Source organism: Kitasatospora sp. NBC_01560, assembly GCF_045208415.1.
GTDB lineage: Bacteria > Actinomycetota > Actinomycetes > Streptomycetales > Streptomycetaceae > Kitasatospora.
The window spans coordinates 2,631,954-2,853,880 of sequence record NZ_CP109364.1 but is presented as its reverse complement, the minus strand read 5'-3'; the positions used below and the strand labels follow the sequence as shown (position 1 = coordinate 2,853,880).

At 74.4% G+C, this 221,927-nt stretch carries 204 protein-coding genes, 2 tRNA genes and 4 pseudogenes (2 of these 210 cut by a window edge); 95 read left to right on the top strand and 115 right to left on the bottom strand.

What is annotated here, in order from left to right; all coding sequences use genetic code 11:
- A protein-coding gene (locus tag OH807_RS12165; RefSeq protein ID WP_406197471.1) for a transketolase family protein crosses the window boundary here: on the top strand, positions 1-789 show its 3' portion. Its footprint begins 105 nt before the window's first position; the window shows 789 of its 894 coding nt (coding positions 106-894); its start codon lies beyond the left edge, outside the window; the stop codon is at positions 787-789.
- Positions 790-874: 85 nt separating this feature from the next.
- Here the strand turns inward: OH807_RS12165 and treZ are convergent, their stop codons facing one another.
- From treZ to glgX, 3 genes are all read right to left on the bottom strand, one after another.
- On the bottom strand, positions 875-2,605 hold the full coding sequence (treZ, locus tag OH807_RS12160) for a malto-oligosyltrehalose trehalohydrolase (protein ID WP_406197468.1): 1,731 nt from the start codon (positions 2,603-2,605) through the stop codon (positions 875-877).
- A gap of 73 nt (positions 2,606-2,678) precedes the next feature.
- Positions 2,679-5,162 carry an alpha-amylase family glycosyl hydrolase gene (locus OH807_RS12155; protein WP_406197466.1) on the bottom strand — a complete coding sequence of 828 codons (2,484 nt, stop codon included), beginning with the start codon at positions 5,160-5,162 and terminating at the stop codon, positions 2,679-2,681.
- 72 nt (positions 5,163-5,234) lie between these two features.
- The gene (gene glgX / locus OH807_RS12150; protein ID WP_406197464.1) at positions 5,235-7,382 is read right to left on the bottom strand and encodes a glycogen debranching protein GlgX; all 2,148 of its coding nucleotides are present in this window, start codon (positions 7,380-7,382) and stop codon (positions 5,235-5,237) included.
- A gap of 501 nt (positions 7,383-7,883) precedes the next feature.
- On the opposite strand from glgX, the gene OH807_RS12145 reads away from it, so the two are divergent.
- From OH807_RS12145 to OH807_RS12125, 5 genes are all read left to right on the top strand, one after another.
- The gene (locus OH807_RS12145) at positions 7,884-9,164 is read left to right on the top strand and encodes an SAV2148 family HEPN domain-containing protein (RefSeq protein ID WP_406197462.1); all 1,281 of its coding nucleotides are present in this window, start codon (positions 7,884-7,886) and stop codon (positions 9,162-9,164) included.
- Positions 9,165-9,308: 144 nt separating this feature from the next.
- Entirely contained in the window at positions 9,309-9,803 is a 495-nt protein-coding gene (locus OH807_RS12140) for a GNAT family N-acetyltransferase (protein WP_406197459.1), read from the top strand.
- Between the two features lie 45 nt (positions 9,804-9,848).
- Positions 9,849-10,598, top strand: coding sequence for an ABC transporter ATP-binding protein (locus OH807_RS12135; protein WP_406197457.1), 750 nt, complete (start codon positions 9,849-9,851; stop codon positions 10,596-10,598).
- A complete protein-coding gene (locus OH807_RS12130) occupies positions 10,595-12,538 on the top strand; it encodes an FtsX-like permease family protein (RefSeq protein WP_406197455.1) in 1,944 nt (647 codons plus the stop codon). The genes OH807_RS12135 and OH807_RS12130 overlap by 4 nt, the downstream gene beginning before the upstream one ends.
- A 355-nt stretch (positions 12,539-12,893) precedes the next feature.
- Positions 12,894-13,595 (top strand): exonuclease domain-containing protein, encoded by a 702-nt coding sequence (locus tag OH807_RS12125; protein ID WP_406197453.1) that lies wholly within the window; start codon positions 12,894-12,896, stop codon positions 13,593-13,595.
- A gap of 69 nt (positions 13,596-13,664) precedes the next feature.
- Here the strand turns inward: OH807_RS12125 and OH807_RS12120 are convergent, their stop codons facing one another.
- The 4 genes from OH807_RS12120 to OH807_RS12105 all read right to left on the bottom strand — a co-directional run bounded on the left by OH807_RS12120 (position 13,665) and on the right by OH807_RS12105 (position 18,956).
- Positions 13,665-14,375: a DUF3592 domain-containing protein gene (locus OH807_RS12120; protein WP_406197450.1), complete on the bottom strand. Its 711-nt coding sequence runs from the start codon at positions 14,373-14,375 to the stop codon at positions 13,665-13,667.
- 76 nt (positions 14,376-14,451) lie between these two features.
- Entirely contained in the window at positions 14,452-15,522 is a 1,071-nt protein-coding gene (locus OH807_RS12115; protein WP_406197447.1) for a polysaccharide deacetylase family protein, read from the bottom strand.
- A 171-nt stretch (positions 15,523-15,693) separates the two neighbouring features.
- Positions 15,694-16,587 (bottom strand): phosphotransferase enzyme family protein, encoded by an 894-nt coding sequence (locus OH807_RS12110; RefSeq protein ID WP_406197444.1) that lies wholly within the window; start codon positions 16,585-16,587, stop codon positions 15,694-15,696.
- A gap of 140 nt (positions 16,588-16,727) precedes the next feature.
- Positions 16,728-18,956 (bottom strand): MMPL family transporter, encoded by a 2,229-nt coding sequence (locus OH807_RS12105; protein ID WP_406210927.1) that lies wholly within the window; start codon positions 18,954-18,956, stop codon positions 16,728-16,730.
- Positions 18,957-19,510: 554 nt separating this feature from the next.
- Here OH807_RS12105 and OH807_RS12100 point away from each other — a divergent pair.
- The 3 genes from OH807_RS12100 to OH807_RS12090 all read left to right on the top strand — a co-directional run bounded on the left by OH807_RS12100 (position 19,511) and on the right by OH807_RS12090 (position 24,028).
- Positions 19,511-21,691, top strand: coding sequence for an MMPL family transporter (locus tag OH807_RS12100; RefSeq protein ID WP_406197442.1), 2,181 nt, complete (start codon positions 19,511-19,513; stop codon positions 21,689-21,691).
- 296 nt (positions 21,692-21,987) lie between these two features.
- Positions 21,988-22,191: a cold-shock protein gene (locus tag OH807_RS12095; RefSeq protein WP_360183300.1), complete on the top strand. Its 204-nt coding sequence runs from the start codon at positions 21,988-21,990 to the stop codon at positions 22,189-22,191.
- Between the two features lie 157 nt (positions 22,192-22,348).
- Positions 22,349-24,028, top strand: a complete 1,680-nt coding sequence (locus OH807_RS12090) for a DEAD/DEAH box helicase (protein WP_406197440.1) — start codon at positions 22,349-22,351, stop codon at positions 24,026-24,028.
- A 90-nt stretch (positions 24,029-24,118) separates the two neighbouring features.
- Here the strand turns inward: OH807_RS12090 and OH807_RS12085 are convergent, their stop codons facing one another.
- The gene (locus tag OH807_RS12085; RefSeq protein WP_406197438.1) at positions 24,119-24,985 is read right to left on the bottom strand and encodes a helix-turn-helix transcriptional regulator; all 867 of its coding nucleotides are present in this window, start codon (positions 24,983-24,985) and stop codon (positions 24,119-24,121) included.
- Positions 24,986-25,099: 114 nt separating this feature from the next.
- Here OH807_RS12085 and OH807_RS12080 point away from each other — a divergent pair, with 114 nt between their 5' ends.
- Positions 25,100-26,119 (top strand): hypothetical protein, encoded by a 1,020-nt coding sequence (locus tag OH807_RS12080; RefSeq protein WP_406197436.1) that lies wholly within the window; start codon positions 25,100-25,102, stop codon positions 26,117-26,119.
- Between the two features lie 65 nt (positions 26,120-26,184).
- On the opposite strand, the gene OH807_RS12075 is transcribed toward OH807_RS12080, so the two are convergent.
- The 13 genes from OH807_RS12075 to OH807_RS12015 all read right to left on the bottom strand — a co-directional run bounded on the left by OH807_RS12075 (position 26,185) and on the right by OH807_RS12015 (position 38,216).
- Positions 26,185-26,931 (bottom strand): sirohydrochlorin chelatase, encoded by a 747-nt coding sequence (locus tag OH807_RS12075; protein WP_406197434.1) that lies wholly within the window; start codon positions 26,929-26,931, stop codon positions 26,185-26,187.
- A gap of 125 nt (positions 26,932-27,056) precedes the next feature.
- Positions 27,057-28,190 (bottom strand): hypothetical protein, encoded by a 1,134-nt coding sequence (locus OH807_RS12070; protein ID WP_406197432.1) that lies wholly within the window; start codon positions 28,188-28,190, stop codon positions 27,057-27,059.
- Positions 28,191-28,320: 130 nt separating this feature from the next.
- On the bottom strand, positions 28,321-28,770 hold the full coding sequence (locus tag OH807_RS12065; RefSeq protein ID WP_406197429.1) for a hypothetical protein: 450 nt from the start codon (positions 28,768-28,770) through the stop codon (positions 28,321-28,323).
- 287 nt (positions 28,771-29,057) lie between these two features.
- Positions 29,058-29,960, bottom strand: a complete 903-nt coding sequence (locus OH807_RS12060) for an ABC transporter permease (protein WP_406197428.1) — start codon at positions 29,958-29,960, stop codon at positions 29,058-29,060.
- The gene (locus OH807_RS12055; protein WP_406210924.1) at positions 29,947-30,750 is read right to left on the bottom strand and encodes an ABC transporter ATP-binding protein; all 804 of its coding nucleotides are present in this window, start codon (positions 30,748-30,750) and stop codon (positions 29,947-29,949) included. The genes OH807_RS12060 and OH807_RS12055 overlap by 14 nt, the downstream gene beginning before the upstream one ends.
- Positions 30,751-30,953: 203 nt before the next feature.
- The gene (locus OH807_RS12050) at positions 30,954-32,126 is read right to left on the bottom strand and encodes an aliphatic sulfonate ABC transporter substrate-binding protein (RefSeq protein WP_406197425.1); all 1,173 of its coding nucleotides are present in this window, start codon (positions 32,124-32,126) and stop codon (positions 30,954-30,956) included.
- A gap of 273 nt (positions 32,127-32,399) precedes the next feature.
- Positions 32,400-33,725: a sulfate adenylyltransferase subunit 1 gene (locus tag OH807_RS12045; protein ID WP_406197423.1), complete on the bottom strand. Its 1,326-nt coding sequence runs from the start codon at positions 33,723-33,725 to the stop codon at positions 32,400-32,402.
- Positions 33,726-34,682, bottom strand: a complete 957-nt coding sequence (gene cysD / locus OH807_RS12040; protein WP_406197421.1) for a sulfate adenylyltransferase subunit CysD — start codon at positions 34,680-34,682, stop codon at positions 33,726-33,728. It abuts the gene before it with no gap.
- Positions 34,679-35,266, bottom strand: coding sequence for an adenylyl-sulfate kinase (cysC, locus tag OH807_RS12035; protein WP_406210922.1), 588 nt, complete (start codon positions 35,264-35,266; stop codon positions 34,679-34,681). The genes cysD and cysC overlap by 4 nt, the downstream gene beginning before the upstream one ends.
- A 66-nt stretch (positions 35,267-35,332) precedes the next feature.
- On the bottom strand, positions 35,333-36,034 hold the full coding sequence (locus OH807_RS12030; RefSeq protein ID WP_406197419.1) for a phosphoadenylyl-sulfate reductase: 702 nt from the start codon (positions 36,032-36,034) through the stop codon (positions 35,333-35,335).
- Complete coding sequence (locus OH807_RS12025) at positions 36,015-36,212, bottom strand: hypothetical protein (protein ID WP_406197417.1); 198 nt, start codon at positions 36,210-36,212, stop codon at positions 36,015-36,017. Before OH807_RS12025 ends, OH807_RS12030 begins: the two co-directional genes overlap by 20 nt.
- Positions 36,209-37,933: a nitrite/sulfite reductase gene (locus OH807_RS12020; RefSeq protein WP_406197415.1), complete on the bottom strand. Its 1,725-nt coding sequence runs from the start codon at positions 37,931-37,933 to the stop codon at positions 36,209-36,211. Before OH807_RS12020 ends, OH807_RS12025 begins: the two co-directional genes overlap by 4 nt.
- Before the next feature lie 199 nt (positions 37,934-38,132).
- Positions 38,133-38,216 (bottom strand): putative leader peptide, encoded by an 84-nt coding sequence (locus OH807_RS12015; RefSeq protein WP_406210919.1) that lies wholly within the window; start codon positions 38,214-38,216, stop codon positions 38,133-38,135.
- Positions 38,217-38,390: 174 nt separating this feature from the next.
- Between OH807_RS12015 and OH807_RS12010 the strand changes: the two genes are divergently transcribed.
- Both OH807_RS12010 and rsgA read left to right on the top strand, forming a co-directional pair.
- The gene (locus OH807_RS12010) at positions 38,391-39,716 is read left to right on the top strand and encodes a YihY/virulence factor BrkB family protein (RefSeq protein WP_406197413.1); all 1,326 of its coding nucleotides are present in this window, start codon (positions 38,391-38,393) and stop codon (positions 39,714-39,716) included.
- 355 nt (positions 39,717-40,071) lie between these two features.
- Complete coding sequence (gene rsgA, locus OH807_RS12005) at positions 40,072-41,190, top strand: ribosome small subunit-dependent GTPase A (protein WP_406197410.1); 1,119 nt, start codon at positions 40,072-40,074, stop codon at positions 41,188-41,190.
- Between the two features lie 187 nt (positions 41,191-41,377).
- On the opposite strand, the gene OH807_RS12000 is transcribed toward rsgA, so the two are convergent.
- Positions 41,378-41,833 (bottom strand): ASCH domain-containing protein, encoded by a 456-nt coding sequence (locus OH807_RS12000; RefSeq protein WP_406197408.1) that lies wholly within the window; start codon positions 41,831-41,833, stop codon positions 41,378-41,380.
- Positions 41,834-42,014: 181 nt separating this feature from the next.
- Between OH807_RS12000 and OH807_RS11995 the strand changes: the two genes are divergently transcribed.
- A complete protein-coding gene (locus OH807_RS11995; RefSeq protein ID WP_406197405.1) occupies positions 42,015-43,586 on the top strand; it encodes a DNA-3-methyladenine glycosylase 2 family protein in 1,572 nt (523 codons plus the stop codon).
- The gene (locus tag OH807_RS11990; RefSeq protein WP_406197402.1) at positions 43,583-44,092 is read left to right on the top strand and encodes a methylated-DNA--[protein]-cysteine S-methyltransferase; all 510 of its coding nucleotides are present in this window, start codon (positions 43,583-43,585) and stop codon (positions 44,090-44,092) included. The genes OH807_RS11995 and OH807_RS11990 overlap by 4 nt, the downstream gene beginning before the upstream one ends.
- Before the next feature lie 106 nt (positions 44,093-44,198).
- Here OH807_RS11990 and OH807_RS11985 read toward each other — a convergent pair whose 3' ends face one another.
- Positions 44,199-44,720, bottom strand: coding sequence for a MarR family winged helix-turn-helix transcriptional regulator (locus tag OH807_RS11985; protein WP_406197400.1), 522 nt, complete (start codon positions 44,718-44,720; stop codon positions 44,199-44,201).
- A gap of 99 nt (positions 44,721-44,819) precedes the next feature.
- Here OH807_RS11985 and OH807_RS11980 point away from each other — a divergent pair, with 99 nt between their 5' ends.
- The 3 genes from OH807_RS11980 to OH807_RS11970 all read left to right on the top strand — a co-directional run bounded on the left by OH807_RS11980 (position 44,820) and on the right by OH807_RS11970 (position 47,895).
- Positions 44,820-46,331 (top strand): MFS transporter, encoded by a 1,512-nt coding sequence (locus OH807_RS11980; protein ID WP_406197398.1) that lies wholly within the window; start codon positions 44,820-44,822, stop codon positions 46,329-46,331.
- A 101-nt stretch (positions 46,332-46,432) separates the two neighbouring features.
- A complete protein-coding gene (locus tag OH807_RS11975) occupies positions 46,433-47,044 on the top strand; it encodes a TetR/AcrR family transcriptional regulator (protein ID WP_406197395.1) in 612 nt (203 codons plus the stop codon).
- Complete coding sequence (locus OH807_RS11970; RefSeq protein WP_406197393.1) at positions 47,041-47,895, top strand: SDR family NAD(P)-dependent oxidoreductase; 855 nt, start codon at positions 47,041-47,043, stop codon at positions 47,893-47,895. The genes OH807_RS11975 and OH807_RS11970 overlap by 4 nt, the downstream gene beginning before the upstream one ends.
- Positions 47,896-47,958: 63 nt before the next feature.
- On the opposite strand, the gene pth is transcribed toward OH807_RS11970, so the two are convergent.
- The 4 genes from pth to OH807_RS11950 all read right to left on the bottom strand — a co-directional run bounded on the left by pth (position 47,959) and on the right by OH807_RS11950 (position 50,833).
- Complete coding sequence (pth, locus tag OH807_RS11965; RefSeq protein WP_406197390.1) at positions 47,959-48,570, bottom strand: aminoacyl-tRNA hydrolase; 612 nt, start codon at positions 48,568-48,570, stop codon at positions 47,959-47,961.
- A 146-nt stretch (positions 48,571-48,716) separates the two neighbouring features.
- The gene (locus tag OH807_RS11960; RefSeq protein WP_406197388.1) at positions 48,717-49,418 is read right to left on the bottom strand and encodes a DUF305 domain-containing protein; all 702 of its coding nucleotides are present in this window, start codon (positions 49,416-49,418) and stop codon (positions 48,717-48,719) included.
- A gap of 47 nt (positions 49,419-49,465) precedes the next feature.
- The gene (locus OH807_RS11955) at positions 49,466-50,131 is read right to left on the bottom strand and encodes a DUF3105 domain-containing protein (protein ID WP_406197386.1); all 666 of its coding nucleotides are present in this window, start codon (positions 50,129-50,131) and stop codon (positions 49,466-49,468) included.
- Positions 50,132-50,260: 129 nt separating this feature from the next.
- Positions 50,261-50,833, bottom strand: a complete 573-nt coding sequence (locus tag OH807_RS11950) for a hypothetical protein (RefSeq protein WP_406197383.1) — start codon at positions 50,831-50,833, stop codon at positions 50,261-50,263.
- A gap of 283 nt (positions 50,834-51,116) precedes the next feature.
- On the opposite strand from OH807_RS11950, the gene OH807_RS11945 reads away from it, so the two are divergent.
- The gene (locus OH807_RS11945) at positions 51,117-52,892 is read left to right on the top strand and encodes a protein phosphatase 2C domain-containing protein (RefSeq protein ID WP_406197381.1); all 1,776 of its coding nucleotides are present in this window, start codon (positions 51,117-51,119) and stop codon (positions 52,890-52,892) included.
- Between the two features lie 61 nt (positions 52,893-52,953).
- Here the strand turns inward: OH807_RS11945 and OH807_RS11940 are convergent, their stop codons facing one another.
- The 4 genes from OH807_RS11940 to OH807_RS11925 form a co-directional block, all read right to left on the bottom strand.
- Complete coding sequence (locus tag OH807_RS11940) at positions 52,954-53,559, bottom strand: TetR family transcriptional regulator C-terminal domain-containing protein (protein ID WP_406197379.1); 606 nt, start codon at positions 53,557-53,559, stop codon at positions 52,954-52,956.
- A 131-nt stretch (positions 53,560-53,690) separates the two neighbouring features.
- Entirely contained in the window at positions 53,691-54,143 is a 453-nt protein-coding gene (locus OH807_RS11935; protein ID WP_406197377.1) for an FxLYD domain-containing protein, read from the bottom strand.
- 184 nt (positions 54,144-54,327) lie between these two features.
- A complete protein-coding gene (locus OH807_RS11930; RefSeq protein ID WP_406197375.1) occupies positions 54,328-54,795 on the bottom strand; it encodes an NUDIX domain-containing protein in 468 nt (155 codons plus the stop codon).
- On the bottom strand, positions 54,782-55,552 hold the full coding sequence (locus OH807_RS11925; RefSeq protein WP_406197373.1) for an XRE family transcriptional regulator: 771 nt from the start codon (positions 55,550-55,552) through the stop codon (positions 54,782-54,784). The genes OH807_RS11930 and OH807_RS11925 overlap by 14 nt, the downstream gene beginning before the upstream one ends.
- A 300-nt stretch (positions 55,553-55,852) precedes the next feature.
- On the opposite strand from OH807_RS11925, the gene OH807_RS11920 reads away from it, so the two are divergent.
- The 3 genes from OH807_RS11920 to OH807_RS11910 all read left to right on the top strand — a co-directional run bounded on the left by OH807_RS11920 (position 55,853) and on the right by OH807_RS11910 (position 56,898).
- Entirely contained in the window at positions 55,853-56,026 is a 174-nt protein-coding gene (locus tag OH807_RS11920; protein WP_406197371.1) for a hypothetical protein, read from the top strand.
- A complete protein-coding gene (locus tag OH807_RS11915) occupies positions 56,019-56,522 on the top strand; it encodes a hypothetical protein (RefSeq protein ID WP_406197369.1) in 504 nt (167 codons plus the stop codon). Before OH807_RS11920 ends, OH807_RS11915 begins: the two co-directional genes overlap by 8 nt.
- A 253-nt stretch (positions 56,523-56,775) precedes the next feature.
- Entirely contained in the window at positions 56,776-56,898 is a 123-nt protein-coding gene (locus tag OH807_RS11910; RefSeq protein ID WP_406197367.1) for a hypothetical protein, read from the top strand.
- A 248-nt stretch (positions 56,899-57,146) separates the two neighbouring features.
- On the opposite strand, the gene OH807_RS11905 is transcribed toward OH807_RS11910, so the two are convergent.
- The 3 genes from OH807_RS11905 to OH807_RS11895 all read right to left on the bottom strand — a co-directional run bounded on the left by OH807_RS11905 (position 57,147) and on the right by OH807_RS11895 (position 60,775).
- On the bottom strand, positions 57,147-58,196 hold the full coding sequence (locus OH807_RS11905) for an agmatine/peptidylarginine deiminase (protein WP_406197365.1): 1,050 nt from the start codon (positions 58,194-58,196) through the stop codon (positions 57,147-57,149).
- 49 nt (positions 58,197-58,245) lie between these two features.
- Complete coding sequence (locus tag OH807_RS11900) at positions 58,246-59,967, bottom strand: urease subunit alpha (RefSeq protein WP_406197362.1); 1,722 nt, start codon at positions 59,965-59,967, stop codon at positions 58,246-58,248.
- 97 nt (positions 59,968-60,064) lie between these two features.
- Positions 60,065-60,775, bottom strand: a complete 711-nt coding sequence (locus OH807_RS11895) for an urease subunit gamma (RefSeq protein WP_406197359.1) — start codon at positions 60,773-60,775, stop codon at positions 60,065-60,067.
- A gap of 518 nt (positions 60,776-61,293) precedes the next feature.
- Between OH807_RS11895 and OH807_RS11890 the strand changes: the two genes are divergently transcribed.
- Positions 61,294-61,827 carry an ATP-binding protein gene (locus OH807_RS11890; protein ID WP_406197357.1) on the top strand — a complete coding sequence of 178 codons (534 nt, stop codon included), beginning with the start codon at positions 61,294-61,296 and terminating at the stop codon, positions 61,825-61,827.
- Between the two features lie 539 nt (positions 61,828-62,366).
- Positions 62,367-64,547, top strand: a complete 2,181-nt coding sequence (locus tag OH807_RS11885) for a SpoIIE family protein phosphatase (protein ID WP_406197354.1) — start codon at positions 62,367-62,369, stop codon at positions 64,545-64,547.
- A gap of 70 nt (positions 64,548-64,617) precedes the next feature.
- Here OH807_RS11885 and OH807_RS11880 read toward each other — a convergent pair whose 3' ends face one another.
- From OH807_RS11880 to OH807_RS11860, 5 genes are all read right to left on the bottom strand, one after another.
- A complete protein-coding gene (locus OH807_RS11880) occupies positions 64,618-65,652 on the bottom strand; it encodes a DUF2637 domain-containing protein (protein ID WP_406197351.1) in 1,035 nt (344 codons plus the stop codon).
- 201 nt (positions 65,653-65,853) lie between these two features.
- Entirely contained in the window at positions 65,854-66,759 is a 906-nt protein-coding gene (locus OH807_RS11875) for a (2Fe-2S)-binding protein (RefSeq protein WP_406197348.1), read from the bottom strand.
- A 178-nt stretch (positions 66,760-66,937) separates the two neighbouring features.
- Positions 66,938-67,816, bottom strand: coding sequence for a hypothetical protein (locus OH807_RS11870; RefSeq protein ID WP_406210917.1), 879 nt, complete (start codon positions 67,814-67,816; stop codon positions 66,938-66,940).
- Between the two features lie 171 nt (positions 67,817-67,987).
- Positions 67,988-68,857: a hypothetical protein gene (locus OH807_RS11865; protein ID WP_406197345.1), complete on the bottom strand. Its 870-nt coding sequence runs from the start codon at positions 68,855-68,857 to the stop codon at positions 67,988-67,990.
- Between the two features lie 199 nt (positions 68,858-69,056).
- Positions 69,057-69,671, bottom strand: a complete 615-nt coding sequence (locus tag OH807_RS11860) for an NTP transferase domain-containing protein (RefSeq protein WP_406197342.1) — start codon at positions 69,669-69,671, stop codon at positions 69,057-69,059.
- 146 nt (positions 69,672-69,817) lie between these two features.
- Here OH807_RS11860 and moaA point away from each other — a divergent pair, with 146 nt between their 5' ends.
- Positions 69,818-70,813 carry a GTP 3',8-cyclase MoaA gene (gene moaA, locus OH807_RS11855; protein ID WP_406197340.1) on the top strand — a complete coding sequence of 332 codons (996 nt, stop codon included), beginning with the start codon at positions 69,818-69,820 and terminating at the stop codon, positions 70,811-70,813.
- A gap of 87 nt (positions 70,814-70,900) precedes the next feature.
- Here moaA and OH807_RS11850 read toward each other — a convergent pair whose 3' ends face one another.
- Positions 70,901-71,893 (bottom strand): GlxA family transcriptional regulator, encoded by a 993-nt coding sequence (locus OH807_RS11850; RefSeq protein WP_406197338.1) that lies wholly within the window; start codon positions 71,891-71,893, stop codon positions 70,901-70,903.
- Between the two features lie 126 nt (positions 71,894-72,019).
- Here OH807_RS11850 and OH807_RS11845 point away from each other — a divergent pair, with 126 nt between their 5' ends.
- From OH807_RS11845 to OH807_RS11835, 3 genes are all read left to right on the top strand, one after another.
- A complete protein-coding gene (locus OH807_RS11845; protein ID WP_406197336.1) occupies positions 72,020-72,940 on the top strand; it encodes an NAD-dependent epimerase/dehydratase family protein in 921 nt (306 codons plus the stop codon).
- Between the two features lie 141 nt (positions 72,941-73,081).
- Entirely contained in the window at positions 73,082-73,840 is a 759-nt protein-coding gene (locus tag OH807_RS11840) for an HNH endonuclease family protein (RefSeq protein ID WP_406197334.1), read from the top strand.
- A gap of 99 nt (positions 73,841-73,939) precedes the next feature.
- Positions 73,940-75,559, top strand: a complete 1,620-nt coding sequence (locus tag OH807_RS11835) for an alpha/beta hydrolase (RefSeq protein WP_406210914.1) — start codon at positions 73,940-73,942, stop codon at positions 75,557-75,559.
- A gap of 94 nt (positions 75,560-75,653) precedes the next feature.
- Here the strand turns inward: OH807_RS11835 and OH807_RS11830 are convergent, their stop codons facing one another.
- Positions 75,654-78,050, bottom strand: coding sequence for an ArnT family glycosyltransferase (locus OH807_RS11830; protein WP_406197332.1), 2,397 nt, complete (start codon positions 78,048-78,050; stop codon positions 75,654-75,656).
- Positions 78,051-78,209: 159 nt separating this feature from the next.
- Positions 78,210-79,328 carry an alpha/beta hydrolase gene (locus OH807_RS11825; RefSeq protein WP_406197330.1) on the bottom strand — a complete coding sequence of 373 codons (1,119 nt, stop codon included), beginning with the start codon at positions 79,326-79,328 and terminating at the stop codon, positions 78,210-78,212.
- A gap of 178 nt (positions 79,329-79,506) precedes the next feature.
- Here OH807_RS11825 and OH807_RS11820 point away from each other — a divergent pair, with 178 nt between their 5' ends.
- A complete protein-coding gene (locus tag OH807_RS11820) occupies positions 79,507-80,466 on the top strand; it encodes a hypothetical protein (RefSeq protein ID WP_406197329.1) in 960 nt (319 codons plus the stop codon).
- A 62-nt stretch (positions 80,467-80,528) separates the two neighbouring features.
- Here OH807_RS11820 and OH807_RS11815 read toward each other — a convergent pair whose 3' ends face one another.
- Complete coding sequence (locus OH807_RS11815; RefSeq protein WP_406197326.1) at positions 80,529-80,936, bottom strand: winged helix-turn-helix domain-containing protein; 408 nt, start codon at positions 80,934-80,936, stop codon at positions 80,529-80,531.
- Positions 80,937-81,039: 103 nt separating this feature from the next.
- A complete protein-coding gene (locus OH807_RS11810) occupies positions 81,040-81,885 on the bottom strand; it encodes a hypothetical protein (protein WP_406197324.1) in 846 nt (281 codons plus the stop codon).
- Between the two features lie 467 nt (positions 81,886-82,352).
- On the opposite strand from OH807_RS11810, the gene OH807_RS11805 reads away from it, so the two are divergent.
- A complete protein-coding gene (locus OH807_RS11805) occupies positions 82,353-83,897 on the top strand; it encodes a putative Ig domain-containing protein (RefSeq protein ID WP_406197322.1) in 1,545 nt (514 codons plus the stop codon).
- 140 nt (positions 83,898-84,037) lie between these two features.
- Here OH807_RS11805 and OH807_RS11800 read toward each other — a convergent pair whose 3' ends face one another.
- Complete coding sequence (locus tag OH807_RS11800; RefSeq protein WP_406197320.1) at positions 84,038-84,256, bottom strand: hypothetical protein; 219 nt, start codon at positions 84,254-84,256, stop codon at positions 84,038-84,040.
- A gap of 53 nt (positions 84,257-84,309) precedes the next feature.
- Here OH807_RS11800 and OH807_RS11795 point away from each other — a divergent pair, with 53 nt between their 5' ends.
- Positions 84,310-84,441, top strand: coding sequence for a hypothetical protein (locus OH807_RS11795; protein WP_406197319.1), 132 nt, complete (start codon positions 84,310-84,312; stop codon positions 84,439-84,441).
- Positions 84,442-84,486: 45 nt separating this feature from the next.
- Here OH807_RS11795 and OH807_RS11790 read toward each other — a convergent pair whose 3' ends face one another.
- The 3 genes and pseudogenes from OH807_RS11790 to OH807_RS11780 form a co-directional block, all read right to left on the bottom strand.
- A complete protein-coding gene (locus OH807_RS11790) occupies positions 84,487-85,188 on the bottom strand; it encodes an aspartate/glutamate racemase family protein (RefSeq protein ID WP_406197317.1) in 702 nt (233 codons plus the stop codon).
- Between the two features lie 73 nt (positions 85,189-85,261).
- On the bottom strand, positions 85,262-87,154 hold the full coding sequence (locus tag OH807_RS11785) for a CocE/NonD family hydrolase (RefSeq protein WP_406197314.1): 1,893 nt from the start codon (positions 87,152-87,154) through the stop codon (positions 85,262-85,264).
- Positions 87,155-87,474: 320 nt separating this feature from the next.
- Positions 87,475-88,437, bottom strand: a pseudogene (locus OH807_RS11780) (hydrolase); the annotation flags it as partial.
- Positions 88,438-88,669: 232 nt separating this feature from the next.
- On the opposite strand from OH807_RS11780, the gene OH807_RS11775 reads away from it, so the two are divergent.
- Positions 88,670-89,809: a HoxN/HupN/NixA family nickel/cobalt transporter gene (locus tag OH807_RS11775; protein WP_406197312.1), complete on the top strand. Its 1,140-nt coding sequence runs from the start codon at positions 88,670-88,672 to the stop codon at positions 89,807-89,809.
- 582 nt (positions 89,810-90,391) lie between these two features.
- Here the strand turns inward: OH807_RS11775 and OH807_RS11770 are convergent.
- Entirely contained in the window at positions 90,392-90,628 is a 237-nt protein-coding gene (locus OH807_RS11770) for a hypothetical protein (protein WP_406197310.1), read from the bottom strand.
- A 408-nt stretch (positions 90,629-91,036) separates the two neighbouring features.
- Here OH807_RS11770 and OH807_RS11765 point away from each other — a divergent pair, with 408 nt between their 5' ends.
- Both OH807_RS11765 and OH807_RS11760 read left to right on the top strand, forming a co-directional pair.
- A complete protein-coding gene (locus tag OH807_RS11765; protein ID WP_406197308.1) occupies positions 91,037-92,044 on the top strand; it encodes a LuxR C-terminal-related transcriptional regulator in 1,008 nt (335 codons plus the stop codon).
- A 452-nt stretch (positions 92,045-92,496) separates the two neighbouring features.
- Positions 92,497-94,920: a lamin tail domain-containing protein gene (locus OH807_RS11760; protein ID WP_406197305.1), complete on the top strand. Its 2,424-nt coding sequence runs from the start codon at positions 92,497-92,499 to the stop codon at positions 94,918-94,920.
- Between the two features lie 82 nt (positions 94,921-95,002).
- Here the strand turns inward: OH807_RS11760 and OH807_RS11755 are convergent, their stop codons facing one another.
- Positions 95,003-95,947 (bottom strand): SGNH/GDSL hydrolase family protein, encoded by a 945-nt coding sequence (locus OH807_RS11755; protein WP_406197303.1) that lies wholly within the window; start codon positions 95,945-95,947, stop codon positions 95,003-95,005.
- 361 nt (positions 95,948-96,308) lie between these two features.
- Here OH807_RS11755 and OH807_RS11750 point away from each other — a divergent pair, with 361 nt between their 5' ends.
- On the top strand, positions 96,309-97,964 hold the full coding sequence (locus OH807_RS11750; protein ID WP_406197300.1) for an FAD-binding dehydrogenase: 1,656 nt from the start codon (positions 96,309-96,311) through the stop codon (positions 97,962-97,964).
- Between the two features lie 148 nt (positions 97,965-98,112).
- The gene (locus OH807_RS11745; RefSeq protein WP_406197297.1) at positions 98,113-100,110 is read left to right on the top strand and encodes a serine/threonine protein kinase; all 1,998 of its coding nucleotides are present in this window, start codon (positions 98,113-98,115) and stop codon (positions 100,108-100,110) included.
- Positions 100,111-100,173: 63 nt separating this feature from the next.
- On the opposite strand, the gene OH807_RS11740 is transcribed toward OH807_RS11745, so the two are convergent.
- Entirely contained in the window at positions 100,174-100,818 is a 645-nt protein-coding gene (locus OH807_RS11740) for an NADPH-dependent F420 reductase (protein WP_406197295.1), read from the bottom strand.
- A 104-nt stretch (positions 100,819-100,922) separates the two neighbouring features.
- Here OH807_RS11740 and OH807_RS11735 point away from each other — a divergent pair, with 104 nt between their 5' ends.
- A complete protein-coding gene (locus OH807_RS11735) occupies positions 100,923-101,300 on the top strand; it encodes a winged helix-turn-helix transcriptional regulator (RefSeq protein ID WP_406197293.1) in 378 nt (125 codons plus the stop codon).
- Between the two features lie 7 nt (positions 101,301-101,307).
- Here OH807_RS11735 and lepB read toward each other — a convergent pair whose 3' ends face one another.
- Positions 101,308-101,976: a signal peptidase I gene (gene lepB, locus OH807_RS11730; protein WP_406197291.1), complete on the bottom strand. Its 669-nt coding sequence runs from the start codon at positions 101,974-101,976 to the stop codon at positions 101,308-101,310.
- A 176-nt stretch (positions 101,977-102,152) separates the two neighbouring features.
- Positions 102,153-102,503, bottom strand: a complete 351-nt coding sequence (locus tag OH807_RS11725; RefSeq protein WP_406197289.1) for an ArsR/SmtB family transcription factor — start codon at positions 102,501-102,503, stop codon at positions 102,153-102,155.
- 88 nt (positions 102,504-102,591) lie between these two features.
- On the opposite strand from OH807_RS11725, the gene OH807_RS11720 reads away from it, so the two are divergent.
- From OH807_RS11720 to OH807_RS11705, 4 genes are all read left to right on the top strand, one after another.
- Positions 102,592-104,568 (top strand): heavy metal translocating P-type ATPase, encoded by a 1,977-nt coding sequence (locus OH807_RS11720; RefSeq protein WP_406197287.1) that lies wholly within the window; start codon positions 102,592-102,594, stop codon positions 104,566-104,568.
- Between the two features lie 6 nt (positions 104,569-104,574).
- Complete coding sequence (locus OH807_RS11715; RefSeq protein ID WP_406197284.1) at positions 104,575-104,979, top strand: (2Fe-2S) ferredoxin domain-containing protein; 405 nt, start codon at positions 104,575-104,577, stop codon at positions 104,977-104,979.
- 82 nt (positions 104,980-105,061) lie between these two features.
- On the top strand, positions 105,062-105,313 hold the full coding sequence (locus OH807_RS11710) for a hypothetical protein (RefSeq protein WP_406197282.1): 252 nt from the start codon (positions 105,062-105,064) through the stop codon (positions 105,311-105,313).
- A 217-nt stretch (positions 105,314-105,530) separates the two neighbouring features.
- The gene (locus tag OH807_RS11705; protein ID WP_406197279.1) at positions 105,531-107,198 is read left to right on the top strand and encodes a fibronectin type III domain-containing protein; all 1,668 of its coding nucleotides are present in this window, start codon (positions 105,531-105,533) and stop codon (positions 107,196-107,198) included.
- A 117-nt stretch (positions 107,199-107,315) separates the two neighbouring features.
- On the opposite strand, the gene OH807_RS11700 is transcribed toward OH807_RS11705, so the two are convergent.
- The gene (locus OH807_RS11700; protein WP_406197276.1) at positions 107,316-107,798 is read right to left on the bottom strand and encodes a peroxiredoxin; all 483 of its coding nucleotides are present in this window, start codon (positions 107,796-107,798) and stop codon (positions 107,316-107,318) included.
- A 277-nt stretch (positions 107,799-108,075) separates the two neighbouring features.
- Between OH807_RS11700 and OH807_RS11695 the strand changes: the two genes are divergently transcribed.
- A complete protein-coding gene (locus OH807_RS11695) occupies positions 108,076-109,164 on the top strand; it encodes a sugar ABC transporter substrate-binding protein (RefSeq protein ID WP_406197273.1) in 1,089 nt (362 codons plus the stop codon).
- An 84-nt stretch (positions 109,165-109,248) separates the two neighbouring features.
- Here OH807_RS11695 and OH807_RS11690 read toward each other — a convergent pair whose 3' ends face one another.
- Together OH807_RS11690 and OH807_RS11685 are read right to left on the bottom strand one after the other, a co-directional pair.
- The gene (locus OH807_RS11690) at positions 109,249-109,581 is read right to left on the bottom strand and encodes a YnfA family protein (protein WP_406197270.1); all 333 of its coding nucleotides are present in this window, start codon (positions 109,579-109,581) and stop codon (positions 109,249-109,251) included.
- A 106-nt stretch (positions 109,582-109,687) separates the two neighbouring features.
- On the bottom strand, positions 109,688-110,902 hold the full coding sequence (locus OH807_RS11685) for a pyridoxal phosphate-dependent aminotransferase (protein ID WP_406197267.1): 1,215 nt from the start codon (positions 110,900-110,902) through the stop codon (positions 109,688-109,690).
- Positions 110,903-110,997: 95 nt separating this feature from the next.
- On the opposite strand from OH807_RS11685, the pseudogene OH807_RS11680 reads away from it, so the two are divergent.
- Both OH807_RS11680 and OH807_RS11675 read left to right on the top strand, forming a co-directional pair.
- Positions 110,998-111,360: pseudogene (locus tag OH807_RS11680) on the top strand (winged helix-turn-helix transcriptional regulator); the annotation flags it as partial.
- 263 nt (positions 111,361-111,623) lie between these two features.
- Entirely contained in the window at positions 111,624-112,373 is a 750-nt protein-coding gene (locus tag OH807_RS11675; RefSeq protein WP_406210911.1) for an SGNH/GDSL hydrolase family protein, read from the top strand.
- A 61-nt stretch (positions 112,374-112,434) separates the two neighbouring features.
- Here the strand turns inward: OH807_RS11675 and OH807_RS11670 are convergent, their stop codons facing one another.
- Positions 112,435-114,072, bottom strand: a complete 1,638-nt coding sequence (locus OH807_RS11670; RefSeq protein ID WP_406197264.1) for a DUF2079 domain-containing protein — start codon at positions 114,070-114,072, stop codon at positions 112,435-112,437.
- Between the two features lie 247 nt (positions 114,073-114,319).
- On the opposite strand from OH807_RS11670, the gene OH807_RS11665 reads away from it, so the two are divergent.
- Positions 114,320-115,258, top strand: coding sequence for a pentapeptide repeat-containing protein (locus OH807_RS11665; RefSeq protein ID WP_406197261.1), 939 nt, complete (start codon positions 114,320-114,322; stop codon positions 115,256-115,258).
- Positions 115,259-115,371: 113 nt separating this feature from the next.
- Here the strand turns inward: OH807_RS11665 and OH807_RS11660 are convergent, their stop codons facing one another.
- Positions 115,372-116,103 carry a tyrosine-protein phosphatase gene (locus OH807_RS11660; RefSeq protein ID WP_406197258.1) on the bottom strand — a complete coding sequence of 244 codons (732 nt, stop codon included), beginning with the start codon at positions 116,101-116,103 and terminating at the stop codon, positions 115,372-115,374.
- An 84-nt stretch (positions 116,104-116,187) separates the two neighbouring features.
- Here OH807_RS11660 and OH807_RS11655 point away from each other — a divergent pair, with 84 nt between their 5' ends.
- The gene (locus OH807_RS11655; RefSeq protein WP_406210908.1) at positions 116,188-117,234 is read left to right on the top strand and encodes an aminoglycoside phosphotransferase family protein; all 1,047 of its coding nucleotides are present in this window, start codon (positions 116,188-116,190) and stop codon (positions 117,232-117,234) included.
- A gap of 10 nt (positions 117,235-117,244) precedes the next feature.
- Positions 117,245-117,880, top strand: coding sequence for a tetratricopeptide repeat protein (locus OH807_RS11650; protein WP_406197255.1), 636 nt, complete (start codon positions 117,245-117,247; stop codon positions 117,878-117,880).
- Positions 117,881-117,951: 71 nt separating this feature from the next.
- Here the strand turns inward: OH807_RS11650 and OH807_RS11645 are convergent, their stop codons facing one another.
- The gene (locus OH807_RS11645; RefSeq protein ID WP_406197252.1) at positions 117,952-118,860 is read right to left on the bottom strand and encodes an aminoglycoside phosphotransferase family protein; all 909 of its coding nucleotides are present in this window, start codon (positions 118,858-118,860) and stop codon (positions 117,952-117,954) included.
- A 63-nt stretch (positions 118,861-118,923) separates the two neighbouring features.
- Here OH807_RS11645 and OH807_RS11640 point away from each other — a divergent pair, with 63 nt between their 5' ends.
- Together OH807_RS11640 and OH807_RS11635 are read left to right on the top strand one after the other, a co-directional pair.
- Complete coding sequence (locus OH807_RS11640; RefSeq protein WP_406197250.1) at positions 118,924-119,502, top strand: hypothetical protein; 579 nt, start codon at positions 118,924-118,926, stop codon at positions 119,500-119,502.
- A 243-nt stretch (positions 119,503-119,745) separates the two neighbouring features.
- Positions 119,746-122,223 carry a Tex family protein gene (locus OH807_RS11635; RefSeq protein ID WP_406197248.1) on the top strand — a complete coding sequence of 826 codons (2,478 nt, stop codon included), beginning with the start codon at positions 119,746-119,748 and terminating at the stop codon, positions 122,221-122,223.
- 141 nt (positions 122,224-122,364) lie between these two features.
- Here OH807_RS11635 and OH807_RS11630 read toward each other — a convergent pair whose 3' ends face one another.
- The 4 genes from OH807_RS11630 to OH807_RS11615 form a co-directional block, all read right to left on the bottom strand.
- On the bottom strand, positions 122,365-122,775 hold the full coding sequence (locus OH807_RS11630) for an SHOCT domain-containing protein (RefSeq protein WP_406197246.1): 411 nt from the start codon (positions 122,773-122,775) through the stop codon (positions 122,365-122,367).
- Between the two features lie 179 nt (positions 122,776-122,954).
- Entirely contained in the window at positions 122,955-123,530 is a 576-nt protein-coding gene (locus OH807_RS11625; RefSeq protein ID WP_406197244.1) for an NUDIX hydrolase, read from the bottom strand.
- Positions 123,531-123,579: 49 nt separating this feature from the next.
- A complete protein-coding gene (locus OH807_RS11620; protein WP_406197242.1) occupies positions 123,580-124,713 on the bottom strand; it encodes a type III polyketide synthase in 1,134 nt (377 codons plus the stop codon).
- A 99-nt stretch (positions 124,714-124,812) separates the two neighbouring features.
- Positions 124,813-126,018: a cytochrome P450 gene (locus tag OH807_RS11615; RefSeq protein ID WP_406197239.1), complete on the bottom strand. Its 1,206-nt coding sequence runs from the start codon at positions 126,016-126,018 to the stop codon at positions 124,813-124,815.
- 261 nt (positions 126,019-126,279) lie between these two features.
- Between OH807_RS11615 and OH807_RS11610 the strand changes: the two genes are divergently transcribed.
- Positions 126,280-126,831, top strand: coding sequence for a VanZ family protein (locus tag OH807_RS11610; RefSeq protein ID WP_406197237.1), 552 nt, complete (start codon positions 126,280-126,282; stop codon positions 126,829-126,831).
- Positions 126,832-126,974: 143 nt separating this feature from the next.
- On the opposite strand, the gene OH807_RS11605 is transcribed toward OH807_RS11610, so the two are convergent.
- Positions 126,975-127,217, bottom strand: a complete 243-nt coding sequence (locus tag OH807_RS11605; protein WP_406197235.1) for a DUF397 domain-containing protein — start codon at positions 127,215-127,217, stop codon at positions 126,975-126,977.
- Positions 127,214-127,837 carry a DUF5753 domain-containing protein gene (locus OH807_RS11600; RefSeq protein ID WP_406197233.1) on the bottom strand — a complete coding sequence of 208 codons (624 nt, stop codon included), beginning with the start codon at positions 127,835-127,837 and terminating at the stop codon, positions 127,214-127,216. Before OH807_RS11600 ends, OH807_RS11605 begins: the two co-directional genes overlap by 4 nt.
- Here OH807_RS11600 and OH807_RS11595 point away from each other — a divergent pair.
- A complete protein-coding gene (locus tag OH807_RS11595) occupies positions 127,824-127,958 on the top strand; it encodes a hypothetical protein (RefSeq protein WP_406197230.1) in 135 nt (44 codons plus the stop codon). The two genes, OH807_RS11600 and OH807_RS11595, sit on opposite strands and share 14 nt — an antisense overlap.
- Before the next feature lie 233 nt (positions 127,959-128,191).
- Here OH807_RS11595 and OH807_RS11590 read toward each other — a convergent pair whose 3' ends face one another.
- Positions 128,192-128,797: a hypothetical protein gene (locus OH807_RS11590; RefSeq protein WP_406197227.1), complete on the bottom strand. Its 606-nt coding sequence runs from the start codon at positions 128,795-128,797 to the stop codon at positions 128,192-128,194.
- 306 nt (positions 128,798-129,103) lie between these two features.
- A pseudogene (locus OH807_RS11585) lies at positions 129,104-129,247 on the bottom strand (IS5/IS1182 family transposase); the annotation flags it as partial.
- A 163-nt stretch (positions 129,248-129,410) separates the two neighbouring features.
- Between OH807_RS11585 and OH807_RS11580 the strand changes: the two are divergent.
- Together OH807_RS11580 and OH807_RS11575 are read left to right on the top strand one after the other, a co-directional pair.
- Entirely contained in the window at positions 129,411-129,989 is a 579-nt protein-coding gene (locus tag OH807_RS11580; protein WP_406197225.1) for a hypothetical protein, read from the top strand.
- 4 nt (positions 129,990-129,993) lie between these two features.
- Positions 129,994-130,560 carry a DUF6529 family protein gene (locus tag OH807_RS11575; protein ID WP_406197222.1) on the top strand — a complete coding sequence of 189 codons (567 nt, stop codon included), beginning with the start codon at positions 129,994-129,996 and terminating at the stop codon, positions 130,558-130,560.
- A gap of 380 nt (positions 130,561-130,940) precedes the next feature.
- Here OH807_RS11575 and OH807_RS11570 read toward each other — a convergent pair whose 3' ends face one another.
- From OH807_RS11570 to OH807_RS11550, 5 genes are all read right to left on the bottom strand, one after another.
- Positions 130,941-131,831 carry a phosphatidylinositol-specific phospholipase C gene (locus tag OH807_RS11570; RefSeq protein WP_406197220.1) on the bottom strand — a complete coding sequence of 297 codons (891 nt, stop codon included), beginning with the start codon at positions 131,829-131,831 and terminating at the stop codon, positions 130,941-130,943.
- A gap of 168 nt (positions 131,832-131,999) precedes the next feature.
- On the bottom strand, positions 132,000-133,157 hold the full coding sequence (locus OH807_RS11565) for a ribonuclease inhibitor (protein ID WP_406197218.1): 1,158 nt from the start codon (positions 133,155-133,157) through the stop codon (positions 132,000-132,002).
- Positions 133,154-134,563 carry an SDR family NAD(P)-dependent oxidoreductase gene (locus OH807_RS11560; protein WP_406197217.1) on the bottom strand — a complete coding sequence of 470 codons (1,410 nt, stop codon included), beginning with the start codon at positions 134,561-134,563 and terminating at the stop codon, positions 133,154-133,156. Before OH807_RS11560 ends, OH807_RS11565 begins: the two co-directional genes overlap by 4 nt.
- Before the next feature lie 26 nt (positions 134,564-134,589).
- Positions 134,590-134,664 (bottom strand) — tRNA-Arg (locus tag OH807_RS11555).
- An 8-nt stretch (positions 134,665-134,672) separates the two neighbouring features.
- Positions 134,673-134,744: transfer RNA gene (locus OH807_RS11550), tRNA-Ala, on the bottom strand.
- A 120-nt stretch (positions 134,745-134,864) separates the two neighbouring features.
- On the opposite strand from OH807_RS11550, the gene OH807_RS11545 reads away from it, so the two are divergent.
- Positions 134,865-135,515 carry a LysE family translocator gene (locus OH807_RS11545; RefSeq protein WP_406210906.1) on the top strand — a complete coding sequence of 217 codons (651 nt, stop codon included), beginning with the start codon at positions 134,865-134,867 and terminating at the stop codon, positions 135,513-135,515.
- A gap of 40 nt (positions 135,516-135,555) precedes the next feature.
- On the opposite strand, the gene OH807_RS11540 is transcribed toward OH807_RS11545, so the two are convergent.
- Together OH807_RS11540 and OH807_RS11535 are read right to left on the bottom strand one after the other, a co-directional pair.
- On the bottom strand, positions 135,556-137,112 hold the full coding sequence (locus OH807_RS11540) for a carbohydrate binding domain-containing protein (protein WP_406197215.1): 1,557 nt from the start codon (positions 137,110-137,112) through the stop codon (positions 135,556-135,558).
- Between the two features lie 295 nt (positions 137,113-137,407).
- A complete protein-coding gene (locus OH807_RS11535; protein ID WP_406197213.1) occupies positions 137,408-137,992 on the bottom strand; it encodes a DUF3592 domain-containing protein in 585 nt (194 codons plus the stop codon).
- A gap of 194 nt (positions 137,993-138,186) precedes the next feature.
- On the opposite strand from OH807_RS11535, the gene OH807_RS11530 reads away from it, so the two are divergent.
- From OH807_RS11530 to OH807_RS11520, 3 genes are all read left to right on the top strand, one after another.
- Positions 138,187-138,990 carry a hypothetical protein gene (locus tag OH807_RS11530; RefSeq protein ID WP_406197211.1) on the top strand — a complete coding sequence of 268 codons (804 nt, stop codon included), beginning with the start codon at positions 138,187-138,189 and terminating at the stop codon, positions 138,988-138,990.
- An 82-nt stretch (positions 138,991-139,072) separates the two neighbouring features.
- Positions 139,073-139,681, top strand: a complete 609-nt coding sequence (locus tag OH807_RS11525) for a GDSL-type esterase/lipase family protein (protein ID WP_406197210.1) — start codon at positions 139,073-139,075, stop codon at positions 139,679-139,681.
- 64 nt (positions 139,682-139,745) lie between these two features.
- On the top strand, positions 139,746-140,702 hold the full coding sequence (locus OH807_RS11520) for an aldo/keto reductase (RefSeq protein ID WP_406197208.1): 957 nt from the start codon (positions 139,746-139,748) through the stop codon (positions 140,700-140,702).
- A gap of 80 nt (positions 140,703-140,782) precedes the next feature.
- Here the strand turns inward: OH807_RS11520 and OH807_RS11515 are convergent, their stop codons facing one another.
- The 4 genes from OH807_RS11515 to OH807_RS11500 all read right to left on the bottom strand — a co-directional run bounded on the left by OH807_RS11515 (position 140,783) and on the right by OH807_RS11500 (position 145,248).
- Positions 140,783-141,382, bottom strand: a complete 600-nt coding sequence (locus OH807_RS11515) for a GNAT family N-acetyltransferase (RefSeq protein ID WP_406197205.1) — start codon at positions 141,380-141,382, stop codon at positions 140,783-140,785.
- 76 nt (positions 141,383-141,458) lie between these two features.
- Positions 141,459-142,136 (bottom strand): nitroreductase family protein, encoded by a 678-nt coding sequence (locus OH807_RS11510; RefSeq protein WP_406197203.1) that lies wholly within the window; start codon positions 142,134-142,136, stop codon positions 141,459-141,461.
- Between the two features lie 64 nt (positions 142,137-142,200).
- A complete protein-coding gene (locus OH807_RS11505; protein ID WP_406197201.1) occupies positions 142,201-143,856 on the bottom strand; it encodes an ABC-F family ATP-binding cassette domain-containing protein in 1,656 nt (551 codons plus the stop codon).
- 195 nt (positions 143,857-144,051) lie between these two features.
- On the bottom strand, positions 144,052-145,248 hold the full coding sequence (locus OH807_RS11500; RefSeq protein ID WP_406197198.1) for a trypsin-like serine peptidase: 1,197 nt from the start codon (positions 145,246-145,248) through the stop codon (positions 144,052-144,054).
- Positions 145,249-145,803: 555 nt separating this feature from the next.
- Between OH807_RS11500 and OH807_RS11495 the strand changes: the two genes are divergently transcribed.
- From OH807_RS11495 to OH807_RS11485, 3 genes are all read left to right on the top strand, one after another.
- Positions 145,804-147,411: an ABC-F family ATP-binding cassette domain-containing protein gene (locus tag OH807_RS11495; protein WP_406197196.1), complete on the top strand. Its 1,608-nt coding sequence runs from the start codon at positions 145,804-145,806 to the stop codon at positions 147,409-147,411.
- Positions 147,412-147,598: 187 nt separating this feature from the next.
- Positions 147,599-147,811, top strand: a complete 213-nt coding sequence (locus tag OH807_RS11490) for a hypothetical protein (RefSeq protein ID WP_406197193.1) — start codon at positions 147,599-147,601, stop codon at positions 147,809-147,811.
- Positions 147,812-147,830: 19 nt separating this feature from the next.
- Positions 147,831-148,202: a toxin Doc gene (locus OH807_RS11485; protein ID WP_406197191.1), complete on the top strand. Its 372-nt coding sequence runs from the start codon at positions 147,831-147,833 to the stop codon at positions 148,200-148,202.
- 21 nt (positions 148,203-148,223) lie between these two features.
- Here the strand turns inward: OH807_RS11485 and OH807_RS11480 are convergent, their stop codons facing one another.
- The 7 genes from OH807_RS11480 to OH807_RS11450 form a co-directional block, all read right to left on the bottom strand.
- Positions 148,224-148,922 carry a Pr6Pr family membrane protein gene (locus OH807_RS11480; RefSeq protein ID WP_406197188.1) on the bottom strand — a complete coding sequence of 233 codons (699 nt, stop codon included), beginning with the start codon at positions 148,920-148,922 and terminating at the stop codon, positions 148,224-148,226.
- A 186-nt stretch (positions 148,923-149,108) separates the two neighbouring features.
- Positions 149,109-149,855: a response regulator gene (locus OH807_RS11475; protein WP_406197186.1), complete on the bottom strand. Its 747-nt coding sequence runs from the start codon at positions 149,853-149,855 to the stop codon at positions 149,109-149,111.
- A complete protein-coding gene (locus OH807_RS11470; protein ID WP_406197183.1) occupies positions 149,852-151,099 on the bottom strand; it encodes a histidine kinase in 1,248 nt (415 codons plus the stop codon). The genes OH807_RS11475 and OH807_RS11470 overlap by 4 nt, the downstream gene beginning before the upstream one ends.
- Positions 151,100-151,251: 152 nt before the next feature.
- Entirely contained in the window at positions 151,252-151,632 is a 381-nt protein-coding gene (locus OH807_RS11465; protein WP_406197181.1) for a hypothetical protein, read from the bottom strand.
- 377 nt (positions 151,633-152,009) lie between these two features.
- Positions 152,010-153,095 carry a hypothetical protein gene (locus OH807_RS11460; RefSeq protein WP_406197179.1) on the bottom strand — a complete coding sequence of 362 codons (1,086 nt, stop codon included), beginning with the start codon at positions 153,093-153,095 and terminating at the stop codon, positions 152,010-152,012.
- The gene (locus OH807_RS11455) at positions 153,092-155,257 is read right to left on the bottom strand and encodes a hypothetical protein (RefSeq protein WP_406197176.1); all 2,166 of its coding nucleotides are present in this window, start codon (positions 155,255-155,257) and stop codon (positions 153,092-153,094) included. The genes OH807_RS11460 and OH807_RS11455 overlap by 4 nt, the downstream gene beginning before the upstream one ends.
- Positions 155,258-155,286: 29 nt before the next feature.
- A complete protein-coding gene (locus OH807_RS11450; protein WP_406197174.1) occupies positions 155,287-155,754 on the bottom strand; it encodes a hypothetical protein in 468 nt (155 codons plus the stop codon).
- Between the two features lie 291 nt (positions 155,755-156,045).
- Between OH807_RS11450 and OH807_RS11445 the strand changes: the two genes are divergently transcribed.
- The 4 genes from OH807_RS11445 to OH807_RS11430 all read left to right on the top strand — a co-directional run bounded on the left by OH807_RS11445 (position 156,046) and on the right by OH807_RS11430 (position 161,901).
- Entirely contained in the window at positions 156,046-157,203 is a 1,158-nt protein-coding gene (locus OH807_RS11445) for a CaiB/BaiF CoA transferase family protein (protein ID WP_406197172.1), read from the top strand.
- 10 nt (positions 157,204-157,213) lie between these two features.
- Positions 157,214-158,356, top strand: a complete 1,143-nt coding sequence (locus OH807_RS11440; protein WP_406197170.1) for an acyl-CoA dehydrogenase family protein — start codon at positions 157,214-157,216, stop codon at positions 158,354-158,356.
- 116 nt (positions 158,357-158,472) lie between these two features.
- Positions 158,473-159,687, top strand: coding sequence for an acetyl-CoA C-acetyltransferase (locus OH807_RS11435; RefSeq protein WP_406197167.1), 1,215 nt, complete (start codon positions 158,473-158,475; stop codon positions 159,685-159,687).
- A gap of 42 nt (positions 159,688-159,729) precedes the next feature.
- A complete protein-coding gene (locus tag OH807_RS11430) occupies positions 159,730-161,901 on the top strand; it encodes a 3-hydroxyacyl-CoA dehydrogenase NAD-binding domain-containing protein (RefSeq protein WP_406197164.1) in 2,172 nt (723 codons plus the stop codon).
- Positions 161,902-162,033: 132 nt separating this feature from the next.
- Here the strand turns inward: OH807_RS11430 and OH807_RS11425 are convergent, their stop codons facing one another.
- From OH807_RS11425 to OH807_RS11410, 4 genes are all read right to left on the bottom strand, one after another.
- Complete coding sequence (locus OH807_RS11425) at positions 162,034-162,834, bottom strand: MerR family transcriptional regulator (RefSeq protein ID WP_406197162.1); 801 nt, start codon at positions 162,832-162,834, stop codon at positions 162,034-162,036.
- A 162-nt stretch (positions 162,835-162,996) separates the two neighbouring features.
- On the bottom strand, positions 162,997-164,097 hold the full coding sequence (locus OH807_RS11420; RefSeq protein ID WP_406197160.1) for an isopenicillin N synthase family dioxygenase: 1,101 nt from the start codon (positions 164,095-164,097) through the stop codon (positions 162,997-162,999).
- Between the two features lie 451 nt (positions 164,098-164,548).
- On the bottom strand, positions 164,549-165,229 hold the full coding sequence (locus OH807_RS11415) for a response regulator (protein ID WP_406197159.1): 681 nt from the start codon (positions 165,227-165,229) through the stop codon (positions 164,549-164,551).
- A complete protein-coding gene (locus OH807_RS11410; RefSeq protein WP_406197156.1) occupies positions 165,181-166,752 on the bottom strand; it encodes a sensor histidine kinase in 1,572 nt (523 codons plus the stop codon). Before OH807_RS11410 ends, OH807_RS11415 begins: the two co-directional genes overlap by 49 nt.
- Positions 166,753-167,153: 401 nt before the next feature.
- Between OH807_RS11410 and OH807_RS11405 the strand changes: the two genes are divergently transcribed.
- Entirely contained in the window at positions 167,154-167,801 is a 648-nt protein-coding gene (locus OH807_RS11405) for an ABC transporter ATP-binding protein (protein WP_406197154.1), read from the top strand.
- Entirely contained in the window at positions 167,798-170,161 is a 2,364-nt protein-coding gene (locus OH807_RS11400; RefSeq protein WP_406197151.1) for an FtsX-like permease family protein, read from the top strand. The genes OH807_RS11405 and OH807_RS11400 overlap by 4 nt, the downstream gene beginning before the upstream one ends.
- Before the next feature lie 150 nt (positions 170,162-170,311).
- Here the strand turns inward: OH807_RS11400 and OH807_RS11395 are convergent, their stop codons facing one another.
- Positions 170,312-171,073 (bottom strand): MerR family transcriptional regulator, encoded by a 762-nt coding sequence (locus OH807_RS11395; protein WP_406197150.1) that lies wholly within the window; start codon positions 171,071-171,073, stop codon positions 170,312-170,314.
- A 293-nt stretch (positions 171,074-171,366) separates the two neighbouring features.
- Here OH807_RS11395 and OH807_RS11390 point away from each other — a divergent pair, with 293 nt between their 5' ends.
- Complete coding sequence (locus OH807_RS11390) at positions 171,367-171,714, top strand: DoxX family protein (protein ID WP_406197147.1); 348 nt, start codon at positions 171,367-171,369, stop codon at positions 171,712-171,714.
- A gap of 160 nt (positions 171,715-171,874) precedes the next feature.
- Here the strand turns inward: OH807_RS11390 and OH807_RS11385 are convergent, their stop codons facing one another.
- On the bottom strand, positions 171,875-172,771 hold the full coding sequence (locus OH807_RS11385) for a LysR family transcriptional regulator (RefSeq protein WP_406197146.1): 897 nt from the start codon (positions 172,769-172,771) through the stop codon (positions 171,875-171,877).
- 194 nt (positions 172,772-172,965) lie between these two features.
- On the opposite strand from OH807_RS11385, the gene OH807_RS11380 reads away from it, so the two are divergent.
- The 4 genes and pseudogenes from OH807_RS11380 (at position 172,966) to OH807_RS11365 (ending at position 175,545) form a co-directional block, all read left to right on the top strand.
- Positions 172,966-173,976 carry a DMT family transporter gene (locus OH807_RS11380; RefSeq protein WP_406197143.1) on the top strand — a complete coding sequence of 337 codons (1,011 nt, stop codon included), beginning with the start codon at positions 172,966-172,968 and terminating at the stop codon, positions 173,974-173,976.
- A pseudogene (locus tag OH807_RS11375) lies at positions 173,973-174,521 on the top strand (MFS transporter); the annotation flags it as partial. The gene OH807_RS11380 and the pseudogene OH807_RS11375, both read left to right, overlap by 4 nt.
- A gap of 130 nt (positions 174,522-174,651) precedes the next feature.
- Positions 174,652-175,053: a hypothetical protein gene (locus OH807_RS11370; RefSeq protein ID WP_406211465.1), complete on the top strand. Its 402-nt coding sequence runs from the start codon at positions 174,652-174,654 to the stop codon at positions 175,051-175,053.
- 18 nt (positions 175,054-175,071) lie between these two features.
- On the top strand, positions 175,072-175,545 hold the full coding sequence (locus OH807_RS11365) for an SgcJ/EcaC family oxidoreductase (protein ID WP_406197141.1): 474 nt from the start codon (positions 175,072-175,074) through the stop codon (positions 175,543-175,545).
- A 68-nt stretch (positions 175,546-175,613) separates the two neighbouring features.
- Here OH807_RS11365 and OH807_RS11360 read toward each other — a convergent pair whose 3' ends face one another.
- Positions 175,614-176,528 carry an oxygenase MpaB family protein gene (locus OH807_RS11360; RefSeq protein ID WP_406197139.1) on the bottom strand — a complete coding sequence of 305 codons (915 nt, stop codon included), beginning with the start codon at positions 176,526-176,528 and terminating at the stop codon, positions 175,614-175,616.
- 303 nt (positions 176,529-176,831) lie between these two features.
- On the opposite strand from OH807_RS11360, the gene OH807_RS11355 reads away from it, so the two are divergent.
- The 3 genes from OH807_RS11355 (at position 176,832) to OH807_RS11345 (ending at position 179,652) form a co-directional block, all read left to right on the top strand.
- Positions 176,832-177,233, top strand: coding sequence for a YciI family protein (locus OH807_RS11355; protein ID WP_406197137.1), 402 nt, complete (start codon positions 176,832-176,834; stop codon positions 177,231-177,233).
- 134 nt (positions 177,234-177,367) lie between these two features.
- Positions 177,368-178,612 carry an RNA polymerase sigma factor gene (locus OH807_RS11350; protein WP_406197135.1) on the top strand — a complete coding sequence of 415 codons (1,245 nt, stop codon included), beginning with the start codon at positions 177,368-177,370 and terminating at the stop codon, positions 178,610-178,612.
- Between the two features lie 239 nt (positions 178,613-178,851).
- Entirely contained in the window at positions 178,852-179,652 is an 801-nt protein-coding gene (locus OH807_RS11345) for a class I SAM-dependent methyltransferase (RefSeq protein ID WP_406197132.1), read from the top strand.
- Positions 179,653-179,690: 38 nt separating this feature from the next.
- Here OH807_RS11345 and OH807_RS11340 read toward each other — a convergent pair whose 3' ends face one another.
- Positions 179,691-180,356, bottom strand: a complete 666-nt coding sequence (locus OH807_RS11340) for a response regulator (RefSeq protein ID WP_406197130.1) — start codon at positions 180,354-180,356, stop codon at positions 179,691-179,693.
- Positions 180,353-181,510, bottom strand: a complete 1,158-nt coding sequence (locus tag OH807_RS11335) for a sensor histidine kinase (RefSeq protein ID WP_406197127.1) — start codon at positions 181,508-181,510, stop codon at positions 180,353-180,355. The genes OH807_RS11340 and OH807_RS11335 overlap by 4 nt, the downstream gene beginning before the upstream one ends.
- A 132-nt stretch (positions 181,511-181,642) precedes the next feature.
- Here OH807_RS11335 and OH807_RS11330 point away from each other — a divergent pair, with 132 nt between their 5' ends.
- The 9 genes from OH807_RS11330 (at position 181,643) to OH807_RS11290 (ending at position 192,893) form a co-directional block, all read left to right on the top strand.
- Positions 181,643-182,563 carry an ABC transporter ATP-binding protein gene (locus tag OH807_RS11330; protein ID WP_406197125.1) on the top strand — a complete coding sequence of 307 codons (921 nt, stop codon included), beginning with the start codon at positions 181,643-181,645 and terminating at the stop codon, positions 182,561-182,563.
- A complete protein-coding gene (locus tag OH807_RS11325; protein WP_406197123.1) occupies positions 182,560-183,459 on the top strand; it encodes an ABC transporter permease in 900 nt (299 codons plus the stop codon). The genes OH807_RS11330 and OH807_RS11325 overlap by 4 nt, the downstream gene beginning before the upstream one ends.
- 102 nt (positions 183,460-183,561) lie before the next feature.
- The gene (locus OH807_RS11320) at positions 183,562-184,281 is read left to right on the top strand and encodes a formylglycine-generating enzyme family protein (RefSeq protein ID WP_406197121.1); all 720 of its coding nucleotides are present in this window, start codon (positions 183,562-183,564) and stop codon (positions 184,279-184,281) included.
- 159 nt (positions 184,282-184,440) lie between these two features.
- Complete coding sequence (locus tag OH807_RS11315) at positions 184,441-184,860, top strand: hypothetical protein (protein ID WP_406197120.1); 420 nt, start codon at positions 184,441-184,443, stop codon at positions 184,858-184,860.
- A gap of 544 nt (positions 184,861-185,404) precedes the next feature.
- Positions 185,405-186,112, top strand: a complete 708-nt coding sequence (locus OH807_RS11310; protein WP_406197117.1) for a hypothetical protein — start codon at positions 185,405-185,407, stop codon at positions 186,110-186,112.
- 1 nt (position 186,113) lies between these two features.
- The gene (locus tag OH807_RS11305; RefSeq protein WP_406197115.1) at positions 186,114-188,177 is read left to right on the top strand and encodes a hypothetical protein; all 2,064 of its coding nucleotides are present in this window, start codon (positions 186,114-186,116) and stop codon (positions 188,175-188,177) included.
- A gap of 150 nt (positions 188,178-188,327) precedes the next feature.
- Entirely contained in the window at positions 188,328-191,612 is a 3,285-nt protein-coding gene (locus tag OH807_RS11300; protein ID WP_406197113.1) for an error-prone DNA polymerase, read from the top strand.
- 119 nt (positions 191,613-191,731) lie between these two features.
- Complete coding sequence (locus OH807_RS11295) at positions 191,732-192,136, top strand: NUDIX hydrolase (protein ID WP_406197111.1); 405 nt, start codon at positions 191,732-191,734, stop codon at positions 192,134-192,136.
- Positions 192,137-192,185: 49 nt separating this feature from the next.
- Positions 192,186-192,893 (top strand): DUF4232 domain-containing protein, encoded by a 708-nt coding sequence (locus tag OH807_RS11290; RefSeq protein ID WP_406197109.1) that lies wholly within the window; start codon positions 192,186-192,188, stop codon positions 192,891-192,893.
- Positions 192,894-192,944: 51 nt separating this feature from the next.
- Here OH807_RS11290 and OH807_RS11285 read toward each other — a convergent pair whose 3' ends face one another.
- Positions 192,945-193,772, bottom strand: coding sequence for a TIGR03084 family metal-binding protein (locus OH807_RS11285; protein ID WP_406197107.1), 828 nt, complete (start codon positions 193,770-193,772; stop codon positions 192,945-192,947).
- 153 nt (positions 193,773-193,925) lie between these two features.
- Between OH807_RS11285 and OH807_RS11280 the strand changes: the two genes are divergently transcribed.
- Positions 193,926-194,909: a LuxR C-terminal-related transcriptional regulator gene (locus OH807_RS11280; protein ID WP_406197105.1), complete on the top strand. Its 984-nt coding sequence runs from the start codon at positions 193,926-193,928 to the stop codon at positions 194,907-194,909.
- On the opposite strand, the gene OH807_RS11275 is transcribed toward OH807_RS11280, so the two are convergent.
- The 6 genes from OH807_RS11275 to OH807_RS11250 all read right to left on the bottom strand — a co-directional run bounded on the left by OH807_RS11275 (position 194,899) and on the right by OH807_RS11250 (position 199,544).
- Positions 194,899-195,870: an NAD(P)-dependent alcohol dehydrogenase gene (locus OH807_RS11275; protein ID WP_406197103.1), complete on the bottom strand. Its 972-nt coding sequence runs from the start codon at positions 195,868-195,870 to the stop codon at positions 194,899-194,901. The two genes, OH807_RS11280 and OH807_RS11275, sit on opposite strands and share 11 nt — an antisense overlap.
- Positions 195,867-196,040: a helix-turn-helix transcriptional regulator gene (locus OH807_RS11270; protein WP_406210903.1), complete on the bottom strand. Its 174-nt coding sequence runs from the start codon at positions 196,038-196,040 to the stop codon at positions 195,867-195,869. The genes OH807_RS11275 and OH807_RS11270 overlap by 4 nt, the downstream gene beginning before the upstream one ends.
- A 53-nt stretch (positions 196,041-196,093) precedes the next feature.
- Positions 196,094-196,537 (bottom strand): hypothetical protein, encoded by a 444-nt coding sequence (locus OH807_RS11265; protein WP_406197101.1) that lies wholly within the window; start codon positions 196,535-196,537, stop codon positions 196,094-196,096.
- Positions 196,538-196,713: 176 nt separating this feature from the next.
- Positions 196,714-198,246 carry an AMP-binding protein gene (locus OH807_RS11260; RefSeq protein WP_406197099.1) on the bottom strand — a complete coding sequence of 511 codons (1,533 nt, stop codon included), beginning with the start codon at positions 198,244-198,246 and terminating at the stop codon, positions 196,714-196,716.
- Between the two features lie 51 nt (positions 198,247-198,297).
- A complete protein-coding gene (locus OH807_RS11255; protein WP_406197096.1) occupies positions 198,298-198,747 on the bottom strand; it encodes a MerR family transcriptional regulator in 450 nt (149 codons plus the stop codon).
- 20 nt (positions 198,748-198,767) lie between these two features.
- A complete protein-coding gene (locus OH807_RS11250; protein WP_406197093.1) occupies positions 198,768-199,544 on the bottom strand; it encodes an SDR family NAD(P)-dependent oxidoreductase in 777 nt (258 codons plus the stop codon).
- Between the two features lie 166 nt (positions 199,545-199,710).
- Here OH807_RS11250 and OH807_RS11245 point away from each other — a divergent pair, with 166 nt between their 5' ends.
- The 3 genes from OH807_RS11245 to OH807_RS11235 all read left to right on the top strand — a co-directional run bounded on the left by OH807_RS11245 (position 199,711) and on the right by OH807_RS11235 (position 201,270).
- On the top strand, positions 199,711-200,172 hold the full coding sequence (locus tag OH807_RS11245) for a group II truncated hemoglobin (protein ID WP_406197090.1): 462 nt from the start codon (positions 199,711-199,713) through the stop codon (positions 200,170-200,172).
- A gap of 98 nt (positions 200,173-200,270) precedes the next feature.
- Positions 200,271-200,849: a GNAT family N-acetyltransferase gene (locus OH807_RS11240; protein WP_406210900.1), complete on the top strand. Its 579-nt coding sequence runs from the start codon at positions 200,271-200,273 to the stop codon at positions 200,847-200,849.
- A gap of 40 nt (positions 200,850-200,889) precedes the next feature.
- On the top strand, positions 200,890-201,270 hold the full coding sequence (locus OH807_RS11235) for a VOC family protein (protein ID WP_406197087.1): 381 nt from the start codon (positions 200,890-200,892) through the stop codon (positions 201,268-201,270).
- A gap of 145 nt (positions 201,271-201,415) precedes the next feature.
- Here the strand turns inward: OH807_RS11235 and OH807_RS11230 are convergent, their stop codons facing one another.
- Together OH807_RS11230 and OH807_RS11225 are read right to left on the bottom strand one after the other, a co-directional pair.
- The gene (locus OH807_RS11230) at positions 201,416-201,808 is read right to left on the bottom strand and encodes a peptidoglycan-binding protein (RefSeq protein ID WP_406197085.1); all 393 of its coding nucleotides are present in this window, start codon (positions 201,806-201,808) and stop codon (positions 201,416-201,418) included.
- Positions 201,809-202,217: 409 nt separating this feature from the next.
- Positions 202,218-203,000, bottom strand: coding sequence for a dioxygenase (locus OH807_RS11225; protein WP_406197083.1), 783 nt, complete (start codon positions 202,998-203,000; stop codon positions 202,218-202,220).
- A gap of 186 nt (positions 203,001-203,186) precedes the next feature.
- Here OH807_RS11225 and OH807_RS11220 point away from each other — a divergent pair, with 186 nt between their 5' ends.
- On the top strand, positions 203,187-203,654 hold the full coding sequence (locus tag OH807_RS11220; protein WP_406197081.1) for a MarR family winged helix-turn-helix transcriptional regulator: 468 nt from the start codon (positions 203,187-203,189) through the stop codon (positions 203,652-203,654).
- On the opposite strand, the gene OH807_RS11215 is transcribed toward OH807_RS11220, so the two are convergent.
- The 3 genes from OH807_RS11215 to OH807_RS11205 all read right to left on the bottom strand — a co-directional run bounded on the left by OH807_RS11215 (position 203,620) and on the right by OH807_RS11205 (position 207,201).
- Positions 203,620-204,999 (bottom strand): RNA polymerase sigma factor, encoded by a 1,380-nt coding sequence (locus OH807_RS11215; RefSeq protein WP_406197079.1) that lies wholly within the window; start codon positions 204,997-204,999, stop codon positions 203,620-203,622. The genes OH807_RS11220 and OH807_RS11215 overlap by 35 nt on opposite strands.
- A gap of 93 nt (positions 205,000-205,092) precedes the next feature.
- Positions 205,093-205,479: a YciI family protein gene (locus OH807_RS11210; RefSeq protein WP_406197077.1), complete on the bottom strand. Its 387-nt coding sequence runs from the start codon at positions 205,477-205,479 to the stop codon at positions 205,093-205,095.
- A 186-nt stretch (positions 205,480-205,665) separates the two neighbouring features.
- A complete protein-coding gene (locus OH807_RS11205; RefSeq protein ID WP_406197075.1) occupies positions 205,666-207,201 on the bottom strand; it encodes a PucR family transcriptional regulator in 1,536 nt (511 codons plus the stop codon).
- A 391-nt stretch (positions 207,202-207,592) separates the two neighbouring features.
- Between OH807_RS11205 and OH807_RS11200 the strand changes: the two genes are divergently transcribed.
- Positions 207,593-207,736, top strand: coding sequence for a hypothetical protein (locus OH807_RS11200; protein ID WP_406197073.1), 144 nt, complete (start codon positions 207,593-207,595; stop codon positions 207,734-207,736).
- Between the two features lie 41 nt (positions 207,737-207,777).
- Here the strand turns inward: OH807_RS11200 and OH807_RS11195 are convergent, their stop codons facing one another.
- Positions 207,778-208,197, bottom strand: a complete 420-nt coding sequence (locus OH807_RS11195) for a molybdopterin-binding protein (protein WP_406210897.1) — start codon at positions 208,195-208,197, stop codon at positions 207,778-207,780.
- Positions 208,198-208,461: 264 nt separating this feature from the next.
- On the opposite strand from OH807_RS11195, the gene OH807_RS11190 reads away from it, so the two are divergent.
- Together OH807_RS11190 and OH807_RS11185 are read left to right on the top strand one after the other, a co-directional pair.
- A complete protein-coding gene (locus OH807_RS11190; RefSeq protein WP_406210894.1) occupies positions 208,462-208,734 on the top strand; it encodes an ArsR/SmtB family transcription factor in 273 nt (90 codons plus the stop codon).
- Position 208,735: 1 nt separating this feature from the next.
- Positions 208,736-209,641, top strand: coding sequence for a cation diffusion facilitator family transporter (locus OH807_RS11185; RefSeq protein ID WP_406197070.1), 906 nt, complete (start codon positions 208,736-208,738; stop codon positions 209,639-209,641).
- 201 nt (positions 209,642-209,842) lie between these two features.
- Here OH807_RS11185 and OH807_RS11180 read toward each other — a convergent pair whose 3' ends face one another.
- Complete coding sequence (locus tag OH807_RS11180; protein ID WP_406197068.1) at positions 209,843-210,514, bottom strand: TetR/AcrR family transcriptional regulator; 672 nt, start codon at positions 210,512-210,514, stop codon at positions 209,843-209,845.
- Positions 210,515-210,551: 37 nt separating this feature from the next.
- Here OH807_RS11180 and OH807_RS11175 point away from each other — a divergent pair, with 37 nt between their 5' ends.
- The gene (locus tag OH807_RS11175) at positions 210,552-210,914 is read left to right on the top strand and encodes a rhodanese-like domain-containing protein (protein ID WP_406197065.1); all 363 of its coding nucleotides are present in this window, start codon (positions 210,552-210,554) and stop codon (positions 210,912-210,914) included.
- A gap of 106 nt (positions 210,915-211,020) precedes the next feature.
- Here the strand turns inward: OH807_RS11175 and OH807_RS11170 are convergent, their stop codons facing one another.
- Entirely contained in the window at positions 211,021-211,416 is a 396-nt protein-coding gene (locus OH807_RS11170; protein ID WP_406197062.1) for a MerR family transcriptional regulator, read from the bottom strand.
- A gap of 52 nt (positions 211,417-211,468) precedes the next feature.
- Between OH807_RS11170 and OH807_RS11165 the strand changes: the two genes are divergently transcribed.
- Positions 211,469-212,854 carry an MFS transporter gene (locus OH807_RS11165; RefSeq protein ID WP_406197059.1) on the top strand — a complete coding sequence of 462 codons (1,386 nt, stop codon included), beginning with the start codon at positions 211,469-211,471 and terminating at the stop codon, positions 212,852-212,854.
- A 35-nt stretch (positions 212,855-212,889) separates the two neighbouring features.
- Here OH807_RS11165 and OH807_RS11160 read toward each other — a convergent pair whose 3' ends face one another.
- Positions 212,890-213,903, bottom strand: coding sequence for a hypothetical protein (locus OH807_RS11160; protein WP_406197056.1), 1,014 nt, complete (start codon positions 213,901-213,903; stop codon positions 212,890-212,892).
- 410 nt (positions 213,904-214,313) lie between these two features.
- Here OH807_RS11160 and OH807_RS11155 point away from each other — a divergent pair, with 410 nt between their 5' ends.
- On the top strand, positions 214,314-214,826 hold the full coding sequence (locus OH807_RS11155) for a GNAT family N-acetyltransferase (RefSeq protein ID WP_406197053.1): 513 nt from the start codon (positions 214,314-214,316) through the stop codon (positions 214,824-214,826).
- Between the two features lie 141 nt (positions 214,827-214,967).
- Here OH807_RS11155 and OH807_RS11150 read toward each other — a convergent pair whose 3' ends face one another.
- Entirely contained in the window at positions 214,968-216,443 is a 1,476-nt protein-coding gene (locus OH807_RS11150; RefSeq protein WP_406197051.1) for a hypothetical protein, read from the bottom strand.
- Between the two features lie 408 nt (positions 216,444-216,851).
- Here OH807_RS11150 and OH807_RS11145 point away from each other — a divergent pair, with 408 nt between their 5' ends.
- On the top strand, positions 216,852-218,036 hold the full coding sequence (locus OH807_RS11145) for an alpha/beta hydrolase (protein ID WP_406197048.1): 1,185 nt from the start codon (positions 216,852-216,854) through the stop codon (positions 218,034-218,036).
- A 106-nt stretch (positions 218,037-218,142) separates the two neighbouring features.
- Here the strand turns inward: OH807_RS11145 and OH807_RS11140 are convergent, their stop codons facing one another.
- The 4 genes from OH807_RS11140 to OH807_RS11125 form a co-directional block, all read right to left on the bottom strand.
- Positions 218,143-218,523, bottom strand: a complete 381-nt coding sequence (locus OH807_RS11140) for an ArsR/SmtB family transcription factor (protein WP_406197046.1) — start codon at positions 218,521-218,523, stop codon at positions 218,143-218,145.
- Positions 218,520-218,969 (bottom strand): SRPBCC domain-containing protein, encoded by a 450-nt coding sequence (locus OH807_RS11135; RefSeq protein WP_406197043.1) that lies wholly within the window; start codon positions 218,967-218,969, stop codon positions 218,520-218,522. The genes OH807_RS11140 and OH807_RS11135 overlap by 4 nt, the downstream gene beginning before the upstream one ends.
- A gap of 170 nt (positions 218,970-219,139) precedes the next feature.
- Positions 219,140-220,177 carry a LacI family DNA-binding transcriptional regulator gene (locus OH807_RS11130; RefSeq protein WP_406197040.1) on the bottom strand — a complete coding sequence of 346 codons (1,038 nt, stop codon included), beginning with the start codon at positions 220,175-220,177 and terminating at the stop codon, positions 219,140-219,142.
- Positions 220,178-220,320: 143 nt separating this feature from the next.
- Positions 220,321-221,178: a MurR/RpiR family transcriptional regulator gene (locus tag OH807_RS11125; RefSeq protein ID WP_406197037.1), complete on the bottom strand. Its 858-nt coding sequence runs from the start codon at positions 221,176-221,178 to the stop codon at positions 220,321-220,323.
- Positions 221,179-221,232: 54 nt separating this feature from the next.
- On the opposite strand from OH807_RS11125, the gene OH807_RS11120 reads away from it, so the two are divergent.
- Positions 221,233-221,927 carry the 5' portion of an EamA family transporter gene (locus OH807_RS11120; protein ID WP_406197035.1) on the top strand. The gene runs 280 nt beyond the window's last position, so 695 of the gene's 975 nt are visible here — the first part of the coding sequence; it begins with the start codon at positions 221,233-221,235; its stop codon lies off the right edge, out of view.

Below are 221,927 nucleotides of genomic sequence, written 5' to 3'. Positions count from 1 at the left end.
GGCGCCGCCGGGAGCCACCCCGACCGGGTGATCAACGTCGGCATCCGCGAGCAGCTGCTGATCGGCGCCGCGGGCGGCCTGGCACTCACCGGGATGCGGCCGATCGCCCACACCTTCGCCAGCTTCCTCATCGAACGCCCCTTCGAGCAGGTGAAGTTGGACCTCGTGCACCAGGGCGTCGGGGCCGTCCTGGTGAGCGCGGCCGGCTCGTACGACTGGCCGGCCGGCGGCCGCACCCACATGGCGCCGGGCGATGTCGCGCTGCTGGACACCCTGCCGGGCTGGACGGTGCACGTGCCCGGCCACCCCGACGAGGCCGAGCAGCTGCTGCGGCACGCCGTCGCGGACGGCGACCGGAACGTCTACGTGCGGCTCTCGGAGCACCGGAACGCCACCGCGGTGCCGGTCGAGGCCGGGCGGTTCACCACCGTGCGGACGGGCAGCAAGGGCGTGGTGCTCGCCGTCGGCCCGATGCTGGACGCCGTGCTGGCGGCGACCGAGGGCGTGGACGCCACGGTGCTCTACGCGGCGACCGTGCGGCCGTTCGACGCGGCCGGGTTGCGGGCCGCGGTCGGCGCCCGGGCGGACGTGGTGCTGGTCGAGCCGTACCTGGCCGGGACGTCCGCCGGCGAGGCGCACGCGGCGCTGAACGACCGGCCGCACCGGGTGCTCGGCCTGGGCGTGCCGCGCGAGGAGCACCGGCACTACGGCTCGATCGCCGAGCACCTGGCCGCGTACGGCCTCGACCCGGCCTCGCTGCGGGACCGGATCGGCACCTTCCTCTGGTGACGCGGCCCGCGCCGGCGCGGCCCTCGAAGGGGGCGACGGCGCGTCCCGACGTACCTCCCCGCCCGCACCGGCCCGGCGCCGTGGTTCACACCCGGACGATCGCCACCGACTCCGCGCCGAGCCGGGCCGTCGCCCCGTCGAGGGTGCAGCTGCCGAAGGCCGCCACCACCTCGCGCCCGGCCGCCCCGAGCGGCAGCGCGGCCGCGGAGCCGGCCAGGTTGACCGCCACCCGGTACGGCCCCCGGTGCACCACCAGCTGCCGGGCCGCCTCGTCGAACTCCACCCGCACGGCCGCGAGGTCCGGGTCGGTGAGCTCCGGCCGGTCGCGGCGCAGCCGGATCAGCGTCCGGTACCAGGCGAGCAGCGCGGCGTGCGGGTCGCGCCTCGGCTCGGTCCAGTCGAGGACGGAGCGCAGCACGGTCGCCGGCGCCTGCGGGTCCGGCACCTCCTCGGCCTGCCAGCCGTGTTCGGCGAACTCCCGCCGCCGGCCCTGCCGGACGGCCTCGGCGAGACCGGGGTCGGTGTGGTCGGTGAAGTACTGCCAGGGGGTGGTCGCGCCCCACTCCTCGCCCATGAAGAGCATCGGGGTGAACGGCGAGCCGAGCACCAGGGCCGCCCCGCAGGCGAGCCGGCCGGGGGAGAGGTTCGCGGAGAGCCGGTCGCCGAGCGCCCGGTTGCCGACCTGGTCGTGGGTCTGCAGGTAGCCGAGCAGCCGGTGGCCGCCGGCCGGGGGGAACGGCCGGCCGTGGCTGCGGCCGCGGAACGAGGACCACGTGCCGTCGTGGAAGAAGCCCCGGGTGAGGGCGCGGGCGACGGCGGCGATCGGGGCGCGCGCGAAGTCGCCGTAGTAGCCGCCGGATTCGCCGGTGAGCGCGGTGTGCAGCGCGTGGTGGAAGTCGTCGCTCCACTGGGCGGCGAGCCCCTGGCCGCCGGCCTCGCGGGGGGTGGTGGTGCGCGGGGAGTTGAGGTCGGACTCGGCGATCAGGAACAGCGGCCGGTTGGTGGCGACGGCCAGCCTGTCGACCTCGGTGGCGAGTTCCTCCAGGAAGTGGACGGCGCGGTCGTCGGCGAGGGCGTGCACGGCGTCCAGCCGCAGGCCGTCGATCCGGTAGTCGCGCAGCCAGGCCAGCGCGCTGCCGATCAGGTAGGCGCGGACTTCGTCCGAGCCGGGCGCGTCGAGGTTCACCGCCGAGCCCCACGGGGTGTGGTGCCGGTCGGTGAAGTAGGGCCCGTACGCGGGCAGGTAGTTGCCGGACGGCCCGAGGTGGTTGTGCACCACGTCGAGGACGACGCCGAGGCCCTTGCGGTGGGCGGCGTCGACGAAGCGCTTGAGCCCCTCGGGTCCGCCGTAGGGCTCGTGCACGGCCCAGAGCGAGACCCCGTCGTACCCCCAGCCGTGCTTGCCGGGGAACGGGCAGACCGGCAGCAGTTCGACGAAGTCGACGCCCAGCTCGACCAGGTGGTCGAGGCGTTCGGCGGCCGCGGCGAAGGTGCCGGCGGCCGTGAAGGTGCCGACGTGCAGTTCGTACAGCACCGCGCCGGGCAGCGGGCGGCCGGGCGGGGCAGGCTGCGACCAGCGGAACGCGGCGTGGTCGACGGCCCTGCTGGGCCCGTCCGGGCCGTGCGGCTGCCGGGGGGAGCGCGGGTCCGGCAGGGGCGGTCCGCCGTCCAGCCGGAAGGCGTAGTCGCCCGCGGGCGCCGTGCCCTGCCACCAGCCCGGCCGCGCGGCCTCCCGGGCCAGCGGGTGGCGGGCGCCGTCCACCTCCACCTCGACCCGTTCGGCGGCGGCCGGGGCCCAGACCTCGTAGCGGGTCACGCCGCCCTCCGAAAGGCCGTCGAGGTGTCCGGTGCGGTGCGCGGTACGGCGTCCGGAGGGGTTCCCGGCAAGGTCATGTCCCGCCCTTCCTGGTCAGCAGTGCCACCGGGGAGGCGGCCAGCAGCTCGGCCACCGGCACGGGGCCCGCCGCGAACCGGCGCCCGGTCAGTTCGTCCCGCCACCCGCCGGCGGCCGGCAGCTCCAGCACGGTGTCCCGCCAGCCGCCGGCCTGCTCCAGGCCGTACGGCAGCCGGGTGACCGCCGTGACCACGTCGCTGCCGCGGGCGAAGGCGAGCAGGTGCCGGGAGGAGAGGTCGGTCGCGGGCAGCGGCCGGTATGCGCCCAGCGGGCGGGCCCGGCGCAGGTGCAGGGCGGTCGCGGTGAGGTGCAGCTTCTCCCGGGCGAGGTCGCCCGGGCGGGGCGTCGCCGCGTCGGTGAGCCGGACGGCGAGCGCGCCGAGGTCCACCACGCCCCGGTTGTCCGGGTCCACCAGGGTGCGCAGCGGCTCCTCGCTGCCCTGGTAGAGGTCGGGCACCCCGGGCACGGTGAGGTGCAGCAGCGCGGCCGCGAGGGTGTTGGCCCGGGCGTACGGCGCGAGCGCGGCGACGTACGCCCCGATCCGGGCGAGCAGCCCGGCATCGCCGTACACGGTGTGGACGCGGTCGGTGAGGGCCTGCTCGTACGCCGGGTCGGGGGACGTCCAGGAGGTGCGCAGCTTGGCCTCCCGGGCGGCCTTGAGCAGGGCGGTGACCAGCCGGTCCGCGGTGAGCGGCCAGGCCGCGAGCAGGGTCTGCCAGAGCGTCCAGTCACCGTCCGGGTCGCCGCCCGGGCCGGCGGCGGCGGACCACGCGGCGGCCTCGGCGGCCCAGGCGTCCGGCTGCTCGGCCAGGACGGCCAGCCGGGCGCGGGCGTCGGCGCTGCGCTTGGTGTCGTGGGTGGAGAGCGCCGTCATGGTGGCCGGCCAGTGCTCCTCGACGTACCGGCACCAGCTGTGGAACTCTTCGGGGGGCACGCCGGGCCGGGCCGGTTCGCCGCCGACCTCGTTCAGGCTCAGCAGCGCGTTCCAGCGGTAGAAGGCGGTGTCCTCGACGCCCTTGGCGGCGACGGCGGCGGCGGTCTGCGCGAAGCGCACGCAGAACTCGTCCTTCGCGGGGCTGCGGCCGAGCCGTCCGAGGGCCAGGCCCGCGACCAGCCGGTCGGTCGGGTCGGCGGAGCCGTCGAGCGCGGCCCGCAGCTGCTCCGCCGAGGCGGCCGGCGCGGGCTCGCCGGGCCGCACGTACGGCCGGTACCCGGGGTAGCCGGTGAGCAGGCGCTGCAGGGCGTCGTGCAGCTGCCAGGGCGCGTGGTCGGCGTGGTCGGGTTCGGCGGTGCCGATCCGGACGGCGAGCCGGACGAGTCGCTCGACCTCGGCGGCCAGCTCGCCGCGCGGCCCGGTCATGCCGGCCCGCCCGCGCCGGGCGGCCGCCTCGGCGGGGTGCGCGGCTTCGGTCGTGGCCCCGGCGGCCCCGGCGGCACCGGCGGCCACCGGGCCACCGGCCGGGCGCGCGGCCGCGCCGGTGAACCGCTGGTAGCGCTCCGCCAGCCGGTCGGCGCCCGCGCGGTCGGTGAGCACGCCGTCGATCCGGCGCAGCGCGTCGTACCCGGTGGTGCCGGCGCAGGGCCAGTCGGCGGGCAGCCGCTCCTCGCCGGTGAGGATCTTCTCCACCACTGTGTAAGCGCCGCCGGTGGCCGCGGCGAGCCGCTGCAGGTAGCCGCGCGGGTCGGCGAGGCCGTCGGGGTGGTCGATCCGGAAGCCGTCCAGCACGCCGTCGCGGTGCAGTCGCAGCAGCACGCCGTGGGTGGCCTCGAAGACCTCGGGGATCTCGGCCCGGACGGCGATCAGCTCGTTGACGGTGAAGAAGCGCCGGTAGTTGAGTTCGGTCCGGGCCAGCCGCCACCAGGCGAGCCGGTACCACTGCCGGCCGAGCAGCTCGGGCAGCGGCAGCCCGGCGGTGCCGGGGCGCAGCGGCAGGGCGTGGTCGTGGTAGCGCAGCACCTCGCCGTCGACGACGAGGCGGTCGAGCTCCGCGCCGAGCCGGTCGCCGAGCAGCGGCAGCAGGACGCGCCCGCGCCCGGGGGCGTCGGCCGGCCCGGGCTGGGCGGCCCAGTCGATGTCGAACCAGCGGGCGTACGGCGAGTCGGGCCCGTCGCGCAGCACCTGCCAGAGCGGTTGGTTGAGCTGCTCGGGGACGGGGACGGCCATGTGGTTGGGCACCACGTCGGCGATCAGCCGCAGGCCGCGGCGGCGGGCCGCGGCGGCGAGGGCGCGCAGGGCGGGTTCGCCGCCGAGCTGCTCGCTGATCCGGCCGTGGTCGACGGTGTCGTACCCGTGGGTGGAGCCGGGGGCGGCCTCCAGCAGCGGGGAGAGGTGCAGGTGCGAGACGCCGAGGGCGGCCAGGTAGGGCACGGCCGCGGTGGCGTCGCGCAGGGTGAAGCCGGGCTGGAGCTGGAGCCGGTAGCTGGACGTGGGGGCGGTAGCGGCCGGGCGGGGCTGCGCGGGCTCGGCGGCGGAGGTCATGTGTCCATGAGTACCCGCGCGAGCCCGCTGCCAAGACCCGTTGCTGATCCGAACAGGTGACCGCGGGGGTGCTCAGGCCGGTCGTTGCAGCACCATCAGCGAGCGGTCGGTGAGCCAGAGGGTGTCGCCGGCCTTGACCCGTGCGCCGGTGCCGGGGGCGGGCAGCCGGGGCCGGGCGGTGTCGACGACGACCTGCCACTCCTGCCCGTGGTCGGCCGGGACGGCGAACTCCAGCGGCTCGAAGTGCGCGTTGAACATCAGCAGGAAGGAGTCGTCGACGATCCGGCCGCCGCGCCGGTCGGGCTCCGAGATGGCGTAGCCGTTGAGGAAGACGGTCAGCGACTTGGCGTAGCTGGCGCCCCAGTTGCGTTTGGTCATCTCCTCCCCGCCGGGGGTGAACCAGGCGATGTCGGTGAGGTTCTCGTAGCCGCCGGCGGAGGGCGGGCCGGCGACGGGGCGGCTGGAGACCGGGCGGCCGTGGAAGAAGCGGCGGCGGCGGAAGACGGGGTGGTCGCGGCGGAGCCAGATCATGCCCTGGGTGAACTCCAGCAGCCGGGCCTCGGGGCCGTCCCCCTCGGGCCAGTGCACCCAGGTGAGCTCGTTGTCCTGGCAGTAGGCGTTGTTGTTGCCCTGCTGGGTGCGGCCGAGCTCGTCGCCGTGGGAGAGCATCGGGACGCCCTGGGAGAGCATCAGGGTGGCGATGAGGTTCCGCTGCTGGCGGGCCCGGAGCTCCTCGACGGCCGGGTCGGTGCTGGGCCCCTCCTCGCCGCAGTTCCAGGAGCGGTTGAACGATTCGCCGTCCCGGCTGTCCTCGCCGTTGGCCGCGTTGTGCTTGTCGTTGTAGGAGACCAGGTCGCGCAGCGTGAAGCCGTCGTGGCAGGTGACGAAGTTGATCGAGGCGATCGGCCGGCGGCCGTCGTCCTGGTAGAGGTCGGAGGAGCCGGTGAGCCGGGAGCCGAACTCGGCCAGGGTGGCGTTCTCGCCGCGCCACAGGTCGCGGACGGTGTCCCGGTACATGCCGTTCCACTCCGTCCACAGCGGCGGGAAGTTGCCGACCTGGTAGCCGCCCTCGCCGAGGTCCCAGGGTTCGGCGATCAGCTTGGCCTGGGAGACCACCGGGTCCTGCTGGACGAGGTCGAAGAACGAGGAGAGCCGGTCCACCTCGTGGAACTGCCGGGCCAGGGTGGCGGCGAGGTCGAAGCGGAAGCCGTCCACGTGCATCTCGGTGACCCAGTAGCGCAGCGAGTCCATGATCAGCTGGAGCACGTGCGGGCTGCGCATCAGCAGGCTGTTGCCGGTGCCGGTGGTGTCCTCGTAGAACCGCTGGTCCTGGGCGAGCCGGTAGTAGGAGACGTTGTCCAGGCCGCGCAGCGAGAGGGTGGGCCCGAGGTGGTTGCCCTCGGCGGTGTGGTTGTAGACGACGTCCAGGATCACCTCGATGCCGGCCGCGTGCAGTGCCTTCACCATCGACTTGAACTCCTGCACCTGCTGGCCGCGGTCCCCGGTGGAGGAGTAGGAGGAGTGCGGGGCGAAGAAGCCGACGGTGTTGTAGCCCCAGTAGTTGGCGAGGCCGAGGTCGCGCAGCCGGTGGTCGCGGACGAACTGGTGCACCGGCATCAGCTCGATCGCGGTGACGCCGAGCTTGGCCAGGTGCTCGATCACCGCGGGGTGGGCCAGGCCCGCGTAGGTGCCGCGGATCTCCTCGGGGATGCCGGGGTGGAGTCTGGTCAGGCCCTTCACGTGGGCCTCGTAGACCACCGTGCGGTGGTAGTCGGTGCGCGGCGGCCGGTCGTTGCCCCAGTCGAAGTACGGGTTGATCACCACCGAGTGCATGGTGTGCGGCGCGGAGTCCAGGTCGTTGCGGCGTTCGGGGGCGCCGAAGTGGTAGCCGTAGACCGACTCGTCCCAGTCGATCGTGCCGCTCATCGCTTTGGCGTACGGGTCCAGCAGCAGCTTGGCGCTGTTGTGCCGCTGGCCGAGGCCCGGGTTGTAGGGGCCGTGGACGCGGAAGCCGTACCGCTGGCCGGGCTGGATGCCGGGCAGGTAGGCGTGCCGGACGAAGGCGTCGGTCTCGCGGAGCTCGACGGCGCTCTCCGAGCCGTCCTCGTCGAGCAGGCAGAGCTCGATCCGGTCGGCGCTCTCCGAGAACACCGCGAAGTTGGTGCCGGCCCCGTCGTAGGTGGCACCGAGGGGGTAGGGCTTCCCTGGCCAGACCTGCATGAGTTCTCAACTTCCTTGTGTAGAAGGGAAACTGACAGGTAGTCCGACTATCAGCCCGGACCCCGACGCTCTCTTCCCGGCGGGGTGGCCGGGCATGTGCGACGGTCGCGTACCGTGACGTACGGCACAATCCGCATACTCCCCGACGCTTTCCCCGACAGCGGGGCCATTCGGCGTGTGTTCGCCCGAACGGGTGTCCGGCGGGGTGTGCGGCAGGGCGCGCGGGGCGCACGGGGCCGCGGCGCGCGGGCGGGACCGGCGGGGCGGGGCCGGGCTCCCGTCGGCCAACGGGCTGCGGTCCGCTCGTGGCGGGGGATACCCTTGATCGTCCGGCCGCCCCGCACCCGTGGCGATCCATCAGGAGACCCGCCGGGCGCAGCAGCCCCGGACGGCCGGGAAGACCGGTCAGGACCAGCAGACCGGTCCGGGCCGGCGGACCGGACCAGACCAGCAGGCCGGGCGGACAACAGCAGCTCCGTCAGGAACCGGATGAGGAGGCGCATGGTGTTCCCCGCCGGCGGCCGTGGCGGTGGGCCCGGTGGCCCCGACCGGGGCAGCGCCCGCAGCGAGGCCCCGACGGTCGTCATGCGCCCCACCCTGACCGGCCGCGGCGCGCTGGTGCCCGCCCAGGGCGGCCCGATCGAGATACCGGCCCTGGCCTGGTCCGGCGCCGAGTGGGAGGACGCCTACCAGCGGGTCCGGCTCGCCGGGCGGGCGTACGTCTGGCTCAACCTCGTCGAACAGCGGCTGCGCTCGCTCGTCGACGAGGTGCTGCACCCCATCTACGCGCCCGCCCACGGCGAGGACTGGGTGACGGCCGCGGCCGGCCCGGCCGGCGAGGAGTGGGCCCACCGGGCCGGCGCCGTCCGCGAGGTCAGCCGCCGCAAGGGGTACCTGCTGGACCCGGCCGACGACGACCCGCTGGTCTTCCTCACCCTGCCCCAGCTGCGCGAGCTGATGGTCCAGCACTGGCCCTGCTTCGAGCCCTACCTCGCCGACCGGCGGGACATCGAACTGGCCCTGGACGAGCTGGAGGTCGCCCGGCACGTCGTCTCCCGCAACCGCGTCCTCACCCAGACCGTGCTCGCCCAGACCGAGCGCGCCGCCGCCCGGCTGCTCGCCCTGCTGGACGGCGGCACCGGCGGGGTCCCCGCCGACGTGGTGGAGTCCCTGGTGGCCGGCCGGTACGCGGACGTGGTCGCGGTGCACGCCGACCGGGTGCGGCTCCAGCGCGACCTGCCCGTGGAGGACCTGCTGGACGGTGCCCGGCGGCTCGACGCGCTCGGCATCGGTCTCGGCATGCTCTGCCAGAACTACACCGGCAAGCGGCTCGTCCGGCTCGCCACCGACGGCTGCCGGGTCCGGCTGCTCTTCCTCAACCCGGCCAGCAGTGCCGTCCGCCGCCGCGAGCGCGAACTCGGCCTCGGCCGCGGCGAACTGGCCCGCTCGATCGAGATGAACATCATGCACGTGCGCCGGGTCCGGGCCCGGCTGCGCGACCAGGGCGGCTTCGAGATCAGGGTCTTCGACGAGACACCGCGCTTCACCGCCTACCTGGTCGAGGGCCCGCGCCCGTCCGGCCAGACCGGCGGCCCCCGGCGCCAGACCCGCGACCTCGGCGTCGTCCAGCCCTACCTGCGCCGGGCCCGCGGCATGGAGTCGCCCGCGCTGGTGCTGCGCGGCGGCGCCGGCCAGCAGCCGGGCGGCAGCGAGGCCGGGCTGCTGGAGGTCTACCGCGAGGAGTTCGAGGGGATCTGGGGGGACTCCCGGCCGGTCTCCTGACCGGCGGCGGCTCCCGGGGCGGGTGAGGCCGGGCGGGTGCGGTGGGCCCGGTCCGGTGGGCCCGGCGCGGTGGGCCGGTGCGGTGGGCCCGCCCCCCGGAAAACCGCTCGCCGGTGCACCGGGAGCGGTGGTAGGACTGCTGCCGTGACCAGCACGAACGCCCCCGAGTGGACGCTGCGCGCCGTGACGGCCGCGGACGTCGAACCCGTCGCCGAGATCCGCGCCGACGTCATGCGCGCCGACCTCGAACGGCTCGGCCGCTACGACGCGCACCGCGTCCGCCAGCGGTTCCGGGACACCTTCTCCCCCCGCTGGACGTCCGTCGTCGAGGTGGACGGCGCCCTCGCGGGCTCCGTCACCGTCCGCCCGGACGGCGGCGGACGCCTGCTGGAGCACTTCTACCTCGCCCCCGGGCACCAGGGCCGCGGCCTCGGCTCGGCCGTCCTGCGTGCCCTCCTGGCCGACGCGGACGCCGCCCGCGAGCCCGTCCGCCTGATCGTGCTGCAGGGCAGCCCGGCCCGCCGCCTCTACGAGCGGCACGGCTTCGTCCTGGAGTCCGCGGACCCGGTCGACGTCGTGCTGGTCCGGCCGGTCCCGGCAGCCGGGCCCGGTGCCGGGGGCGCCCGGCCGGGCCGGTAGGCGCTGGCCCGGTGCACCGCGCGCGTGGTAGGGATAGCCCCCGTGATGATCACGGGGGAAGACGCCGTTCTACGGCTCGAACAAGTACACCGCAGTTACGGAACCGGCCCGGAGGCCGTGCACGCGCTCCAGGGGGTCGACGTCGCGTTCGCGCGCGGCACCTTCACGGCCGTGATGGGGCCCTCGGGCTCGGGGAAGAGCACGCTGCTCCAGTGCGGCGCGGGCCTGGACCGCCCGGACCGGGGCCGGGTCGTCCTGGACGGCACCGAACTGGGCGGCCTGACCGAGACCCGGCTGACCGTGCTCCGCCGCGAGCGCCTCGGCTTCGTCTTCCAGGCCTTCAACCTGGTCGGCTCGCTGACTGCCGAACAGAACGTCGGACTGCCGCTGCGTCTGGCCGGGCGCCGCCCCGACCGGGACGAGGTCCGCCGGGCACTGACCCAGGTCGGGCTCGGCGGGCGGGCCGGCCATCTGCCCTCCCAGCTCTCCGGCGGCCAGCAGCAGCGCGTCGCCGTCGCCCGGGCGCTGATCGCCCGCCCCCGGGTGCTCTTCGCCGACGAGCCGACCGGCGCCCTGGACAGCTCCAGCAGCCGGGACGTGCTGGCCCTGCTGCGATCGCTGGTCGACCAGGAGGGGCAGAGCACCGTCATGGTCACCCACGACCCGGTCGCCGCCGCGCACGCCGACCGCGTGCTCTTCCTCGCTGACGGCCGGCTCGTCGGCGACCTCGCCGCCCCGACCGCCCAGCAGGTCGCCGAGCTGATGACCGGCCTCGAAGCGGAGCGGGCCGCATGAGCTCCCTGCTGACCCTGCTGCCGGTCGCCACCGCCGGCCTGCGGCGCCGCAAGGCAGCCTTCGCCGGCTCCTACGTCGCACTCACCCTCGGCGTCACCCTGGTCGCCACCACGGGCGTCCTGCTGAACGACACCATGGGCGACGACTCCCCGCTCGGCGCGCCCTCGCTGCACAAGGTGCTCACTTTCGCCGCCGGAACGGCGGCCTTCGTCGCGGTCTTCGTCGTCGCCGGCACCTTCGCCTTCGCGGTGGCCCAACGGCGCCAGGAGACAGCGATGCTGCGCGCGGTCGGCGCGACACCCCGTCAGGTGGTGCTGCTGATCATGGGCGAGGCACTGGCGGTCGCACTGGCCGCCGTCGTCTCGGGCTGCCTGCTCGCCCTGCCGGCGGCTCCCCTGCTCGCCGCCTGGCTGGTCGCCCGCGGCGCCGCCCCGGCCGGATTCACCGCCGAGCCGGCCCCGCTCCCGCTGCTCGTGGCAGCCGCCGTGGGCCTCGCGGTGGCGCTGATCGGCGCGTTCACCGCCGCCCTGCGAGCCGGCCGGGTGCGCCCCGTGGAGGCGCTCGCCGAGGCCGCCGTCGACGGCCGGGTGATGACGCCGCTGCGCTGGGTCTGCGCCGTGCTCCAACTCCTCGGGCTGGCAGGGGCCGTCGGCTACTACCTGGCGGCACCCGGCCTCCCGGCGAGCCCCGGCGACCGGCCGGCCGACCCCCAGTTCGCTTCCCAGTGGGTGATGGCTGCCGACCTGATGGCGATCGTCACGGTCAGCCTCTTCGCCCCCCTGCTGGTCCCGGTCCTGCTGCGGGCGTTCACCTGGCCACTGCGCCACGCGGTGAGCGCCCCGGCCCTGCTCGCCCGGCAGAACGCGCTCACCGCGGTGCGCCGCACCGTCTCCACCGCCACGCCGGCCTTCCTGGTGATCGCCCTCACCGGCACGATGGTCGGCAGCACCGCGGCCTTCGCCGACGCCATGACCGTCCAGGGCCGGGTCACCGCTGCCGCGCGCTACATCCTGCGGCCCGCCGCCGCGCCGCTGCCGGCCGACGCCGCCCGGCAGCTCACCGCCGGACAGGCCGGCCTGAAGGCCACCGCCGCCACTCCGACGGTGATCACCGGGCTGGGCGCCGACACCGCCGCGTTCGCCGACCGCTCGGAGGACTCCGCCGCCTCCGCGCCCTCGGCCGCCACCGTCCTGGACGGCGACCTCGCCACGGCCTGGACCCTGCCTGCCGTCCAGGGCTCGGCCGCCGACCTGCACGGCGACGCCCTGGCCGCCTCCGACGACCAGGCCCGCGCCCACGGCTGGAGGCTCGGGGAGCAGGTCAACCTGCGTCTCGCCGACGGCACCGTGACGGCGCTCCGGCTCGCCTTCGTCTTCCGCACCCAGCTCGGCCTGGACGAGGTCCTGCTCGGCGGCGACACCGTCGCCGCCCACCTGGCCGGCGGCCGCCCGGGTGCCGTCTACCTCGATGCCGCGCCCGCCGCCCTGCTGGGCGGCGAGCTGACCGACGCCCGCCGGCCCGGCCCCGATCCCGGCGCCCGCTACGCCTGGATCGCGGCCACCACCATCCTCGGCCCGGCCCTGCTGTACGCGCTGATCGCGATCGTGAACACGATGGTGATGTCGGCCGCCGACCGCCGGCGCGACTTCGAGACCCTGCGGCTGGCCGGCTCGGTGCGCCGCCAGGTACTGGCGACGGTCGCCCTGGAGGCGGTGCTGGTGGTCGCCACCGCCACCGTCCTCGCCCTGCTGGTCACCGCGCTCACCCAGATCGGCACCACCGCGCTGCTCAACCACCGCATCCTGGCGGGCCAGGCCACCCTGGCCCTGCGGCTGCCCTGGACCGCGCTGGCCGCCGCCGTCGGGACCTGCCTCGTCCTCGCGCCGGCCGCCGGCCTGCTCGCCGGCCGGGCCGTCCTGACCGGGCGACGCCCCGCCTGAAACCCGCCCGACGGATCCCGCCGCAGACCGGGGCGGGATCCGTCGGGGACGCGGTAGGCCGGACGGATGGTGACCGGTGGGTATTCAGCCGATGGGGGCGGCCGGTACGGGCTTGCCGGCGCCCGGCCCGAGCACCTCGCCCCGATGCGCGACTTCCCCGGGGACAGCCTGCGCCCCACCGGCGGCGGGTACTTCTCCGTGCTGCCCGGCGTCCTGGACGGCGCCGACCGGCTCGGCCGGAGCCTGCTCGCCGGCGCCCGACGAGGAGCTGCGCCCCGCCCCACCGACCGGGTTGTCGGTGGGGCGGGCGATGATAGGGGCTGTTTCGACGAGCAGGACGGAAGGACACACCCCTATGAGCTGGTGGCAGCAGTCACTGGTCGGCTTCGACCTGGAGACCACCGGCACCGACCCGGCCGTGGACCGCATCGTCACGGCCGCCCTCGTGGACACCGTCGGGGCGCGCCGGCTGGGCGCCACCGACTGGCTGCTCGACCCGGGCGTCCCGATCCCCACCGAGGCCGCCGCGATCCACGGCATCGGCGACGACCTCGCCCGCAGCAAGGGCCGCCCGGCCAAGGAGGCGGTGGACGAGATAGCCGCGGCCCTGTGCGAGCGGATCGCCGCGGGCCGCCCCGTCGTCGCCTTCAACGCCCCCTTCGACCTCTCACTGCTCGATGCCGAGCTGCACCGGCACGGCCTCGCCCCGCTCGCGGAGCGGCTCGGCGGGCCGGTCGCCCCGGTGCTCGACGCCCTGGTCATCGACCGGGCCGTCGACAAGTACCGCAAGGGTTCGCGGACCCTCCAGCGGGTCTGCGAGGTCTACGGCGTCGAGCTGACCGACGCCCACGAGGCCGGCAGTGACGCCCTCGCCGCCGTCCGGGTCGCCGTCGCGCTCGCCGAGCGCTACCCGGCCGAGGTCGGCGGCGTCCCGCTCGCCGACCTGCACGCCCGGCAGATCGACTGGTACCGCGACTGGGCCGAGGGCCTGGAGGCCTGGCTCCGCCGCGGCAAGGACCCGCAGGCCGTCATCGACCCGCGCTGGCCGCTGCGCTGAACCCCGCCCGCACCGGCGGTCGAGCGGGCCGCAGGTAGCGGACGAGCCCCGGGGACGGCGGTGGCCAGGTCAGGAGAACTGCGGCCCGGGGACGGCTGCCAGGGCGGTGGCTGGGTCCCCGGGGTCGAGGGTGACCGCCATCGGGTCGCCGACGCGGGGCGGTGCGTCGACGGGGAACGCCTGGGTGTGCGGGAGCAGGAACTCCGGTCCGCCCGGGGCGGCGTACCGGACGGTGAGCCGGACGGCGGACCGCCCGCCGCGGGGCCGGCCGGCCCCGTGCAGCTCGGTGATCGTGCCGCGGACGGTCACGCCGTGCACGTCCAGCCGGGCAGTGAGGGCCCGGATGCGCCGCTGCTCCGCGTTCTCGCGCCGGATCCGGCGCTCACCGCGGACGCCCGCCACGAGGGCGGTCAGGGCCGTCAGTGCGATCGGGGCCGCCAGGCCCGGGTGGAGCGCGTCGTGGCCGGGGTAGGCGCCGATCAGGCCGAGGAGCAGGCCGGCGGAGGAGGTCAGGCCGAGCGGGAGGCGGTGCGGCCGCTCGACGTTGCGGGCCTCCGCCAGCCCGAGCGCGCCGAACATGGCCGTCAGCCAGAGCAGCAGGCCGGCGGTGAGCGGGAACACGACGGTGTCGCCGGTGCAGACGGTCTCCGGAGCGCAGGCGCCGGTCACGTACGCGCGCTCGTACGCGATGGCGGCGAGGGCCCCGCCCTCCAGGGCGAAGGCGCTCAGCAGGATCACCGTGAAGATGCGGGGGCCGCCCAGGCGGCGCTCGGTCGTCATGCGCGGATGGTAGTGCGCACCCGTCCCTTCTGTGGTCAACTGCCTTCATCCGCAGGGGATATGGCGGATGAACGGATCAGGTCGCGGGGAAGTCGAAGTGGTACCCCTGGGCGATCAGCCAGGGCAGCAGCTGCTTCAGTGCGGCGACGGTCTGGCTGCGGTCGCCGCCGCCGTCGTGCAGCAGGACGACGCCGCCGGGCCGCAACTGGCCCTGGACGGTGGAGACGATCGACGCCACGCCGGGGCGGGACCAGTCGCGCGGGTCGACCGACCAGCCGAGCGGCCGCAGGCCGAGCCCGGCGGCGATCCGCTGGTTGTCGGCGGTGAACCCGCCACCCGGGGCGCGGAACCAGGACACCGTGGTGCCCGCCCCGCCCGCCTGGACGATCTGCTCCTCGGCGTGCGCGATCTCGTAGCCGGCGCGGTCGTGCGGGAGCGCGCCGAACGGCTGCGGGTGGTCGACGGTGTGGTCGCAGAGCCGGTGGCCGGCCGCCACGATCCGCTTGACCGTCGCCGGGTTGGCGGCGGCCTGGCGGCCGATCTGGCAGAACGTCGCCTTCGCGCCGTACTGGGCGAGCAGGTCGAGCACCTGGCCGGTGGCGGGCCCGGGGCCGTCGTCGAAGGTGAGGGCGACCGTCCGGCCCCCGGAGGCGGTGGAGCGGACGACGACGGTGGACACCCCGCTCGCGGGCGGCGGAGGCGGAGGCGGCGCCGGGGCCGGGGCCGCGGTGCTCGGGGCGGGTGCCGGGGGCTGCGCCGGCGGCTTCGAAGGGGGCCGGGAGGTGCTCGGCGGCGGGGCGGCGGGCGTGGGCGGCTTCGGTGCGCGCGGTGCGGGGGTGGGCGGCTTCGGTGCGCGCGGTGCGGGGGTGGGCGGCTTCGGTGCGGACGGCGTGCCGGCGGAGGGCGCCGGCGCGGAGCTGCCCGGAGTGGAGCTGCCCGGGGCGGAGCTGTCCGGGGTTGACGGGGTGGGGGGAACGGTCGGGGCGGACGGGCCCGACACGGTGACGCTCGGCTGCGGCTGGAGCGCGCCGCTGGCGGTGCCGCAGGCGGCCAGGCCCAGGGCGGCGGCCACCGCGACGCAGCCGACGACCAGGCGGCGGCGCGGGGCGGTGGCGGAGGGGCGCTGCGAGGGGGTGTGCTCGGACATGGCTGCGGCTCCTCGGTGCGGAGGCGGGCGTCGACCCCTGAACCGGACCGCGCTCGGGCCGAGTTCAGTCCGACTGTCGTACAGGACGCCGATCGGACCACATCCGGTTGCGTTCCACCAGGGCGCGCGCCCGCCTCCGGTCCGGCCCGGGGGCCGACCTCCGAGCCGGCCTCAGAACGGGTACCAGCGCACGTCCGTCGCCCCCGCCCGCAGCGACTCCACCCGGCGGCGGAACTCGGCCGTCGCGGCCGCGTTCCCCGGCGTCCGCTGCGCCACCCAGGAGGCGCTGGCCGTCTCCCGGGCCCCGCGCAGCACCATGAACCCGGACCACTCCCGGACGTCCCAGCCGTAGCCCTCGGTGAAGGCCCGGTACTCCTCGGCCGGGACGCCGTAGCGGTCCTGGCTGAGCGCCAGCACCACCAGGTCGTGCTCGCGGAGGTCCTGCGAGAGGGTCTCCAGGTCGAGCAGCACGGGCCCGTCCGGGCCGACGTGGACGTTGCGCGGCAGCGCGTCACCGTGGATCAGCCCGGCCGGCAGGTGCGGCACGAGGCCGGGCAGCGCGGCGGCGAAGGTGTCGCGGCGGTCCCGCAGGAAGGCGACGTCGGCCGGGTCGACGTGCCCCTCGGCGGAGGCGAGCCAGCGCTCCACCGGGGCGAGGAGGTCGCGCCGGGCGAGCGGGAACGGCGGCAGGGGCAGCCGGTGCAGGGCGCGCAGCAGCGGTGCGAGGTCGGCGGACCGGGCCGGGCGGACGGCGGGGGCGAGCCGGTGCCAGAAGGTGACGGGGTGTCCGTGCGCGGACTGCGGTCCGGCCGGCACGCCGTCGTACGGGCGGACCACCGGGACGTCGTGGTCGGCCAGCCAGTCGGCGACGGCGAGTTCGTGGCGGGCCCGTTCGACCAGCTCGGGGCCGCGGCCGACCTTGGCGACCACGGCCGGGCCGGCGAGGTCGAAGACGGCGTTCTCGCCGAGCGCGAGCAGCCGGGCGCCATCGGGGGCGGGCAGGCCCGCGGTTTCGCAGGCGGCGGCGAGCAGCAGCCGGGCACGGGCCTCGTCGAAGAGGGGCATGGGGGAGTCCGTTCCAGGGGGCGGCCGGGGGCGGTGATCATTCTGGCAAACGCCGGCCGGGCCCCGCGTGATGCGGGGCCCGGCCGGTGGTGGGGGCGTGCGGCGGACCGGTCCCGGCCCGGTGGGTCGGACCAGGTGGGTCAGACCCCGACCCGGCGGTGCCGGGCGCCGTCGGCCGGGGCGGGCACCGTGCCGTGGGCGCCGGGCGGGGGGAAGGACTCGCCGTGCGAGAGGTCGGGCAGCCAGCGCAGCCAGGACGGCAGGTACCAGTTGCGGTCGTCGAGCAGGGTCATCACCGCGGGCAGCAGCACCGCGCGGATGATCGTGGCGTCGATCAGCACCGCGACCGCCAGGCCGACGCCCATCTGCTTCATCGCCTGCATCGAGAGGGTGCCGAAGACCGCGAAGACCGCCACCATGATCACCGCGGCGCTGGTGACCACCCCGGCCGTGGAGCGGATGCCGTGCGCGATCGCGGCCCGGGTCGGCAGGCCCCGGTCGTGCCCCTCCTTGATCCGGGAGACCACGAAGACGTGGTAGTCCATCGAGAGGCCGAAGAGGATCACGAAGAGGAAGAGCGGCACCCAGGACTCGACCGCGCCGACCCCCGCGGTGCCCAGCAGCGAGGCGCCCACCCCGTGCTGGAAGACCAGCGTCAGCACCCCGTACGCGGCGCCGACGGAGAGCAGGTTGAGCACCACGGCGGTGGCGGCGACGGCCAGCGAGCGGAACGAGGCGAGCATCAGGACGAAGGCGAAGGCCACCACGAAGCCGAAGACCAGCGGCATCGAGCCGGTCATCTTGTCGTTGAAGTCGTACGAGCCGGCGGTGCGTCCGGTGACCGGGGCCTCGGTGCCGGGCACCTTGAGGACGGTGGCGGGGACGAGCTCGGTGCGCAGCGTCTTCAGCGCGGCGTTGCTGACGGCGTCGTTGCCACTGCCGTTGAGCGGGATGTCGACGGTGGCGATGTTCTTCTCCGGGTGGACGGTGACGTCCACCGGGCCGTGCATCCGCCCGCTGGCGAGGGCGCGGGCCTTCAGGTCGGCGATGGCGGCGGTCATCGCCGGGGAGTCGATGTCGGCGGCCTTGATCACCACGCTGGCGGGCGCCGGACTGCCGGGGAAGGCGGCCTCGATCTTCTGCGAGGCGGAGACCAGCGCGTTGCCCTCGGGCAGCTGCTGCTGGAAGGTGAGGTTGGCGGTGTGCATGGTGACCAGCGGCGCGGCCAGGCCGACCAGCAGCGTCCCGGCCAGCACGGTGGCCGCGAGCGGACGGCGCAGCACCGGGGTGAGGACGGCGTTCCAGACCCGGCCGCCGGTGGCGGCGGAGCCGGAGCCGGGGCGGCGCAGCCTGGCCAGCAGCGGGACGCGGCCCTTGTCGACCCGGTCGCCGAGCATCGACAGCAGGGCCGGCAGCACGGTGAGCGAGCCGAGCACCGCGGTGATCACCACCACGATGGTGGCGTAGGACATCGCCTGGAACTCGGCGATGCCGGTGAGGAACATCCCGGCCATCGCGACCACCACGGTGACGCCGGAGACCAGCACGGCCCGGCCGCTGGTGGCGGCGGCGATCCGCAGGGCGGTGTCCAGGTCGTGGCCGGCGGCCCGCTCCTCCCGCTCGCGCCGCAGGTAGAAGAGGCAGTAGTCGACCCCGACGGCGAGGCCGACCAGCAGCATCACCGAGCTGGCGTTGTTGCTGGTGTGCAGGAGCCCGCTGCTCAGCGCGACCAGCCCGCCGGCCGCGACGAAGGCGGTGATGGCGAGCACCACCGGCAGCACGGCGGCGACCAGCGCGCCGAAGGCGACCAGCAGGATGCCGAGGGCGAGCGGTACGGCCGTCCACTCGGCGCGGGCGAAGTCGTTGGAGAACTGCTCGTCGATCCACCGGCCGGAGCTGGCGTCGCCGAGCTCGACCACCGTCAGGTCGGGGTGCTGCTTCTGCACGGCGGCGACGGCGTCGAGGACGGCCGGGACGTTCTCGACGGCTTCGTCCCGCTCGCCCCGGACGTTCAGCTGGACGAGCGCCGAGCGGCCGTCCGCCGAGACCGCCCGGGTGTCGTACGGGGAGCGCACGTCGGTGGCCCTGCCGGTGGCTCCGACCCCGGCGATCACCTGTTCGACGACGGCGCGGAAGGCCGGGGCGTCGGAGGTCAGGGTGGCGCTCTGGATCAGCACGGTCTCGCTCGCGGGGGACTTCAGCCCGGCGTCGTCGAGGATCCGGGCGGCCCGGGAGACCTGCCCGGGCATCGCCTCGGACTCCTTGACCTCGGTGCTGCCGTGCAGGCCGCCGAGGAAGGCGGCGAGCACGACGAAGATCAGCCAGCCGAAAACGGCGGTCTTTCTGTGCCGGGCGCTCCAGGCGCCCATGGCGGCGGCCGTGCCGAGCTTGGTCCTCACGGAGATCCCCCTGGGAGAGCGGCGGTGGTCGCCGCGTGAAAGGCGGTGGGTGCGGGCCGGCGGCGGGCCGCCGGAGCCGGGCGCCGGAGCTGCTCCCGGCGTCGCAACCGACAGTAGAAAAACGGGGGTTGAGGGGGTATCCGGCTGGCGGGGGAGTCGCCCCGGGGGTCTTCCTGGGGGGTGGGGTGGGGTTATCCCTACCGGAGAACCCTGATTTCTCCTCCCTGCGGTGGGTGGGAACTCCACCCTGAGGGGGAGCTGTCTCCACCCGGAGCACGAGGTCAACCGGTCGGTCGGCGGGTGAAGATGGTGGGGGGCCACCACTGGGTGTCCCCCCGAGGGGGTCGGCTTCACGGGGGCTGCTTGCCGGGCGGCTAGCAAGTTCTCGTAGGATGATGTCCTCTGCACACTTACCTGCCGACCGGCTAGGGGCGGGCTTCGTCGCCATGCCCAGCCGGTCCTCCGTCGCCCGACGTCCCGTCCCCCAAGGGCTGCGGTGAACCATGCCCAGGAGGCACACGAGCATGTTCCACCGACTAGGACAATTTGTCGTCCGCCGCGCCTGGTGGGTGATCGTGGCGTGGCTGGTCGCGGCAGTCGCGATCGTCGCGTCCGCGCCGACGATCACTGCCCAGACCGACGAGTCGGCCTTCCTCCCCAAGCACTACGAGTCCATCCAGGCCGCCCAGGTCCAGGAGAAGGCCTTCCCGTCCAGCTTCACGCCCGCCGCGCTGCTGCTCTTCGAGCGCACCGACGGCGGCAAGCTGACCGAGGCCGACCAGGCCTCGATGGACAAGGTCGTCAACGGCCTCACCGACCAGCACATCCCCGCGGTCGAGCAGATCATCCCGGTCAGCGAGAAGGCGAAGTCCACGGACGGCAAGTACGCGCTGTCCATGGTCGCCATCGACAAGACCAAGATGCAGACCAAGGAGTACACCGACGCGGCCAAGTCGCTGCGCACGGAGGGCACCAAGCTCGCCGCGGACACCGGCCTCAAGTTCCAGGTCGGCGGCCAGGCCGCCAGCAGCCTGGACCAGCAGGAGGCGTCCGGTGCGACCGACGCCATCGTCCTGCTGGGCAGCCTGGTGCTGGTCATCCTGATCGTCGGCATCATCTTCCGGAGCGTCCTGGCCGGCATCCTGCCGGTCGTCCTCTCGCTCGCCGTCGCGATGCCGGTCGCCAACGGCCTGATCAACCACGCGATCAAGCTGTTCGACCTGGACTCCTCCCCGATGACCTCGGCGATCCTGATCGTCGTCGTGCTCGGTGTCGGAACCGACTACTTCCTCTTCCTCGCCTTCCGCTACCGCGAGCGGCTGCGGGCCGGTGACGACCGCAAGGAGGCCGTGGCCAACGCCGTCTCCCGGGTCGGCGAGGCGATCGCCTCCGCCGCCGGTGCCGTCGCCGTCGCCTTCGCCGTGCTGATCCTGTCCAGCCTGGGCATGTTCACCGCGCTCGGCCCGGCGCTCGCCATCGCGGTCGTCGCGACCGCGCTGGTCTCGCTCACCCTGGCCCCGGCCGTGCTGGCCGTGATCCCGTCGCGCGGCGTGTTCTGGCCGGGCAAGAAGTGGATGCAGGAGCCGACCAACGCCCGCTTCGCCGCGTTCGGCCGGCTCACCGGCCGCAAGCCCGGCCTGGTGGCGCTGGTCTCCGGCGGCCTGCTGCTGATCCTGACCCTCGCCGGCGTCAACTACAACGGCACCTTCGACCTCGCGGGCAGCTCGATGCCCAAGGGCAAGGAGTCGATGGTCGTCCAGGACAAGCTGATGACGGCCTTCTCGGCCGGTGCGGCCGACCCGAGCCACGTCTACCTGACCAAGGACGGCGGCAAGCTCGACCCGGCGGCGCTGGACGCGTTCGGCGACAAGCTCGGCAAGGTCCCGGGCGTCGACAAGGTCGTCGTCCCGCAGGCCAAGCAGGGCATCAGCGAGGACGGCGCGACGGCGGACTTCACCGTGCTGCTGAAGGACGCGCCGGCCAGCAACAAGGCCATCGACACCATCGGTGAGCTGCGGGACGTCGCGCACGGCGCGGCCCCGGCGGACAGCAAGGCCTACGTGGGCGGCATCACGTCCGTCTACAAGGACATCAACACCGCGATGGCGCACGACTACAAGCTGGTCTTCCCGCTCGCCGCGCTGATCATCATGATCATCCTCGGCCTGCAGCTGCGCAGCGTCGTCGCCCCCTGGTACCTGATGGCCTCGGTGGGCCTCGGGTTCGGTGCCACGCTCGGCTCCACCACGCTGTTGTTCCAGAGCGTCAAGGGCGAGCCCGGCCTGATGTTCATGCTGCCGATCTTCATCTACCTCTTCGTGGTGGCGATCGGTACGGACTACAACATCCTGATCATCTCGCGCCTCCGGGAGGAGGCCCGTGAGGGCCGCAGCCCGCGCGAGGCGGCCAGCGAGGCCATCAAGCACGGCGGCCCGACCGTCGCCGCGGCCGGCTTCATCCTGGCGGCGTCGTTCGCGACCTTCATGCTCGCGGGCAACGTCCTCTTCATGGAGCTCGGCTTCGCCCTGGCCTTCGGGATCTTCCTGGCGGCCTTCGTGATGGCGATGTTCTTCACCCCGGCGATCACCGCCCTGCTCGGCCACCGCGCCTGGTGGCCGGGGCACGGTGACACCGCCGGCCACGGCAGTGGCCCGGCCCAGGTGGCCGGTGTGCACGGTGCGCCGGAGCCGGCCGGACGGCACTGACCGTCCCGCTCCACGACAGGCAGGCGGCGTCCGCTCCGGCGGGCGCCGCTTGCCCGTTCCCGCGCGGCGGCAAACGTGACGTGCGAGGCAAAAAGTCCCCGGTCATCCGGGGTGCGGCCGTGCTACAGTCGAACCAGTTGCAGTTTTGGTTCCCATGAACGTTTGTGTGCGCCTGCTGGTACCAACCAACAGGCGCATTTGTTTTGTCCGGTGTTTCAGTCTCCGGATGGGGATCGCGGCTACTTGGGGTCCACGACGTGTGGTCCCTGATGCCCCAGTTTTATGAGGAGACGGTTATGGCTACCGGCACCGTGAAGTGGTTCAACAGCGAAAAGGGCTTCGGCTTCATCGAGCAGGACGGCGGCGGCGCCGACGTCTTCGCCCACTACTCGAACATCAGCGCCCAGGGCTTCCGTGAGCTCATCGAGGGCCAGAAGGTCGAGTTCGACGTCACGCAGGGCCAGAAGGGCCCGCAGGCCGAGAACATCCGCGTCATCTGAGTCCAGCTTCCGAGCTGACTCGCGATCTCGCGTAGCGAGGGCCCGTACCGCACGGTGCGGGCCCTCGCCCATGCCGCCGAACGGCCGGGGCGGCGAACTCCTTCCCGACGGCCGACCAGCCCCGCACGGGCTGTGCTTCCCCTCGGACGGAGACTCCGTGACCACCCCTGCCCGCTCGCCGCGCGACGGCGACCGCACCCGCAACAAGCCCCGCACCCGCAACGGCGGTGCCCCCCGCGCCACCGGTGGCGCCCGCGGTGACGCCCCCCGCGGCCAGCGCCGCAACGCCCCGCGTGCCGCCGTCCAGGCGCCCGCCGACTTCACCGTCGTCGAGGGCACCCCGGCCCGGCCCCCGGCGGCGAGCTTCGCCGAGCTGGAGCTGCCCAAGGGCATCCTGAGCGCGCTCACCCGCGAGGGTGTCGTCGAGCCGTTCCCGATCCAGGCCGCCACCCTGCCGGACTCCATCGCCGGCCGCGACGTCCTCGGCCGCGGCCGCACCGGCTCGGGCAAGACGCTGGCCTTCGGCCTCTCGGTGCTCGCCCGCACCGCCGGCCGCCGGGCCGACTCCCGGCACCCGCTGGCGCTCATCCTGACGCCCACCCGCGAGCTGGCCCAGCAGGTCACCGAGGCGCTCACGCCGTACGCGACCGCCGTCAACCTGCGGATCGCCACCGTCGTCGGCGGTATGTCCATCACCCGTCAGGCCAACGCGGTGCGCCGCGGCGCCGAGGTGCTGGTGGCCACCCCCGGCCGGCTCGACGACCTGATCAACCGCGGCGACGTCGTGCTCTCGGACGTGGCGATCACCGTCCTCGACGAGGCCGACCAGATGGCCGACATGGGCTTCCTGCCGCAGGTCACCAAGCTGCTGGAGCAGGTCGCCGAGGGCGGGCAGCGGATGCTGTTCTCCGCCACCCTGGACCGCAACGTGGACCGGCTGGTCAAGCGCTTCCTGACCGACCCGGTGACCCACTCGGTCGACCCGTCGGCCGGCGCGGTCACCACCATGGACCACCACGTGCTCCAGCTGGAAGCGGCCGACAAGGCCTCCGCCACCGCGCACATCGCCTCCCGCGAGGGCCGGCTGATCATGTTCGTGCACACCAAGCACGGCGCCGACCGCCTGGCCAAGCAGCTGCTGGCCAACGGCGTGAAGGCGGCCGCGCTGCACGGCGGGAAGTCCCAGCCGCAGCGCAACCGGGTGCTCGACCAGTTCCGCGACGGCCTGGTGACGGCGCTGATCGCCACCAACGTCGCCGCCCGCGGCATCCACATCGACGGCCTCGACCTGGTCGTCAACGTCGACCCGCCGATCGACCACAAGGACTACCTGCACCGCGGCGGCCGCACCGCCCGGGCCGGCGAGTCCGGCACCGTCGTCACGCTGGTCCTGCCCGACCAGCGGCGCGAGGTCAGCCGGCTGATGACCGTGGCCGGCATCCGCCCGACCACCACCAAGATCCGCCCGGGCGACGCCGAGCTGAGCCGGATCACCGGCGCCCGGACCCCGAGCGGCGTCCCGGTCGCGGTGGCCGTGCCCGTGGTGGCCGCGCCCGCCGAGACCAAGCCCGCCGGCTCCGCGCGCCGCCGCCCCGGCAAGCGCTCCGGGCTGCCCACCGACGTCGACATGAACGGCAACCCGCGCCGCCCCCGCCCGAAGCAGCGCATGGGCGCGGCCGGCGGCAGCGGCGGCGGCAGCGGTCAGGGCGGCGAGGGCGGCGGGCGCCGCCAGGCGGCCGGCTTCATCGGCCGCTCCTCGGGCCGCGCCAAGCCGGGCTCCGGCTCCGGCTCGGGCTCCAACTACGGCACCGGCCGCCAGCGCCGCAAGGCCGACTGACCCGGCACACCGAACGAACGGCCCGGCCCCCCGCCCGAGGGGGAGCCGGGCCGTTCGCGTCCGCGGGTGCGTCCGCGGGCCGACCGCGGCTCAGGCGTCCACGGCGTCCGGTGCGGCCGGTGCGGCCGGGGCGAGCCGGCGCAGCCGCCCGGCGGTCTCCGCGTCCCGGGGCGACAGCACCAGCAACTGGAGCCCGCCGGGCGCCGCCAGGACCACCTGGTCGAGCCGGAGCAGCCCGACCGCCTCGTGCCGGATGTCCTTCTCCACCCCCGTCCGCTCGCGCACCCGGTGCTCGTCCAGCCAGCGGTCCGCCTCCGGGCACTGCGCCCGCAGCCGCCCGATCAGCCGGGCCAGCCGCCGGGCCGCCGGGGCGCCGTCGCCGCCGCGCTCGGCGTAGGCCGACCGCAGCTCCGCCAGCAGCCGCCGGGCGTGCTCCTCCCAGCCGACCACCCGGGCCCGGTGGACCGGATCGGTGAACACCACCCAGGCCACGTTGCACTCCTGCGGCGACCGGCGAGAGAAGCCGAACAGCGCCTCCGCGCCCGGGTTCCAGGCCCGGACGTCCCAGTCGGCGTCCAGTACGAAGGCCGGCGCCGGCCACTGGGCGTGCAGCAGCCGCAGCAGCGGGGCCGGGACCTCCTCCGGGACGGCGGCCTCGTCGTCCTGCGGGTGGCTGCCGGCCAGCCGGAACAGGTACGCCGTCTCCGCCCGGTCCAGTCGCAGCGTCCGGGCCAGGCTCGCCAGCACCTCCGGGGACGGGTTGATCGCCCGCCCCTGCTCCAGCCACGTGTACCAGGTGACCCCGACCCCGGCGAGCAGCGCCAGCTCCTCGCGCCGCAGCCCCGGGGTGCGGCGCCGCACCCCGGGCGCCATGCCCACCTCCTCCGGCGTCAGCCGGGCCCGCCGGCTGCGCAGGAAGCCCGACAGCGCCTTCCGGCGGATCTCCGCGTCGTCCATTCCGCCCACCCTCCCTGGTAGTCCGGCTACCAGCATCCGCACGCACTGCCGCGGCCCGTCCGCCCGCGCGAGGCTCGATCCAGTCAACGGATCACCGACACGGGAGAATTCCTGATGGACCGCCAGAACACCTCGCTCCGCCGCACCGTGGCCGTCACCGCGGCCGCCGCCGCCCTGCTCGGTACCGCCGGGGCACTGCCCGCCGCCGCGGCCCCCACCCACCGGGCGCCCGCCGTGATCGAGGGCCACGCCCCCGCGCTCGTGCCGGAGGGTGCCACCTGGGACGCGGCCCGCGGGCGCTTCCTGGTCGGCTCGCTGCGCCACGGTACCGTCTCCACCGTCCGCACGGACGGCACCGTCCGCACCCTGGTCGACGAGCCGGAGACCCTGGTCTCGGTCGTCGGCCTGCACGTGGACGCGGCCCGCGGCAGGGTCCTGGTGGCCAACGGGGACAACGGCCTCGGCGAGCGCAGCTCCGCCGCGACCCGTGGCCGGCTGGCCGGGCTCGGCGCCTACGACGCCGGGAGCGGCCGGCGCCTCTTCTACGTCGACCTGGCCGCCGTGGCGGGCGACGGCGGCCCGCACTTCGCCAACGACGTGGCCTTCGGCCCGGACGGCACCGCGTACGTCACCGACTCGCAGGCGCCGATCGTCTACCGGATCGGGGTGGACGGCACGGCCTCCGTGCTGGTCCGGGACGCCCGGCTGGCCCCGCTGCCGGGCGAGGTCGGCCTGAACGGCATCGTTCTGCGCGACGGTCGGCTGGTCATCGGCAAGTGGGACGACGGCACGCTCTGGCAGGTGCCGGTCCGGCGCCCGGAGGCGCTGAGCCGGATCGAGGTGACCGGGGCCGGCGCCGCGCTGCTGCACCTCGACGGCATGCTCGCCCGCCCGGACGGCAGCGTCGTCGGGGTGACCAACGACTTCGGCGGTGCGGGCCGCGACGCCATGGTCGAGCTGCGCTCCGACGACCAGTGGCGCAGCGCCCGCCTGGTCTCCGCCCGCCCCACGGCGGAGCCGCTGGCCACCGCCGTCACCCCGGGCCCCGGGGGCGCCGTCTACCAGCTCTTCGGCCGGCTCGGCGCGGCGCTCGCGGGCGCGCCGTCGGACACGTTCACCCTGCGCCGGGTCTGAGGGCGCGGCGGCCCGCTGCTCGGGCGGTCCCGGTCGGGCGGCTCGGTGCGCGGGTGGCTCGGTGCTCAGGCGGTGAGTGCGGGGAGCGCCCGGGCCGGGGTGCGGGCGGCGGCGTCGTAGCGCTCCAGCAGCAGGGTGGCGACCTCGGGGGCGGCGCCGAGGACGTCGGCCAGGAGGTCGGCGCCGGCCGCCTCCCCGGCGATCCGGTCGGGGAGCCGGCCCGGGGCCAGCAGGTAGGGCGCGACGGCGACCTGTGCGGCGCCGGCGGCGCGCAGCGCGGCCACCGCCTCGGGGACGCGCGGGCCGGTGGCCGAGGCGTAGGCGACCTCGACGGCCGCCCAGCCGCGGGTGCGGCGCCACTCGGCGGCGACCGCGCGGGTGGCGGCGTCGGCGGCCGGGTCGGAGGAGCCGGCGGCGGCGAGGACGAGGCCGGTGCGGGCGCGGACGGCGGGGGAGGAGACGTCCAGCCCGGCCTCGTCGAGCCGCCGGTCCAGGGCGGCGAGCAGCAGCGGGGAGGGCCCGAGCACGTCCGCGACCGGCAGGCCGGCGCCGGTGGAGCGCAGCGCGGCGGGGATGTCGTGCTTGGCGTGGAAGGCCCGGTTGAGGAGCAGCGGGACGGCGACCGCGTGGGAGCCGAGCCGGTCGGCCACCTGCGGGATGCGGGGCGCGCAGTGGTCCAGGTAGGCGGTGGCGAGCTCCAGCCCGGGGCGCTGGGCCCGGACCTCCCCGGCGAGGGCGGCCACGGTGGCGGCGTGCCGGGGGTCGCGACTGCCGTGGGCGATCAGCAGGAACGGTCGAGCTGGTGCAGGCATGATCACACGAGGCCTCGGCGTGCGGAAGAATCGGGTGGAACACCGACCCTAGCAGTCGGAGAATCGCCGGGAAAGCCCTGTCCGGTTGCTGGGATATGCGCCGTTCCCGGTGTTCCGCCCGTCCGTCAGCCGGCCGGCGGGCAGTTCTCCGGGCCGACCGGGACGAGCTCCGCCCGGCCGTCCGGGTGTAGGGCCCAGAGATCGCCGGCGCCGGCCTTCCAGGTGTCGACGCCCTGGATTCCGGTGGATTTCACGGCGCCGTCCGCCGGATTCATGAAGCCGACCCTGCCGTGCTGGGTGAATGCCACACAGGGGCCGGCCGGTTTGAATCCCGAGGCGTCGGTGAGGCGGTTCGACGCACTCATCCGGCGGAACGAGTTCCCGTCGAACAGGGTGGCCTGCCCGGTGTTCCCCTCCAGGCTCGGCCGGTATTCACCGACGGTGATTCCGGACGGTCCCGAGGTGCATTCACTGGCGAACTCCGCGGAAAGTCCGGCAGCGGGCGTCCCGTCGCTGGCGGAAACCACCGTGGGATTCTTTCCCAAGGTCACCATGCGCGTGCCGTCGGGGTTCCAGCAGCCGATCGGCCCGGGAATGGAGGCGATGGCCCGGCCCATTTTCGGGCCGTCCTTCCCGATCTCCACGGACTGGCCGGACCAGCCGCTTTCCGGGGTCGTGCCGACCGGGGTCGAGACCATGGCGGAGGTGCCGTCGGGGGAGAGCCGGAACAGCGCTGAGGCGGAGTTCTTCAGGGGTGTCCCGGTGATGTTCCCGCGGTTCGAGATCAGGAGTTCGGTGGGTGTGGAGCCGATCCAGTCCTCCCGGGAGGCGGCCCAGTGGATCTTCGTGTCGGCGCCGCCGGCCGGGGTCGCCGCGGTGCCGGCGATCCAGAGCACGCCGGGGTCGCCGGTGCTGCCGGCGGTCGGGGCGCCGGCCTCGGCCGCAGTCGGGGCGGCGGTCGTGCCGGCCTCGCCGGAGTCCTTCGGGCGCAGGCTGATCACGGCATCGGGGCAGGTCAGGACGCAGTGCACCTCGTACGGGTCGACGGATTCCCGCTGCCACCGCCGGGTCCCGTCGCGGGTGTAGCCGGTCAAGGCCTGGGTCCGCGGGTCGTAGGTGAGATAGCCGTGGGCGTCGGCGTCGGCCAGGTAGGGGCGCGGACCGGTGGGCTCGGCCGGGGCGGACGCGCCCTGGCCGGTGCAGCCGACGGCGAGGGCGGCGAGGGCGAGCGTGACGACCAGATATGCGGTCCGGCGCATGGGCGGGGTCTCCCGGGTGGGCGGGAGGTGGGGCGGCGGATTCCGCCGCCCCACCTTGTACGGGCCTGAATGCCCGGGATCATCCCGCTGTTTCACGAGGGGGTTTCACCCGGGGTTTCTCGAAGAGGGATCAGAAGGACCAGGTGGTGCCCTTGCAGGAGAATGAGTCGAGGAATCGGGCGGCGACCGTGAGCTTCGTCTGGCCGCGCTTGGTCTGAACACCGGTGCCCAGGGTCGGGCCCCAGATGTCGTCCAGCGTGTAGCCGAGGTGGTTGGCCTCGTACCAGCCCTTGTTGCCACCGCCGTCCAGCAGGTAGGCCTGGAAGTTGTTGTTGTTGTAGTTGCTGTACTGGCCCTGGCTGTTGGTCGCGAGCGAGTACGAGACGTTGTTGATCGTCGTGCTGTTGACGACGAAGTACTGAGAGTAGCCGGAGAAGGTCGCGTCATTTCCGGGGGAGCCGAGGCCGGAGCTGCACGAGGCCTTCGGGCTCGTGTCGGCCGAGGCGAGCGGTGCGGAACCCAGCATGAGGGCCGCCGCCATTGCGCCGACGGCCACGGCCTTGGTGCGGAACGAAATCATGACCATTCCTTTCGGTTGACTTGTACGAACCTATGTCTGCGAATTAAAAGATTCAATGAATATTATGGTTCCGGCCAATGTCTGGCTCGATTCGGTATTTCATATCAGGCGGGTTTGCCATGGGCCCGCTCCGGTTTGTCCGTACACATCCGTCATGGGGTGCACGTATCTGTACGAATCACCCCCCTGGGTGGGGGAACGCGAAAGCCCCGGCAGTCGGGAGTACTCGACTGCCGGGGCTCGGGGCCGGGGCGGGCGTGCGGTGGGCGCCGGTCCGGCGCCGGGGCTCAGCGGGCGGTGCCCACCAGGCCGCGGTTGCGCAGGACGCGCCGCTCCAGCGGGGCGAAGAGCAGCAGGTCGATCGCGATGCCGACGAACAGGATGAGGATGATGCCGAGGAGGACGCCGGACATGCTGGCCGACTCCCGCTGGTTCTCCAGGAACCGGCCCAGGCCCAGGCCCAGGTCGGGGGAGGAGGCGACGAGTTCGGCGGCCATCAGGGAGCGCCAGGAGAACGCCCAGCCCTGCTTGAGGCCGGCCAGGTAGCCGGGGAGGGCGGCCGGCAGCAGGATGTGGCGGGCGTTCGACAGGCCGGTGGCACCCAGGGTGCGGCCGGCCCGGAGGAAGAGCGGCGGCACCTGGTCGATGCCGGCCACCAGGCCGTTGGCGATGGAGGGGACGGCGCCGAGCAGGATGACGGCGTACATCATCGAGTCGTTGATGCCGAGCCAGATGACGGCGGCCGGCACCCAGGCGACGGACGGCAGCGACTGCAGGCCGGAGAGCACCGGGCCGAGGGCGGCCCGGATCGGCCTGACCCGGGCGACCAGCAGGCCGATCGGGGTGCCGATCACGACGGCGACCAGGAAGCCCGCTATGCCGCGCCAGACGCTCGTCCAGACGATGCTGAAGAGCGTCCCGGCCTCCCAGAGGCCGACCAGCGAGTCCCAGACGTCGGCGGGGCTGGGCAGCTTGTAGGAGGAGGTCAGTTCGAGGCTGTAGGCGCCCTGCCAGACCGCCAGGACGAGCAGCAGCCCCAGCAGCGGGGGCAGGGCCTTCTTCCGCAGGATCTCGCCGAGCGGCACGCGCCGCACCTGGACGGCGTCCAGGGCGTCGAGTCCGGCGCCGACGTCGGCGATGTCCCCCGGCCGGTCCTTGGCCAGGGTGGTGGTGCTGTCAGTGCTGGCCATGGCGGCGGATCTCCCCACGCAGTTCTTCGGTGATCTCGATGGAAAGGTCGGCGACGCCGGAGGACTCGATCCGCCGCGGCTGCGGCAGGTCGATCCGCCACTCGCGGGCGACCCGGCCGGGGCGGGAGGAGAGCAGCACCACGCGCTGGGCGAGCCGGACGGCCTCCCGCACGTTGTGGGTGACGAACAGGACGGAGAGCTTGCGCTCGGCCCAGATCCGGGTGATCTCGTCGTGCAGCACGTCCCGGGTGATCGCGTCGAGCGCGGCGAACGGCTCGTCCATCAGCAGCACCGAGGCGCCCTGGGCGAGCGCGCGGGCCAGGGCGACGCGCTGTCGCATGCCGCCGGAGAGCTCGTGCACGCGCTTGCCGTAGGAGCCGCCCAGGCGGACGAGTTCGAGCAGTCGCTCGGCCTCGGGCCGGCGCTCGGGGCGGGCCACCCCGGCGAGCTTGAGTGCGAGTTCGACGTTCTTGCCGGCGGTGAGCCAGGGGAACAGCGCGTGCTCCTGGAACATCAGCGCGGGGCGGCCCCCGGACACCTCGATCGAGCCCGCGGTGGGCTTGTCGAGACCGGCGACCAGGTTGAGCAGGGTGGACTTGCCGCAGCCCGAGGCGCCGAGCAGCGTGACGAACTCGCCGGGCGCGACATCGAGGGTGATGTCGTCCAGGACGTGCGTCTGGGCGCCGGGGCGGCCGAAGGACTTGTGCACGTGCGAGATCCGGACGGCGGGCGAGCCGTCCCGGGTGCCGACGCCGGCGGCGTCGTCCGAGGTGGTCAGTGCCGGGGACATCCGGGCACCTCCTGCAGGTGTGGTCATGGGCCCCTCCCCGGCCGTCGGGGGGTGGGGAGGGAGGGTGGCGAAGTCTCGGGGCCGAGGTCCGGGCCCCGCCCGGCCCGTGAGCTCGGGGCATCGATCGGGCATCGATCGGGCGGGCGGGGGTCCGGACCGCGGGGCTTGGGTCGCGGCAGCGCCCAGGGGTGCCGCGGGAGGTGCTACTTGGTGCCGAGTCCGGCGTCGGCGACCGGGCTCTGGCCCTTCTCCTTGAGCACCTTGTTGAGCAGGGTCAGGTCGTAGATCCCGGCCAGGTTCGGCTTCTTGAGCAGGCCGGCGGTGACGGCGTGGTCGGCCTCGGCCTGCAGGGTGTTGGCCAGCGGGTCGTCCAGGAAGTCGATGTCGGCCCAGGCCGGGTCGAGGATGGCCGGCGGCAGCGCGTTGCCGGCCTCCTTCTTGACGGCCTCGTTGGCGTCGGCCTTGGCCTTGTCCGGGTTGGCCTTGATGAAGGCGTTGGTGGTCACCGAGCCGCGCAGCACGGCCTCCACCACGTCCGCGTGCTCCTTGAGGAACTTCTGCGAGACGATGATGTTGGTGATCACGAACTTCTTGTCCGGCCAGACGTCCTTCTCGTTGAGCAGGACCTTCGCACCGAGGGTGACCAGCTTGGACGCGGTGGGCTCCGGCACCCAGGCGCCGTCGATCGAGCCGGAGCTGTACGCGTCCGGGGTGACCTTGTTGTCGCTCCGGACGACGGAGACGTCACCGGCGCCGGTGTCGGGGTTGACCTTCAGCCCCTTGCCCGCCAGGTAGTTGAGCAGGGCCACGTCCTGGGTGTTGCCGCGCTGCGGGGTGGCGATCTTCTTGCCCTTGAGGTCGTCCAGGCTCTGGACCTTGTCGGGGTTGACCACCAGCTTGACGCCACCGGAGGCCGAACCGCTGATGATCTTCAGCGACTCGCCGTTGGACTGGGTGTAGCCGTTGATCGCCGGGGAGGGACCGATCCAGCCGATGTCGATGGAGCCGGCGTTCAGCGCCTCGATCTCGGCCGGGCCCGCGTTGAAGACCTGGGGCTTGATCTGGGTGGCGCCCAACTCCTTCTGGAAGATCCCCTCCTGGAGACCGACCAGCGGGGTGCCGTGGGTCAGGTTGGCGAAGTAGCCGATCTTGACCGTGTCGGCGGAGAGCTTCGGGCCGGCCGTGGAACCACTGGCCGGGGCCGCGGCGGCGGACTTGTTGTCCTCGCTCTTCGAGCCGTAGCCGCAGGCGGAGAGCAGGGTGACGGCGGTGAGGCCGGCCACGGCGGCCACGGCGGAGCGTCTGATCCGGCCGGCGGCGGGGCGTGCGGGCCTATGCGGAGCGGAGGAGTGCGGGAGTGCCTGGTTCGGTGCCATGGGTGGTGTCCTGTTCACGGACGGACCGTCAGGAGGCGGTCTCGGGGCTTGTGTTCGGTCAAGGTTGTGCTTGCAGCATCGGGGGATGCCGGGCAAGCCGGGTCGGCTCCGCTGTGCCGGCTGTGGGGAGGGACAGCGGTGTCGGCCCGGTGACAGGGCGTTCTCAGCCCTGTCGGCCCACACATCGGGTCAGGCCGCCCTGGCCGCTGCCGAGGACGCCGCTGCCGATGCGGCCGCCTTCCTTGTCCATGCCCGAGAATGCCTCGCTGGGCATCAGACCCAGTCCTCCTCTTCGGATGCTCCGGGAGCTTCGGTCGGTACGGTGTCGAACGCCTCGCCCGCCATGCCGGCGGTGAGGGTGGTGCCGTCGGCCGGGTCGATCAGCAGGAACGATCCGGTCCGGCGGTTGTCGGAGTAGCCGTCGAGCGCCAGCGGCTCGGCGGTGCGCAGCACCACGTGGCCGATGTCGTTGACGTTCAGCCCCTCGGCGCCGGAGCGCTGTTCGAGGGAGTCGATGTCGATCCGGTAGGTGATCTCCTTGACCAGCGCGCGGACCGTGCGGGTGGTGTGCTTGAGCAGCACCTTGTCGCCGGCGCGCAGCGGGCGCTCGCTGAGGTGGCTGACGGTGGCCTCGATGTCCTTGGTGGGCACCGGGACGTCGCCGGCCGCGATCAGGTCGCCGCGGGAGATGTCGATGTCGTCGGCGAGGCGGACGGTGACCGACTGGGGGGCCCAGGCGATGTCCGTCTCCCGGCCGAGCGCGTCGATACCGGCAACGGTGGTGGTGTGGCCGGAGGGCAGCACCGTCACCGGGTCGCCGACCCGCAGCACGCCGGAGGCCAGCTGCCCGGCGTAGCCGCGGTAGTCGGGGAGCTCCTCGGTCTGCGGGCGGATCACGTACTGGACGGGGAAGCGGGCCGGCTCGACGCTCGGGTCGCTGCCGACCGGTACCGTCTCCAGGTGCTCCAGCAGGGTCGGGCCGCCGTACCAGTCCATGTGCGCGGACGGCTCGACCACGTTGTCGCCGGCGAGGGCGGAGATCGGTACGGCCACCACGTCCTTGACGCCGAGCGAGGCGGCGTAGGCGGTGAACTCCTCGGCGATCCGGGCGAAGACGGGCTCGGCGTAGTCGACCAGGTCCATCTTGTTGACGGCCAGCACCACGTGCGGCACGCGCAGCAGCGCGGCGACGGCGGCGTGCCGGCGGGTCTGCTCGACCACGCCGTTGCGGGCGTCGACCAGGACGACGGCCAGCTCGGCGGTGGACGCGCCGGTCACCATGTTGCGGGTGTACTGCACGTGGCCCGGGGTGTCGGCGAGGATGAACCGCCGCCGCGGGGTGGCGAAGTAGCGGTACGCGACGTCGATGGTGATGCCCTGTTCGCGCTCGGCCCGCAGGCCGTCGGTGAGCAGGGCGAGGTCGGGGGTCTCCTGGCCGCGGCTGCGGGAGGCGTGTTCGACGGCCTCCAGCTGGTCGGCCAGTACCGACTTGGAGTCGTGCAGCAGGCGGCCGACCAGGGTGGACTTGCCGTCGTCGACGGAGCCGGCGGTGGCGAAGCGCAGCAGGGAGGTGGCGCTGGAGTAGGTGGCGGTGCTCATTTAGAAGTATCCCTCGCGCTTGCGGTCTTCCATCGCGGCCTCGGAGAGCTTGTCGTCGGCGCGGGTGGCGCCGCGCTCGGTGAGGCGGCTGGCGGCGATCTCGGCGATGACGGTCCGGATGTCGGTGGCGTCGGAGTCGACGGCCCCGGTGCAGGACATGTCGCCGACGGTGCGGTAGCGGATCAGCCGCCGCTCGACCGGCTCGTTCTCCTTGGGGCCGCCCCACTCGCCGGCGGTCAGCCACATGCCGCTGCGGGAGAAGACGTCCCGCTCGTGCGCGTAGTAGATCTCCGGGAGCTCGATGCCCTCGCGCTCGATGTACTGCCAGACGTCCAGCTCGGTCCAGTTGGAGAGCGGGAAGACGCGCACGTGCTCGCCGACGGCGTGCCGGCCGTTGTACAGCGACCACAGCTCGGGGCGCTGGCGGCGGGGGTCCCAGGCGCCGAACTCGTCGCGCAGGGAGAAGACGCGCTCCTTGGCGCGGGCCTTCTCCTCGTCGCGGCGGCCGCCGCCGAAGACGGCGTCGAAGCGGTTGGTCTCGATGGCGTCCAGCAGCGGGACGGTCTGCAGCGGGTTGCGGGTGCCGTCGGGGCGCTCGCGCAGCCGGCCGTCGTCGATGAAGTCCTGGACGTGGGCGATGTGCAGGCGCAGGTTGTGCCGGGCCGCCACCCGGTCGCGGTACTCGATGACCTCGGGGAAGTTGTGTCCGGTGTCGACGTGCAGCAGCGAGAACGGCACCGGCGCCGGCGCGAAGGCCTTGAGCGCCAGGTGCAGCATGACGATGGAGTCCTTGCCGCCGGAGAAGAGGATCACCGGGCGCTCGAACTCCCCCGCGACCTCGCGGAAGATGTGCACCGACTCGGCTTCCAGCGCGTCCAGGTGGGACAGCGCGAACGGCCCTTCCGCATCGTCGCCGGCACCGCCGGTGTGGACCAGGTTGTCGGTCGCGGTGGTCACGCGAGGCCCCTCTCGGTCAGGAAGGCGTGCAGTTCGGCGGCGCTCTCGGCCACCTCGCGGCCCCGGGTCTGCAGCCGCAGCTCGGGGGCCTCGGGGGCCTCGTACGGGTCGTCCACGCCGGTCAGGCCGGAGATCTCGCCGGCGGCCTGCTTCGCGTACAGGCCCTTGACGTCGCGTTCGGCGCAGAGCTCGACCGGGGTGGCGACGTGGATCTCCAAGAAGTCGGTGCCGTGCTCGGCGTGCCGCTCGCGGACGGCGGCGCGGGAGTCCGCGTACGGGGCGATCACCGGGGCGAGCACCTTGACGCCGTTGGCGGCGAGCTTCTCGGCGACGAAGCCGATCCGGGTGACGTTGGTGTGCCGGTCCTCGCGGGTGAAGCCGAGTCCCTTGGAGAGGAACTCGCGGATCTCGTCGCCGTCCAGGACCTCGACCTTGTGGCCCTCGGCGCGCAGCCGCTCGGCCAGGGCGAAGGCGAGCGTGGTCTTCCCGGCGCTCGGCAGCCCGGTCAGCCACACGGTGGCGCCGCGCTCGCAGGGGGTGGCCGCGGGGGCCGCCCCTGCGGCTTGGCCGGCGGCCAGGGTGATGGCTGTGCTCACGGTGAAGTCTCCAGACGGGGTCGGACGGTGGAACGGGGGTGGGTCAGGGGTGCGTCACAGGTGGATGCCGCACTCGGTCTTGCCGGAGCCGGACCAGCGGCCGGCCCGGGCGTCCTCGCCCTCGGCGGGCTTGCGGGTGCAGGAGAGCGGCGAGCAGCCGACCGAGGTGTACCCCTCCCACAGCAGCGGGTTGAGCAGCACGCCGTTGGCGTTGACGTAGGCGTCGACGTCGTCCTGCGTCCAGCGGGCGATCGGGGCGAGCTTGACCTTGCGGCGCTTCGGGTCCCAGGCCACCACCGGGGTGCCGGCCCGGGTCGGCGACTCGTCGCGGCGCAGCCCGGTGGCCCAGGCGTCGTAGCCGCCGAGGCCCCGGCCCAGCGGCTCGACCTTGCGCAGCGCGCAGCAGAGGTCCGGGTCGCGGTCGTGCAGCTGCGGCCCGTACTGGGCGTCCTGCTCGGCCACGGTCTGCAGCGGCGTCAGGGTGATGACGTTGACCGGCATCACGGCGGCCACCGCGTCCCGCGTCCCGATGGTCTCGGCGAAGTGGTAGCCGGTGTCCAGGAACACCACGTCCACGCCGGGGAGCACCGAGGAGGCCAGGTGGGCGACGACCGCGTCCTCCATGGAGGAGGTGACGCAGAACCGCTTGCCGAAGGTGTCGGCGGCCCAGCGCAGGATCTCCTGCGGGGTCGCCTCCTCCAGCTCGCGGCCGGCCGTGACCGCCAGCTGCTCGTAGTCAGTCGTCGTGCCGGTCATGCTGCGCACTCCCCCCGTCGGTGGACGTTCCGGTGGCCGGTGACAACAGCCCGAGGAACTTCAGCCGGAAGGCCCGGCGGCAGCCGCGGCACTCCCAGGCGCCGTGGCCCTCCTCGGAGGGGAAGAGGTCCTCGTCCCCGCAGTACGGGCAGAAGAACGGCGCGGCACGCTCGCTCACGACAGCTGCTCCTCGTCGGCGCGGGCCGCCCACTGGGCGAACCGCTCACCCTCGGCGCGGTCGTCCCGGTAGCGGGTCAGGACGCGCTCGACGTAGTCGGGCAGGCCGTCCTTGGTGACCTTCAGGCCGCGGACCTTGCGGCCGAAGCCGGCCTCCAGGCCGAGTGCGCCGCCCAGGTGGACCTGGTAGCCCTCGACCTGGTTGCCCTGCTCGTCCGTCACCAGCTGGCCCTTGAGGCCGATGTCGGCGACCTGGATGCGGGCGCAGGCGTTCGGGCAGCCGTTGATGTTGATGGTCAGCGGCTCCTCGAAGTCGGGGAGGCGCTTCTCCAGCTCGTCGATGAGCGTGCGGCCGCGCTCCTTGGTCTCGACGATGGCGAGCTTGCAGTACTCGATGCCGGTGCAGGCCATCGTGCCGCGGCGGAACGGCGACGGGGTGACCCGCAGGTCGAGCGCCTCCAGGCCGGCGACGAGCGACTCGACGCGGTCCTCGGTGATGTCCAGGACGAGCATCTTCTGCTCGGCGGTGGTGCGCAGCCGGTCGCTGCCGTGGGCGGCGGCGAGGTCGGCGATCTGCCCGAGCAGCCGGCCGTCGACGCGGCCGACGCGGGGCGCGAAGCCGACGTAGAACCGGCCGTCCTTCTGGCGGTGCACGCCGACGTGGTCGCGCCAGCGGCCGCTGGGCTCCTGCGGCGCCGGGCCGTCGACCAGCTGGTACTTGAGGTACTCGTCCTCCAGGACCTGACGGAACTTCTCCACGCCCCAGTCGGCGACCAGGAACTTCAGCCGGGCGCGGTTGCGCAGCCGGCGGTAGCCGTAGTCGCGGAAGATGCCGATCACGCCGCCGTAGACGTCCGCGACCTCGTCCAGCGGGACCCACGCGCCCAGCCGGACGCCGAGCTTGGGGTTGGTGGAGAGGCCGCCGCCGACCCAGAGGTCGAAGCCGGGGCCGTGCTCGGGGTGGACCACGCCGACGAAGGCGATGTCGTTGATCTCGTGCGCGACGTCCAGCAGCGGGGAGCCGGAGACGGCGGACTTGAACTTGCGCGGCAGGTTGGAGAAGTCCGGGTTGCCGATGAAGCGGCGCTGGATCTCCTCGATGGCGGAGGTGCCGTCGATGATCTCGTCCTCGGCGATGCCGGCCACCGGCGAGCCGAGGATGACGCGCGGGGTGTCGCCGCAGGCCTCGGTGGTGGAGAGGCCGACGCCCTCCAGCTTCTGCCAGATCGCCGGGACGTCCTCGATCCGGATCCAGTGGTACTGGACGTTCTGCCGGTCGGTCAGGTCGGCAGTGTTGCGGCCGTAGAGCTCGGAGACCTCGGCGATCGCCTTGAGCTGGGCGACGGTCAGCCGGCCGCCGTCGATGCGGACCCGGAGCATGAAGAACTCGGCGTCCAGCTCGTGCGGGTCCAGGATCGCGGTCTTGCCGCCGTCGATGCCCTCCTTGCGCTGGGTGTACAGACCCCACCAGCGCATCCGGCCGCGAAGGTCCGCCGGGTCGATCGAGTCGAAGCCGCGCTTCGAGTAGATCGTCTCAATACGTGTCCGCACGTTGAGACCGTCGTCGTCCTTCTTGAACTGCTCGTTGGCGTTCAGAGGAGTGAAGTGGCCCATGCCCCACTGGCCCTCGCCGCGGTGGCGGGTCGCCTTGCGGGCCGCGGCGGGGCGGCTCGCGGCAGCGCTTTCGGCCGTCGGTTCGGCGGTCTCGGGAGTGGAGGCCATGGTGAAGTCCTTCGTGGCAGGTGGCTCTGACGCCGGGTGGATCGCGGGGCGTGCTCGGCGCGGCAGAACTGCTGTGACCTGCTGGTTCGTCAGGGCCGGGAGAGCAGTTGCCGAGGCCGGGCGGGCGCCTGCGGATCCGTCCCAGCGGGGCTGGCGGGGCGGTCGGCGCCGGGTGCGGTGGGTGGCGGCGGGGTGGGGCTCAGATCACCGGACAGATGGCGCTGGCCACGCGAAGGAGGTCGACGTGGAGTCGACCAACCAGGGTGGTTCCGGCGCTAGGCATGGCAAGAGATTCGCACGGAGCACGACGCGCGGTCCACTAACGTCCGCATTCTGGACGTAAAGGTTTCGAATACCGAGATGCCGGGACGTTCCCGCCGCTCCCCGGATCCGGCCCCGCAGCGGTGCTGCGACACGGGAGATCGGCGGACCGGTTCCGGCCCGATACCGTAGCCCTGTGCAACCAGCAGGCGAAACGACGAGACCGAACCCCGAGCGGCCCTCCCGTCGTCGGGGCAGGGGATCCCGGCGGGCGGCCAAGCAGGTCACCTGGCGCAGTACGGCCTGGGGCCTGGTCAAGGACACCACCAACACGTGCGTCGAGTACCGGGTCACCGGGCTCGCCGCCGAGGCGGCGTTCTTCACCCTGCTCTCGATCCCGCCGCTGCTGCTCTGCCTCGCCGGCACCCTCGGGTACCTGGACGACGTCCTCGGCGCGGGCACGATCGACAAGCTGAAGTCGGACATCGTCTCGGCTGCCGGGACGGTGCTCTCGGACTCGTCGATCCAGCAGGTGGTGAGACCGCTGCTGGACGACGTCTTCAACCACACCAGGCCCGACCTCGTCTCGATCGGCTTCCTGCTCTCGCTGTGGTCCGGCTCCCGGGCGCTCTACATCTTCATCGACACCATCACCGTGATGTACGGCCTGGACGGCAAGCGCGGCATCGTCAAGACCCGCCTGATGTCGCTCGGCCTCTACCTCGGCGCCCTGGTGATCGGCTCGCTCGTGCTGCCGCTGCTGATGGCCGGCCCGGGGCTGGTGCAGAACGCCGTGCCGGACGTCGCGACCCTGGTCAACGCGCTCTACTGGCCGGTCGCCATCCTGCTGCTGATCGTCTTCCTCACCACCCTCTATCACCTCGCGGTGCCCGTCTCCACGCCCTGGCGGGAGGACATCCCCGGCGCGCTCGTCGCCCTGGTGGTGCTGGTCTTCTGCAGCGTGGCCCTGCGCCTCTACCTGGTCAGCTCGGTCGAGGGCCCCACGGTGTACGGCTCGCTGGCCGCGCCGGTGGCCGTGCTGCTCTGGATCTTCGTGGTCGCGCTCGCGGTGCTGATCGGCGCCGCGATGAACGCCGCCATAGACCGCCGCTGGCCCACCCTGGAGACGGCCGACGCCCGCGCCGAGAACGAGCGGGCCCAGGAGGAGGCCGCCGCGGCCGTGGTCCGCGAGGTGGCCGCCCGGCGCGCCGTCGAACGGGCCCGGCGGGCGCGCGAGCTCGGCCTCGCCGAGGGCGCCGAGGAGGAGAACTGGGAGGAGGACGGCGAGGACGTCGAGGTGCCCTCCGAGTACCCCGAGCGCTGGGCGGACGTGCTCGCCGCCGACAACGTCCGGGCCCGGCTCACCAGCCGCGGCGGCGGCCCGCACCACCGGCCGGCCCCGCCGCCGCCGGACAGCGACCGGCCGGCCGCGCCGCCGCCCGAGCACCCGGTGCCGGAGTACCCGCCGTCCGAGTTCCCGGTGCCCGGCCGGCCGCCGCGGCCGCCGTGGGAGCAGCGCTGACCCGCTGCGCGGGGTGGTGCCCGGCGCGGGGCCGGGGGCCGGCGGGTCCGGCCCCGGTCCGGCCCGGGGCCGGTGGTGCGGGGCGGGCGGCCCGGCCCGGGAACGCGCAGGTGGAAAACCTGTTGGCAGCCGCGCGGGCGGTCGCTACGGTGTGAGCAGTCCGGATCGGGGGCCGCAGCACGTCGGCCCGAGGAGAAACAGGAGGTGAGCCTCGTGACTGTCACGGTCGTCACGGCTGCCCTGGGCAGCGCTCGCACACACCACCTCTCCCTCCCGGCCGCCGGCTGACGCCGCACCACCTGCGCGCGCAGCCGTAGCCCGGCGGGATCACTTTCCTCCCGAAGGGCCCACTGCGTTGTTCAACGCTGCCTCCGTTCCGTCTTTCTCCCTCTCCACCACCCCCGAGCTCCCGCTGTCCGCCTACGGCTGGACGGACGGGTCCGCCGAGCTGTTCGCCCCGCTCGCCGAAGCCGGGCTCACCCCCGCCCGGATCGTCCGGGTCGACCGGGGCCGCTGCGACGTCGTCGTGGCCGACCCGGAGACCGGCGAGCCGCGCACCGTCCACGCCGACACCCGGGCGGTCGGTGACGCCGACATGATCAACTGCCCGTGCACCGGCGACTGGGCGGCCGTCGACCTCGCGGCCGAGCCGATGCCGGCCGTCGTGGCGCTGCTGCCGCGCTCCACCGCGATCATCCGCAAGGTCGCCGGCAAGCGGTCCGACGGCCAGGTGCTGGCCGCCAACGTCGACACCGTGCTGATCGCCGCGTCGCTCGCCGTCGAGCCCGACCTCGGCCGGATCGAGCGCTTCCTCGCCCTGGCCTGGGAGTCCGGCGCCGAGCCGGTGGTCGTCCTCACCAAGGCCGACCTGGTGGACGACGCCGAGTTCATCCGCGCCGACGTCGAGTCCGTCGCGCCCGGCGTCACCGTGCTGGTGGTCAGCGCCGAGACCGGCGAGGGGGTGGACGTCCTGCGCGCCTGCACCCCCGGCACCACCGCGGTGATCGGCCAGTCCGGCGTCGGCAAGTCCACCCTGGCCAACGTGCTGGCCGGCACCGACGTGATGACCGTCCAGCAGGCCCGCGAGGTCGACCAGAAGGGCCGGCACACCACGACCACCCGCGAGCTGATCCTGCTGCCCGGCGGCGGCGTCCTGATCGACACCCCCGGCCTGCGCGAGGTCGGCCTCTACGGCGGCGAGGGGGTGGCGATGGCCTTCGCCGACATCGAGGAGCTGGCCGGGGAGTGCCGCTTCCACGACTGCGGCCACCGGGCCGAGCCCGGCTGCGCCGTCCGGGCCGCGCTGGAGGACGGCACGCTCCCGCAGCGCCGGATGGAGAGCTACCTCAAGCTCCAGCGCGAGAGCGAGTGGATCGCCTCCCGCTCGGACGCCCGGCTGGCCTCGGCCCGGCTCAAGAAGTGGAAGACCCTCACCAAGGCGCAGCGCGCCGTGGGAGGCGCCGCGAAGCGGTGACACCGGCCGTGGGGCCGGGCCGGGCTCCGGCCCGGCCCCACGGGCGGTGCCGTACCGGCCGGTCGGCCTGGGCGCTGTGGCGCAGCACGGGACGCAGCACGGGGCGGGGGGCGGGCGGGCCCGGCCTGACCGGGCAGGGCGTGGACCGGGGCCGTTGCGGCGTGGACCGGGCGTGATCGCGGGCCGGTCAGCGCAGGTCGGCCACCATGCGGAACCGCTCCAGGATCACCCGGGTGGAGTCGTCCACCGTGAAGCCCGGGTCACCGAGGGCCGCACGCAGCTCGGTGCTGTGCCAGAAACGCTCGTGGCCGGAGCGCCACTCGGCCACCGTCGTGTAGCCCTCGCCCTCGTCCAGGGCGTGCCGGAGATCGACCTCGGCGAGCGGGACGACGCGGACGTCCGCCGTCTCCGTCACCGCGACGGCCCGGCCGGCCGAGTCGATCACCGCCGAGCGCACCCCCACCCGCGGCAGCGGCTCGCCCTCGCGCTCGTACTCGGCGAGCAGCCCGGTCGTGCTGGTCTTGGCGCCGCTCAGGACGGCCGCGACCAGGCGGTCGCGCAGCGGCCCGGGGAAGGCGAACTGCTCCACCGGCAGAACGGCCACCCGCGGGTCGTCCGGGCCGGTGTACGGGTGCTCGCTCACGGGGGCTCCTGTCGGGGGAGGTGGTGCGGACAACGGGGAGGGTGCCGACCAGGCTAGCCATCGGGCCGGGCCGTGGCCTGCGGTTATTTCCGGCCACCGGGCGCCGGGCCGTGATCACGGCCACCGCCTCCGTACCCGCCTCCGCGGCCACTTCCGGACCCGCCGCGGCCCTCGCGCGACCATGTCCGATATCCGCCAGTCGACCGGCGGCCGGTGCCGCAGACTGGACAGCGTGATCGACGACGACATCCGGTACCGAGCCGTGGACAGCCGCGACGCCCGCTTCGACGGGGTGTTCTTCACGGCCGTCACCTCGACCGGTATCTACTGCCGGCCGAGCTGCCCGGCCGTGACGCCGAAGCGCGCCAACTGCACCTTCTACCCCAGTGCCGCCGCCGCCCAGGGCGCCGGATTCCGGGCCTGCCGCCGCTGCCGGCCCGACTCGGTGCCCGGATCGCCGGAGTGGAACCACCGGGCCGACCTGGTCGGCCGCGCGATGAGGCTGATCGGCGACGGCGTGGTCGACCGCGAGGGCGTGGCCGGCCTGGCCCACCGCCTCGGCTACAGCTCCCGCCAGCTCCAGCGCCAGCTCACCGCCGAGCTCGGCGCCGGACCGATCGCGCTGGCCCGGGCACGCCGCGCCCAGACCGCCCGGCTGCTGCTCCAGACCACCGAACTCCCGGTCACCGAGATCGCCTTCGCGGCCGGCTTCGCCTCCGTCCGCCAGTTCAACGACACCGTCCGGGAGGTCTACGACCGCACCCCCAGCGGGCTGCGCGCCGAGGTGGTGGCCGGCCGGCGCACCGCGACCCCGGCCGGCGGGCTGACGCTGCGCCTCGCCTACCGCGGCGCGCTCGACAGCGACCACCTGATCGACTTCCTCGCGCTGCGCGCCGTCCCCGGCGTCGAGGAGGTCGTCCCGGGGTCGCGCCCCGGCGTCCGCACCTACCGCCGCAGCCTCGCCCTCCCGTACGGGCACGGCATCACCGAGGTGGACGGGCTCGCGCCGGAGGAGCCGCGCACCCGCGGATGGCTGGACTGCCGGCTCTACCTCGCCGACCTGCGCGACCTGCCGACCGCCGTGCAGCGGCTGCGGATCCTCTTCGACCTGGACGCCGACCCGGACGCGGTGGACGAGCAGCTCGGCACCGACCCGCTCTTCGGCGCCGCGGTGCGGGCCCGCCCGGGCCTGCGCTCGCCCGGCCACGTCGACCCGCACGAGCTGGCCGTCCGCGCCGTGCTCGGCCAGCAGATCACCGTCGGGGCGGCCCGCACCCTGGCCGGCCGGCTCGCCGAGAAGTACGGCACGCCGCTGCCCGAGGCCAGCGGCGGGCTGCGGCTGCTCTTCCCGACCGCCGCCGCGCTGGCGGTGGCCGATCCGGAGGACTTCGCGATGCCGGCTGCCCGGCGCCGGGCGCTCACCGGCCTCTGCGCCGCGCTGGCCGAGGGCGTCGTGCGGCTCGACGGCGGGGTCGACCGGGGGGACGCGGCCGCCCAGCTGCTCGCGCTGCCCGGCATCGGCCCCTGGACGGTCGGCTACCTGCGGATGCGGGCCCTCGCCGACCCGGACGTCTTCCTGCCCGGGGACGTCGGCGTCCGCCACGGGCTCACCCGGCTCGGCGCCGCCGGGGATCCGAAGGCCGCCGCCCGGGCGGCCGAGGCCTGGGCGCCCTGGCGCTCGTACGCCGTCCACCGGCTCTGGGCCGCCACCGCACACACCGACACCACCGGAACGGGGAACCAGGACACATGAGCACCACCGTCTTCACCTTCATGGACAGCCCGTTCGGCCGGCTGCTGCTCAGCGGCGTCCGCCCGGCGGACGGCGGCCCGGCCGCGCTGGCCACCGTGACCGTCCCCGGGCAGAAGTACGCGCTCGCCGAGCCCGCCGACGACTGGGTCCACGACCCGGACGCGCTCGCGGAGCCCGTCGCCCAGCTCACCGCGTACTTCGCGGGCCGGCGGACCACCTTCGACCTGCCGCTCGCCCCGGACGGCACCGAGTTCCGGCGCAGGATCTGGGCCGCCCTCGACGACATCCCGTACGGCGAGACGGTCACCTACAGCCAGCTCGCCGCCCTGGCCGGGGCCTCGCCGAAGGCCGTCCGTGCGGTCGGCGGCGCGGTCGGTGCCAATCCGCTGCTGATCGTCCGGCCCTGCCACCGCGTCCTCGGTGCGAACGGCGCGCTCACCGGCTTCGCCGCCGGGGTCGACCGCAAGCGCTGGCTGCTCGACCTGGAGGGCGGCACGCTGTTCTGAGGCCGGCACCGGGCCGGGGCCGACGGACCGGTGTACTGACGGACCGGTGTACTGACGGGCCGGTGTCGGTCCGCGGTTCCGTCCGGCGTGCGGCGGGCGCGGCCGGCTACTCGGGCGCTGCGGTCGTCTCGGCCAGCGCGCGGGCCAGGCGGTCGAGGGCGGGGAGCGCCTCCATGACGGCGTCGCGGTCGGCGGGGGAGAGAGTGCCGAGCGCGGTCGCGATGCGGCGTTCGTGGGCCTGCTGCCAGTCGTCGAGCTGGCGCCGGCCGGCCGGGGTGAGGGCGATGCGGGCGGTGCGGCGGTCGCCGGGGTCGGCCTGGCGGTCGACGAAGCCGGCCTCCAGGAGCTTGCCGACCAGCCCGCTGACGGTGTTGGGGGCGAGCCGCTGGCGGTCGGCCAGTTCGCCGACCCGGAGCGGGGCGGCGGCGAGGCTCTGGAGGAGTTCGACCTGCGCCATCGGCAGGGACTCCCACGGGTAGTCGGTGCGGATCGCGCTGCGCAGCGTGCGGCGCAGCCGGGTGACCACGTCGGTGAGCCGCCTGGCGCGCTCGTTCTCCGGGGCGTCGTGGCCGGCCCGGGGCCCGGTGGGTTCGGTGGCGGGGTCGGGAACGGACGGCGACGACGACATGGCGGACAGCGTATCGCCTGGTGGCAGCCGCTCCGACGTTTCGATCGGGTGCCGACATGCTCGTAGAGAGAACATATCTGCATCCGATATATTTCTCCCATGAACGCCACCACTCTCGCCGCCCGGCTGCTCGCCGAGCGACCCCGCCCGCGCGGCGTGGCCGGGTGGCGTCACGCCCACTGGCTGGCCGTCGGCACCGTCTGCCTCGGGGCGTTCCTCGGGCAGCTCACGGCAGGCGTCACCGCGCTCGTCCTCCCCGCGCTCGGCCGGCACTTCGGGGTCGGCTTCGCCGCCGTCGAGTGGGTCGCGCTGGCCTATCTGCTGGTCCTGGTGGCGCTGCTCGCGCCGATCGGCCGGCTTTCCGACCTGGTCGGCCGCAAGACCATGTACCTCGGCGGTTTCGCCGTCTTCGCGCTGGCCTCGCTCGGTGCCGGCCTGGCCGGCAGCCTCGGGGTGCTGGTGGCCTGCCGGGCCGTGCAGGCGGTCGGCGGCGCGATGATGCAGGCCAACAGCGTCGCCCTGGTGGCGCGCGGGGTCCCCGGGTCGGCGATGCGGCGGGCGCTGGGCATCCAGGCCGCCGCCCAGGGGCTCGGCCTGGCGCTCGGCCCCAGCCTCGGCGGGCTGCTGGTGGAGCGCGCCTCCTGGCGCTGGGTGTTCTGGATCAACGTGCCGATCGGCCTGGTGGGCATCCTGGCCGGCTGGTTCCTGCTGCCCCGCACCCGCCCGGCCGACCGCCCGGTGCCGGAGGCCGGGGGCCGCTTCGACCTGCCCGGCCTGCTGCTGATCACCGGCGCGACCACCGCGCTGCTGCTCGCACTCTCCGCCGCCTCCGGCCTCCCGCTGCCCGGCTGGGCGGTGGCCGCGCTGGCGGGCGCCGCCGTCCTGCTCTCGCTCGGCCTGGTCCGCCAGGAGCGGCGGGCGAGCCGGCCGATCCTGGCGCCCGGCCTGGTCAACACCCCGGGGGTGCGGTCGGGCCTGGTGGTCTCGCTGGTCGGGTACCTGCTGCTGTTCTGCCCGCTGGTGCTCGGCCCGGTGCTGCTCACCGGGGCGGGCGTGTCCCTGGGCGGGGCGGGCCTGGTGGTCACACTGCTCCCGGCCGCGTTCGCCGTCGCGGCGACGGTGGGTGGCGGCCTGCTGCCGCGCGGCTGGTCGGACGCCACCCGCTGCCGGGTCGGGGCGGCCGTCGCGGGGGCCGGGCTGCTGCTGTTCGCGGTGGCGCCGGTGGGCGTGCTGTCGTCGGCCGTCCCGCTGCTGGTGGCCGGGTACGGGCTCGGCCTGCTGCTGCCCGCGAACAACGCCCTGGTGATGCGGGCGATACCGGCGGAGTGCTCGGCGGTCGGCGGCGGCATGGTCAACATGGCCCGCAGCCTCGGTACGGCGCTCGGCACCGCGCTGCCGGTGCTCGCCGTCCACCTCGCGGGCGCGCCCGCCGGTGGCCGGGCGGTGCTGGTGCTGCTCGCCGCCGTCGCCGTGCCGGTGGCGGTGCTCCCGCTGCGCCCGCGGCGGCCTGGTCGTCCGGGTGGTCCGGGTGGTCCGCGTCGTCCGACCGGTTCGGGCCGTCCGGCCAGTTCGGTGCGCGGGGCGGGAGCCGGGCGTCCCCGGAGCGGCTGACCGCCCCGGACCGCCCCGGTCGCCCAGGCCGGGGCGGCGGGCCTCGGCGGCGGGGCGGGCCTTGACAGTGGGGCGGGCCTTGACAGTGGAGGGCAAGCGGAATGAACATTCATTCCGTGACGCCGAGGAAGCCCGATCTCGCCCAGTCCCTGATCGATGCCGCGATCGCGCTCTTCGCCGAGCGCACCTACGAGGGCACCCAGATGCCCGCCGTCGCCCAGCGCGCCGAGGTCGGGGTGGGCAGCATCTACCGGTACTTCCCCAGCAAGGAGGCGCTCGGCAACGCCGCCTTCCAGTACGCCAAGCAGACGCTGCTGGGCGTCCTGGCCGCGGCGCTCGCCGAGGGCGGGCCGCCCCGGTCCACGCGGGAGGAGTTCGGCCGCTTCTGGCGCGGCTTCACCCGCTACGCGACCGACCACCCGGCGGCCTTCGCCTTTCTCGAACACCAGCAGCACGACACCTTCCTCGCCCCCGCGAGCGTGGCGACGGCCGCCGAGATCGACCGCGTCGCGGCCGACTTCATCACCCGTGGCCAGCAGGCGGGCGAGATCCGCGCGGGCGAGCCCTGCCAACTGGTCGCGCTCGCCGTGGGGGCGTTCGCCGGGCTGGTCCGGCACGGCCGCCCGGGCGGGCTCGCCGCGCTGGGCGCCGACGACCTCGACCGGGCGGAAGCCGCCGTCTGGGACCTCCTGCACCGAAAGGCCGCACCATGACCACCCCGCAGACCGTGCTGATCACCGGCTGTTCCTCCGGCATGGGCCGGCAGGCCGCGCTCGCCCTGCACCGCCTGGGCCACCGCGTCCACGCCACCGCGCGCCGCCCCGAGACCCTCGCCGACCTGGCCGCCGAGGGGATCGCCACGCTGGCGCTGGACGTCACCGACGAGCGCTCGATGGCCGACGCGGTGGCCGCCGTGGAGGCCGAGCACGGGCACGTCGACGTCCTGGTCAACAACGCCGCGTACGGGCTGCACCTGCCGGTCGAGTCCGCCACGCCGGAGGAGATCCGGGCCCAGTTCGACACCAACGTCTTCGGCCTGGTGCGGATGGCCCAGCTGGTGCTGCCCGGGATGCGCCGGGCGGGGCGCGGCAGGATCGTCAACATCTCCTCGATGGCGGGCCGGTTCTCGCCGCCCGGCGGCGCCTTCTACCACGCCAGCAAGCACGCGGTGGAGGCGATCAGCGACTCCCTGCGGCTGGAGGTGGCCCCGTTCGGCATCCGGGTGGTGGTGGTCCAGCCCGGGCCGACGATCACCGGCTTCGCCACCACGGCCGTCGGCACCATGCAGGGCGGGCCCGCCGACGACGGCGCCGACCCGTACGGGGCGTTCCGCCGCGATCTGGCCGACATGTACGCCCACCGCACCTTCACCCGGCGGGCCGGCGCCGTCCCGGCCGAGACGGCCACCCGCGTGATCGTCCGCGCCGTCACCGCCCGCGACCCGCGGGCCCGGTACGCGATCGGCGCGCTGGCCCGCAGCACGATGCTCGCCAAGCGGCTGCTGCCGGACGCCGCCTTCGACGCGCTGATGCGGCGCAGCTTCCCACTGCCCGGGGCGGCCTGAGCTGGCATGCGGGTCAGGCGGGTCCGCCGGACCCGCCGGGCTGCGGCGGGACCGGTCGCCGGCTCAGCCGGCGGCGGAGACGTTCAGCGCGTCCTGCGCGCGGTTGAGCCCGCGGGTGACCAGCGTCTCGGCGGCCTCGGCGGCCTCGGCGCAGCGGTCCAGCAGGGCGGGCACGGCGGCCTCCTCGGCGGCCGAGAACGGCTTCAGGACGAAGTCGTTGACGCGCTGCCCCTTCGGCGGCCGCCCGACGCCGAAGCGGAGCCGGACGTAGTCCCGCGTCCCGAGCACCTCGGAGACCGAGCGGACGCCGTTGTGGCCGCCCGGCCCGCCGCCGTGCTTCAGCCGGGCGGCCCCGAACGGGAAGTCCAGGTCGTCCTGGACGACCAGCAGGCGCCCGGCGGGGACGCCGTACCGCCGCAGCAGGCCGGCGACCGGCCGGCCGGAGAGGTTGATGAACCACTGCGGCTTCGCCAGCACCACCTGCCGCCCGTCCACCTCGATCTCGGCGACCCGGTGCCCGAGGCCGCGCAGCCGGAACCGGGCGCCGTGCCGCTCCGCCAGGCGGTCGACCACCAGGAAGCCCGCGTTGTGCCGGGTGCGGCGGAACCACGGGCCGGGGTTGCCCAGCCCGGCGACCACCCAGGTGGTGCCGGGGGCGGTCGGTGCGGGCGTCATCGGGGCGGTACCTCCGGGGGAGAGCGGTGGGCGAAGGGCGCCGGCGCGGGAGCGGCCGGGGCGCGGCGGACGGGGAAAGCGGGGCGGCCGGGGCGCGGCGGACGGGGTGACCGTCCTCCGCACCCCGGCCGGCGGGATGCCCGGGATCAGGCGGGGACGCCGGGGGCGGCGTCGCGCTCCTTGAGCATGTCGGTGATCAGTCCGATCTCCGAGGTCTGCCCGGCCACCATCGACTGGGCGAGCCGCTTCTCGATCTCGTTCTTCGCCAGGTCGACGTAGCCCTGGGCCATCTCCACCCCGCCCTTGTGGTGCTCCAGCATGAGCTGCAGGTAGTACACCTCGGCCTCCCGCCCGCTGAGCGAACGCAGCTTGGCGAGCTGGGTGTTGGTGGCCATGCCGGGCATCAGCGAGCCGTCGTGCGCGTCGTAGGTGTGGTTCATCCGCATCCAGGCCATCGGCTTGGCCGGCGAGTGCTGGGACAGCCCCCACTGGTCGATCCAGCCCATCATCATCCCGCGCTGGTTGGCCTGGGTGTTGATGATGTCGAAGGCGAGCGTGCGGACCGGCTCGTCCGACGTCCGGTCCCGGACGATGAACGACAGGTCCACGGCCTGCTGGTGGTGGGTCGCCATGTCGCGGGCGAACCCGGCCTCCGGCGAGTCGTCCGCCGGCGCGGTGAGCGCCGACGTGCCGGAGGCCGAGGTGCCGCTCGCCACCAGGGCGGGCACCCCGAGGGCGAGGGCGAGCGCGGCGGCCAGGGCGGCCGGCCACCAGAGCCGGCGGCGGGAGCCGCCGGGGGCGTCCGCGGCGTCCGGGCGGCCGTCCTGGGCCGCTCCGTCCTGCGCCACGCCCTCCTGCGCCGCCCCGTCCGACCCGGGTGTCACCGCGTCCGCGGTCACATCGCGCCCATGGTGCAGGACGCGCCGGGCTCCTGGGTCTGCGGGCCCTGCACGTACTTGGTGAAGAACTGGCTCACCCGCGGGTCACTGGCGCTGTCCACGACCAGCTGGGTGCCCCAGGCGTTGAGGGTGACGGTGCCCTTCTCGTCCGGGTACGGGCTCATCAGCGAGTACGGGGTGGCCTTCACCTTGTCGGAGAGGGCCTTGATGTCGTCCGGCGTGGCCTTGGCGTTGTAGGTGACCCAGACCGCGCCGTGCTCCAGGGAGTGGACGGCGCGCTCGTTCTCGACCGGCTGGTCGTAGACGTGGCCCATGCAGTCGAGCCAGACCGCGTTGTGGTCGCCGCCGACCGGCGGGGTCATCGGGTAGGTGACCTTCTCCTTGACGTGGTTGCGGGTCAGGTTGTCGAAGGTCTGCACACCGTCGATCGGCGCCTTGGCGGCGGTCTCCTTGGCCTTCTTGTCCTGGTTGGCGTCGACCACGATCCAGGTGCCGGTGGCGATCGCGGCGACCACCAGGACGCCCGCGACCACGGAGGCGACGATCTTGTTGCGGCGGTCACGGCGCTGCTCGGCGGCGCGGAGCTCGGCTATCCGGGCACGGCGGTCGGACGCGCCCTTGTTGCCGCCGGGCTTGTTGGACTGCTTGGAGGCGGAACCCATGTGGTGTCCTGTCCCCGCCGCGCGCTGTCGGCGCGGCGGTAAGAAGAGAGGGGGTGGAGGGCGGATCCGTCGGCCCTGTGCTCCTGCCGTGCGAGCGGGCAGGGAGGTCGGGCCGGCGGCGGGTTCCGCTCAGGACCGGTGGACTTGCAGCTCGTGCAGATCGGGTGTGGGGTGCGAACCGTCCAGCAGCCCGTGCGGTACCACCCGGGGCAGCGCCTCCGGGATCTCCGGGCAGGCCGTCGGGGCCGGCTGGGGCTGCGGCGGTGGGTTGGGCAGCTGGGCGTCCTGGCCGCACGACGGGTGGCCGGAGCAGCCGTTGTTGTGGAGCGGCGGCTCGCCGTCGACCGAGCACCACGTCCGGTGCCGGGGATCGTCCGCGTGACGCGCCGGGTGGGCGGCGGCCGGTGCACCGGAGGCCTTCGAGGCCTTCGACACCATCGAGGCCGTCGAGGCTTTCGAGGCCGTCGATGGTCCGAACGCCGTGCTCGCTCCGAGGGCCTCGGCGACGGCCGGGCCGACAGGAGTGGTGGGCGGGGCGGCCGTGGGCTGGACGGCCCGGTCGGCGGTGACGGCCCGGGCCTGGCCCGCGCACGGGAGCGCCGTCAGCAGCCCGACCAGCAGCAGGACCCAGAGCACACCGACGGGGCGGCCCGCGAGTACGGCCCTCCCCGGTCGGGGCGATATCGGGGCCGACGCGGTCATGCGCACATTTAATCAGCCGAACGAGTGAAGCGATGCCCCTCCCAGGCCCCCATTTTCAGCCTCCGAAGGGCGCGAACACCCCGTAAACGTCCTGCTCGGGGCAGTTCCGGCAAGCAAGGACGGAACGGAAATCGAACACGGGACGAATCCGGTGATCAGGATCATCCGATCAGTGCACGGTTTGTCGCCGAAAGCCGGACAGCGTCGTTGCTCTTGGAGACAATGACGTCGAGTCCGGCCCCGCCGGGGGCGGCGCGCACACGGACCGACCAGGAGCCGCCAGATGAGCACAAAGGGTGCACCCGCACAGCCGCACCGGCCGGACGACGGCTGGTGGGACACGGTCTACACCGGACCGGCGGGCACCCTCCCCGACACCCCCGACGCCGTCTCGGGGGAGGGAAGCGTCGACGACTGGTTCGAGACCGCGGCCGGGCTGATCGGCCGGCAGCGGACGGACGAGCCGGTGGCGGACGAGCGGGTGGCGGACGAGCCCGTGGCGGAGGTGGGCGCGGGCACGGTCGTGGACGCGGCAGAGGCAGAGGCCGAGGCAGAGGCCGAGGCGCCGCAGGTCCCGCCGGAGGAGGTGGCTCCGACCGCGACTGTGCCCGCGCCCGCGACCGGGGCGGCTTCCGTGGGCGGTGACGCGGTACTGGAGCGGGACAGCATCGACGACTGGTTCGACACCGCGGTCGGGGTGATCGGGCAGCCAAGGATCTCGGAGGAGACCCACCGGTTCCCGGCACCGGCCTGGGCGGCCGACGGGCCGGAGAGGGGCGGGCCGGAGGCGGCGGAGGTACCGGAGCCGGAAGCCGCCGAAGCGGTGCCCGTTCTCGTGAAGAAGCCGGTGCCGGAGCTTGCGTCCGAGCCGGAGACTTTCGTGGTGCCCGCGTCGGTGCCCGAGCCCGACGCCGTGACCGCACCGGAAGCTGCCCTCGAAGCCGAAGCCGAAGCCGAAGCCGAAGCCGAAGCCGAAGCCGAAGCCGAGGCCGAGGCCGAGACCGCCCCCGAACCGGCGGCGGCTGCGGACCCCGCGCCCGAGCCCGTCGCCGCTCCTGACCCCGAGCCCGAGCCCGATTCCACCCCCGAGCCCGTCGCCGCCCCCGTGTCCAGGCCGGCTGCCCGGTCGGTGCTGGCCGGCACGGCGCCCGCCGTGCCGCACGTCGGCGAGCGCCCGCCCACGTACGGGCCCGAGCCGACCGCGGTGCCCGAGGCCGAGCCGGGCACGCTCGGCACCGTCGTGCCGGACACCGCGTTGGAGGGTGCCCAGTACGGTGCCGCCACCCTGCGTGCGGTCTCGGTCCGCGGCGACTCCGCGCGCTACCGCGGCGAGCCCCGTCGCGACACGCTGCTGGTGACCAGGTTCGGCGAGGCCCCCGACGGGCTGCTGCTCGCCGTGCTCGGCGGCCTCGATCGCACCGCCGCCGCCGAGGAGGCGCCCGCCGAGGCGGTCGCCACCGCCACCGCCGAGGCCTGCCGCCAGCTCGCCGCCGCGATCGGCCGCAGCCGGACCGGCCTCGCCGCCGACCTGCGGGCCGGCGCCCGCGACCGCCTCCGCTACGGCCTCCAGCGGCTCGCCACCGCCGCCGCCGCCCCGCTGCGCGCCCTCGCTGCGGAGCCGGAGGGCGAGGAGGGGGCGGCGTCCCCCGCCGCGCTGCACTGCCTGCTGCTGTCGCTGGACCCGGCGGCCACCTACCGGGCCGCCTTCGGGGTCGGCCCGGGCGGCCTGTACCTGCTGCGCTCCGGCCACTGGATCGACGCGTACGCCGCCCGGCTGCTGCATCACCCCGACGGCCAGCCGCCGGTGCCGGAGGGTCCGGTGCCGGATCCGCGCCCGTTCCGCTTCCGGATGGTGCCGGCCACACCCGGCGACATCCTGCTGCTCTGCACCCCCGGCCTGGCCCGGCCCATCGCCGACGAGCCGGCGGTGGCGCACTTCCTCTCCTCGCACTGGGCCCACCCCCACCCGCCGGGCACCGTCGACTTCCTCCGCCAGGTGCAGGTCCGGGCCAAGGGCTATGCCGACGACCGGACGGCCGCCGCGATCTGGACGGAGTGACGGCGGGTGCAGTGACGGTGGGTGGACTGGGGGCGGGGTGCCGGGGTGTCGGCCCGCCGGGTCAGTCCTTCGTGCCGAGCAGGGTGCCGAGCGCCGACTCCGCCAGGTGGAGGGCCCGGACGCGGTCGGCACCGGGGAGGCCGAGGGCCAGCGGGACGGCGAGGCCGTCCAGCAGTGCGCGGATCTGCGCGGCGCGCTCGGCGGCGTTCCCCGCGGTGAAGCGCCCGGTGGCGGCGCCCTCCTCCAGCAGCGCGACGAGGTCCGTGTCCCACGGGGCCTCGATCTCCAGCTGTCCCTGCCGCAGCTCCTCGCCGGCGGGTGAGCGTCCCCAGACCTCGACCCAGAGGATCCAGCGCGGGTCGCCGGGGCCCTCGGGCAGGTAGAGCCGGGTGTACTCGCTGAGCCGCGCCAGGACGTCCCGGGCGGTGTCGGTGAGTGCGGCGTGCCGGCGGGCGCCGAGCTGGTCCTCGCTCCAGCGCAGGGTCTCCAGCAGCAGCTGGTCCTTGCTGCCGAAGTAGTAGAGCAGGTGTCCGGCGCTCATCTGGAGCTGTTTGCCGAGGCCGGCCATGGTGAGCCGGGCGAGCCCGTGTTCGGCGATCGCGGCGCGCGCGGTGGCGAAGACCTCCTCGCGGGGGCGCGCCGGGCGGCGCGGGCGGGCGTCCGCCATCTGCTGTTCTCCTCTGTGCCTCCGGCGGACTCCGCCGTTCCGGCCCCACGATACTGGCCGTGTCCGAAGGGCCCCGGAGGGGGCGGGCGGGCCGACGTCGGACCGGCACCCCGCCGCCACCGGCGCGGAGGCTACTGCCTCACGCGTTCCGCGGACACGATCCGGCAGAACACCTTGCCGTTCCTGGCCGTGTTCAGCGGCTTGCTGCCGTGTCCGGTGTTCTCCCGGGTCGACCCCGGCGCCACGTAGCGGACGTCGGCCGAGGTCTCGTCCAGCTCGTTTCCGACCTCGTCGTAGAACCCGACCGTCACCCAGTACGACCAGCTCCGGGTACCGCTGTTGGTGACCGACACCGTGGTGACGCCGGAGAACAGCTGTGGCAGGAGGGAGCAGCTGGTGACGGTGACGTCCTTGGTGCCGTCACGGCTGTCCTCGGTCGGCGAGGCGCTCGCCGATGCCGTGCCGCCCTTACCGCCGGCGGGACCCGACGCGCCGGGGGACGCCCCGCCGCCCCCCGAGCCGCACGCGGTGAGTACGGACAGTGCGGACAGTACGGCGAGCAGGGCAGTGGCAGTACGGCGCATGGATCCCCCCAGGGCGGCGCGGCCGACGTGTTGGGGGAACCGTACCCGCGCGAGGGGAGGCTGTGGACGGACTGTGCGCAATCCGTGACCGAATGTCAGGCGATGCGGTGGGATACGGATCAGGGCACGCTGGGCGGATCCGAGATCGGACACAGGCCCCTCGTACGAGAGACGGCGGAGCAGGTCAGCGCACCACCGGCATGGCGCCGGCCCGCCAGTCTGCGAGACGTTTCCGAATGCTGGCCACCATCGGCAGATCGTCAGTCTCGGCCGGGGCGAACCAGGCGACCTCGTGGGACTCGTCGGACACCCTGATCTCGCCGCCGGTCGGTCGGCCGAGCAGGCAGATCGAGAACTCCTGGCGCACCTCGCCGTCGTCGTAGGCGAACACATGCGCGGGATTGGTGTAGGTGCCGACGATTCCGGTGATCTCGATGTTGATGCCGGTCTCCTCCAGCGTCTCTCGGATACCGCACTGGGCGAGGGACTCGCCCAGTTCCATCACGCCGCCGGGCAGGGCCCACATGCCGTTGTCGCTGCGGCGCTGGAGGAGAACAAGGCCGTTGTCGTCGACCACGACAACGCTCGCCGCGGGCACCAGCGAGTTGGCTTCGGGGGCGTTCGGATCGTTCTCGTAGTCACGCCTGGGCATCGGCTGTCACCTCTGCTGTCGGGATCGTCCAGACATCGCGGCCCTTGGCCCAGAGGTCCTCCGTGTGCCCGGCGAAGCGGTCGAACACACCGTCATCCTGGGCCCGCCTGAGGTGCATCATCGGGGCGTCGTGGCCGATCCTACCGGGCAGCAGCGGGGTGACGATCATGTCCTCGTCGAAGCGGAACACCGACAGGCTGACGTGGCCGGTCTCGTATCGCGCCTCGATGCTGGTGTCCCTCAGCTTCGCCAGTTCGGACAGGGTCACCTCGATTCGGGTGGAGAGTGTGAGCGGGACGTCCTCCTCCATCTCGCGTTGCCGGGTCACGGGGTGGTCGGGCTCGCCGAGGATGAACCTGATCCGGCAGCCCGCGGCGGCCTTCTTTCGCAGCAGAGCCCCGAAGTTGGCGTGCTCCAGCCACACGAAGTAGTTCGTGTATCCGGCGAACGTCAGCTCTCGTTCGGCGCCGCCGATGAGTCGACGCCACAGCGCGGCCGGCGCTGCCGACCGGTACGGGTACAGCTGCACCAGCTCGCGATCCGGCCCCGACTTCACGAGTTGCCGTACGGACGGCCACAGCACCGTCTCCTCCTCTCCGAGGGCCCGGCTTGCAGCCGCGCGATGCCTGGCATGAGGCTCGCGCGCGGGTTCGGTGATCCACCGGTTGACCGTCTTGGGGTCGACTCCGCACACATGAGCGAGCTGGGACTCGGTCATGTTGGCACGAACCAGTGCGTCACGCAGGGGGCTGGTCACGGGCTCACCTCTCACCGTGGGGACGTTTCAAGGTGTACCGCAGAAACGTCCCAGACGTCCCACAAACGCGGTATGACGTCCCGTCGGTCCCGCCGACCATTGAGACGTGACAGAAGCGTCTGACCAGGCCCGGATCGCTCCGAGTCGGGCCCAGCTCCAGCGCCGGGCCTGCATCCGGTGCGGCCGCGAGGACACCGAGCTTGAGCCTGCCGGCCACTACGAGATGCCGACCGGTGAGACCACGGCCCCTCTCGGCCGGCCTGTCGTGGCCTGCGCCTGTGGCTCCCGGCAGGGGGCGTCGTGACGTGGCCGGTCCGCTGGGAGAACGAGCAGCAGCGCTACGGGCCGCTCGTCCGGTCCGAGCTGGACGACGAACCGCTACCCAAGCCGGAGCTCGGCGCGGCCTGGGCTGAACACCGAACGGCCGCGTGGCTGCGGGCGGCACTGAAAGAGGAGGAGGAGACCGTTGAGTGATCTCACGATCGAGGTGGTCGACCGGATCAACCCGGTCACGCTGGCCCAGGGCGAGGCGCTCCGCCGTCTGTGGCGGCAGGTCGTCGAGCTGGACCTGTGCTCCTCTCAGCATGAGGCGATGCGGCGGCAGCTCTGCGGGGAGACTCCCGAGGTGCTGGCCACGCTGGCCGTCGAAGGCACTGCAGGCTGGACGCTCGACCTGCGGCACGGTGTGCAGGTCGTGATGCGGTTGTCCCGGCCGGGGGCCCGCTCCGTCCAGCAGCGCGTGGGGGATCGGTACGTCCAGGTGCAGCTGCCATCGACTCGCCGGTGCCCGGGCCTGTGGGCGATTCGGGACACCGAGAGCGGCGAATTGGTCCGCCAGGAGAACGAGGCTGGAACCGAGGAGCTGCTGCGGTTCGCCGTCGAGCAGAGCGCCAGTGCCTGGGTGGCCCGGCAGATCAACCTGGCCGGCTACCGGGCGACCCGGGGCCTGACTGCTGGGGGTGCACCGTGAGCGTCGCCGGCGGGATGCCGCCACCGCCGGACCCGCCGGAGGACGGCTCCGCAGGGTACTGCCGGGCCTGCGGCGAGTACGGCTTCGGCCGGTACGACGGGATCCGAACAGCGCATACCGACTGGATCAAGGGGCACTGCAAGAAGGCTCTACCCGACCACTTGCGCGACATCCTGCCTTGGCTCCCCTGAAGGCTGCACAGGCCGCCACGATGGATGCCCCGGTCGCACGGCCTACCCAGCGAGGGATCCCGATGTCCGCAACCGTCCCGTACGACCGCCAGGGCCGCTGGCCCGGGCGCAAGCTCGGTGCCACGGCGCCGACCAAGCGTCACCCCACCTTCCCGCCGCCGTCCATTCCGCCGCCGACCGAGTAGCGGGCACGTACTCCCCGGCCGGTGCTGCTGTACCGGCGGTCGGGGCGGAGTGGAGGCCCCGCAACGCAGAAGGCCGGAGTCGAGCTGTGGCCGGGCACTCCCAAGAAGTGCACGGTCACAGCTCGACTTCGGCTCCTGTCAGGATCAAGTGGGAGAGGAATGGGAGACGATCTTCGTAAGCGACTGCCGGGTCCTGGCAGATCACGAGAACGTCAATTCCCAGGCCGGCGCCCTGACCTGCTGACTCGTCAGGCCTTCGGCTGCTGCTGGGTGATGCAGTGGATGCCGCCGCCGTTGGCGAAGATCTCGGTGGCGTCGACCAGTTCGACGGTGCGGCCCGGGTAGGCGCGCTCCAGGACGGCCTTGGCCTCGGCGTCGCGCGGGTCGTTGAAGGCGCACAGGATCACGGCGCCGTTGGCCACGTAGTGGTTGATGTACGAGTAGTCGACCGGCTCGCCGTCCTCGTCCAGCAGGACGGTGGGGGCGGGCAGTTCGATGACCTCCAGGGTCCGCCCCTGGGCGTCGGTGGAGGCGCGCAGGACGGCCACCAGCTCCTGGCAGACCTCGTGGTCCGGGTGGGCCGGGTCCGGCTGGACGTGGGCGACGACGACGCCGGGGCGGACGAAGGAGGCGACGATGTCGATGTGGCCGCGGGTGCCGAACTCGTCGTAGTCGCGGGTGAGTCCGCGCGGCAGCCAGACGGCCTTGGTGGTGCCGAGGAAGGCGTGCAGCTCGGCCTCGACCTTCTCCTTGGTCCAGTCGGAGTTGCGGCCCTCGCCGAGCTGGACGGTCTCGGTGACGAGGACGGTGCCCTCGCCGTCGACGTGGATGCCGCCGCCCTCGTTGATCAGGCGCGAGGCGAAGCGCTGGACGCCCGTCAGCTCGCCGATGTGCTCGGCGATGTGCTGGTCGTTGTCCCAGCGGGCCCAGGACTGCGCGCCCCAGCCGTTGAAGATCCAGTCGGCGGCGGCGAGCGAGCCCTTGCCGTCGATCAGGAAGGACGGGCCGATGTCGCGCATCCAGGCGTCGTCCAGCGGGCGCTCGACGATCTCGACCTGCTCGGCGACGTACTTGCGCGCCTCCGCGGTCTCGCCGGTGTTGACCACCAGGGTGACCGGCTCGTACCGGACGATCGTGTTGGCCACCGCGGCCCACGCCTCGCGGCCGGCGTGCAGGCTCTCCGGGCTGTCGAAGGTCGGGTTGGTGGTGGGGAAGGCCATCCAGGTGCGGTCGTGCGGGTGCCACTCGGCGGGCATCCGGTAGCCGAGCGAGGCGGGGGTGGCGGCGGGGGTGGTCATCGTGGAGTCCTAGCGGAGGGTGGTGGGGGAGCGGGGGCAGGAGCGGGGGTCAGAGGAAGTAGAGGCGGCTCAGCGAGACGCTGTCGGCCGGCTCGGAGCGCAGCGGGTCGCCGTCCAGCGAGACCAGGCCGGTCTCGGTGACCTGGACGTTGCCGATCCGGGCGTTGCGCACCATGTCGCGCGGGCCGATGCCGCGGGTGTTGCGGACGCCGACCCGTCGGCGGCGGGTCGGCATGCCGTCGGCGGCGCGGTCCAGGTAGGCGCCGTCGGCCGCGGCCTGGGCGACGAAGGCGACGGAGATGTCGGCGGCGGTGGCGCCGTGGGCGCCGAACTGGGGGCCGAGGACGAGGGGTTCGCAGCGGTCGGTGGAGGCGTTGGGGTCGCCGACGACGCCGTAGGCGGGGAAGCCCGCCTTGAGGACGAGCTGCGGCTTGGCGCCGAAGTGGTCCGGGCGCCAGAGGACGATGTCGGCGAGTTTGCCGATCTCGATGGAGCCGACCTCGTGGGCCAGGCCGTGGGCGACGGCGGGGTTGATGGTGAGCTTGGCGATGTAGCGCAGGACGCGCTCGTTGTCGTCGCCGCTCTCGGTCGTCCCGTAGGAGCCGGTGCCGTCGAGGGGGCCGAGTTCGGCCTTCATCTTGCCGGCCATGGCGAAGGTGCGGCGGACGGTCTCGCCGGCGCGGCCCATGCCCTGGGCGTCGGAGGAGGTGATACCGATGACGCCGAGGTCGTGCAGGACGTCCTCGGCGCCCATGGTGCCGGCGCGGATGCGGTCACGGGCCATGGCGGCGTCGCCGGGCAGGTCGACCTTGAGGTCGTGCGCGGAGACGATCATGCCGAAGTGCTCGCCGAGGGCGTCGCGGCCGAAGGGCAGGGTGGGGTTGGTGGAGGAGCCGATGACGTTGGGGACGCCGGCCATCTTCAGCACGTTGGGGACGTGCCCGCCGCCGCAGCCCTCGATGTGGAAGGCGTGGATGGTGCGGCCGTCGAGGACCTTGAGGGTGTCCTCGACGGAGAGGCACTCGTTGAGGCCGTCGGTGTGCAGGGCGACCTGCACGTCGTACTCCTCGGCGACGCGCAGCGCGGTGTCCAGGGCGCGGGTGTGGGCGCCCATGTCCTCGTGGACCTTGAAGCCGGAGGCGCCGCCCTCGGCGAGCGCCTCGATCAGCGGGGCCGGGTCGGAGGAGGAGCCCCGGCCGAGGAAGCCGATGTTGACGGGCCAGGCGTCGAAGGCGTTGAACGCGTGCCGCAGCGCCCAGGGCGAGTTGACGCCCACGCCCCAGACCGGGCCGAACTCCTGGCCGATGATGGTGGTGACGCCGGAGGCGAGCGAGGCCTCCATGATCCGCGGCGAGAGCAGGTGGACGTGGGTGTCGATGGCGCCGGCGGTGGCGATCATGCCCTCGCCGGAGACGATCGTCGTGCCGGTGCCGACCACCACGTCCACGCCGTCGAGGGTGTCCGGGTTCCCGGCCCGCCCGATCGAGGCGATCCGGCCGTCGATCAGGCCGATCGAGGTCTTCCGGATGCCCTGGACGGCGTCGATCACCAGCACGTTGCTGATCACCACGTCGCAGGTGTCGCGGACGGCCGCGGGCTTGAGGTGCAGGCCGTCGCGGGCGGTCTTGCCGAAGCCGGCCAGGAATTCGTCGCCCGGTGCCTGGGAGTCGGACTCGACGCGGACGATCAGGCCGGAGTCCCCGAGCCGGATCCGGTCGCCGGCCCGCGGGCCGTGCACGGAGATGTAGTCGTGGGGGGTGATGGCGGTCATGCTCCGGCCTCGCTTCGCTCGTCCGCCCACGCCCGGGTGGCGGCTCCGTTCGCTTGCTGCTGCCCGGCCGGCGGCCGGGGGTGCGTCGGCCGGCCGCTCACGACTCCACCTCGGCGTCGTCGAAGCGGGTGAGGTAGCCGGTCGCGCGGGCCTTGGCCAGCGCGGCCTCCTTGGCGCCGGGCGCGTCCAGCGGGCCGTCGACCAGCCCGGCGAAGCCGATCGCGACCCGCCCGCCGCCGATCGGGACGAGGCCCACCTCGACGGTGGCCCCCGGATCGAAGCGCACCGAGGAGCCGGCCGGCACTGCCAGGTGGGTGCCGTAGGCGGCGGCCCGGTCGAAGGCGAGGCGCGGGTTCGACTCGAAGAAGTGGAAGTGCGAGGTGACCGAGATCGGCACGTCGGAGGTGTTGTGGACGGGCAGGACGACCGTCTCCTCCACCGGGTCGTAGCCGGCACCGGCGCCGATCAGCGCGCCGCCGGGGGCCTCGTCGCCGAGCGAGCCGGCGCCCTTGAACGGGTCGTTCACCACGGCGAGGCGGGTGCCGTCGTCGAACACCGCCTCGACCTGGACCACGGTGACCACGTCGGGGACGCCGGGCAGCACGTCCTCGGCGGTGAGGACGGAGCGGCCGGCCTCGATCGCCTCGGCGAGGCGCCGGCCGTCGCGGGCGGCCTCGCAGACGGTGTCCGCGATCAGGGCGTGCGCCTCGGGGATGTTCAGTCGCACGCCGCGGGCCCGGCGGGCGCGGGCCAGCTCGGCGGCTGTGAAGATCAGCAGCCGGTCCCGTTCGGTGGGGGTCAGTCGCACGGTTCCTCGCTCGCGGTCGCCGGGGAGGGTGGGAGGGTGATGAAGTTAGAACGGCGTTCAAACATCTCGGGCCATTGAACCCGGACCCGGCCGCCCTGTCCAGCGTTGCCCGTCCCCGGGTGTTCGGCTCGCCGGGAGCCGCCATCGGGTCCCCGGGCGCGCCGGGGACCGGGGGAGGTCACCGGGTGCCGGGCGGGCGCGGGCGGCGGTGCGGGCGGCGGTGCGGGCCGGGGCGCGCCCGGGCGTGCGCGGCGGCGACCGGGGCGGGTGGAGTGACCGGGCCGCCGGGCTGCCCGCCGGTGGAGTTCGAAAACTGCGCCTGTGCATCGCAAACCTGTCCGGCGCGGGCAGTTGGATCACGTGAACCGCCCCGTGCCCCTTTCACCCCGGGTGATCGCACGCACACTGTTGCAAATGCCGAAAGCTGGGCATGAGGATGGTGGTCAGAACGAAGGGGCCACCCGGCCGGCGGGGGATCCGGCACCGGGTGCCCGGACAGAGGGCGGGGGCATGTGTTGATGGACGGTCAGTCGCGATTCCCGCGGCAGCGGACGAGTTCGGGGGACGCCTTCCGGTCCAGGGCCCAGGGGGCTGCACCGGGCGCGTCCGGTGTCGCCGGGGCGGCGGAGCCGGTCCTGCCCGGCACCCCGGCGCCCGGCTGCGCGCTGCACCGGCGGCTCCACCTGGCTGTCGAGGCGGCCGACCTGGTCGCGGTCGGCGCCGTCCGCCGCCGGCTGCGCTCCGCGCTCAGCCACTGGGGGGTGCCCGAGCTGGCCGACACGGCCGAGCTGCTCTCCTCCGAGCTGGTCACCAACGCGCTGCTGCACACCGGCCAGGGTGCGGTCTTCGACGCGGCGCTCACCGCGGACCTCCGGCTGCGGATCGAGGTCCAGGACGGCGCCGCTCGGCTGCCGGGCCGCCGCCGCGACCCGGAGGCCGAGTACGCCACCTCGGGCCGCGGGCTGGTACTGGTCGAGGCGCTGGCGGACTCCTGGGGAGTGCAGCTGCGCGGGGACGGCAAGGTCACCTGGTTCGAGCTGGCCTCGACCTGACGCCGGCCGCCCGGCCGCGCCCGTAACGTGCGGGGTCGCCCGGGCGCGGGCCGGCGCTCGGAGAAGCCCCGGCCCGCCCCGGCCCGCCCCCGAACGGCCGGTGGGCGCTCCGGTTCTCCCCGGCGGGAGATCCACTTCTTGGAAGACTCCGTGGAAGAACTGTGATCGCCCCGGGAAATCATGTCGTTCGCCATCGAACGGAACGCCGGGGCGAAGGCCGGAGCGAAGACCGGAACGTGAACCGGCCGGAAGATTTCCGGCCCGTTGCCATTGCCGCTCGGCCGAACATTGGCCAGGATGGTGGGAATGTGTGTCCACGTGCGGGAAGCAGCGGGGAGACCTCACCTCGACCGACCACCGCCCGTCGCACGGACCGATCCAGCACGACTCCATCCAGCACCACCCATCACACCGCCACGCGGCCCGGCCGAACGGTCGGCGCGGTCCGCCACGGCAGCGGCAGGAGCAGCATGCCCACTGAGCCCGAGTCCCCGGGGCCGGCGCTTCCTCCCGGTCAGTCCACGGCCGGGACGGGGCGGGTGAGACCACCCGCGCAGGCGGTGCGCCGCCATGCGCTGCGGACAGCACCGGGGCTGGCGGCCGGGCGGCTGGCGCCGATGCTCTCCGGCGGCCTGCCGGTCGTCCCGGGCGACTCCACGCCGGACTGGCTGGAGCCGGCGATGGCCGCCAACGGCATCGGCTCCTTCGACTGGGACATCCGCCGCGACGTCCTGGAGGGCGACCAGCGGGCCTGCGCCATCATGGGCCTGGACGGCGCCGACCGGGGCCGTTTCGACCGCACCTCCGCCTCCTTCCTGGCCCTGCTGCACCCCGAGGACGCGCCGGTGGTCCGCCGCCGGGTCGAGCGCGCGGTGACCGAGCTGGGCCAGTGCGGCGCCTACTACCGCACGGTCGGGCCGAACGGCGCGATGCGGGCCGTCCGGTTCCGCGGCAGGGTCCTCGCGGACGCCTTCGGCCGCGCCTCCCGGATGGTCGGCTTCGTCTGGGACGCCACCGTCGAGCTGCACAAGCGCGACCGCGCCGACCGGATGGCCCTGCTCCGCGAGGAGCGCTCGCGGTTCATCAAGGAGGCCGCCCGCGCGCTCTCCGAGGCCGTCACCGTCCGGGACGTCGCCCGGGTCTTCACCGAGCTGCCGCTGCCCGGCCTGCCGCCGGACGGCCTGGTGCTGGCCTCCTTCGAGGCCGGCCGGGTGCAGATCCTCGGCGCCTCCGGCTACCGGCCCGACGAGCTCGCCGTCTGGGACCGCTCGGTCCTGCCGGCCGCCCACCCGGCCGCCGAGGCGCTGCGCAACCGCGCCCCCGTCTTCGTCGCCAGCCGTGAGGAGTACCGCGAGCGCTACGCGGAGGTCTGGGAGCCGACCAGCCGGACCGGCCGCAGCTCCTGGGCGTTCCTGCCGCTGGTGGCCAGCGGCCGGGCGATCGGCGTCTGCGTGGTCAGCTTCGACGACGACCGCCAGCTGGACGCCGACGAGCGCACCCTGCTGTCCACCCTGGGCGGGCTGGTCGCGCAGTCACTGGCACGGGCCCGGCTGCACGACGCCGAGCACGAGCTGGCGGCCGGCCTGCAGCGGGTGATGCTGCCGCGCACCGTCCCCTCCGTCCCCGGCGTCACCACCGCCGTCCGCTACCTTGCGGCCGGCTCCGGCCTGCAGATCGGCGGCGACTGGTACGACGTCGTCCCGCTGCCCGGCGGGCACGTCGGCCTGGTGATCGGTGACGTCCAGGGCCACGACGTGCACGCCGCCGGGATCATGGGCCAGCTGCGGATCGCGCTGCGCGCGTACGCGGCCGAGGGCCACCCGCCGGCCGCCGTGATGGCCCGCGCCTCCCGGTTCCTCGCCGACCTGGACACCGACCACTTCGCCACCTGCACCTACGCCGAGGTGAACGTCGACTACGGCGTCGTGTACGCCGTCCGGGCGGGCCACCTCGACCCGTTGGTCCGCCGCGCGGACGGCACCGCCGCCGTCGTCCCGGTCACGGGCGGGCTGCCGCTGGGCATCGCCCCCGACGAGGAGTACCGGGTCACCCGGTTCAGCCTGGACCCGGGCGAGACGGTGGTGCTCTGCACCGACGGGCTGGTCGAGGCGCGCGGCACGGACCTCGACGAGGGCATCGCCCGGCTCACCGCGGTGCTCGCCGGCCCGCCGGCCGGCGGGACCGGCCACGGCCGGGACCCGCTGGAGGAGCTCGCCGACCGGATCGCCTCGCAGGCCGCCGACGACAGCGAGCGCGAGGACGACATAGCGTTGCTGCTGCTGCGCTGGGACGGACCGGAGGGCGGTCTGGCCGCCCAGCAGCTGCGCCGCCGGATCGGGCAGGCCGACCTGGCCCGGATCTCCGAGGTCCGCGCCGAGCTGCGGGACGCGCTGCGCCGCTGGGGCGTCGCCGAGCTGGTGGACACGGCCGAGCTGCTCGCCTCCGAGCTGGTCACCAACGCCATCCGGCACACCGACCGGGACGCCATGTTCACCGCCCGGCTCTACCGGGAGGCGGTGGCCGACGGCGGGCGGGCCCGGCTCCGGGTCGAGGTGGAGGACGAGTCCGACCTCTGGCCGACCCGCCGGACGCCGGGGGAGCAGGCCTCCTCCGGGCGCGGGCTGATGCTGGTCGAGGCGCTGGCCGACGGCTGGGGCGTGGAACCGCGCGGCTCGGGCAAGCGGATGTGGTTCGAGCTGACCGCCACGCCGGCGGCCTGACCGCGGGGGCCCGCGTCGTCGTCGGCACCCCCGGCCGGAAGGCTCCGGCCGGGGGCACCGCCGACCCGGCTCAGCCGAACTGCTGCTCCAGGTCCTTCAGCTTGCGCTCCAGCGAGTCCAGCCGGGGGAGTGCGACGGTGTCGTCCTCCAGCGTGAGGTCGATGGTGCGCCGTTCCGGCCGGGCCGGCAGGCCGGGCTGCGCCACCGGGCCCTCGGCGGGGGCGGGCGGTTCGACGGCGGGCCGGTCCGCCGCGGGCCCGCCGGCTATGGCGGACTCCTGGCCGGACTCCAGCTGCCGGGCGGTGCCGCGCTGGCGCCAGACGCTGTTGGTGCGGTTGATGGCCCGGATCTCGGCCCGCTCGCGGCGCCCGGCCAGTTTGCGGCGTTCCTTCTCCGCGACCTTCTCCCGCTTGTCCTCGCGCACCTCGTCGACCGCCTCGTCGAGGCTGCGGACACCCTCCAGCAGCATCAGCGACCAGGCCGCGTAGGTCTCGCGCGGGGCGCGCATCCAGCGGACGATCCGGATCTGCGGCAGCGGACGGGGCACCAGCCCCTGCTCGCGCAGCGCGGCCCGGCGGGTCTGCTTGAGCGCCCGGTCGAACAGCACGGCGGCCGAGAGGGACATCCCCGCGAAGAACTGCGGCGCGCCGGCGTGGCCGAAGCCGCGCGGGGCGTGCACCCAGTTGAACCAGGCCGAGGCGCCGGCGAACAGCCAGACCAGCAGGCGTGAGCCGAGGGCGGCGTCGCCGTGGCTGGCCTCGCGGACGGCGAGGACGGAGCAGAACATCGCCGCGCCGTCCAGGCCGAACGGCACCAGGTACTCCCAGCCCCCCGAGAGGTTGAGGTTCTGCACGCCGAATCCGACCAGGCCGTGGAAGGAGAGCGCGGCCGCGACGGCGGCGCAGCAGAACAGCAGCGTGTAGGAGGCCCCTCCGTACAGGGACTCCTTGCGGCGGCGGCGTTCCTCGGAACGCTCCCAGGAATCCGCGCCGCCCGATCCGGTGGCGGATCCCCGCGTCCGGGCCAGGGCCACCAGCAGGGCGGTGACCAGCAGCACCGCAACGCCGGTGACGGCCCAACCGAGCGGTATGTCGGACAGTTTCATCGCCTGGACCAGCCTCGCTTTCCTGCGTCGTGATGGCGGGGACCATCATGGCGGATACGCGGGCCCGGAATGGCTGATTCTCCGTCAATGCGCTGAGGAGAGGGATTTCTGACGTGGGAGAAGTCGCATTGTCGGATTAATTAAGGGTGGATATTTCCCGGAATTCCAAGGGCGGTGCGAGCCCGTCCGGGGGGAATCCGGTCAACCGCGCATGACGCGGGGACAGCCGCCGCACATGGCCTCGGCCTGCACGGTGTACACGAGGCAGCAGCTCGCCCGGGTGCGGTCGGTGGTCGGCGTGTCCGGTGCGCCGGGGGCGCAGGACAGGCCCGGGCGCGCGGTCGCGAAGCCGGCGCCCGGCGTGAACGAGGAGACGTCCGCGCCCGGCGCGCACCCCGGCGGCACCGGCGCGAGCAGGGCGGTCAGCTCGGTGCGGGCCCGGTCAGCCTCGCCCAGCAGTCCGCCGACGTGCCAGAGCCCCTCCACCACCGCGTCCGTCGCCATCGCCCAGAGCGTGCGCGGACCGCGCCGCACCTCCGGGCGGAAGGCCCCGAGCACCGGCGTCAGGAACCTCGCCAGCGCCGAGCGCAGCTCGGCGGCCAGCTCCGGCTCGCCGGCCACCGGCCGGGCCCCGGGCAGGCCGGTCGCCGGGTCGTCGGGCAGGCAGACGAAGGCGCCGGTGCGGGCGGTCAGCTCGCCGGTGCGGCGGCGGACCGAGACGTCCGCCGGGGCGAGCAGCGGCACCCGGCGCTCCAGGAACCAGGGCAGCGTGAACAGCAGCGCTGCCGGCCAGGTGAAGCGGTGCAGGCCGAAGCCGGCCGCGACGTCGGGGCGCAGCGGCCGCCCGTACCGGGCCAGGCCCTCCCCGGCGTCGTGGGCGATCAGCTCGCGCAGCGCCTCCGGGCGGGCGATCAGGTCGGCGCCGGCGATCCAGCCGTCGCCGCTTCTGGGCGGGCCGCCGTGCACCCGGAGGGCCGGGAACAGTTCGCCGATCCGGCGGTGGCTCGCCGCGCAGGGCTGCGGGCGGCCGGGGCCCGCGGGAGCACCGGAAGGGCCCGGGGCGTCCGGAACGGTGGTGGTGCAGTGGGCGGTGCTGCTCGCGGTCATGGTGCGGCCCCATCGGGTCGACCGGAGCCCGTGCCGGACCGCCCGGCCCGTCCCGGCGGGGGTGGCGCTGGTGGGCGCGCCGGGAGCCGGGCCCGGCCGGCCGGGGCCTGGCGGGGCCCGGGAACGGCAAGGCGAACCCGGCCGGGGCACTGCTCGCCCCGGCCAGGTTAGGCTCACCTTAGCTGATGCTCCCCCGAGGTTCCCGCCCGATGCGTCCGTCCGGCGGAGTACCCGGCGTGCGCGCCGCGCCCAGCTGGCGCGCGAGCCAGACCGGTACGCCCCCGAGCGCCTGGACCAGCCGGGTCGCCTCGGCCCGGAGCCGGGCCGCCTCGCCCGGCTCGGAGACCTCGGCCAGCGCCGCCAGTGCGGGCGCCACGCCGACCGTGAAGCCGAGCTGCTCCCGCAGGCGCAGCGAGGCGTCGAACCCCTCCCGGGCCCGCTCGTGGTCCCCGGCGGCCTGGGCCAGCGCGGCCAGGTGCCGCCAGGTGTAGGAGCGCAGCAGTTCGTCACCGCGCTCGCCCGCGCCGTCGTGCGCCCGGCGGTAGGCGATCCAGGCCGCCGTCCGGTCGCGCAGCAGGTTCTCCGCGACCAGGCCGCGGCGGAAGTCCAGCAGCGGGCGCCCGGGAGCGTCCGGCGGCAGCAGCGCCGAGGTGCGGCCGAGCGCGGCCTGTGCCTCGTCGAGCCGGTCGTGCGCACCGAGCACACTGGCGACGTACGCCAGGAAGCCGCGGGCGCAGGCGGCGGCCGCGCGCTGCTCGGTACTGGTGGCGACGGCCTCGGCCAGACGCAGCGCCTGTTCGGCCTGGGTCCAGTGCGCGGCCGTGAACAGGCACTGCTCGATGAGGAGTTCGGCCCGCCCGAGGGCCACCGCCGGATCGCCCTCGGCGGTCGGGCGCAACAGTTCCGCGGCCTCCTGCCAGCACGCCCGGGACCGTAACCGCCATACGGTGTCCCCCGGCTCCGGGGGCCCCGCCCGCCCGAGCCCCTCCCGCCCGTCCCGGTCGCCCGGGCCCCATCCGTGCTCCGACAACGCCACCTCCTTGTGTGCGCCATCCAGCAGGACGCGGGCCGTCCCCCAGGCCCGCGTTGTGGCGGCAATTCAACACGTGGGTGAGCTTGTGCACCAGATCACGAGCGCAGGTTGTTGCGTTCGGCGGCGGAATGATCTAGAGAGGCCCCGCCGGTCGGCCCCGGCCGGGCGGGCGGGAGCGGGGCCGGCCGGAGCGGGTCAGGACGTCCAGCCGGTCTCCATCAGGGCCTCGGCGGCGCCGTTGGCGGGCTGCGGCACGCCGGCCAGATCCAGGCTGAACAGGGCGACCAGCAACTGCTCGCCGCGGACGGTGGCCTGGTGGGAGTAGCCGGCCAGGGTGAACATCGCGGCGGCCATCTCCTCGGCGTGCAGGGTCTGCAGCCAGAGGCACTCCACCGACTTCACGTCGGCCGGCTCCGTCCAGGTGTCCACCTGGGCGACCATCCGGCTGCCCAGCAGGGTGACCCCGTCGCGCTCCTGGGCCTCCGTCAGCTCCAAGTCCTCGAAGCCCAGCCACTCCAGGTAGCGGGCGGCGGTGAACACCGCGTCCTGCGAGGTGCGGACGGGGTGCGGGCGGAACGGCGCCCGGCGCCGCCAGGGCGTGGCCGACGTGCCGGAGCCGCCCGGCGGCGCGGGGACCGGCGCACCCTGCGGGTGGGCCGGGGAGGGGCGGGTGGACGGCGCTCCGGCCGGGCCGAGCTGCCCGGCGCCGGGCCGGCCCGCGGTGGCGCTGCCGCCGAGGCGGGTGGTGCGGTCCACCGGGAGCCGTACGGTGGCGCCGCAGTTGCAGGTGAACTCGGGCTGCGGCCACTGGTCGGAACGGCCGCAGTGCGGGCAGCGCATGTTCAGCCAGGAGTCCTCCCAGGACCGGAACCGCACCTGCACCGGCACGCCGCCGCGCAGCAGCGGGACCTTCAGCGAGGCGCCGCAGGGGCAGGGCAGCGACGGCGGCTCGTACAGGTGCTCGCGCCGGCAGGCGGGGCAGCGGATCGCCCGGGCGCCACCACCCGCCCCCGGCCCGTGGTGGGCAGGCTCGCGTCCGGTGAAGTCGTCGGGCAGTCCGGACATCGCGGGCACCGTCCGTTCGAATCGGGGTGGAAGGACGTGTCCCATGCTCCCCGAAACACGGGGGCCTTGGCGCGGAATGCGGCAATCCTCAGGGACAGATCAGGGGTATGCGGTCGATCGGTCGCCGCGGAGGAGGAGGGCGGCCGGTCCCACGGGGGGAGTGCGCCCCGGGAGCCCGGCCGCCCCGGCCGCGCCCCGGTCAGCCGGCGGACCAGCGGGCGAGGTCGGCCGGGGTGTCCAGGTCGTCGGGGACGGCCACGTCGGCGCACTCCACCAGCGCGATCTCCGCCGCGTGGGCCGCCAGCAGGGCCCGCGCGCCGGAGTCCCCGGTCGCGCCCGCCGCCGCCTCGGCGAAGTGCCGCGCCCCGATCAGCACCGGGTGCCCGCGCCGCCCCGTGTACGCCGCGGCGGCCAGGTCGGCGCCCGCCCGGTGGGCGGCCAGCAGCCGGGCCACCGCCGCCGGGGTGACGCCGGGGGTGTCCACCAGCATCACCAGCACCGCCGACACCCCCGGCGCCAGCGCGGCCAGCCCGGCCCGCAGCGAGGAGCCCATGCCGCCCGCCCAGTCCGGGTTGGCCACCAGCCGGCAGCCCGGCAGGTGGGCGGTGGCCCGGACCCGCTCGCGGTCCGCGCCCAGCACCACCGTCACGTCCGGGCAGCCGCCCGAGCGGACGGTGGTCACCGCGTGCTCCACCAACGGCCGCCCCCGGTACGGGATCAGGGCCTTCGGGCGGCCGCCCAGCCGCCGCCCGCCGCCGGCGGCCAGGACGAGCGCGGCCACCGGTGCGGGCGGGCGCCGATCACTGCTCTGCATGGGCCAAGCCTGCCTTCTCCGGGCCGCCCCGCGCAGCCGTACGAAGGCACAGTTGGACGAATGCACAAGGGAAACCCGCAGGTGGCGGCAGTTCCCCGGCAGTTCGGCGGCTGGATCTCCCGGCCGCCAGCCCCTGTACTGAGTCGATGAACACCGCACCGCGCCCGCTGCTGGACCGCTTCGGCAGGGTCCACACCGACCTGCGGGTCTCGCTCACCGACCGCTGCAACCTGCGCTGCACCTACTGCATGCCGGCCGAGGGCCTCGCCTGGCTCCCGAAGGCCGAGGTGCTGAGCGACGACGAGGTGGTCCGGCTGGTCCGGATCGCCGTCGGGCGGCTGGGCATCACCTCGGTGCGGCTCACCGGCGGCGAACCGCTGCTGCGGCGCGGACTCCCGGCGCTGATCGGCCGGATCACCGCACTCGGGCCCGAGGTCTCGCTCACCACCAACGGCATCGGGCTGGCCCGCACCGCCACGGCGCTCCACGAGGCCGGGCTGCACCGGGTCAACGTCAGCCTGGACACCCTGCGCCCCGAGCGGTACGCCGAGATCACCCGCCGGGACCGGATCGCCGACGTCCTCGCCGGCCTGGCCGCCGCGCAGGCCGCCGGACTGGCGCCGGTGAAGGTCAACGCGGTGCCGGTGCGCGGCGTCAACGACGACGAGATCCTCGACCTCGTCGAGTTCGCCGCCGGGCACGGCTACCGGATGCGGTTCATCGAGTCCATGCCGCTGGACGCGCAGGGCGCCTGGGACCGGAACGCGATGGTCACCGCCGACGAGATCCTGGCGGTGCTCGCCACCCGCTGGGAGCTCGTCCCGGTCGGCCGGCACGGGAACGCCCCCGCCGAGGAGTGGCGGATCGCCGGCACCGACACCGTGATCGGCGTGATCGCCTCCGTGACCCGCCCGTTCTGCGGCGGCTGCGACCGCGTCCGGCTCACCGCCGACGGGCAGCTGCGCAACTGCCTCTTCGCGACCGAGGAGTCGGACCTGCGCGCGCTGCTGCGCGGCGGGGCCGACGACGAGCGGATCGAGGAGGCCTGGCGCAGCACCATCGCCCGCAAGGGCCCCGGGCACAGCATCGACTCGGCCGACTTCGTCCGCCCGGACCGGCCGATGTCGGCGATCGGCGGCTGACCGGCGGCTGGTCGGGGGAGTGACCGGCGGCTGACCGGGGGGCTGACCGGTGGCGGACCGGCCGGTCCGGGCGGCGGGGCCCGGCGGTCACGGCGTCCTCCCGGCGGGCCGGCGCCCCACCCGGGCCGACAGGGCGAAGCGCGCGCGGTAGGCGCGCGGGGTCATGCCGACCCGCTGGAGCAGGTGGCGGCGCAGCGAGTCGGCGGTGCCGAACCCGGCCCGGTCGGCGACCAGATCGACCGGCTGGTCCGTGGTCTCCAGCAACTCGCGGGCCCACTCGACCCTTTGGGACAGCAGCCATTGAAGCGGCGTGGTGCCGGCCTCGGCCAGGAACCGGCGGTTGAGGGTGCGGACGCTCACCCCCGCGTGCGCGGCCAGCGCGGCCAGGGTGAGCGGCTCGTGCAGCCGCTGCTGCGCCCAGGCCCGGGTGGCGGCCAGCGAGGTGCCGTCCGCCGCCGACACCGGCGCCGGGAGGTACGGGGCCTGCCCGCCGTCCCGGGCCGCCGAGATCACCGCCAGCCGGGCCACCGCGTTGGCCACCGCCGCGCCGTGGTCGGAGCGGACCATGTGGAGGCAGAGGTCGATCCCCGCGGTCAGTCCCGCCGAGGTCAGCACCGGGCCGTCCTCCACGAACAGCGCCCGCTCCACCCGGACGGCCGGGAAGCGGTGGCCGAGTGCCCCGGCCTGCACCCAGTAGGTGGTGGCGCTGCGGCCGTCCAGCAGCCCGGCCTGGGCCAGGACGAAGGCGCCGGTGCACAGCGAGGCGACCCGCGCACCCCGGTCGGCCGCCGCCCGCAGCGCGGCCAGCACCCGGGAGTCCGCCTCGGCCCGCGCGCCCGAGCCCGTCACGATCACGGTGTCGGCCCGCGCCAGGACGTCCAGCCCGTGCGGGACGACGACCTGGAGGCTGCCGGTCGCCGCCACGGGGCCGGGCTCCGTCGTGCAGACCGTCACCTCGTACGCCGGCTTTCCGGCCGACTCGGCGGAGCCGAAGACGATGTCGGGGATGGACAGGTCGAAAGTGGTCACCGGCGGGACGGCGAGCACCGCGATCCGGTGCGTCAGCGCGGGCGAGGGCATGGCCAGAACCTCCGGAAGCTTGGCAGCCGGCGCGCTGTTCCGTGACGGCGCCCGGCCGGAGAGTGGAGCACGGCGGCGCCGGGCCGGCGCCGCCGCATCCACCCCCTGTCAACCCGGAGCAGCGCCATGTCCTTCCACGTCGTCACCGGTGCCGGATCCATCGGCACCGCCACCGCACTCCGGCTCGCCGCGTCCGGCCAGCGAGTCCGCCTGATCACCCGGCGCGGCGCCGGGCCCGAGCACCCCGGCATCGAGCGGATCGCCGCCGACGCGACCGACGCCGACCGGCTCACCGCCCTCACCGAGGGCGCGGCAGCCCTGATCAACTGCGCCGCACCGCCGTACCACCGCTGGCCGCAGGAGTTCCCGGCCCTGGCCGCCGCCCTGCTGGTCACCGCCGAGCGGACCGGAGCCGGCTACGTGATGCTCGGCAACCTCTACGGCTACGGGCCGGTGGACGGCCGGTACCACGAGGGGCTGCCGCTCGCGCCGACCAGCCGCAAGGGCGCGCTGCGGGCGGGCCTGTGGCAGGACGCGCTGGCCGCCCACCGGGCCGGCCGGGTGCGTGTCACCGAGGTGCGGGCCAGCGACTTCCTCGGGCCGGGGGCCGTCTCGCTGTTCCAGCTGACGGTCGCCCCGGCCGCGACGGCCGGCGAGCCCGTCTCCTACCCGGCCGACCTGGACGTGCCGCACAGCTGGTCGTACACCGGCGACGTGGCCGACACCCTGATCGCGGCCGCCCGCTCCGAGGCGGCCTGGGGGCGGGCCTGGCACGTGCCCAGCACCAGCGAGGCATCGGCCCGGACGCTCGCCTCGGGGCTGGCCGAGGCGGCGGGCGCACCCGCGCCGAAGCTGACCGCGATCTCGCCGGAGGAGCTGGCGGAGCTGGGCGAGGAGGACGAGATCCTCGCCGAGGTGGTGGAGATGGGCTACCTCTACTACCGCCCGCAGCTGCTCGACTCCGCCGCCGCCCGGCGCGAGTTGGGGGTCGTGGCGACGCCGCCGGACGCCGTCCTCGCCGAGATCGCGCGGTCGGCCGGGGCCTGAGGAGTCCCGGCGGTGCACCGGCGGGCGCCGGGGTGTGAGCTTCGACATGCTCGAACGCCCCGTGTTGCGCCGCCTTGACGGGGTGTGGGGCGGCTGGTCTGCTGGGGCGCCGTCAGTCGCCCCCCACCTCGGGAGTTCTCCGTGCCCGCCCGCCGCTCCGCCGTGCCCGCCGCCGTCCTCTTCCTGATACCCACCCTGGCGCTGGCCGGCTGCACCGGCGCCGGGAAGCCCTCGTCCGACGCCGCCGGGGCGCCCGCCGGCGGTGGTACGGCCACCAGCCCGCTGCAGAACCCGGACGGCACCAAGCCCGGTCTGGCGCCGCTGACTTCGGCCGAGGACCGGAAGGCCGGCCGGGATCTCATCGCCAGGGTCGCCACCGCGGCCGCCGGGCCGAAGGACGGCTACGACCGCAACGAGTTCGGCCCGGCCTGGACCGACAACGTGGACGGCGTCCCCGGCGGCCACAACAGCTGCGACACCCGCAACGACCTGCTGGCCCGCGACGGCCGGGCGGTGGAGCACAAGGACGGCTCCGCCTGCACCGTCACCGCGATGACCATCGACGACCCGTACACCGGCAAGACCGTCCGGTGGACGAAGCAGCAGGCCTCGAAGATCCAGATCGACCACGTGATGCCGCTCTCGTACGACTGGCAGATGGGCGCCGCCAAGTGGGACAAGGCCAAGCGCGTGCAGATCGCCAACGACCCGCTCAACCTCGTCCCGGCCGACGGCTCGCAGAACGCCTCCAAGGGCGACTCCGGCCCGGCCGCCTGGCTGCCCGCCAATCCGGCCGTCCGCTGCTCCTACGCGGTGCGGTTCGCTCAGGTGTCGCTGAAGTACCAACTGCCGGTCACCGAGGCCGACAAGAAGGCGATGCTGCAGCAGTGCGACGGGTGAGGAAACGTTTCACCACCCTTTGTCCGCATTGCCCGTCCGGTCCGCGGTAATGAGGTGGCCGATGTGATGACCGGGTGATATTCGTGTGCGGTGCATTCAATGATCACCCGGTTATCACGAGGCGTCCTGCCCGCCGCCGTCGCCGCCGCCCTGCTGGCCGGCTGCACCGGCTCCGGCGGGTCCACCGACGCGGCCTCCGGCACGCCGTCGCCCGCCGCCACCCCGGCCACGCCCAGCGCGTCGCCGACCGCTCTGACCACTCCGCCCACCCCGACGCCGAAGCCCACCGGCGCGGCCGACCCGGCGCTCCAGCCGTTCTACGGCCAGCAGATCGCCTGGGCGGCCTGCGCCGACGACCCGGCCACCACGAAGACCGACGAGTCCGCCGTCCAGTGCGCCACCCTCAAGGTCCCGCTGGACTACGCGAACCCGGGCGGGGACACCCTGGACGTGGCGCTCTCGCGGATCCCCGCCGCCAAGCCGGACGGCCGGATCGGCTCCCTGCTGGTCAACCCCGGCGGGCCCGGCGGATCCGGCGTCGGCATGGTCCAGCGCGGCCAGAAGGACTACGACGGCCCGCTGCACGACCGCTTCGACATCGTCGGCTTCGACCCGCGCGGCGTCCGCGGCACCAGCCCGCTGAACTGCCTGGACGACAAGGCCCGCGACGGCTGGGTCACCACCGACGAGCCGGGCGCCGAGCACGGCAGGCTGCTGGCCGACGGCTGCCAGGCCAAGTACGCCAAGGTGCTGCCCTTCGTCAGCACCCGGAACACCGCCCGCGACATGGACGTCCTGCGCGGCGCCCTCGGCGACCCGAAGCTCAACTACCTCGGCCTCTCCTACGGCACCTACCTCGGCAGCCTCTACACCGAGGAGTTCCCGGACCGGGTGGGCCGGCTCGTCCTGGACGGCGCCACCGACCCGTCCACCTCGCTCGTCCAGCACAACATCGAGCAGCAGGCCGGATTCGAGCGGGCGTTCAAGGCGTTCGCCGCGGACTGCGTCGGCAAGGACCCGTGCCCGCTCGGCAAGGACCGGGACAAGGCCGCGCAGAAGCTCGCCGACTTCCTCGACGGCCTCAAGGAGAAGCCGCTCACCACGGCCAAGGGCCGCACCGTCACCGCCAACGCGGCCTGGACGGGCGTGCTCAGCAACCTCTACGGCGGCGAGAAGTCCTGGACCAACCTGCGCAACGTCCTCGCCTGGGCCATGCAGCGGGGCAAGGGCGACTACCTGCTCGACCTCGCCGACGGCTACAACGGCCGCGACGACGAAGGCCACTACGGCACCTCCGCCGACGCCTACGTCGCCATCCACTGCGCCGACGGCGCCACCGGTGCACCCACCGGCGACCAGCTGCAGGCCGCCCTCGGCGAGCTCGCCGCGAACGCCCCGCTGGTCAGCAAGCACGAACCCACGATGGCCCTGTTCGACCCGGACTGCCGGATCTGGCCGTTCCGCTCCGCCGAGCAGCCGCACCCGGTCAAGTCCGCCGCCGCGGCCCCGATCGTCGTCGTCGGCAGCACCGGCGACCCGGCGACGCCCTACGCCTGGGCCGAGAAGCTCACCGCCCAGCTCGGCAACGCCGTCCTGCTCACCCGCGAGGGCGAGGGCCACACCGCGTACGGCAAGAGCGCGTGCATCCGGACGGCCGTCCACGCGTTCCTGACCGACGGGACGGTGCCGGCCGCCGGGACGCGCTGCCCGACGGACTGACCCGGCCCGGTTCACCGGCCCGGGCCGACGGAGGGACAGGGACCGCCGGAGGGGCGCAGCGCGGACGGACCGCGGTGCGCCCCTCCGGCGTTCCTCAGGAACCGGGCGTCTGCGTCAGGTCGTAGAACGTCGCCGTGCCCACCGTCCTGGCCGTGTAGCGGCTCTTCACCCACTCCTCGATCTGGGCGGTCAGCGACTCCTGGGCCCCGCCGCCGGCCCCGGGCCCGCCCGCCGTGCGGGACTCGCCGCCGACGAACCAGTGGATCCGGCCCTCCTGCACGTACTGCTGGAAGCCGGCCAGGGTGAGCGACGGGTCCGTTCCGTTGAACCCGCCGAGGGCCATCACCGGTACGCCGGAGGCGAGTTGGTAGCTCGCGGCGTTCTGCGAGCCGCTGGTCGCGGCGGCCCAGGTGTAGCGGTCGGCGTCCTGCTTCAGGGCGGCGGCGGCTTCGTCGCCCACCCGGGCGCCGTTCAGCAGACCGCCCATGCCGCCGGGGGCGCCACCGCCCGCCGCGCCGCCGAACCCGCCGCGGCCGCCGCGGCCGTCCGTTCCGGTGCCGCCGGTGCCGTTGCCCGGCATCCCACCGTTGGCATTGCCGTTCGTGCCGCCGCCCGGAACGCCGCCGGTGCCACCGCCCGGAACGCCGCCGGTGCCGCCGCCCGGCATCCCGCCCGGAGCGCCGCCCTGGCCGGGCGTGACCTGCTGCCCGTTGATGAAGAACCTGCCGTCGCCACCGGGCGGCATCCCGCGCATCCCGCCCGGGCCCATGCCGCGGCCGCCCTCGACGGCGGGGCCGGCCGTGACGATCGAGCCGGTGTGCGGCGTGTTCACGGTGTCCACCGCGTACGCCGCCGGGCCGCCGAGCGCCGCCGCCAGGCCCACCGCGCCCGCCACGGTGGCGAGCCGGCCGGTGACCCGGCCGGAGACGTTCCGCGCGAACCGTGCGGCCAGCGGCACGGCCGCCAGTGCCACCGCGGCCAGCAGCCCGCCGACGAGCACCGTCCCGCGCAGCCACGGCACGAAGCCCGTGCTCCGCCCGAGCAGGACGTACGCCCAGCCGGCCGTCACGGCCAGGGTGGCGGCCAGCACCGCCGCGTACGGCAGCCGGTGCCGGGCCCGCCAGAGCCCGTCCACGCCCATGCCGACCAGCGCCGCGACGGCCGGGGCCAGCGCCACCGTGTAGTACTGGTGGAAGATGCCGGACATGAAGCTGAAGGTCAGCGCCGTGGAGAGGAGCCAGCCGCCCCAGACCAGGAACGCCGCACGCGCGGTGTCCGTCCGGGGGTGGCGGCGGGTCGCCCAGAGGCCGGTCAGCAGCAGGATCAGTGCGGCCGGCAGCAGCCAGGCGATCTGACCGCCGATGTCCCCGTCGAACATCCGGGTGATGCCGGTGTCGCCCCAGCCGCCCATCGCCCGGCCGCCGCCGGGCGCGCCCTCCATCCCGGCGGGGAGCCTGCCACCACCGCCCACGCTGCCGGTCTCGTTGCCGTTGAGCCGGCCGAAGCCGTTGTAGCCGAAGGTGAGCGAGAGGAAGCTGTTGTCCTGCGAGCCGCCGATGTAGGGCCGGGCCGAGGCGGGCACCAGCTCGACGATCGCGACCCACCAGCCGCCCGCGACCACCATGGCCAGCCCCGCGGCCAGCAGCTGCCGCACCCGCCGCCAGAGGCCGGTGGGCGCGGCGACCAGGTAGACCAGCGCGAAGGCGGGCAGCACGAGGAAGGCCTGGAGGGTCTTGGTGAGGAAGGCCAGCCCGAGCATCACGCCGGTGAACACCAGCCACCGGGTGCCGGCCGCCTCGATCGCCCGCACCAGCCCGTAGGCGGCCAGCGTCAGCAGCAGCACCAGCAGGGCGTCCGGGTTGTTGAAGCGGAACATCAGCACCGCCACCGGGGTCAGCGCCAGTGCGGCGCCCGCCAGCAGGCCGGCGAGCGGCGAGAAGCGGCGGCGCACCGTCGCGTACAGGGTGGCGACGGTGGCGACCGCCATCAGCGCCTGCGGGGCCAGCACCGACCAGGAGGAGAGGCCGAAGACCCGGGCGGCCAGTGCCATCGGCCAGAGCGACAGCGGGGGCTTGTCGACGGTGATGAAGTTCCCGGCGTCGGAGGAGCCGTAGAAGAAGGCCTTCCAGCTCTGGCTGCCGGCCTGCACGGCCGCCGAGTAGAAGGAGTTGGCCCAGCCGGAGGCGCTCAGACCCCAGAGGTAGAGCAGGGCGGTCGCGGCCAGCAGTGCCAGCAGGGCGGGCCGCACCCAGCGCGGGTCGTCGGCGCGGCCGCGCAGCGTGCGGGCCGGCAGCGTGCGCAGCCGCCCGGCCCAGGACGCCGGGCCCTTGGGGCCGGTGGGCGGCAGCGCGAACTCCGGGAAGAGCGCTCCGGCCGGCGGGGTCGCGTCCGAGGGTGCGTCAGGGGCCGGCTGCGGCACCTCCGGCGGCGGGTAGTGCGCGGCCTCGGGCCACGGCTCGCCGGCCGCTGGGGGGAAGCTGGTCGTGGTCATGGACCATACGCTCGGCGGTGCGGCTGAGAGGAGCGTGAGACCCGGCTGTGAGGGGTCTGTGATCTGCTGCGGACGGTGCCGGGGAGCCCTGCCGGGGGCGCCCCCGGCAGGGCTCCCCGGGTGGGAGCCGGGCCGCCCGGGGTGCAGGCTGTCCGGGGGTCAGGCGGCCTGGGGCATCGTCAGGTGCTTGCCCAGCCACTCCAGGGCCGGCGGGATCTCCCTGGTCCAGGTGTGGAAGTTGTGCCCGCCGGTGTCCAGCGTGATGGTGGAGAGGCTGGTGGGCGCCTTGAAGGACTTCACCATGTCCTGGGTGGCGCCGTAGTTGTTCTCGTCGTACGCGGTGCCGAGCAGCAGCGAGACCGGCTCGGCCGGCTTGTTGTGCAGCCGCCACAGCAGGTCGTTCTCCTGCTTGAGCTGTCCGTTGCCGGCGAAGAGGTCCCCGGTGGTCTCGTCGATCGGGGCGGTGTAGTAGCCGGAGAGCGAGACGGCGGCCCGGTAGGAGTCCGGCTTGCGCAGGGCGAACTTGAGTGCGCAGTAGCCGCCGGTCGAGTTGCCGATCACCGCCCGGTTGGACGGGTCGGTGCCGAGCCGGTACGTGGTGGCGAGCGCCTTGGGCAGGTCACTGGTGAAGAAGGTCTCCACCTGCGGGCCGTTCGGGACGTCCACGCACTCGGTGTCCCGGTTGTTGACCAGGGTCGGACGCATCATCACCAGGATGGTCGGCGGCAGCTTCTTCTGGTCGATCGCCTGGAGGGCGGAGGCCGGGTACTGCATCAGCGAGATCAGCTTCTCCGGCGTGCCGGGGTAGCCGGCCAGCACCAGTGCCATCGGGAACTTCCGCTGCGCGTACTCCGGCTGGAAGTACTGCGGCGGCAGGTAGACGAAGCCGTCGGTGCTCAGACCGCTGGCGGCTCCTTTGACGGAGACGTCGTGGATCAGGCCGACCCGCTCGGGGTTCGAGCCCTGTTCGGCGTAGAACTTCTGCTCGCCGGTGACGGCGACGGCCGCGTTCGGCTGGTGGTCGACGACCGTGCCCAGGCCGCCGTTGGTGCCGAGCAGGTCGGTCCAGGAGCTGTAGAAGCCGAAGTACCCGTTGGCGATCAGGCCCATCGCGATCAGGACGGAGAGCTGGGCGGCGAGGAACGCGCCGATCCGCCCGAGCCAGGCCTTCCACGTCCGGCCGCCGAGTCTCGGCCAGAGCCACATCGTGGCGGCGAACACGCCGATCGCGAGGAGGGAGGCGATGATCTGGAGGGGGAGTCCTGTAAGCCTGAGCACCCGCCGATCGTAGTTGACCGCACCCCCGGCGCCGTGCGCCCCCTTGCGCGCCCGCCCGGACCTCCGTACGCCTCTTGTGCGCCCTGTTGACCGTGTCCCGAAGGCTCGGGATCATGTGCGGTGGGGCAGTGCACCGAGCGTGCACGGGAGATCACGGAGATCACACCGGGGGAGCGGCATGAAGTCCTGCATCAAGGCCGGCCTGGCGGTCGGCACCGCGCTGCTGCTGGCGGCGTGCTCGGGCGGGGGGTCCGGCTACGACCTCGGCTCGGGGAAGACCGAGACGGTCACCGCGACCGCGTCGCCCAGCCCGACGCGCACACCGACGCCGACCCCCACCCCGACCAAGACCAAGCCACCGTACGGCCCGGTGCTCACCGGCTACATCGACCCGGTCAGCGCCGCGCTCGGCAAGCTCAACGTCGCCGCGGGCCTGGACGCCTTCGCCACCGCGCTCCAGGAGGCCGCCACCGCCGCCTCCACGGCCGGCAGCGGCCTCGGCCTCGCCGACGAGCCGGCCGGCGTCAGCACCGCCCGGCGGCAGCTGGTGGTGGCACTGGGCCAGCTCTCCACCGACCTGACCAAGGTGCGCAGCGACATCAGGGCGAAGAGCGTCTGCGCCACCACCGCGGCCTTCGCCGAGGTCGGCCTCTCCGAGGGCCTGAAGGCGGTGCCCCCGGCCCTCGCCCTGATGACCGCGGCCGGCTATCCGACCACCTTCGCCGTCCCGCAGACCCCGCAGCTCCAGACCCGCACCCTGGAGAGCGGCACGATGGTCCGGGAGGGCCGCCTGAGGGGCTCGGGCGTGCTCAACGTCGACAACGGCGGCAGCTCCGACGCCGTGGTCTCGCTCGCCAAGGACGGCAAGTCGGTCCACTCGGTCTACGTCGGGAAGGGCAAGAAGGCGTCCGTCGAGGGCATCGAGGACGGCACCTACGAGGTCTTCTTCTCCGGCGGCGTCGACTGGGACGCCTCGCTCAAGGCGTTCACCCAGAACTGCGACTTCAGCAAGTTCGACGACACCATGGCCTTCGAGACCGGCCGCACCTACACCTCCTGGTCGATCACCCTCCAGCCGTCGGTCGGCGGGAACGCCAAGACCAGCGACGTGGACGAGGACAAGTTCCCGCAGCCGTAGCGTTCGGCGGTCGGGGCCGGCCCCGGTCCTCCCGGTTGGGGCCGGCCCCGCCGGTGCCGGGGTCACGCCTCCGGGGCCGGCGCCCGTGGCGGGTACGAGTCGAGCTGCCGGACGAGCGCGCGCAGGGCCCGCAGCTCGCGCTCCAGGGCCGCGGCCCCCTGTGCGGTCAGCGTGACCCAGGTCCGGGGGCGGCGGCCTGCGTAGCCCTTCACCACCACGATCAGGCCCGAGTCCTCCAGCACCTTGAGGTGGCGGGAGAGGTTGCCGTCGGTGACTCCGAGCCGGGCCTTGAGGAAGGCGAACTCGACCCGCTCGGCCTCGCGGGCGACGGTCAGGACTCCGAGCCGCACCCGCTGGTGGACGGTGTCGTCCAGCTCCAGCGTCGGATGCGGGTCGTCGGCGCCCGCCGGGTCGTCGGGGCCCGCCGGCCGTTCGCCGCCCTGGTCCGCGGGCAGGTCCGCAACGCTCATCCGGCTTCCTCCGTGGGGGCCGCCGGCTCGGGCCGGCGGCAGGGGTACCTCCCGCTCGCGGGGGAGCGGGTGACGTCCCGGGCGCGGGACGGGGCGGGGCCGCTCACGCGGGGCGGGCGGGGGTGACGGTACCCGACCGGCCCGCGGTCGCGGCAGCCCGGCGGCGGGCGACCCTCCGCTGCGCCAGCCCGGCGGCCAGCAGCACCGCCGCCAGCAGGAGCGCCTTCAGCTGCGGACCGTCGGCCCAGGCGCCGTCGCCGGGGACCGGCCACGGGGTCCAGCTGCTGCCCCAGGGCGCCGCGAGGTAGGCGGAGAGCAGAGCGACGTGGGCGAGCGCGGCGGCCACGGCGATCCGGCTGCGTTCGACCAGCCCGAGCGCGAGCAGCCCGACGCCGACCGCGTACCAGGGCGAGGCGTAGCGGTTCTCCAGCACGGTGGCGGTGAAGGGCTGGCGCCGGAGGAACAGCAGGGCCGGCACGACGATGACGACCACCGCGGTGGCGCCGAGGGCCCCGCCGACCCAGGCGCCGCGGCGGGGCACGATCCCGCGCTCCTCGCCGCGCACCCGGAACCAGCGGGCCAGCGCGAGCCAGGCCAGCGGGATCAGCGCGAACCAGATGCCCCAGGCGGCGAAGCGAAGCACGGATCCGTCGAACTCGCCCACCTGGCACGGCGCGTCCGGCGCGTGGGGGACGCAGAGGCCGGTCAGCTCGGCGTAGGCGAAGGTGGCGTAGGACTCGACGTCGCGCCCGTCGGAGCCGAAGTTGAAGGCCTGCCGGGCGAACGGCACGGCCGCCAGCGAGAGCAGGCCGAAGCCCAGCAGCGGGACGCCCGAACCGTCGAGCCGGGCGCGGGCCCCGGCCCGGAGCGCCGCCGTGCGGGTCAGCAGGTCGGCGGCCTCCGTCGGGTCCTCCGTGCCCGCTGCCGTGCCCGGATCGGTTGTTTCCATGAGCTACCCCCTGGTGGTCGCGCCCGGTCGGCGCGGAGAAGGGCGGTGGGCGCTCCCCGGCGCACCGCCCGCATCGACTTTGCAACGCAAAGTACCTGGCAGTCAAGAGCTGACGGCATGACAAAGTGCTTCGCAGTCAAGGGTGATGGTGATGGGTGCGGGTGGGGGGGCGGTGTGCGGGCCCGCGAGGGGTGCGGCTGCGGCGTCGCGGACACCCGGTGCCGGGCCTGCGCCCCGGCCGGGCGGGCGTCGAATGGCATCCCGCTGCTCCGCCAACTGCCTTTCCAGCCAGTGCACTTGTGCCGTGCCGGGTGGGCCGGCCCACCCGGCACGGCCCGAACTGAGGGCGGAATCACGAGAACGAGTTCCGTCGGCACGGTTGACGCATTGAAGTGGTCATGGCACTTTCGTGCGGCGCGGGCGTCCGCGACCGGTCGTACGCCCCGCAATCCCCCACAAGGAGAGCCATGTTCAAGAGACTTGCCGCCCTCGTCGGCGCAAGCGCGGTCGTCGCAGGCGGGTTGACCCTGGCCGCCACGCCCGCACAGGCGGTCCAGGCCGGCGATCTGACCTCCACCATCGCGCTGAGCAACTGCTCGGCCTCGCTGGTGCGTTACCCCTCCTCGGTCGACGCCGACCGGGCCCTGATGCTCACCAACGGGCACTGCCTGCCGACGATGCCGTCGTCCGGTGTGGTCATCCAGAACCAGAGCGCCAGCCGCAGCGGCACGCTGCTCAGCGCGTCGGGCTCCTCGCTCGGCACCGTCCAGGCGGACAAGGTGCTGTACGCGACCATGACCGGCACCGACGTCGCCCTGTACCAGCTGACCGACACCTACGGGTCGATCACCAGCAAGTTCGGCGCGACGGCCCTCACCATCAGCGACACCCACCCGGTCGACGGCTCGTCGATGTTCATACCGTCGTCGTACTGGAAGCAGACGTGGAACTGCTCCATCAACGGGTTCGTCCCCACCCTGCGCGAGGACGAGTGGACGTGGCACGACTCGCTCCGCTACAGCGCCGGCTGCAACACCACGCACGGCACCTCCGGCTCGCCGATCGTCGACGCCGCCACGAAGAAGATCGTCGGCATCAACAACACCGGCAACGACGACGGTGCGATGTGCACGCTCAACAACCCGTGCGAGGTGGCGGCCGACGGCACCACCACCGTCACCAAGGGCCAGAGCTACGGTGAGGAGACGTACTGGTTCACCACCTGCCTCGGCACCGGCCGCGTCATCGACCTCAACGTCGCCGGCTGCCTGCTCACCAAGCCGGCCGGCAGCGGCGCCGTCACCGTCACGAGCCCGGGCAACCAGAGCACCGCGCTGAACGGTGCGGTCAACCTGCAGATCGCGGCGAGCGGTGGCACGGCTCCGCTGACCTTCACGGCCACCGGCCTGCCGACCGGCCTGTCGATCAGCTCCGCCGGCAAGATCACCGGCACCGCGACCACGGCCGGCACGTACAACGTGACCGTCACCGCGACGGACGCCGCCAACAAGACCGGCACGGCGAGCTTCACCTGGACCGTCTCGGGCGGCGGCGGCAGCTGCACCCCGGCCCAGCTGCTCGGCAACGCGGGCTTCGAGACCGGCACCGCCGCCCCGTGGACGGCCACCAGCGGCGTCGTCGACAACAGCGCCTCCCAGGCCGCGCACGGCGGCACCTGGAAGTCCTGGCTGAACGGCTACGGCTCCACCCACTCGGACAACCTCTCGCAGACCGTCAGCATCCCGGCCGGCTGCAAGGCCTCGCTCAGCTTCTACCTGCACATCGACACCGCCGAGACCGGCTCCACGGTCTACGACAAGCTGGCCGTCACGGTCAACGGCACCGCGCTGAAGACCTACTCCAACGTGGACGCGGCCGCCGGCTACCAGCTCCGCACCTTCGACCTCTCGGCCTACGCCGGCCAGACGGTCACCCTGAAGTTCGCCGGCACCGAGGACTCCTCGCTGCAGACCAGCTTCGTGATCGACGACACCTCGATCCAGACCAGCTGACGGCAGTTCGGTAGTACCGACGACGGCCGCCCGGGGACCAGCTCCGGGCGGCCGTCGTACGTGCGGGGACGACGACGGGGCGATCACCGGCGCGGTCACCCGGCGCGGACGGTCCGGCGGCTCGTGACCGGTCGCGCCGGTCAGAGTCCGTCCGGGTGCCGGGAGCGCCGGCCGGTGTGCCGGGCGCGGAGGCGGTCGCGTTCCTCCGTGCTCGTGAGCAGGACGTCGGCGCCGCCGTCGTAGGGGTGGTGGAGGCGCCGGAAGTCGGTGTCGGCGATGACGACGTCCGCCACGGCGTCGTCGGCGACCGCCCGCAGCAGGCGGTCCAGGCAGCCGGGCCGCCAGGGGCGGTGGTCCACGAACAGGTGCTGGTGGGTGCGGAACCGCGGGTCGGGGTCGTCGAACGTCAGCAGTGTCTGCCGGGCGGCAGGTGATCCTCTCCGAGCAGAACGGTGAGAACGGCTACACGGCCCGGCCCGGTACACCGGCCCTGAGCGTCGACCAGCTCAAGGCGATCGTCACGGCTCCCTCCTGGCGTTCCTGAGCCCGCCGCCCCCGCGCCGCCGCACCGGGGACGGCGGCGCGGGGCCTACCGGCCGTCGTCCGCGAGCGCCGCGGCGACGGCCGCCTCGGCGTGCAGGCGGGCGGTCGGGAAGAGCGGGACGGGGCTGTCGGCCGCGCCGACCAGCAGCTCGATCTCGGTGCAGCCGAGGATCACGCCCTCGGCGCCGGCGGCGACCAGCTCCTCGATCACCCGCCGGTACCCGGCCCGGGACTCCTCGCGGACCACGCCGAGGCAGAGCTCCTCGTAGATCACCCGGTGGACGAGGGCGCGGCCGTCCGCGTCGGGCACCAGGACGTCGAGCCCGTTCGCCGCCAGCCGGCCCCGGTAGAAGTCCTGCTCCATGGTGAAGGCGGTGCCGAGCAGGCCGACCCTGCGCAGGCCGGCGGCCCGGACGGCGTCGGCGGTCGCGTCGGCGAGGTGGAGCAGGGGGACGCCGACGGCCGCCTCGATCCGGTCGGCCACCTTGTGCATGGTGTTGGTGCAGAGGAGGAGCAGGTCGGCGCCGGCGGCCTCCAGCGAGCGGGCCGCACCGGCGAGGAGCTCGCCCGCCTCGGCCCAGCGGCCCTCGGCCTGGAGCCGTTCGACGGTGGCGAAGTCGACCGAGTAGAGCACCAGTCGGGCGGAGTGCAGCCCGCCGAGCCGTTCGCGGGTGAGCTGGTTGAGGGTGCGGTAGTACTCGGCGGTGGACTCCCAGCTCATGCCGCCGATCAGGCCCAGGGTCTTCATGGGCGTATATAAACATGACTATGGCTTGGCGCAAAAGATATAAGAAAATATGTGAGGAGCTGTGCGGTCCGGCCTACGGGGCGTTCCGGGGGATCCGGTGCTCCCACTCGCGGCTGAGGACGGCGTTGCCCGCTTCGAGGGCGGTCAGCCGGGTGCGGGCCAGGAAGTGCGTGGAGGTGCAGCGGAGTTCGGTGCGGGTGTGGACGGTGACGTCCCAGCCGATCCCGGGGCGTTCGAGGCGGACGGTGCGGTCCGTCCGGGCCTGGGCGCTGGTGGGGGCCGCGGCGAGGACGCGGTAGGCGGTGACGGTGTGCTCGTCGCGGACCAGCCCGTCGGGGTGGGTGAGGCTGCCGTCGGTGGCGGGGGAGAGCTCGGTGCGCCACTCGTGGCGGGCGATGTCGTGGACGGTCAGGCGTTCGGGGCGGGCGGTGAGCGGCTCGGTGGCGTGGACGGGGGGCGGGAGCGGGAGGGTGGGCGCGGCGAAGGTGACCGGGTCGGCGCCGGAGTCGGCCGCCAGGTGGCGGACGGGGAGGGCGAGCGTGCTGTGCGAGGGGTCGAGGCCGAAGCCGGCCGGCTCCGGGTCGGGCCAGAGCCACGGCCAGTAGGTGGAGGAGAGGGCGAGCCGGAGCCGGTGGCCGGCCGGGACGGTGTGCCCGGCGGCGGCGAGGCCGACCGTGGCGTCGACGGCCGGGCCGGGCGTGACCAGGGCGCCGCGGGTGACCAGCGTGGAGGTGCCGTCGGGGGCGACGTCGCAGAGCCGGGCGACGATCAGCCCGGTGGCGGTGGCGGTGGCGGTGGCGGTGGCGGTGGCGGTGGCGGGGCGCAGCCGGAGTAGGAGGGACGGGGCACCGAGCAGTTCGAGCGGTTCGGGCAGCGGCAGGGAGTCGAAGCAGACCGAGCGCCCGTCCTCCTCGCGCTGGTCGGGCGGGCGGTCGGCGGCGCGGCCGAGCGGCACGTACGCGCCGGCGTTGAGGCCGGTGTGCTGGGGCGAGGTGACCTGCACGAAGCGGTCGTCGGAGGCGGTGCCGGCGGTGCGCAGCGGGCCGTCGAGACCGTAGTGGATGTCCCGGACGTCGGGGGAGGGCCAGGCCTCCTCCCCGGTCCAGCGGGTGCTGATCCAGCTGCGCAGGACGGGGGCCCTGAGCGCGCCGGCGTCGATGTCCCGGAGCCAGTGGTCCCACCAGCGGAGCGTCTCGGGGAGGACCTCGTCGGGCAGGCCGTGCGGCCAGGGGCCGAGGACGGCGCGGACCGGGGCGGGGCCGGAGGCGAGCAGGTCGAGCAGGAACGAGCAGGAAGGATCCCCCCAGCCGGCGACGGCCAGGGTGGGGACGGCGGCCGTCGCGGGCGGGCCCACGGGCGGGGCGTCGCCGAGCCAGGCGGGGAACACCGGCTCCAGTGCGGCCAGCCGGGCCTGCCACAGGGCCTGCCAGTCGTCGCCGAGGTACTGCGGGTCCGGCGGGCGGGCCGCGTCGGCGAGCCGGGCGGTGGCGCGGGCGTGCAGCTCGGCGGCGAGCACGGCGCCGCCGGAGCGCAGGCCGCCCTCGGGGCAGGCGGTGACCACGGCGTGGACGGTGCCGGGGGCGTGGGCGGCCAGCCGCAGGGCGGTGGCGCCGGCGGCGCCGGTGCCGAGCAGGCCGATCCGGCCGTTGCACCAGGGCCGGTCGGCGAGCCAGCCGAGCAGCTCCGCCCCGTCCGCGAGTTCGTCGGCCTCGTCGGGCGTGCCGCCGGAGTTGCCGTGGCCGCGCCGGTCGACCCGGACGGCGGCGTAACCGTGTCCGGCGTACCAGGGGTGGCGGCGGGCGTCCTCGTCGGACGTCCAGTCGGTGAGCCGGCCGGCGGAGTACTCCAGCACTGCGGGGACGGCCTCCTCGGCCACCGGGCGCCAGAGCCGGGCGTACAGCGCGGTGCCGTCGGACAGCGGGACGCGCACGTCCTCGCGGGTGGTGCGGTAGGGGTACGAGGGCATGGCCGCTCCGATCGAGTCCCCGTCGGCGGGGGGTGCCCGCCGGGCCCGGGCCGCGGAGCGGGGCGGGCCCGGGGGCCCGCCCGCGCCGCGGGCGTCAGCATTCCGACCCTAGGTGAGGACGCCGCCGATTTCCTGGTGGGAGCCCTCTCGGCAGGCGGCTTCCCGGTGGGCGGCTTCCCGGCGGGGCGGGGAGGAACGGGGAGGAGCGGTGGGGCGGGGCGGCGCACCCGTCGGCGCGGGTGGTCCGGCCGGGGCGTGCGACGACGCGCGTACTGCGGATGCTGCGCGTACTGCGAGTGGTGCGGGTGCTGCGGGTGCTACGCCTTGCTGAGCCAGGCGGTGGCGTTGAGCGCGAGGGCGGCGTTGGTGCCCGCCGGGTCGTCCCAGCCGTTGTAGAGCGTGTTGCCGGACTGTCCGGTGCCGTCGTCGGCGGGCGAGCTGTCGCCCCAGATCGCGACCCGGCCGGTGCCGTAGCTGCTGGTGACGAAGAACGCGCCGGTGCTGCCGCTGTAGCCGGTGCGGTAGAGCAGGCCCTTGACCGACGGGTTGTCGGCGGGCTTGAGGGTGAAGGTGGTGCCGGAGCGCAGGATCGAGCCGGTGACGGTGCCGAAGGGGCCGTGCAGCACCGGGTTGGCGGCGTCGTTGACCGCGCGCGGGTTGTCGGTGGAGATGTTGAGCAGGTCGACCGAGAAGCCGAAGGGGTCGTTGTTGTTCACCCCGTTGTTGGTGAGCAGGTCGTTGATGATCTTGGGGGAGTCCCAGCCGTCGTTGTTGCGGTCGCTCTGGTTGTGGTCCGAGATGAGGAAGAGCCCGCCGCCGTTCTGGACGAAGCGGATGATCGCGGACTTCTCGGCGGAGCTGAAGCGGGTGTTCGGCTCGGGGATCACGAAGGTGTCGAAGTTGGCGAGGTCGAGGGCGGCGCCGGTGCCGTAGCTGATGGTGGAGCCGGCCGGGAGGGTCTTCAGGCTGTACTGGCCGGTCTTCTGCAGGGCGACGCCCCAGGCGGAGAGGGCGCCCGTCCAGCTCTTCTCGGTGCTGGGGTTGGCGTTCTGGGCGAGCGGGTCCGGCTGGGCGGTGGAGATGATCCAGTCGGCGTTGCCGGCGGTCTCGGCCTTGCTGTTGTCGAAAAGTACGCGGTGCGGGGTGGCGCTCACCGCGGCGGAGCGCGCCGGGGGCGCACTCACGGTGGTGGGGGCGGTGGCGGCGGCCGAGGCGGCCGGGGCGAGGCCGGCCGCGAGGAGGGCCGCGGCGGCCGACGCGGCAGCCGTTCGAATGCGGATCATATGCCGTTCCTCCGTGGGGAGTTGAGGTTTCGGCGCCCGATTATTCGCGCGTAGAACGTGAGTATCCGCGCGTAGCGTCGGCGGCAGCAAGGCTCGGGAGGTTACAGCAGTTTGTACGGAGCATGACGATCTTCGGCCTGCTGTCGATCCGTACTTGCGAATACCTTGCAAGTACTTCGCAGGTCAGGGGAAGATGACCCAGCTCCGCACGCTCCCCCGAAAGGACGACACGATGTCCAGCCCCGCCGCAGGTGCCTCCGCCGTCAGATGGCGAGACCGGCTCACCCGTGAGGAGTGGATCCGCCTGGCCGGCATGGGCGGCTTCATCCTCGCCCTGCACGTCATCGGCTGGGTCACCCTGATCGCCGTCGTCGAGCCCGAGCAGTACGACGTGGGCGGCCAGGTCTTCGGGGCCGGCATGGGCCTCACCGCCTACACCCTCGGCATGCGGCACGCCTTCGACGCGGACCACATCGCAGCCATCGACAACACCACCCGCAAGCTGATGGGCCAGGGCAAGCGGCCGCTCTCGGTCGGCTTCTGGTTCTCGCTGGGCCACTCCTCGATCGTCTTCGGGCTCTGCGCCCTGCTGGCCTTCGGGATCAAGTCGCTCGCCGGGCAGGTCGAGTCGGACGACTCCACCCTGCACGAGACCACCGGCCTGATCGGCGTCACCGTCTCCGGGACGTTCCTGCTCCTGCTCGGCCTGATCAACCTGGGCGCCTTCAACGGCATCCTCAAGGTGTTCCGCAAGATGCGGGAGGGCGAGTACGACGAGGCCGAGCTGGAGGCCCAGCTGGAGAAGCGCGGTCTGATGAACCGCATCCTGGGCCGGGTCACCCGGGCCGTCACCAAGCCGTGGCACATGTACCCGGTCGGCCTGCTGTTCGGCCTCGGCTTCGACACCGCGACCGAGGTCTCGCTGCTGGTCCTGGCGGGCGGCGCGGCCGCCTTCCAGCTGCCCTGGTACGCCCTGCTGGTGCTGCCCGTCCTGTTCGCGGCGGGCATGAGCCTGCTGGACACCATCGACGGCTCGTTCATGAACTTCGCCTACGAGTGGGCGTTCTCCAAGCCGGTCCGGAAGATCTACTACAACCTGACCGTCACCGGCCTCTCGGTGCTGGTCGCCCTGGTGATCGGCTCGATCGAGCTGATCGGCCTGCTCGGCGAGAAGCTGGACGTCACCAGCGGCCCGGTCGCCTGGATCGGCGAGCTGGACCTCAACTTCGTCGGCTACGCCATCGTCGGCCTCTTCGTGCTCACCTGGGCGGCGGCGATCGCCTACTGGAAGCTCGGCAACGTCGAGGAGAAGTGGTCGGCCGGGCTGGCCGCCGGTGCCAAGGGCGAGTACGCGGCCGCCAAGGGCGAGTAGCGCCGCCGCACGGACGCGAGGGCCGGCCGGCCCGGGGACACCCCCCCGGACCGGCCGGCCCTTCCCGTTCCGGCACGGCCGCGCCGACGGCGACGACGACCGTGCCCGCAGTACGGCGACCCCGCCGCGGCAGCCGCGGCCGCGACGGCGGGAGCGGCCCGGTGCGCCGACGGGGGCGCTGTGCGGGTGGGCGGCGACGGCAGCCCCGCCGCGACGGCGGGGCGGTCACGCTGCGGCGGCGGGTACGTTCGGCGGTGACTGCCGGCCGATCGACGGGAATCGGCCAAAGTTTCGACCACCGGAACGCTCAGGTGCCCGACCCGGCTCGGCCGCCGGGACGCCGTCGGCCGGCGCCGGCGCACGCCGCTCCGCGACTCCGCGGTCGGGTGCGCGGACGGCCACACCGTGCCGGTGCCCGTCGGCACGGCACGGGCGCCTCCGTGCTCCGGGCCGTCGCCCGGGCCCGCGCCCCCTGATCGCGCGCCGGGTCGCCCGGCCGCTCCCGCGTCGCCGGGCGGCCCGGCGGGGACGTGTCCCGCAGGGTCACCCGGACGGCGAACGCCGCGAGGTCAGTCCGCGAGGTCAGTCCCAGCCGATGCCCGGGCCGCGGACCGCCGCGACGTCCCAGCCGATCGGGCCGGAGGCCCGGGTGGTCCCGCTGGTCGCGGTGTCCCAGCCGATGCCGCCGGGGTCGGTGGTGCCGTCCGCGGCGGCGGCCCGGGCCGGGGCGGCGGACGCCGCGGTGGCGGCCGGTGCGGCGGCGGTGGCGAGGGTGAGCGCGAGGGCGGCGGCAGCGAGCAGCCGGACGGTCTTGGGCACGGCGGGTCCTGTTCTGTGCAGGGCGGTTCGGGCTCAGGGCGGTGGTGCGCGCGGTGCCGCCGCGTGCGTGCGGGCACGGTAGCGAGGGGAGCGGTAGGGGGGATTCTCCCGGTCCGGGCCCGGTGGTGGGAGCGTTCGCCCCGGCAGCAACAGGACAGGCAGCATCCTGCAACCGGGCGCCCCGGCCGTCCGTGCCGCCCGCCCGTGCGCGGCGCCCGGCCCGGGCGGCCCGCCCGGTGCCCCGCTGCCCCGTCCGCGACCGGCCGCTTGACCGGATCATGCCCTTGTGGCGCCGCCGCCACGGCGGCAGGATCGACCCCGGCGGACGGCTCGGACACTCCCCGTCACGGCCGTGGCGCGAGCCCGTGCCCCGTGACGGCGGCCGGGCGACGACGGATCGATTGACTCATGGATTCAGGGGTCGGTGAAGTGCTGGAACTGCTGGGGCTGGACGCCACCGCCGAGGCGGTCTACCGCGAGATGCTGACCGATCCCGAGGGCGGTGTCACCGAACTCTGCGAGCGCCTCGGGCTGCCCGAACCCACCGTCCGCGAGACCCTCGACCGGCTCGCCGACCTCACCCTGCTGCGCGCCTCCCGGGAGCGCCCCGGTGCGCTCTGGCCGGTCAGCCCGGAGCGCGGGCTGGAGCTGCTGCTCCGCCGCCAGGAGGAGGAACTCGCGCGTCGTCAGCAGGAGTTGGCCGTGTCCAAGGCCGCGGTGGCGCGGGCCGTCGCCGAGTACGCGACGCTGCGCGCGAGCACCCTGGTGGACGGCGGCGAGCGGCTGGTCGGGCTGGATGCCATCCAGGCCAAGCTGGAGGTGCTGACCGCCCGGCTGACCGGCGAGTGCCTGGCGGTGATGCCCGGCGGCGCGCAGTCCCCCGCCAGCCTGGCCGCCTCCCGGCCGCTGGACGAGGACGCGCTGGTGCGCGGGGTGACCCTGCGGACCCTCTACCAGGACAGCGTCCGCAACGACCCGGAGACCTTCGGGTACGCGCAGTGGATGACCGGTCTCGGCGGCCGGGTGCGGACCGCCCCGGTGCTGCCGCCCCGGATGCTGGTCTTCGACGGGTTCACCGCCGTGGTGCCGATCGACCCGGAGAACACCCGGGCCGGCGCGCTCTGCACCGAGGAGCCGGGGATCGTCGCCTCGCTGGTGGCGCTGTTCGAGCAGACCTGGGAGACGGCCGTGCCGCTCGGCGCGGACCGGCCCGAGGAGCCCGGGACGGGCCTGAGCGCCGGCGAGCGCGAGCTGCTCCGGCTGCTCTCCACCGGGCTCACCGACGACGCGGCGGCCAAGCGGCTCGGCGTATCGGTCCGGACGGTCCGCCGGCAGATGGCCGGGCTGATGGACCGCCTGGAGGCGGCCAGCCGGTTCGAGGCGGGCCTGAAGGCCTCTCAGCGGGGCTGGCTCTAGAGAGGGCCCAAGTCGTCCGGCGGTCCCAGGCCCTCCGGCTCGTCCGGCGGTCCCCGGCGGCGGGTGGCCGTGCCGCGCGTGACACCGGCCGCGGGCCGGGGTGCCGCGGGAGCACCCGTCCGGCCGGAAAACCCGGCCCGGGGCGGGGCGGTGACGCCGAGTCTGTAGCGGGGATCACACCGCCGCGGCCTTCCCCCCGGACGGGTCGGGGGGCCGTACCGATTGTTAACCGCCGGGGTCTTGTCGCGTCATTTTCTACGCGCGTATCTTGAGCGCTGCGGGGGGCGGTTCCCGGCTCCCGTGCCCTTTTCTACGCGAGTAGCGCGCGCTGCGCCTACCCGGCCCACCTGTTGACCCACCCTCACGGCCCGGCGGCCCCACGTCTGCCGGCGAACGTGCCGCCCCGTTGCCGTGCCGCCGCGCGCCACGGCAGACCAAGGAGTCCCGCCCCGGTGACCACGTCCCCCGCTCCCCGCTCGCGCCGCGCACTGCTCCGTGCCACCCTCCTCCCGGCCGGCCTGGCCGCCTCGCTGGTGCTCGTCCCGCTGCCGGCCGCCGTGGCCGCGCCGTCGGCCGACGCGGTGATCGCCGAGGTGTACGGCGGTGGCGGCAACTCCGGCGCCACGCTGAAGAACGACTTCGTCGAGCTGGCCAACAAGGGCGGTGCCGCCTTCGGCCTGGACGGCTGGAGCGTCCAGTACATATCCGGCACGCCCGGCGCCGGCTCCCAGTGGGGCGTCACCCCGCTGACCGGCACGGTCGCCCCCGGTGCGCGCTACCTGGTGGCCGAGGCGGCCGGCGCGGCGGGCACCGTCGACCTGCCCACCCCGGACGCGGCCGGCTCGCTCGCGCTCTCCGGCACCAGCGGCACCGTCGCGCTCGTCCGCGGCACCGACCCGCTGACCTGCAAGACCGCCGCCGACTGCGCCGCCGACCCGCGCGTGCGTGACCTGGTCGGCTTCGGCACCGCCGTGGTCCACGAGGGCTCGGCGGCCGCGGCCGGCGCCTCCAACACCGCCTCGGTGGCCCGCCGGACCGGCCTCGCCGACACCGACGACAACGCGGCCGACCTCGCCGCCGGCGCCCCGACGCCGACCAACAGCAAGGGCGAGGTCGCCGAGGGCAGCACCCCGACCGGCCCGACCGAGCCGGGCACCGTCCGGATCCACGACGTGCAGGGCGCCACCCGCCTGTCCTCCCGCACCGGCAAGACCGTGGCCGGCGTGCCCGGCATCGTCACCGGCGTGCGCGGCTACGGCTCCAAGGGCTTCTGGATCCAGGACCCGAACCCGGACGCCGACCCGGCCACCAGCGAGGGCATCTTCGTCTACACCGGCAGCGCCACCCCGACCGTCAAGGTCGGCGACTCGGTGCTGGTCACCGGCAAGGTGACGGAGTACTACCCGAACTTCAACGGTGGCTCGCAGTCGCTCACCCAGCTGACCAACCCGGCCGTCACGGTGGTCTCCTCCGGCAACCCGCTGCCCGCGGCGGTCGTGGTGGACACCCGCAACATCCCCGGCACGTACAGCCCGCAGGCCCCGGCCGGCGGCACCATCGAGTCGCTCCCGCTCGACCCCGAGAAGTACACCCTGGACTTCTACGAGTCGCTGGAGGGCATGCGGGTCGAGGTCAAGGACGTCCGGGTGGTCCAGGCGACCGACAAGTACAACGAGCTCTGGGTCGCCGCGGACAAGCAGGACCAGAAGAGCCGGCGCGGCGGCGTGCTGTACGAGTCCTACGCCGAGCCCAACGTCGGCCGTCTGATGATCCAGCAGCAGGCCCCCGTCGCCCAGCAGCCGTTCCCGGTGGCCAACGTCGGCGACGTGCTGACCGGCAGCACCAGCGGCCCGCTGGACTACAACAGCTTCGGCGGCTACACCCTGGTGGCCGGCCCGCTCGGCGCGCTGCAGGACAACCACCTGGCGCGCGAGGTGACCGCCCAGGCCACCGACCGCGAACTCACCCTCGCCACCTACAACGTGGAGAACCTGGCGCCCGGCAACCCGGACAGCAAGTTCGCCGAGCTGGCCCAGGCCGTCGTCACCAACCTGCGCTCGCCCGACATCATCGCCCTGGAGGAGATCCAGGACAACAACGGCGCCAAGAGCGACGGCACGGTGGACGCGAGCCAGACGGTGGCCAAGTTCACCGCCGCGATCAAGGCGGCCGGCGGCCCCGCGTACGACTGGCGCTCGATCGACCCGGAGGACGGCAAGGACGGCGGCGAGCCGGGCGGCAACATCCGCCAGGTCTTCCTGTTCAACCCGCAGCGGGTCTCCTTCACCGACATCCCCGGCGGCTCCGCCACCTCCGCGGTGGACGTGGCCGGCACCGGCGCGGCCACCGCGCTGACCGCCTCGCCCGGCCGGATCGATCCGGCGAACGAGGCGTGGGCCAACAGCCGCAAGCCGCTCGCGGGCCAGTTCTCCTTCCGCGGCCAGAAGGTCTTCGTCATCGCCAACCACTTCAACAGCAAGGGTGGCGACCAGGGCATCGACAGCCGCTTCCAGGCTCCGGCCCGCAGCTCCGAGGTGCAGCGGACCAAGCAGGCCGTCGTCGAGCAGGCCTTCATGGCCAAGCTGCTGGCCGCCGACAGGACCGCCAAGGTGGTCTCGCTCGGCGACTTCAACGACTACCAGTTCTCGCCGGCGCTCGGTGCGCTGACCAAGGACGGCGTGCTCCGCGACCTGGTGAACGAGCTGCCGGAGAAGGAGCAGTACTCCTACGTCTACCAGGGCAACTCGCAGGTGCTGGACCACATCCTGGTCAGCCCGGAGGTCGGGTACGCCAAGTACGACGTGGTGCACATCAACAGCGAGTTCGCCCAGCAGGCGAGCGACCACGACCCGCAGGTCGTCCGCATCAAGCCGTGACGGCCTGACGGTCTGACGGTCTGACGGCAGTCCCGAGGGGGCGGTGACCGGATTCCGGTCACCGCCCCCTCGGGGTTCGTGGCTACCGCAGGGCGGCCAGCACCGCGTCGGCCATCACCTTCTCGCCGGTGGCGTTCGGGTGGAACGGGACGGCCGGGGAGCCGGGCAGCGCACCCTCGATCCAGCGGTCGTCCGAGCAGACGTCGTGGCCGGCGGTCGGGGTGGCGGTGTCCACGTAGGTGGCGCCGTTGGCGGCCGCGGTGGCCTTCAGCATGGCGTTCAGCCGGTTGAGCGTGCCGTACATGTACTCCACGTCGCCGGCGGTGACGGGCTGGCGGAGGAAGCACGCCGAGCCGTCGGCGGGCAGGACGGAGGGGTAGCCCACCAGCAGCACCCTGGCCTTCGGCGCCTTGGCGTGGATGCGGTTCAAGGTGTCGGCGATCTGCGGCTTCGCGGTGGCGATCCGGTCGGCCAGGTCGTCGTTGCCGTACTGCCAGGACCAGCTGGACCAGTCCCAGTAGCCGTGGTGGAAGACGTCCTTGCAGGGCGTGCCGAGCGGGTTGACGACGGCGCCGGCGATGCAGACGCCGACCAGCTCGCCGAGCCCGAGGTCGGTGGCGCCGAGGTCGTTGCCGCCGATGCCGAGGGTCACCAGGTCGGTGTCGGCGGTGACGGCGTCCAGCTGGGGGTCGTTGACCCGGAGGATGGCGTCGTACTGCGGCTGCGTCATCGCCTTCACCTTGGCGGCGGCGCAGGTGACGTCGGTGTAGGCGCCGGCCTTGAGCGCGGCGGCCACCAGGTGGCCGTAGTTGCGGTCCGAGCGCAGGCAGAGGCCGGCCGACTGGCCGGGCACGCCGGCGCCGGCGGCGTAGGAGTCGCCGAGGGCCACGTAGTGGTGCGGGGCGGGGGTGGCGGCCTGCGCGCTGGTGGAGGTCAGGGCGAGGGCGGCGCCCAGGGCGGCGGCGCCGAGCAGGGCGGGCTTCCGGGAGGCACGGGTCGTGCGGCGTTTCCGGGCAGGGCGGAGCACGGTTCCTCCTGGGGGAGAGAAACAACAGTGGGTGGGGGTCACGCACGCCGGGGCCACAGCTACTACTGACAGGTAAGTTACTGCCAGGTTTCGTATCCGTCCATGCAGTGCGCCGAATTTACCGAAAATCCGTCAGAAGCATTTCGGAATAACGCTCCGATGTGTATCGAAGGTATTTCCGAAACGCCTCGGAGCGGAATTCGTGCCGCTGCTCGTCACGCCCCGCGCCCCACCCGGACTACCCCGCGGCCCCCCGGCGGCGGTCGGCCGCGCCGCCGCTCACCCACTGGTTGACGTGCCCCGCCGGAGGCCGCAGTATCGGGCGCACGCGCACCGCCGGAGCACCGATGGAGGACCCCGCATGGCCCTGGACGCCGACGTCATCGTCATCGGAGCCGGACTCGCGGGCCTCGCCGCGACCGCCGAACTCGCCGACGCCGGACGGAAGGTGATCCTGCTCGACCAGGAGCCGGCGGCCTCCTTCGGCGGCCAGGCGCACTGGTCCTTCGGCGGGCTCTTCCTGGTCGACTCGCCCGAGCAGCGCCGCCTGCGGATCCGAGACTCGCACGACCTCGCCCGGCAGGACTGGCTCGGCACCGCCGGCTTCGACCGCCCCGAGGACGCCTGGCCGCGCCGCTGGGCCGAGGCGTACGTCGACTTCGCGGCGGGGGAGAAGCGGGCCTGGCTGCACGCCCAGGGGGTGCGGTTCTTCCCGGTCGTCGGCTGGGCCGAGCGCGGCGGCCTGCACGCCGACGGCCCCGGCAACTCGGTGCCCCGCTTCCACATCACCTGGGGCACCGGGCCCGGCCTGCTCGCCCCCTTCGTCCGCCGGGTCCGCGACGCGGCCGCCCGCGGCCTGGTCGACCTGCGCTTCCGGCACCGCGTCACCGGACTGGCGGCGACCGCCGGCGTCACCGACACGGTGACCGGCGAGGTGCTGGTGCCCAGCGCGGCGGCCCGCGGCGAGGCCAGCTCGCGCGAGGCGGCCGGCCGGTTCGAACTGCGCGCCCAGGCCGTGATCGTCACCTCCGGCGGCATCGGCGGCAACCACGACCTCGTCCGCAAGGCCTGGCCCGCCCGGCTCGGCACCCCGCCGGACCGGATGCTCTCCGGGGTCCCCGCGCACGTCGACGGGCTGATGCTCGGCATCACCGGCGAGGCCGGCGGAAACCTGATCAACGGCGACCGGATGTGGCACTACACCGAAGGCATCGAGAACTGGGACCCGATCTGGGCCCGGCACGGCATCCGCATCCTGCCCGGCCCGTCCTCGCTCTGGCTGGACGCGCACGGCCGGCGGCTGCCCGTCCCGCTCTTCCCCGGCTTCGACACCCTCGGCACGCTGGAGCACATCCGCTCCACCGGGCACGACCACACCTGGTTCGTGCTCAGTCAGAAGATCATCGAGAAGGAGTTCACCCTCTCCGGCTCCGAGCAGAACCCCGACCTCACCGGGCGCTCCCTGCGCGGCGTCCTCGCCCGGGCGCTGCCCGGCGCACCCGGCCCGGTCCGGGCCCACCTGGAGCACGGCCCCGACTTCGTCGTCGCCGGCAACCTCCCGGACCTCGTCCGCGGCATGAACGCCAAGACCCACGAGGCGCTGATCGACCTCGACGAGCTGCGCCGCACCGTCGAGGCGCGCGACCGGCAGCTGGCCAACCCGTACGCCAAGGACCTCCAGGTGACCGCCGTCCACGGCGCCCGCCGCTACCTCGGCGACCGGCTGATCCGCACCGCCGCCCCGCACCGCATCCTCGACCCGGCCGCCGCCCCGCTGATCGCCGTCCGGCTGAGCATCCTGACCCGCAAGTCGCTCGGCGGGCTGGAGACCGACCTCTCCGCCCGGGTGCTGCGGCCCGGCGGCGAGGTGCTGGCCGGGGTGTACGCGGCCGGCGAGGCGGCCGGCTTCGGCGGCGGCGGCGTCCACGGCTACCGCTCGCTGGAGGGGACGTTCCTCGGCGGCTGCCTCTTCTCCGGCCGCACGGCGGGGCGGGCGGCGGCCGCGGCGACGGCGTAGCGGGCTCGCGCGGCCCGGGTGGCCCGGTGGCCGCGACCGGCGACGGGGGGCCGCCGGTGCCGGCGGGGTGGGCGGCAGGGGAGACTGTCGGCAGCGCGGACAGCGTTGTTGACGGCCCGTCGGATCGGGCATCACGGAGGGGACGGGGATGACTGGACGGGGGGCCGTACTCGGGGGCCGCTACACGCTGACCGAGTGGATCGGCGGCGGGGGCATGGGGGCCGTCTGGCGCGCCGACGACCGAATACTGGGGCGGCAGGTCGCGGTGAAGGTCCTGCACGCCGGGCTGCTGGAGGAGGGGACGTTCGCCCGGCGGTTCCGCCGCGAGGCGCAGCTCCTCGCGGCGATCAGCCACCCGGGCATCGTGGACGTCCACGACTACGGGGAGAGCGGCGGCGCGGAGGAGGGCGGCGCCGAGGGTGAGCGGATCGCCTACATCGTGATGGAGCTCGTCGAGGGGCGGCCGTTGGACAAGGTCCTCACCGAGGACGGTCCGATGACGCCGGAGCAGGCCCTGGGCATGCTCGCGACGGCGCTCGACGCGCTGCACGCCGCGCACCAGCAGGAGATCGTGCACCGGGACGTCAAGCCGTCCAACCTGATGCTGGGCGCGGACGGCCGGGTGACGGTGACGGACTTCGGCATCGCGCGGGCCCTCGTCAGCACCACGCTCACGGCCACCAACGTGGTGATCGGCACCGCGCTGTACATGGCGCCCGAGCAGGCCGGCGGCACGGGCGTGACCCCGGCCTCGGACCTCTACTCGCTCGGCGTGGTCTGCTACGAACTGCTCACCGGCACACCGCCGTTCACCGGTGAGAGCGTGGTCGAGGTCGCGCTGAAGCACGTGCAGCAGCCCGCGCCGGAGCTGCCGGCCGAGTTTCCGCGGGAAGTCCGGGAGTTCGTCGCCCGGGCCCTGGCCAAGGCGCCCGGGGACAGGTTCGCCGACGCCGCCGCGATGGCCGCCGCGGCCCGGGCGGCCGTCGGCGACGCGTCGGTGCCGGTCGCCGCGGTGGTGCGGCCCGTCCGGCCGGCCGCCCCCGCGGCGCCGGCGGCCGGCGCCGCGGAGGTCGCCAGCGTGACCCCGCGGACCAGCCCCGAGCCCGCCGCGCGCCGGCCGTGGCGCCGCTTCCTGGTGCCCGTCGTCGTCCCGGTGATCATCACCACGAGCGCCGCCACCGTCCTGCTGGTCGACCGCCTGCCGTTCCAGTCGCAGGCGCAGGCCCCCGGCGGGCAGCCCGCCGCCCCGGTGTCCGCCTCCACGATCGGTGGTGCGTCGACGGGCACCACGCCGTCCGGCGAGCAGGCCCCGACCACGCCGCCGCCCACCGAACCGGTGCCGGGCGCCACCCCGGCCGCACCGACCGACACCCCGCCCGCACCGAACGCCGCCGGCCAGCCGCCGGTGCCGCAGCCGGGGACCGGGGCCACGGCGGGCGGCGCCGGGGCCGCGGGCGGCGGCGCGGGGGCCGCGGCCGGTGGCGGGTCCGCCGGCCAGGGCGGCACCCCGCCGAAGACGGGCGGCGGCGGTGCGGCCGGCGGCAGTGCCTCGGGAGGCGGTGCGGCGGCCGGCGGTGCCGCGGCGGGTGGTGCGGCGGCCGGGGGTGGTGCCGCGGGCGGGGCCGCTCCGGCGCCCGCGCAGCCGGCCCCGTCGGCGCCCGCGTCCAGTCAGGCACCGCCCGACCCGCCGGCCCCCAAGCAGCCGACGACGACGAACCCGCCGGCCGGCTGCGGCGGCGCGAACTGGGGCGCCATCGTCAACGTGGCCGACGGCCAGCAGCTCGGCCTGGCCACCGCGGGCCCGTCCGCCGGCGCCGCCGCCGTCATGGGCGGGACGACCGCCTACGGCTGGGTCCGGTCGGCACCGGACCCGGGCGGCTGGTACCAGATCTACCCGTGCAGCCTGAGCAGCCCGGCCCTCGTCCAGGACACCGACTTCTCGAACCAGGCGTACCAGAAGGTGATGCTCTCGTCGGGCTTCAGCTTCATGCAGAACTGGTCGGTGGTCGGCACGGGTGCCTCGGGCACCTACTACCTGAAGGACTACATGGGCTCGACCTGCCTGACCGACAACGGCTCGGGCAAGCAGGTCACCATGACCACCTGCACCCCGGGCAACAAGTTCCAGCAGTGGAGGATGTCCTGATGCCCTGATCGTGGCCGGTGCCCTGTTGCCCGATCCCTCGATCGCGTGATTCCCGGCCCCCCGTCAGCCCGTGCCGCCGGCGTGGGCGAGCGGGGGGAAGAGGGCCCGGACGTCCCGCCCGGCGAACCAGAGGCCGATCGCGAAGGCGGTGGCCGCCTCCAGCAGCCCCGCCCGGTCCAGGCCGCCGGCCGGCACCGGTTCGGCGCCCAGGCCGGCGACCAGCCTGCCGACCAGGGCGAGGGCGGCCGGGTCGTCCCCGCAGAGCGGCACCGCGAGCGGGCGTCCGTCGAAGACCGGCGGGGTGAGCCGCCAGACGCTCTCGTGGCACACGTTGAACGCCTTCACCACGTGCGTACCGGGCGCGGCGGCGGCGATCCGCTCGGCCATCGACGGTCCGCCGGCGGTGGTCAGCACGAGGCCGGGGGCGATCGGGTTGGTGCAGTCGATCAGCACCCGGCCGGCCGGCGGGGCCGCGGCGGCGACCACCTCCTCGGCCCGCTCGGCCGGGACGGCCAGCAGCACGGCCTCGCCGAAGGCCGCGGCCGCCGCCGGGCCGGCCACCGCGCGGGCGCCCGCACCCGCGTGTGCGGCGGCCGCGGCGGCCCGGGCCGCGTCCCGGGCGCCGAACGCCACCTCGTGCCCGGCCGCGGCCCACTGCCGGCCCAGCCCCTGCGCCATGTTCCCCGCCCCGATGATGCCGATCCGCATGCGGAATCCCTTCTGCGGCGGCCCGGTCGGCCGCGTCGGGATGACTCTAGGAACGCCGATGGTTACCGATCGGTGCGTGACGTGAACGGGAGAGGGGAGTGCCGATGGCGGCGGACGACGGGCCGGTGGAGCAGGCGGACTGGGTGTTCCTGGCGGACTGCCGGGCCCGCCTGGCCTTCGACCTGCTCTCCCACACCTGGAGCTCGGTGGTGCTCTGGGCCCTGCGCGGCGCGCCGCAGCGCCCCGGCGACCTGCGGGCCCGGATCGGCGGTATCAGTGCCAAGGTGCTCACCGAGACGCTGCGCCGGCTGGAGTACAACGGCCTGGTGGAGCGCCGTAGTTACCCCGAGGTGCCGCCACGCGTCGAGTACGGGCTGACCCCGCTGGGCCGCACCCTGCTGCCCGCGCTGGAGTGGCTGGGCGCGTGGGGCTTCCGGCACGGCGACGAGGTACTGGCGGCCCAGGACCGGGCGCAGGACTGACGGCCGGTCAGGCGGCGGGTGCGGTCCGGCGCCTGCGGCGGGCGGCGAGCGTGGCGGTGACGACGGTGGCGACCAGTCCGGCGACGGCCAGCAGTCCGCCGCCGGCGAGGACGGTGAGCGGGCCGAGCAGCTTGCCCGGGAGCGGGCCCGAGTCCGCGCCGTCGTGCCAGACCACGCGCTCGCGGACCGTCGTGACGGCGATGCTGCCCGCCTCTCGTTCGAGGTACAGCCGGGAGTCGACCGAGTCGGCGCGGTGGTCGCCGAGCAGGAAGAGCCGCCCCTCCGGGACGATCGCGGAGTAGGCCCGTGAGAAGCCGTCGGCGTCGCCGCCGTGCAGGTAGGGCTCGGTGAGCGGTTGCCCGTTCAGGGTGACGTGCCCGTCCACGCAGCAGGCGACGCGGTCGCCGGCGATCCCGATGACGCGCTTGACGACCAGCCCGCGCATGTCCCAGGGGCTGTCGACGAGGACGATGTCGCCGCGCCGCACGTCGGAGTCGCGCACCTTCTCGGTGATGACCCGCGAGCCCCGTTCCAGGGTCGGGGTCATCGCCGCACTGGGCAGCGCGTGGACGGAGAAGCCGAGCACGATCAGGGCGGCTCCGAGAGCGCCGGCCAGCAGTCCGGTCACCGCCGCCCCTGTGGACGTCCACAGCGGCCACTTCCTGGGGCTGGTCATGCGCATCCTCCCTCGATCCGCGAACGGCCTGCATCCTGCGCGGACGCGCGGAGGCCGGGTGCGGCGGGTGGATCTTCGCAGACGCGGTCGGGCGGGGCGCCTCGGGGGCGTCCGTTGTGCCGGGCCCTGCCGCGCCGGCCCCGGTCGGCCGGTGCGGGTCGGTCGGAGCTCGCCGGTCAGCGCTCGTCGGTGAGGCCGAGGCGCAGGTGGTCGACGTGGTAGACGGCGTGGTCGAGGAGTGCGGCGACGTGGTCGTCGTGCAGGGAGTAGACCACCGAGCGGCCGCGGCGTTCGCCGACCACCAGGCCGAGGTTGCGGAGCAGGCGGAGCTGGTGGGAGCAGGCGGACTGCTCCATGCCGACGGCGTCGGCGAGTTCGGTGGCGGCCCGGGGGCCCTCGCGGAGCTGGGCGAGTATCAGCAGGCGGGAGGGGGTGGCGAGGGCCTGGAGCGTGCCGGCCACCTTGGCCGCGTTGGATGCGTCGAGGCGCATCTGCGGCACGGTGTTCTCGGCTGCTGCGTGTCCCATGGGGGCATCCTACGGGGCGGTCCGGCGGGCGGACCAGGGTACATGAACGCATGAAGGTGTGTTCATATGTTCCTGTATGGTGGCGCCCATGTCCGTCACGCCCGCATCCGGCACCCTGCTCACCCGGCCCCCGGCCCCCGCACTCCCCGTGGCCCCGCAGCCACGCCGCACCCGGGTGCTGGCCCTGCCCGAGGCCCGCTGGGCGGCCGCCGCCACCGCCGCCTTCCTGGCGGCCGTCCTGGTGCAGCTGCTCGGCGGCCCGGCCTGGGCGACCGGCCCGCTGTACGCCGCGGCCTACCTGGCGGGCGGCTGGGAGCCGGCCCTCGCCGGGCTCCGGGCGCTGCGCGGGCGCACCCTCGACGTCGACCTGCTCATGGTGGTCGCCGCGCTCGGCGCGGCCGCGATCGGCCAGGTGCTGGACGGCGCCCTGCTGATCGTGATCTTCGCGACGAGCGGTGCGCTGGAGGCGCTGGCCACCGCGCGCACCGCCGACTCGGTCCGCGGCCTGCTCGACCTCGCCCCCGCGACCGCCTGCCGGCTCACCGCCGACGGCAGCGAGGAGATCGTGCCCACCGCCGGGCTCGCCGTCGGCGACACCGTCCTGATCCGCCCCGGCGAGCGGATCGGCGCCGACGGCCGGGTGCTGGACGGCGCCGGCGACGTCGACCAGGCCACCATCACCGGCGAGCCGCTGCCCGCCGCCAAGACCGTCGGCGACGAGGTGTTCGCGGGCACCCTCAACGGCGCGGGGGTGCTGCGCGTCCGGGTCGACCGGGAGGCCGCCGACACCGTGATCGCCCGGATCGTCACCATGGTCGAGGAGGCGTCCGGGACGAAGGCGCCCACCCAGCTCTTCGTCGAGAAGGTCGAACAGCGCTACGCCGCCGTCCTGGTGGCCGTCACCCTGCTGCTCTTCGCCGTCCCGCTCGCGTTCGGCGCCGAACTGACCGCCACCCTGCTGCGCGCCATGACCTTCATGATCGTGGCCTCGCCCTGCGCCGTGGTGCTGGCCACCATGCCACCGCTGCTCTCCGCGATCGCCAACGCCGGCCGGCACGGCGTCCTGGTCAAGTCGGCGGTGGTGATGGAGCGCCTGGGCCAGGTCGACGCCGTCGCCCTGGACAAGACCGGCACGCTCACCGAGGGCGCCCCGCGGGTGACCGAGCTGCGCCCGCTCGGCGGCGTGACGGAGGGCGAGCTGCTCACCCTCGCCGCCGCCGCCGAGCACGGCAGCGAGCACCCGCTGGCCCGGGCGGTGGTCGCCGCCGCCCGCGGGCGCGGTCTGGCGGTGCCCCCGGCCGAGGGCTTCACCTCCACCCCCGGCGTCGGCGTCCGGGCGCTGGTGGGCGGCGCGGTGGTGGCGGTCGGCGCTCCCGGCCCCTACCGCGGCCTGCCCGCCGTCACCGAGCTGGAGGCGGCCGGCCGGACCACCGTCCTGGTGCTGCGCGACGGCGAGCCGGCCGGTGTGCTCGGCCTGGCCGACCGTCCGCGGGAGCAGGCCGCCGCCGCCGTCCGGGGCCTGACGGCGCTCACCGGCCGCCCGCCGGTGCTGCTCACCGGTGACAACCGGCGCGCCGCCGAGCACCTCGCCCGCGAGGTCGGCCTGACCGACGTCCGCGGCGGGCTGCTGCCGCACGACAAGCTCGCCGCGGTGCGGGCCCTCGCGGACGACGGCCGCCGGGTGCTGATGGTCGGTGACGGGGTCAACGACGCCCCGGCGCTGGCCGCGGCGCACACCGGCGTCGCCCTGGGCCGGGCCGGTTCGGACCTCGCGCTGGAGACCGCCGACGCGGTGGTGGTGCGGGACGAACTGGTTGCCGTCCCGGCCGTGGTGGCGCTCTCCCGGCGGGCCCGCCGGCTGGTCGTGCAGAACCTGGTGATCGCCGGCGGCTTCATCACCGTACTGGTGGTCTGGGACTTGGCAGGTACGCTGCCGTTGCCGCTCGGCGTCGCCGGGCACGAGGGCTCCACCGTGATCGTCGGCCTCAACGGCCTTCGGCTGCTGCGCGAACGGGCATGGCGGCGGGCCCTGCCGAACGAGGCCCCGGGCCACGAGGAGAGCTGAGGCACGATGAGCCGTCGAGACCGCGACCGCGCCGGGAAGGCCACCGCCCCGGTGACCGTCACCGTCTGCCGGGGCTGCTGCTGCGGCACCCAGGAGAAGCACCCGGGCGTCGACCACGCCGGCCAGTACGAGCGGCTGCGTGAGGCCGTCGGCGCGGCGGGCAAGGTCCGGGCCGTCAAGTGCCTCGACGCGTGCGCGCAGTCCAACGTGGTGGTGGTCGGCCCGTCCAGCGAGGGCCGGGTGGCGGGCGGCCGCCCGGTCTGGCTGGGCTGGGTGCTGGCCGACGACATGATCGACGAGATAGCCGAGTGGGTGCAGGCGGGTGGCCCCGGCCTGGCGGACCCGCCCGGACTCCTCGACCTCCAGCAGATCAGCGTCTCCCGCCGGGTCCGGGACGGCCTGCCCGGCTGATCCGGTCCGCCGGGGGCCGACCGGACGGCGCGCCGGGGCACTACCATTTCCGGGGGCGCCCCGGCTTGGGAGGAATCACCACGTGACCACGGTCTGCCGTATCTGCGCGGGCACCGGCCGCACCGCCGGCCTGAGCTGCCGCACCTGCCAGGGCACCGGGACGACCGAGGTCGGCGGCGGCGGCGGCAACTGCTTCCTCTGCGACGGCACCGGCGTCTACGTCCGCTACCGGGTCGACGCGGGCGGCGCCAAGCACGCCTACCGCGACGAGATCTGCCGCACCTGCGACGGCACCGGCAACCGGGCCCCCTCCACCTGGGACGAGGCCTCCTGACCGCCTCCTGACCGCCCGGCAGCTGCGGGCCCGACAGCTGAGGCCCCGTCGGGGCAGGTCACGGTGCCGACCGGACGGATGATCCGTCCGGGAGCCACCCCCCACCGGGTCCTTTGCCGAAGCATGGTCGAACATTGGCGTTCGACTGACCGGCACGCCGGGGCTCGTTCACCGCGCGTCCGTGTGCGGTCCACGCACCGCTGGAAGAGTCCCGCCCATGGATATCCCCAACATGGGCGTGCCCGCGAAGCTCGCCGACCGCATGAGCATGGCCGAGCAGCACGAGTACCTGCGGGCCCGCTTCTCCCGCCGCCGGATGCTGCGCACCAGTGCCGTCACCGTCGGCGCGCTGGCAGTGGGCGGTGCGCTGGGCAGCGGCACCGCGAGCGCCGCGCCGGCCTCCCCGCAGCTGCTGACCGGCGGAGTGGCCGACGGCATCGACGGCTCGCTGGTCGCGCCGATCGGCCGTCACCTGGCCTTCGGCGCCGAGCCGGACACCCAGTTCCGGGTCTCCTGGCAGGTCCCCGCGCCGGTGAAGAAGCCGTTCCTGCGCTACGGCAAGCAGCCGTGGGACCTCAGCCACAAGGTCCAGGCCGAGGTGCGCGCCCTGCACACCGCCGCGCTGACGCCGACCGGCCAGCCGGTGGACCAGTACTACCTGCACGTGGCGCTGGAGGACCTCCAGCCCGACACCACGTACTACTACGGTGTCGGCCACCAGGGCTTCGACCCGGCCTCGCAGCAGGCGGTCTCCACCCTGAGCACCTTCCGCACCGCGCCGTCGCGCGACCACCGCTGGGGCAAGGTGTACGAGCCGTTCACCTTCACCGCCTTCGGCGACCAGGGCGTCAGCGCCCACGCGGCCGGCAACGACCACATCATCCTGGCCCAGAACCCGGCCTTCCACCTGCACGCCGGCGACATCTGCTACGCCGACGCCGCCGGCTCCGGCACGGACCCCGACAAGGCGCGGTACGACGCCAGGACCTGGGACGCCTTCCTGGCACAGACCGAGACGGTGGCCTCGAAGGTGCCGTGGATGGTCTCCTACGGCAACCACGACATGGAGGCCTGGTACTCGCCCAACGGCTACGGCGGCGAGAACTCCCGGTTCTTCCTGCCGGACAACGGCCCGGACCCGCGTGCCGTCCCCGGCGTCTACTCCTTCCGCTACAAGAACATCGGCGTCATCTCGCTGGACGCCAACGACGTCTCCTACGAGATCCCGGCCAACCTGGGCATCTCGGCGGGCAAGCAGACCAAGTGGCTGCAGCGGACCCTGAAGGACCTGCGCAACGACGAGACCATCGACTTCGTCGTGGTCTTCTTCCACCACTGCGCCTTCTCCACCACGGTCGCGCACGCCTCCGAGGGCGGGGTCCGCGAGGCGTGGGTGCCGCTGTTCGAGAAGTACCGGGTGGACCTGGTGATCAACGGTCACAACCACGTCTACGAGCGCACCGACGCGATCCTCGGCAACAAGGTCTCCAAGGCGGTGCCGAGCGGCGCCACCGTCGAGCCGGCCACCGACGGCGTGGTGTACGTGACGGCGGGCGCGGCCGGTCGCAGCCTGTACAACTTCGGTGCCCCGGACACCTACGAGGGCCACGAGAACCGGGTCGACTCGGTGGACACCTACCACTTCGCCAAGGGCGGCGTGAAGGTGACCGAGAAGGTCGAGTGGTCCCGGGTCCGCTACACCGGCTACTCCTTCATCAAGGTCGACGTGACCCCGGCGCACCTGGGCCAGAAGTCCGCGATGAAGGTGACGGCACTGGCCGAGGACGGCACCCAGGTCGACCACTACACCATCCTGCGCAAGGTGGGCGAGGGCTGGGACAGCAGGACCGACGACGACGGCGAGGGCGGCGGCTGGGGCTGGTAGCAGCCGCGCGCACGCGCACAGGTGGCCCGGCCGGGGATCCCCGGCCGGGCCATCGGCGTGTCGGCGGCCGGCGCGCCGGTGCCCGGTGGGTCAGAGCGCGGCCAGCTGCCCGGTGGGTCAGAGCGCGGCCAGCTGCTCGGCGAGCGTGTCGCTGTGCTGGAAGGTCAGCCCGGCCAGGGCGACGTGCCGCCAGCGGACGGTGCCGTCGCCGTCCAGCACGAACACCGAGCGGCGCAGCCCGAGCCCGGGGACGGCGATGCCGTAGGCGCGGACGACGGTGCGGTCCGGGTCGGCCAGCAGCGGGAAGCCCAGGTGGTGCTTGCGGGCGAACTGCTCGTGGCTGTCCAGGCCCTGCGGGCTGATGCCCCAGACCGTGGCGCCCAGCCCGCGGAAGCGGTCGAGGTCGCTGCTGTACGAGCAGAGCTGCTTGGTGCAGACGGGGGTGTCGTCACCCGGGTAGAAGACCAGCACCAGCGGGCCGCCCTTGGCGTCGGCGAGCCGGTAGTCACGGCGTTCGGTGCTGCCGGTCTCCTCGTCCAGCAGGAGGCCGGGCAGGGTGAACTCGGGTGCGGGGGAGCCCACCTGGGGCGGTTTCGCCATCGTCGGGTCGTCCTTCGGGTGCGGCGGGCGGGGGTCGCCGCCCACCCTACGCCGGGCCGTGGCCCCGGAGGCTTCGCCCGTTCCCGTTGAAGAGTTGACGCCGATCTCCGGTGGCTTCGCGAACGTTCTGCGCAGATGTGTGCACGGTCTTCACTTCATAACGAATCGAGCAGGGTGATAACGAGTTGCCCCTTCAGTTATTGACGGAATGCCCGGGCGCGGATTGACTCCGTCCTCTGCCGCAACGCCGCGGCGACGTCAGGAGGCACCCCCCACCATGAACAGAACGACCCGTCGTACGGCCGCGGGCGCCGCCGTCGCGGCGATGGCCCTCTCCCTCGCCGCGTGCGGGCAGAGCGAGGAGAAGCCCCGGGCGGACGGCGTGGCGAGCACGACGGTCGGCCTGCTGCTGCCGGAGAAGACCTCCTCCACCCGGTACGAGGCCTTCGACAAGCCGCTGATCGAGTCCACCGTGGGCTCGCTCTGCACCGGGTGCGTCATCGACTACGCCAACGCCGACGGGGACGAGGCCGCGCAGAAGCAGCAGTTCGACGACCTGCTGGCCAAGGGCGTCAAGGTGATCATGCTCGACCCGGTGAACGCCAAGGTGACGGCCCCGTGGGTGGCGGCCGCCGAGGCCAAGGGCGCGAAGGTCATCGCCTACGACCGGCTCGCCGAGGGCAAGGTCGCCGCGTACGTCTCCTTCGACAACCAGCGCACCGGCGAGATCCAGGGCCAGGCCCTGCTGGAGGCGCTCGGGCCGAAGGCCGCCACCGCCCAGATCGTGATGATCAACGGCGCGGAGTCCGACCCCAACGCGGCGATGTTCAAGGCCGGCGCGCACCGGGCGCTCGACGGGCGGGTCAAGAAGATCGGCTACGAGCAGTCCGGCGAGTGGAAGCCCGAGGTGGCCACGGCCAAGACCAACGAGGCCGTCCGAACTCTCGGGAAGGACGGCATCCAGGCCGTCTACGCCGCCAACGACGGCATGGCCGCCGCCGTCATCGAGGCGCTCAAGGCGGCCGGGATCAAGAACGTCCCGGTCGGCGGCCAGGACGCCTCGATGGACGCGGTGCGCCGGGTGCTCACCGGCGAGCAGGCCTACACCATCTACAAGCCCTACAAGCCGGAGGCGGACGCCGCGGGCAGCATCGCCGTCCAGCTGTTGAAGGGGATGGACATCAGCTCCGCGGCCAGCGCGGGCGTCGACAGCAACGGGCTGCGCATCCCCTCGCTGCTGCTCACCCCGATCGTCGTGACCAAGGCGAAGATCCAGGCCACGGTGGTCGGCGGCGGCCTCTACAAGGCGGCCGAGATCTGCGCCGGACCGTACGCGGAGGCCTGTGCGGCAGCGGGCGTGAAGTAGCGGCGGGTGTGAAGCGGCCGGCGTGCGTCGAGCAACCGGCAGCCGTGGGGCAACCGGTGGCCGGCCGGGGTGGCCGGCCGGCGCTCAGCGCCGGGGGCCGTACATGATCACGGCGACCCCGGCCAGGCAGATCAGCGCGCCGGCCACGTCGTAGCGGGTCGGCCGGAAGCCGTCCACCACGACGCCCCAGAGCAGCGAGCCGGCCACGAACACCCCGCCGTACGCGGCCAGCACCCGGCCGAAGTGGCTGTCCGGCTGGAGCGCGGCGACGAAGCCGTAGCCGCCGAGGACGACCACCCCGATCCCCGCCAGCCACCACGGCCGCGACTCGCGCACGCTCTGCCAGATCAGCCAGCAGCCGCCGATCTCGGCGAGTGCGGCGAGGGCGAACAGGGCGGTCGAGCGCAGGACGGTCATGGTCGACAAGCCTACGAGCCGCGGTGGGCAGGCCTACGAGCCGCGGTGGGCAGGCCGGGACCGGGGAGCGTGGGGACACCCCGGGCCCGGCCTGCCCACCGCGGCGTCAGACCTGGCGGTAGCTGGTGAGAAAGCGTCCGATCCGGTTGATCGCCGTCTCCAGGTCGTCGGCCCGGGGGAGGGTGACGAAGCGGAAGTGGTCGGGGCGGGGCCAGTTGAAACCGGTGCCCTGGACGACGTGGATCTTCTCGCGGAGCAGCAGGTCCAGCACGAACTGCTCGTCGTCGACGATCTTGTGCACCGCCGGGTCGAGCTTGGCGAAGGCGTACAGCGCGCCCTTGGGCTTGACGCAGCTGACGCCGGGGATCTCGTTCAGCGCCTTGTACGCGACGTCGCGCTGTTCGGCGAGCCGGCCGGTCGGCAGCACGAGGTCGTTGATCGACTGGTGGCCGCCGAGCGCCGCCTGTACCGCGTACTGGGCCGGGACGTTGGGGCACAGGCGCATGCCGGAGAGCATGGTGAGGCCCTCCAGGTAGCTGGCGGCGAGCTGCTTGGGCCCGGAGACGACCAGCCAGCCGCTGCGGAAGCCGGCCACCCGGTACGACTTGGAGAGGCCGTTGAAGGTGAGGGTGAGCACGTCGTCGGCGAGCGCGGCCAGGCAGTGGTGCTCGGTGCCGTCGTAGAGGATCTTGTCGTAGATCTCGTCCGCGAGGACCATCAGGTGGTGCCGGCGGGCGAGTTCGAGGATGCCCTCCAGGAGCTCCTTCGGATAGACCGCGCCGGTCGGGTTGTTGGGGTTGATGACCACGATGGCCTTGGTGCGGGCGGTGATCTTTGCCGCGATGTCGTCGAGGTCGGGGTACCACTCCGCCTCCTCGTCGCAGGCGTAGTGCACCGCCTTGCCGCCGGCCAGCCGGACCACGGCCGTCCAGAGCGGGTAGTCCGGCATCGGGACGAGCACCTCGTCGCCGTCGTCCACCAGGGCCGTGACGGCCATCTGGATCAGCTCGGAGACGCCGTTGCCGAGGTACACGTCGTTGACGGTGACTCCGCTGACACCGCGCTGCTGGTAGTACTGCACGACCGCGCGACGGGCCGGCAGGATGCCCCGGGAGTCGCTGTAGCCGTGCGCGTTGGGCAGGTTCCGGATGATGTCCTGGATGATCTCTTCCGGTGCCTCGAAGCCGAACGTGGCCGGGTTGCCGGTGTTCAGCCGCAGCACGCTGTGCCCGGCCTCCTCCAGGGCGTTGGCCTGGTCGACCACCGGACCCCGGATCTCGTAGCACACGTCCGCCAGCTTGCTGGACTGCCGAAACTCCACTGCGGCCTCCTGACCGTCACCCGCATTGTCCCTGGTTGCTTTGTTCTACCAAGTAAGCACTTGGAAAGTCCAACCTTTTGGCTATGCTGATCGACATGTCACGCCGAAGCTACGACCAGTACTGCGCCGTCGCCCGCGCCCTGGACGCGGTGGGGGAGCGCTGGAGCCTCCTGATCGTCCGTGAACTCCTGGCCGGCCCGCGCCGCTACACGGACCTGCACGCCGACCTGCCCGGCGTCTCCACCGACATCCTCGCCACGCGGCTCAAGCAGCTGGAGGCCGAGGGCCTCGTCCTGCGGCGCCGGCTGGAACGGCCCGCCAACGCCACTGTCTACGAGCTCACCGACCACGGTGCGACGCTCCGTCAGGTGATCGACGCCCTCGGCGCCTGGGGCCTCGGCTCGCTCGGCGAGCAGCGGCCGACCGACGCCGTCCGGGCCCACTGGGTGACCGGCCCGGCCGGGACCGGGCCGGCGCCGGTGCCGGAGTCGGTGCCCGGGCCGGCGCCGGTGCCCGTTCCGGAGCCCGTCGCGGGTTAGCGGCCGTGGGCGCACGCCGGCCGGCCGGGGGAGGCCCGTGGCCGGCCCCGGCGGCGCTGCGCGTACGATCGTCGGCCGTGGAGAACACTGCGCAGAAGGGCGCGCACGCCGCGCCGACCACGCCCACCGGCCCCCGCGGCTTCGCCGGCTACGTCGCCCTCGGGGACTCCTTCACCGAGGGCATGTGCGACGACCGGCTGGCGGACGGCCACTACCGGGGCTGGGCCGACCGGGTCGCCGACCGGCTCGCCGCCGAGCAGCCGGCCGGCGGGTTCCGGTACGCCAACCTCGCCGTCCGGGGCAAGCTCATCGGCCAGATCCACGACGAGCAGGTCCCCGCCGCCACCACGATGGGTGCCGAGCTGGTCACCCTGGCCGGCGGCCTCAACGACGTCCTGCGGCCGCGCTGCGACATCGCCCGCGTCGAGGACCTGCTCGGCCGCTCCGCCACCGCGCTGCGCGCCACCGGCGCCACCGTCGTGATGTTCACCAGCACCGACCCCACCCGGCGGATGGCCGGCAGCACCCGGCTGCTGCCCGCGATCCTGCGGATGAAGGCCTTCGTCCACGAGCTCGGCCAGGACCCCGGCATCGCCGTGGTCGACCTGTTCGCCGCGCCCTGCTTCGACGACCGCCGGCTCTGGGCCGAGGACCGGCTGCACCTGTCGCCGGAGGGCCACCGCCGGGTCGCCGACGCCGTGCTGGAGGCGCTCGGGCGCCCCGTCGGGTACGACTGGCGCGCCCCGCTGCCGACCGCCGCCCCGGCCGGGCGGGCCGGGAAGCTGGCCGCCGACGCCCGGTGGGCCCGGACCCACCTCGGCCCCTGGATCGGGCGCCGCCTCACCGGCCGCTCCTCGGGCGACGGCCGGCCGCCGAAGCGCGCCGAGCTGCTCCCGTACGGCCCGGGAGCGGTCGACTCGCGGGTCGGGTGACTCGCCGGCCGGGGGCTGGGCTCCCGGCCTCTCCGGCCCTTCAGGGCTGTCCAGCCGGCCGTCAGCCCCGGAAGAGGTTGTGGCCGACGTCGGACGGCACCTCGTCCTGGTACGGCGTGCTGTCCGGGCCCGGCACCTGCTCGCCGGGGACCGGCTCCGTGCTCTCCCGGTGCAGCAGCACCACGCCGTCCTCCGCCCAGAGCTGCCGGTACCCGTGGGCGAGCAGCAGCTCGATCCGGGCCACCTGCTCGCGGTCGGTCCGGAACGGGAACGCCCGCTTGTCGGAGCGGATCAGCACGTACTCGCGCCCGCGCGGCTTCTCGTCCACCAGCACGACGTCGGTCCGCGCCGAGAGCCGCGGCGCGGCCTGGTTGTCGGCCTCGACCGTCGCCCCGTCCGGGATCCGCTCGGCCCCGCGGAGCAGCGCCGCCGCGCTCGTGCTCGGCTGCCAGTGGGCGGGGACGAACAGTGCGGCCACGCCGATCGGCAGCGCCGCCGCCACCGTCACGGCCGCCGCCGCCAGGCCGAGCCGGCGGGTGAGCGGGCTGCGGTGGCAGCGGCCCAGCACCTCCAGCGCGGCGACCAGCAGGACCGGCCAGAGGAACGCGTCGTAGTGGCGGGCGATCGACCAGTGGTTCGGGTTGCTGGAGAGCACCCGCTCCGCGAGCAGCGGCACGGCGCAGATGATCGTGGCCGAGCGGAGCGGCAGGGCGAACAGCGTGCCGAAGATCCAGAGCAGCAGCAGAGGCTTCAGCGGTGCGTCGAAGAGGGTGGAGACGAGGAGGGTCGGATCGGCCAGGACGTGGGAGACGGCGTCGCCCCCGTCCGCGCCGAGCGACTGGTAGTTCCAGTAGTAGCCGGGCACCCCGCCCATCGCCGGCACCAGCCGGGCGATCGCGACGGCCGAGGCCAGCGGGCCGCCGAGGAGGAGCCCCACGCCCCAGCGGGCGCTCTGCCGGCGCCGGCCCCGGTCGTCCTCCCGGCGGGCGCGCAGCAGCAGCACCAGCCCGTAGGCGCCGACCAGCAGGCCGAGGTCCTCCTTGGTGCAGCAGAGCAGCAGCCCGGCCAGCGCGGCCGTGCCGTAGCGGCGGGCCATGCCGCGCTCCAGCATCAGCAGGGTCAGCGGGACGGCGAAGGCCACCTCGTGGAACCCGCCGCGCGAGGCCACCAGCAGCGGCCAGCCCAGGGCGTACGCCAGGCCCGCCAGGTCGGCGGCCCGGCGGGCGGTGCGCGGGTCCGCGTCGGCGAAGCAGTGCGCCGCCACCCGGCGGATCAGCGGCACGCCGGCCGCGAAGCAGAGCGCCTGGCCGATCAGCAGCGAGCGCGGGTCGTCCCAGATCCAGTACAGCGGCGCCATCAGCGCGATCACCGGCGAGAAGTGGTCGCCGAGCAGCGAGAAGCCCGGCGGGAACTCGTGGTGGAAGCTCTTCAGTGAGGACACCGGCAGGCCGAAGTGCGCGTAGCCGCGCACGCCCTGGTCGAAGATCCCGAGGTCGAAGCCGCCGAGCTGGAGCGTGACCCACTGCTGGGCGGCGATGCCGAGGCAGACCGCGAGGCAGAGCAGCGTCAGTGCGGCGGTGCGGGCGCGGGGGGAGAAGCGCGGGGCGTCGGGGGCCGGGGCGCCGGCGGCGGGCGTGGTGCCGCCGCGGTCGCCCGTGTCCTCGGTGTCCGGGTACGCCGTCACGTCGTGCCGGGACATGCCTGCTCTCCTCCAGTGATCGGTGGGCCGGCCGGTCCGGCCGATCGGTCGCCGCGGTGGCTCCGGTCGCCCGGCGCCCCCGAGGGCTTCGGCGTCCCCGACTCCGTGCGGACCGGGACCGACACCGGCCGACCACACTAACGGACTGCGGTGGCCGGCTCCCCGGTTCCCGGACGGCCCCGGTGGCCGGGGTGGTGTCGGTACGCTCTACAGCGCACCGACACGTCGCACGGAGGACAACCGAACAGTGGCACCCCTCACACCCCTCACCCTTCTGTCCGACTGCGGCAGCTGCTTCGGGCTGTGCTGTGTCGCGCTGCCGTTCGCCGCCGGCGCCGACTTCGCCGTCGACAAGTCCGCCGGCACCCCCTGCCGCAACCTGCAGGCCGACTTCGGCTGCGGCATCCACGCCCGGCTGCGCGACCGCGGCTTCCAGGGCTGCACCGTCTACGACTGCTTCGGGGCCGGCCAGTACGTCTCGCAGGTCACCTTCGGCGGCCGCAGCTGGCGCGAGGAGCCGGCGACCGCGCCGCGGATGTTCGAGGTGTTCCCCGTGGTCCGGCAGCTGCACGAGTTGCTCCGGTACCTCACCGAGGCGCTCGCCCTCGCCCCGGCCCGCCCTGTCCGTGCCGAGCTGCAGCAGGCGCTGGAGGAGACGGCGCGGCTCGCGGCCGGCACCCCCGACGAGATCCTGGCGGTGGACGTCCCCGCGCACCGGCAGGGCGTGGCCGAGCTGCTGCTGAAGGCGAGCGAGCTCGTCCGCGCCGCCGTCCCGCGCCGCCGCGAGCACCGCGGCGCCGACCTGTTCGGGGCCCGGCTGCGCGGTGCGGACCTGCGCGGCGCCAATCTGCGCGGTGCCCTGCTGGTCGCCGCCGACCTCTCCGGCGCCGACCTGCGGCTCGCCGACCTGATCGGTGCGGACCTGCGCGACGCGGAGCTCGCGGGCGCCGACCTCACCGGGGCGCTCTTCCTCACCCAGACGCAGCTCAACGCCGCCCGCGGCGACGCCGCCACCCGGCTCCCGGAGGCCCTCACCCGGCCCGGCCACTGGCCGGACACGGTCACCGCCCCCGCCGCCGGTTCGGCCGCCGGCTCGGCGGGCCGGCCGCCCCGCAAGCCGCAGGCCGGCCGGGCGGGCGGTCGCAGCGGCAGCGGCGGCGGCCAGGGGCGGCCCCGCCGCCGCTGAGGGGTCCCGCCGGCCGCCGGTCGGCGAGGTCGGTGCCGGGGGCCGGGGCTCGGGGGCCCGGCCGGCTTCCGCCGCCGATCGGCCGGGCGGCGACCGGTCGGGCCCGCAGCTCGCTAGGCGGCGACCAGTCGGGCCCGCAGCTCGTCGATCAGCCGCTCGTCGATGCCGAGTGCACCGGTGGCGTAGGCGTGCACCGAGCCGTGGGTGCCGGCGAGGTCGGCGAGCGCGAGCCGGATGACCGCCTCCGGCGCGCGCCCGAAGCCCGGCCAGCGCAGCGTGCGCCCGGGGTTGGCGGCGTGCCAGTCGGCGACCAGCCGGGCGGTGGCCAGCTCGGTGAGCGCGAAGTCCGCGGCCACGTCGTCCTCGCCGACCCCGAGCAGGCTGAGTACCAGTGCGGCGATCAGCCCCGTACGGTCCTTGCCCGACGCGCAGTGGAACACCACCGGGCGGTCCGCCGCGGCGATCACCTCCAGCACCTGCCGGATCTCCGCCGTCCCGTCCGCGGCGACCTCGGCGAACCGGTCGGCCAGGTACCGCCAGGGGTCGAGCTCCGGGTCGATCTCGGCCTGGTCGTACGGCCGGTGCTCGATCGACAGGTTGTGGTAGGCCACCCCGGCCGGCTCCGGTATCCGGCCCCGGCGGGCGATCTCCCACGGGTAGCGCAGGTCGATCACCGTCCCGATCCCGAGGGCCCGGAAGCGCTCCAGGTCGGCGGGTGCGGAGAGCTTGCCGAGGGAGTCCGAGCGGTACAGCCGGCCCCAGCGCGTCGGCCTGCCGTCGGCGGTCGGGTAGCCGCCCAGGTCACGGAAGTTGCAGAGGCCGTCGAAGGCGATATGACGTGTCATCTCCGCACCCTACCGGGGGCGTTCGGCCCGGCCGCCGCTGGATCCGGCCGGGTGCGAGCTGCGACCATGGCGCTCATGACGGTCATGACGGACGGCGCGGACGGCGAGGACGGCGCGGAGGGGTCGGGCGGCGCGGGCGGCGGGAACGCGGGCGCTCCGGAGATCGACGGGGCCGCGGTGCGTGCCCTGCTGCGCGAGCAGCACCCGGACCTCGCCGGCCTGGTACTGCGGGCGGTGGACGGTGGCTGGGACAACCAGGTGTGGCGGCTCGGCGAGGAGTTGGCCGTGCGGCTGCCGCGGACGACGCGCGCGCCGGCCCTGTTGGAGAAGGAGCGGCAGTGGCTGCCCGTCCTGGCCCCGCGCCTTCCGCTCCCGGTACCCGTCCCGGTGCGGGCCGGCCGCCCCTCCGCGCACTTCCCCCGGCCGTGGACCATCGCCGCCTGGGTGGCCGGCGAGCCGGCCGACCTGGCCCCGGTGACCAGGGGCCGGCACGCGGCGGACCAGCTGGCGGGCTTCCTCGGCGCGCTCCACCGGGAGGCCCCCGCCGACGCGCCGCGGAGCCCGTACCGTGGCGGGCCGTTGGCCGGGCGCGCGGACGACTTCGAACGGGCGTTCCGGTCCGTCCTCGGTGGCGGCAGTGGTGGTGCCGGCGAGCTCGGCGAGCTCGGGCCCGGGATCCGGGAGGTCTGGGAGGACGCCGTCCGGGCGCCCGAGTGGTCCGGCCCCGCCGTCTGGCTCCACGCCGACCTGCACCCGGCCAACGTCGTCGTCGCGGACGGCACGCTCGCGGGCGTGCTCGACTTCGGCGACCTCTGCGCCGGTGATCCGGCGACCGACCTCGCGGCCGCGTGGATGCTGCTGCCCGCCGGGTCGGCCGCCCACCTCTTCGACGTGTACGCGGCCGGGGCGGCGGGCACGGGCGGCCGGGTGGACGGCGCGACGCTGCGGCGCGCCCGCGGGTGGGCCGTCCTGCGCGGTCTGGGCCTGCTCGGCATCGGCCGGGCCGGCGAGCTGGGCCTCCCGGGTGGCAAGCCGACCTGGGGGCCGGCCGGGCGGGCCACGCTCGACCGGGTCCTCGCATCGGCCCGGGATGTGACGGATGCTGCCCCGGGCGGCCGCACGGACGCCTAGGGTCGAGCGCATGGACGAACGAATCACCCAGGCCCAACTCCTGTGCGACCGCGCCACCTTCGGTGGCGAGACGGACCTCCTGCCCGCGGCCGACCGCGCCCTGGACGCCGCCGAGGCCGACCTCGCGCTCGCCCGCGGCCGCGTCCTGCACGCCCGCTTCCTCCAGCAACGGGAGGCGGACGTGGCCGAGTTGGCCTACTTCGAGCGTGCCGCCGGGCTCTACCGCGCGCTCGACGACCGACGCGGCGAGGCCGAGGCCGAGTTCTGGACCGGCGTCTACCACCAGGTCGTCCGCGGTGACCACGAGGCCGGCCTCCCCGCCCTCCGCCGCGCGCGGGACCTGGCGACGGCCGCCGGCGACGACCGCACGCTCTCCTACGCCCTGCGCCACCTCGGCATCGCCGCCCACATGACCGGCGACCTGGCCGCCGCCCGCGCCCTGCTGGAGGAGTCGACCCGGCTGCGCCGCGAACTCGCCTTCCCCGCGGGCGTCGCCGCCAACCTGGTCGGCCTTGCCCACCTCGCCGCCGCCGACGGCCGCCCGGCCGACGCGCACGCGCTGCTGGACGAGGCCGGCGCCCTTGCCGCGGTGGCCGACGCCAAGGCCGTGCTGCACTCGGTGGAGGAGGCTCGCGCCGCGCTCTGAGGGCGCCGTGGCCCGCCCGCGGCGGCCCGCACGAAGTGGCCCGCCCTGGGCGGGCCGCCGCCCGGGCCGTCTCAGAGGCTCCGGTCGGCCAGGACCTCGCGGATGACGTGGCGGGCGTTGGCGGCCAGCGCCGGGTTGGTCGTGCGGTAGTAGGGGAGTTGGATGAGCGCGATGGACAGCGCCCAGGCGCGGCCGCGTTCCCACTCCACGTCGTCGGCGGCGACCCCGGCGCGGAAGACGGGGCGGGCCGTCGCGGGGAGGAGGTTCCAGGCCGCGATCAGGTCCACGGTCGGGTCGCCGACACCCGCCGCGCCGAAGTCGATGACGGAGCCGAGTCGGCGGCCGCCGAGCAGGACGTTGCCGGGGGAGAGGTCGCCGTGCATCCAGACCGGCCGGCCGGCGCGGTCGGGCAGCTGAAGTGCCTTTTCCCAGAGCGCCGTTGCCGTAGCCGTGTCGATAGCCCCGTGCAGCCGGCCGATCGCCGCGCGGGTGGCGGCGTCGCGCAGCCGGAGCGGCACCCCGCGCTGGGCGGGCGGGCCGTCGGCCGGGTCGACGGTGCGCAGTGCGGAGATGAACCCGGCGAGGTCCTGGGCGAGTTGGAGAGGTGCGGCGATCGCTCCGACGGCCGGGTTGACGCCCTTCGCCCAGCGCAGCACCGACCACTCCCAGGGGTAGCCGGCGGCCGGGCGGCCGTGTGCCAGCGGTACCGGGATCGGCAGCGGCAGGTGCGGGGCCAGCCGGGGCAGCCACTCCCGCTCGCGCCGGATGCTGTCGGCCGCGAACCCCACCCGGGGCAGCCGGACGGCGAGTTCGGGCCCGAGCCGGAACATCGCGTTGTCCGCCCCCGAGGAGACGACCCGTTCGAGCGGCAGCCCCCGCCACTGCGGGAACTGTGCCGCGACCAGCCGCCGGACCAGGGCGGAGTCGATGTCCGGTTCGTCGTCGTACAGGCGGTCGTGCATCCGAGTGGCAGCGCACATGCCCGGCACTGTACTCCCGGCCTCCCCGTCGATCGGCCGAATTTCGAACACTAGGCTGGTGACATGACGATCAAGGGGGAGCGCCGGGTCTCGTGGGGGGCGTTCGGGGGCGCGGCGGTACTGGCCGGCGCTGCCGTGACGGGCCGGGTGAGCCGGAGGTCGGGAGGGCTGCTGGTCCTGCGGGACTGGCTGGACGCGCCGGGGGTGTTCGGCGCGCTGATCGTGGTGCTGCTGATCGTGGCGCTGGTGTTCTCGCACTGGCCGGTCTGGGTCCGCGGCATGTTCGGCATGGGCGTGCTGACCCTGGGGGTCCTCGCCATGCCGTTCCTGCTCCTCGGGACCTTCCTCGCGAGCGACCCGACGACGCTGAGCACCGAGCCGGCCCCGGGCCGCCCGGACCACCGCCTGGTGGTGCAGGTGCAGACGCAGGGGCTCGGCCCCGATCCGTACTACACGGTCTTCCTCGACCACGGCTCCGGTCCGGCCACCCGCCGGTGGGACGTCGCCTGCATCGACGGCGACGCCGACGGCATCACGGAGGCCGTCTGGGTGGGCCCGGACCAGCTGCGCCTGGTGACGGACCGGGAGACCCACCTGATCCGGGTGGCCGACGACGGCCGCCCCTCGCGCAGCCTCTGCTGACCCGTACCGGCAGCCGCTCCGGCGGCCGGCGCAGGCCGGCGCAGGCCGGGGCGAACGGGGCGCGGGCCCGGGCGAACGGGGGGCAGGCGACTGCCTCCGCACGCCCCGGCCTGCCCCCGCCGTGCCGGGCGGCGCCGCGCCGCGCCACGCCCGGGCACGACGGGGGCGGGCCGGGGTGTCGCGGGTACCTGCCAGAATGCAGGGCGTACGGGGACAGCAACTCTGGAGAAGGTGACCGGCTTCGTGACCACGCCAGTCGAACAGGTGGCCAAGCAGGCCCAGCAGGCGATCCAGCGACAGATCGCCGAGGAGCTGGGCGTACGCGACGCGCAGGTGAAGGCGGCGGTCGAGCTGCTGGACGGCGGTGCCACCGTGCCGTTCGTGGCCCGCTACCGCAAGGAGGTCACCGGCTCGCTGGACGACACCCAGCTGCGCACGCTGGAGGAGCGGCTGCGCTACCTGCGGGAGTTGGAGGAGCGCCGGGCGGCCGTCCTGGAGTCGATCGACGCGCAGGGCAAGCTGGACGACGCGCTGCGCGCGCAGGTCCTCGCGGCCGACTCCAAGGCCCGGCTGGAGGACATCTACCTGCCGTACAAGCCGAAGCGGCGCACCAAGGCGCAGATCGCCCGCGAGGCCGGTCTGGAGCCGCTCGCCGACACGCTGCTGGCCGACCCGACGCAGGACCCGGCGGCGCTGGCCGCGGGCTACCTCGCCGAGGGCGTCGCCGACGGGGCGGCCGCGCTGGAGGGCGCCCGGGCGATCCTGGTCGAGCGGTTCGGCGAGGACGCCGACCTGGTCGGCTCGCTGCGCGAGCGGATGTGGACGCGGGGCCGTCTGGTGGCCACCGTCCGCGACGGCAAGGAGCAGGACGGCGCCAAGTTCGCCGACTACTTCGACTTCGCCGAGCCGTACACCAAGCTCCCCTCGCACCGGATCCTGGCGATGCTGCGCGGCGAGAAGGAGGAGGTGCTGAGCCTCGACCTCTCCCCTTACGACGGCGAGGAGGGCGACCTCCCCGGGGAGAACGACTACGAGCGGCGGATCGCCGCCCGCTTCGGGATCGCCGATCACGGCCGGCCGGCCGACAAGTGGCTGGGCGACACCGTCCGTTGGGCCTGGCGCACCCGGGTGCTCGTCCGGCTCGGCATCGACCTGCGCGGCCGGCTGCGCCAGGAGGCCGAGGACGAGGCGGTGCGCGTCTTCGCGGCGAACCTGCGCGACCTCCTGCTGGCCGCCCCGGCCGGCACCCGCTCGACCATGGGCCTCGACCCGGGCTTCCGGACGGGCGTGAAGGTGGCGGTCGTGGACGCGACCGGCAAGGTCGTCGCCCACGACACGATCTACCCGCACCAGCCGGCCAACAAGTGGGACGCCTCGATCGCGACCCTGGCGGCGCTGGCGAAGAAGCACGCCGTCGACCTGGTGGCGATCGGCAACGGCACCGCCTCGCGGGAGACGGACAAGCTCGCCGAGGACCTCCTCAAGCGCCACCCGGAGCTGGGCCTCACCAAGGCGATGGTCAGCGAGGCCGGCGCCTCGGTCTACTCGGCCTCCGCGTTCGCCTCCCAGGAGCTGCCGGAGCTGGACGTGTCGATCCGCGGCGCGGTCTCGATCGCCCGCCGGCTGCAGGACCCGCTGGCGGAGCTGGTGAAGATCGACCCCAAGTCGATCGGGGTCGGCCAGTACCAGCACGACCTGAGCGAGGTGAAGCTCTCCCGCTCGCTGGACGCGGTCGTCGAGGACTGCGTCAACGCGGTCGGCGTGGACGTCAACACCGCCTCGGCGCCGCTGCTCACCCGGGTCTCCGGTGTCACCGGGACGCTGGCCGACAACATCGTGGCGCACCGGGACGCGAACGGCCCGTTCCGCACCCGCAAGGCGCTCAAGGACGTCGCCCGGCTGGGCCCGAAGGCCTTCGAGCAGTGCGCGGGCTTCCTGCGGATCCCGGACGGCGACGACCCGCTGGACGCCTCCAGCGTGCACCCCGAGGCCTACCCAGTGGTGCGCCGGATCCTGGCCGCCACCGGCGGGGAGCTGCGGCAGCTGATCGGCAACGGCAGCGCGCTGCGGGCGCTGCGGCCGGGCGACTTCGCCGACGACGTCTTCGGCGTCCCGACCGTCACCGACATCCTGGGCGAGCTGGACAAGCCGGGCCGTGACCCGCGCCCGGCGTTCCGCACCGCGACCTTCAAGGAGGGCGTCGACAAGATCGGCGACCTGGAGGTGGGCATGCTGCTGGAGGGCGTGGTCACCAATGTCGCCGCCTTCGGTGCCTTCGTGGACGTGGGCGTGCACCAGGACGGCCTGGTGCACGTCTCGGCGCTGTCGAAGACCTTCGTCAAGGACCCGCGCGAGGTGGTCAAGCCGGGTGACATCGTGACCGTCCGGGTGACGACGGTGGACGTGCCGCGCAAGCGGATCGGGCTCACGCTGCGCCTGGACGACGAGGTCGGCCGGGAGCGCGGCGGCCAGGGCGGGGACCGAGGCGACCGCGGCGAGCGGGGGGAGCGCGGCGGCGACCGTGGTGACCGCGGCTCCCGCCAGGGGCGGCCGCCGCGGCAGGACCGCCGCGGCGGGCAGGGCGGCGGGCAGGGCGCCGGGGCCGGTGCGGGTGGTGGCCAGGCGGCGCCGTCCAACAGTGCCATGGCGGACGCGCTGCGCCGGGCCGGGCTGACCGGCGGCGCCGGGGCCGAGGGCGGCCGCCGCTCCGGGCGGCGCTGAGCCGGGGAAGGCACTGAGCCCGGAAGGCGCCGAGCGGGAGTCGAACGGCGGCGGGCCGGCGGACCGGAGAGGTCCACCGGCCCGCCGCGTGCTGCCGGGCCGTCGTGTTGCCCGGCAGCCGTGCCGCCGGCCTGCCGGGCCTCAGGCCAGGATCTTGTCCTTGGCCTTCTGGTACTCCTCCTCGGTGATGGCGCCGCCGGCCCTGAGGTCCGCGAGTCTGGCCAGCTCGTCGACGTGGCTGCGGCCCTGCGCGGCGTCCGGGGGAGCGTCGCCGGCCGCGTCACGGATGTAGGCCTTGAACGCGGCCTCGTTCTGTCTGGCCTGCGCGACGTCCCGCTCGCCCATCGACTTCCCGCGGGCGATGACGTAGACGAGGACGCCGATCAGCGGGATCAGGATCACCAGGATCAGCCAGCCGGCCTTGCCCCAGCCGCTGAGGTCGTGGCTCCGGAAGATGTCCGTGATGATCTTGAAGAGCAGGAAGAACCAGAGGATCCAGAGGAACAGCTCCAGCATCGTCCAGAAGATGTTGAGCAGCGGGTAGTTGTCCATGACGCTCCCGTCGGTGCAGACCCGAGTTCAAACGAGTCATATCACCGCATATCGGGCGATGCGCGCCGATGATCGGCCATCCCGGTGATCTCCGGGCCGCCGGGGTGTGGAGCGGTGGAGGGGAGGGAAGGGGCGCCCGGCGGCGGGCCCTCGGCCCGTGGACGCCCGGCGGCGCGCCCTCAGCCCGTGGCCGCCCTGGTCCGCAGCTCCACCGCGAGGCCGATCAGCTCGGCCCACCAGACCTCGTGGCCCCGGACCAGCAGCCGCTGCGCCTCGGCCGGCTCCACCGCCCGCACCTCGACCACCTGCTCGCCGTCGTCCGGATTGGTCGGCGTGGAGTCCACCGCGACGTCCGCCCAGCCCCAGAGCCAGGCCTTCTCCGGGTGCGGCTGCCACGGCCGGTACGGCTCGGCCAGGTCGGTCACGCAGCGGTGCGCGCCGAGCCAGACCGGCTCGCCGAGCAGCCGGGCGCCGGCCTCCTCCTGCAGTTCGCGCACCAGGCAGGACTCGACCGACTCGCCGCTCTCACGGGTGCCGCCCGGCAGGAACCAGTGGTCGCGGTCGTCCCGGCAGAGCACGATGCGCCCGGCGGCGAACCCGACCAGGTGGATGTTGGTGACGAGGTCGTCCGGCGGCAGCGCGGTGGAGAACTGCGCGTCGTACCGGCCCCAGGCCCAGTACTGCGGGGCGTGCAACTGCGGGAACCGGGCCGGCAGGTCCGTGAGGCCGCCGGCTCTCTCGGTGATGTCCGTCATTCACTGATCATAGTCCGGTCGGGCCGCCCAGGTGCTGCCCGCCGGAACGTCAGGATGCTGCCGGAACACCGTACTTCGGCTGGAGGTCGGTGGCCCGGAGCAGGCGCGGGCGGTGCGGGATGGTGGCCTCGACAGGCACCCCGGCCCAGCTGCCGAGCGAGATCTCGGCGGTGATGCCCGGCCCGAAGCCGGCGATCAGGCCGTGCGTGCCGTCGGCGACGCCGCCCTCCTCGAAGAGGCGGGCCAGCGCGTCGAAGACCACCGCGCTGGCGATGTTGCCGCGCTCGGTGAGCGTGGCGCGGCTGAACCGGAAGGCGGCCGGTTCCAGGTCGAGGAAGTGGCAGAGGTCGTCCAGGATGCGCGGGCCGCCGGCGTGCACGATGTAGAAGCCCAGCCCGGAGACGTCCCAGTCGTGCTGGGTGGCGAGGGTGCGCAGGGCCGGGGCGAGCATCTCCATCGTGCCGGGGACGCGCTTGTCCAGCTGGAAGTGGAAGCCGGTGTCCTTGACGCCGTAGGAGATCCAGTCCTCGGTGTCCGGGACGAGGTGCGAGCCGTTGCGCTCGATGTGCACGCCGGTGCCGCCGCGGCCGCGCACCACGGCGGCGGCGATCGCGTCCCCGAACAGGCCGTTGGAGAGCAGCGAGCCGACGCCGAGGTCGGTCGGCTGGTAGCAGAGCGAGCAGAACTCGCAGGCCACGATCAGGACGTTGGCGCCCGGGTAGGCGCGGCAGAAGTCGTGGGCGCGGTTGACGGCGGCACCGCCGGCCGCGCAGCCGAGCTGGGCGATCGGCACCTGGCGGGTGTCGGAGCGGAAGCCCATCGTGTTGATCAGCCAGGCGGTCAGCGAGGGCATCATGAAGCCCGTGCAGGAGACGTAGACGATCAGGTCGACCTCCCGGGCGGACAACTCCGCGTGGCCCAGGGCGCGTTCGACCACCTCGGGGACGCGGCGCTTGGCCTCGCGCTCGTAGACCGCGTTCCGGGCGGTGAAGCCGGGGTGGCGCAGCGTCTCGCCGATCGGCTGCACCAGGTGCCGCGTCCGCACCCCGGTGTTCTGGATCAGCCGCAGCGCGAGGGGGAGTTGGGGGTGGTCGGCGTGCAGGGTGCGGGCCAGGTCGAGGGTCTCGTCGAGGGTGATGACGTGTTCGGGTACGGCGACGGCGGGACGGCAGAGTGTTGCCATGGGTGTGAGGTCTCCCCTGGTGACCCGCGCGGGCGGGGCCGGCGCGGGCGGTGGCCTACGGGTGCGTGGGAGGTGCGCCGCACTGCTGCGGCGGAGAGGTCACCAGGCGACCGGCAGGGTGCGCGGGTAGCGCCAGATCGAGCCCGTCCGCCAGTCCAGCTCCTCGGCGGGCACGGCCAGCCGCAGCCCGGGGAAGCGCCGCAGCAGCGTACCGATGGCGACCTGGAGCTCCATCCGCGCGAGGTGGGCGCCGGCGCAGTGGTGGGTGCCGTAGCCGAAGGTCATGTGGTTGGCCGTGCCACGGGAGAGGTCCAGCTCGTCCGGGCGCTCGAACATCGCCGGGTCGCGGTTGGCGGCCAGGTAGGAGACGTGCACCGCCTCGCCGGCCCGGATCAGCACCCCGCCCAGCTCGACGTCCTCGGTGGCCACCCGGGCGATGCCGACGCCCTGCCGGAACGGGATGAAGCGCAGCAGCTCCTCCAGGGCGCGCGGCAGCGTCTCCGGCTCGGCGCGCAGCTTGGCGAGCTGCTCGGGGTGGGTGAGCAGGGTGTAGGTGATGTTGCTCAGCTGGTAGGTACTGGTGTCGTGGCCGGTGACCAGCAGGACCATCGCCATCACGGCGAGCTCCTGGTCGTCCAGCAGCTCCTCCTCGTCCCGCGCGGTGGCGAGGGCGCTGATCAGGTCCTCGCCGGGGTCGCGGCGGCGGGTGGCCGTCAGATCGGAGAAGTAGGCGCGCAGGGCGGCCTTGGCGTGCTCCTGGCCGGCGCCGCTGCCGGGGCCCATCGTCATCATCGCGACGGCGTGGCCGCGCAGTTCGGCGCGGTCCGGCCCGGGGATGTCGAGCAGCTCGCAGATGGTGGTCATCGGGAGCCGGGCGGAGAGGTGCTGCACGAGGTCCGCCGGGGCGCCGTGCTCCTCCATGCCGTCCAGGTACCCGTCGACGGTCTGCTGTGTCTTCGGGCGCAGCCGCTCGACCTGGCGGTTGGTGAAGCCCTTGGCCACCAGCCGCCGCAGCCGGTTGTGGGCCGGTGGGTCCATCAGGTTGATCGCCTCGGCCTGGGCGATCGGGGCGGGCGTCATCCGGGGCAGGTCGCGGCCGATGCCGGCCGCGCGGCTGAACCGCCGGTCGGTGGTGACCACGCGGACGTCCTCGTACCGGGTGGCCAGCCAGGCCTCGCCCTCGCCGTGCGGCAGCCGGATCCGGGCGACCGGCTCCTCGGTGAGCAGTTGCTTCAGGAGCGGGTCGAACTCCAGGCCTTCGGTGTGGTTGAAGGGGCAGTCCCACACGGGGGCGGAGGTAGTCACGGGCTGATCCAAGTGGCCGGAGTCGGTACCGCCCGGACAGGGGTTCGTTCGGGCGCGGACGTGCTGATGTTCCCCTTCCGGCGTGGCGGAAATCCGGATACGGCGGATTCTTCGCTCGATCGAGCGAGATAGCCGATTGTCATGCGATATGTCGTACGGACGGCGGGAGTTGGGGTGGCGCCCGCGCCGGGCCGACAGGCGGCCGGACGGCCGGTGCTGCCCGGGAGAACCGGGTGGGTGTTCGACGGCGTCCGTGTGGGCGTGATCAAAGCTGTCCTCGGCACGATGCCGATGTTCTGGCCCGGGCTGCTCTGCTCGCTGGTGCCGGCCGCGCTGCTGAACCGCGTCGTCGGGCGGTGGCTGCGCGCGCACTGGGCGGTGGCGTTCGTCCTGCTGCTCGCCCTCGGCGGGGTGGCCACGCTGACCCTGCTGCCGGACAGCTGGGGCCCGCTCTCGGCGTACTCCCGGCACGCCGTGCGGCACTGCACCCTCACCGGCCTCGGCCTGATGCCGATGCACGACCTCACCGTGCTGAACCCGGGCGGCCTCTGCCTCGCCCTGTTCGTCCCGATCGGCCTCGCGGGCGCGCTCGCGGGCACCCGGGCCCGGGCGGCGACCGTGCTGCTGGGGGCGGCGGCACTCCCGTTCGCCATCGAGTGCGCGCAGTACGCGCTGCCCGGCATCGGCCAGGCCTGCACCGCCCGGGACGTCCTGGACAGCCTGCTCGGCCTCGCCCTCGGCGCGGCCGTCGGCCTGCTGGCCGGCCCGTTCGCCCGGGCGGGCGCCCGCTCCCTGCGGGAGGGCCGGGCCTGACGGGCCCGGCCCGTACCGGCGACGCCGGGCCGCGACCCGTACAGAGCCCGGCTGTACGGGCCCGGGAAGGCCCGGCGCGGGTGGGGCCGGGTACGCCAACGGCCCGCCGCCGAAGGGCGGTGGGCCGTTTGGGGTGGTGGCGCTCAGACCTCGGCGGACGCGGCGAACTCCACGAAGGCCTGCCAGGCGGCCGAGTCGAAGGTGAGCTGCGGGCCGGACTTGTCCTTCGAGTCACGGACGTGGACGGCCTCGGTCGCCTCGGCGATCTCGATGCACTCGCCGCCCTCGTTGCCGCTGTAGCTGCTCTTGCGCCAGGCGATCTCGACGCAGGCGCCGCCCTCGTTGCTGCTGTAGCTGCTCTTGAACCATGCGAGTTCGGTGCTCATCGCTCTCCCAGCATCTTCTCGATCAGGGACAGGGACTCCTGCGGAGTGAGGGCCTGCGCCCTGAGGGTGCCGTATCGGGCGTTCATGATACGGACCTCGTCCTGATCCGTGATCAGCCTACTGCTCGTCTGAACCTCGATGTAGCCGGTCTGAGGTCGGCCCTTGGGCGTCAGCAGAATGAACGCGCCACCCATGCCCGCGTGCTCGGTTCTGTCCAACGGCAGGACCTGGACGACCATGCCTCGGGTCAGTCCGACCTCCAGGAGCCGACGAAGCTGCCCTGAGTGGACGTCCCAGCCGCCCAGGGGCCTTCGCAGGACGCTCTCGTCGATGGCCGGCGGTTCGAGCTGGCCCTCGCCCTCACCGCCGGTGCCCATGTGCTCCGCATCGAGGTCTCCGACTGCCGGGGCGACCGGCGCCCGGTCCTCCCCGCCGTCTGCGAGCCCGACGCGCAGTCCGGGCGCGGACTCGTCCTCATCGACGCCCTCGCGGACCGGTGGGGCGCCGAGCCCCGCCGTCCCCATGCCAAGACCGTCTGGGCCGAACTCGACCTTCCGGCTCTCCCCGCTCCCCGTGCCGTCTGAGCTGCGCGGCACCGGGACCGAGGTGGCTGCGCTCACCCTCCTCCCGGTCGCCCTCCTCCTCGCCCTCACCGCCTGGGCCTGCCCCGCCCGTCCGGCCGCGCCCCAGGAGCCCGCCCCCGCCACGGTCACCGCCACGGCCACCGTCCCCGCCCCGTGACCGCGCGCGAGAAGTCGGCCCAGCCGACTTCCTGCTCCTCCTGCTCCTCCTACTTCCCTTCCACCGCCTTGTCCGGCGGGGCGCGCAATCTTTGCAGAAGCACCACAGAACGGTCTGGAACCCTCACGGTCGGCCTGCCTAGGCTCCGCATGCGCACGACGGAGTGCGCGGGAGCCGGTCGACGACAACCGGCGTGTGCCGGCCACCCCGGCAGCACGGGAAGAACTCATGGACTACTGCGTACCCTGCCGCCGCCACCTGAACGGCGCGCTGGCCTGCCCCGGCTGCGGCACGCCCGCGGCGACCGCCCCGGACGGGCCGGCGGACACCCTCGTCACCCCGGTGGCGGCGCCCGTGCCGTCACCGCCGTCGTCCGACGGGCCTCCCGGACGGGCCGCCTCCCGGCGCACTCCCCGGCGGTCCGGACGGCGGCCGGGCGTGCTGCTGCTCTCGGCCGTCGGCCTGGCCGTCGTGGGGCTCGGTGCGGCGGCCCTGGTGGCCAACGGTTCGGAGGACGTGCCGCCCGCGCCCGACGCCGTCCGGCCGGTCGTGGTGGAGTCGCCGACCGGCCCGGCCGCGGCACCGGCCACGGCCGGCACCGCACCCGCGGCGACCACGGCCCCCGTCACGCCGGTCGCGCAGCGCACCAGTGCGAGCCCCACGCCCTCCGCCAGGCGCAGCACGCCGGCCGCGTCGACGAGCACCCGCGCTCCGGACCCGGATCCGGCGCCGCCGGCCCCGCCGGTACCGAGCACCGCCCCGCCCACCGCCCTGCCGCCCTCGACGCCCGCGCCGCGGCCCTCGGCCACCGCGACGCCGAAGCCGACGGCGAGCTGCACGCCGTTCCTGTTCTGGTGCACGTAGGGCCGGGCCCGCACGGCCCCCGGCTCGGCCGGTCCCGGGGGAGACCGCCGAGGCGGCGGCCCGGGTCGGCCTGGGCGGGCACCGGGCGGTCCACCGGGGCGCTCGGCCGGAGAACAACTTCGGCTGCTTCCTCGGGGGTTCGGTCGTGTTCGGGCTGATCGTCGTGGGCCTGGCCGTGGCCGGGCTGCCCGCGTTCGGCACTCGTGCCCGCTGCGCTGCTGCCACTGGAGTACCAGGTGTTCTGACCCGTGAGGTTGTGATCAGTTGATCGGTCGTACGAGGCGCACAGTCGTGGAGTCCACGCTGACCAGGGACAGGTCCGCCCTCCCTTCGCGGGCGGCCTCGGCGATCAGACCTTCGAGCAGCGAGGTGAGCACACCGGTGTCCCGCCAGGCCCGGAACCGACCGAAGACCGTCGACCAGGGGACTGCCCGTGGCCCGGGGCGGCGCGGCCCGGGGCCGTTACTGTCGGCCATCGGAGTTAACGGTCGCCTCGCCTTGCCCACCCCCTGGCGTGCCTGGTGAAGCGGCCGAGCCTGTTCGCGCTGAAGTGGTGGCACCAGTTCCCACCCCGGCCGGAGTGAAGCCATGAGAATTTCCCGTACGGTGACCGCCACGGCCGCCGTCGTCGCCCTGATCACCGTGGCGTGCGGCGGCTGCTCCAGCAGCAACAAGTCGACAGCCGCGGCAAGCCCGACACCCCCGGCGACCTCCACGGCGAGCTCCTCCGGCAGTCCGACCGCCGTAGCGACCCCGACGGAGAGCGCGAGCCCGAGCCCCTCCGCCGGAGCCGGCGGTGCGGCGGCCACGGTCTCGGCGACCACCGTCGGCAAGTACCAGAACATCCTGGTCGACGCGCGGGGCAAGACGCTCTACCTGTTCGAGGCGGACACCTCGCCCACCTCGACCTGCTACGACGCCTGCGCCACCGCCTGGCCCCCCGCTCTGACCACCGGTGCCCCCACCGCCGCCAACGGTGTCGACCAGGCCAAACTCTCCACGACCACCCGCAAGGACGGCACGACCCAGATCGTCTACAACGGCCACCCGCTCTACTCCTTCGAGGGCGACACGGCGCAGGGCGACACCAACGGCGAGGAGTCCAGCGCCTTCGGTGCCAAGTGGTATGTGGTCAACACCGCGGGCAGCAAGGTCGAGGGCGACTGAGCGGATGAACGGCGTCGAACGGTCGTCCCGCCCCCGGTGGGCCTCCGGCCTCCTGTGGGCCCTCCTGCCGCTGGCGGTCACGGTCGGCCTCCTCTGGTACGGCCGGGCACACACCCCCGACTACACCAGCAGCCTCTTCGGCCGCCGCTTCGACGACGCCAACCAGCTCAAGGCCCAGCTCGGCACCGCCCTGCTGGGCCTGGCGCTGATCCAGCTCCTGCTGGCGCTCTGGATGTACGGCCGGCTGCCCGGTGTGCCCACCGCACCCCGGTCGGTCCGGAGCGGGCACCGGCTGGTCGGCCTGGCCGCGTTCCTGCTGTCCCTCCCGATCGCCTACCACTGCCTCACGGCCTACGGCGTGCAGCTGACGGACAGTCGGGTCGCCCTGCACTCGTTCGCCGGGTGCTTCCTCTACGGCGCGTTCGTCGCCAAGGTCATCGTGGTCCGCCACCGCCGGCTGCCCGACTGGGCCCTGCCCACGGCGGGCGGCGCCCTGCTCGTCCTGATCGTCCTGCTCTGGTACAGCGCGGCGCTCTGGCGCCTGAACGGCTACCACGTGCCCGGTCTGTGAGCCGTCCCCCACGGCCCCTTGCACATCCGGACGCTGTTGGTGGGTTGTGAGAGATTGGCTGCGGTGACCAACGCCGGTCTCCGAGACCTGTCCCGGAGACCGGCGTTGGTCGTTGGGGGTGGTCCGGTGTCGATGCTTGCGGGGTGGGCCGGGCGAGGTTCCGGCGGAGACGGTGAGGGTGGCGCGGGCTGCGTTCCCGAAGGGCGGCCTGACTGTCCGGACCCGGGGCGAGGTGGGAGGGCTGTTCACCGACGGGCGGTTCGTGGAGCTGTTCCCGGCACGAGGCAGGCCGGCACGGTCGCCGGGCCGGCCGGCGACAGGGAGCGTCGCAGGCCGAGCATCCGGGTGTCGGTGGTGCGCCGCCTCCGCAGAACGGGCGGTCAGAGGCCGAAGTTCAGCGCGTAGAGGGAGCGCACCAGGTCGGCGGTGACGAAGTCCATCGGGACGGTGCCGAGCACCGGGCGGGCGGACCGGTCGAGGCTGCCGAGGTAGCCGCGCAGCCTGGGGGTGATCGCGTCGGCGGCCTGACGCGGCCAGAGGCCCCAGCCGGAGCTGGAGGTGAAGGTGAGGAAGAGCCGCTGCGGGTCGCTCGCGGCGCGGGCGGCGTCGAGGTGGGCGGAGACCTCGGGCCACTTGCGGGAGGCGATCTCGAAGATGGTGCCGATGTCGTAGTCGTCCTCGATGTCGGTGCGGCCGCCGCCCCAACGGAGCCCGGGCAGACCGGAGTTGTCGGCGAGCAGGACGACCCGGCCGCGCACCTCGCCGAGCCGCGGGACGCGGTCCTCCGTCCAGAACAGACCGGGCCAGCGCTGCTGGTAGCCGGCGAAGAGAGCGCCGAACTCGCTGTCGGGGACGGTGGAGTACTCCTGTTTGACCCGCATCACCAGGGCTTCGCCGGGGTGCGCGGCCAGGAACGCCCGGCACTGGTTGAGGACGTCGCCGAAGAAGATCTGCTGGAAGACCGGCCCGTGGTGGATCGCGAGCACGCCGTCGACCGCGCGGCAGCGGATGTCGAGGAAGCGCACGCCGGCCGTCAACTGGTCCGGCAGGGCGAGCGTCTGGGTCTGGGTGAGGGCGCCGCCGTACAGCGAGCAGGTGTCGTGCGTGCCGGGGAGGGTGAGTCGCGCGAGGGGGGCCTGGGCGTCGACGCTGCCCAGCCAGTCGGCCCCGCCCGGAAGGGCGGCCGCCGAGGCGGTCGGCGAGCCCGCGGCCAGCCCGGCGGCGGCGAGGGCGCCCAGCAGGGCGGTGCGGGTGAAGGTGCGCCTGCTCATCGGTGTGCGGGTGCTCAAGGACACGGCGTGGTACCCCCGTTGGGTGTGGTGGGGCGCGGGCGTGACGGGAGGAGTGAGTGGCATGTCCATTGTCGGCAGATCGGCCCGGCTTGCCCAGGGGTGGGACGACACCGCGGCGCGGGGTGCGCTCCCGTGCTGACGGCCTGCTCAGCGGTGGACGCTGCGGACCGCCGCGACGGCCGCCGGCACCACCGGGGCGGGGACGTCGGCGGCCAGGGCGTCGAGCCGGCGCCGGACGGTGGTGGCGACGCCCTTGCCGAGGACGTAGCGGGTCGCGTACGGGGAGCGCTCGGCGCCGGCGAGCAGCGGCAGGGCGTCCCGGCTGCGCAGGCCGGTGCCGGCCAGGACGAGGTGGCGCAGGCCGTGGGCCCGCCCGGCGAGGGTCTCGGCGATGGCGGCGGTGGCAGTGGCGTCGAGCCGGTTGTCGGCGGCGGTGAGGACGGCGGCGGCGCGGATCCGGCCGAGGTCGAGCAGCTCCACCCCGGCCTCTGCCGCCGCGGCGACCAACCGGGCGGCCGCGGCCGGCCCGAGGCCCGAGCTGGCGGCGGAGAGCCGGCGCAGCCGCCCGGGCGGTGCCTCGGCGAGCGCGCGGGCGAGCACGTCGGCGCCCGCGTCGCCGAGCCCGGCGGCCGGAATGTACAGCTCGTCGAGGACACCGGCGGTGATCAGCCGGGCGGCCTGGACGGCGCCGTCCGGGCCGAGTGGGTTTCCGCCGAGGTAGAGGCGTTCGAAGCGCCGCCCGGAGGCGAGCACGGCGTCGGCCAGGGCCCGCAGCCCGGCCGCGTCCAGCCCGGTCTGCACCAGGTCGAGGGTGTGCAGCTCGGCGGCGGCGCGGACGAGTTCGGCGGCGGCCGGTCCGCCCGCCGGGCCCAGCGGGTTGCGCTTGAGCCAGAGCGCCCGGACGACGTGCGGCGAGGCGTACAGGCGGTCGGCGAGCCGGCAGGCGCCGGTGGTGGTGATGCCGTTGCAGCCCAGGTAGAGCGTCTCGACGCCGGTGCCGCTCGTGCGGTCGGCGACGGCGGCCGCGCCCGCGTCGCCGAGCCCGTCGGTGCCGAGCAGCAGGTGGCGGACGGGTGCGCTCCCGCCGGTGGCCGCGTCGGCGACCGCATCGGCGACCAGCGCGGCGCCGTCCGGGCCGAGTTGCTGCTTGCAGAGGTCGAGCCGCCCGTCGGGCAGGGCGGTGCCGGCGGGGAAGTCGAGGCGTTGCTCGGTGGGGCGGCCGGTCCGCAGCCAGGCGAGCAGCGGCGCGAGGTCGGTGCTGGGCCGGGGGACGATCGAGGCGATCCCCGGGAGCGGGCCGGTCACCACGCCGCCTCGCGGTAGTCCTTGAGGAAGACGCCGGAGACCGGTGCGCCGGCCTCGCCGCGGACGATCGGGTCGTAGACGCGGGCCGCTCCGTCGACGATGTCGAGCGGCGTGCGGAAGCCCTCGGCGGCGATCCGGCTCTTCTTGGGGGCCGGGTTCTCGTCGGTGATCCAGCCGGTGTCGACGGCGCACATGTGCACGCCCCGGGCGGCGAGTTCCTCGGCGCTGGTCCGGGTGAGCATGTTGAGGGCGGCCTTGGCCATGTTGGTGTGCGGGTGGCCGGCGGTCTTGTTGCGGACGGCGAACCGGCCCTCCACGGCGGTGACGTTGACGATGTAGCGGCGCGGGTGCGGGGAGGCGAGCAGCAGCGGGAGCAGCCGGTCGCAGAGCAGCGCGGGGGCGAGGGCGTTGACGAGCTGGGTCTCCAGGAGCTCGCCCGGGTCCAGCGTGCCGAGCCGGGCCGACCAGGAGTTGACCGGCGCGAGGTCCGGCAGCAGACCGGCCTCGTCGGCCAGCTCCGGCAGCAGGACGGCGGCCGACCGGTCGGCCGCGGTGTCGAGTTCGGCGGCGGGCCAGGCCGGGGCCAGCGCGGGCATCGGCCGGAACCCCGGGGCGTGGACGACCTCGGTGGACGCGGCGGGCAGGGCGGCCCGCTCGCCGGCGGCGAGCAGCGCGTAGGACTCGGGCGGGCGGCGCAGGGTCTGCGCGGCGTTGTTGACCAGGATGTCCAACGGGCGCCCGTCGGCGCGGAGCTGCTCGGCCAGGCCGAGCACCTGGCGCGGGTCGCGCAGGTCGATGCCGACCACGGTGAGGCGGTCGCGCCACTCGGCACTGCCGGCGGCGGCGTGGAAGCGTCGCACGGTGTCGTGCGGGAACCGGCTGGTGACGATCAGTTCGGCGCCGTCGCGCAGCATCATCAGCGCGAGCTGGAAGCCGATCTTCACCCGGCCGCCGGTGAGCAGCGCCCGGCGGCCGCGCAGGTCGGTGGCGAGGGCGCGGCGGGTGGTGTTGTCCTCGGCGCAGGCGGAGCAGAGCAGGTGGTAGAAGGCGTCGACCTGGCGGTAGGGCTGCTTGCAGACGTAGCAGCGGCGGCCGAGCCGGAGTTCGCCGAGCACGCCGGTGGCGCGGTCGGGGAGCGGCGCGTCCTCGCGGCGGTCGCGGGCGCCGGTGGCGGTGGCGGCGAGCAGATCGCTGTCGGCCTGCCGGGCCTCGTCCTTGACGCCCTGGCGCCGCCGCTTGCGGCTCTCGCGGACGAAGGACTCCAGCTGCCGTTCGGCGTGCAGCCGGACGCGGTTGTCGGCGGGGAGGGCGCGGAGGCGGCCGAGGGTGCGACTGAAGGCGGCCAGCTCCTCGGTGGTGACGTCGTCGCGCTCCCCGGTGCCCTGCTCGTCGCTCCGGACCGTCATGTCCGCCCCCTTGATGCCCTGTGCCGTGGTGGTCCCGACCGGATTCGAACCGGCGTGCTCGGATCCGAAGGCCGATGCGCCTGCCTCTGCGCTACGGGACCAGGCCTGCCCGAGGAGGCCGGATTCGAACCGGCGTACCCGCCCTGCTGAGGCGGCGCGCCTGCCTCTGCGCTACACCCCGGGCAGTAGGGGAGGACTGTACCGGCTTTCACCGGAGAAGTGGGATCACATTATTCGTAGGATGAGGATCTTGATCGCGGCGGGACGCGCCGCGGTCACCACGGGGTACGGGGAGAACACGATGGTGAGTCTCGGCGCGATAGCCGGCATTGCGACGGTGTCCACGGGGATGGTGCTCACCCCGGGACCGAACATGATCTACCTGGTGTCCCGGTCGGTCGCCCAGGGCCGCCGGGCCGGGCTGATCTCGCTGGCGGGCGTCTTCGTGGGCTTCCTGACCTACCTGATCGCGGCGACGGCCGGCATCGCGGCGGTCTTCGCGCTGGTGCCGGAGGTCTACCTGGCGGTCAAGCTGGCCGGCGCCGGCTACCTGCTCTGGCTGGCCTGGAAGGCCGTCCGCCCGGGCGGCAGTTCGGCCTTCGCCCCCAAGGAGCTGGCCGCCGACCGGCCGGCCCGGCTCTTCGGCATGGGGCTGCTGACCTGCCTGCTGAACCCCAAGATCGCGATCCTCTACGTGTCGCTGCTGCCGCAGTTCGTGCAGCCGGAGCGCGGCCACGTCGCCGCGCAGAGCCTGCTGCTGGGCCTGACGCAGATCGCCGTGGGGGTGGCCGGCAACGGCCTGTTCGTGCTGACGGCCGGTTCGGTGTCCGCGTTCTTCGCGGCCCGCCCGCTCTGGCAGCGGGTGCACCGCTACCTGATGGGGACGGCGCTGGCCGGCTTCGCGGTGCGGATCGCGGCGGACCGCTCGCGCGCGGTGCTGGCGGCCCCCTGAGGCGTCGACGCCCCGGGGAGCCGCCGGCATCCCGGCCGGCTCAGCCGGCGTACTGGGCGAAGATCTTCGCGAACTCGTACGGCTGCTGGGCGATGTTGGTGCACTTGAACAGGGCGCCGGTGCAGGCGTTGGCGTCCCGGGTGGCGTCCCAGAAGGCCAGCTCGCCGAGGTGGTGCTGCTTGGCGAAGGCCACCAGCTGCTGGGCGTCGGCCTGGTTGTAGATCTGGTGGTCGTCGTTCTCGCCGATCATCGGCGTGACGCCGACCGCGGCCCAGAGCTGGGCGTCCGTCTTCGCCGGGTACAGCGCCTTGAGCTGGCCGTACAGCGCCTGCGCGGCCTGGACGGCCGCGTCGCCGTAGTCGGAGCCGGTGCGGTAGTAGTCCATCGCCATGATGTTCACCAGGTCGACGTCCACGCCCGCGTCACGGGCCGACTTGACGATCGCGACGCCCTCGGTGGTGAGGCCCTCGGGCAGCACCGGCAGGGTGAAGGAGACCTTCAGGCCGGGGTTGGCCTTCTGCAGCTTGGCCAGCGCGGCCGAGCGGCGGTCGTTGGCGGCGGTGTCGGCGATCGCCGCGCCCTCGATGTCGAAGTCGACGTAGCGCAGGCCGTACGCCTTGACCACGGCGTCGTACTCGGCGAACAGCGGGTCGACGCCGGTGCAGGCGGCGGCGAGTTCGGTGCCGCTGGCGCCACCGAAGGAGACCTTGACGTCGCCGCCGGCCGCCCGCAGCGCGTCCACCTGGTCCTTGGCCCAGCCGGTCCGCGGGTCGTAGGCGTTGAACCAGCTGGCCTTGCAGCCGACGCCGGTCACGAAGCCCATGGTGAAGGACTTCAGGTTGCCGGCCTTGGCCATCGCCGGCAGCGACGGGGTGGGCCAGGCGCCCATGTCGATGTAGGGGGCCACCGGGACGGCGACGTTCGGCGTCGGGGTGGTGGGCGTCCCGGTGCCGGTGGGCGTCGGGGTCACCGTCGGCGTGGCCGAGGTCGGCGGCGGGGTGGTCGGGTTGCCGCCGGGGCCGGTGAGCGCGACGTCGTCGGCCAGGTAGGCGCCCTGCCCGTACCAGCCGTGCAGGTAGACGGTGACGCTGGTGGTGGCCGGGCCGGTGGTGATGGTGGTGCTCAGCTGCTGCCAGGAGGCGCCGCCGGGCGTCCAGACCGCCGGGTCGGTGACCCCGCTGCCGGTGGCGCCGAGGTAGACGTACTGGCCCTGGACCCAGGCGCTCAGCGTGTACTTGGTGTTGGGCTGCACGGCGACGGTCTGGCCGCACTGGGCGGTGTCGCTGCTGCTGGCGGACCCTTTGAGGGCGTACGTGCCGCTGTGCGCGCCGGAGTTGACGACGCTGCCGGTGCCGCCGGAACAGCTCCAGGGGCCGGCCGAGCCGCTCTCGAAGCCGGCGTTGGCCAGCAGGTTGCCGTCGGCCGCGCCGGCGTTCCCGGCCAGGGTGGCGAGGCCGCCGGCCGCGAGTACGGTGGCGGCGGCGAGGCTGAGCAGCTTGACCCGGCCGCCCGAACGGCGGTGCCGGCCGGGGGAGTCGGGCGCGGAGGCGGCTGCGGTGGTGTCGGGCGCGGGGGTGCCGTGGGGCGCGCGTGGCATGGGGGTGCCTCTCGGGACGGTGCCCGGCCGCCCGCCGCGGTGGGGGAACGCGGGCGGGCGGCCGTGGGCGGTGGGGTGGTGTCCGGTGTGGGGGAGGTGCGCGGTGCTGGGCACCAACGTGGACTAGACCAGCTGTGCACGTCAAGAACTTCCGGGGCATCAAAGGCCCTCGGGGGAAAGCCTTACGAGCGCTTTAAGGAAGGCCGGTCCTCCGCCGTCGGCCACCTGACCGTCGTGGCGGGGGCGGCCCCGTGGCCGGCGGCGCGCGGCTCGTGCCGGGGGCGGCACCTGCGCCCTACGGGAGATCGAGGTCGGAGAAGTCGACGCCGTCGGGGCAGGCGAGCCGGGCGGCGGACCGGTCCCAGGTGCAGACGGTGCGGCCGTCGGGGGCCGGAGCGATGCCGTCGCCGCCGGTCGCGATCCCGAAGCCGAGGAAGGCGAAGAACAGCCCGGTGACGGCGAAGACCAGGCCGAACACCGTGGCCACCACGGCGCCGGCGACGGCGCCCGACGTGCCCCGGTCGGCGGTCACCGCGCGGTGCGGCCGGTCGGGCAGGTACCGCACGGGCACGTGGTCGCCCACGACCCGGGGTGCGCCCGACGTGTCCCGGAACCGCACGTCCCGGCCGTCGAAGGTCCGGAACCCGAGGATCACGTGCCGCACCGAGCGGGTGCGCCGGTCCGACAGGTCCGTGCCCACCCGTTCCTCCGTCACGTACGTCTCCAGGCAGACGGCCTGCGCCACCAGCCCGTTCGCCAGGGTCCGGGCCCGTAGCCGGGCCCGGTGCACCGCGGCGACCGCCATCGCCGGTCCCAATGCCGCGAACACCGACCCGACGATGCCGAAGAGGATTCCGACGACGTTGCCGCTGTCCGACATGCCCACCCCCGTGAACTGTCCGTTGAGCACCTGAACCGTCGCTGGGAGGACGGAAGTTGTGCGCGACCGGTTCCCGCCCCGGTCCCGCGTGGCGCCGGCCCCGGGCGGCCCGGCGGTGACCGGCCCGGCCCGTCCGCCGGCCGGGTGGGGCGAACGAAGATCGTCCGACGCCGGCCTGTGGTAGGACAATCGCCATGATCTCCTCAGCCGGCGCCGGGTGGCGCCACCGCATCACGCTCGACGGCCACCGGGGCCCGCTGGTCCTCGCGGCGGCGATCGCGCTTGCCCTCGCGGTGCCGAAGACGCCCCTCAACGGGCTCTACCTGCTGCCCGTGGTGCTCCTGGCCGCGGTCTGCAACCTCGGGTCCGCCTTCCCGGTCGTCGCGCTCACGGTGTTGGCGGTGCCGGTCGGCCTACCGCTGGTGCTGCTGTGGACCAAGCGCGAGCGACTGGCCCGGCCGGGCAGGTCCGTCCTGCTGGGCGGGGCGCTGACCACGGCGACGGCGGCGTTCGCCTTCAGCGGGCCGGCGGTCGACTGGACGCTGCTCGGCCTGGCCGTCTGCGCGGCGATCGCGCTCGCCGTGCTCTGGCCGGTCCGCCAGCTCCTCACCGACCCGGTCGAGCTGCACCACCCGGAGGGCGCCTGGCGCTGGGCGGTGCTCCCGCTGGTGGCGGCCGCCGGGGCCGGGCTCGTCGGCGCCCAGGTGCCGCAGCAGGCCCGGTTCGAGCTCAGCCGCCCGGCGATGACGGCCTTCGCCGAGCGGACGCTCGCCGACGGCGTGGCCCACGCCCCGCAGGGCAGCTGGGTCGGCGGCTACCGGGCGAGCGACGTGCAGGCGGTCGGCAGTGGCCTGCGCTTCACCGTCGAGGGCGCCGGCCTGTTCGAGGTGACCGGCTGGGCCTACCTCCCGGACGGCCCGCCCGCCGAGCGCCACGGCGACACCTACACCCACCGCTCCGGCGCCTGGTACACCTGGACGGACAACGGCAACTTCTGATCCCCGCGGCTGAGTTGCGGACCGGGTGTCCGCCTGTCGGAAACCTGCCCGGGTACGCCGCGCAGCTCCCTAGGGTGGCGCGATGATCACCAATCTGCGCATCTGCTTCCTCGGGGACTCCTTCGTCCAGGGCGTCGGGGACCCGGAGTACCGCGGCTGGGTCGGCCGGGTGCTCCAGGCCGCCGGCGGACAGGCCACGGCGTTCAACCTCGGCGTCCGCCGGAACACCTCGGCGGACGTACTGGCCCGGATCTGGCCGGAGGTGGACGCACGGACGGTGCCGGGGGCCGACAACCGGCTGGTCCTCTCGGTCGGCAGCAACGACACCGTGCGCGAGGACGGCCGGCCGCGGGTGGCCCCGGAGCAGTGCGCGGCCAACCTCGCCGCCCTGCTGGACGGCGCCCGGGAGCGCGGGCTCGGCGTCCTGGTGGTCGGCCCGCCGCCGGTCGCCGACGCGGGTGCCGAGCACCTCGACCGGCTGCTGACGCTCGCCGGCGCACTGGCGGGGCGCTGCGCCGAGCGTGGCGTGCCCTTCGTCGACGTGACGGCCGCGCTCGCCGCGGACGAGGTCTGGACGGGCGAGGCCCTGGCCGGCGACGGCGCCCATCCGGGGGCGGGCGGCTACCGGGCGCTCGCCGGCCTGGTGCTGGCGGCCGGATGGCTGGAGTGGCTCGCCGGGGGCGGGGCTTGACCTGGAGCGCACTCGAAGAGAGAGGCTGGAGCCGTTGATCCACGACACGGAGGAGTACCGGAAGATGCGTACCAGCACGCTCGGCGAGCATGGTCCCGAGGTCGGTGTGGTCGGGCTCGGCTGCATGGGGATGACCTGGGCCTACGACCCGCAGAACCGCGACGACGAGACTTCGGTGCGGGTGATCCGGGAGGCGCTCGACCTCGGCGTCACCCTGATCGACACCGCCGACATCTACGGCCCGTACAGCAACGAGGAGGTGGTCGGCGCCGCGCTGGCCGGCCCGTACCGGGAGCGCGCCGTGCTGGCCACCAAGGTGGGCCTGGTGCCCGGCGACGAGGGCCGGCGGGTCGACCGGAACGGCCGGCCGGAGCACGTGCGGCGCTCGATCGACGAGAGCCTGCGCCGCCTCGGCACCGACCACGTCGACCTCTACCAGCTGCACCGGGTGGACCCGGACGTGCCGATCGAGGAGACCTGGGGCGCGCTCGCCGAGGCCGTCGCGGCCGGCAAGGCGCGCCGGATCGGCCTCTCCGAGGTGAGCGTCGAGGAGATCAAGCGGGCGCAGGCGGTGCACCCGGTGGCGTCCGTGCAGTCCGAGCTGTCGCTCTGGACCAGGGACGCGCTGGCCGAGGTGCTGCCGTACACCGAGGCAGAGGGCATCGCCTTCCTGCCGTTCTCGCCGCTCGGCCGGGGCTTCCTGACCGGCTCCATCTCCTCCGCGGACCAGCTCCCGGCCGACGACTTCCGCCGCTCCCTGCCGCGGTTCCAGCAGGAGGCGCTGGCGGCCAACCTGGCGCTGGTGGAGAAGGTGAAGGAGGTCGCCGGGCGGGTCGGTGCGACGCCGGCCCAGGTGGCGCTGGCCTGGGTGCTGGCGCAGGGCCGGTACGTCCTGCCGATCCCTGGCACCAAGACGCCGAAGTACCTGGTGGACAACGCGGGCGCGGCCGGCGTGGTGCTCCCGGCGGCGGACCTCGCCGAGCTGGACGCACTGCCGGCGCCGACCGGCGGCCGTTACTGACCGTCCCGGCCGCTACCGGCCCGGCCGGTCGTGACCGTCCCGGCCGCTACCGGCCCGGCCGGTCGTGACCGTCCCGGCCGCTACCGACTGATGTCGGCTTGGTCTCCGCTGACCCAGACCAGCTGCCGCCCCGTCTCGCCCGGTGCCCGGACCGCCACCTCGGCGGTCCGGGCGAGCCGGTAGCCCGCCTTGCGCGCCACCGCGGCGCTGGCGCCGTTGGCCCGGTCGCAGTGGATCTCCACCCGGCCGATCCCGGGCAGGGCGAGGGCGGCCCCGGTCAGGGCCTGCGCGGCGGTGGTGGCGATGCCCCGGCCGGCGTACGCCGCGTCCACCCAGTAGCCGAGCTCCAGCGCGCCCGGGCCGATCCGGGCATGCAGGCCGAACGAGCCGATCACGCTGCCGGGTTCGGCGTCGACGCCGAGCAGGTAGATGAAGTCGGTGCCGGCCTCCCAGGCGGCCGCGCCGGCCCTGGCCAGCTCGGCGGTGAGGGCCCGGGTGGGGGCCTCGGCCGCCCAGGCCAGCCAGGGCCGCAGATGGTCCAGGTTGGCCCGGACGGCGGCGTTGAGCGCGGCCGCGCGGTCGGGCCCGCGGCGGTGCAGGGACACCCCGCCGGCCAGGCGCAGCAGTTCCGGCGGCCGGCCGGGGGAGACCTCGCAGGACGGTGACATGACAGGACTCATGAGCGCGATTATGGACGCGGTCCAGACCTGCCACCAGCGGCGAACCGCCGGGGCGACGGCGCCGCCCGGGGGAGCGTCAGAGGCGCACCAGCACCTCGTCGAGCTCCTTGCGCCGCAGGTCGGGCACGCGCGCGCCGTCCGCCGGGTAGCCGACCGGGATGACGTAGGCGGCCCGTTCCTCGGCCGGCCGTTCGCACACCTCGTTGAGGAACTTCATCGGGCTCGGGGTGTGGGTGAGCGTGGCCAGCCCGGCCTGGTGCAGGGTGGCGAGCAGCAGGCCGACGGCGATGCCCACCGACTCCTTGGTGTAGTACGGGCGCGGCGTCCGCGGGCCCTTGTGCACCTCGAACACCACGATCACCGCGGGCGCGTCCTCCAGGAAGGGCTTCTCCCAGTCGGTGCCGATCGGCGCCAGCGCGGCCAGCCACTCGGCGGAGGCCCGGTGCGCGTAGAACTCGCGCTCCTCCGCCTCGGCGGCCTCGCGCAGCCGCCGCTTGCGCTCCGGGTCGGTGATCACCACGAACCGCCACGGCTGGACGTGCGCGCCGCTGGGAGCGGTGTTCGCGGTGCGGACCGCCCACTCGATCACGCCGTCCGGGACGGGCCGGGTCGAGTAGTCGCGGACGGTCCGGCGCTGCGCCATCACGTCGTGGAAGGACCTGCTGCGTGCCTCGGCCTCGTGGGCGGGCACCGTCATCGGGCGGAGCGGGACGCTCGGGTACGAGGGACCGGCCGCCACTGTGCTGTCAACCATGGGCGACAGCACAGCACATGACGGCCGGTCCGGGAAGAGGTAGAGACCACTTCCCCCTGGACGGTCAGCTCTCCAGGACGCGCCCGTCACGGACCTCGATCCGCCGGTTCACCGCGACGGTGTCCAGCATCCGCCGGTCGTGCGTGACCAGCAGCAGCGTGCCGGTGTACGAGGCGAGCGCGGACTCCAGCTGCTCGATGGCGGGCAGGTCCAGGTGGTTGGTGGGCTCGTCCAGCACCAGCAGGTTCACCCCGCGGGCCTGGAGCAGGGCCAGCGCCGCCCGGGTCCGCTCGCCGGGCGAGAGGGTGGTGGCCGGGCGCATCACGTGCACCGCCTTCAGGCCGAACTTGGCCAGCAGGGTGCGGACCTCCTCCGGGGTCAGCTCCGGCACGGCGGCGGCGAACGCCTCCGCCAGCGGCTCGCCGCCCAGGCTCTGCGCGTTCCCGAAGATGTGCCCGCGCGCCTGGTCCACCTCGCCGACCAGCACGCCGGAGCCCAGTACGGCGCTGCCGGAGTCCAGTTCGAGCCGGCCGAGCAGCGCGGCCAGCAGGGTGGACTTGCCCGCGCCGTTGGCCCCGGTGATGGCGACCCGGTCGGCCCAGTCGATCTGCAGGTCCACCGGGCCGAAGGCGAAGTCGCCGCGGCGGACGGCCGCCCCGCGCAGGGTGGCCACCACCGAGCCGGAGCGCGGCGCGGTGGTGATCTCCATCCGCAGCTCCCACTCCTTGCGGGGCTCGTCGACCACGTCCAGCCGCTCGATCATCCGCTGGGTCTGCCGGGCCTTGGAGGCCTGCTTCTCGGTCGACTCGGACCGCATCGCACGGCCGATCTTGTCGTTGTCGGAGGACTTGCGGCGTGCGTTGCGCACGCCGTGCTCCATCCAGCCGCGCTGCATCCGGGCCCGGGCCTCCAGGCCGGCCTTGGTGTCGGCGTACTCGTCGTACTCCTCGCGCGCGTGCCGGCGGGCCACCGCCCGCTCCTCCAGGTACGCCTCGTAACCGCCGCCGTACAGGTTGACCTGCTGCTGGGCGAGGTCCAGCTCCAGCACCTTGGTCACCGTGCGGGCCAGGAACTCGCGGTCGTGGCTGATCAGCACGGTGCCCACGCGCAGGCCCTTGACGAAGGACTCCAGCCGCTCCAGGCCGTCCAGGTCGAGGTCGTTGGTGGGCTCGTCGAGCAGGAAGACGTCGTAGCGGGAGAGCAGCAGCGAGGCGAGGCCGGCCCGGGCGGCCTGGCCGCCGGAGAGCGCGGTCATCGGCAGGTCGAGCGAGACCTTCAGGCCGAGCGAGTCGGCGACCTCCTCGGCCCGGTCCTCCAGGTCGGCGCCACCCAGCTCCAGCCAGCGGTCCAGGCTCTCCGCGTACGCGTCGTCGGCGCCCGGGCGGCTCTCGACCAGGCCCTCGGTGGCCTCGTCCAGCGCCGCCTGCGCGGCCGACACCCCGGTGCGCCGGGCCAGGAACTCCCGGACGGACTCGCCCTCGCGGCGCTCCGGCTCCTGCGGCAGGTGGCCGACGTTGGCGCTCGCCGGGCTGAGCCGCAGCGAGCCCCCCTCGGGGGTGTCCAGCCCGGCCAGCAGCCGCAGCAGCGTCGACTTGCCGGCGCCGTTGACGCCGACCAGGCCGATCACGTCCCCCGGGGCGACGACCAGGTCCAGGCCGGAGAAGAGGGTGCGGTCGCCGTGGCCGGCGCTGAGGTCCTTGACTACGAGTGTGGCGCTCATGATGACCCCGATTCTAGAAGAGCCGGGGAGCCCGGGGGAGCCGGAGCCCCGGCAGGCGCCGGGGAGCCCGGACGGGCCGGCCGTCGCGCCCGGCCGTGCGCCCGGAAGCGCCGCCGGTGAACGCCCCCGGGAACGCGCGGGGCCCGCAGCGGGAAGGCTGCGGGCCCGGGGGCGGCGCTCAGGGCGTGCCCGAGGTCACTTCTTCTTGGAGATGTACTCCAGCGCGTGCTGGGCGACGTCGTCCAGGTACGGGCCGGCCTCCCAGGTGTTGTCGTTGCCGCCGATGGAGGTGTCCGACACCAGCACCTGCTTGCCGTCCTTGGTGGCGAACCAGCCGCCGCCGCTGTCGCCGCCGGTGCCGTTGCAGCCGATGGTCAGCATCGCCGGGCGGCTCTGGTCGATCGTGTGGCGGACCGGCTTGCCGCTGTCGCAGTGCTCCAGCTCCATGCCGTCGAACGGCTTGCCCGCCGGGTAGCCGTAGCTGCTGACCGCGGTGATCTGGTCACGCGGGGCGTTGAACCAGACCGGCACCGAACCGCCGACGACCTCCTCCAGCGACTTGCTGCTGCCGTCCGGGTTCGCCACCCGGATGATGCCGAAGTCGTACTGGCTCCACGGGCCGCCGTACTCCGGGTCCGCCTCGCTCGCCCAGGTCGGGGAGACGATGCCGGCGACCGCGCCCCACTCGCCGTACGGCTCGGCCTGCGCCAGCGAGGCCTGCTTGCCGCCGCTCAGCACGCCGGTGCTGTTGAACGCCGGGGCGAAGGTGATGTTGGTGTGGGACTTGCCGCCCTTGCCGCCGTGCAGGCAGTGGCTGGCCGTCCAGACCAGGTTGCTCTTGCCCGGGTTGGCCGGGTCGGAGATCACCGTGCCGGAGCAGACGTACTCCTGGGTGCCGTCCTGGAAGAACAGCTTGCCGTTCACGTGGAAGTTCTTCGCGAACGGGTGCGGGACGGGCTTCTCCTCGACCAGCTTCGGCAGCGGGTCGTTGCCGTTGTCCGCCGGCGGCTGGCCGGTCGGCTGGTTCGGCGCCGCGCTGGTGGGCTGGGAGGTCGGATCGTTGCCCGGGCCGGGCTTGGACGGCTTGGCCTTCAGGATCTTCTGGAGGTCCCAGTAGCCCTTCACAGCCGGGGTGATCACGTTCTGCTGGGCGAACTTCTCCCAGTCCTCGTACTTCCACTTCTTCAGCTCGTCGAGGCTGGGCAGCTTGATCGGCGCCGCGCCGGGCTTGTCGGTGCCTGCGGCCGAGGCGGTGGCCGCCGTGGTGGGCGCCGCGCTCTCGGCCCCGGCCGGGTCGGCGTTGTCGGGTCCGCACGCCGTCGCCACGACCATCGTGAGCGCGACGACGGAGGCGCCCAGCGCTGCACGAGCCGTCCGGGATATCGGTGACATGAGTTCAATTCCCCCTGTGGATGAACGCCGTACGGTCCGGGCGGGCCCGGACCGCAGGTATGGCGAATGAGGAGTCTGCCATGCGGATAAGGGCTTCCTTACGCCGACCCTGGACCGGGACGCGGCTGTCACCGGATCGGCACGTGCGTCACCGGATCGGCACCTGCTCGGCACCGAATAAACCGGTTGCAGGGGTCCGCCGGCCTTCGTAACGTGAGAACCGCCACCCGCCAGAACAGGAGAAGGCCGTTGCTCTACTGAGGTCCCGAGACACCGCCCCCGCCGCGATGCAGCCCCGCCGGTACAGCCAAGCCTGTTCGGCCCGGTGCACGTGATGCGTGAGTGTGCGAGTGCGCGACCTCGGTGGTGAGCCGGTCCGGAGCCCCTGACAGCCTGGAGCCCCTGACAGCCCGGAGAGCTCTTGACAGCCCGGAGCCCTTGACGGCCGGTACCCCTCCCGTGCCTCCGCGCACCCCCGCGTCCCCGCCGCGCACACTCCCGCGGTGTCTCCCGTGTTGCTCACCAGACCACAGGCAACCACCCGGGAGGCCATCCATGGCACAACCCAGTACGTCCGTCCTCTGCACCGACCTCGGTTTCGAATGGCCCGACGGCCGAACCGTCCTGGACGGCTTCCACCTCGCCGTCGGCCCCGGCCGGACGGGGCTGATCGGGCTCAACGGGGCCGGAAAGTCCACCCTGCTGCGCCTCGTCGCCGGCGAGCTCACCCCGACCACCGGCAGCGTCAAGGTCGGCGGCGAGCTCGGCTACCTGCCGCAGGGCCTCACCCTCGACACCACCCTGCGGGTCGACGAGGCGCTCGGCGTCCGGGCCGCCCGCGAGGCCCTGCACGCCATCGAGTCCGGCGACACCGACCAGCGCCACTTCGACGCCGTCGGCGACGACTGGGACGTCGAGGAGCGCGCCCGCGCCACCCTCGACCGGCTCGGCCTGCAACGGCTCGGGCTCGACCGCACCACCGGCGAGCTCTCCGGCGGCGAGGCCGTCCTGCTCCGGCTGGCGGCCCTGCTGCTGCGCCGGCCCGACATCCTGTTGCTCGACGAGCCCACCAACAACCTCGACCGGGCCGCCCGCGAGCGGCTCTACGAGACGGTGGCGGGCTGGGGCGGCGTGATGCTGATCGTCAGCCACGACCGCGAGCTGCTCCAGCACGTCGACCAGATCGCCGACCTCCGGGACGGCCAGGTCACCTGGTACGGAGGGAACTTCGCCGACTACGAGCGCACCGTCGCCGCCCAGCAGGAGACGGCCGAGCGGCTGCTGCGCAACGCCGAGGCCGACGTCCACCGCCAGAAACGGGACTTGGTCGAGGCCCGCTCCCGGCTGGAGCGCAGCGCCAGCTACGGCAAGAAGCGCTCGGTCACCCGCAACGACCCGCACATCTTCGCCGGCAAGCTGAAGCGCCAGGGCCAGGAGACGGCCGGCCGGCTCCAGGGCATGCACACCGAGCGGCTGGAGGAGGCCAAGCAGCGGCTCACCGCCGCCGAGGAGGCCGTCCGCGACGACGCCGAGATCCGGATCGACCTGCCGCGCACCGCCGTGCCGGCCGGCCGCACCGTGCTCACCCTGCAGAAGGTCCGGCTGCCGCACGGCGGGACGGTCGAGCTCGACCTGCGCGGCCCCGAGCGGATCGCCCTGATGGGGCGCAACGGCGCGGGGAAGAGCACCCTGCTGCGGGTCGTCGCCGGGGAACTCGCCCCGCTGGAGGGCGAGATCACCACCCCGGTGCCGCTGCGCCACCTGCCGCAGCGGCTCGACCTGCTGGACGACGCGCTCAGCGTCGCGGGGAACGTCAAGCGGTTCGCGCCGACCGCGGGGGACAACGTCGTCCGGGCCCGGCTGGCCCGCTTCCTGTTCCGCGGCGGCCGGGCGGACCAGCCCGCAGCGACCCTCTCCGGCGGTGAGCGGTTCCGCGCCACGCTGGCCGCCCTGTTGCTGGCCGACCCGCCGCCGCAGCTGCTGCTGCTCGACGAGCCGACCAACAACCTCGACCTCGCCAGCGTTCGCCAGCTCACCCAGGCACTCGCCGCCTACCAGGGGGCGCTGATCGTGGCCAGCCACGACGTGCCCTTCCTGCGCGGCCTCGGGATCACCCGCTGGCTGGAGCTGGACGGCGAACTGCGGGCGGTGGAGCCGATGTAGCGGCCGGCGGGGGTGCCCGGGGCGTCGGGGGCGCCGCCCCGGGCCCGGGCGGCGGGCGGCGGGGGACGAGATGCCGGGTGCCGGGTGCCGGGTGCCGGGTGCCGGGTGTCGGGTGCGGGCCCCGGGCCGCCGCGGACCGGTGCCGATCCGGTACCCAACTCCCTTACCCTCCAGTACCATCGGCGCCATGCCTGCGCTCAACATCGAGTACACGGAGCACGAGCTCGCCGCCATCCGCGAGGCCGCCGCCGCCGACGGCAAGAGCATCAAGGCCTACGTCCACGATCTGAGCGTGCGGGAGCAGCAACGGCGGGACTTCGTCGACCACGCGGTGGCGTTCTGGCAGGTGCACCGGGAGGAGTTCGACGCGGCCTTCCCGGAGGACGCGCCCGCCGCGTGAGGCCGGGGGTGCGGGTGTGATGCTGCTCCGGGTCGATCTGCGCTGGCTGCTCGACGTGCAGGAGCGGGCCTCGCCGGAGGACCTCGGCGTCCGGGACTACTCGGCCCTCCAGGCGGCCGTCGCCCGGCACCGGGTGAACACCGCGCAGCTGGGCCACGACGCGGACCCGGCCTGGTGCGCGGCCACCCTGATGCACACGATCGTGCTGCTGCGGCCGCTGCCGGTGCGGAACAACCTCTACGCCTGCATGACCACGGCGGCGTACATGCACGCGGCGCGCGAGGGCATCGACCCGCCGTACGGCGCGCTGGTCGAGCTGGCCCGGGACATCGCGGAGGGCCGGGCGGACGTGTTCGCGGCGGCCGACCGGATCCGCACCTGGAGGATCTGAGCGGCCGCCGCGCCGTCCGGGTCAGGCCTCGGAGCGCTCGGCAGCGGGCTCGCCGGCGGGCTCGGTGGTGCTCGCGGAGCGGGCGGGCCGCAGCTTGCCCGCGATCAGGGTGCCGAGCCGGTCCAGTCCGATCACCGTCGCTGCGAGGACGACGAACTCCACGGTCAGCAGGGCGATCTGACCCCACACGTACCCGTAGCCCTTGGTCGTCGGGTCGAAGAAGAAGTACGGGTAGGGCATCGGGTAGTTGGAGAACAGCGCGTTGCGGGCGAGCACGATCGCGGCGTACCCGAGCGGGAAGGCCAGCCAGAGCGGGACGTCCCGCCAGGCGGAGGCGTTGCGCGGCTTCAGGGTGAGCCAGTCGATGATCACCATCACCGGCGTGACGTAGTGCAGGAAGAACGACGACCAGTGCTGGAGCTTGTCCGGCCCGTCGAACAGGCCGGGCAGCGGGTTGGCACCGTGCTCCAGCAGGATGTGCGAGACCAGACCGGTGATCAGGATGTACAGCGTGGCGGCGCCGCGCAGCCGGGGCGCGGGTGCGTCGGTGGTGCCGCGCTTGGTCATCCAGTACACGGCACCGATGAAGTAGCCGAGCACGATCACGTTGCTCTGGATGGTGAAGTACACCAGCGGCGCGGTCTGCAGGGTCAGGCCGAGGCCCGCCGAGAGCACGATGCCCATGCGCCACCAGAGCGCGGGACTGGTCCGGACTGCCATGCGGCCACCAGTTCGTTTCAGCCGATACGCGCGGTATCGGACGGTAGAGGAGAGAACGTCGTACTCTACTCGCTGGTAGGGCCGGGGTGGAAGAAACGTCACTGCGGCCCCGGACCTGCTCCGCCGCAGGCCCGGGCGCCGTCCCGGGTGCCATTCGGGGAGCTGCCCCGGGCGCCGTCCCAGGAGCTACCCCGGGAGTACGAAGCCCGACTCGTAGGCCGTGATCACGGCCTGGGTGCGGTCCCGGGCGCCCAGCTTGGCCAGCACGCTGCCGACGTGCGTCTTCACCGTCTCCTGGCTGACCACCAGCCGCCCGGCGATCTCGCCGTTGTTCAGCCCGGCGGCCATCAGGCGCAGCACCTGGCCCTCCCGCTCGGTGAGCCGCCCGACCGGCCCCTGCACCGGCGCCGCCGGGCGCCGTCCGGCCGGCGCCCGGCGCAGGGCGAGTTCGCGCACCGCCGCGGGGAAGAGCAGCGACTCCCCGCGGGCGACCAGCCGCACCGCCTGGACCATCTCCTCCGCACTGGCCCGCTTCAGCAGGAACCCGGTGGCGCCGGCCCGCAGCGCGTCGTAGACGTGGTCGTCGTGCTCGAAGGTGGTGACCACGACGATCTTCGGCGGTTCGGTCATGCCACCGACCAGCTGCTCGGTGGCCCGGATCCCGTCGATGCCGGGCATCCGGACGTCCATCAGCACCACGTCCGGGCGCAGCTCGCGCACCAGCGGCACCACCGCGGCGCCGTCGGCGGCCTCGCCGATCACGGTGAGGTCCGGCTCGGCGTCGATCACCACCCGCAGGCCCGTCCGCACCAGCCGCTCGTCGTCCGCGATCACCACCCGGACCGGCCCGCCCGGCGTACCGTCCGCGCTGCCTGTACTGCCTGTACTGCCTGTACTGCCTGTACTGCCCGTCGTGTCCTGCGTCCCGCTCATGGTGTCCCTCCCACCGGCAGCCAGACGGCCAGCCGCCACGTCGTCCCGTCGTCCGCGGGCCCGGCGGTGCAGCCGCCGCGCAGCGCCGCCGCCCGCTCGCCGATCCCGCGCAGCCCGCGGCCGCCACCGGGCCGGCCCGGTCGGCCCGGGCCCAGCGGATTGGTCAGTTCGATCTCCAGCCGCCCGGCCGCCAGGCCGATCCGGAGCCCGGCGGGCGCGGCCGGCCCGGAGTGCCGCAGGACGTTGGTCAGCCCCTCCTGGACGATCCGGTACGCCTCGCGCGAGAACGCGGCCGGCAGCCGGTCCAGCCCGGGCGGCAGCTCGGCGTCGACCGCCAGGCCGGTGCGGGCGAGCTGGCGCAGCAGGTCGATCAGCCCGGCGAGGGTCGGCCCGGCGGGCCCGGGGTCCGCGCGCTCCTCCTCGCGCAGCAGGCCGAGCACGGCGTCCAGCTCGGCGACGGCGGCCCGCGCGGTCTCGCCGATCGCCCGCAGCGCCTCCTCGGCGAACTCCGGGTCGGTCCGCAGCACCCGGGCGGCGGCCGAGGCCTGGATGCCGACCGCGCTGAGCGCGTGGCCGACCGAGTCGTGCAGTTCGCGGGCCAGCCGGTTGCGCTGGGCGAGCACGGTGGCCCGGCGTTCGGCGGCGGCCAGCCGCTCGTCGGGGGTCGGGCCGAGCAGGACGGGCGCCCAGCGCGCGAGCAGGGCGCCGAGCCCGGCGCTGACGGTGACGATCAGGGCCAGCAGCCCGAGGCCCAGCAGTGGCGCGGACGCCCAGGCCGGGAACCCGAACCCCTGCCAGAACCGCACGATCTCGTCGACCCGTGGCCCGCCGAACGGCGCGATCAGCAGCACGACCGCGAACGGCCCCCCGGCCAGGGTCATCCCGCTGACCACCCCGCCGAACAGGATGTGCAGTACGTACCAGCCGGCGGTCCGCCGGCGGGCCGCCCAGGACCGGGCCGGCCCGGTGGCGACCTCCTCCGGCCGGTGCGGCGTGCACAGCGCCCGCGCGGCCGCTCCCTCCAGGGCGCGGACCGTCGGCACCAGCGCGGTGACGGCGGCCATCGGCAGCGACAGGCCGAACGCGGCGAAGTAGAGCGCGATCTGCATCGCCGTCCCGCGCCCCGGGTCGAGCGTCCCGGCCAGCACGTTGGAGAGCATCCAGTAGGGCATCAGCAGCGCGCCGCCCAGTACCAGGTGCACCCAGCGCAGCCGGGCCCGCCGCCCGACCAGCCCGCTCGCCACCCGCCGTGCCGCCGCGCGTCGTGCTGCCCGCCGGGCCGGGTGCGTCCATGCCTGCCCGCCCGTGCCGGAGGCTTGCGCGTCCGGTCCCGCGTCCGGTCCCGCGTCCGGTTCCGTAACCGGGCCGGCGCCCGCCCCTGTGCTCACCTCTGTGCTCACCCCCGTGTCCACCCGGCCGACTCTACGGCAGTGATCTTCCGCGCGGCCGCCCGTTCGGACAGCGCGACCGCGCCGACCACCAGCACCAGCAGCCCCACCATCACCTGCCCGGTCTGCACCAGGGAGAGCAGCCCGGGTACGGCCCGGCGGGAGTCGGTCACCTCGGTGGTCGTCCCCAGCGCCACCAACTGCCAGGCCCCCCAGCCGAACAGCGATCCGGCCGCGGTCCAGGCCACCGCCAGCGGTACCCGCACCCGCCGCGCCGGCCGGATCCGGAACACCAGGACGAGCAGCGCCACCGGGGCGGCCCCGGCCATCGCCGCGACCACCGCGTCGAGCACCATCGACGCGCGGCTGCGCTCCACCACCAGCAGCACCGGGAGCCCCGTCGTCCCGCCCGCCGCCCCCAGGGCCGGACGAAGGCGAGCGCCAGCAGGACGGCGATCGCGTCCATTCCGAAGGTCCGCAGGTTCACGAGCCAGAGCGCGTCCATCGCGGCCGGGTCGTGGACGCCGACCTGGTGGCCGGTCAGCCAGAGCAGCTTGAGCGTCAGATAGGGCAGGGTGGCGGCAACTGCGGTCCAGGCTGCGGCGGCACGCACCCGGTCGGCCGGATTCGTCGAGGTCATGGCCCCCACACTCCCGCCGCCGGGCCGCCGTGCCGTCCTCCCGGCACACGATTCGCCTCCCCCCCGGCGGGGGAGCCGCGGGCCCGGGCCTCCCCCCGCGGGCCCGGGCCGGGACGACGCCGTGGCCTACGGGAGGATCGGCTCGCAGCCGATCGCCGTGCCACCGGCGGTGAGGAACTGCTTCCAGAGGTCCTTGTCGTCGAGGAAGGCCTTGTTCCCGGACCCGGAGGCGACGAGGTTCGTCCGCAGGTGGAAGTACGTGGGCCGCCCCTGGCAGGTGGTGGCCACGTTGTCGCCGGCCGGGCCGATCCAGGTCGCGCGCCCGTAGGCCGGGGTACGGCTCTCCTCCGGGGAGAGGCCGGTGGCCCGCGGGTCGGTGGTGATCCCGAAGGAGGCGAGGATGTCGCCGCTCCACGCGCTGGTGATCTCGCAGGACCAGACGGGAGCGAAGGCCGTGGTGGCCTGCTGGCGCAGCTCGTCGTGGACCTCCTGGTTCCGTGCGGGGGCCAGGCCGGGCAGGCCGCAGACCTTGGCGAGGTCCACCGGCTGGGCCGTCCCCGCGCGGGAGAGCTCCTTCGGTGCCGCCGGTGTTCCGGCTCCGGTTCCGGTTCCGGCCCCTGTTCCGCAGCCGCGGTCCTCGGCGGCCCGGCGGGCGTACCCGGCCGCCAGTCGGGCCAGCCCGTCGGCGCGGTCGCCGTCCGGTCCGTCCTTCCCGGTGCCGACCACGGCCCGCAGACCCCTGGGGCAGCCCTCCGGGAGCAGCGCCCAGGCCCCGGACGACGTCACGGCGCCGGCTGCCGGACCACCGGAGAACAGCCGGGCGTCGGCCGGTGTCCTGGGGGCGGTCTCCGTCGCTTCGAGGGCCATGCCGAAGGACACGGACCGCTCGGACCGCCCGAGGAGTCCGAACGAAACCGTCGCCGTGCACGAGCCGGCCGGGTCGACGGCGCTCGGGGAGTAGCCGTTGCTCCTCCGCTCGCCGATCCGCCCCGGTCCCAGCGCGTCGTGCACGGCATCGGCGGTCGCCGCGCCCCCGCACACGGTGTCCGGCCCCAGCACGTTGGTCAGGTGGTGGACCAGCACCCCCGACACGCCGGCCGTGATCGCCACGATCACGGCCGCCGCCCGCAGGCGCAGCCGCCGGGTGGTGAACCCGCGCCGGGTGAGGGCTTCGTCGACCTTCCCGGGCGTCCCGGGCGTCCTCGGCGTCACGGGTTGCCGAGCGCGTTGTGGTAGGCCCGGGCGATGGACGTGCTGTAGTGCACCCCGGCGCCGTCGGCGAGCTGCTTCGTGACGCTGCCGGGGGCGTTGATGTCCGCCTCCGACACGTTCGACTGGCGCGCCTTCTCCTGGATCATGGCCATCAGCTGGGATTCGCCGGCCGTGTAGTTCTTGCTGACGTCGCCCTGGGCCCTGGTGTCGAGCTCGGCGTTGGCCTTGTTCGCCCAGTCGGAGGTGCCGACGTCGACCACGCGCTGGGCGATGTCACCGAGCGGGAACCACGGGGCGCCCGGGATCCTGAGCATGTTCGCTGCGGTGCCGTAGACGTGGTAGTCCATCTTGGCTTTCCAGTTGTTCTTGAACTGCTCGTCCGACTTGTGGTCGATGAAGGCGTCCGCACGTACCGCGTCGAGGGCCCCGAGGGCCTTGCCGGACTCGTCGATGAAGCCCTGGAACTTCGGGTTCGGACGGCCGGTCACGTCGGGCGTGAAGTTCTCCGGACCGAACTCGTTCATCCGGCGTCCGACCTCCTCGCTCTCGGACAGGTGGATGACGGCGAACGCCTCCGGGTCCTCGGTCACGCCGCGGATGACGCGCAGCAGCTGTTCCCGGCTGGTGCTGAGTCCCTCCGGGTGGGAGGGGCCGGAGAGGTCCTTGCTGAGGATGTCGTGCGTGTCCGCCGGGAACTCGGAGATCATGTTCGCCAGCGGGCGGCGCAGGACGGGGGAGAGGTCGTTCTCGTTGCCGGCCTTGTCCCCGCCGAGGGTGGTGAGCGTCCGGTCCATGATGCGCACCATCGCCTCGTCGTGGGGGCGCACGGGCTTCGCGTTGCCGTGCGGGTCACGGCCGGTCGTGGCGGCCTCCAGGACGTCGGCGAAGGCCGCGTGCGAGCCCGCCTTGAGCGCGGAGGCGGGCATGTTGCCCTCGTAGTCCTGGTTGGGCCACTTGCGGTCCTTGAGCAGGTAGTCGAGGTTCTTGTTGCCACCCGGGTCGAGGAACTCCTTGGACGCCTGCGGGTTGTGGCTCATCGCCCGCATCAGGCCGCCCATCGGGTCGGTGCCCTTGTCGCCCGTCACGGTGTAGAACGGGCCCCAGAGGTCCTCGCCCTTGCGCTTGCTGTTCTTCTCGTAGTCGACGAGGTCGTTGCCGACCTTCTCCAGGAGGCCCTTGTCGTAGTTCCCGCCGGCGCCCATCAGCTGGGTGAGGGCCGGGTAGTTGTCGTTGAACCCGGCCGCCGAACCGCCGGGCGTTCGGGCGGCCCTGAGCAGGTTGTCCTCCCACTCCTTGCCCATGCCGCCGTCCTTGGTGGCGGTGGCGAGCACCTGGGAGAGGCTGTTGTAGACGTCCTGGTAGCCCTTGGCGTTGTGGTCGCCGTGGGCGAAGTCGTTGTAGTGCTTCGAGTACTCCAGCAGCGCCTCGGGGCCGTTCCTGCCCCCGGCGTTGAGGCTGTTGAGCAGGGTGGTGGAGAAGGACGTGGAGTCGGCGCCGCCGGACATCAGGGCCTGCAGCTGCCTGAGCTGGTCGTCGGAGAGGCTCTGGCCCTTGCCCATCAGGTCGGCGGCCCGCCTGGCGTCGGCCGCGTCGCCGCCGCCGTACGGGCTGGCGTTGAAGGAGGTGGTGCTGGTGCCGACGTCGCCCTGGAGGGCCGCGGAGGCGCGCTGGTCGGCGGCGGTGGCCTTGTTCACGGCGTTGGTCAGGCGGGCGGAGAGCGCCTCGGCCTTGCCCGTCATGTCGGCCTGGTAGGCGCGCACGGTCTGCTGGAAGTCGGGGTCGTTGTGGCCGGCGCTGGACATCGGATCCCAGCTGATGGTGCCGTCGGCGGCGACCTTGAGCTTCTGCTGGTCCGCGTCGTGGAGCGCGGCGTCGAGGTCCTTGCGGGCGGCGGTGAAGTCCTCGCCCGCGTCCTTGATGATCGCGGCGAGGGCCTTGGCGACGCCGGTGGCCTGGCTGAAGTCGGTGTCGACGCCCTGGAGCGCCCGGCCCGCGTCGTCGGCGGCCGCGCCCTCCCAGCCGGCCCGCTGAGGGGTGTTGGTGAGTTCCCGGCCGACCCGGCCGTCCAGCGATTCCAACGCCTTGGCCATGCTGGTCCAGGCCTCGGCGGTCTCCGTGACACCGGAGAAGTCGGCCTCGTGCAGTTCCTGGTAGGACACCATGCGGTGGGGCTCCTCTGTTCTCTCGGGTCTCAGCCGCTGAACTGGCCGGCGGTGGCGTGGTCGTTGGCCTGGTAGCTGCGCTGGGTGGTTTCGAGGTTCTCGGCGGTGTGGGTCAGCTTGTTGTGCAGGGCCGTGCACTGCTGGAGCCAGCGTTCGGTCGAACCGGTGAGCGCGCCGCCGAAGGAGAAGCCGCGCATCCGGGTGGCCGCCGTGCTCGCGTGTTCGGCGAGGTTGTTGCCGCCCTTGCCGTTGGCGTTGTCGAGGTCGGTGGCGATCTGCCGGGCGATGCCGCCCGAGGCGCCGAGCTCGGACGGGTGGTCGAGCCGGGTGGTGCCGGCGGACGGGGCCGGGCCGGGGGCCGGGTTCGGCGTCGGGGCGGCGAAGGGCGAGGGGCCGGGCGCGGAGATCGGGATGACGGTGCCCGGTGCCGGGTTGCGCGGCGTGCCCGGCGGTGACGCCGGTGCGACCGGTCCGGTGGTGAACCCTGGGTTGCCCATGGAATCCGCTCTCTTCCTCCGACCGGCGGCCGGAACCCCTCCAACAGACAGGGCGGCCGGATCGGCCCCCTCGTCGGTGTACCGACGCACCGTCAGTCGCTTCGGTTGCGCGGTGCACGTCAGGGATCCGTCAAGATCGTGGGCGGCCCGCAGGGGGGCGGACGGCCCCGGCGCACCGGCGGGCGGACGGCCCCCGGCGCACCGGCGCCGAGGTCTTGTTACCGGCGAGTCGCTTCCCTATCATCGCGAGTGTGACAGCTTCACTGTCAAACCCGAGAGGCAGGAGCGGCCGTGCGTGACACCAGCAGTCCCGGCCCGCTGGCCGGCGTCCGCGTGGTCGAGCTCGCCGGGATCGGACCGGGCCCGTTCGCCGCCATGCTGCTGGCCGACCTCGGCGCCGACGTGGTGCGCGTCGACCGGCCGAACGCCTCGCCGCTCGGCATCGACCCGGCGTACGACGTCACCAACCGCAACAAGCGCTCGGTGCTGATCGACCTCAAGGCGCCCGAAGGCCCCGGCCGGGTGCTCGACCTGGTCGAGCGCGCCCAGCTGTTGATCGAGGGCTACCGCCCCGGCGTCGCCGAACGCCTCGGCGTCGGCCCGGACGCCTGCCTGGCCCGCAACCCCGCCCTGGTCTACGGCCGGATGACCGGCTGGGGCCAGCACGGCCCGCTCGCCGCCCGGGCCGGCCACGACATCGGGTACTCGGCGGTGGCCGGCGTCCTCGGCATGATCGGCCCGCCCGACGGCCCGCCCGCGATCCCGGCCAACCTGCTCGGCGACTACGCCGGCGGCTCGCTCTACCTGGTCGTCGGCCTGCTCGCCGCCCTGCACCACGCCCGCACGACCGGGGCCGGCCAGGTGGTCGACGCCGCCATCGTGGACGGCGCCGCCCACCTCAGCTCCGCGCTCTGGGGCCTGCTGGCCTCCGGCCAGTGGCAGGACCGCCGAGGCGTCAACCTGCTCGACGGCGGCGCGCCGTGCTACGCCGTCTACCTCGCCGCCGACGGCGGCCACCTCGCCGTCGGCGCACTGGAGCCGCAGTTCTACGCCGAGTTCGCCCGGCTGCTGGAGCTCGGCCCGGACGCGCCCGGCCAGTGGGACGTCGCCCGCTGGCCCGAGCTGCGCACCCTGATCGCCGCCCGCTTCGCCACCCGGACCAGGGCCGAGTGGGAGGCCGTCTTCGCCGGCTCCGACGCCTGCGTGGAGCCTGTCCTGACCATGCGTCAGGCCGCCGCCCACGAACACCTGGTGGCCCGCGGGACGTACGTCGGGGCGGACGGCTTCACCCAGCCCGCCCCCGCCCCCCGGTTCTCCGCCACCCCCGGCACGCTGCGCCGGCCACCGGCCCGGCCGGGTGCCGACACCGCCGAGGTCGCCCGCGACTGGGGCGTGCCGGGCCTGTGCTCCCCGAACGCCGCGCCGTCCTCGAACCCCGAGGCCCGATAAGGAGTTTGCCGTGCAACGCGACATCTACACCGAGGAGCACGAGGACTTCCGGGCAACCGTCCGGTCGTTCCTGGCCAAGGAGGTGCTGCCGCACTACGAGCGCTGGGAGAAGGCCGGCATCGTCGACCGGTCCGCCTGGACCGCCGCCGGCCGGCAGGGTCTGCTCGGCATCGCCGCCCCCGAGGAGTACGGCGGCGGCGGCAGTACGGACTTCCGCTACGCCGCCGTGCTGGCCGAGGAGTTCGCCCGGGCCGGCGCCTCCGGGCTGGCGATCGGCCTGCACAACGACATCATCGGCCCCTACCTCACCTCGCTCGCCACCGAGGAGCAGAAGCGCCGCTGGCTGCCCGGCTTCTGCAGCGGCGAGCTGATCACCGCCATCGCGATGACCGAGCCCGGCACCGGCTCCGACCTCCAGGGCATCCGCACCCAGGCCGTCGACCAGGGGGACCACTACCTGCTCAACGGCGCCAAGACCTTCATCTCCAACGGCATCCTCGCCGACCTGGTGGTCGTGGTCGCCCGCACCACCCCCGACGGCGGCTCGCGCGGGCTGAGCCTGCTGGTGGTCGAGCGCGGCATGCCCGGCTTCGAGCGCGGCCGCAACCTCGACAAGATCGGCCAGAAGGCCCAGGACACCGCCGAGCTGTTCTTCGAGGACGTCCGCGTCCCGAAGGAGAACCTGCTCGGCGAGGAGCACGGGGGCTTCGTCCACCTGATGCAGAACCTCGCCCAGGAACGGCTCGCCATCGCCGCCGCCGCGATCGCGGGCGCCGAGCACCTGGTCGAGATCACCACCGCGTACGTCAAGCAGCGCGAGGCCTTCGGCCGGCCACTCGCCAAGCTCCAGCACGTGCGGTTCGAGATCGCCGAGCTCGCCACCGAGTGCGCCGTCACCCGGGCCTTCGTGGACCGCTGCATCACCGAGCACAACCGCTACGCGCTGACCCCGGCGGACGCCTCGATGGCCAAGTGGTGGGCCACCGAACTACAGAAGCGCACCGCCGACCGGTGCCTCCAACTCCACGGCGGGTACGGGTACATGAGCGAGTTCCCGGTCGCCCGCGCGTTCACCGACGGCCGGATCCAGACCATCTACGGCGGGACGACGGAGATCATGAAGGAGATCGTCGGCCGTTCCCTCCTCGGCTGACCGCGTTCGCCCGCGGCCGGCTGCGGCCTGCCTCCGGATCCCGCCACCCGACCCGCTCCCCCGTGCCCCCCGAGCCCCTCCGCCCGGTCCGCCCCTCGCCCGAAAGGCCCTCCACCGTGACCACCGAAGCGTACGTCTACGATGCGATCCGCACCCCGCGCGGCCGGGGCAAGGCCACCGGCTCGCTGCACGGCACCAAGCCGATCGACCTGGTCGTCGGCCTGATCCACGAACTTCGCCGCCGCTTCCCCGGCCTGGACCCGGCCGCCGTCGACGACATCGTGCTCGGCGTGGTCAGCCCGATCGGCGACCAGGGCTCCGACATCGCCCGGATCGCCGCCATCGCGGCCGGTCTGCCCGACACCGTCGCCGGAGTGCAGGAGAACCGCTTCTGCGCCTCCGGCCTGGAGGCCGTCAACCTGGCCGCCGCCAAGGTCCGTTCGGGCTGGGAGGACCTCGTCCTGGCCGGCGGTGTGGAGTCGATGTCCCGGGTCTCGATGGGCTCCGACGGCGGCGCCTGGGCGATGGACCCGATGACCAGCTACGAGACCGGCTTCGTCCCGCAGGGCGTCGGCGCCGACCTGATCGCCACCATCGAGGGCTTCTCCCGCACCGACGTGGACGCCTTCGCCGCCGAGTCCCAGGCCCGCGCCGCCAAGGCCCAGGCGGACGGTCTGTTCGACCGCTCGGTCGTCCCGGTCCTCGACCGCAACGGCCTCGTCGTGCTGGACCGCGACGAGTTCATCCGCCCCAGCACCACCGTGGAGACCCTGGCCGGCCTCAAGCCCTCCTTCGCCGGCATCGGCGACGCCGGCGGCTTCGACGCCGTCGCCCTGCAGAAGTACCACTGGGTGGAGGCCATCGACCACGTCCACCACGCCGGCAACTCCTCCGGCATCGTGGACGGCGCCGCCCTCGTCGCCATCGGCAACCGGGAGATCGGCGAGCGCTACGGGCTGCGCCCGCGCGCCCGCATCGTCTCCGCCGCCGTCTCCGGCTCCGAGCCGACCATCATGCTCACCGGCCCGGCCCCCGCCACCCGCAAGGCACTCGCCAAGGCCGGGCTCACCGCCGCCGACATCGACCTGGTCGAGATCAACGAGGCCTTCGCCGCCGTCGCCCTGCGCTTCATCCGCGAGATGGGCTTCCGGCACGACCAGGTGAACGTCAACGGCGGCGCGATCGCCCTGGGCCACCCGCTCGGCGCCACCGGCGCGATGCTCCTCGGCACCCTGATCGACGAACTGGAGCGGCGCGACCAGCGCTACGGCCTGGCCACCCTCTGCGTCGGTGGCGGCATGGGCATCGCCACCATCGTCGAGCGCATCTGACCCCGCCGCATCCGACCGCCTCATTTCCCCGGAGACCCCACCATGAGTGACACCACCACCATCCGCTGGGAGCAGGACCAGGACGGCGTCGTCACCCTCGTCCTCGACGACCCCACCCAGTCCGTCAACACCATGAACGAGGCCTTCACGGCCGACTTCGACGCCACCGTCGCCCGCCTGGCCGGCCTCGGCGACGAGCTGCGCGGCGTCGTCATCACCTCGGCGAAGCCGACCTTCTTCGCCGGCGGCGACCTCCGGGTGATCTCCGCCGCCCGGCCCGAGAACGCCGACGCCGTCTTCGAGAAGTCGATGCTGATCAAGCGGGCCCTGCGGAAGCTGGAGACGCTCGGCAAGCCGGTGGTCGCCGCCGTCAACGGCAGCGCCCTCGGCGGCGGCCTGGAGATCGCCCTCGCCTGCCACCACCGGATCGCCCTGAACACGCCCGGCGCCCGGATCGGCCTGCCCGAGGTCACCCTCGGACTGCTCCCGGGCGGCGGCGGTGTCGTCCGGACGGTGCGGCTGTTCGGCATCACCGACGCCCTGCTCAAGGTGCTCCTGCAGGGCCGCCAGTACCGGCCGGCGCAGGCGCTGGAGCACGGCCTCGTCCACGAACTGGTCGACACCCCCGAGGAGCTGACCGCCCGGGCGCGCGCCTGGATCGAGGCCAACCCGACCGCCGTCCAGCCCTGGGACGTCAAGGGCTACCGGATCCCCGGCGGCACCCCCAGCACCCCCGCCCTCGCCGCCCATCTGCCCGCCTTCCCGTCCAACCTGCGCAAGCAGCTGGCCGGCGCCCCCTACCCGGCGCCGCGCAACGTGCTCGCGGCGGCCGTGGAGAGCGCCCAGGTCGACGTGGACACCGCGATGGTGATCGAGGCCCGCTACTTCACCGAGCTGGCCTGCGGGCAGACCAGCAAGAACATGATCCAGGCGCTCTTCTTCGACCTCCAGGCGGTCAACTCCGGGGCCGGCCGCCCGGCCGCCGTCGAGAAGCGGACGGTCCGCAAGGTCGCCGTGCTCGGCGCCGGCATGATGGGCGCGGGCATCGCCTACACCTGCGCCAGGGCCGGCATCGAGGTGCTGCTCAAGGACGTCACCCCGGAGGCCGCCGAGCGCGGGAAGGCCTACTCCGCCGGACTGCTGGACAAGGCCGTCGCCCGCGGACGCTCCACCGAGGCGCAGCGCGACGCACTGCTGGCCCGGATCACCCCCACCGCCGACGCCGCCGACCTGGCCGGCTGCGACGCGGTGATCGAGGCCGTCTTCGAGAACCCCGAGCTGAAGCACAAGGTGTTCCAGGAGATCGAGGGCGTGGTGGCACCGGACGCGCTGCTCTGCTCCAACACCTCCACCCTGCCGATCGGCCTGCTCGCCGAGGGCGTCCGGCGCACCGCCGACTTCATCGGCCTGCACTTCTTCTCCCCGGTCGACAAGATGCGGCTGGTGGAGATCATCCGCGGCCCGGAGACCGGCGACGAGGCGCTGGCCCGCGCCTTCGACCTGGTCCGCCAGATCGACCGGACGCCGATCGTGGTCAACGACTCCCGCGGCTTCTTCACCTCCCGGGTGATCGGGCAGTTCATCAACGAGGGCGTCGCGATGATCGGCGAGGGCATCGACCCGGCCTCCGTCGAACAGGCCGCCGCGCAGGCCGGCTACCCCGCCAAGGTGCTCTCGCTGCTGGACGAGCTGACGCTCACCCTGCCCCGCAAGATCCGCAACGAGTACCGGCGCGCCGTCGAGGAGGCCGGCGGCAGCTGGACGGCCCACCCGGCCGACGCGGTGGTGGACCGGATGGTGGACGAGTTCGGCCGCCCCGGCCGCAGCGGCGGCGCGGGCTTCTACGAGTACGGCGAGGACGGCCGTCGCGGGCCGCTCTGGCCGGGGCTGCGCGAGCACTTCACCCGCGCCGACGTCGCCGTCCCGTTCGAGGACCTCAAGGAGCGGATGCTCTTCAGCGAGGCGTTGGACTCCGTCCGCTGCCTGGAGGAGGGCGTGCTCACCTCCGTCGCCGACGGCAACGTGGGCTCCATCCTGGGGATCGGCTTCCCCGCCTGGACGGGTGGCGTGTTCCAGTACATCAACGGCTACGAGGGCGGCCCGGCGGGCTTCGCGGCCCGCGCCCGGGAGCTGGCGGCCGCCTACGGCGAGCGCTTCGCGCCGCCGGCCCTGCTGGAGCGGATCGCGGCGGAGGGGCGAACCTTCGGGGACTGAGGGGACTGAGGGGACTGAAGGGGGCTGGGGGCCCCTGAGGCCCTGAGGGCGGCCGGCTGCCGGGTGGTTCCGGTGGCCGGCCGCCGGGCCGGGCGCATGGTTGGGCGCGCCGCCGGGCCGGGCGGGGTTCCGTCAGCCGGGCAGGTCCGTGCCGTCGTGCCCGGGCCCGGGGCCGCGGAGCTCCTCGCCCAGGCCTTCGCCGAGCTCTTCGCGGAGCTCCTCGCCCAGCTCTTCGCGGAGCGACCGTTGGTAGGCCGTGACCAGCGCCTGCGCGACCATCGGCTGGATGTGGTCGGTCAGCGCCTTCATCCGCTCCAGCTCGTCCGCCGCCGGCTCGCTCTCCCGGTACGGCCGCCAGACCGTCTCGCGGAACAGCCGCTGCAACTCGTGCGCCGTCGCCCGGCTGTGCTCCACCACCACGGCGCGCGCCGCCAGCAGCGTCTCCAGCGGGATCGGCACGTCCAGGATCCGCACACCGAGCGGCAGCAGCCCCGGATCCACCCGGAACACCTCGGTGTCCGCCGTCCGCTCCAGTGCGCCCATCGCGACCAGCCGGTCCACCTGGGCCTCCGACAGGGCCCGCCCGGCCCGCCGCTCCAGCTGCGCCCGGCCCAACTGCTCGGGTGCCTCCGGCGTCCACGAGGCCACCAGCGCGCGGTGGATCGCGAGGTCCATCGGGCTGCTGTCCTGCGGCAGCCGCGCGAGGTAGCGCTCGATCGCCGCCAGCGTCAGGCCCTGCCGTTGCAGTTCCTCGATCAGCCCCAGCCGGTCCAGGTGGTCCGCCCCGTACAGGCCCACCCGGCGCGGTCCCAGTTCCGGCGGCGGCAGCAGGCCCTTGGCGCTGTAGAACCGCACGGTGCGCACCGTCACCCCCGCCCGGGCCGCCAGCTCGTCCACCGTCAGTCGCCCGTCCACGGCCTCCCGCGCCCCCATCCGTAGCCTCCGGCTCTGTCGCACCATTGCTGTGACAGCAGCAGTGTGACAGTGCTGCCCCACCGCGTCCACCGTGCTCACCGGGCCCGTCCCGATCACTTCGGGGCCCCCGACGACGCCGGCCCGCCCCGAGGTGATCGGGACGGGCCGGCGCCGTCGGGCTCAGGAGCGGGTCGGCCGCGCGGGGCCGGCGGCGTCCACCAGCTCGGGGTGGTGGCGGCGGGTGACCTCGGGGTGGGCGCGGGTGTAGCCCTTCCACTCGTTCTGGCCGAAGTCGGCGAAGAGCGGGTTGGCCGGGTCCTGGGTGGCGCCGGGGGCGTGGTGGGCGAGCGGGAAGTCCAGCGGCGCGACGTGGGCGTCGAGGCGTGGGTTGTAGAAGAACGGGACGGAGAAGCGCTCCCGGGCGCCGGGCGGGCTGACCACGCGGTGGCTGGTGGCCTTGAGGTAGCCGTCGGTCGCGACCTCCAGCAGCTCGCCCAGGTTGACCACGAAGGCGCCCTCCATCGGCGGCACTTCGAGGAAGCTGCCGTCCGGGCGCTCCACCTGGAGGCCGCCGACGGTGTCCTGGAGGAGGAGGGTGATGAAGCCGTAGTCCTTGTGCGCGCCGACGCCCTGACCGGCACCGTCGGGGGCGGTGCCCGGGTAGCGGACCAGCTTGAGCCGCAGGTGCGGGTGCCCGGCGAAGGCCTCGTCGTAGAACGCCGGGCTGGCACCGATCGAGGTGAGCAGCTCGTGCAGCAGCCGCCGGGCGACGTCGCCGAGGCGGTCGATCCAGCCGAGCGCGGCGGTACGCAGCTCGGGGAGCGCCGCGGGCCACTGGTTGGGGCCCTCCAGCCACCAGTACGGTGGCTCGCCGTCGGCCGGGACGTGCGCGGGCAGTTCGGCGCCGATGTCCAGCTGGTCGCGCCAGTCCTGGCTGCCGCCGGTGCGCTCGTCGCCGGTGCGGGTGTAACCGCGGTAGTGCGGGGAGTTCAGGTTGCTCACGGACAGCCGGTCCGCCTCGGGGAGGGTGAAGAAGGCCCGCATCGCGTCGGTGAGCGCCGCCGTCTCGGCCGGGGTGATGCCGTGGCCGACGAGCTGGAAGAAGCCGACGCCGGTGGCCGCGGTCCGCAGCTCGTCGTGCAGCCGCAGCCGGTCGTCGGCGCTGCCGTGGGCGAGCGAGAGGTCGATCACCGGGAGGGCGTCCGTGGAGCCGGACGTGGAGCCGGACGTAGCGCCGGACGGGGTGCTGGAGGGGGTGGTGGTGGGGTGCTGCTGCGACATGGGTGACATCCGCTGGGTCTCGTCCCGACCGTCCCGGTGATCGACCGGGGGCGCCGGGGCCACGCCTGGTGCGGCGGGTGCCCGGGGGCCGGGAAGGGGGACGCGGCCGGGTGAGGGCCGCGCGTGAGGGTGGGAGGCGCGAGGTTCAGCCGGAGCGTCGACAGGACATGCTCGTCACGCGGAGCAGGTCCACGTGGCGGCGGCGAACAAGTATGAGCACCTCACCAGCCTAGATGACGGTCGGATGTGCGGGGAGACCCAGGGTCGCAAGACTTGTCATGGACGTGCCCAGTGGCTGAATTCCGCCGCCCGGGTCGGGGTAGCAGGGACTGTCCGGGCGGCAGGGCTTGCCGAGCGACTGGTGGGGACGGCCGGGGCGGTGCGGCCGGCGGGGGTTGTGGCCGGTGGGGTCGGCGGGGTCGGCCGGTCCGACTGGACCGGCCGACCCCACTCAGACGCGGAGGCCGTCGAGGTTCTTGGGTTCGTTGTGGTCGTTGAGGTAGGCCAGCACCGCGAGCACCCTCCGGTTGTCGTCGTCCGAGGGCAGGAGGTCCAGCCGGACGAAGATCGACGCGGTGTGTTTGGCAACCGCCCGCTCCGTGATCACCAGCTGCTGGGCGATCGCCGCGTTCGACCGGCCCTCCGCCATCAGGGCGAGCACCTGGCGCTCGCGGGGACTGAGCGTGGCTACCGGCCCCGAGGCCGAGTTGTGGGTGAGCAGGCGGCTGATCACCTCCGGGTCCATCGCCGTACCGCCGCGCGCGACCCGGCGGACGGCGTCCAGGAACTGGGCGCCGTCCATGACCCGGTCCTTGAGCAGGTAACCGATCCCGCCGCTGCCGTCGGCCAGCAGCTCGCGCGCGTACAACTGCTCGACGTACTGCGACAGCACCAGGACCGGTAGCCCGGGCCAATTCTGGCGTGCGGCCAGGGCGGCACGTACGCCCTCGTCGGTGAACGACGGCGGTAACCGGACGTCCACCACGGCGATGTCCGGTCGGTCCGCCGCCACCGCAGCCAGCAGCTCGTCACCGCGCTCGACGGCGGCGGTCACTGTCATGCCGTTCGCCTCCAGCAGCCTGGTCAGACCGTCCCGGAGGAGGAAGAGGTCTTCGGCGATGACAACGCGCACGGGATCTCCAGCTGTGCGATGGTGGGGCCGCCCGGTGGGCTGCTGATGGCGAGCACCCCGTCGAACGCGGCCAGCCTGCGCTCTGTTCCGCGGAGCCCGGTGCCCTGGGACGAGTCCGCGCCCCCGCGTCCGTCGTCGGTCACCGTGATCCGCAGCAGTCCTTCGGCGCCGGCGCCGGCGTGGCCGAGCCGGTGCCCGGTGGCCGGCTCGTGCTCGGGGTCGCGGTGGTGGCGGTCGTGGTGGTGCTGATCACGGCCGCGGTGGTGGGCGGTGTCGTGCCCGATCTCGATCCAGACCAGGCCGGCCGCAGCGTGCTTGACCACATTGGCGAGCAGCTCGCTCACCGCGAAGTACGCCGCCGACTCGACCGGCGCGGGAGGCCGGCCCGACAGCCCCCCGGTGAACCGGACCGGCAGGGGCAGGTCGAGTGCCATCGCCCTGAGGGCATCGGCCAGACCTCGGTCGGCGAGCACCGGAGGGTGGATTCCCCGGACGAGGTCGCGCAGTTCGCCCAGAGCCTTGGCCGAGGATGTCCGGGCCTCGGCGAGCAGCGGCCGTATGGCCTGTGGGTCGTGGTCGAGGAGCTGCTCGGCCACGCTCAGCAACATGCCCAGCGCCACCAGCCGGGCCTGCGCGCCGTCGTGCAGGTCCCGTTCAATCCGGCGCAGCTCGGCCGCACCCGCGTCGATGGTGTCCGCCCTGGTCCGGGCCAGGTGGCTGACCTGGAGCGCCAGCTCCACCCGCCGGCTCTCTCCCAGGAGGGCCCGGGCCGCCCGCTCGTACCCGGCCAGCACCGGGCGCGCGGCCCAGAGGACGACCAGTGGGGCCAACCAGAGCGCGAGCAGGTAGAGCGCCATCGGCGAGATGAACGGACCACCGCGTCCGAACACCTGGACCAGCACCGGGATCAGCAGGAGCACGATCGCCGCGAGCAGCGCCATACTGCCGGAGAGCACCGCCCAGGCGGTGTCCCGCCAGGTGGCCGGGTCCCCCGGCCAGCCGCCGGCCTGCCGCCAGAGCTGCCGCCACCGCGGGCCCCCGGCGGCCGTCGGCCGGTACGGGGACGTTATGGCCGCACCGCTCCAGCGTCCGACCAGCCGCCTCGTCTCCACCGCCACCCACCGTGCGGCGATCACCCCGAGCATCAGCAGTGGGAGCGCCAGCAGCAGTGCACCGGAACGGCCGCTCGGTGCCGCGCCCCCGTAGACCACCGTGGCGGTCACCGCCAGCACGCCGGGGGCGAGCAGCGCCGCTCCTGCGGCCCGGCCGGCCGCTCCGGTGCCCCAGCTCAACACCCAGACGGCGACCGGCAGCACCGCCAGGAATACCCCCGTCAGAGCACGGAGTCGGTCGGGCTCGGGGGAGTCGACCGGGCCGAGCAGGGCGGCGAGCACCAGTACCGGCCCGGCCACGACGGCGACGGCCCCCGTGACCGCCAGGACGACCGCGTACAGCGCCCGCACACTGTCCACCAGCGCACGGCCCGTCCGAGTGGCGGCCCTGGTCACGATCACTGCGCTCATCCCGCACCTCCAGTCCCGCAGCGTCCATGCGCGGCAGCATCTCGCAGGGCCCGGATCGGGCCCCGTCGGTCCTTGCGGTGGCCAGTCTGCCGCGGGGGCGGTGGGCCGCGCTGGGGGCCTGAACACCGAATCGGAGGTGTACCTGAATACACCTCAAGGAGACCGCCCAGCCGTCTGTCCGGCCCGTGGCTCCCATTCGTAGCGTCGTCCCCGTCAGCCGGTCCGGGGCCTCCCGGCGCCGGATCCGCTCCCGACCGCCAGGGCAGGGCCCTGCCCGCCGCCCCCGTCACCGTCCCGTCCAGTCCAGTCCCACCACCGTCCCCGTTCCCGTTCCGCAGGAGGGCCCGTGACCGCGCCGATCATCCGGATCCGCGACGTCAGCAAGACCTACGACACGTCCGATGCCGCCCGCCCGGCGGTCGCCGGGCTGGGACCTGGAGGTCCGGGCCGGCGAGGCACTCGCGGTGCTCGGCCGCTCCGGCAGCGGCAAATCCACCCTGCTCAACCTGATCGCCGGGCTCGACCGCCCCACCAGTGGCAGCGTGACGGTGGACGGCGTCGCCGTCCACGAGCTGGGCGAGGCGGCGCTGGCCGAGTACCGGCGGGCGCGGATCGGGATGGTGTTCCAGTTCTTCAACCTGCTGGACGACCTCAGTGTCGAGGACAACGTGCTGCTCCCCGCCCAGCTGGCCGGAATGCGCCGGGAGCGGGCCGGTGCCCGCGCCGCCGAGCTGCTGGACCGGCTCGGCGTGGCCCGCTACGCCCGGACGTTCCCGGGGCTGCTCTCCGGCGGTGAGCGCCAGCGCGTCGCACTGGCAAGGGCCCTGATGAACCGTCCGCCGCTGCTGCTCGCCGACGAGCCGACCGGTGCGCTGGACACCACCTCGGCGGGGGACGTCCGGGCGCTGCTCACCGAGCTCAACGCGGAGGGTCAGACGATCCTGCTGGTCACCCACGACACCGCGCTCGCCGAGACCTGCGCGACCCGGACGATCGAGCTGTTGGACGGTCGCCTGCACCGCGACACGGCCGCGGAGGCCGTCCGATGAGCGCCCTCGGCAAGGTGGTCCGGGCCGGGGTGGGCCGCAAGCGGGTGCAGACGCTGGTGATGGTGCTCACCACGATGACGGCCGTTACGGCCTGCGTCCTGGCCACCGGGCTGCTCGCCGCCGCCCAGGGACCGTTCGACCACGCCTTCGCCCAGCAGCGCGGTGCCCACCTGAACGTCCTTGCCGACCCGGCGGCGGCCACCCCCGCACAGCTCGCCGCCGCCGCGCACGCCCCGGGGGTGACGGCGACGGCCGGTCCGTACCCGGCACTGGCGCTGCGGCCGCGCGTGGGGAAGAACACCAGCGTCCTGCCCGAGGGCGCCGCACTGGCCCCGATGACCCTGGTCGCCCGCACCCGGGACGAACCGCTGGACAGCCTCCGGGTGACGCTCGGCCGCTGGCTCGCCGGACCGGGAGAGGTCGTCCTCCCGGACGGCCGGTCCCCGCTGGCCCTCGGGGACCGGATGACCTTCCCCGACCTGCCCGGCAGCCCGACGCTGACCGTGGTCGGGCTGGCCTCCTCCGTCTCCTGGAGCGCGGACGGCTGGGTCGCTCCCGAGCAGGCCGCCGCACTGACCGCACCCGGCACCGCACCACCCCGCCAACTGCTCTTCCGCTTCGCCCGGGCCGGCACCGACGCCGAGCTGAACGCGGACCGGGCGGCGCTCGCGGCCGCCCTGCCGCCGGGTGCGCTGACCGGCGCCTCCTCCTACCTCCCGGTCAAGCAGCACGCCGACCGCACGGCCGAGACCTTCGTCCCGTTCGTCGTCGCCTTCGGCCTGCTCGGCCTCGCCATGTCGGTGCTGACCATCGGGGTGGTGGTCAGCGGCGCGGTCACCGCCGCCGTCCGGCGGATCGGCATCCTCAAGGCGCTGGGCTTCACCCCCGGGCAGGTCGCCCGCGCCTACGTCGGCCAGGCGCTCGTCCCGGCCTCGGCCGGGACAGCGCTCGGCGTCCTCGGGGGGAACGCGCTGGCCGTCCCGGTCCTCGGCCTGGCGGACCGGGCACTGCGCAGCGGACTGCTCGGCATCCCGCTCCGGGTCGACCTGGTCGTTCCGGTGGCGGCGCTCGCCGCGGTGGCGGGGACGGCACTGGTCCCCGCGCTGCGGGCCGGCCGGCTGCGGACCGTCGAGGCGCTCGCGGTCGGCCGGACGGCGCCGCGAGCGCGGTCGTGGTCCTCCCGGACCACCGCGGCGGCCCGGCGGCTGCTGGCCCGGCTACCCGTGCCTCGGGCACTGAGCCTGAGTCTGGCGGGCCCGCTCACCCGGCCGGTGCGTACGGCCACCACCATGGCCGCTGTGCTGCTCGGCACGGTCGGGGTGACGCTCGGTGTGGGTCTGGCGGTCTCCCTGAACGGGATCCAGGACGGCCTCAATGCCGGCCATACGGGGGCGGTCGTCGCCGAACCGCCACGGGACCGCTCGGCCGGACCGGTGGACCACGTGGACGAGGCCGCCGTGGTGGCAGCGATCACTACCCGTCCGGGCACCCAGGCCTGGTTCAGCACGGTCGCCGCTCCGGTTTCCGTGGCCGACCGCACCAGCAGGGGCGGCGTGGTCGCCTTCGACGGTGACTCCGCCCGGAGCGGGTACCGGATGATCTCCGGGCGGTGGTTCCGCGGCGGCGGCGAGGCCGTGGTGGGGTCCGGATTCCTCCGTATCAACCAGGTCGCGGTCGGCGACACGGTCACCCTCACCGATCACGGCCGCAGCACCCCGGTTCGGATCGTCGGCGAGGCCCTCTCCCCGGACGACGTGGTGCTGACCGACCGGTCCACGCTGGTACCTCTCGGCACCGTCGTACTGCCGGCCTCCGTGCGATTCCACGTCGACCTTGCTCCCGGCACCGACCGGCGCTCCTACGCGGACGCGCTGGACGAGACGCTGAGGCCGCTCGGCCTCGGCGCGGAGCCGGGCGAGGCGCGGGTGAACATCACCGTTCTCGCGATGAACTCGCTGGCCGCAGTGCTCACCCTGTTGCTCGTGGTGGTGGCCGGTCTCGGAGTGCTCAACACCGTACTGCTGGACACCCGGGAGCGCGTCCACGACCTCGGAGTGCTCAAGGCCATCGGGATGTCGCCCCGTCAGACGCTGGGGATGGTCCTCACCTCGGTCTGCGGAAGCGGCCTCCTCGCAGGTCTGGTGGGCGTCCCGGTGGGCGTCACGGTCCACCATTGGATCGTCCCGGCGATGGCCCGCGCCGCAGGGACGGGCGTACCGGAGGCGGACCTCGCGGTCTTCGAGCCGTCAGTGGTCCTGCCGCTGGCGCTCGGCGGGCTGGTGATGGCCCTGCTCGGTGCCCTGCTGCCGGCCACCTGGGCGGCCCGCACCCGGACGGTGACGGCACTGCGCACCGAGTAGCGGCCGCCCGGCAGTTCAGCAGCCTGTGAGCTCGCCGGACTGTTGGCTCGCCAGTGCGCCAGTGCGCCAGCGCGTCAGTGCGTCAGTGCGTCGGGCAGTCTCCCCGGACCCCGTCCGTCCGGGGAGACTGCCCACCCCGGCCGGGGCCGGTCAGGTGAGCCGGGCGGTGGCGTAGGCCTCGATCGCGTCCCGCTGGTAGGCGGCGAGGCCCGGGGCGATCGCCTCGTACGCGGCGCGCCACTGCTCGTTCTCCACACACGAGCGGCCCATCGCCCGGTACTCCTCGGCGGTGACCGGCCGCAGGGCCGTGACCGCCCGGTACTGCCCGTCCACCTCGGCCTGCACGGCCCCGGCGTCGGGCGGCGTGCCGCCGGCCATGAGCTCGGCCAGCCGGATCATCCCGGCGGTGCGCTCGCGCTGCCCGGCCACGATCTCGGGCTCGGTCATCGTCGCGGTGACCCGTCCGACCTCCGCGGCCAGTCTGGGCCACTCGCGCAGGCTGTCGCCGTACTGGGTGGGCCGGATGCCCTCGAAGAGGTTCTCGGGTCGGTTGATGTCGGTCATGGGCGTGCCGTCCTTCCGTGATCGTTCCAGCTCGGTGATCGTGCGGGAGACGGTGGCGGCCAGGGCATCGAGCCGGTCGCGTTCGGAGACCAGCTGCCGGTGGTGGCTGCGCAGCGCCTCCAGTTCGTCCACCTGGGCGGCCAGGATCCGACCGATCTCGGACAGGCTCACACCGAGCGCCCGGAGCACGAGGATCTGTTGCAGTCGGAGCAACTGCCTTTCCTCGTAGTACCGGTGGCCGTTTGAGCCGATCCAGGCCGGTGGCAGCAGCTCGACCTCGTCGTAGTGCCGGAGCGTCCGGGCGGTCACACCCGACATCCGCGCCACTTCCGCAATCGGCCAGGCCATTACCGTCTCCTCTCGGCGGGCCGGTTCCTCCGGCCCCGAACAACACGGTAGGAGCTTCCGTTGCGGCAACTTCAAGCCCCCGCCGGGTGCTGCTGCGCGGGCTCTTCGAGCCCTGCCCCTGTCACCGGTCCGTGCACGTGCACCGTGCCGCCGGGACGGCGGCGGAAAGTTCTTCGGTCGTGTTGTCACATCCGGGGCGGGCGGCGGGTCAGTGGAGTGTCGAAGCAACGGCAACGAAACGGGCGGAGCCCCTTCCGCCCGTTCGTGTCCACCAACGAAACCGGAGTGTCACCGTGTCCGTCGCCTATGTCGTCCTCGCCGTGGTCAGTGCTCTGTGGGTCGGCTTCTCCGGTGTGTCGCTGGCGCGTCGCGCGGAGTTCGTGACCCAGCCGCTCGTCGAGTACGGTGTGCCCCGCTCGTGGTGGATGCCGCTCGCGCTCGCCAAGCTCGCCGGTGCCGCGGGCCTGCTGGTCGGCCTCGCCGTACCGGTCATCGGCGTCGCCGCCGCGGTCGGCCTGATCCTCTACTTCCTCGGCGCCGTGGTCACCAACGTGCGGGCCCGCTCGTACAAGACCGTTCCCTTCCCGCTCCTCTACCTCGCCCCCGTCGCGGTCACCCTGGCCCTCGGTCTCGCCGCCTGACCACGGGCCGACGTCGGCGCCGGTTGGGTCGAAGGCCGAAGGTCGAAGCCCGGGTGCGGGTGCCCCGGCCCGACCCGGGCCACCCGGATCGACTCCAGGAGCCCCCCGCTCCGGCCCGCCGCTCCGTCCTCGCCTGCCGTCCCGCCCCGGCCGTCCCCGCTCAGACGGCTCCCGCGGTCTCCCGGAGCGCGCTGACCAGGCGGGCGAGCACCGGCCGGCCCCAGGCGGACTCCCGGACGGCGGCGTGCAGGGAACGGACCGGTTCGGGGGTGCGCAACCTCCGGACGGTGACGCCGGGGTGGCGCCGTGCGGCGAGCCCGAGCAGCGGGACGAGTGCGATGCCGAGCCCGGCCGCGACGAACCCCTGCGCCGTCGGGGAGTCCTCGCTGTCCACCGCGAACTCCGGGTGGAACCCGGCCTCGGCGCAGGCGTCCAGGACGGCGTCGAGGCAGGGGCCGGGCCGTTCGCTGCCGACCCAGGGCTCGTCCGCGAGGTCGGCGAGGTCGAGGACGCGCTTCGCGGCGAGCCGGTGGCCCTTCGGCAGCACGGCCCGGTACGGGTCGTCGAGCAGGTGGACGAGGCGCACGCCGGGCGGGGCCGCGTCGCGGGGCCGGACCACCACTGCGAGGTCGGCCCGTCCCTGCACCACGTCCTGGAGCGGGTCCGTGGGGTCGGTCATGCCGAGGTCGAGCCGGACGCCCGGGTGGTCGGCGCGGAAGGCGGCCACCGCGGGGGCGACCAACTCGGCTCCGGCGGTGGCGAAGTAGCGAATCGTCAAGGTGCCGCTGCGGCCGGCCAGCAGATCGGCGAGCGCCGCTCCGGCCGCCGCCACCCGGCGTTCGATGCCGGCGGCGTGCTCGGCCAGAAGCAGCCCGGCGGCGGTCGGCCGCACGCCGCGCCCGGCGCGTTCGAGGAGGGCCGTCCCGGTCTCCTTCTCCAGTGCCGCGACCTGCTGGCTGACGGCGGACGGGGTGTAGCCGAGCGCCGCGGCGGCGGCGCTCACCGAACCGCTGTCGACCACGGAGCGGAGTACCTGGAGGCGTCGCACATCGAGCATGCAGTCCAGCTTAATGGTTATGCAGAACATTTCACTTGTCCTGTCGCGTCACGGCAGGCAGCGTTCCTCCTACCGCTCCGCGTTTCCCGTCGGGACGGTTCCCATCACGACGTTCCCATCACGACGTTCCCATCACGACGTCCCCCTCACCGCCCCGGGAGGGGCCGACGAAAGGCAGGTGTTCCGTGCTGCGGATGGCCGTTCTCGCCCTGCTCTGGGGGTCGGGCTTCCTCTGGACCGCGATCGCCCTGCGCCACGGGCTCTCCCCGCTCCAGATCACCGTGCTGCGTTCCGCGTCGGGGGCCGCCGTGCTGCTCCTGCTCGCCCGGTCGGCCCGCCGCCGCCTGCCGCGCGGTGCGGCACTCTGGCGCCGGCTCTTCGTCGCGGCCTTCCTCTGCAACACGCTGCCGTTCTTCCTGACCGCCGTGGGCGTGCGGAGCGTGGGTTCGGGCCTGGCCGGGGTGCTCAACGCGACGACCCCGCTCTGGTCCCTGCTGATCGGCCTGGTGCTCGGCACGGAACGGGGTGGACACCCCCTGCGCCTCGGCGGCCTGGTGCTGGGCTTCGCGGGAGTGCTGCTGATCTTCTCGCCGTGGCAGGGCGGCCCGCCGGGGAGCGGGGTGCCGGACGGCGGCGCGTTCGGCTGGGGCGTCCTGGCCCTGCTCGGTGCGGCCGCCGGTTACGCCGTCGCCTTCACCTACATGCGGCGGGTGCTGACCGACACCGGCACCGACCCGCTCGCGCTCTCCGCCGCCCAGCTCTCCGCCGCGGCCGGGCTCAGCCTGCTGGCGCTGCCCGCCCCCGGTGGCACGGCGGCCGGGTTCGACGTCACGGCGCTGGTGGCCGTGACCGTCCTCGGGGTCTTCTCCACCGGGCTCACCTTCCACCTCAACTACCGGGTGATCGCGATCGAGGGCGTCACCGCCGCCGCCACCGTCGGCTACCTGCTGCCCGTCGTCTCGACGGTGCTCGGCGCGATCGTCCTCGACGAGCCGTTGAGCCTCCGGACCGTTGCGGGAATGATCGTGGTCCTGGCCGGCGTCTTCCTGACCCGGTACCACGGTGCACGACCGGCCCGCCCGACGCCGCCGGTCCCGACCCCCGCGCAGCCCGTCCCGTCGCCCCCGACCCCCGCATTGCCGCGCCCGCCGCTCCCGAGCCCCGCCGCGGCCGGCCCCGGACACCACCGAACGAACGGACCATGAACCCTGAATCGCCCTGGCGGACATCCGACTTCCGCACCCTCTTCACCGCCACCGCGCTCGCCCAGCTCGGCACCAACATCGGCTACGTCGCCCTGCCGCTGATCGCCGTCACCGTGCTCGACGCGAGCGCCGGGCAGGTCGGGGCGCTCGCCACCCTGAGCACCCTCGCCTTCCTGCTGATCGGTCTGCCCGCAGGAGCCTGGGTGGACCGGATGCGCCACCGCCGCGTCCTCGTCGTCGCGGACCTCGTGAAGGCCGTCCTGTACGCCTCCGTCCCGCTCGCCTGGTGGTTCGGGGCGCTCACCCTCGGGCAGTTGTACGCCGTCGCCCTGCTCAGCGGCGGTGCGACCGTCTTCTTCGACATCGCCTCGCAGAGCGTGCTGCCGAAGTTGGTGGGCCGCGACCACCTGGTGCAGGCGAACGCCGCAGTGGTCGGGCTGATGGCCGTCGGCAACATCGCCGGGCGCAGCGCGGGCGGCGCCCTCGTCCAACTGCTCACGGCGCCCGCCGCCCTCGGGGTGACCGCCGTGAGTCACCTCGCTTCGGCGCTGCGGCTGATCGCCCTGCGCCGCACCCCGCTGCCCGGGCCGGCCGCCGGCCGGGGCAGCGGGGTGCGGCCTCGGTGCGCAGATCTCCGAGGGGCTGCGGCACGTCCTCGGGCTGGCGGGCCTGGCCGTGGCGCCCGCCGGACTGCTGATCCCGCTGATCGGCGACGGTGCGATGCTCTACGTGGCTGGGTTCGGCTGGTTGCTGCTGCTGTTCAAGACCGGGATGGACAACGTGCTCGGCGTCAGCCTGCGCCGGCGGATGACCCCGGACGCCCTGTTCGGCCGGATGAACGCCACCTTCCGGTTCCTGCTGACGGGTGCGCTGGCGATCGGTGCGGCGCTGGCCGGCCTGCTCGGTGAGCTCGTCGGGCTCCACCCGACCCTCTGGCTGGGCGGTCTCCTGCTCGCCTCGGCGTTCCTGCCGGTCTTCTGCTCCCCGCTCCGCAGCCGGCGGGGCCTCCCGGGCGGGCCGGCCGGGCAGCCCGCCGGCCCGGAGCCCGCGCAGACCCTTGACCTCAAGCGGACTTGAACAACCATCATGGCCGTCATGAACGCGAATGCAGCCGACACCGCCCAGAACCCCGCCGCCGCAGGCACTGCCACGGACGGCGCCCCCGATGCTGCCACCGCCCGTGAGACCGAGGCCATCGCGCAGGTCGTGGCCGCCGTGCAGCACGCCCAGGTCAACGAACTCCCCGAGGATTTCATCGGCCTCTTCCGGGCCGACGCGATCTGGACCACCGGCCACGGGAAGCGCCTCACCGGGCGGGAGGAGATCGCCGAGTTCACCCGCAAGGTGCTGCCCGGCGCCTTCGCCGGCAGCGGCAACACGGCCCGGTACGAGGTGGTGCACGTCCTCTTCGTCCGCCCCGACGTCGCCGCCGTCAAGGTCCGCCAGCGGTACTTCGGCCCGGACGGCGAGCCGGTCGGCGGTGAGGGCAGCCCGCTCTACGTGATGGCCAAGGAGGACGGCCGCTGGCTCCTGACTGCCTGCCAGAACACCCTGGTGCTGGGCGAGTAACCGGCCGGGTAGCTGACCGGGTGGCCGCAGGAACGGCTGGGGCCGACGCACGACCGGGCCCGGCCGGGTCACTTCCCGTCCGCGACCTCGGTCGTCCCGGTGGTCCCGGTGGTCCCGGCCGGGCGTGCGGCGTGCGGGAAGGGGCAGCCGCCGGCCGGGCCCTGCCCGTCCTCGAAGGTGCCCAGCTCGCCGATCCGGTAGCCGTGGGGGTACCCGGGGTACCCGCGGACCTGGCGGCCGTCCCGGGCGAGGTGCGGCTTGCGGCGGGGCGGGAGGAGGCGGACGAGGCGGCCGCGCAGCCACATGCCGGTGCGGACGGCGCGCCGCAGGGCGGCCGGCGGGGCCGGGTAGCCGAAGGCCTCGCGCAGCGGGTCGTCCAGGAGGCAGACGGAGGAGACGCGCATGGAGGGGCGCAGCGGGGCCGGGTACCAGGAAGCCATCAGTCCGAGGGTGGCGTCGGAGACGTCGCGGCCGCCCTGGTCGTAGCCGAAGTGGGCGCGCTCGTAGTCGTCGAGCAGCCGCTCGAACTCCTCGTACGTCTCCGGGATGCCGCTCAGGCCCATGTGGCGGCCGAGCTCGCGGTAGTAGTTGGTGGTGGCCCGGACTTCGTGCGGCGAGTACGGGCGCCAGCCGTAGTCGTCCAGCCAGCGTTTGGGGACGACGACGAAGGTGGCGAGCACGTACAGGAAGTCGTCGTCGGAGATGTCGTACCGGCGGTGCATCTGGTTCATCCGCCGGATCGCCTCGCGGCCCTGCTCGGAGCCGAAGCCGTGCTCGACCACGGCCTCAAGGATCAGCACGGTGTCGTCGTACCGTTTCTGCGCCCGCCGGGTGAACTCGCCGGTCTGCGCGAGCAGCCGCCCGATGCTGGGCACGGCGTAGGTGCGGTAGAGCGCGAAGCCGAGCGACTGGGTGGTGTCCCAGGGGAACTCGTACCAGCTGCTGATCCGGTAGATCTCGGTGAATTCGGTCTCCGGATCCATGCGCTGAATCCGCTTCAGCCAGTCGTATCGCTGCACAGGCCGACCCTAGGGGGAGGTCTGGGGCGGGTCAACGCGGTGACGGCGGCCCCGGGAAGGCCGGGCGGGCCGACCCGGGGCCGGTGACAGGCCGGTGACAGGCCGGTGACAGGGTGTCGCTGCCCGGGTGCGGTGCGAAGTTCCCGCTAACTTTTTCCGGGGATTCGCGGGAAATCCCGCCGGGGATGTCGCAAACGCCGGGCGTGCTTCTACCTACCCGTGAGAGCGCCCCGCCCCGGGGCAGCAGGACGAACGAGGAGCAAGGCCATGAAGTACATGCTGCTGATGCAGTTCAGCGAGAAGAACGTCGACTTCCCCAAGCTCGACGAGTGGAAGCCCGAGGAGATCCAGGCGCACATCCGGTTCATGAAGGACACCAACACCGCGCTCGCCGAGGCCGGGGAGCTGGTGGACGCCCAGGGGCTGGCCATGCCGGAGACCGCCCGGATCGTGCGCTCGCACAGCGGCGGCGCGCCGGTGATCACCGAAGGCCCGTTCCCGGAGAGCAAGGAGTGGGTGGCCGGCTGGTGGATCGTGGACTGCGACGGCGAGGAGCGCGCGATCGAGATCGCCGCGGCCGTCTCGGCGGCGCCCGGCCCGGGCGGGTCGCCGCTGAACATGCCGATCGAGGTCCGCCAGGTGATGTCGGCGCCGCCCACCGAGCTCTGACCGCTTCGGACGTTCGACCGCCCACCGCGATCGACCGCCTCGGACGGCCGACCGTCCGTCGCCCGCGCCGTCCGCCGGGCGGCGCGCCCCGGGCACCTTCCCGCCACCCACCGGTCTGTGAGCACAATCGAGCCGTGACCGATCCCAGCCCGGGCATCGACGACCTGCTGCGCACCCTCGCGCCGCAGGTCGTCGGCGTGCTCACCCGCCGCTACGGCGACTTCGCCACCGCCGAGGACGCCGTCCAGGAGGCCCTGCTGGACGCGGTCACCCAGTGGCCGGTCGAGGGGCTGCCGCGCAACCCGCGAGGATGGCTGATCCAGGTGGCCGGCCGGCGGATGACCGAGCTGGTCCGCAGCGAGCAGGCCCGCCGCCGGCGGGAGGACGTGGTGGCCGGGCAGCAGCCGGCCGACCGGCTCACCGCGCCGCCGGCGGACGCCGGGGGCGGGGCGGACCGCGACGACACCCTCACCCTGCTCTTCCTCTGCTGCCATCCGGAGCTCTCCCCGCCCTCGGCGATCGCGCTCACCCTGCGCTCGGTCGGCGGGCTCACCACCGGGGAGATCGCCCGCGCGTTCCTCGTCCCGGAGACGACCATGGGCCGGCGGATCAGCCGGGCCAAGCAGCGGATCAAGGAGACCGGCACGGCGTTCCGGATGCCGGACGCCGCCGAGTGGCCGGCCAGGCTGGACGCGGTGCTGCACGTGCTCTACCTGATCTTCAACGAGGGGTACACCAGCAGCGCCGGGCCCGACCTGCAGCGCGTCGAGCTGGCGCGGGAGGCGATCCGGCTGACCCGGGCCGTCCACGCACTGCTCCCGGACGACGCCGAGGTGGCCGGGCTGCTGGCACTCATGCTGCTCACCGACGCCCGCGGCCCGGCCCGCACGGGCCCGGACGGCGGGCCCGTCCCGCTCGCCGAGCAGGACCGCGGACGCTGGGACGCCGCCGCGATCGCCGAGGGCGTCGCCCTGGTGACGGCGGCCCTGCCGCGCGGACCGGTCGGTCCGTACCAGGTCCAGGCGGCGATCGCGGCCGTCCACGACGAGGCGCCGACCGCGGAGGCGACCGACTGGCCGCAGATCCTCGCGCTGTACGGGGTGCTGGCCCGGATCTCCGACAATCCGCTGATCACCCTGAACCGGGCGGTGGCGACCGCGATGGTGGACGGTCCGGCCGCCGGGCTGGCGTTGCTCGCCGGCCCGCCGGACGGGCTCGCCGGCCACCACCGGTTGTACGCCGTCCGCGCGCACCTGCACGAGCTGGCGGGCGACCGGGCCGCGGCGATCGCCGACTACCGCGCCGCCGCCCGCCGCACCGCCAGTCTGCCCGAGCGCCACCACCTCAGCCTCTGCGCCGCCCGGCTGGCCAACCGGTAACCCCGGCTGTCCAACCGGTAACCCCGGCTGGCCAACCGGTAACCCTGGCTGTCCAACCGGTAACCCCGGCTGGCCAACCGGTAACCCTGGCTGTCCAACCGGTAACCCCGGCTGGCCAACCGGTAACCCTGGCTGTCCAACCGGTTACCCCGGCTTTCCAACCGGTAACAGGGGGACGGCAGTTACGCCGGCAGCGATCGGACGCCCGGGCCGGCGCGGCGGGTGCCAGACTGCACGGTATGACGACAACCGGACCGATCCAGGACTTCTCCGGGGACGTGGCCGCCTACTACGCCGCGTACCGGCGCGGCTACCCGCCGGCCGTCCTCGACGCACTCCGGTCCGCCTTCCCGACGGCCGACGGGGCCGTCCTCGACCTGGGGTGCGGTACCGGGCAGCTCGCCCTCCCGCTGGCCGGGCGGGCCCGCACCGTGATCGGCATGGACCCCGAACCGGCCATGCTCGGGCTGGCCCGCGCCGCCGCCGAGCGGCAGGGCATCCGCAACGCACTCTGGCTGCTCGGCTCGGACGCCGACGTCCCCGCACTGGCCGGTGTCCTCCCGGAGGGGCTCGCCCTCACGGTGATCGGCAATGCCGTGCACTGGATGCGGCACGAGGAGCTCTTCCGCGCGTTGCACGCCCTCACCCGGCCGGGCGGCGGTGTCGCGGTGATCGCCAACGGCACCCCGGTCTGGGCCCAGGACAGCGACTGGTCGCGCGCCCTGCACCGGGCGCTGGCGGAGCACTTCGGACGCCCCCTCGCCGCCTCCTGCGGCACGGCCGCCGCCGACCGTGACCGCTACGCCGCGGCGCTGGCCGCCGCCGGGTTCACGGACGTGCACGAGACCGTCGTCGACTACCCGGACGAGCTGACCTTCGAGCAGCTCCTCGGCACCGTCTGGTCCGCGATTCCCGCATCCGAGCTGCCTGCCCCGGCCGACCGCCCGGCCTTCGCCGACCGCCTCCGCGCCGCCCTCCCCCCGGAGCGCACCGGCTACCCGGAGCACGTCCGGGTCTCCCTCCTCACCGGCCGCGGGTAGCCGGGCTCCCGCAGAGGGGGCGGGCGGCCGGGCCGGGGTCAGCGGCCCGGCTCGGCGAGGCCCGTCTCGTAGGCGGTGATCACCAGCTGGACCCGGTCGCGGGCGCCCAGTTTGCTGAGCAGGCGGGCCACGTGGGACTTGGCGGTGGCGACCGAGATGTAGAGCTCGTCGGCGATCTCGGCGTTCGAGCGGCCCCGGCCGATCAGGACGAGGACCTCCCGTTCGCGCTCGGTGATGCCTTCGATCACCGCGGCCGGGCGGGGGGAGGTGCCGGTGACCGGGCGGTCGATGAAGTCGGCGATCAGGCGCCGGGTGACGCCCGGGGCGATCAGGGCGTCGCCGGCGGCGACCACCCGGACCGCCGCGAGGATGTCGTCCACCGCCATGTCCTTGACGGCGAATCCGCTCGCGCCGGCCCGGAGTGCGCCGTGGACGTGCTCGTCCTCGTCGAAGGTGGTCAGGACGAGGACGCGGGTGGTGTCGGAGGCGGCGGTGATCAGGCGGGTGGCCTCGATGCCGTCCATGCCGGGCATCCGGATGTCCATCACGACCACGTCGGGGTTCAACTCCCGTGCGAGGCTGACGGCTTCGGCGCCGGATCCGGCCTCGCCGACGACGTCCAGGTCGGGGTGGTCGGCCATGATCACGCGCAGGCCGGAGCGGACCAGCGGTTGGTCGTCGGCGAGGACGACGCGGATGCTCATCGGGCGCCCGCCGGGGCCGTGACGGGCTCGGGCAGGGGCTCGGGCAGGGGCAGCCGGGCCGTCACCCGGAAGCCGCCGTCGGAGCGCGGCCCGGCGCTGAACCGGCCGTGCAGCAGGCTGACGCGCTCCTGCATGCCGGTGATGCCGAAGCCGGATTCCGTCGTGCCGGTCCTCCCGCGCCCGTCGTCGAGGATCTCCACGGACAGCTCCTCCGCCCCGTAGTCGATGGCCACCCGGCAGTGCCCGGTGTCCGCGTGACGGACCACGTTGGTCACCGCCTCCTGCACGATACGGTAGGCCGACAGGTCGATGTCGGCCGGCAGCCGGCGCCGCTCGCCGGTCCAGCTGACCTCGACCAGGACGCCCGCGTCGGCGGTCGCCGTCGCCAGCCGTTCGATGTCGTCGAGCCCCGGGGTCGGGGCGAGCGGCGCGGAGCCCGAGCCGGTGGCCGGGTCGGCCTGACGGAGCGCCACCAGGGTGCGGCGCAGCCCGGCCAGGGTCTCCCGGCTGGTGGACTCGATCGCCCGTAGCGCCTCGCGGGCCTCCGCCGGCTGGGTCTCGATGACCCGGCTGCCGACCCCGGCCTGGATGGCGATGATGCCGATGCTGTGCGCCACCATGTCGTGCAACTCGCGGGCGATCCGCAGGCGTTCGGCGGTCACCGCCTCGGCCACCTCCTGCGAGCGGAGCTCGGCCGCGTGCTCGTGGCGTTCGCGGACCAGCAGGCCGACCGTCCCGGCGGTGACCAGCGCCATGAGGGCGATCACGGCGAAGCCGAACAGCTGCGGCCCGTGCGCGAAGGCACCGACGACCAGCAACTGCAGCAGGGCCGAGGTCGCGACGGCGACGACCGAGGTGCGTCGCGGCCGGGTGGCGACGACGAAGCCGAGCGCGAGGTCCACCGCCAGGAACGTGAAGAACCGGTTCGGGCTGTGGTCCTGGCCGCACCACATGATGCTGAGTGCGCCGAGCGTCGTCAGCACCACGGCCGCCACCGGGTGCCGGCGCAGCAGCCCGACGAGCAGGCTGCAGGCGAGCAGCGACCCGACGGCGTGCAGGGTGCCGGTCGCGCCGCCCGCGCCGCCCAGCAGCAGCATCAGCATGACGGGGTAGAGCCCGCTCCCGCCCCAGGTCATCAGCCTTGTCTTCGTCATCCGGCGAGACTAGCCGCCGGCCGCCGGCGGGGCATTGGCCGCGAGGAGTACGCCCGCGGGCGGACCGGCCCGGCCCGATTGCCGCCCCCGGCCCGATGCCCGCGGGTGGGGTGGGACGGAAGAGTCGGTGCCGTGATCGAAGTCAACGAACTCACCAAGAGCTACGGCAGCAGGACGGCTGTCGACCAGCTGTCGTTCATCGTCCGGCCCGGGCAGGTCACCGGGTTCCTCGGGCCCAACGGGGCCGGCAAGACCACCACGATGCGGCTCCTCCTCGGTCTGGACGCGCCGACCGCCGGCACCGCCACCGTCGACGGTGTGCCGTTCCGCAGTCACCCCCGGGGCCTGCGGCACGCCGGTGCCCTGCTCGACGCGGGGCACGTCCACGGCGGTCGGACGGCGAGCGCCCACCTGGCGGCGCTGGCCCGCAGCAACGGCCTCCCGGCGCGCCGGGTGGCGGAGGTGCTGGAGGAGGTGGGCCTCGCCGGGGCGGCGCGCCGCCGGATCGGCGGGTTCTCGCTCGGGATGAAGCAGCGGCTCGGCATCGCCGGCGCGCTGCTCGGCGACCCGCCCGTGCTGATGTTCGACGAGCCGATCAACGGCATGGATCCGGAGGGCGTGCTCTGGGTGCGCCGGCTGTTCCGCCGGCTGGCGGCGGAGGGCCGGACGGTCTTCCTCTCCAGCCACCTGATGTCGGAGATGGAGCAGACCGCCGACCAGCTCGTCGTCATCGGCCAGGGCCGGCTGATCGCCGCCGAGTCGGTGCGCGACTTCGCGGCCCGCAGCACCCGGCAGGCCGTCGTGGTCGGCACGCCGCAGGCCGCCGAGCTGACCGGGCTGCTGACGGCGGCCGGTGCCACGGTCGAGCCGGAGGGTCCGGTCGGGGCCGGACGGCTCGTCGTGACCGGGCTGCCCGCCGAACGGATCGGTGCGCTCGCCTTCGAGCGCAGGATCGAGCTGACCGAACTGACCACCCGCAGCGCCTCCTTGGAGGAGGCGTTCATGGAACTGACCGCCGACCACGTCGAGTACCAGGCAGGACGGACCCGATGACCGCACGCACCTCCGCCGCTCCCGCTGCTCCGGCCGCTCCCGCTGCTCCGGCCGCCCCCGCGGCTTCCGCCGTCCCGGGCGGCCGGGCCGGCACACCGCCCGCCCGCTTCGCCGACCTGGTGGCCGCAGAGTGGATCAAGCTGCGCTCGCTGCGCTCCACGCCGTGGCTGCTCGCCTTCGCCACGCTCTTCGTGATCGGCTCCTCCGCGGCGGCGTCGTTCGCGGAGTCCGCCAATCTCGGCGGGACGGACATGACGGTCCGGCCCAACGAGGGGTTCCTGGTGTTCGACGCCTACCCGGTGCCCGGCTACCTGACGCTGATGCTGGTGGCCGGCAGCATCGGGGCGCTCACCGTCGTCGCCGAGTACGGCACCGGGCTGATCCGCGCCACCACGGTGGCGGTGCCGGCCCGCGGCTCGGTGGTGCTGGCCAAGGGGGCGGTGCTCGTCGCGGTCTGGGGCGTGGTCGGCACGGTGATCTCGATCGGTTCGTTCGTCGTCTCCCAGGCGATCCTGAGCGGGCGTCACGCCGACGTCCCGTTCGGTCACCCCGGGGTGCTGCGGGCCGTGGTGGTGTCCGCGCTGGTGGCGCCGGTCTGCGCGGTGGTGGGGCTGGGCATCGGCGTGCTGGTCCGGCACGGCGCGGCGGCGACGGCCACCACGGGCTTCGTGCTGCTGATGCTGCCGGTGTTCTTCTCGACCTCCGTCCGCTGGTCCGCCGACGTCAACCACCTGATGGTGTCCTCCGCCTGGAAGCGCCTGGTGGAGCACTGGTCGCCGCCGCCGGGCAGCGGCTTCAACTACGCCACGGTCTCCGGGTCGTGGGCGGTGCTCGCGATCTGGCCGATGGCGGCGCTCGTCCTGGCCCTGGTGGCGGTCCGGCGCCGCGACGTCTGACACGATGCCTGCTGGGTGTCTGCTGGGTGTCTGACGCAGTGTCGGGAGAAGCGTAGGGGGGCTGTCGGGCGGTCCGCGGGCACCCCTTAGGATCGCCTGCTCATGGACACCTCTGCGGAAAACCCGATGATCACCGTCCCGGCGGGGCGGGTGACGCTGTCCGACCGCCGGACGCAGCGCAGTTGGCCGGTGGAGCTCGCGCCCTACCGGCTCGCTGCGGTTCCGGTCACCCAGGCGCTCTACGCGGCGGTGACCGGTGACCGGCCGGGCGCGACCCGGGGCGACCGGCTGCCCGTGGAGGGCGTCTCCTGGTGGGACGCGATCCGCTTCTGCAACGCGCTGTCCCGGCGCGAGGGGCTCACCCCCGCCTACCGCCTCGGCCCCGACGGCGGGGGCGGCGGGGGAACGGAGGCCGGCCGGGACGGGGACGGCACCGAGGGCATCGCCTGGGACCGGGCCGCCGACGGGTACCGGCTGCCGACGGAGGCCGAGTGGGAGCACGCGTGCCGCGCCGGCACCGACGGCCCGCACTACGGCCCGCTGGACGAGATCGCCTGGTACCGCGGGAACTCGGAGGAGCGGATCCACGAGGTGGGCGGCCGGTCGGCCAATCCGTGGGGCTTCCACGACATGCTCGGCAACGTCTGGGACTGGTGCTGGGACGTGTACGACGCCGAGGTCTACGGCGGTTACCGGGTGCTGCGCGGCGGCGGCTGGTTCGACGAGCACTGGAGCTGCCGCGCCTCCGCCCGCCGCCGCAGCCACCCGACCTACCGGGTCGACGACGTCGGCTTCCGCGTCGCCCGTTCGCTGACCGGCTGACCGGCTGACCGGCCGACCGGCCGAGCCGCGGGCCGAGGTCCGGCCCGGGCCGCGGTTCGCAGCCCCGGCCCGCGGGTGGACGGGCGGGCCGGGAAAGGCGTTGATCGGAACCACCTCCCTCCGGGAGGATGCCGTCCATGACGAACCGACGAAAGGCCCATGGCGCGTAGACGCCCGGGGCAGGTGCGCACAGCACCGTCGCGCGGGCTCCGTCCGGAGCCCGGCAGGAAGACCGTTTCCGGCGTCTCGGCGCGCACGCAGCGCGAGATCGCCGTGTTCGAGGACGCACACGCGTGGCCGGGGGCCGTCGCCGACGCGATGGCGCGCTGGACCGGTACCGTCCACGGTCCGGCCCGCGGGCTGACGGACCCGTCACTTGGTGGCTGCGGTGTCGAAGCGTGTTGTCCCTCCGAAGCGCACCCGCGGGAGATGCTGGAGCAGGCCCTGCGCGGGCTGCGGACGGAGGCGTCGCGCGAGCTCCGGCGGCGGGTGCGTCCGCTCGACGAGCTCTACTGCTCCCGCACGATCGTGGACTCCTACGGCGATCCGTCCCAGCCGTGGTGGATACGGAGATGCTGAACCTCGTACCGGGGGATGCCGCGTAAGCGCCCCTCCGCCGTCCGGCCGGGGCCCGGGTCGTGCCCGCGGTGCGGCACCGGGCAGGACTACTGCGAACGGTACGACGCGGCGCTGTGCCCGGCGTGCGACGAGTGGCGTGAGGGCGTCTGCGGTGATCCTGACTGCTCGTACTGCCGATGCCGGCCCGAGCGACCGAGCCTTGCCCGGGAACACGCCCCCGCGGAAGCCGGCCTGCGCCGGGCGGCCCGGCTGGCCGCCCGGAGACCGCTCCGGGCCCGGTGGGGGCGGCGACCGGGCGGGTGACCGTCGACCCCTCCGCCGGAGTGCGGCGCCTGGCATCCCCGTCGATCTCCGCGGCCCCGTTCGGGTCGGGGCGGTGACAGTCCGCGCGGTGGGCGACACGTGGCGTGACCCGGCACGGAGGGTGACCGCCGGGGTGGGTGAATCGGACTTGAATCTTTGCGAACGAATGTTCGATCCTGGGGGTGTGCCTGTTTTCGAACCTGTATTCGAACCCACCTCCGAGCGACAGCCACTCCGACCGGTGGTGTCGGCGGCTGCGCTCGGGGACGGGGGCGGGCGGCGCGGGCTGCTGCCGGTGCTGCCGGCACTCGGCGCCGTACTGCCGGAGGGCGGGCTGCGACGGGGCACGGCGGTGTCGGTCGACGGCGGGGACCTCGGGCTGCTGCTGGCCCTGGCGGCGGGGGCCCGGGAGTCGGACGGCGGGTGGGCGGCGGCCGTGGGGCTGCCGGATCTCGGCCTGGCCGCCGCCGCCGGGTACGGGATGGACCTGCGCCGGCTGCTGGTGGCGGACGACCCCGGGCCGCACTGGGCCGAGGTGGTCTCGGTGCTGGCCGGGGCGGTCGAGCTGATCATGCTGCGCCCGGACGGGCCGGTGGCGCCGAAGCCCGCCGCCCGGCTGGCGGCCGTGCTGCGGCGCAGCGGGTGCGTGCTGCTGGTGGCCGGCCCGTGGCCGGGGGCGGGGCTGCGGCTGGGGGTGCGGTCCGGGCGGTGGTTCGGGCTGGGGGACGGCCACGGGCAGCTCACCGGGCGACAGGTGGAGGTGGTCGCGGAGGGCCGCGGCTCGGCGGCGCGCGGGCGCGCCGCCCGGCTCTGGCTGCCGGACGAGCACGGCGCGGTGCGCGCGGTGACCGGGGCCGCGGCGGCCGGGAGCACCGAGGTGACCGGCGTGGGGGAGGCCGTGACGGCGGGGGTCGCGGGTGCGGGCCTCGCACGTATGGCGGTGGTGTGAGATGACCGACGGCGGAGCGGCCGGGACGCCGCGGGTGCTGGTGGTCTGGTGCCCGGACTGGCCGGTGGCGGCCGTCGCGGCGCCCGCGGACGGCGGTGACACCCCGGTGGCGGTGGTGACCGGTGGGCGGATCCTGGCGTGCTCCGAGGCCGCCCGGGTGGCCGGGGTGCGGCAGGGGCAGCGGCTCAAGCTGGCCCAGCGGCTCTGCCCGGCCCTGGAGCTGCGGGACCGGGACCAGGAGGCGGAGACCCGACGGTTCGAGCCGGTGGTCGCGGCGGTGGAGGCGTTCACGCCGCGGGTGGAGGTGCTGCGCCCGGGCCTGTGCGCGATCCCGGTGAAGGGGCCGAGCCGGTACTTCGGCGGCGAGGAGGCGTTGGCGGGCAAGGTCCAGGGCGCGGTGGCGGCCGCCCTGGCCGCCCTGACCGCCCGCCCGGCGGTGACCGGCGGCGCGGACGCCGACGGACGGGCGGGTACGACCGGTACCGGTACCGGTACCAGCGCCGGGGCCGGGGCGTCCGGGTGGCCGCAGGACCAGCCGGCGGACGCCGACCCGCCCGGACGGGCGCACCCGGCGTCCTCGCCTGCCCCCGTACACCCGGCGTCCGGGCCCGCCCGGGTGCACTCGGCACACCCCGTGCACCCCGCGGACGCCGAACGGGCGGGGGAGCACCGCCGGGCCGCGGCCGTGGACGAGCTGTTCGCCGCCGCCCCGGCGGCGCGGGACGGTGCGCGGGGCGGGTTCGCCCGCCCGCCCGCGTACCCGGCGCCGGAGTCGGCCCCGGCCGTCCCGTCGCCGGCTCCCCGCCCGGACCAGGCTCCCGGCGACCCCCGCCCGGAGCCCGCTCCCGCGGTGTGCGGTCGGGTCGGCGTCGCCGACGGCCTGTTCGCCGCGGTGCTGGCGGCCCGGGCCGGGGTGCTGGTGCCGGCCGGGCGGACGGCGGAGTTCCTCGCCCCCTACCCGGTGGCCGCGCTCGGCGACGAGACCCTGGCGGAGCTGCTGGAGCGGCTCGGCCTGCCCACGGTCGGGGCGTTCGCCGCGCTGCCCGCCGAGTCGGTGGCGGACCGGTTCGGCCCGGCGGGCACGACCGCCCACCGGCTCGCCCGGGGCTTGCAGCCGCGCCCGCTGGTGCCGCGCACGGAGGGGCCGGACCTCTCCGTCGAGCAGCGCTTCGACCCGCCCGAGCCGCTCGCCGAACCGCTGGTGTTCGTCGCCCGGACCCTGGCCGAGCGGCTGCACCAGCAGCTCGCCGGAGCGGGGCTGACCTGCCAGCGGGTCGCCGTCGAGGTGTCCTGCGCGGACGGGCGGACCGTCTCGCGGCTCTGGCGGCACGAGGGACGGCTGTCGGCCACGGCGCTGGCCGAGCGCGTCCGCTGGCAGCTCCAGGCCTGGCAGGGCGCGGGCACCTTCCGCACCGCGGCCGGACCGCCGGACGGACGGCCGGACGGACGGCAGGACGGGTCACCGGCCGGGCTGCCGGGCGGACCGGAGGCCGGGCCGGACGCGGGCTTCACCGCGCTGCGCCTCGTGCCCGACGATCTCTCCCCCGACCAGGGGCGGCAGTTGGCGCTCTGGGGGCAGGCGGTCGCGGACGACCGGGTGGAGCGTGCGGTGGCCCGGGTGCAGGCGGTGCTCGGACACGCCGGGCTGCGCCGGATCGAGCCGGCCGGCGGGCGGGGGCCGGCCGAGCAGGCGGTCCGGGTGCCCTGGGGCGAGCCCCACGATCCGGCGGCGCCGGCCGACGCGCCGTGGCCGGGCCGGCTGCGGGACGTCTGGCCGGCGGTGGTGCACCGCACCCCGGTGCCGGTCGCGGTGCTGGACGCGCAGGGCCGGCCGGTGCTGGTGGACGGCCGGGCGGGGGTGTCGGCCCGGCCGGCCCGGGTGACGGTACGGGGGCGGGAGCTGCCGGTGGACGGCTGGACCGGGCCGTGGCCGGCGGTCGAGTACTGGTGGGACCAGTCGCTCGCCCGCCGCCGGGCCCGCTTCCAGGTCACGGTGGCCGACGGGCGGGCGCTGCTGCTCACGGTGGAGGGCGGTGAGTGGTTCCTGGAGGCGGGCTACGACTGATCCGGCGGCCGGCCGAACAGGAGAGACGGCCGGCCGACCAGGAGGGGGCACCGGCCGAGGAGGAGCGAGGAGGAGGGAGGAGGGAAAGGGCAGGAGAAGCAGGACCGGGGGGTCAGGCAGGACCGGGCACGACCGAAGGCAACACCCCCGATGGGATTCACCAGTCACCCCACGCTCCCCTGGAGCGAACTGCACCGACGCCTGGCCGGCGGCCGGCCGGGCCCGGAGGGCGGCGAGGTCGTCCCGCTGCGCCGCCGCCCGTCCGCAGGGCCGGGCGACCCGGCCACCGTCGGTCCCGGTCCCGCACCCGTCCCCGTCCCCGGCGCCCCGGACTGGGCCGAGCTGCACGTCCACTCGGCCTTCAGCTTCCTCGACGGCGCCAGCGACCCGGAGGAGCTGGTCGCGGAGGCCGCCCGGCTGGGCGTCGAGGCACTCGCCCTGACCGATCACGACGGCCTGTACGGCGCGGTGCGGTTCGCCGAGGCGGCCCGGGAGGCGGGCGTCGGCACGGTGTTCGGCGCCGAGCTGACGCTCCGGCCGGGGGAGAAGGGGCCGGCGGGGCCGGACGGGGAGACCGAGCACCTGCTCGTCCTGGCCCGCGACCCGGCCGGCTACCGGCGGCTGTCCGCGGCGATCGCCGCGGCCCAGCTGGCGGGCGGGGTCAAGGGCCGCCCGGCGTACGACTTCGCGGCGCTGGCCGGTGCGCACGACGGCCACTGGGCGGTGCTCACCGGCTGCCGCCTCGGCCGGGTGCCGGCCGCGCTCGCGGCCCGGCCAGCCCGCGACGCCGAGCAGCAACTGCGCACGCTCACCGAGGCGTTCGGCCGCGACAACGTGTACGTCGAGCTGATCGACCAGCGGTTGCCCGGCGACGACCTGCGCAACGACGCGCTGGCCGGGCTCGCCGCCGGGCTGGGCCTGGCCACCGTCGCCTCCACCAACGCCCATCACGCCGGCCCGGCCCAGGGCCGGCTCGCCCAGAGCCTCGCCGCCCTGCAGGCCCGCCGCACCCTGCAGGACGCGGCGGGCTGGACGCAGGCGGCCGGTACCGCGCACCTGCGGTCGGGCCGGGAGATGGCCGCCCGGCTGGGGCGCTTCCCCGGCGTCCGGGAGGCGACCGTGGAACTGGCCCGGTCCTGCGTCTTCGACTTCACCCGGCTCGATCCCGAGCTGCCCGGCTTCCCCCTCCCGCCCGGGCAGACCGAGATCGGCCACCTGCGCGAGCTGGTCGCCGCGAGCGGCCCGGTCCGCTTCGGGCCGGGCAACGGGCCCGCCCGCCGGCAGCTGGCCAGGGAGCTGGACGTCATCGAGGACCTCGACCTGGCCGGCTACTTCCTGATCGTCCACGACCTCGTCGACTTCTGCCGCCGCGAGGACATCTGGTGCCAGGGCCGCGGCTCGGCGGCCAACTCGGCGGTCTGCTACGCGCTCGGGATCACCGCCGTCGACCCGATCCACTACAAGCTGCTCTTCGAACGCTTTCTCTCCACCGCCCGCGACGGGCCGCCCGACATCGACCTGGACATCGAGAACCGGCGGCGCGAGGAGGTCATCCAGTACGTCTACCGCCGCTACGGCCGCGCGCACGCCGCCCAGGTCGCGAACGTGATCACCTACCGCCCCCGGCTGGCGCTGCGGGACGCCGCCCGGGTGCTCGGCTACCCGCAGGGCCAGGTGGACGCGTTCAGCCGGCAGAGCGACTTCCGCTCGCCGCCCGGCGCGGACGCCGTCATCCCCGCCGACGTGCTCGACCTGGCGGGCCGGCTGCACGGCCTGCCCCGCCACCTGGGCATCCACTCCGGCGGCATGGTGCTCACCAAGGAGCCGATCGGCGAGATCTGCCCGACCGAGTGGGCCCGGATGCCGGGCCGGTCCGTCCTGCAGTGGGACAAGGACTCGGTGGCCGGCGCCGGGCTGGTCAAGATCGACCTGCTCGGCCTCGGCATGCTCGCCGCGCTGCACGACACCTGCGACCTGATCGCCGCCCACCACGGCGTGCGCCACACCCTGGCGACCGTCCCGGACGACGACCCGGGGGTCTACGCGATGCTGCGGCGGGCCGACACGGTCGGGGTCTTCCAGGTCGAGTCGCGCGCCCAGATGGCCACCCTGCCGCGCCTCAAACCGGACCACTTCTACGACCTGGTGGTCGAGGTGGCCCTGATCCGCCCGGGGCCGATCCAGGGCGGGTCGGTCCACCCGTACCTGCGGCGCCGGGCCGGGGTGGAACCGGCCGGCTGCCCGCACCCGTTGATGGAGAACGCGCTCGGCAAGACCCTCGGGGTGCCGCTGTTCCAGGAGCAGATGATGCAACTGGCCATCGACTGCGCCGGGTTCACCCCCGCCGAGGCCGACCGGCTGCGCCAGGCGATGGGCTCCAAGCGCTCCCACGAACGCGTCGCCCGGCTGCGCGAGCGGCTGTTGGGCGGGATGGCCGAACGCGGCATCCCGGAGGACGTCGCCGAGGACGTCTACACCAAGATCGAGGCCTTCTCGAACTACGGCTTCCCGGAGAGCCACGCGATCAGCTTCGCCTACCTGGTGTACGCCAGCGCCTGGCTCAAGTACCACTACCCGGCGGCCTTCACCTGCGCCCTGCTGGCCAACCAGCCGATGGGCTTCTACGCGCCGCTCAGCCTGATCTCGGACGCCCGGCGGCACGGCGTCCGGGTCCGCGGGGTGGACGTGAACGCCAGCGGGCCCCGGCCGACCCTGGAGCCGTACCGGGGGCCGACGCCCAAGCCGCCGCTGACGGCGGGCAAGCCGCAGCCCGCCGTCCGGCTCGGCCTGGACACCGTCCGCGGCATCGGCACGCCGCAGGCCGAGCTGATCGCGGCCGGGCAGCCCTACGCCGACCTGGAGGACTTCGCCCGGCGGACCGGCCTGCCCGCGCCGGCGCTGGAGGCGCTCGCCACGGCGGGTGCGTTCGGCTGCTTCGGGCTGGGCCGGCGGCAGGCGCTCTGGGCGGCGGGGGCGTTCGCCGGGGTCTCGGCGGCACTGATCCCCGGCACCACGCCCGGCACCGAGGCCCCGCCGCTGCCGGAGCTGACCCCGGTGGAGGAGACCATCGCCGACCTCTGGGCCACCGGCACCTCCGCCACCAGCCACCCCGTGCAGCACCTGCGGGCCCACCTGGAACGCGGCGGCGCGCTGACCGCCGCCCAGCTGCCGGGCGTCGAGCCGGGCACCGCCGTGGTGGTCGGCGGGCTGGTGACGCACCGCCAGCGGCCGCCGACGGCCGGCGGGGTGCTGTTCCTCAGCCTGGAGGACGAGACCGGGCTGATCAACGTGATCTGCAGCCGCCCGGTCTGGGAGTCCCAGCGGCGCACCGCGCTCGACCGGGCCGGCCTGCTGGTCCACGGCCACATCGAGCGGGACCGCGGCGCCACCAACCTGGTCGCCACCCGGCTCGGGCCGCTGCGGCTGGGGCTCTGACCGGGGGCGCGCGGGGAGCGGTTAGGCTCGTGATCAAGAGGGCGTCCGGGGGCGGGAGTTCGCCCGGGCGCCGGAGCACGTCGCGGAGGTGGCAGTTGGCCGGGCAGGTCCGCTCACGAGTGTCGGCGTACGCCGTCGCCACGTCGGCGCAGCAGCAGCTGCTGCTGACCAGGCTCTCCGCGGCCTCGCCGGTCTTCCTGCCGGGGCTCTGGCACCTGCCCGGCGGCGGGATCGACCCGGGCGAGCAGCCGGAGGAGACGCTGGCGCGCGAGCTGCACGAGGAGACCGGCCTCGAACTCCGCAGCGCCACGCTGCTGGACGCGCGGAGCTACCGGGCCGACCGGCACGGCGTGCAGTGGCACCTGGTGGGGTTGTTCTACCGCGTCGACCTGAAGCCCGGACCGCCGGTCGTCACCGAGGTGGACGGCTCGACCGACGAGGTCCGCTGGCTCCCGCTCGCCGGCCTCACGGAGTCGGAGCTCTCCCCGGCGGCGGCCGACGCCCTCCGGTTGATCGGTCGGTGACCGCCGCGAGCGGACCGGGGCCCGTGCCGTTCGTGCAATGATCGATCCCATGAACGCGACGCCGCCGCACGGGAACCGCCGGGTACCGCTGTTCGCGCGGGCGGGCCTGCTGGGCGCCGGGGCCGTCCTGCTCGCCGGGTGCGGCAGCACGCACGTGACCACGGCGGGCGGCGGGGCGCCCGGCCCGATCGGCCCGCCCCGAGAGACGCCGGCGGCCACCACGCCGGCGGTCGGCACGACGCCCCCCGGGCTCACCGGGGGGTTCGGGATCGGGCTCCCGTCGGCTTCGGCCACCCCCACGCCCTGCTCGCCCGAGGGCGTCTCGCTGGCGGCCGAGGAGGCCAACGCCGCGATGGGGCTGCGGGTGATGGGCATCCGCCTGACCAACTGCGGGAGCAAGCCCTACGCCCTGAACGGGCACCCGGCCCTCCGCGTCCTCGACGGCGAGCGCGCACCGCTGGAGATCTCCGTCCAGCACGGCGCGGCGGGCATCGCCACCCTGGACGGGTTCGACGCGGCACCGAAGCGGGTGACGCTCCAGCCCCAGGAATCCGCCGTGTTCCAGCTGGTGTGGCGCAACACCGCCACCGCGGGCGACCGCCCGTCCGACAACGGTCGCTATCTCGACGTCGCCCCGCTTCCCGGCCGCCCCCGGCTGACCGTGCCGGCCGACCTCGACCTCGGCACCACCGGCAAGTTGGGCGTCTCCGCCTGGTCGACGCCGGCCGCCGGCCGGCCGGCGTCGGACCGTCCGTAGTCGTAGCCGCAGTCGTAGCCGTAGCCGTAGCCGCAGTCCGGGTCCCGTCGGCTACGCGCCCGCCGCACGCCCCTTGCCCGGGTTGCCCGCGAAGGCCTGGGCGATCGGCAGCCAGGCCGTCGCCGTCGCGCCGGCCGCCGTCAGGGCCAGTTCGTCCGGGTGCCGGCGCTGCGTCACCAGCAGGCAGAAGTCCAGGGCCGGCCCGGTCACCCGGTCCGCCGCGTCCGCCGGGCCCCACGTCCACAATTCGCCGTCCGGTGAGGTCAGTTCCACCCGGACCGGGGTCTCCGGTGCGGGCTGCCCGTGCAGCGAGAAGGCGAACCCCGCGGTCCGCACCCCCAGGTGGGCGATGTGCCGCAGCCGCGCGGTCGGCTCCCGCACCGCGCCGAGCGCGTCCGCGACGTCCTGCCCGTGCGCCCAGGTCTCCATCAGCCGGGCGGTGGCCATCGACGGGGCCTTCATCGGCGGCCCGAACCAGGGCAGCCGGGCGTCGCCGGGCGCCGCGGCCAGGGCGGTGAGCAGACCGTCCCGCCCCGCCCGCCAGCGGGCCAGCAGGGCGGCCGGCTCCTCGGCGGCGCCGCGCGCCGCGCCCTCGTCCACCGGGTCCAGCCCGGCCGCCAGCAGCTCGCCGAAGCTCCGGGCCGTCTCGGTGGTGAAGGCCTCGGGGGCACGCACGGAGCGGGCGGCCCAGTCGTCCGTCCAGGCCAGGTGGGCGATCTGGTGGGCGATCGTCCACCCGGCGGCCGGGGTGTCGGCGGCCCAGCCCTCGGGAGCCAGCCCGGCGACCAGGTCGTCCAGCACCGCGCTCTCGGCCCGCAGGTCGGCGAGCAGGCCGGTCAGCACGTCCGTGGCGCGCGGCTCCCTCGGTTCCGTCGTCATGGGCATTCCCTTCGCATCGGTCCACCTCGTCGGTGACTCGCCGGTAACCCAGGCCCGCACCCTACGCCGAGCCCGCCGGCACCACCCGGGACTCCAGGGAACAGGCACGTCAGGGCTCTCGCCACCGGCCGCACCGCGTGTGAGAATCGCGCGATGACAAGGGCTGCGGGTATCCCCGCCGGGCCGGCGGGCCTCCCCGGGGCGGCCGTCGGCGGTCTCGCGCCCGGCGGGCCCGCCGCCGACGGCGACCTCGCCGCGCGCGCCGCCGAGCTCGTCCGGGACGCGGTGCTCGGTGATCTCGCGCGCCGCGTGGTCGCCGACTGCGGCGCCGACGTCGGCCTGGTCGGGGTGCCCGGACCGGCCGGGCCGCGCGGCGGCCCCGGGGGCATGGTGCTGCGGCACTGGGCCGGCACCCGGGCCGATCTGCTGCACGATCTCGCCGTCCCCGCCGGGACCGGCCTCGGTGGGCGTGCACTGGCCGAACGCGTCCCCAGCTGGGTGCCCGACTACCGGGCGGCCACCACCATCTCGCACCACTACGACGCCGCCGTCACCGCCGAGGACCTCTACGCGATGCTGACCGTCCCGCTGCTGCACGGCGGCACGGTGCACGGGGTGGTGTACGCGTCGCTGCGCGCGGTCGTCCCGTTCGGGGACGTCCGGATCGCGGCCGTGACCAGGCTGGCCGCGGCGGCCACCCGGGCGCTGGCCGGGGCGGCGGCCTGGAGCGGCCCGCCGGACGCGGGTCCGCCGGACGGTGGCTCCGGGCGGGTCCGGCCGCCGGCCGCGCTCACCCGGCGGGAGCACGAGGTGCTGCGGTGGGCGGCGACCGGGCGTACCAACCCGGAGATCGCCGCCGAGCTGGGGCTGACCCGCAACACGGTGACGGGCTATCTGAAGAGCGCCCTGCGCAAGCTCGGTGTCCGCAACCGGACCGAACTCGCCGTCGCCGCCCGGGAGGCCGGGCTGCTGGCCCCGGCGCCGGGCCCCGGCGAGGCATCTCCCGCCGGGGCGTCCCGCGGTCCGACGCCGCCCGTCGTGGCGCGGTCCGGTGTGGCGCAGTCGGGCGGTCCGCGGTCCGATGGAGCACGGTCCGTCGTGGCGCGGTCCGGCGGAGCGGCCGGGCTCAGGGGGTGAGGAGGATCTTGCCCCGGGCCTGCCCCCGGTGCTGGCGGGTGATCGCCTCCGCCGCCCGGTCGAGGCCGTAGGTGCCGTCGACGACGGGGGTCAGCGTGCCGGACTCGACGTGGCGGGCGAGGGCGGCGAGGTCCTCGTGGACCTCCTTGGTCATCACCCCGCGCAGGGTCTGACCCACGAAGAGGTTCAGCAGCGCCGCCCGCAGGACCCGGCCGACGCCTCCCGTCCAGCGGCCACCGGTCTCCCCGCCGACGATGACGAGGGTGCCCCGCGGGGTGAGAGCCCGCCGCAGGTGCGACACGGGCCGGCTGCCGGCGGTGTCGATGACGAGGTCGTGGCGGTGGCGGCCGTCGGTGACCTCCTCGCGGGTGTAGTCGACGACCTCGTCGGCGCCGATGGAGCGGACGAGGTCCGTCTTGCCCGTGCTGCACACACCCGTCACGTACGCGCCGGAGGCCTTGGCCAGCTGGACGGCGAGGTTGCCGACGCCCCCGCCCGCGCCGATGACCAGCACGCGCTGTCCGGGCTCGACGCGGCCCGCGTCGCGCAGCGCCTGCAGCGCGGTGAGGCCGGAGATGGCGAGAGCCGCGGCGTGCTCCAGGGGGAGGCCGGCGGGCGTCGCCGCGAGCTTCTCCTCGGAGGCGACGGCGTACTCGGCGAACGAGCCCTCGCAGATCCCGAACACCTCGTCGCCCGGCCGGAACCGGGTCACGCCGGCGCCGACCGTCTCGACGACGCCGGCCACCTCCCGCCCCCGGACGCGGACCTTGGGCGCGCGCAGCCCGTACCCCATCAGGCGCAGCAGGCGGGGCAGGCCCGTCATGAGGTGCCAGACCCCGGCGTCGACGCCGGCGGCGCGGACCCGGATCAGGACTTCGCCCGCTCCGGGCGCCGGCGCCTCGATCTCGCCGAGTTCCAGGACGTCGCAGGTGCCGTATCTGTGCTGGGTGATCGCCTTCACGGCGTCGTTCCTTCCTCTTCCGTCCACTGGAACACCTGCTCCAGGGGTACCGCGAACACGTGGGCGATCCTGAAGGCCGTCTCCAGCGAGGGCGAGTAGCGGCCCTTCTCGATGGCGATGACGGTCTGGCGGGTCACCTCGATCCGTCGGGCGAGCTCGGCCTGGGTCATCTCGCCGTGCTCGAAGCGCAGGATGCGGATCCGGTTGGTGATCCCCGTCGGCTTCACCACGACTGGAACCCCCACCGGTAGGCGGCAATCTTCACGACGGACGCGAGGACGGCGGAGAGCGCGAACCCGAGGTAGATCGCGTTGGAGATCCAGAAGTGGCCGGCCTCGGCCATCGACAGGGCGAGCGCCGCCACGGCGCCGATGACGAGGAAGGACTGCCCGGCGTACTCGCCGACCCGGCCGATCTCCTTGTCCCGCTGGTCCTTGATCCTGGCGTCCTCGGGGGAGGCGACGGCGATCACGACGTTGAGGGCGACGGAGACCGCGATCGACAGGCCGATGCTCCACAGCAGCGGAGCGACGTAGGGCACGTCGGCGAGCGCGGTTCCGCCGCCGGCCCGGCCGAGGACGACGGCCAGGTAGGCGGCATAGCCGCCGATGGCGACCAGCGCCATGATCCACGCGCGCTTCTCCTGGAAGGCCACGTTCCAGCCCACTCTCCGTGTAAAAGAACTTTGACACGAGGAATGTAAGGGAGACTGTACGTCATGTCAAAGAAACCAGACACGCATGCTGGCGTGGGGCCCGCCGTGGCCGGTCACGCCGCTGGGCGGCGATCCGCCGGAGGAGTCCGGGGACCGCCGCCCAGTCGGGCCGCGCCTGTCGTGCGGAGTCAGTTGACCTTGCGGTCGCGCCCCTCCCAGTACGGCTCGCGGAGCCGGAACTTCTGCAGCTTGCCGGTGGTGGTTCGCGGCAGCGCGTCCCGGAACTCCACCGAGGTGGGGGACTTGTAGCCGGCCAGCCGCTGCTTGCAGTGGGCGATGAGCTCCGCCTCGCCGGCCTCCGCGCCGGGCTTCAGCACCACCAGCGCCTTGACGGTCTCGCCCCACTTCCCGTCCGGCACGCCGATCACCGCGACCTCGGCCACCGCCGGGTGGTCGTACAGGCAGTCCTCCACCTCGATCGAGGAGACGTTCTCCCCGCCGCTGATGATGACGTCCTTCTTCCGGTCCGAGATGGTCAGGTAGCCGTCGGTGAGGGTGCCGCCGTCCCCGGTGTGGAACCAGCCGTCCCGGAGCGCCTCCGAAGTCTCCTGCGGCTGCTGCCAGTAGCCGTTGAGCACGACGTTCGAGCGGACCAGCACCTCGCCCTGCCCGTCCACCCGCACCTGGTTGCCGATGGCCGGGGCGCCCGCCTGCACCAGCTTCTCGGCCCGTTCGGCGGCGGGCAGTTCGTCCCACTCGGCGCGCGAGCGGTTCACCGTCACCACCGGCGAGGTCTCGGTCAGGCCGTAGATCTGCATGAACTCCCAGCCGAGTTCGGCCTCGATCCGCTGCACCACCGAGGTCGGCGGCGGGGCGCCGGCCACGATGATCCGCACCTTGTCCCGGCCGGGGACGGGGCCGTCCCAGTCGGCGGCCGCGTCCAGCACCATCTGGATGACGGCCGGCGCGCCGCACAGGAAGGTCACTCCGTGCCGCTCGATCCGGCGCAGGATCTCCGCGCCGTCCACCTTGCGGAGCACGATGTGCTGCGCGCCCAGGCCGGTGAGGGCGAACGGCATGCCCCAGCCGTTGGCGTGGAACATCGGCAGGGTGTGCAGGTAGACGTCCCGGTCGCCGGCCCCGAAGTGCAGGCCCATCAGCACGGCGTTCAGCCAGATGTTCCGGTGGGTGAGTTCGACGCCCTTGGGGCGGGCGGTGGTTCCGCTGGTGTAGTTGATCGTGGCGGTGTCGTTCTCGCCGATCTCGTAGCGGCGCGGGGCGCGGTCGAAGTCGTACAGCAGGGCGTCGCTGTCCGCACCGATCACGAACTTGTGCTTGGCGACGACGCCGTCCAGCGCGTCGGCGAGCTCGGGGTCGACCAGCAGGACGGAGGCGCCGCTCTGTTCGACGATGTACGACACCTCCTCCGCCCGCAGTCGGAAGTTCACCGGTACCAGCACCCGGCCGTGCCCGCTCACGCCGTACAGCGAGGTCATCAGCCGGGCCGAGTTGTGCGACACGACGGCGACCCGTTCGCCGGGTCCGACGCCCAGCCGGTCCAGCCCGGCCGCCTGCGCCCGCGCGAGTTCGGCGACCCGTCGGTAGGTCAGGTCGCCCCAGGAGGCGGCCGGTTGCACGGGCTCGTCGACGATGCCGACCCGGTCGCCGTAGACCAGCTCTGCCCGGTCGAGGAAGTCCATCACGGAGAGTGGAATCTGCATGCGCCCACTGTCCTCCGCCCGCCACCCCCTGCACACCCCCGATCGGGGGTGTCACCCGGACGGGCCGCGCGCACCGGCCGCCCGCTCCGCAGCCCCTCCCGGAGCCCCTTCCGCAGGCGCGGCGGCCGCCGCCTCCGCCGCCGCCGTGACCGCTGCCTCCGCCGCCGCCAGGGCGGCGGCCAGCCGGCCCCGGGCCTCGGCCTGCAGGGCGATCCGGCGTTCCATGACGGCCAGCCGGTCCCGGGCCAGCCGCAGCGCCCCCGCGGCCGGCGGCCCGGCCAGCAGGTCGCCGTCCAGGCAGGGCAGGAAGTGCCGGACGTCCTCCAGCGTCAGCCCGGCGGCCAGCAGGCTGCGGATGTTGCGGACCCGCACCACCGCCGAAGTGTCGTACTCCCGGTAGCCGTTGGAGGCGCGGGAGGAGCCGATCAGCCCGGCCTGCTCGTAGTGCCGCAGTGCCCGGGCCGTGCTGCCCGTGGCCCGGGCCAGCTCTCCGATCAGCATCGCTCCCCGCCCCGTCCGGATCACCCCACGACGGCGCCGCCGTCCACCGGGAACACTACGCCGGTGACGAACGAGGCCTCCGGGGAGGCGAGCCGGGTGATCGCCCAGGCCACCTCGGCGGGGCGGCCGATCCGCCCGAGCGGGGTGTGGGCGATCTGCCACCGCCGGACGGCCGCGCGCTCCTCCGGGCCGAGCCCGGAGTGCTCGCCGATCGGGGTGTCGATCGCCCCGGGCGCCACCGCGACCACCCGGACGCCGCGCGGTGCCAGCTCGACCGCCCAGCTGCGGGTGGCCGACTCCAGGGCGGCCTTGCCCGCCGCGTACACCGAGTTGCCCGGCCAGCCGCGCTGCCCCACCGAGGTCGTGACGTTGACGATCACGCCGCCGCTCGCCTCCAGCGGCGCCACCGCGGCCTGCCCGAGCAGCAGGGCGGCGGTCAGGTTGGTGGCGAGCTGGGCCTCGATGCCGTCCTTGGTGAGGCTGCCGACGGCGCCGGACCGGACGATCCCGGCGTTGTTGACCAGCACGTCCAGGCGTCCGTGCCGGTCCAGCACCTCGCGCACCAGCGCCTCGGGGGAGCCGTCGCCGGTGATGTCCGCGACCAGCGGGTGGATCCGGCCGGGGTGCTCGTCCGCCGTCCGGGCCAGCGGCTCGGCCCGCCGTCCGACGGCCGCCACCGTGACCTCCGGCCCCTGCGCGGCGAAGGCCCGCGCGGTGGCCCGGCCGATCCCGGTGCCCGCGCCGGTGACGAGTACGACGCGGGGCCGCGCTGCTCCCTGTCGGGTGTTCTCTCTCATGCCCGACAGCCTCCGACCCTGCCGCCGGTGTCAGGGTCAAGCGCCCGCCGGGGAACGGGCCGCTCCGCTTGCTGAGCCGGGCGCGAACAGACCCCGCCGGTGGCCGGGGCCCCGCGGGGCGACTGCTAGGAAGGGGGCAACGCAACTGCACACGGGGAGAACAGACATGAGTGACGAACGGGCCGGGAGCCTGTACGAGGCGGTCGGGGGCATCGACGCGCTGCGCAGCCTGAGCAACACCTTCTACGAGGGCGTCCTCGCCGATCCGGTGCTGGCGCCGGTCTTCGCGGACTTCACCCCCACCCACATCGAGCACGTCGCGGTCTGGCTGGGCGAGATCTTCGGCGGCCCGGCCCGGTTCACCGGCGAGCTGGGCGGGCACCAGTCCCTGCTCCGCTCGCACCTGGGCCTCGCGATCACCGAGGAGCAGCGCGGCCGCTGGATGGAGCTGATGGCGGACGCCGTCCGGAAGGAGCTGCCGGACGACGAGCTGCTGCGCCGCCGGGTGGTGGAGTACTTCGACTGGGGGACGAAGATCGCCAAGGACGTCTCGGCGGCTCCGGCCGGCACGGACCTCGGGGATCCGGGCCCGACGCCGCGCTGGGGCTGGGAGGGGCTGGAGAAGTGACCGCCACCGCACCGGCAGCCGCCGCATCCGCTGCACCTGCTGCATCCGCAGTACCTGCTGTATCCGCCGCGTCCGCCGCGCCCGGCCCGGCTGCCCGGCTGCCTGTCGCCGAGGGGCTGCTGCTGCGGCCGTTCCGGGCCGAGGACGCGCCCGCTCTGATCGAGATTTACCGGGACGCGACGCTGCGCCGCTTCACCCGGACCGCGGTGACCGGCCCGGAGGAGGCCGCGCACTGGCTCGCCGTCCAGGAGCAGGGCTGGGCGACCGGCGAGCGGTACAGCTTCGCCGTCCTGGAGCCGCGGGGCCCGGGGCCGGCCGAGCTGGTCGCCAACGTGGTGCTCAAGCGCCCGTCGCCCGCCGGGGCGTCGGCCGAGGTGGGGTACTGGACGGCGGCCCCCGCGCGGGGCCGGGGGGTGGCGCCCCGCGCGCTGGAGGCGCTCACCCGGTGGGCGTTCGAGGCCTTCGGCGCCGACGGGCCGGTCCGGCTGGAGCTGCTGCACCAGGTGGACAACGCGGCGTCCTGCCGGGTGGCCGAGAAGGCGGGGTACCGCTTCGAGGCCGTTCTCTCCGCACTGCCGCCGGAGTACCCGCTGGACGGCCACCTGCACCTCCGTTCCCGCCCTCCGGCCGCGGTGGGCGGACCGGCCGGGGCCGACACGGTGAAGGTCGCCGGTTAGCCGCTGGACCGGGGCGGAGAAGCCGATCAGAGTGGCGTGCATGGCTTCTCTTGTACGACACGTGACGATCGACTGCGCCGACGCCTACCGCCTCGCGCAGTTCTGGCTCCAGGTGCTGGACGGCAAGCTGGGCGACGACGACCACCCGGGGGATCCCGAGGTGCTGGTGGAGTCGGCGGGTGTCTCGCTGCTGTTCATCGAGGTGCCCGAGGGCAAGACGGTGAAGAACCGGCTCCACCTGGACCTCCAGCCGCAGGACCGCAGCCGGGACGAGGAGGTCGAGCGCCTGCTGGCGCTGGGCGCCACCGTCCTGGAGGACCACCGGACCGCGGACGGGAGGGGCTGGGTGACGATGACCGACACCGACGGCAACGAGTTCTGCGTCGAGCGCAGCGCCGCCGAGCGGGCCGCCACCGCCTGACCGCCGGCCGCCCGACCGCCGCCGCCCGACCGCCCGGCACTGCCCGGGCGTTCAGCGCAGTCTGAGTGTCCGTCAACGCCGGGAGGGGCGGGCTCGCGTCGTGCGCACGACGCGAGCCCGCCCCTCCCGGTCGGGCGTCGGGTGATCAGCCCGGCAGCTGGCCGTTGCAGTTGGACATCCAGGCACCGAGGGTGCGCTGCCAGTCGAGGTCGCCGGCGTGGTGCGCGTTGTCGTAGGCCTGGCGGACGCTGCTCTTGATGGAGCCGCCGGTGGCCGGGCCGACGACGCCGTCCGGGTTGAGGCTGTGGCCGCCCTGGTAGTGCACGACGGCGTTCTTGGTGAGCTGGCCGAACTGGCCGTCGGCGTTCAGGTTGCCGGAGTCGACGTAGTCGAGCGCCTGCTGGAGGCAGACGACCGCCGAGCCGCTGCTGCCGACCTGGAGGTTGCTCGCGGCGGAGGCGGATCCGACGCCCAGGCCGATGACGGCGCCGGCGCCGAGGGTGAGGGTCGCGGCCCGAAGTGCCCACTTCTTCTGCACGGTTGAGTGCTCCTCAGTCACAGGGGTCCCAGGAGGGGCTGGTTGCCCCACCTGTCACTCGGAATCCTGCGCCCGTTCATCCCGTCCCGACAGGGGCTGGTAAGGGGTTGGCCAAAATCGAACTCTTGTGCGATCAAGGGGACCCCCGTCCCGCCGTGCCGGCTCGCTCGTGCACCCGTCCGGTCGTTCGGTCGGATTTGTACGACCGGCCCGAGGGTGGTGGCCTGCGGTCATCCGGAGAGCCCCGCCGTCGGGCCCCCGGTGCCGCAATCCGGCGGAATACCTGCCTCCGCCCCCCCCGGCCGACCGCGTCGGCGGAAAAGTCTTGGCGTGAATGTGATGCCTCGACACCGGCCGGGTGTTGCACCTGCCGCCCGGTTCGGGTGTGCGGGGCGCCCGGCGGGCGGGCTCAGCCCAGCTGGACGGAGCGCTTCGCCAGGCCCATCCAGAAGCCGTCGATCACGCTGCGCTGGCTGCCGAGGTCGGCCTCGCCGGCGCCGAGCGTGACGAACAGCGGCGCGAAGTGCTCGGTGCGGGGGTGGGCGAGCCGCCCGGCGGGGGCCTTCTGCTCGAAGTCGAGCAGGGCGTCGAGGTCCTCCGCCTCCAGTGCGCGCCGGCCCCAGTCGTCGAACTCGGCCATCACCGAGCTGATCCGCCCGTCGGAGCTGAGCGCCCGCAGGTTGTGGGTGAAGAAGCCGCTGCCGACGATCAGTACGCCCTCGTCGCGCAGCGGAGCGAGCCGGCGGCCGATCTCCAGCAGGCGCTGCGGGTCGAGCGTGGGCATGGAGACCTGGAGCACGGGCACGTCCGCCTCGGGGAACATCTCCACCAGGGGCACGTAGGCGCCGTGGTCCAGCCCGCGGTCGGGGATGTCCTGGACCGGGGTACCGGGGGCGCGCAGCAACTTGCGTACGCGGTCCGCGAGCTCCGGTGCGCCGGGGGCGGCGTACTGCACCCGGTAGTAGTGCTCGGGGAAGCCCCAGAAGTCGTAGACCAGTGGCACGGTGGTGACGGCGCCGAGGGCGAGCGGGGCCTCCTCCCAGTGCGCGGAGACCATCAGGATCGCCTTCGGGCGCGGCAGTCCGGCCGACCAGGCGGCCAGCTGGCCGGGCCAGACCGGGTCGTCGGCGAGCGGCGGCGCACCGTGCGAGAGGTAGAGGGCGGGCATGCGCTCGGGGGTGGCGGTGCTCATGGCGGCGGCTTCCTCTCGGAGGGTGCGGGCGGTGCGGCGGGTTCGTGCGCCGGGCAGTCGTGCGCCGGGCAGTCGGGCGGCCCGGTGGTCGGGCGGTCAAGTAGTTCAATTTTGAACCTTGACACCACGACCGTACACCTTGGTTCGAATTTGAACAACAGGAGTAGGCTTCGCCCCATGCCCTCCATGAACGAACCGCGTTGGCTGGACCAGGACGAGATGGCCGCCTGGCGGGGCTTCGTCGCCGCGAGCAACCTGCTCAACCGCCGGCTGGAACGCCAGCTCAAGGAGGACTCCGGCCTCTCCCACACCCAGTACGAGATCCTGGTGCACCTCTCCGCCGCCCCGGCCGGCTCGCTGCGGATGACCGAGCTGGCGGAGAAGCTGATCACCTCGAAGAGCGGCCTCACCTACCAGGTCACCCAGCTGGAGCGGATGGGCCTGGTGGCCCGTCGCTCCTGCCCGAGCGACGTGCGCGGCGTGATCGCCGAACTGACCGACGAAGGGCGCGAGATGCTGCGCCGGGCGGCCCCCGGGCACGTCGCGCTGGTCCGCGAGCTGCTGATCGACGTGCTCACCCGTGAGCAGCTCGCCGTCCTCGCCGAGGGCCTCGGCGAGGTCAGCGCCCGGCTGCGGCCGGGGGACCGGGCGTAGCACCGCCCTCGGTAGTACCGCTGCCCGTCGCGCTGCCCGTCGCGCTGCCGGCCGCACCTCTGCCTGTCGCGCTGCCCGCACCGCTGCCGCCGGCCGCACCGCCCGGGTCGCCGGCCGCTGCGGCCCGTCGCAGCAGCAGCTCCCGTTCGCGCGCGTTGCGGGTCAGTGCCGCCGCCCGTTCGAACTCCGCCCGCGCCTCCGCGGGCCGCCCGAGCCGCACCAGCAGGTCCCCGCGGACGCTCGGCAGCAGGTGGTACTCCCGCAGCGCCGGCGCGGCCGCCAGGGCGTCCACCAGGGGCAGCGCGGCCGCCGGGCCCTCGGCCATCGAGACGGCCACCGCCCGGTTCAGCTCCACCACCGGCGACGGCGTCAGCACCATCAACCGCCCGTACAGCGCGGCGATCGTCGCCCAGTCGGTGTCCTCGTAGCGCACCGCCTTCGCGTGGCAGGCGGCGATGGCGGCCTGCACCGAGTACGGGCCGCCGCCCGCCCGCCGCAGGGCGGCGAAACCGCGCCGGATCAGCAGCCGGTCCCAGCGGGCGCGGTTCTGGTCGGCCAGCAGCACCGGCTGCCCGTCCGGCCCGGTGCGGGCCGCCGTCCGCGCCGCCTGGAGCTCCAGCAGCGCGGCGAGGCCGTGCACCTCGGGCTCCTCGGGCGCCAGTGCGGCCAGCACCCGGGCCAGCCGCAGCGCGTCCTCGCAGAGCGCCGGCCGGAGCAGGTCGTCGCCGGCGGTGGCGGAGTACCCCTCGTTGAAGATCAGGTAGACGACCTCCAGCACGGAGGAGAGCCGGGCCGCCCGGTCCGCCCCGTACGGCACCTCGAACGGCACCCGCGCCTCCGCGAGCGACCGCTTCGCGCGGACGATCCGCTGGGCGACGGTCGGCTCCGAGGTGAGGAAGCCCCGGGCGATCTCCTGGGTGGTCAGCCCGCCCAGCAGCCGCAGCGTGAGCGCGATCCGGGCCTGTGCCGACAGCACCGGGTGGCAGGCCGTGAAGATCAGCCGCAGCAGGTCGTCGTCGATGTCGTCCGGTGCGGCCGGCTCCGGCGGCGGCACGTCCTCCAGCGACCGCCCGACCTCGGCGAGCTTGCGCGCGTACGTCTCCCGGCGGCGGACGAGGTCGATCGCGCGGTGCTTGGCGGTGGCCATCAGCCAGGCGCCCGGGCGGTCGGGGACGCCCTGCTCGGGCCACTGCTCCAGCGCGGCGACGAGGGCATCCTGCGCCAGCTCCTCGGCGATGCCCACGTCCCGCACGATGCGGGTGACGCCGGCGATGATCCGCGCGGACTCGATCCTGAAGACCGCCTCGACCGTCCCGGCCGCCACGGCCGCGTTGCTCCCGTTCACGGCCACCCATCAGAGCAGTCGTGCGGGGCCGGGGCAACCGCGGGCGCGGCGTTCGGGGCGGGCGGGCCGGGACGGCCGGGGCGGGCCTGCGGATCAGGCCTGCGGCGCGGCCTCCGGCGGGGTGGCGCCCTCGTCGAGCTGGCGCAGCTCGGCGCCGACCGTCCAGCTCTCCGGGTGGATCTGCAGGAACCGCCTGGTCCACTCCAGCGCCTCGGCCTTGTCCTTGCACTGCATGATGGCGTAGCCGCCGACGACCTCCTTGGTCTCGGTGAACGGGCCGTCGATGCAGCTCAGCTTTCCGCCCTCCCAGGTGAGCCGGCTGCCCTCGGAGGTGGGCAGCAGCCCGGCGGTGTCCAGCATCACCCCGGCCTTGGTGATCTCCTCGAACAGCGCGCCCATCCGCTGCTCGAAGTCCGGGTCGTTCAGCATGCCCGGGGCGTCCTGCTCGTTGATGCGGATCAGGCTCATGAAGCGCGGCATGGTGGTTACTCCTCGGTGCCGGAGACGGGGCCTCTCCCCGCCTCTCACCCCTGCGTCGAACGGGAGGCGGCCGGATCGACAGCCGCGCGCAAGATTCTTCCGGGGGATTCCGGAGCCGGCCACCGGGGTGCGGCCCACGGGCAGCGCCGCGGTGGCCGCCCGCCCGGCCCGGTATTGCTCCGCGGGTCAGGCGGCGGGCGTGCAGAGCAGGGCCGCGCGCAGGTCCAGGCGGTCCTGGAGGCGGGCGAGGTTGCGGCCGGTGAGCTCCTCGATCCGCCGGATCCGGTAGTGGACGGTGTTGACGTGGATGTGCAGGGTCTCGGCGGTGCGGGCCCAGGAGCCGTCGTGGTCGAGGAAGGTCGCGAGGGTGCCCAGCAGGGAGACGCCGTTCTCCCGGTCGTGGGCGGCGAGCGGGGCCAGCAGCCGGGTGTGGAAGGCGGCGGTGACCTCGGGCGGGATTCCGCGCAGCAGCCCGGCCAGCGAGTTCAGCTCGGCGGCGGTGCCGACCGCCCCGGCCGAGCCGTCCAGTACGTACCGGGCCTGCACCAGGGCGGCCCGCAGCGGGCCGTTCACGGCCGGGGCGGCCGGGCCGACGCCGAACCGCAGGGTGCGCCGCCCGGTGAGGCGGGCCTGGAGGCCGGGCCGGGCGCGGCGCAGCCGCTCGGCGATCTGTGCGGCGGGTGCGGCGACCAGGGCGGCGGCCTGCCCGGCCCGGTCGGTGCCGGCGGCGTACGGGGTGCCGAGCGGGTGCAGCGCCTCGGTCAGCGCGTGCGCCGCCCACCCCGGCGGGGCGTCGTCGATCCGGGCGGCCACCGCCACCAGCGCGGGTGCGTCCCCGCTGCCGGCGCCCGCGGTGCCGCCCGGGCCGCCGGGCAGGCCGCAGGCGGCGAGCGGCTCGGCCGGGTCGGCCTCCCCGGCCACCGCCTCCAGCAGGTGTCCGGCCGCCCGCCGCCGGGCGGCCGCCTCGGCGTGGGCCCGGGCGGCGAGCGGGGCGAGCAGGTCGGCCAGCCCCTGGAGCAGCGGTTCGGCGGCGGCGTCCCGCTCCTGCGGGTGGAGCCGCCAGCCGTCGAACGGTGAGGCGTCCTGGGGGCCGACCGGCAGCCCGAGGTCTCCGCGCGTCCGGCCGTCGGCGCGTCTGCGGCCGTCGCCCGCCCCGGCAGCCGGGGCGGGCCCGGCGATGTGCCGCCCGCCGGCGGTGGTGAGCGCGCAGCCCGACACGCCGAGCCGCCCCACCGCGTGCGCGAGCACCTCCTCGGGGGCGGCACCGGTGTGCATCAGGTCGGCGAGTTCGCGCCGGACGGTGCCGGGGATCGCGGCGGTGTCCTGCGCGCCGGCCCGGAGGTTGCCCCAGAGCCGCAGGTAGACGCGGTCGGTGACGGAGCGGAAGCTGACGCCGGCCGGGACGGCGAGCAGCGGGATGCCGTGCGTGCGGCAGGCGTCGACCAGGCTGTCGGGGATGCTGCCGTGGGTGCCCTCGCCGGCCAGCAGGGCGGCGACGCCGGCGCTGCGCAGGGCGGTGGCGAAGCGCAGGGCGCCGGAGCCGTCGGCGGGCTGCCACCAGACCAGGCCGGTGAGGACGAGTTCACCGGGCCGGAGGTAGCGGGCCGGGTCCTGGAGGTCGGTCGAGCTGATGCCGGTGGCCGGGCGGGCGAGCAGTTCCGGCGTGCCCCAGGCCAGCCGGATCTGCAGGTCGTCCAGGTCGAGCAGGTCTCCGACGATCATCTCTCTCGCTCCTTGCGCTGCGCGCCGGGCCGTGACCATCGCACCTGCAAGGGTGACCAGCGCACTGGCATCGTAAATGCAAGCCGAATCCCTGTAATCCTTCTTGGTGGATCATCCAGCGGGGGCCCCGGCGGATGGTGTGCGGAACCAGTCGTCCGCACTGTTGCCGGGTTGCTTGAATCAGTGCGGGGCGCGTCGCAGTGTCTCCTCCGGCGCGCCCCGTCTCCCCGTCGTCCGCCCCCGGCCCCCGCCTCCCGGCCCCGCTTCCCGGCGTCCGCCCTCCCCGCCGGACGCCTCGGCCGGGCGGTGCTGCCGGACGGTGCCGCGGTGTGCTGCCGCGGTGCCGCGAGAGTGGGCAGGTGCTGGCGGATGCCGACATCGTCCGTCGCAGTTGCGACACCTCGACCGGCCCGCCGAGCTGACCGTCGACCAGTTGCGCGGCCTGCCGGCCCGCCGGGTCGACGTCAGCTTCGCCCGTTACGTCAGCGGGGTCACCGCCGTCTGGCTCGGCCCGCTGGAGGAGCCGGCCGGCTGAGTGGCCCGGCCGCTCGGGAGGACGAGTGGCCCGGTCACCGCTCACGCGGCGGCGAGCGAGACCTCCGTCGACTTGATCAGTGCGACCACCGGCGAGCCGGCGGTCAGGCCCAGGTCGGCGGCCGCGGCGGCGGTGATCGCGGCGGTCAGCGCGCCGTCCGCGACGTCGACCTTCACCCCGGCCATCGCGGCGCCGGTGGAGACCTCGGTGACGGTGCCCGGGATCTGGTTGCGGATGCTCAGCCCGGAGACCGGGCCGGTGGCGAGCGACACCTCGGTGGACTTGACCAGTGCCTGCACGGCACTGCCCTCGCCGAGGCCGAGGTCCTTCACGGCGTCCACGGTGACCGCCGCGGTGAGCTCCTGCCCGGAGGTCAGCCGGACCTTCACGGTGGCCATGACCGCGCCGGTGGTGACCGCGGTGACGGTGCCGGGGAGCTGGTTGCGGATGCTCAGGCTCATGGGTGGGTGCCTCATCTTTCGATCATGGATTCAAAGGGTTCCCGATCGTGCCGTGATCAACCCTAGCCGCTGAATAAGCGCAGGTCGGGCCGGTTGTGCGGGCCCTTGCAGTTGCCAGGGCGGGGTGCTGGGCGGGCGCGCAGCTGCGCAGTCCGAGAGTTCACCACATGCTGAATTCAGTGACAGCTGTACTATGGAGTCATGGAACCGACCACCGGACGCACCCCCAACCCGCACCTCCCCGCCGAGGCGCAGGAGGCGGCCATGGAACGGGTCGGCAAGGCACTCGCCGACACCAGCCGCCGCCGCATCCTGCTGGCCCTCCTCGACGCCCCGCACTACCCGGCCGACCTCGCCGACGAACTCGGCCTGACCAGGGCGAACGTCTCCAACCACCTGGCCTGCCTGCGCGACTGCGGCCTGGTCCGGACCGTCCCCGAGGGTCGCCGCACCCGCTACCACCTGGCCGACGACCGCCTCGCCCACGCCCTGCGGGACCTGCTCGCCGCAGTCCTGCCCCTCGGAGAGGAGACCTGACATGGGTGCCGACCGCACCGACCCGACCACCGCCACCGTCAGCGGCGCCTACCGCCGCCGGATGCTGCTGACCATCGCCGTCACCGGCACCGTGCTCGTCCTCCAGGTGATCGGCGGCCTGCTCTCCGGCAGCCTCGCCCTGCTCGCCGACTCCGGCCACATGCTCACCGACCTCTCCGGCGTCACCCTCGCGCTGCTCGCCGTCCAGGTCGCCCAGCGGTCGCCCACGCTGCGCCGCACCTTCGGCCACTACCGGCTGGAGATCCTGGCCGCCCTCGTCAACTCCGCCCTGCTGATCGGCGTCTTCGTCTGGGTCGCCTACCAGGCCGTCCGGCGCTTCGGCCAACCGGTCGAGGTGCAGGGCGGGCTGATGCTGACCGTCGCGCTGGTCGGCCTCGCCGCCAATCTGGTCGGCGTCGCCCTGCTGCGCAGCGGCAAGGACCACAGCCTCAACCTGCGCGGCGCCTACCTCGAAGTGCTCGGCGACGCCCTCGGCTCGGTGGCCGCCATCGCCGCCGCCGTCGTCATCCAGCTCACCGGCTGGCAGTACGCCGACCCGATCGCGTCCCTGCTGATCGGCCTGATGATCCTGCCCCGCGCCTACCTGCTCGGCCGCGACGCCCTGCGCGTCCTCCTGGAGGCCACCCCCGAGGACGTCGACCTCGCCGGCCTGCGCGGCCACCTCCTCGCCGAGCCCGGCGTCCGCGGCGTCCACGACCTGCACGCCTGGACGATCACCTCCGGCATGCCCGTCCTCACCGCCCACGTGCTGGTCGACGAGGCGGCCCCCGCCGGTCTCCTCGCCCGCCTGCGTGCCTGCGGCGCCGACCACTTCGGCATCGCCCACGCGACCCTCCAGCTGGAGTCGGCCGACAGTCGCACCTGCCCCGCCCCGGCCCACGCCTGACGCTCCACGCCTGACGCTCCACGCCTGACGCTCCACGCCTGACGCTCCACGCCTGACGCTCCACGCCTGACGCTCCACGCCTGACGCTCCACGCCCGGCGTCCCGGGTCCGACGTCCCCGCCCTCACGGCCGGTCGCCCGCGTGCGGCCGGCCGTCGGCATGTCCGGGCCCCGGCCTCCGTCGCCCGTCCGGGCGGGCGGGCTAGTGGGTGAGGCGGGCGGCGAGGTTGCGGGCGCCCGCGCGGATCCGGGGCTCGCCGAGCTCCGGCAGCAGGGCAGCGACGTGCTCGGCCGAGAGTGCGGCCAGCAGGGCGTGCGCGTCGTGCTCGGGGTCGTTCGCGCCCGTTCCGGTGAGCAGGACGGCCGCGTGCCGGTGCCAGAACCGGTACGCCCCGATGCGGTAACGGGCGCCGCGCGAGGCCGTCTCGGACATCCGCACGAGGTCCAGGTGTTCCAGCAGGTAGTCGAGGTAGGCGTCCACGAAGGCCGCGAGCCGTTCGGCCGGCTGTGCGGGCAGTTGCGCCGTGCCGTCGCCCGGGCCGAGCGGGGCCGGCCCGCGCAGGATCGCCTCCTGCAACGCGCGCTCGCGGGCGTCCAGCAGGGCCACTCCGAGCCCGGCCTTGTCGCCGAAGCGCCGGAAGAGTGTGCCCTTGCCGACGCCCGCCCCGGCCGCGATCTGGTCCATCGAGACGGCCTCCACGCCGTGCTCGGCGAAGAGGCGGGCGGCGGCCTCCAGTACGGCGGCCCGGTTCCGGGCGGCGTCGGCCCGTTCGGCGGGTGGCGGCGTGCGGAGCAGCTCCAGCGGGACGGCGTTGCGGTCGGGCGCCGGGGGCGTTGCGGAAGCGGACTGCGGTCCGTTATCGTCGTGAGCCATAACCGGACTATAGTCCGTATCTCTGGAAGGCAGAGCCATGACCACACTCATTACCCGGGACGAACTGGCCGAGGCGATCGGGGCGGGCGCCGTGACCGTGGTCGACGCGCTCGGTGGCGAGTACTACGCGAAGCAGCACCTGCCCGGTGCCGTGCCGCTGGTCCGCGCCGACGTGGACGCGCTGGCGCCGGGCTTGCTCCCCGACCGCGACGCCACGATCGTCACCTACTGCTCCAACCCGGCCTGCCCCAACAGCGGCCAGGTCGCCGACCGGCTCACCGCCCTCGGCTACACGGACGTCCGCAAGTACCGCGAGGGCATCGAGGACTGGACCGAGGCGGGGCTCCCCACCGAGACCGGGCTCCCCGCCGCCTTCGGTTCCGCCGCCGGCTCCGCCTGACGGTGCCCCGCACCCCGCCGGGGGGGAGGGGCGGCACGGGGGTGCCCCTCCCGCCGGCGGGGTCACCGGTCACCGGTCACCGGCCACCGGGGGCGCGAATCCGGGGTCAGGAGCCTGCGGCCGGTGCGCCGGCCAGCAACTCGCAGTCGGTGAAGTTCATGCAGCCACAGGCCAGGCAGGCGGCGACCGCCGCACGCAACTGCTGCGTCTGCCGGATGACCAGGTCCAGTTCGGGGAGCTTGCGCTCGGCCAGCGCCCGCCACTGCCGGGTGGCGCCGCGGTCGGCCTCGTCCGCCAGCAGCCCGCGGATCTCGGCCAGCGTGAAGCCCGCGCGCTGGGCCATCCGGATCAGCGCGAGCCGGCGCAGGGTGGCGGCGGGCCAGAGCCGACGGCCGCCGGCGCGGTGGGCCGTCGGCAGCAGTCCCAGGCTCTCGTAGTAGCGCAGCGCGGACGGCCGAAGGCCCGCCTGCCGGGCCAGCTCCCCGATGCCTACGTACCGCACCGCACCACCCCTCGTTTGACTTCAAGCGCGCGTGAACCGCTTGCCTGGCCGCATGATCTCAGCACGTCTGCTGCGCCGGATCCCTCAGGGGTACCGGCCGTTCCTCGCCCGTGGGCCGTTCCGCCGGCTGCTGCCCGCCCTCGCCCTGTCCGACCTCGGGGACGGGATGAGCGTGGTGGTGGTCGCGTGGCTGGCCCTGCAGCTCGCCCCGCCGGGTGCGGGCGGGCTGCTCGTCGGGGTCGCGGTGGCCTGCTACGTCCTGCCGGGCGCGGTCGGCGGGCCGCTGCTCGGCCGATGGCTGCACGGCCTGCCCGCCCGGCGGCTGATCCGGGCGGACGCCTGGACGAGGGCGGTCTTCCTCGGCTGCGTCCCGCTCGCGTGGGCGCTGGGCGTGCTCGGGCCCGCGCTCTACGTCGCCCTGCTGGCCGGCTCCTCCGTGCTGCACGCCTGGGGTGGCGGTGCGAAGTACGCCCTGGTGGCCGAGGTACTGCCGGGCGGGCAGCGGCTGGCGGCGAACGCGCTGCTCGGCACCAGCGCCTGGGTGGCGATGATCGCGGGCCCGATGCTGGCCGGGGCGCTCGCGGGGGTGGTCGCCACACCCTGGCTGATCGGCCTCGACGCCCTCTCGTTCGCCGTCCTGGCCGTCCGTGCCGGCGGCGCAGGGAGTACCGGGAGCGCCAGGGGTACCGGGCACGCCGGCGCGAGCGACCAGGGCGGCGCGAGCGACCGGGGCGGCGCGAGCGACCGGGGCGACGGGGACGGCGGACGGGCAGGCGAGGGTCTGCGCGTCCTGCGGTCCCGACCGGAGCTGCTCGGACTGCTCGCCCTGACCTGGCTGTTCAACCTGTTCTACGGCCCCGTCGAGGTCGCGCTGCCCCTCTTCGTCGGCCACGAGCTGAAGGCCGATCCGGGCCTGCTCGGCCTCTACTGGGCGGCCTTCGGCATCGGGGCGGTCGTCGGAGCCCTGGGTGTCGGCGTGCTGCGCAGACTCCCGTTGTGGCCGGTGCTGTTCGGCATCGTCGCCGGTCACGGTCTGGCGATGCTGCCGTTCGGCCTGCACGGCCCGGCAGCCCTCTCCGTCGCGGGCTTCGCCCTGGCCGGGGTGGTCTACGGCCCGTACAGCGCACTGGCCTTCAGCCTGTTCCAGGACCTCACCCCGCCGGCGGCGCTCACCACCGTCCTGGCCCTGCGCGCGTCCGTCCTCCTGACGGCGGCACCGCTGGGCGCGGCCCTGGGCGGCGCCGTGACGGGCGCGCTGGGGCCCCGGCCCGTTCTGGCGGGTACCGGCGTCGCCATGATCGCCGTCGCCGGTGGCGCCGCGCTGCTGCGGGCCCGCCGGGCTGGGCCGGCGCAGGGGCCGAAGTCCGTGACCCGGTCGCCGTCGCAGCCGTCCTCGGCGTCGCAATCGCCATCGCCGGCGGGCACCGTTCGGGAGTGACCGGAGCCGGGGGCGGGGCGGTGTCCGGGCGGCCGTCAGCGGGTGCACGCCGGGGCGGCGGGAAGCGTCTCGTCCACCGCCCGGCCCACCCGGGCGACGAGGGTCCGCCAGTCCACCCGCCGGGAGGCGCCTTCGTCCAGCTGCGCCGCTCGTTCTCGCGGGGCCGCCCCGGCGCGGCAGCCCCCGCACCGCCGCTCGGCGCCGACCGGGCGGAACGCCCGGTCGCAGCCGTCGCAGGCGGGGAGCGCGGCCGGGCCGGCCGACTCCGCGACGGGGGCGGGCATCTTGTGCTCCAGGCGCCAGCGTACGAGGGCGGCCGACGACCCGACCGGTTCCGGGAGCCCGGACGTCAGCGCCGTGCGCAACGCGGCCCGGTCCACGCCCCTGGCGAGCCATTCGGCCGCGAGCGGTGCCAACTTCCGTGCCTCGTCGGCCCCGAGCGTCAACCGCTGGTCCACCCGGCGGAGGCCCTGGAGTACCTGCTCGGCCTCGGCGAGCTGCGCCCTGCCGGTCGGCCCGCACGGGACCGCGGGCGGCGCCGGTGCCGGTGCCGGGACCGAGCGGGGGACCGGGACGGGGGTCGGGAGGGGGGAGGTGTTCACCTCCGGTGTTTCCCCAGGGGGGACGGTGCCGGACGCCCGGGCGGTCGGTGCACCGCGGGTCCGTTTTCCGGCTTCCGGTCGGCGGCCCGCGGTGCCCCGGCCCACGATCTCGGGGTGGGCGTCGAACACCCGCCGTGCCTCGTCGGTGGTCAACGGCACGTTGGAGAGCAGGGATTCGGTCCGCACCCGCCCGTCCGTCCCGCGCCGCCGGGTGCTGTGCAGCAGACCGGCGCGGCCGAGCTGGCGGCGCGCGCGGTCGGTGCTGATGCGGCCGCCGGAGAGTCCGGCCGCGAGGGCGGTCACGGTCGTCGTACGGGCCTTCGCCGGGCCGAGCGCGAGCGCCCGGACGAGCAGGCGGAAGGCGGTGTCCGACAGATCGTCGTCCCACACCAACACGTTGGAGATCTGGGTGAAGTCGCGCGTCGGCGCGATAACATGCGTGAGCATCGTCTGTGGTTCCTACCCACTCGACGGATGAAGAGCCCGGCCGCGTGCGTCAACACGTTGCCGGGCTCGCCCCATTCTTCGGGGGCGATCCGCTTATGGCGGTCACGGTACACCGAATTGAGGCACCGTCAGAACGCTCGGGAATGAAATGATTACCCGCTGTGCTGATGAGTCGAGTCCGAGGGCAGTCGCACCCCGCCGGTGGCCGCCGGCCTCCCGATCGTCGCACCACCGGACCACCGGACCACCGGGCCACCGCGCCACCGCCCCGCCGAAGACGGCGGCGAGGCCCGCCGGGCGGCCTACGTCGGGCTGCCGAATCGTTCCTGCTGGAATACCCGCTGGAATACCCGCCCCGCAACGCGGAAATACGCTCGCCGAACATTCTCCTCCGTGCAAACATGCCCCCTATGGGGACGATTCTGCACGGCGCCCACGTCAAGCTCCGACCGGCCACCGACGACGACATCCCGGCCCTTGTGGCGATCCGCTCCACGCCCGAGGTCTACGCCCGCTGGCGCGGTGGCGACGACCTCGCCGACGCCGTGGCCACCGACCTCAAGGAGCCGGGCACCGAGACCCTGGTGATCCTGGTGGCGGGGCAGGTGGCCGGCGCCATCCAGTGGTACGCCGAGAACGACGACGAGTACCGCCACGCGGGCATGGACATCTACCTCGACCCGGCCCGGCACGGCCGGGGCCTCGGCGCCGACGCCGTCCGCACCCTCGCCCGCCACCTGATCGCCGACCACCACTACCACCGGCTGATCATCGACCCGGCCGCCGACAACGCGGCGGCGATCCGCTGCTACGAGAAGGTCGGCTTCCGCCCGGTGGGGACGATGCGCCAGTACGAACGCGGCTCCGACGGCACGTGGCACGACAACCTGCTGATGGACCTGCTCGCCGACGAGCTGGTCTAGCGCACCCTGCCGCCCCGCCGCCTCACCGTGGTAGCTGCCGCAGCTGCGCCCCGACGCGGTGGCGGCCCGGCTCCTCGGGGAGGAACCGGGCCGCCACCGCGTCGGGGGTCGGGGTCGGGTGGGTGCCGGAGCCGGCCGGGGTCAGGCGACGAGCGCGATGACCGCCTTGGCCACGGCCTTCTCCGCCGCGCTCAGGATCTCCTTCACGAGGTCACCGAGGGCACCCAGGACGCCGGCCGCGAGGGTGTCGGTGGCGTCCAGGTTGGCCTTGAAGGTGCCGTTCAGGATGCCGTCCCAGTGGGCCGTGATCTCCGGGTTGTTGCCCGTGAACGAGAAGTCGTCGTTGCGGTCCGGCGTACCGAGGGGCAGGCCGGCGATGGTGCCCTCGGTGTGACCGGAGTGCTGGAAGGTGAACACGTACCCGTCCGACGTCAGCACGGCGGCCGAGATCGTGTAGTCGATGTTGTCGAAGCCGCTGTCGTGCGCGTGCGTGCTGAACGTGTAGTACCCGTCCTGTCGCATCACGACGTGCGCGGATCCGCCGATGGCGATGTCGGTGGTGACGTCCTGGTCGAAGTTCTTGCCCCAGGTGTCGTACCAGTAGTGGTCCTGGACGGAGGCGTCCCCGCCGACGAACCAGACCTCCATGCTGGTGGGGATGCGGGAGACGGCGGCGAGCCCGGTGGTGGTGGAGGCGCTGCCGGCCGGCGCGAGCTCGAAGCCCTGCCAGGTGCTGCCCTCGTACCAGTACCGGTCCTGGACGGAGCCGTTCCCGCCGACGAACCAGACCTCCATGCTGGCGGGGATGCGGGAGACGGCGGTGACACCGCTGTGGGTGGAGGCGCTGCCGGCCGGCGCGAGCTCGAAGCCCTGCCAGGTGCTGCCCTCGTACCAGTAGTGGTCCTGGACGGAGCCGTTGGCCCCGGTGAAGAAGACCTCCATGCTGCCCGGGATGCGGGAGACGGCGGCGATGCCGCCGGTCGTCGAGGCGCTGCCGGCGGGCGCGAGCTCGAAGCCCTGCCAGTTGCTGCCCTCGTACCAGTAGTGGTCCTGGACGGAGCCGTTGGCCCCGGTGAAGAAGACCTCCATGCTGCCCGGGATGCGGGAGACGGCGGCGACGCTGCCGGTCGTCGAGGCGCTCCCGGCGGGCGCGAGCTCGAAGCCCTGCCAGTTGCTGCCCTCGTACCAGTAGTGGTCCTGGACGGAGCCGTTGGCCCCGGTGAAGAAGACCTCCATGCTGCCCGGGATGCGGGAGACGGCGGCGATGCCGCCGGTCGTCGAGGCGCTCCCGGCCGGCGCGAGCTCGAAGCCCTGCCAGGTGTCGCCCTCGTACCAGTAGTGGTCCTGGACGGAGCCGTTGGCCCCGACGAAGAAGACCTCCATGCTGCCCGGGATCCGCGAGACCGCGGCGATGCCGCCGTTGGCGGACGCGCTGTCGGCGGGCGCCAGCTCGTAGCGCTGCCACGGCGATCCGTCGTACCAGTACGCCGCCTGGACGGAGCCGTTGGCGGCCACCCACCAGATCTCCATGCTGCCGTCGATCCGGGAGACCGCGGCCACCCGGCTCGACTGCGAGGCACTGTCGGCCGACGCCAGCGTGAATTGGTTCCAACTCATCTGCGATCCTCCAAGAGCTCGCTTCTGTGACCCGTGCGCCGGGAGGACTCCGGCTCATGGGCCGCCGGGCCGTCAGGGCCGGCCCGGCGTGGCGCGAGTCGCCCGGCCGGTCCCACCGTCCGTGTGCTCAACGCGTGCCTCCACGTTAGGAATTCGGGCGGACGGCGGCATGAGGCGCTGGTCCCGGCCGTGTCCCGGGACCAGCGCACCAGCCGGGTGCCCGCCGTGGGAGCACCGCGGGAGCACCGTGGGAGCGGACGCTGCGTGCGCGGAGAGGTGTCGCCCTGCCCGGCGGGGCCGGCTCCCAGCAAGCTCCCAGGAACAGGCAACCGAACGGCTGTGCCAGGCCGTCCCCCATGTCACCGGGCATGCGGGCCCGGGCGGCACAGAACCGGGCACCGGAGCGCGATGAACCTGACAGGCACACCCTTCCTCATTCTCACGATCGTGCTGTTCATGGCCTCCATCGCGCTGGCCATGGCGCAGTGGCTCGGCAGAGGACCCCTCTTCGGGAGGGCGCGCGCCGCCGAACAGCGGCGCACGCCCCTGCGGGTGCTCTCCTACTTCGGCAACGTGCTGCTCTGTCAGTTCACCGCCGTGGCGATGGTCTTCGTGGTGGTCAACAACGAGAACCAGCTCTACGACAGCTGGGGCGACCTGCTGGGCACCTCGAACCACGTCCGGGCCGTGCCCGTGCCGCCGAAGGACGAGGGCCTGGCCGGTGACCGGGCCGCCGCCTCCGCCCCGGCCGCCGCGGGTGCCGCCGCAACCCCCGCCCCGAAGGTGCCGCAGGCCTTCCACGCCCCGGACTCCGACGCGGTGCCCCGGAGTGTGAAGCAGGCCGACCTCAAGGGCAGGCTCTCCGGCGTCGACGGCGAGGTCCTGGTCTGGACGCCGCCCCAGTACGACGACCCGGCGTACAAGGACAGGACCTTTCCCGTGGTCGAGCTGCTCGTCGGGTACCCCGGGGCCTCCAGCGCCTGGTTCGGCGACACCATGGACGCGACCAGGCAGCTCGAACCGCTGATGAAGTCCGGTCAGGTCACCCCGTTCATCCTGGTCTCACCGCGCGTCACCCTGCTCGGCGCGACCGACACCGGCTGCGCCGACGTCCCGGGCAAGGTCAACGCCGAGACCTGGCTCTCGCGCGACGTGCCGCAGATGGTCATCGACAACTTCCGGGCCGACAGCACGCCGGACCGCTGGGCCCTCGCCGGCTACTCGGCCGGTGCCCACTGCGCCACGCGCCTCGCGCTCGCCCACCCGAACCGGTACCGCGCCGCGATCAGCATGTCCGGCTACAACGACCCGGCCGGGGAGCCGGCCTCGCTCACCGCGAAGGACCCCAAGCTGCGCGAGGCCTCCAACCCGCTCCACCTCCTCACCCACGCCGCCACGCCGCCGAACGTCGCGCTCTACGTGACCGGCAAGCGGGGCGACGGGCTGGAGGACGCGACCGCCCTCCAGCAGGCGGCGAAGGCGCCGACCGTCGTCACCCCGGTCGAGACCACCGGCCCCCACCTGACCTCGACGTGGAAGCCCCTGGTCGTCCCGACCTTCAAATGGCTGACCGGCATCATCCCCGCCCGGTAGCGGCGGCCGCGCCGACGTGATGTGCCCCTGCGCCGACGTGCCGCGCCCCCGCCCGACTCCCTGGGTGCCGGGAGCCGGGCGGGGGCCGGGGCGGCCGGGGCGGCGGTCAGTGCGCCCCGCCGCCGTCCCGCCCGGGCGCTTCGGCGGCCTCCGCCGCCTCGGCCACCCGCTTGATCGCGGCGAGGCGCCGGTCCCAGTCGGTGGCGAGGGCGGACATCCAGCGCGCCGTCGCGTCCAGCGCGGCCGGCCGCACCGTGTAGCGGACCTCGCGCCCGACCCGCCCACCGGTGACCAGACCCGCCGCGTCCAGGACGGCGAGGTGCTTGACCACGGCCTGCCGCGAGACGGGGAGCCGTTCGGCGAGCGTCGTCGCGCTGGCCTCGCCGTGGGCCGCCAGTACGTCGAGCAGCAGGCGGCGCGTCGGGTCGGCGAGCGCGGCCAGGACGCTGTCGACCGGTTCGGCGGCGCCGGGCTGCTGCTCCGTCATGCGGTCGGCTGCTCGGCGCGCTTCCTGAAGGCGTCGAGCACCTGCGGCCAGCCTCCGGTGTTGTCCGCCACGGCCTTGCTGCGCAGCTCCTCGGAGCCGGCCAGCGCCGCGAACCCGCTCTCCACCACTCGCAGCCGCGTCCGGCCGTCGCCCTCGGCGCTCAGCGTGAACTCGACGAGGGTGCTGTTGTCGGCGCTCAGCTCCTCGCCGGGGAAGGCACTGGCCCAGCGGTAGGCCAGGTAGGTCGGCGGCCGGACGGTCTCGACCCGCACCGGGAAGTCGCCGTACTCGGGGTTCCTCGCGACCATGGACTCGCCCTCCCTGGCCACCGTGCCGGCCAGGCTCGCCTCCTCGGCCACCCAGAAACCGGGCTGCGCCACCAGGGTCCAGACCCGGTCCAGCGGCGCTTCGATCAGGGTCTCGCGCTCGATCCGGTCCTCGCTCATGAGAGCTCTCCTTACGTCGGTCCCGACAGGATGACTGCAACTCCAGAGTTGCACATGGGCCCGCCTGGTGCAACCGCAGGGTTGCACCAGGCGAGTCATGTGCGAGTCATGCGCGGTCGTGTGCGGGTGGAGTGCCGGTCGGGCCGGGCCGCGTTGCTCAGCTGCGATGCTCAGCCCCGGTCGGCTCCGGGGCGGCAGCCGCAGGAGCGGCGGACGACCATCCGCGCCGGGAACGTCCGCGCGCCCGCAGGTGCGGGCGTCCCGCCCTCCCGGGCCGTCAGCACCAGGTCGACGGCGGCGCGCGCCATCTCGCCCTGGGCGGTGGCCACCGTCGTCAGCGGCGGCCCGGCGATCACCGCCTCCGCGATGTCGTCGAAGCCGGCCACCGCGAGGTCCTCCGGCACCCGGATCCCCAGGTCGTCGGCGGCTCGCAGCAGGCCGATGGCCTGGTCGTCCGTCGCGCAGAACACGGCGCGCGGGCGGTCCGGGCGGCTCAGCAGTGCGAGCGCCTCGGCGTGGGCCCGGACGCGGTCGAACGGCGCGGGCGTCAGCCGGCCCTCGGTCGGCAGCCCGGCATCGGCCAGGGCCGCTGCCCAGCCGGCGGTCCGGGCGGTCACCGGGTCGTTGGTGCTGAGTGCGAACGTCCCGCCGAAGCAGTGCACTTCGGCGTGCCCGTGCTCCAGCAGGTGGCGCACCACCTCGCGCGCCCCGCCCTCGTCGTCCGCGACGACGGCCACCCCGTGCTCGGTCTCCGCCCGGTGGTGCAGCAGCACGACGGGCGTCCCGTCGCCGGCGTCCGGGCCGGCCACCCCGGGGACGGCCGGGTCCTGGGTGACCAGGATCAGGCCGTCCACCTGCATGCCGAGGAACGCCCGGATGTAGTGGGCCTCCCGCTCGTCGGCGTAGTCCGAGTTGCCGATCAGGAGCAGCCTGCCGCGCTCCGCCGCCGCCTGCTCCACCATGTGCGCGAGCCCGGCGAAGAACGGCTGCCGCGCGTCGGGGACGACCATGCCGATCAGGTTGGTCCGGCGCCGGGCCATCGCCTGGGCGACCCGGTTCGGCCGGTAGCCGAGCTCGTCGACCGCGGCCAGCACGCGCGCCCGGGTCGCGGCCGCCACGGGCCGCGGCCCGTCGTTGATCACATAACTGACCACCGCGGTGGACGTACCCGCCGCCCGCGCCACATCGTCCCGCGTCACCCTCGCCATGCCCGCGAGCCTACACACCGCCACCGACGGTGTGACCTCGTGATTTCCGCCCCGGCCGCCCCGGTCGTGCCGAGCCGGTCCCGTCGTTCCGTCGGCGCCGGGCGGTGGGGTCGTGCCGGTCGGCGCCGACGGAACGACGCGGCTCAGTACGTGTGGTCCGCCGCCACATCCGCCGCCAGGTTGAGCGCCCGCTCCGCGCGCTCCCCCCGCACGGCCAGCAGGGTGAGGGTCAGCGCGTCGACCACCGCCAGGTGTGCGATCCGGCTGGCGGTGGTCTCCAGGCCGAAGACGATGTCCTGGCCGCCGGCCACCAGGGTGTGGGTGGCCGTCTCGGTGAGGGGGGAGCGGGCGTAGCTGGTGAGCGCGATCACGGGCGCGCCGGTGCTCCGGGCCCGGCGGGCGGCGTCGACGACGGTCGGCGTCGAGCCGGTGTGGCTGACCGCCAGGAAGGCCGCGGTCGGCGGGAGCCCGGCGGCGGCGAGCTGGGCGGTGTGCAGGTCGGCGGGGGCGTCGACCAGTAGCCCGAGGGCCCGCAGGCGGTAGGCGGCGTCCAGCACCACGGCGCCGGAGAGGCCCCCGCCGACCAGCACCACGTGGGAGGCGGCGTCCAGCACCTCGGCGGCGGCCCGCAGGTCGTCGGCGGGGAGGGTGGTGGCGATGCCGTCGAGCGCCTCGCGGGCGGCGCGGACGGTGTCGGCGAGCGCCCGGGCCGCCGGGTCACGCCGGTCGGCGGGGGCGGGGGCCGGGGCCTGACGGACCGCCGCGATCTTCAGCTCCTGGTAGCCGCGGAACCCGAGCCGCTGGCAGGCCCGGACCACGGACGAGGAGGCGGTGCCGGCCAGCTCGGCGACGTCGCTCACGCTCAGGTGCACCAGATCGGCTCCCCGGTCGAGGACCACCTGGGCGACGCGGGCCTCGCTTCCGCGCAGCTCGCCGAGGTGGGCGCGGACGTGCGCGGCCAGCTGGGACTCCAGGGGAGAAAAATCGGAACGCTCTTCCATGGATCCAGGGTAGCGTGGAATTCTGTTCCGGATCCTCTGGAGGGGAGCTTTGCCATGCCTGTCGTCGCGCTCGCGCTGCTGACGGCCCCGGGAGCGGCGGTCGGGGCGCTCGCGCCGGTCGGACCATTCGCACCCGCTGCCCCGCTCGCCTCGGCCGGACCGGCGGGGGGCGGTGGCGGGGTGGCGGCCGTGCCGATCGCCGTGCTCGCCGCGGCCGTCCTGCACGCCGTCTGGAACGCGCTGGCGCACCGGATCCGGGACAAGCTCGTCGGGTTCGCCCTGATCAATCTCGCGTACACGGCCTGCGCGGTGGTCCTGGTCGCCCTCAACCCGCTGCCGGCCGCCGCGGCCTGGCCGTTCCTGATCGCCTCGGTGGTGCTGCAGGTGACGTCCCAGCTCCTGCTGCTCCGGGCCTACCAACTGGGGGACTTCGGGCAGATGTACCCGATCGCGCGCGGTTCGGCACCGCTGCTGGTCGCGGTGCTCTCGGTGACGGTGCTCGGCCAGGGGCTCGGCGGCGGGGAACTGCTCGGTGTCGTGGTGATCTCCTGCGGCCTGATCGGGCTGGCCTTCGCCCAGGGGATACCCGGGCGGGCCCAGCTGCCGGCGCTCGCAGCGGCCGCCGGTACCGGGGTGATGATCGCCGGGTACACGGTGCTGGACGGCAGCGGCGTTCGGCACGCGGGCACCGTCGGCGGGTACATCGCCTGGCTCTTCCTGCTACAGGGGCCGAGCCTGGCGCTGGTCGC

Excerpts from the sequence above, each read along its gene's own strand:
- OH807_RS11165 (WP_406197059.1), top strand. The coding sequence starts at position 211,469 with ATGATCTCAGCACGTCTGCTGCGCCGGATCCCTCAGGGGTACCGGCCG.
- OH807_RS12015 (WP_406210919.1), bottom strand. The coding sequence starts at position 38,216 with ATGCCTAGCGCCGGAACCACCCTGGTTGGTCGACTCCACGTCGACCTC.
- OH807_RS11525 (WP_406197210.1), top strand. The coding sequence starts at position 139,073 with ATGATCACCAATCTGCGCATCTGCTTCCTCGGGGACTCCTTCGTCCAG.
- OH807_RS11285 (WP_406197107.1), bottom strand. The coding sequence starts at position 193,772 with ATGACGACGGAACCGAGGGAGCCGCGCGCCACGGACGTGCTGACCGGC.
- OH807_RS12155 (WP_406197466.1), bottom strand. The coding sequence starts at position 5,162 with ATGACCTCCGCCGCCGAGCCCGCGCAGCCCCGCCCGGCCGCTACCGCC.
- OH807_RS11175 (WP_406197065.1), top strand. The coding sequence starts at position 210,552 with ATGACCACACTCATTACCCGGGACGAACTGGCCGAGGCGATCGGGGCG.
- OH807_RS11845 (WP_406197336.1), top strand. The coding sequence starts at position 72,020 with ATGTCCTTCCACGTCGTCACCGGTGCCGGATCCATCGGCACCGCCACC.
- OH807_RS11905 (WP_406197365.1), bottom strand. The coding sequence starts at position 58,196 with ATGACCACCCCCGCCGCCACCCCCGCCTCGCTCGGCTACCGGATGCCC.
- OH807_RS11670 (WP_406197264.1), bottom strand. The coding sequence starts at position 114,072 with ATGTCCCGGCACGACGTGACGGCGTACCCGGACACCGAGGACACGGGC.
- OH807_RS11145 (WP_406197048.1), top strand. The coding sequence starts at position 216,852 with ATGAACCTGACAGGCACACCCTTCCTCATTCTCACGATCGTGCTGTTC.
- OH807_RS11450 (WP_406197174.1), bottom strand. The coding sequence starts at position 155,754 with ATGGGCAACCCAGGGTTCACCACCGGACCGGTCGCACCGGCGTCACCG.
- OH807_RS11490 (WP_406197193.1), top strand. The coding sequence starts at position 147,599 with ATGCCTGCGCTCAACATCGAGTACACGGAGCACGAGCTCGCCGCCATC.
- OH807_RS11125 (WP_406197037.1), bottom strand. The coding sequence starts at position 221,178 with ATGGAAGAGCGTTCCGATTTTTCTCCCCTGGAGTCCCAGCTGGCCGCG.
- OH807_RS11580 (WP_406197225.1), top strand. The coding sequence starts at position 129,411 with ATGAGAATTTCCCGTACGGTGACCGCCACGGCCGCCGTCGTCGCCCTG.
- OH807_RS11495 (WP_406197196.1), top strand. The coding sequence starts at position 145,804 with ATGGCACAACCCAGTACGTCCGTCCTCTGCACCGACCTCGGTTTCGAA.
- OH807_RS11815 (WP_406197326.1), bottom strand. The coding sequence starts at position 80,936 with ATGAGCGTTGCGGACCTGCCCGCGGACCAGGGCGGCGAACGGCCGGCG.
- OH807_RS12125 (WP_406197453.1), top strand. The coding sequence starts at position 12,894 with ATGAGCTGGTGGCAGCAGTCACTGGTCGGCTTCGACCTGGAGACCACC.
- OH807_RS11930 (WP_406197375.1), bottom strand. The coding sequence starts at position 54,795 with ATGCCCAGGCGTGACTACGAGAACGATCCGAACGCCCCCGAAGCCAAC.
- OH807_RS11645 (WP_406197252.1), bottom strand. The coding sequence starts at position 118,860 with ATGTGCGCTGCCACTCGGATGCACGACCGCCTGTACGACGACGAACCG.
- OH807_RS11320 (WP_406197121.1), top strand. The coding sequence starts at position 183,562 with ATGGACACCTCTGCGGAAAACCCGATGATCACCGTCCCGGCGGGGCGG.
- OH807_RS11935 (WP_406197377.1), bottom strand. The coding sequence starts at position 54,143 with ATGCGCCGTACTGCCACTGCCCTGCTCGCCGTACTGTCCGCACTGTCC.
- OH807_RS11620 (WP_406197242.1), bottom strand. The coding sequence starts at position 124,713 with ATGGCAACACTCTGCCGTCCCGCCGTCGCCGTACCCGAACACGTCATC.
- OH807_RS11345 (WP_406197132.1), top strand. The coding sequence starts at position 178,852 with ATGACGACAACCGGACCGATCCAGGACTTCTCCGGGGACGTGGCCGCC.
- OH807_RS11380 (WP_406197143.1), top strand. The coding sequence starts at position 172,966 with ATGGCCGTTCTCGCCCTGCTCTGGGGGTCGGGCTTCCTCTGGACCGCG.
- OH807_RS11690 (WP_406197270.1), bottom strand. The coding sequence starts at position 109,581 with ATGACCGTCCTGCGCTCGACCGCCCTGTTCGCCCTCGCCGCACTCGCC.
- OH807_RS11875 (WP_406197348.1), bottom strand. The coding sequence starts at position 66,759 with ATGACCGCGAGCAGCACCGCCCACTGCACCACCACCGTTCCGGACGCC.
- OH807_RS11805 (WP_406197322.1), top strand. The coding sequence starts at position 82,353 with ATGTTCAAGAGACTTGCCGCCCTCGTCGGCGCAAGCGCGGTCGTCGCA.
- OH807_RS12110 (WP_406197444.1), bottom strand. The coding sequence starts at position 16,587 with ATGCCCCTCTTCGACGAGGCCCGTGCCCGGCTGCTGCTCGCCGCCGCC.
- OH807_RS11410 (WP_406197156.1), bottom strand. The coding sequence starts at position 166,752 with ATGAGCGCAGTGATCGTGACCAGGGCCGCCACTCGGACGGGCCGTGCG.
- OH807_RS11745 (WP_406197297.1), top strand. The coding sequence starts at position 98,113 with ATGACTGGACGGGGGGCCGTACTCGGGGGCCGCTACACGCTGACCGAG.
- OH807_RS11700 (WP_406197276.1), bottom strand. The coding sequence starts at position 107,798 with ATGGCGAAACCGCCCCAGGTGGGCTCCCCCGCACCCGAGTTCACCCTG.
- OH807_RS11950 (WP_406197383.1), bottom strand. The coding sequence starts at position 50,833 with ATGACCGCGTCGGCCCCGATATCGCCCCGACCGGGGAGGGCCGTACTC.
- OH807_RS11790 (WP_406197317.1), bottom strand. The coding sequence starts at position 85,188 with ATGAAGACCCTGGGCCTGATCGGCGGCATGAGCTGGGAGTCCACCGCC.
- OH807_RS11315 (WP_406197120.1), top strand. The coding sequence starts at position 184,441 with ATGGCGCGTAGACGCCCGGGGCAGGTGCGCACAGCACCGTCGCGCGGG.
- OH807_RS11405 (WP_406197154.1), top strand. The coding sequence starts at position 167,154 with ATGCCGCCCGCCCGGCGGTCGCCGGGCTGGGACCTGGAGGTCCGGGCC.
- OH807_RS12065 (WP_406197429.1), bottom strand. The coding sequence starts at position 28,770 with ATGATTTCGTTCCGCACCAAGGCCGTGGCCGTCGGCGCAATGGCGGCG.
- OH807_RS11695 (WP_406197273.1), top strand. The coding sequence starts at position 108,076 with ATGAACAGAACGACCCGTCGTACGGCCGCGGGCGCCGCCGTCGCGGCG.
- OH807_RS11425 (WP_406197162.1), bottom strand. The coding sequence starts at position 162,834 with ATGGGGGCGCGGGAGGCCGTGGACGGGCGACTGACGGTGGACGAGCTG.
- OH807_RS11305 (WP_406197115.1), top strand. The coding sequence starts at position 186,114 with ATGACCGACGGCGGAGCGGCCGGGACGCCGCGGGTGCTGGTGGTCTGG.
- OH807_RS11660 (WP_406197258.1), bottom strand. The coding sequence starts at position 116,103 with ATGACACGTCATATCGCCTTCGACGGCCTCTGCAACTTCCGTGACCTG.
- OH807_RS11765 (WP_406197308.1), top strand. The coding sequence starts at position 91,037 with ATGGATTCAGGGGTCGGTGAAGTGCTGGAACTGCTGGGGCTGGACGCC.
- OH807_RS11750 (WP_406197300.1), top strand. The coding sequence starts at position 96,309 with ATGGCCCTGGACGCCGACGTCATCGTCATCGGAGCCGGACTCGCGGGC.
- OH807_RS12080 (WP_406197436.1), top strand. The coding sequence starts at position 25,100 with ATGGACCGCCAGAACACCTCGCTCCGCCGCACCGTGGCCGTCACCGCG.
- OH807_RS11225 (WP_406197083.1), bottom strand. The coding sequence starts at position 203,000 with ATGAGCACCGCCACCCCCGAGCGCATGCCCGCCCTCTACCTCTCGCAC.
- OH807_RS11510 (WP_406197203.1), bottom strand. The coding sequence starts at position 142,136 with ATGGTTGACAGCACAGTGGCGGCCGGTCCCTCGTACCCGAGCGTCCCG.
- OH807_RS11850 (WP_406197338.1), bottom strand. The coding sequence starts at position 71,893 with ATGCCCTCGCCCGCGCTGACGCACCGGATCGCGGTGCTCGCCGTCCCG.
- OH807_RS11140 (WP_406197046.1), bottom strand. The coding sequence starts at position 218,523 with ATGACGGAGCAGCAGCCCGGCGCCGCCGAACCGGTCGACAGCGTCCTG.
- OH807_RS11485 (WP_406197191.1), top strand. The coding sequence starts at position 147,831 with ATGCTGCTCCGGGTCGATCTGCGCTGGCTGCTCGACGTGCAGGAGCGG.
- OH807_RS11970 (WP_406197393.1), top strand. The coding sequence starts at position 47,041 with ATGACCACCCCGCAGACCGTGCTGATCACCGGCTGTTCCTCCGGCATG.
- OH807_RS11340 (WP_406197130.1), bottom strand. The coding sequence starts at position 180,356 with ATGAGCATCCGCGTCGTCCTCGCCGACGACCAACCGCTGGTCCGCTCC.
- OH807_RS11945 (WP_406197381.1), top strand. The coding sequence starts at position 51,117 with ATGAGCACAAAGGGTGCACCCGCACAGCCGCACCGGCCGGACGACGGC.
- OH807_RS11835 (WP_406210914.1), top strand. The coding sequence starts at position 73,940 with ATGATCACCCGGTTATCACGAGGCGTCCTGCCCGCCGCCGTCGCCGCC.
- OH807_RS11720 (WP_406197287.1), top strand. The coding sequence starts at position 102,592 with ATGTCCGTCACGCCCGCATCCGGCACCCTGCTCACCCGGCCCCCGGCC.
- OH807_RS11220 (WP_406197081.1), top strand. The coding sequence starts at position 203,187 with ATGAACGAACCGCGTTGGCTGGACCAGGACGAGATGGCCGCCTGGCGG.
- OH807_RS11740 (WP_406197295.1), bottom strand. The coding sequence starts at position 100,818 with ATGCGGATCGGCATCATCGGGGCGGGGAACATGGCGCAGGGGCTGGGC.
- OH807_RS12085 (WP_406197438.1), bottom strand. The coding sequence starts at position 24,985 with ATGGACGACGCGGAGATCCGCCGGAAGGCGCTGTCGGGCTTCCTGCGC.
- OH807_RS11290 (WP_406197109.1), top strand. The coding sequence starts at position 192,186 with ATGAACGCGACGCCGCCGCACGGGAACCGCCGGGTACCGCTGTTCGCG.
- OH807_RS11500 (WP_406197198.1), bottom strand. The coding sequence starts at position 145,248 with ATGTCACCGATATCCCGGACGGCTCGTGCAGCGCTGGGCGCCTCCGTC.
- OH807_RS11430 (WP_406197164.1), top strand. The coding sequence starts at position 159,730 with ATGAGTGACACCACCACCATCCGCTGGGAGCAGGACCAGGACGGCGTC.
- OH807_RS11195 (WP_406210897.1), bottom strand. The coding sequence starts at position 208,197 with ATGAGCCTGAGCATCCGCAACCAGCTCCCCGGCACCGTCACCGCGGTC.
- OH807_RS11910 (WP_406197367.1), top strand. The coding sequence starts at position 56,776 with ATGTCCGCAACCGTCCCGTACGACCGCCAGGGCCGCTGGCCCGGGCGC.
- OH807_RS11630 (WP_406197246.1), bottom strand. The coding sequence starts at position 122,775 with ATGGACAACTACCCGCTGCTCAACATCTTCTGGACGATGCTGGAGCTG.
- OH807_RS11900 (WP_406197362.1), bottom strand. The coding sequence starts at position 59,967 with ATGACCGCCATCACCCCCCACGACTACATCTCCGTGCACGGCCCGCGG.
- OH807_RS11890 (WP_406197357.1), top strand. The coding sequence starts at position 61,294 with ATGGACGGTCAGTCGCGATTCCCGCGGCAGCGGACGAGTTCGGGGGAC.
- pth (WP_406197390.1), bottom strand. The coding sequence starts at position 48,570 with ATGACGCCCGCACCGACCGCCCCCGGCACCACCTGGGTGGTCGCCGGG.
- OH807_RS12030 (WP_406197419.1), bottom strand. The coding sequence starts at position 36,034 with ATGACCGGCACGACGACTGACTACGAGCAGCTGGCGGTCACGGCCGGC.
- OH807_RS12100 (WP_406197442.1), top strand. The coding sequence starts at position 19,511 with ATGTTCCACCGACTAGGACAATTTGTCGTCCGCCGCGCCTGGTGGGTG.
- OH807_RS11155 (WP_406197053.1), top strand. The coding sequence starts at position 214,314 with ATGGGGACGATTCTGCACGGCGCCCACGTCAAGCTCCGACCGGCCACC.
- OH807_RS12115 (WP_406197447.1), bottom strand. The coding sequence starts at position 15,522 with ATGTCCGAGCACACCCCCTCGCAGCGCCCCTCCGCCACCGCCCCGCGC.
- OH807_RS11365 (WP_406197141.1), top strand. The coding sequence starts at position 175,072 with ATGAACGCGAATGCAGCCGACACCGCCCAGAACCCCGCCGCCGCAGGC.
- OH807_RS11865 (WP_406197345.1), bottom strand. The coding sequence starts at position 68,857 with ATGTCCGGACTGCCCGACGACTTCACCGGACGCGAGCCTGCCCACCAC.
- OH807_RS11325 (WP_406197123.1), top strand. The coding sequence starts at position 182,560 with ATGACCGCACGCACCTCCGCCGCTCCCGCTGCTCCGGCCGCTCCCGCT.
- OH807_RS11360 (WP_406197139.1), bottom strand. The coding sequence starts at position 176,528 with ATGGATCCGGAGACCGAATTCACCGAGATCTACCGGATCAGCAGCTGG.
- OH807_RS11160 (WP_406197056.1), bottom strand. The coding sequence starts at position 213,903 with ATGCTCACGCATGTTATCGCGCCGACGCGCGACTTCACCCAGATCTCC.
- OH807_RS11475 (WP_406197186.1), bottom strand. The coding sequence starts at position 149,855 with ATGAGCGGGACGCAGGACACGACGGGCAGTACAGGCAGTACAGGCAGT.
- OH807_RS11955 (WP_406197386.1), bottom strand. The coding sequence starts at position 50,131 with ATGGGTTCCGCCTCCAAGCAGTCCAACAAGCCCGGCGGCAACAAGGGC.
- OH807_RS11420 (WP_406197160.1), bottom strand. The coding sequence starts at position 164,097 with ATGTCGCAGCAGCACCCCACCACCACCCCCTCCAGCACCCCGTCCGGC.
- OH807_RS11205 (WP_406197075.1), bottom strand. The coding sequence starts at position 207,201 with ATGATCGTCGGAGACCTGCTCGACCTGGACGACCTGCAGATCCGGCTG.
- OH807_RS12020 (WP_406197415.1), bottom strand. The coding sequence starts at position 37,933 with ATGGCCTCCACTCCCGAGACCGCCGAACCGACGGCCGAAAGCGCTGCC.
- OH807_RS11260 (WP_406197099.1), bottom strand. The coding sequence starts at position 198,246 with ATGCAGATTCCACTCTCCGTGATGGACTTCCTCGACCGGGCAGAGCTG.
- OH807_RS12050 (WP_406197425.1), bottom strand. The coding sequence starts at position 32,126 with ATGGCACCGAACCAGGCACTCCCGCACTCCTCCGCTCCGCATAGGCCC.
- OH807_RS11735 (WP_406197293.1), top strand. The coding sequence starts at position 100,923 with ATGGCGGCGGACGACGGGCCGGTGGAGCAGGCGGACTGGGTGTTCCTG.
- OH807_RS11235 (WP_406197087.1), top strand. The coding sequence starts at position 200,890 with ATGGCTTCTCTTGTACGACACGTGACGATCGACTGCGCCGACGCCTAC.
- OH807_RS11975 (WP_406197395.1), top strand. The coding sequence starts at position 46,433 with ATGAACATTCATTCCGTGACGCCGAGGAAGCCCGATCTCGCCCAGTCC.
- OH807_RS12130 (WP_406197455.1), top strand. The coding sequence starts at position 10,595 with ATGAGCTCCCTGCTGACCCTGCTGCCGGTCGCCACCGCCGGCCTGCGG.
- OH807_RS11860 (WP_406197342.1), bottom strand. The coding sequence starts at position 69,671 with ATGCAGAGCAGTGATCGGCGCCCGCCCGCACCGGTGGCCGCGCTCGTC.
- OH807_RS11355 (WP_406197137.1), top strand. The coding sequence starts at position 176,832 with ATGAAGTACATGCTGCTGATGCAGTTCAGCGAGAAGAACGTCGACTTC.
- OH807_RS11270 (WP_406210903.1), bottom strand. The coding sequence starts at position 196,040 with ATGACCCAGGCCGAGCTCGCCCGACGGATCGAGGTGACCCGCCAGACC.
- moaA (WP_406197340.1), top strand. The coding sequence starts at position 69,818 with ATGAACACCGCACCGCGCCCGCTGCTGGACCGCTTCGGCAGGGTCCAC.
- OH807_RS12070 (WP_406197432.1), bottom strand. The coding sequence starts at position 28,190 with ATGCGCCGGACCGCATATCTGGTCGTCACGCTCGCCCTCGCCGCCCTC.
- OH807_RS11245 (WP_406197090.1), top strand. The coding sequence starts at position 199,711 with ATGAGTGACGAACGGGCCGGGAGCCTGTACGAGGCGGTCGGGGGCATC.
- OH807_RS11655 (WP_406210908.1), top strand. The coding sequence starts at position 116,188 with ATGACGGACGGCGCGGACGGCGAGGACGGCGCGGAGGGGTCGGGCGGC.
- OH807_RS11575 (WP_406197222.1), top strand. The coding sequence starts at position 129,994 with ATGAACGGCGTCGAACGGTCGTCCCGCCCCCGGTGGGCCTCCGGCCTC.
- OH807_RS11830 (WP_406197332.1), bottom strand. The coding sequence starts at position 78,050 with ATGACCACGACCAGCTTCCCCCCAGCGGCCGGCGAGCCGTGGCCCGAG.
- OH807_RS11135 (WP_406197043.1), bottom strand. The coding sequence starts at position 218,969 with ATGAGCGAGGACCGGATCGAGCGCGAGACCCTGATCGAAGCGCCGCTG.
- OH807_RS11530 (WP_406197211.1), top strand. The coding sequence starts at position 138,187 with ATGATCTCCTCAGCCGGCGCCGGGTGGCGCCACCGCATCACGCTCGAC.
- OH807_RS11130 (WP_406197040.1), bottom strand. The coding sequence starts at position 220,177 with ATGGCGAGGGTGACGCGGGACGATGTGGCGCGGGCGGCGGGTACGTCC.
- OH807_RS11150 (WP_406197051.1), bottom strand. The coding sequence starts at position 216,443 with ATGAGTTGGAACCAATTCACGCTGGCGTCGGCCGACAGTGCCTCGCAG.
- OH807_RS11640 (WP_406197250.1), top strand. The coding sequence starts at position 118,924 with ATGACGATCAAGGGGGAGCGCCGGGTCTCGTGGGGGGCGTTCGGGGGC.
- OH807_RS11715 (WP_406197284.1), top strand. The coding sequence starts at position 104,575 with ATGAGCCGTCGAGACCGCGACCGCGCCGGGAAGGCCACCGCCCCGGTG.
- OH807_RS12060 (WP_406197428.1), bottom strand. The coding sequence starts at position 29,960 with ATGGCCAGCACTGACAGCACCACCACCCTGGCCAAGGACCGGCCGGGG.
- OH807_RS11395 (WP_406197150.1), bottom strand. The coding sequence starts at position 171,073 with ATGGCCTGGCCGATTGCGGAAGTGGCGCGGATGTCGGGTGTGACCGCC.
- glgX (WP_406197464.1), bottom strand. The coding sequence starts at position 7,382 with ATGCAGGTCTGGCCAGGGAAGCCCTACCCCCTCGGTGCCACCTACGAC.
- OH807_RS11675 (WP_406210911.1), top strand. The coding sequence starts at position 111,624 with ATGTGCGACGACCGGCTGGCGGACGGCCACTACCGGGGCTGGGCCGAC.
- OH807_RS11250 (WP_406197093.1), bottom strand. The coding sequence starts at position 199,544 with ATGAGAGAGAACACCCGACAGGGAGCAGCGCGGCCCCGCGTCGTACTC.
- OH807_RS11725 (WP_406197289.1), bottom strand. The coding sequence starts at position 102,503 with ATGGGACACGCAGCAGCCGAGAACACCGTGCCGCAGATGCGCCTCGAC.
- OH807_RS11535 (WP_406197213.1), bottom strand. The coding sequence starts at position 137,992 with ATGTCGGACAGCGGCAACGTCGTCGGAATCCTCTTCGGCATCGTCGGG.
- OH807_RS11785 (WP_406197314.1), bottom strand. The coding sequence starts at position 87,154 with ATGCCCTCGTACCCCTACCGCACCACCCGCGAGGACGTGCGCGTCCCG.
- OH807_RS11940 (WP_406197379.1), bottom strand. The coding sequence starts at position 53,559 with ATGGCGGACGCCCGCCCGCGCCGCCCGGCGCGCCCCCGCGAGGAGGTC.
- OH807_RS11650 (WP_406197255.1), top strand. The coding sequence starts at position 117,245 with ATGGACGAACGAATCACCCAGGCCCAACTCCTGTGCGACCGCGCCACC.
- OH807_RS12145 (WP_406197462.1), top strand. The coding sequence starts at position 7,884 with ATGGTGTTCCCCGCCGGCGGCCGTGGCGGTGGGCCCGGTGGCCCCGAC.
- OH807_RS11385 (WP_406197146.1), bottom strand. The coding sequence starts at position 172,771 with ATGCTCGATGTGCGACGCCTCCAGGTACTCCGCTCCGTGGTCGACAGC.
- OH807_RS11505 (WP_406197201.1), bottom strand. The coding sequence starts at position 143,856 with ATGAGCGCCACACTCGTAGTCAAGGACCTCAGCGCCGGCCACGGCGAC.
- OH807_RS12120 (WP_406197450.1), bottom strand. The coding sequence starts at position 14,375 with ATGACGACCGAGCGCCGCCTGGGCGGCCCCCGCATCTTCACGGTGATC.
- OH807_RS11335 (WP_406197127.1), bottom strand. The coding sequence starts at position 181,510 with ATGACGAAGACAAGGCTGATGACCTGGGGCGGGAGCGGGCTCTACCCC.
- OH807_RS11820 (WP_406197329.1), top strand. The coding sequence starts at position 79,507 with ATGAAGTCCTGCATCAAGGCCGGCCTGGCGGTCGGCACCGCGCTGCTG.
- OH807_RS11560 (WP_406197217.1), bottom strand. The coding sequence starts at position 134,563 with ATGACGGTCCGGAGCGACGAGCAGGGCACCGGGGAGCGCGACGACGTC.
- OH807_RS11775 (WP_406197312.1), top strand. The coding sequence starts at position 88,670 with ATGTCCAGCCCCGCCGCAGGTGCCTCCGCCGTCAGATGGCGAGACCGG.
- OH807_RS11280 (WP_406197105.1), top strand. The coding sequence starts at position 193,926 with ATGACAAGGGCTGCGGGTATCCCCGCCGGGCCGGCGGGCCTCCCCGGG.
- OH807_RS11520 (WP_406197208.1), top strand. The coding sequence starts at position 139,746 with ATGCGTACCAGCACGCTCGGCGAGCATGGTCCCGAGGTCGGTGTGGTC.
- OH807_RS11570 (WP_406197220.1), bottom strand. The coding sequence starts at position 131,831 with ATGAGCAGGCGCACCTTCACCCGCACCGCCCTGCTGGGCGCCCTCGCC.
- OH807_RS12055 (WP_406210924.1), bottom strand. The coding sequence starts at position 30,750 with ATGTCCCCGGCACTGACCACCTCGGACGACGCCGCCGGCGTCGGCACC.
- OH807_RS11705 (WP_406197279.1), top strand. The coding sequence starts at position 105,531 with ATGGATATCCCCAACATGGGCGTGCCCGCGAAGCTCGCCGACCGCATG.
- OH807_RS11880 (WP_406197351.1), bottom strand. The coding sequence starts at position 65,652 with ATGAAACTGTCCGACATACCGCTCGGTTGGGCCGTCACCGGCGTTGCG.
- OH807_RS11210 (WP_406197077.1), bottom strand. The coding sequence starts at position 205,479 with ATGCCGCGCTTCATGAGCCTGATCCGCATCAACGAGCAGGACGCCCCG.
- OH807_RS12135 (WP_406197457.1), top strand. The coding sequence starts at position 9,849 with ATGATCACGGGGGAAGACGCCGTTCTACGGCTCGAACAAGTACACCGC.
- OH807_RS12045 (WP_406197423.1), bottom strand. The coding sequence starts at position 33,725 with ATGAGCACCGCCACCTACTCCAGCGCCACCTCCCTGCTGCGCTTCGCC.
- OH807_RS11990 (WP_406197402.1), top strand. The coding sequence starts at position 43,583 with ATGAGCACCACCGTCTTCACCTTCATGGACAGCCCGTTCGGCCGGCTG.
- OH807_RS11540 (WP_406197215.1), bottom strand. The coding sequence starts at position 137,112 with ATGCCACGCGCGCCCCACGGCACCCCCGCGCCCGACACCACCGCAGCC.
- OH807_RS11980 (WP_406197398.1), top strand. The coding sequence starts at position 44,820 with ATGAACGCCACCACTCTCGCCGCCCGGCTGCTCGCCGAGCGACCCCGC.
- OH807_RS11625 (WP_406197244.1), bottom strand. The coding sequence starts at position 123,530 with ATGACGGACATCACCGAGAGAGCCGGCGGCCTCACGGACCTGCCGGCC.
- OH807_RS11455 (WP_406197176.1), bottom strand. The coding sequence starts at position 155,257 with ATGGTGTCCTACCAGGAACTGCACGAGGCCGACTTCTCCGGTGTCACG.
- OH807_RS11190 (WP_406210894.1), top strand. The coding sequence starts at position 208,462 with ATGGAACGGGTCGGCAAGGCACTCGCCGACACCAGCCGCCGCCGCATC.
- OH807_RS11515 (WP_406197205.1), bottom strand. The coding sequence starts at position 141,382 with ATGAGTCCTGTCATGTCACCGTCCTGCGAGGTCTCCCCCGGCCGGCCG.
- OH807_RS11995 (WP_406197405.1), top strand. The coding sequence starts at position 42,015 with ATGTCCGATATCCGCCAGTCGACCGGCGGCCGGTGCCGCAGACTGGAC.
- OH807_RS11185 (WP_406197070.1), top strand. The coding sequence starts at position 208,736 with ATGGGTGCCGACCGCACCGACCCGACCACCGCCACCGTCAGCGGCGCC.
- OH807_RS11605 (WP_406197235.1), bottom strand. The coding sequence starts at position 127,217 with ATGAGCACCGAACTCGCATGGTTCAAGAGCAGCTACAGCAGCAACGAG.
- lepB (WP_406197291.1), bottom strand. The coding sequence starts at position 101,976 with ATGACCAGCCCCAGGAAGTGGCCGCTGTGGACGTCCACAGGGGCGGCG.
- OH807_RS12095 (WP_360183300.1), top strand. The coding sequence starts at position 21,988 with ATGGCTACCGGCACCGTGAAGTGGTTCAACAGCGAAAAGGGCTTCGGC.
- OH807_RS11180 (WP_406197068.1), bottom strand. The coding sequence starts at position 210,514 with ATGGCTCACGACGATAACGGACCGCAGTCCGCTTCCGCAACGCCCCCG.
- OH807_RS11300 (WP_406197113.1), top strand. The coding sequence starts at position 188,328 with ATGGGATTCACCAGTCACCCCACGCTCCCCTGGAGCGAACTGCACCGA.
- OH807_RS11480 (WP_406197188.1), bottom strand. The coding sequence starts at position 148,922 with ATGGCAGTCCGGACCAGTCCCGCGCTCTGGTGGCGCATGGGCATCGTG.
- OH807_RS11810 (WP_406197324.1), bottom strand. The coding sequence starts at position 81,885 with ATGGAAACAACCGATCCGGGCACGGCAGCGGGCACGGAGGACCCGACG.
- OH807_RS12075 (WP_406197434.1), bottom strand. The coding sequence starts at position 26,931 with ATGCCTGCACCAGCTCGACCGTTCCTGCTGATCGCCCACGGCAGTCGC.
- OH807_RS11985 (WP_406197400.1), bottom strand. The coding sequence starts at position 44,720 with ATGTCGTCGTCGCCGTCCGTTCCCGACCCCGCCACCGAACCCACCGGG.
- OH807_RS11545 (WP_406210906.1), top strand. The coding sequence starts at position 134,865 with ATGGTGAGTCTCGGCGCGATAGCCGGCATTGCGACGGTGTCCACGGGG.
- OH807_RS12105 (WP_406210927.1), bottom strand. The coding sequence starts at position 18,956 with ATGGGCGCCTGGAGCGCCCGGCACAGAAAGACCGCCGTTTTCGGCTGG.
- OH807_RS11400 (WP_406197151.1), top strand. The coding sequence starts at position 167,798 with ATGAGCGCCCTCGGCAAGGTGGTCCGGGCCGGGGTGGGCCGCAAGCGG.
- OH807_RS11255 (WP_406197096.1), bottom strand. The coding sequence starts at position 198,747 with ATGCTGATCGGAGAGCTGGCCCGGGCCACGGGCAGCACGGCCCGGGCA.